This is a genomic window from Clostridioides sp. ZZV14-6154 (assembly GCF_020657785.1).
Taxonomy (GTDB): domain Bacteria; phylum Bacillota; class Clostridia; order Peptostreptococcales; family Peptostreptococcaceae; genus Clostridioides.
Genome location: NZ_JAGWCY010000001.1, coordinates 1,152,151 through 1,341,132 on the forward strand (window position 1 = coordinate 1,152,151; position 188,982 = coordinate 1,341,132).

At 28.4% G+C, this 188,982-nt stretch carries 177 protein-coding genes, 2 tRNA genes, 2 rRNA genes, 1 other RNA gene and 1 riboswitch (1 of these 183 only partly in view); of the genes, 16 read left to right on the plus strand and 166 right to left on the minus strand.

The features are described 5' to 3' along the window. The 10 genes from smc to aroE all read right to left on the minus strand — a co-directional run. Positions 1–2,697 carry the 5' portion of a chromosome segregation protein SMC gene (gene smc / locus KGF45_RS05630; RefSeq protein ID WP_227827148.1) on the minus strand. 858 nt of this gene lie to the left of the window's left edge, so only the first 2,697 of its 3,555 coding nucleotides appear in the window; it begins with the start codon at positions 2,695–2,697; its stop codon lies off the left edge, out of view. Positions 2,698–2,724: 27 nt separating this feature from the next. Then, positions 2,725–3,795, minus strand: coding sequence for an elongator complex protein 3 (locus tag KGF45_RS05635; RefSeq protein ID WP_227827147.1), 1,071 nt, complete (start codon positions 3,793–3,795; stop codon positions 2,725–2,727). A 53-nt stretch (positions 3,796–3,848) separates the two neighbouring features. Then, entirely contained in the window at positions 3,849–4,559 is a 711-nt protein-coding gene (gene rnc, locus KGF45_RS05640) for a ribonuclease III (RefSeq protein ID WP_227827146.1), read from the minus strand. A gap of 162 nt (positions 4,560–4,721) precedes the next feature. Continuing rightward, on the minus strand, positions 4,722–5,186 hold the full coding sequence (locus KGF45_RS05645; RefSeq protein ID WP_227827145.1) for a CD1247 N-terminal domain-containing protein: 465 nt from the start codon (positions 5,184–5,186) through the stop codon (positions 4,722–4,724). Between the two features lie 91 nt (positions 5,187–5,277). Next, positions 5,278–5,835, minus strand: coding sequence for an elongation factor P (gene efp / locus KGF45_RS05650; RefSeq protein ID WP_227827144.1), 558 nt, complete (start codon positions 5,833–5,835; stop codon positions 5,278–5,280). A gap of 379 nt (positions 5,836–6,214) precedes the next feature. Further along, on the minus strand, positions 6,215–6,745 hold the full coding sequence (locus tag KGF45_RS05655) for a hypothetical protein (RefSeq protein WP_227827143.1): 531 nt from the start codon (positions 6,743–6,745) through the stop codon (positions 6,215–6,217). Next, the gene (locus tag KGF45_RS05660) at positions 6,735–7,181 is read right to left on the minus strand and encodes a hypothetical protein (protein ID WP_227841975.1); all 447 of its coding nucleotides are present in this window, start codon (positions 7,179–7,181) and stop codon (positions 6,735–6,737) included. The genes KGF45_RS05655 and KGF45_RS05660 overlap by 11 nt, the downstream gene beginning before the upstream one ends. Continuing rightward, positions 7,174–7,869: a hypothetical protein gene (locus tag KGF45_RS05665; RefSeq protein ID WP_227827141.1), complete on the minus strand. Its 696-nt coding sequence runs from the start codon at positions 7,867–7,869 to the stop codon at positions 7,174–7,176. Before KGF45_RS05665 ends, KGF45_RS05660 begins: the two co-directional genes overlap by 8 nt. Continuing rightward, the gene (locus KGF45_RS05670; RefSeq protein ID WP_227827140.1) at positions 7,856–8,215 is read right to left on the minus strand and encodes a hypothetical protein; all 360 of its coding nucleotides are present in this window, start codon (positions 8,213–8,215) and stop codon (positions 7,856–7,858) included. Before KGF45_RS05670 ends, KGF45_RS05665 begins: the two co-directional genes overlap by 14 nt. A gap of 57 nt (positions 8,216–8,272) precedes the next feature. Further along, positions 8,273–9,124, minus strand: coding sequence for a shikimate dehydrogenase (gene aroE, locus KGF45_RS05675; protein WP_227827139.1), 852 nt, complete (start codon positions 9,122–9,124; stop codon positions 8,273–8,275). A gap of 258 nt (positions 9,125–9,382) precedes the next feature. On the opposite strand from aroE, the gene sigK reads away from it, so the two are divergent. Next, complete coding sequence (sigK, locus tag KGF45_RS05680; RefSeq protein ID WP_227827138.1) at positions 9,383–10,024, plus strand: RNA polymerase sporulation sigma factor SigK; 642 nt, start codon at positions 9,383–9,385, stop codon at positions 10,022–10,024. Between the two features lie 99 nt (positions 10,025–10,123). Here the strand turns inward: sigK and KGF45_RS05685 are convergent, their stop codons facing one another. From KGF45_RS05685 to KGF45_RS05765, 17 genes are all read right to left on the minus strand, one after another. Further along, positions 10,124–11,788: a peptidoglycan D,D-transpeptidase FtsI family protein gene (locus KGF45_RS05685; protein ID WP_227827137.1), complete on the minus strand. Its 1,665-nt coding sequence runs from the start codon at positions 11,786–11,788 to the stop codon at positions 10,124–10,126. A gap of 71 nt (positions 11,789–11,859) precedes the next feature. Beyond that, complete coding sequence (locus KGF45_RS05690) at positions 11,860–13,107, minus strand: peptidase U32 family protein (RefSeq protein WP_227827136.1); 1,248 nt, start codon at positions 13,105–13,107, stop codon at positions 11,860–11,862. Beyond that, complete coding sequence (locus KGF45_RS05695) at positions 13,094–13,768, minus strand: O-methyltransferase (RefSeq protein ID WP_227827135.1); 675 nt, start codon at positions 13,766–13,768, stop codon at positions 13,094–13,096. The genes KGF45_RS05690 and KGF45_RS05695 overlap by 14 nt, the downstream gene beginning before the upstream one ends. Before the next feature lie 171 nt (positions 13,769–13,939). After that, on the minus strand, positions 13,940–15,019 hold the full coding sequence (gene mltG / locus KGF45_RS05700; protein WP_227827134.1) for an endolytic transglycosylase MltG: 1,080 nt from the start codon (positions 15,017–15,019) through the stop codon (positions 13,940–13,942). Positions 15,020–15,245: 226 nt separating this feature from the next. Continuing rightward, the gene (locus KGF45_RS05705; RefSeq protein ID WP_227841976.1) at positions 15,246–16,571 is read right to left on the minus strand and encodes a pyrimidine-nucleoside phosphorylase; all 1,326 of its coding nucleotides are present in this window, start codon (positions 16,569–16,571) and stop codon (positions 15,246–15,248) included. A gap of 186 nt (positions 16,572–16,757) precedes the next feature. After that, a complete protein-coding gene (locus KGF45_RS05710) occupies positions 16,758–17,570 on the minus strand; it encodes a purine-nucleoside phosphorylase (protein ID WP_227827132.1) in 813 nt (270 codons plus the stop codon). 69 nt (positions 17,571–17,639) lie between these two features. Then, the gene (locus tag KGF45_RS05715) at positions 17,640–18,812 is read right to left on the minus strand and encodes a phosphopentomutase (RefSeq protein ID WP_227841977.1); all 1,173 of its coding nucleotides are present in this window, start codon (positions 18,810–18,812) and stop codon (positions 17,640–17,642) included. Positions 18,813–18,853: 41 nt separating this feature from the next. Next, positions 18,854–19,768, minus strand: coding sequence for a tyrosine-type recombinase/integrase (locus KGF45_RS05720; RefSeq protein ID WP_227827130.1), 915 nt, complete (start codon positions 19,766–19,768; stop codon positions 18,854–18,856). 11 nt (positions 19,769–19,779) lie between these two features. Beyond that, positions 19,780–20,385: a stage II sporulation protein M gene (locus KGF45_RS05725; RefSeq protein ID WP_227827129.1), complete on the minus strand. Its 606-nt coding sequence runs from the start codon at positions 20,383–20,385 to the stop codon at positions 19,780–19,782. Between the two features lie 68 nt (positions 20,386–20,453). Next, a complete protein-coding gene (locus tag KGF45_RS05730; protein WP_227434140.1) occupies positions 20,454–20,990 on the minus strand; it encodes an NUDIX hydrolase in 537 nt (178 codons plus the stop codon). 1 nt (position 20,991) lies between these two features. Beyond that, complete coding sequence (locus tag KGF45_RS05735; RefSeq protein WP_227827128.1) at positions 20,992–22,059, minus strand: DUF3866 family protein; 1,068 nt, start codon at positions 22,057–22,059, stop codon at positions 20,992–20,994. A 4-nt stretch (positions 22,060–22,063) separates the two neighbouring features. Further along, positions 22,064–22,888 (minus strand): glycosyl transferase, encoded by an 825-nt coding sequence (locus KGF45_RS05740; RefSeq protein WP_227827127.1) that lies wholly within the window; start codon positions 22,886–22,888, stop codon positions 22,064–22,066. A 7-nt stretch (positions 22,889–22,895) separates the two neighbouring features. Further along, complete coding sequence (locus KGF45_RS05745) at positions 22,896–23,588, minus strand: glycosyltransferase family 2 protein (protein ID WP_227827126.1); 693 nt, start codon at positions 23,586–23,588, stop codon at positions 22,896–22,898. A gap of 23 nt (positions 23,589–23,611) precedes the next feature. Further along, positions 23,612–24,487: a copper transporter gene (locus tag KGF45_RS05750; RefSeq protein WP_227827125.1), complete on the minus strand. Its 876-nt coding sequence runs from the start codon at positions 24,485–24,487 to the stop codon at positions 23,612–23,614. A 17-nt stretch (positions 24,488–24,504) separates the two neighbouring features. Beyond that, positions 24,505–25,626 (minus strand): putative cytokinetic ring protein SteA, encoded by a 1,122-nt coding sequence (steA, locus tag KGF45_RS05755; protein WP_227827124.1) that lies wholly within the window; start codon positions 25,624–25,626, stop codon positions 24,505–24,507. 408 nt (positions 25,627–26,034) lie between these two features. After that, positions 26,035–26,859, minus strand: a complete 825-nt coding sequence (spo0A, locus tag KGF45_RS05760) for a sporulation transcription factor Spo0A (protein ID WP_227827123.1) — start codon at positions 26,857–26,859, stop codon at positions 26,035–26,037. A gap of 142 nt (positions 26,860–27,001) precedes the next feature. After that, positions 27,002–28,063 (minus strand): SpoIVB peptidase S55 domain-containing protein, encoded by a 1,062-nt coding sequence (locus KGF45_RS05765; protein ID WP_227827122.1) that lies wholly within the window; start codon positions 28,061–28,063, stop codon positions 27,002–27,004. Positions 28,064–28,223: 160 nt separating this feature from the next. Between KGF45_RS05765 and KGF45_RS05770 the strand changes: the two genes are divergently transcribed. Together KGF45_RS05770 and KGF45_RS05775 are read left to right on the plus strand one after the other, a co-directional pair. After that, positions 28,224–28,664: a GNAT family N-acetyltransferase gene (locus tag KGF45_RS05770; protein WP_227827121.1), complete on the plus strand. Its 441-nt coding sequence runs from the start codon at positions 28,224–28,226 to the stop codon at positions 28,662–28,664. Between the two features lie 60 nt (positions 28,665–28,724). Next, positions 28,725–29,216, plus strand: coding sequence for a GNAT family N-acetyltransferase (locus KGF45_RS05775; RefSeq protein ID WP_227827120.1), 492 nt, complete (start codon positions 28,725–28,727; stop codon positions 29,214–29,216). Between the two features lie 79 nt (positions 29,217–29,295). Here KGF45_RS05775 and KGF45_RS05780 read toward each other — a convergent pair whose 3' ends face one another. From KGF45_RS05780 to KGF45_RS05960, 37 genes are all read right to left on the minus strand, one after another. After that, positions 29,296–30,162 (minus strand): hypothetical protein, encoded by an 867-nt coding sequence (locus KGF45_RS05780; protein WP_227827119.1) that lies wholly within the window; start codon positions 30,160–30,162, stop codon positions 29,296–29,298. Between the two features lie 214 nt (positions 30,163–30,376). Next, on the minus strand, positions 30,377–32,056 hold the full coding sequence (gene recN, locus KGF45_RS05785) for a DNA repair protein RecN (protein ID WP_227841978.1): 1,680 nt from the start codon (positions 32,054–32,056) through the stop codon (positions 30,377–30,379). Positions 32,057–32,075: 19 nt separating this feature from the next. Further along, positions 32,076–32,888, minus strand: a complete 813-nt coding sequence (locus KGF45_RS05790; RefSeq protein ID WP_227827117.1) for a TlyA family RNA methyltransferase — start codon at positions 32,886–32,888, stop codon at positions 32,076–32,078. Positions 32,889–33,007: 119 nt separating this feature from the next. After that, complete coding sequence (gene dxs, locus KGF45_RS05795) at positions 33,008–34,867, minus strand: 1-deoxy-D-xylulose-5-phosphate synthase (protein WP_227841979.1); 1,860 nt, start codon at positions 34,865–34,867, stop codon at positions 33,008–33,010. 34 nt (positions 34,868–34,901) lie between these two features. Beyond that, complete coding sequence (locus tag KGF45_RS05800) at positions 34,902–35,339, minus strand: divergent PAP2 family protein (RefSeq protein ID WP_227827115.1); 438 nt, start codon at positions 35,337–35,339, stop codon at positions 34,902–34,904. A 29-nt stretch (positions 35,340–35,368) separates the two neighbouring features. Next, positions 35,369–36,256, minus strand: a complete 888-nt coding sequence (locus KGF45_RS05805; protein WP_227827114.1) for a polyprenyl synthetase family protein — start codon at positions 36,254–36,256, stop codon at positions 35,369–35,371. A 2-nt stretch (positions 36,257–36,258) separates the two neighbouring features. After that, positions 36,259–36,474 (minus strand): exodeoxyribonuclease VII small subunit, encoded by a 216-nt coding sequence (gene xseB, locus KGF45_RS05810; RefSeq protein WP_227434125.1) that lies wholly within the window; start codon positions 36,472–36,474, stop codon positions 36,259–36,261. A gap of 1 nt (position 36,475) precedes the next feature. Then, positions 36,476–37,681, minus strand: coding sequence for an exodeoxyribonuclease VII large subunit (gene xseA, locus KGF45_RS05815; RefSeq protein ID WP_227841980.1), 1,206 nt, complete (start codon positions 37,679–37,681; stop codon positions 36,476–36,478). After that, the gene (locus KGF45_RS05820; RefSeq protein ID WP_227827112.1) at positions 37,678–38,790 is read right to left on the minus strand and encodes an O-sialoglycoprotein endopeptidase; all 1,113 of its coding nucleotides are present in this window, start codon (positions 38,788–38,790) and stop codon (positions 37,678–37,680) included. Before KGF45_RS05820 ends, xseA begins: the two co-directional genes overlap by 4 nt. Beyond that, positions 38,774–39,280, minus strand: coding sequence for a transcription antitermination factor NusB (gene nusB, locus KGF45_RS05825; protein WP_227827111.1), 507 nt, complete (start codon positions 39,278–39,280; stop codon positions 38,774–38,776). Before nusB ends, KGF45_RS05820 begins: the two co-directional genes overlap by 17 nt. Before the next feature lie 84 nt (positions 39,281–39,364). Then, the gene (locus KGF45_RS05830) at positions 39,365–39,727 is read right to left on the minus strand and encodes an Asp23/Gls24 family envelope stress response protein (protein ID WP_227434121.1); all 363 of its coding nucleotides are present in this window, start codon (positions 39,725–39,727) and stop codon (positions 39,365–39,367) included. A 109-nt stretch (positions 39,728–39,836) separates the two neighbouring features. Further along, positions 39,837–40,526, minus strand: a complete 690-nt coding sequence (locus tag KGF45_RS05835) for a SpoIIIAH-like family protein (protein ID WP_227827110.1) — start codon at positions 40,524–40,526, stop codon at positions 39,837–39,839. A gap of 26 nt (positions 40,527–40,552) precedes the next feature. Then, positions 40,553–41,107 (minus strand): stage III sporulation protein AG, encoded by a 555-nt coding sequence (locus KGF45_RS05840; RefSeq protein ID WP_227827109.1) that lies wholly within the window; start codon positions 41,105–41,107, stop codon positions 40,553–40,555. Positions 41,108–41,118: 11 nt separating this feature from the next. After that, entirely contained in the window at positions 41,119–41,730 is a 612-nt protein-coding gene (locus KGF45_RS05845; protein WP_227827108.1) for a stage III sporulation protein AF, read from the minus strand. Between the two features lie 59 nt (positions 41,731–41,789). After that, the gene (spoIIIAE, locus tag KGF45_RS05850) at positions 41,790–42,995 is read right to left on the minus strand and encodes a stage III sporulation protein AE (RefSeq protein ID WP_227434117.1); all 1,206 of its coding nucleotides are present in this window, start codon (positions 42,993–42,995) and stop codon (positions 41,790–41,792) included. Positions 42,996–43,095: 100 nt separating this feature from the next. Next, the gene (gene spoIIIAD, locus KGF45_RS05855) at positions 43,096–43,473 is read right to left on the minus strand and encodes a stage III sporulation protein AD (protein WP_227434329.1); all 378 of its coding nucleotides are present in this window, start codon (positions 43,471–43,473) and stop codon (positions 43,096–43,098) included. Between the two features lie 24 nt (positions 43,474–43,497). Continuing rightward, positions 43,498–43,695, minus strand: coding sequence for a stage III sporulation protein AC (gene spoIIIAC / locus KGF45_RS05860; RefSeq protein ID WP_009888937.1), 198 nt, complete (start codon positions 43,693–43,695; stop codon positions 43,498–43,500). A 16-nt stretch (positions 43,696–43,711) separates the two neighbouring features. Further along, on the minus strand, positions 43,712–44,233 hold the full coding sequence (locus KGF45_RS05865) for a stage III sporulation protein AB (RefSeq protein ID WP_227841981.1): 522 nt from the start codon (positions 44,231–44,233) through the stop codon (positions 43,712–43,714). Continuing rightward, entirely contained in the window at positions 44,223–45,191 is a 969-nt protein-coding gene (spoIIIAA, locus tag KGF45_RS05870) for a stage III sporulation protein AA (RefSeq protein ID WP_227841982.1), read from the minus strand. Before spoIIIAA ends, KGF45_RS05865 begins: the two co-directional genes overlap by 11 nt. Positions 45,192–45,390: 199 nt before the next feature. Continuing rightward, entirely contained in the window at positions 45,391–47,376 is a 1,986-nt protein-coding gene (locus KGF45_RS05875) for a fructose-1,6-bisphosphatase (protein WP_227827104.1), read from the minus strand. Positions 47,377–47,465: 89 nt separating this feature from the next. Beyond that, positions 47,466–48,005 (minus strand): GNAT family N-acetyltransferase, encoded by a 540-nt coding sequence (locus KGF45_RS05880; protein WP_227827103.1) that lies wholly within the window; start codon positions 48,003–48,005, stop codon positions 47,466–47,468. Positions 48,006–48,212: 207 nt separating this feature from the next. After that, positions 48,213–49,526, minus strand: coding sequence for an APC family permease (locus KGF45_RS05885; protein ID WP_227827102.1), 1,314 nt, complete (start codon positions 49,524–49,526; stop codon positions 48,213–48,215). A 21-nt stretch (positions 49,527–49,547) separates the two neighbouring features. Then, a complete protein-coding gene (locus tag KGF45_RS05890) occupies positions 49,548–50,273 on the minus strand; it encodes a gamma-glutamyl-gamma-aminobutyrate hydrolase family protein (protein WP_227840551.1) in 726 nt (241 codons plus the stop codon). A 35-nt stretch (positions 50,274–50,308) separates the two neighbouring features. After that, positions 50,309–50,554 (minus strand): TIGR03905 family TSCPD domain-containing protein, encoded by a 246-nt coding sequence (locus tag KGF45_RS05895; protein WP_227827100.1) that lies wholly within the window; start codon positions 50,552–50,554, stop codon positions 50,309–50,311. A gap of 230 nt (positions 50,555–50,784) precedes the next feature. Beyond that, positions 50,785–52,785, minus strand: coding sequence for a sigma 54-interacting transcriptional regulator (locus KGF45_RS05900; RefSeq protein WP_227841983.1), 2,001 nt, complete (start codon positions 52,783–52,785; stop codon positions 50,785–50,787). A gap of 30 nt (positions 52,786–52,815) precedes the next feature. Then, positions 52,816–54,534 (minus strand): diguanylate cyclase, encoded by a 1,719-nt coding sequence (locus KGF45_RS05905; protein WP_227827098.1) that lies wholly within the window; start codon positions 54,532–54,534, stop codon positions 52,816–52,818. Between the two features lie 243 nt (positions 54,535–54,777). After that, entirely contained in the window at positions 54,778–56,016 is a 1,239-nt protein-coding gene (gene fabF, locus KGF45_RS05910) for a beta-ketoacyl-ACP synthase II (protein ID WP_227827097.1), read from the minus strand. A gap of 28 nt (positions 56,017–56,044) precedes the next feature. After that, positions 56,045–56,269, minus strand: coding sequence for an acyl carrier protein (gene acpP, locus KGF45_RS05915; protein ID WP_227827096.1), 225 nt, complete (start codon positions 56,267–56,269; stop codon positions 56,045–56,047). A gap of 76 nt (positions 56,270–56,345) precedes the next feature. Continuing rightward, the gene (fabG, locus tag KGF45_RS05920) at positions 56,346–57,095 is read right to left on the minus strand and encodes a 3-oxoacyl-[acyl-carrier-protein] reductase (protein ID WP_227827095.1); all 750 of its coding nucleotides are present in this window, start codon (positions 57,093–57,095) and stop codon (positions 56,346–56,348) included. Then, positions 57,095–58,045: an ACP S-malonyltransferase gene (gene fabD, locus KGF45_RS05925; protein ID WP_227827094.1), complete on the minus strand. Its 951-nt coding sequence runs from the start codon at positions 58,043–58,045 to the stop codon at positions 57,095–57,097. The genes fabG and fabD overlap by 1 nt, the downstream gene beginning before the upstream one ends. Before the next feature lie 15 nt (positions 58,046–58,060). Next, positions 58,061–58,990, minus strand: a complete 930-nt coding sequence (gene fabK, locus KGF45_RS05930; RefSeq protein WP_227827093.1) for an enoyl-[acyl-carrier-protein] reductase FabK — start codon at positions 58,988–58,990, stop codon at positions 58,061–58,063. Between the two features lie 108 nt (positions 58,991–59,098). Further along, a complete protein-coding gene (locus KGF45_RS05935; protein WP_227827092.1) occupies positions 59,099–60,085 on the minus strand; it encodes a beta-ketoacyl-ACP synthase III in 987 nt (328 codons plus the stop codon). A 25-nt stretch (positions 60,086–60,110) separates the two neighbouring features. After that, positions 60,111–61,133, minus strand: coding sequence for a phosphate acyltransferase PlsX (gene plsX / locus KGF45_RS05940; protein ID WP_227827091.1), 1,023 nt, complete (start codon positions 61,131–61,133; stop codon positions 60,111–60,113). Between the two features lie 10 nt (positions 61,134–61,143). Further along, positions 61,144–61,701, minus strand: a complete 558-nt coding sequence (gene fapR, locus KGF45_RS05945) for a transcription factor FapR (protein ID WP_227434100.1) — start codon at positions 61,699–61,701, stop codon at positions 61,144–61,146. 203 nt (positions 61,702–61,904) lie between these two features. Then, positions 61,905–62,081, minus strand: a complete 177-nt coding sequence (gene rpmF / locus KGF45_RS05950; protein WP_003419113.1) for a 50S ribosomal protein L32 — start codon at positions 62,079–62,081, stop codon at positions 61,905–61,907. A 24-nt stretch (positions 62,082–62,105) separates the two neighbouring features. Beyond that, positions 62,106–62,630, minus strand: coding sequence for a YceD family protein (locus KGF45_RS05955; RefSeq protein WP_227482193.1), 525 nt, complete (start codon positions 62,628–62,630; stop codon positions 62,106–62,108). 92 nt (positions 62,631–62,722) lie between these two features. Further along, positions 62,723–63,919, minus strand: coding sequence for an acetate/propionate family kinase (locus KGF45_RS05960; protein ID WP_227827090.1), 1,197 nt, complete (start codon positions 63,917–63,919; stop codon positions 62,723–62,725). 454 nt (positions 63,920–64,373) lie between these two features. Between KGF45_RS05960 and KGF45_RS05965 the strand changes: the two genes are divergently transcribed. Then, positions 64,374–65,654, plus strand: a complete 1,281-nt coding sequence (locus KGF45_RS05965; RefSeq protein WP_227827089.1) for a nucleotidyltransferase — start codon at positions 64,374–64,376, stop codon at positions 65,652–65,654. Between the two features lie 304 nt (positions 65,655–65,958). On the opposite strand, the gene KGF45_RS05970 is transcribed toward KGF45_RS05965, so the two are convergent. The 5 genes from KGF45_RS05970 to KGF45_RS05990 all read right to left on the minus strand — a co-directional run bounded on the left by KGF45_RS05970 (position 65,959) and on the right by KGF45_RS05990 (position 71,505). Next, positions 65,959–67,350, minus strand: coding sequence for an FAD-binding oxidoreductase (locus tag KGF45_RS05970; protein ID WP_227841984.1), 1,392 nt, complete (start codon positions 67,348–67,350; stop codon positions 65,959–65,961). A 10-nt stretch (positions 67,351–67,360) separates the two neighbouring features. Continuing rightward, complete coding sequence (locus KGF45_RS05975) at positions 67,361–68,581, minus strand: FAD-binding protein (protein ID WP_227827087.1); 1,221 nt, start codon at positions 68,579–68,581, stop codon at positions 67,361–67,363. A gap of 13 nt (positions 68,582–68,594) precedes the next feature. Further along, positions 68,595–69,383 carry an electron transfer flavoprotein subunit beta/FixA family protein gene (locus tag KGF45_RS05980; protein WP_227827086.1) on the minus strand — a complete coding sequence of 263 codons (789 nt, stop codon included), beginning with the start codon at positions 69,381–69,383 and terminating at the stop codon, positions 68,595–68,597. A gap of 16 nt (positions 69,384–69,399) precedes the next feature. Continuing rightward, on the minus strand, positions 69,400–70,674 hold the full coding sequence (gene larA, locus KGF45_RS05985) for a nickel-dependent lactate racemase (RefSeq protein WP_227827085.1): 1,275 nt from the start codon (positions 70,672–70,674) through the stop codon (positions 69,400–69,402). Positions 70,675–70,791: 117 nt separating this feature from the next. After that, on the minus strand, positions 70,792–71,505 hold the full coding sequence (locus tag KGF45_RS05990) for a FadR/GntR family transcriptional regulator (RefSeq protein ID WP_227841985.1): 714 nt from the start codon (positions 71,503–71,505) through the stop codon (positions 70,792–70,794). Positions 71,506–71,624: 119 nt separating this feature from the next. On the opposite strand from KGF45_RS05990, the gene KGF45_RS05995 reads away from it, so the two are divergent. Both KGF45_RS05995 and KGF45_RS06000 read left to right on the plus strand, forming a co-directional pair. Continuing rightward, positions 71,625–72,884 carry a nucleoside recognition domain-containing protein gene (locus KGF45_RS05995; protein ID WP_227839900.1) on the plus strand — a complete coding sequence of 420 codons (1,260 nt, stop codon included), beginning with the start codon at positions 71,625–71,627 and terminating at the stop codon, positions 72,882–72,884. A 268-nt stretch (positions 72,885–73,152) separates the two neighbouring features. Next, complete coding sequence (locus KGF45_RS06000) at positions 73,153–73,719, plus strand: tyrosine-type recombinase/integrase (protein WP_227434090.1); 567 nt, start codon at positions 73,153–73,155, stop codon at positions 73,717–73,719. Positions 73,720–73,849: 130 nt separating this feature from the next. Here KGF45_RS06000 and KGF45_RS06005 read toward each other — a convergent pair whose 3' ends face one another. The 9 genes from KGF45_RS06005 to KGF45_RS06045 form a co-directional block, all read right to left on the minus strand. After that, positions 73,850–75,052 (minus strand): homoserine dehydrogenase, encoded by a 1,203-nt coding sequence (locus tag KGF45_RS06005; RefSeq protein ID WP_227827081.1) that lies wholly within the window; start codon positions 75,050–75,052, stop codon positions 73,850–73,852. Between the two features lie 103 nt (positions 75,053–75,155). Next, a riboswitch (SAM riboswitch) is annotated at positions 75,156–75,262 on the minus strand. A 93-nt stretch (positions 75,263–75,355) separates the two neighbouring features. Beyond that, positions 75,356–75,724, minus strand: coding sequence for a YhbY family RNA-binding protein (locus KGF45_RS06010; RefSeq protein ID WP_227434088.1), 369 nt, complete (start codon positions 75,722–75,724; stop codon positions 75,356–75,358). Between the two features lie 29 nt (positions 75,725–75,753). Then, a complete protein-coding gene (obgE, locus tag KGF45_RS06015) occupies positions 75,754–77,031 on the minus strand; it encodes a GTPase ObgE (protein WP_227827472.1) in 1,278 nt (425 codons plus the stop codon). 110 nt (positions 77,032–77,141) lie between these two features. Continuing rightward, on the minus strand, positions 77,142–77,432 hold the full coding sequence (gene rpmA / locus KGF45_RS06020) for a 50S ribosomal protein L27 (protein WP_003419086.1): 291 nt from the start codon (positions 77,430–77,432) through the stop codon (positions 77,142–77,144). A 13-nt stretch (positions 77,433–77,445) separates the two neighbouring features. Continuing rightward, a complete protein-coding gene (locus KGF45_RS06025; RefSeq protein ID WP_227827080.1) occupies positions 77,446–77,763 on the minus strand; it encodes a ribosomal-processing cysteine protease Prp in 318 nt (105 codons plus the stop codon). Positions 77,764–77,777: 14 nt separating this feature from the next. After that, the gene (gene rplU / locus KGF45_RS06030) at positions 77,778–78,089 is read right to left on the minus strand and encodes a 50S ribosomal protein L21 (protein WP_003419082.1); all 312 of its coding nucleotides are present in this window, start codon (positions 78,087–78,089) and stop codon (positions 77,778–77,780) included. A gap of 100 nt (positions 78,090–78,189) precedes the next feature. Continuing rightward, positions 78,190–79,611, minus strand: a complete 1,422-nt coding sequence (locus KGF45_RS06035; protein WP_227827079.1) for an Rne/Rng family ribonuclease — start codon at positions 79,609–79,611, stop codon at positions 78,190–78,192. A 19-nt stretch (positions 79,612–79,630) separates the two neighbouring features. Then, positions 79,631–80,329, minus strand: coding sequence for a TIGR03936 family radical SAM-associated protein (locus tag KGF45_RS06040; RefSeq protein WP_227827078.1), 699 nt, complete (start codon positions 80,327–80,329; stop codon positions 79,631–79,633). A gap of 1 nt (position 80,330) precedes the next feature. Further along, positions 80,331–82,175 carry a TIGR03960 family B12-binding radical SAM protein gene (locus KGF45_RS06045; protein ID WP_227827077.1) on the minus strand — a complete coding sequence of 615 codons (1,845 nt, stop codon included), beginning with the start codon at positions 82,173–82,175 and terminating at the stop codon, positions 80,331–80,333. 317 nt (positions 82,176–82,492) lie between these two features. Between KGF45_RS06045 and KGF45_RS06050 the strand changes: the two genes are divergently transcribed. Continuing rightward, on the plus strand, positions 82,493–83,686 hold the full coding sequence (locus KGF45_RS06050) for an FprA family A-type flavoprotein (protein WP_227841986.1): 1,194 nt from the start codon (positions 82,493–82,495) through the stop codon (positions 83,684–83,686). A gap of 143 nt (positions 83,687–83,829) precedes the next feature. Here KGF45_RS06050 and KGF45_RS06055 read toward each other — a convergent pair whose 3' ends face one another. The 26 genes from KGF45_RS06055 to polA form a co-directional block, all read right to left on the minus strand. Next, entirely contained in the window at positions 83,830–84,243 is a 414-nt protein-coding gene (locus tag KGF45_RS06055; protein WP_227841987.1) for a methylglyoxal synthase, read from the minus strand. Positions 84,244–84,283: 40 nt separating this feature from the next. Further along, positions 84,284–85,414, minus strand: coding sequence for a rod shape-determining protein RodA (gene rodA / locus KGF45_RS06060; protein ID WP_227841988.1), 1,131 nt, complete (start codon positions 85,412–85,414; stop codon positions 84,284–84,286). Positions 85,415–85,498: 84 nt separating this feature from the next. Beyond that, complete coding sequence (minE, locus tag KGF45_RS06065) at positions 85,499–85,783, minus strand: cell division topological specificity factor MinE (RefSeq protein WP_054273171.1); 285 nt, start codon at positions 85,781–85,783, stop codon at positions 85,499–85,501. Positions 85,784–85,800: 17 nt separating this feature from the next. Then, positions 85,801–86,598: a septum site-determining protein MinD gene (gene minD / locus KGF45_RS06070; RefSeq protein WP_227434079.1), complete on the minus strand. Its 798-nt coding sequence runs from the start codon at positions 86,596–86,598 to the stop codon at positions 85,801–85,803. Between the two features lie 23 nt (positions 86,599–86,621). Continuing rightward, on the minus strand, positions 86,622–87,305 hold the full coding sequence (gene minC / locus KGF45_RS06075; RefSeq protein WP_227827073.1) for a septum site-determining protein MinC: 684 nt from the start codon (positions 87,303–87,305) through the stop codon (positions 86,622–86,624). A gap of 98 nt (positions 87,306–87,403) precedes the next feature. After that, positions 87,404–90,382: a penicillin-binding transpeptidase domain-containing protein gene (locus KGF45_RS06080; RefSeq protein WP_227827072.1), complete on the minus strand. Its 2,979-nt coding sequence runs from the start codon at positions 90,380–90,382 to the stop codon at positions 87,404–87,406. Positions 90,383–90,393: 11 nt separating this feature from the next. Continuing rightward, positions 90,394–90,882, minus strand: a complete 489-nt coding sequence (gene mreD / locus KGF45_RS06085) for a rod shape-determining protein MreD (protein ID WP_227434076.1) — start codon at positions 90,880–90,882, stop codon at positions 90,394–90,396. A 15-nt stretch (positions 90,883–90,897) separates the two neighbouring features. Continuing rightward, positions 90,898–91,791 carry a rod shape-determining protein MreC gene (gene mreC / locus KGF45_RS06090; protein WP_227827071.1) on the minus strand — a complete coding sequence of 298 codons (894 nt, stop codon included), beginning with the start codon at positions 91,789–91,791 and terminating at the stop codon, positions 90,898–90,900. A 9-nt stretch (positions 91,792–91,800) separates the two neighbouring features. Further along, entirely contained in the window at positions 91,801–92,862 is a 1,062-nt protein-coding gene (locus KGF45_RS06095; RefSeq protein ID WP_285891643.1) for a rod shape-determining protein, read from the minus strand. Positions 92,863–92,932: 70 nt separating this feature from the next. Beyond that, positions 92,933–93,592: a RadC family protein gene (gene radC / locus KGF45_RS06100; RefSeq protein WP_227827470.1), complete on the minus strand. Its 660-nt coding sequence runs from the start codon at positions 93,590–93,592 to the stop codon at positions 92,933–92,935. Positions 93,593–93,636: 44 nt separating this feature from the next. After that, entirely contained in the window at positions 93,637–94,221 is a 585-nt protein-coding gene (locus KGF45_RS06105) for a Maf family protein (protein WP_227827070.1), read from the minus strand. Positions 94,222–94,440: 219 nt separating this feature from the next. Beyond that, entirely contained in the window at positions 94,441–95,412 is a 972-nt protein-coding gene (locus tag KGF45_RS06110) for an RnfABCDGE type electron transport complex subunit B (RefSeq protein WP_227827469.1), read from the minus strand. 15 nt (positions 95,413–95,427) lie between these two features. Continuing rightward, positions 95,428–96,003, minus strand: a complete 576-nt coding sequence (gene rsxA, locus KGF45_RS06115) for an electron transport complex subunit RsxA (protein WP_054269663.1) — start codon at positions 96,001–96,003, stop codon at positions 95,428–95,430. Between the two features lie 14 nt (positions 96,004–96,017). After that, entirely contained in the window at positions 96,018–96,611 is a 594-nt protein-coding gene (gene rsxE / locus KGF45_RS06120) for an electron transport complex subunit RsxE (RefSeq protein WP_227827069.1), read from the minus strand. Between the two features lie 12 nt (positions 96,612–96,623). Continuing rightward, positions 96,624–97,193: an RnfABCDGE type electron transport complex subunit G gene (locus tag KGF45_RS06125; RefSeq protein WP_227839875.1), complete on the minus strand. Its 570-nt coding sequence runs from the start codon at positions 97,191–97,193 to the stop codon at positions 96,624–96,626. Continuing rightward, on the minus strand, positions 97,193–98,170 hold the full coding sequence (locus tag KGF45_RS06130) for an RnfABCDGE type electron transport complex subunit D (RefSeq protein ID WP_227434071.1): 978 nt from the start codon (positions 98,168–98,170) through the stop codon (positions 97,193–97,195). Before KGF45_RS06130 ends, KGF45_RS06125 begins: the two co-directional genes overlap by 1 nt. A 22-nt stretch (positions 98,171–98,192) precedes the next feature. Then, positions 98,193–99,530 (minus strand): electron transport complex subunit RsxC, encoded by a 1,338-nt coding sequence (rsxC, locus tag KGF45_RS06135; RefSeq protein WP_227827067.1) that lies wholly within the window; start codon positions 99,528–99,530, stop codon positions 98,193–98,195. A gap of 215 nt (positions 99,531–99,745) precedes the next feature. Then, on the minus strand, positions 99,746–100,690 hold the full coding sequence (locus tag KGF45_RS06140; RefSeq protein WP_227827066.1) for a hypothetical protein: 945 nt from the start codon (positions 100,688–100,690) through the stop codon (positions 99,746–99,748). Positions 100,691–100,799: 109 nt separating this feature from the next. Next, the gene (locus KGF45_RS06145; protein WP_227841989.1) at positions 100,800–102,083 is read right to left on the minus strand and encodes a C40 family peptidase; all 1,284 of its coding nucleotides are present in this window, start codon (positions 102,081–102,083) and stop codon (positions 100,800–100,802) included. 131 nt (positions 102,084–102,214) lie between these two features. After that, positions 102,215–102,586, minus strand: coding sequence for a VOC family protein (locus tag KGF45_RS06150; protein WP_227434067.1), 372 nt, complete (start codon positions 102,584–102,586; stop codon positions 102,215–102,217). 233 nt (positions 102,587–102,819) lie between these two features. Continuing rightward, positions 102,820–103,419 (minus strand): hypothetical protein, encoded by a 600-nt coding sequence (locus tag KGF45_RS06155; protein ID WP_227841990.1) that lies wholly within the window; start codon positions 103,417–103,419, stop codon positions 102,820–102,822. Between the two features lie 201 nt (positions 103,420–103,620). Next, entirely contained in the window at positions 103,621–103,833 is a 213-nt protein-coding gene (locus tag KGF45_RS06160) for a heavy-metal-associated domain-containing protein (protein WP_227434065.1), read from the minus strand. 78 nt (positions 103,834–103,911) lie between these two features. Next, entirely contained in the window at positions 103,912–105,630 is a 1,719-nt protein-coding gene (locus KGF45_RS06165; protein WP_227827062.1) for an ABC transporter substrate-binding protein, read from the minus strand. Further along, positions 105,630–106,184: a lytic transglycosylase domain-containing protein gene (locus KGF45_RS06170; protein ID WP_227827061.1), complete on the minus strand. Its 555-nt coding sequence runs from the start codon at positions 106,182–106,184 to the stop codon at positions 105,630–105,632. Before KGF45_RS06170 ends, KGF45_RS06165 begins: the two co-directional genes overlap by 1 nt. Next, positions 106,177–106,779, minus strand: coding sequence for a dephospho-CoA kinase (gene coaE, locus KGF45_RS06175; RefSeq protein ID WP_227827060.1), 603 nt, complete (start codon positions 106,777–106,779; stop codon positions 106,177–106,179). The genes KGF45_RS06170 and coaE overlap by 8 nt, the downstream gene beginning before the upstream one ends. 8 nt (positions 106,780–106,787) lie before the next feature. After that, positions 106,788–109,436, minus strand: coding sequence for a DNA polymerase I (gene polA, locus KGF45_RS06180; protein ID WP_227827059.1), 2,649 nt, complete (start codon positions 109,434–109,436; stop codon positions 106,788–106,790). Positions 109,437–109,775: 339 nt separating this feature from the next. On the opposite strand from polA, the gene KGF45_RS06185 reads away from it, so the two are divergent. Further along, positions 109,776–109,858: transfer RNA gene (locus KGF45_RS06185), tRNA-Leu, on the plus strand. Between the two features lie 231 nt (positions 109,859–110,089). Here the strand turns inward: KGF45_RS06185 and KGF45_RS06190 are convergent. Continuing rightward, a complete protein-coding gene (locus KGF45_RS06190; RefSeq protein ID WP_227827058.1) occupies positions 110,090–110,965 on the minus strand; it encodes a LysR family transcriptional regulator in 876 nt (291 codons plus the stop codon). Between the two features lie 136 nt (positions 110,966–111,101). Between KGF45_RS06190 and KGF45_RS06195 the strand changes: the two genes are divergently transcribed. After that, positions 111,102–111,449: a cupin domain-containing protein gene (locus tag KGF45_RS06195; RefSeq protein WP_227827057.1), complete on the plus strand. Its 348-nt coding sequence runs from the start codon at positions 111,102–111,104 to the stop codon at positions 111,447–111,449. Positions 111,450–111,669: 220 nt separating this feature from the next. Here KGF45_RS06195 and KGF45_RS06200 read toward each other — a convergent pair whose 3' ends face one another. From KGF45_RS06200 to KGF45_RS06305, 22 genes are all read right to left on the minus strand, one after another. Beyond that, on the minus strand, positions 111,670–112,113 hold the full coding sequence (locus tag KGF45_RS06200) for a hypothetical protein (RefSeq protein ID WP_227841991.1): 444 nt from the start codon (positions 112,111–112,113) through the stop codon (positions 111,670–111,672). A gap of 2 nt (positions 112,114–112,115) precedes the next feature. Beyond that, positions 112,116–112,313 (minus strand): helix-turn-helix transcriptional regulator, encoded by a 198-nt coding sequence (locus KGF45_RS06205; protein ID WP_227434059.1) that lies wholly within the window; start codon positions 112,311–112,313, stop codon positions 112,116–112,118. Between the two features lie 150 nt (positions 112,314–112,463). Continuing rightward, positions 112,464–113,336: an AraC family transcriptional regulator gene (locus tag KGF45_RS06210; RefSeq protein ID WP_227827055.1), complete on the minus strand. Its 873-nt coding sequence runs from the start codon at positions 113,334–113,336 to the stop codon at positions 112,464–112,466. A gap of 333 nt (positions 113,337–113,669) precedes the next feature. Then, positions 113,670–114,539, minus strand: a complete 870-nt coding sequence (locus KGF45_RS06215) for a nitroreductase family protein (RefSeq protein WP_227827054.1) — start codon at positions 114,537–114,539, stop codon at positions 113,670–113,672. Between the two features lie 510 nt (positions 114,540–115,049). Continuing rightward, entirely contained in the window at positions 115,050–115,271 is a 222-nt protein-coding gene (locus tag KGF45_RS06220; RefSeq protein WP_227827053.1) for a hypothetical protein, read from the minus strand. Between the two features lie 506 nt (positions 115,272–115,777). Further along, complete coding sequence (locus tag KGF45_RS06225) at positions 115,778–116,758, minus strand: SPASM domain-containing protein (protein ID WP_227827052.1); 981 nt, start codon at positions 116,756–116,758, stop codon at positions 115,778–115,780. A 163-nt stretch (positions 116,759–116,921) separates the two neighbouring features. Next, complete coding sequence (locus KGF45_RS06230; RefSeq protein ID WP_227827051.1) at positions 116,922–117,794, minus strand: metallophosphoesterase; 873 nt, start codon at positions 117,792–117,794, stop codon at positions 116,922–116,924. A gap of 163 nt (positions 117,795–117,957) precedes the next feature. Beyond that, entirely contained in the window at positions 117,958–118,509 is a 552-nt protein-coding gene (locus tag KGF45_RS06235) for a helix-turn-helix domain-containing protein (RefSeq protein WP_227827050.1), read from the minus strand. A gap of 20 nt (positions 118,510–118,529) precedes the next feature. After that, the gene (locus tag KGF45_RS06240) at positions 118,530–119,432 is read right to left on the minus strand and encodes a glycyl-radical enzyme activating protein (RefSeq protein ID WP_227841992.1); all 903 of its coding nucleotides are present in this window, start codon (positions 119,430–119,432) and stop codon (positions 118,530–118,532) included. Positions 119,433–119,446: 14 nt separating this feature from the next. Continuing rightward, entirely contained in the window at positions 119,447–121,819 is a 2,373-nt protein-coding gene (locus KGF45_RS06245) for a glycyl radical protein (protein WP_227827048.1), read from the minus strand. A 215-nt stretch (positions 121,820–122,034) separates the two neighbouring features. Further along, positions 122,035–122,658 carry a hypothetical protein gene (locus KGF45_RS06250; protein WP_227827047.1) on the minus strand — a complete coding sequence of 208 codons (624 nt, stop codon included), beginning with the start codon at positions 122,656–122,658 and terminating at the stop codon, positions 122,035–122,037. After that, positions 122,636–123,727, minus strand: coding sequence for an ATP-binding protein (locus tag KGF45_RS06255; protein WP_227841993.1), 1,092 nt, complete (start codon positions 123,725–123,727; stop codon positions 122,636–122,638). Before KGF45_RS06255 ends, KGF45_RS06250 begins: the two co-directional genes overlap by 23 nt. Before the next feature lie 284 nt (positions 123,728–124,011). Continuing rightward, positions 124,012–124,725 carry a LytR/AlgR family response regulator transcription factor gene (locus KGF45_RS06260; RefSeq protein WP_227841994.1) on the minus strand — a complete coding sequence of 238 codons (714 nt, stop codon included), beginning with the start codon at positions 124,723–124,725 and terminating at the stop codon, positions 124,012–124,014. 243 nt (positions 124,726–124,968) lie between these two features. Continuing rightward, the gene (locus tag KGF45_RS06265) at positions 124,969–125,523 is read right to left on the minus strand and encodes a DUF2812 domain-containing protein (RefSeq protein WP_227827044.1); all 555 of its coding nucleotides are present in this window, start codon (positions 125,521–125,523) and stop codon (positions 124,969–124,971) included. 101 nt (positions 125,524–125,624) lie between these two features. Beyond that, positions 125,625–126,416, minus strand: coding sequence for a zinc transporter ZupT (gene zupT / locus KGF45_RS06270; protein ID WP_413840768.1), 792 nt, complete (start codon positions 126,414–126,416; stop codon positions 125,625–125,627). Positions 126,417–126,579: 163 nt separating this feature from the next. Beyond that, positions 126,580–127,743, minus strand: a complete 1,164-nt coding sequence (locus KGF45_RS06275; protein ID WP_227841995.1) for a M20 family metallopeptidase — start codon at positions 127,741–127,743, stop codon at positions 126,580–126,582. 63 nt (positions 127,744–127,806) lie between these two features. Next, positions 127,807–128,994, minus strand: a complete 1,188-nt coding sequence (locus KGF45_RS06280; protein ID WP_227827041.1) for a hypothetical protein — start codon at positions 128,992–128,994, stop codon at positions 127,807–127,809. A 336-nt stretch (positions 128,995–129,330) separates the two neighbouring features. After that, a complete protein-coding gene (locus KGF45_RS06285; protein WP_227841996.1) occupies positions 129,331–131,031 on the minus strand; it encodes an ABC transporter ATP-binding protein in 1,701 nt (566 codons plus the stop codon). 219 nt (positions 131,032–131,250) lie between these two features. Next, entirely contained in the window at positions 131,251–131,526 is a 276-nt protein-coding gene (locus tag KGF45_RS06290; protein WP_227434042.1) for a PTS sugar transporter subunit IIB, read from the minus strand. Between the two features lie 128 nt (positions 131,527–131,654). Continuing rightward, positions 131,655–132,188, minus strand: a complete 534-nt coding sequence (mobB, locus tag KGF45_RS06295; RefSeq protein ID WP_227827039.1) for a molybdopterin-guanine dinucleotide biosynthesis protein B — start codon at positions 132,186–132,188, stop codon at positions 131,655–131,657. A gap of 23 nt (positions 132,189–132,211) precedes the next feature. After that, positions 132,212–133,393, minus strand: coding sequence for a molybdopterin molybdotransferase MoeA (locus KGF45_RS06300; protein WP_227827038.1), 1,182 nt, complete (start codon positions 133,391–133,393; stop codon positions 132,212–132,214). A gap of 252 nt (positions 133,394–133,645) precedes the next feature. Continuing rightward, entirely contained in the window at positions 133,646–134,380 is a 735-nt protein-coding gene (locus KGF45_RS06305; RefSeq protein WP_227827037.1) for a hypothetical protein, read from the minus strand. A gap of 362 nt (positions 134,381–134,742) precedes the next feature. Between KGF45_RS06305 and KGF45_RS06310 the strand changes: the two genes are divergently transcribed. Then, positions 134,743–135,648 (plus strand): selenium metabolism-associated LysR family transcriptional regulator, encoded by a 906-nt coding sequence (locus KGF45_RS06310; RefSeq protein WP_227827036.1) that lies wholly within the window; start codon positions 134,743–134,745, stop codon positions 135,646–135,648. Between the two features lie 204 nt (positions 135,649–135,852). On the opposite strand, the gene KGF45_RS06315 is transcribed toward KGF45_RS06310, so the two are convergent. From KGF45_RS06315 to KGF45_RS06325, 3 genes are read right to left on the minus strand one after another with little or no spacing between them, the layout of a single operon-like run. Then, a complete protein-coding gene (locus tag KGF45_RS06315; RefSeq protein ID WP_227827035.1) occupies positions 135,853–137,247 on the minus strand; it encodes an aminopeptidase in 1,395 nt (464 codons plus the stop codon). Positions 137,248–137,266: 19 nt separating this feature from the next. Continuing rightward, positions 137,267–137,476 carry a DUF896 domain-containing protein gene (locus KGF45_RS06320; RefSeq protein WP_227827034.1) on the minus strand — a complete coding sequence of 70 codons (210 nt, stop codon included), beginning with the start codon at positions 137,474–137,476 and terminating at the stop codon, positions 137,267–137,269. A 27-nt stretch (positions 137,477–137,503) separates the two neighbouring features. After that, positions 137,504–138,949, minus strand: coding sequence for a PLP-dependent aminotransferase family protein (locus KGF45_RS06325; protein WP_227827033.1), 1,446 nt, complete (start codon positions 138,947–138,949; stop codon positions 137,504–137,506). 109 nt (positions 138,950–139,058) lie between these two features. Between KGF45_RS06325 and KGF45_RS06330 the strand changes: the two genes are divergently transcribed. Continuing rightward, on the plus strand, positions 139,059–139,853 hold the full coding sequence (locus tag KGF45_RS06330; RefSeq protein WP_227827032.1) for a histidinol-phosphatase HisJ family protein: 795 nt from the start codon (positions 139,059–139,061) through the stop codon (positions 139,851–139,853). A gap of 50 nt (positions 139,854–139,903) precedes the next feature. After that, positions 139,904–141,226 (plus strand): polysaccharide biosynthesis protein, encoded by a 1,323-nt coding sequence (locus tag KGF45_RS06335; protein WP_227841997.1) that lies wholly within the window; start codon positions 139,904–139,906, stop codon positions 141,224–141,226. A gap of 101 nt (positions 141,227–141,327) precedes the next feature. On the opposite strand, the gene KGF45_RS06340 is transcribed toward KGF45_RS06335, so the two are convergent. The 3 genes from KGF45_RS06340 to KGF45_RS06350 form a co-directional block, all read right to left on the minus strand. Then, positions 141,328–142,533, minus strand: coding sequence for a hypothetical protein (locus KGF45_RS06340; RefSeq protein WP_227827030.1), 1,206 nt, complete (start codon positions 142,531–142,533; stop codon positions 141,328–141,330). A gap of 186 nt (positions 142,534–142,719) precedes the next feature. Continuing rightward, a non-coding RNA gene (ssrS, locus tag KGF45_RS06345) (6S RNA) lies at positions 142,720–142,900 on the minus strand. Between the two features lie 117 nt (positions 142,901–143,017). Further along, the gene (locus KGF45_RS06350; protein WP_227827029.1) at positions 143,018–143,920 is read right to left on the minus strand and encodes a hypothetical protein; all 903 of its coding nucleotides are present in this window, start codon (positions 143,918–143,920) and stop codon (positions 143,018–143,020) included. A 211-nt stretch (positions 143,921–144,131) separates the two neighbouring features. Here KGF45_RS06350 and KGF45_RS06355 point away from each other — a divergent pair, with 211 nt between their 5' ends. Continuing rightward, positions 144,132–144,542, plus strand: coding sequence for a hypothetical protein (locus KGF45_RS06355; RefSeq protein ID WP_227827028.1), 411 nt, complete (start codon positions 144,132–144,134; stop codon positions 144,540–144,542). Between the two features lie 123 nt (positions 144,543–144,665). Here the strand turns inward: KGF45_RS06355 and ccpA are convergent, their stop codons facing one another. The 5 genes from ccpA to KGF45_RS06380 all read right to left on the minus strand — a co-directional run bounded on the left by ccpA (position 144,666) and on the right by KGF45_RS06380 (position 147,210). Next, complete coding sequence (ccpA, locus tag KGF45_RS06360; protein ID WP_413840709.1) at positions 144,666–145,688, minus strand: LacI family transcriptional regulator CcpA; 1,023 nt, start codon at positions 145,686–145,688, stop codon at positions 144,666–144,668. Between the two features lie 248 nt (positions 145,689–145,936). Then, the gene (locus KGF45_RS06365; protein ID WP_227827026.1) at positions 145,937–146,137 is read right to left on the minus strand and encodes a hypothetical protein; all 201 of its coding nucleotides are present in this window, start codon (positions 146,135–146,137) and stop codon (positions 145,937–145,939) included. A gap of 33 nt (positions 146,138–146,170) precedes the next feature. After that, a complete protein-coding gene (locus KGF45_RS06370; RefSeq protein ID WP_227827025.1) occupies positions 146,171–146,350 on the minus strand; it encodes a hypothetical protein in 180 nt (59 codons plus the stop codon). 180 nt (positions 146,351–146,530) lie between these two features. Beyond that, on the minus strand, positions 146,531–146,737 hold the full coding sequence (locus tag KGF45_RS06375; protein ID WP_009888870.1) for a hypothetical protein: 207 nt from the start codon (positions 146,735–146,737) through the stop codon (positions 146,531–146,533). Positions 146,738–146,784: 47 nt separating this feature from the next. Continuing rightward, positions 146,785–147,210: a hypothetical protein gene (locus KGF45_RS06380; protein ID WP_227434026.1), complete on the minus strand. Its 426-nt coding sequence runs from the start codon at positions 147,208–147,210 to the stop codon at positions 146,785–146,787. 171 nt (positions 147,211–147,381) lie between these two features. Between KGF45_RS06380 and acpP (KGF45_RS06385) the strand changes: the two genes are divergently transcribed. Further along, positions 147,382–147,609 carry an acyl carrier protein gene (acpP, locus tag KGF45_RS06385; RefSeq protein ID WP_227434025.1) on the plus strand — a complete coding sequence of 76 codons (228 nt, stop codon included), beginning with the start codon at positions 147,382–147,384 and terminating at the stop codon, positions 147,607–147,609. 160 nt (positions 147,610–147,769) lie between these two features. On the opposite strand, the gene KGF45_RS06390 is transcribed toward acpP (KGF45_RS06385), so the two are convergent. From KGF45_RS06390 to KGF45_RS06445, 12 genes are all read right to left on the minus strand, one after another. After that, on the minus strand, positions 147,770–148,774 hold the full coding sequence (locus tag KGF45_RS06390) for a nucleoid-associated protein (protein ID WP_227827023.1): 1,005 nt from the start codon (positions 148,772–148,774) through the stop codon (positions 147,770–147,772). Positions 148,775–148,788: 14 nt separating this feature from the next. Continuing rightward, positions 148,789–149,691 carry an RluA family pseudouridine synthase gene (locus KGF45_RS06395; RefSeq protein WP_227841998.1) on the minus strand — a complete coding sequence of 301 codons (903 nt, stop codon included), beginning with the start codon at positions 149,689–149,691 and terminating at the stop codon, positions 148,789–148,791. A 178-nt stretch (positions 149,692–149,869) separates the two neighbouring features. Next, on the minus strand, positions 149,870–151,045 hold the full coding sequence (locus tag KGF45_RS06400) for an acetyl-CoA C-acetyltransferase (protein WP_227841999.1): 1,176 nt from the start codon (positions 151,043–151,045) through the stop codon (positions 149,870–149,872). 91 nt (positions 151,046–151,136) lie between these two features. Next, positions 151,137–151,982, minus strand: coding sequence for a 3-hydroxybutyryl-CoA dehydrogenase (locus KGF45_RS06405; RefSeq protein WP_227827020.1), 846 nt, complete (start codon positions 151,980–151,982; stop codon positions 151,137–151,139). Between the two features lie 100 nt (positions 151,983–152,082). Then, complete coding sequence (locus KGF45_RS06410) at positions 152,083–152,880, minus strand: enoyl-CoA hydratase-related protein (RefSeq protein WP_227827019.1); 798 nt, start codon at positions 152,878–152,880, stop codon at positions 152,083–152,085. Between the two features lie 18 nt (positions 152,881–152,898). Further along, entirely contained in the window at positions 152,899–153,909 is a 1,011-nt protein-coding gene (locus KGF45_RS06415) for an electron transfer flavoprotein subunit alpha/FixB family protein (RefSeq protein ID WP_227827018.1), read from the minus strand. 18 nt (positions 153,910–153,927) lie between these two features. After that, complete coding sequence (locus KGF45_RS06420) at positions 153,928–154,710, minus strand: electron transfer flavoprotein subunit beta/FixA family protein (protein ID WP_227827017.1); 783 nt, start codon at positions 154,708–154,710, stop codon at positions 153,928–153,930. A 56-nt stretch (positions 154,711–154,766) separates the two neighbouring features. Next, complete coding sequence (locus KGF45_RS06425) at positions 154,767–155,903, minus strand: acyl-CoA dehydrogenase (RefSeq protein WP_227827016.1); 1,137 nt, start codon at positions 155,901–155,903, stop codon at positions 154,767–154,769. Between the two features lie 694 nt (positions 155,904–156,597). Further along, positions 156,598–157,065, minus strand: coding sequence for a YbaK/EbsC family protein (locus KGF45_RS06430; RefSeq protein WP_227827015.1), 468 nt, complete (start codon positions 157,063–157,065; stop codon positions 156,598–156,600). An 85-nt stretch (positions 157,066–157,150) separates the two neighbouring features. After that, complete coding sequence (locus tag KGF45_RS06435) at positions 157,151–157,693, minus strand: hypothetical protein (RefSeq protein WP_227827014.1); 543 nt, start codon at positions 157,691–157,693, stop codon at positions 157,151–157,153. A 35-nt stretch (positions 157,694–157,728) separates the two neighbouring features. Continuing rightward, positions 157,729–158,424: an ABC-2 transporter permease gene (locus tag KGF45_RS06440; protein WP_227827013.1), complete on the minus strand. Its 696-nt coding sequence runs from the start codon at positions 158,422–158,424 to the stop codon at positions 157,729–157,731. Further along, the gene (locus KGF45_RS06445; RefSeq protein WP_227827012.1) at positions 158,424–159,284 is read right to left on the minus strand and encodes an ABC transporter ATP-binding protein; all 861 of its coding nucleotides are present in this window, start codon (positions 159,282–159,284) and stop codon (positions 158,424–158,426) included. The genes KGF45_RS06440 and KGF45_RS06445 overlap by 1 nt, the downstream gene beginning before the upstream one ends. A gap of 136 nt (positions 159,285–159,420) precedes the next feature. On the opposite strand from KGF45_RS06445, the gene KGF45_RS06450 reads away from it, so the two are divergent. Then, on the plus strand, positions 159,421–160,221 hold the full coding sequence (locus KGF45_RS06450; RefSeq protein WP_227434012.1) for an NAD(+)/NADH kinase: 801 nt from the start codon (positions 159,421–159,423) through the stop codon (positions 160,219–160,221). A 23-nt stretch (positions 160,222–160,244) separates the two neighbouring features. Then, positions 160,245–160,811 carry a phosphodiesterase gene (gene yfcE, locus KGF45_RS06455; RefSeq protein WP_227827011.1) on the plus strand — a complete coding sequence of 189 codons (567 nt, stop codon included), beginning with the start codon at positions 160,245–160,247 and terminating at the stop codon, positions 160,809–160,811. A 298-nt stretch (positions 160,812–161,109) separates the two neighbouring features. Here yfcE and KGF45_RS06460 read toward each other — a convergent pair whose 3' ends face one another. From KGF45_RS06460 to KGF45_RS06535, 16 genes are all read right to left on the minus strand, one after another. After that, positions 161,110–162,162, minus strand: a complete 1,053-nt coding sequence (locus KGF45_RS06460; protein WP_227827010.1) for a cell wall-binding repeat-containing protein — start codon at positions 162,160–162,162, stop codon at positions 161,110–161,112. 210 nt (positions 162,163–162,372) lie between these two features. Then, complete coding sequence (gene pepT, locus KGF45_RS06465; protein ID WP_227827009.1) at positions 162,373–163,599, minus strand: peptidase T; 1,227 nt, start codon at positions 163,597–163,599, stop codon at positions 162,373–162,375. An 88-nt stretch (positions 163,600–163,687) separates the two neighbouring features. Further along, positions 163,688–164,740, minus strand: a complete 1,053-nt coding sequence (gene ytvI, locus KGF45_RS06470; protein ID WP_227827008.1) for a sporulation integral membrane protein YtvI — start codon at positions 164,738–164,740, stop codon at positions 163,688–163,690. 150 nt (positions 164,741–164,890) lie between these two features. Then, a complete protein-coding gene (locus tag KGF45_RS06475; RefSeq protein ID WP_227827007.1) occupies positions 164,891–166,144 on the minus strand; it encodes an HlyC/CorC family transporter in 1,254 nt (417 codons plus the stop codon). Between the two features lie 132 nt (positions 166,145–166,276). After that, a complete protein-coding gene (locus KGF45_RS06480) occupies positions 166,277–169,804 on the minus strand; it encodes an AAA family ATPase (RefSeq protein WP_227827006.1) in 3,528 nt (1,175 codons plus the stop codon). After that, positions 169,791–171,002 (minus strand): exonuclease SbcCD subunit D, encoded by a 1,212-nt coding sequence (locus KGF45_RS06485; protein ID WP_227827005.1) that lies wholly within the window; start codon positions 171,000–171,002, stop codon positions 169,791–169,793. Before KGF45_RS06485 ends, KGF45_RS06480 begins: the two co-directional genes overlap by 14 nt. Positions 171,003–171,047: 45 nt before the next feature. Further along, on the minus strand, positions 171,048–174,875 hold the full coding sequence (addA, locus tag KGF45_RS06490) for a helicase-exonuclease AddAB subunit AddA (RefSeq protein ID WP_227827004.1): 3,828 nt from the start codon (positions 174,873–174,875) through the stop codon (positions 171,048–171,050). After that, positions 174,875–178,342 carry a helicase-exonuclease AddAB subunit AddB gene (addB, locus tag KGF45_RS06495; protein ID WP_227842000.1) on the minus strand — a complete coding sequence of 1,156 codons (3,468 nt, stop codon included), beginning with the start codon at positions 178,340–178,342 and terminating at the stop codon, positions 174,875–174,877. The genes addA and addB overlap by 1 nt, the downstream gene beginning before the upstream one ends. After that, entirely contained in the window at positions 178,332–179,162 is an 831-nt protein-coding gene (locus tag KGF45_RS06500; protein ID WP_227842001.1) for a PD-(D/E)XK nuclease family protein, read from the minus strand. Before KGF45_RS06500 ends, addB begins: the two co-directional genes overlap by 11 nt. A gap of 145 nt (positions 179,163–179,307) precedes the next feature. Then, positions 179,308–181,527 (minus strand): ATP-dependent helicase, encoded by a 2,220-nt coding sequence (locus KGF45_RS06505; protein ID WP_227827001.1) that lies wholly within the window; start codon positions 181,525–181,527, stop codon positions 179,308–179,310. Beyond that, the gene (locus KGF45_RS06510; RefSeq protein ID WP_227842002.1) at positions 181,520–183,436 is read right to left on the minus strand and encodes a hypothetical protein; all 1,917 of its coding nucleotides are present in this window, start codon (positions 183,434–183,436) and stop codon (positions 181,520–181,522) included. The genes KGF45_RS06505 and KGF45_RS06510 overlap by 8 nt, the downstream gene beginning before the upstream one ends. A gap of 246 nt (positions 183,437–183,682) precedes the next feature. Continuing rightward, positions 183,683–185,707 (minus strand): N-acetylmuramoyl-L-alanine amidase, encoded by a 2,025-nt coding sequence (locus tag KGF45_RS06515; protein ID WP_227842003.1) that lies wholly within the window; start codon positions 185,705–185,707, stop codon positions 183,683–183,685. A gap of 518 nt (positions 185,708–186,225) precedes the next feature. Continuing rightward, a complete protein-coding gene (locus KGF45_RS06520) occupies positions 186,226–188,247 on the minus strand; it encodes an N-acetylmuramoyl-L-alanine amidase (RefSeq protein WP_227826998.1) in 2,022 nt (673 codons plus the stop codon). A 268-nt stretch (positions 188,248–188,515) separates the two neighbouring features. Then, positions 188,516–188,632 (minus strand): 5S ribosomal RNA (rrf, locus tag KGF45_RS06525). Positions 188,633–188,640: 8 nt separating this feature from the next. After that, positions 188,641–188,714: transfer RNA gene (locus KGF45_RS06530), tRNA-Gly, on the minus strand. A gap of 92 nt (positions 188,715–188,806) precedes the next feature. Next, a 23S ribosomal RNA gene (locus KGF45_RS06535) occupies positions 188,807–188,982 on the minus strand; the annotation flags it as partial.

A 188,982-nucleotide genomic window follows, 5' to 3' on the forward strand; every position in this document is an offset into this window, starting at 1 on the left:
ATTTTTCAAGTCATCTTTAGCTATTTTTCTAGTTTCAAGATTTCTATTGCTGTCTCCTAATTGTTTAGTTAAGTTTTCTTTTTCTTTTTCTTCAATAGATATAGAATCTTGTAACTTAACGATTTCTTGTTCTTCATAATTTAATGATTCATCTAATTGTTTAGTTTTTTCTTCTAACTCACAATTTTCACCAGATATTCTTTTTATATCTCTAACTATGCTATTATAAGCTTCTGTTTTCTTTACTAAAGTTAGGTTTAATTCATCAAATTCAGCTTTTTCTTTATCATACAAATCATTATATTTTTTTATTTCATCACTTAATATATCAATTTTTTCTTTATTTTGATTGTATGTATTTTCTAATGCTTCCATGTCTTTTTTAACAATGTCACTTTTTTCGAGTGTATAATTTAAGTTAGAACCCAAATCACTTTTCTCATTACCTAGCCTAGCAATACTAGATTTTAAAGATTCAATCTCAGATTCGATATTTTCTATACTTGTACTCTTTATTATAATACTTTTTTCTAAATCTTTTACTTCATTTTCAACTAAGCCAATTTCACTTTTTATATTTTTTATACTTTTATCTAAGGATTCTTTTGTAAGTTCTAGACCTGAAATCTCAACCTTAACATCATTTATTTTTTCTGTATACTCGTTAATGAATCTTTTTCTTGATAATATATTTCCGTTAGTTTTTAAACTACCTCCAGTTAAAGAACCTCCTGGATTTAAGATTTCACCATCTAAAGTTACTATTTTAAATCTATGACCAGTTTCTTTTGCAAATTTTATCCCTTCATCTATATTGTTTATAAATATAGTTCTTCCAAGTATATTTTCAATTATATTTCTATATTTTTCATCAAACGTAATTAAATCACTCGCTATTCCTATAAATTTAGTATTTGCTTTTAAATTACCCAAACTTATTTTATTTGATTTAATTATATTTAATGGCAGAAACGTTACTCTTCCTAAATTATTCTTCTTCAAATAGTTTATTGCAGATTTAGCACTAAACTCATCATCAGTTATTATATTTTGCATATAGGCACCAAGTGCTGCTTCTACAGATTTCTCATATTTTTCAGGAACATTTATAATCTGTCCTAGTGCTCCATGAATACCTTTTAAATCCTTATTTTTTAATACTTCTTTTACACCTCTATTAAATCCCTCATAATGATTTTCCATATCTATATAAACATTTAACTTTGAGTTATATCCATTTAGATTGTATTTACTTTTCTGTATTTCATCTTCTACCTTATTGAGTTCATTAATAGAATATTGTAAATCAGCAGTTAATTTTTTATTTCTGTTATTCACATTATTTAAATTTTCTTTTTTCATATTAAATTCTTTATTTATACTATCTAATTCAGAAGATTTTGTTTGGACATTTTGGTTTAATTCTGATATTTCTGAGTTTATGTTCTCATCTCTAATATTCATATTTTCTTTATTTGCATTTAAAGCAGATAACTTATTACTAAGTTCTTGTTTCTTATTTAATATATCTATTATATTTTCTTTAAATAATTCTATATCATTATTTAAAGATTCCAACTTCATCCTTTGATTTTCTTTACTAGATTCTAACTTTTTTATATTCTCTTGTAATATCAATAACTCTTCACTATTTGAAGACTTATTACTTTCTAATTCTTTTATGTATACCTTATTTTCATTTAGCTTTTCTTTTATATTGTTTATTTCAGAATTTTTTCTATGAATTTCATTTGTAAAGTTTTTTATTCTTTCTTTAATTAAATTTATCTGTGACTCTTTTTTTGATATAACACCTTTAATTGAATTTATATAATCCACAGACTTTTCAATTACATCTTGTAGTACCTCTATCTCCTTATCAACATCTTCTTGTTTTTTCTCTACAACATTTTTTTGCTCTTCTTTTTCTTTAAGCTCTTTTTCAAGAACTTTACTATGCTCATCAACCTCACTCAGTTCTTTTTCTATTCCTTCAATTTCTCTTATAAAATTATTCACTTCTAGTATTTTTAATTTTTCACTTATTTCTAAATACTTTTTTGCTTTTGTTTGTTGATTAAAAAGAGGTTTTAATTGATTTTCAATTTCTATATATATATCATCTATTCTTTCCAAATTTTCTTTTGTATTACTTAAATTTCTTTCTGCTTCCTGTTTTTTATATCTATATTTTGATATACCACAAGCTTCATCAAAAACTTTTCTTCTACTTAAAGGATTATTACTCAATATTTCATCTACTTTTCCTTGCTCTATGATTGAATAACCATCTTTTCCAATACCAGTATCTAAAAAGACTTCTTTTATATCCTTTAATCTGCAACTCTTATTATTTAGAAAAAATTCACTTTCTCCATTTCTATAAGCTCTTCTTCTTATAGTCACTTCTGTAAAGTCTAATTCTAATTGATTCTCAGAATTATCAATAGTAAGAGCTACTTCACAGTAATTCATGGGTTTTTTTGTATCTGTACCTGCAAATATTACATCTTCAAGTTTATCTCCTCTAAGACTCTTGATACTTTGTTCTCCTAATACCCATCTTACGGCATCAGATATGTTACTTTTTCCACTTCCATTTGGTCCTACTATCGCTGTTATTCCTTCTTTAAAAATAATATCTGTCTTTACTGGAAAGGATTTAAATCCCTTTAACTCTAGTCTCTTTAAATACAAATCGTTTCTCTCCCTTCATCGTTAAAACTAAAGGTTATAAATGTCATACAATTTTCTATGGATGTCTCTCATATTAGCAATAATTAAACTTTTCCCATCTAACACAATTTCTAATTGATTTATATCTAAATCGGATTCTTGTGTTTTTAAAATCACACTAAAATTTTCTTTCATATATTTAATATTTGTTTTTTTATTTCCTATTATTTTAGAAATATTCTTTTTATTAGACTTCACCAACATGTTCTTTATATTTTTATTTTGTGAAATAAGAAATTCTAAATAATCCTTTATCATCTCAGCTTCTACCAATTCTCTAAAAGCAGGGTGATACGGACCTGCTAAGACAGCTTTTCCCATTTGTATATCATCAGTAGCTTGAAGCCCAACTCTTATTACATTTATATTGTTAACATAAAATAATACAAGTACTTTTTTTACTATTCTTACACTCTCGTCAAGTGTAAATGGCTTATATTCATTTTGCTCCATCAATTTTTCCAGACCAGTCTCTTTTACCACTAAAGTTGGATAAATTCTTACACAATCTGGTTTAAGCTCTACAAATTTTTTGGCTGTAAATATACATTTTTCTTCTGTATCAGCTGGAAGTCCAACCATCATTTGTAAGCCAAGTTTAATTCCACTATTTTTTATCAACTTCGAACTCTTGTATACAACTTCTGACTGATGACCTCTAATACTATCTAATAATACTTTTTCATCTAAGGATTGTACTCCAAGCTCTATTATACTTGTCTTATATTCTTTTAACATTTCTAATATTTCTTCACTAATACAATCTGGCCTTGTGGACATTCTAATATCTTTTATAAAACCTTTTTCTACATACTCTTTGGCAACAGATAATAAACTTTTTTGTATATCTACATCTATAGCAGTAAAACTTCCACCAAAAAATGCTATTTCTACATCAGCATCCTTATCTATAGTCTTTAGACATTCTTCAATTATATTTCTTGCATCTTCACTAGTAACATCAGTACTCACACCTGTTATTTTTTTTTGATTACAAAATATACAATCATGAGGACATCCTTTGTGAGGAACAAATATAGGTATAATTCTCTTTTTCATCTACAACATCCTTCTAATCTAAATATTTCTTTTTATATTTTTACATATTATATTTATTTTTCCCATAATTTTTTCTTTAGAGCTACTTTAGCAGCCAATTGTTCTGCTTCTTTTTTGCTTTTACCTTCTCCTATACCCAAAACATCTCCATTAATTCCAACTTCCATAACAAACCTTTTATTATGGTCTGGTCCCTTTTCTTCTATAAGCCTATACCAAATATTATTTTCTCCATTTCCTTGTAATACTTCTTGAAGATGTGTTTTATAGTCTCTAAATATATTTCCCTTTCTTGAATCGTAAATTATATTTTCCATATGGTGTAATATAAATTGTCTTGCACTTTCAAATCCTCCATCAAGATATATTGCTGCTATTACAGCCTCAAATGCATCTGCTAATATTGAAGTTCTATGTCTACCTCCAGTAGATTCTTCACCTCTACCCAATAGCATATGAATCCCTAAATTTATATCATTTGCAACTTCACTTAATGAATCTTCACAAACTATGTTTGCTCTAAGTTTAGTCAATTCCCCTTCGGGCAGATTGGATTCTTCATTAAATAAATAATCACTTATCACTATTCCTAAAACTGAATCTCCTAAAAATTCTAATCTTTCATTAAAATTATATCTCTTATTTTCATTAGAATATGAACTATGTGTAAGAGCTTCTAGTATATATTCTTTATTTTTAAATTTATAATTTATAACATCTTCAAATCTTTGTATATTATCTAGTAATTTTTTACTTATCTTCATTATTACATCCCTCCAAAATCCTATTCTATAAATTCTAGTGTACTATTTTTGTGCAACTATTGCAAAACCAAAATCCAAAATACTTGTCCTCATAAAAATAAAACTACCTATGAAACAAAATATCTCATAGGCATCATAGGCAGTTTTATTTCTTATGAATTTTTATTCTCTATCATCACAATTTGAACAACCACCACATGTACAATCATCATCATCTTCATAATCATCTTCTGATGATAATATTACAGCCTTACAATCAGGACAAACAACATCTACTTCATCATCATATAACAAATCTTCGTCTATTTCTACTAATTCTCCACAATTTGGGCATTCCATTTCTATATAGCTGAAGTCCTCATCGTCATCATCTTCTTCATCTTCTTCGTAAAGATCCTCTTCCATGTCAGCAATATCTTCTTCTAAATCTGCTAAATCTTCGTCTATAGATTCAACAAAATCTTGAAGTTCTTCTTGTTGTTCATCCAATGTTACAACAGCTTCTGCAAATACTTCTAATGCATCAACTATTTTATGTATCATTTTCCCTTCTTTACTCTCAGTGCTTATTTCTAAACCTTCTGCTAAACCTTTTAAGTATGCAACTTCTTCATATAAATGTTTCATGTAACACCCCTCGCTTTCTTTTTAATATATAAACTAAAAGCTCATATATCTTATATTATTAAGACATATAAGCTTTTATATACATAAATTTTTATACTCTTGATAAATATTCACCTGTTCTAGTATCTATCTTTACTTTATCTCCAGTATTTATAAATAATGGAACTTGAACAACTGCACCAGTTTCAACTGTAGCTGCTTTAGTTACATTACTTGCTGTATCACCCTTTATTCCTGGCTCTGTATCTACAACCTCTAGCTCTGCAAAGTTTGGAGCTTCCACTTGGAATGGTTGTCCTTGATAAAATCTTATTGTCGCAACTTCATTTTCTTTTAAGAATTTAATTGCTTCTTCAACTTGTTCATAGTTTAATGGTATTTGTTCAAAATTTTCTTGGTCCATAAAATAATATAACTCACCATCATTGTATAGATATTGCATTTGTCTTGTATCTATTACAGCTTTAGGGAATTTTTCACTTGGATTAAAAGTTTCTTCTCTTATAGCTCCTGTTTTTAAGTTTCTGTATTTAGTTCTAACGAAAGCAGCTCCTTTACCTGGCTTAACGTGTTGAAAATCAACTACTAAACATGGTTGTCCATCTTTTTCAAATGTAACACCTTTTCTAAAATCACCTGCTGATACCATTTTTTGTTCCTCCATATTAAAATAAATTTCTTATTTTTTAGTAAATTTTACATTACTATGCCTTTAAAATTATATCTCTTACTTGAATTCTGTCAAGTCAGGATTACAAATTTTTACTAATATCATAATATCATAAGTTATACAATATAAACAAGTATTTGGCAGATTACTTATCCTATATTTTTATTATTTACATCTATAATCATACTTTATACATTTTATATATTGATATTATTTATCTCTACGACTACACTTTCCACTATTACTCGTTACTTTTTATTTAAAAGTAACAGATAAACATAATTTTTTAGATTTTTACAGAATAACTTTCATAAAAAATTAAAACAATTATCTTCATTAATAATACTTCTATTTAAAATTATACATTTTTAATAAAATTCCATACTTTTACTTTAAACTCAGTTTCATATTTTTGATTACGTTTTGATAATTTCAATATTATATTAATATATTCTCCATTATTAGACATTGAGACATACATTTCATCTACATAATCACCAATTTCATATCCACCAGCTTGGCTACTTTCACCATTTAAAGAATTCACAAACAACTTATTTCGTCTCTCATTTAATATAATTTCTTTGTTGCTTGTATATTCTTCATTATCAGTTGTATTTTCATCTACATATCTACATTTTATAGATGTCATTTTTTTAAAACCTTTATCATTAGAAGATAAGTTTATTATCCCCCTAGAATTACTAATGATTCCTTCTATAGATTTTGTGATTTCAATACTTTGTTGCTGTAACTCCATTTTATCTTCTATTTTAACTTTTAAATTCATTGTAAGTATAAATATAGAATATAAAGTTATCACCAGTACTACAATTACAGTTAAAGATACTGCACCTTCTAAAAGTAAATATCCACATTTACGTTTCATATTTTCCCTCTTTCAAAAGTACTCTTCCACTTACAGGTGTTATTGTTATAGTTTTATTTAATCTATCATTATATATCTCTATTGTAGTTGCTTTTTGAGGTGAGCCATCAGATTTAAATTTTATAGTTTCAATACTTCTTGCGATTCTTACATTTCTAGGCAGTACTATGGATTTAATATTTTTGCCATCTTTCCTCAATACATATCCTTCTTGTTCTTTTTGCTTTATATAGTATATATATGTATTGTAGTTGCTAAACATATTAATTCGTCTAACATATCTTATATCTGAACAAAGTTGACGTGCAAATAAATTTATTTTATGATTTTCAAGATTATCTTTTGGAAAACATATTGTAGCTATCAATAGTATTATACCTATGGATACTACTAATTCTATTACAGTCACATTCCTTCTTTTTTCAAAGTTATACACCCCTATACTTATATACATATACTAAATTTTTCTCATCAAAGTTCTTTTTTATATTTTCTATTATCTCTTGGTCTATTTCTTCTTCATCTCCATTAGTGTTTTGATTATCAAAATCTTTACTTTCAGACTCAAATACAGTTGAAAGTTCTATTTGGTCAAACGATTTAGACTCCTTAGATGTTTCAATAGAATCTTTATTACTATAATCATCATCTATATAATCTTTAATATCAATTCCTACCCATGGATTTTTAATTTTTACTCTCACTTTTATTACTTTTAAAAAGTCTTTATCTCTGGCTGTACTTGTTATATCAAACTCAAAAAAATCTCCTTTGTCATATATAGTATTGTTTTCTATTTTTAAATGAACTTCTTCTAAATTACTATAAGATGTATCTTTTATTTTTTTTATACAATCAATCGTATTATTTCCTAAGAAATAGTCTCTAAATTCTTCCTCATTATTAGATATATTAATGGCTTCCTCAACACAACAAAGTACATTACTTATTGATATTTCTATACCACTTAAAGAAGCTTCCCTTAACTTAGCATCTTTATATTCTAATTCAAATATATTATCATTACTATAAATTAAACCTATACACATAATACATACAGTGCTTATAATAGAAAATATTATCAATGTTGCTATTAATATAGAACCTTTATTATTTCGTAACATAACTGTTAAATCTTAATTGTTTTAAATCACTCTTAATTTCCATATTTATCTCATAACATTGATAATAGTTTAAAATTTGTTTCACTGTGCTATTAATCTCATAACCCTTTATGTAATTTTTATTTATTTCATCCTCAGTCAGTTGATATTCATTATTTTTTATTTTATATTTCTCATCTTCCAAGTATTTCTTTGCAATATTTAACATTTCTCTATTAGATGCATTTTTACTAATAAAACTATAGCAGCTATATAAAGATGTAGATACCAAATACACAGCTACATATAATATGGCAATACTCATTATACATTCAATTGATATAAAACCATTCTTTTTCGTTTTCAATAATAAAAACCTCTCATTAATATTTTATATTCTATAGATTAAAGCTTAAGGAATTAGTTATAAATTCTTTTCATAAATATCTTTTATACAATCATTTTCATTACTGTCTAACCTTATTCCAGTCCATATACAAAATGAACTTAGACCTTGATTTATTAACATATCAATTCCATACATAACATCTAAATTGTATTTTCTCGCCCATTTTATAAGGCTTGTTTCATGAGGCTTGTACACTATATCACATACTAGTATTTTTTTGTTTGGAATCAATGATTCATCGATTGGACATAAGTTATTCCCCATACCTATTGGTGTAGTATTTATAAGTATATCAATTTTACTTAAATCATTTTTATCAACTTCTTTAGTGCTATAGTCTACATCTAATTTAAAACTAGACTTTATTATATTTGATATTTCCCTTGCTTTATCTATACTTCTATTTCTTATTTCTATAGATTTTACATTATTAAATGCAAGTTCAATAGAAATGCTTCTACACGCACCTCCACAGCCTAATATCATGACCTTTTTGTCTTTTAGGTCAAACCCATTTTCAATTACAGATTTTACAAATCCAACTCCATCAGTATTATATCCTTTTAATACACCTCCCTCATTCTTAATAGTATTAACTGCTCCTACTAATTTTGCTTTGTAATCAATACAATCCAAGTATTTAATTATATTTACCTTATGAGGTATTGTCACATTACAACCCTCTATACCCATACTTTTTATGGACTCTACTGTTTTTCCTAAATCTTTTGGCTCTACATCAAAACATACATAAACATTATTTTGTTTGTATTTTTCAAATAAATAATTATGCATGATTGGTGAAAAGCTTTGTTTCACTGGATGTCCTAAAAGACATATAAGCTTTGTTTCGCTATTTACAATCATATCTTCCTCCCTTTTATTTATTGACATCTAAAATTCAATTTATACCAAATAAACTAATAATTTATCTGTCTTATTTTTTATATATTCAACAAAAAATTAAACTTAAGTTCTTCTTTTTAATGTTATATTACAGCCAAAAGTTTGTAAATATATGTTTTAAATTCTAACAGTATACATATTATTTTATTGAATAACAGTCAACTTGGATAAGTCTCCTTCATATAATTTAAAGTGACCGTTAAAAAGGGGGGTGACTTATTGGCAGCGCTTAAATCTTTTGAAAAACCCTTAACCCCTGAAGAAGAGATTGAGTATTTAACTAAATTTAAAATAGAAAATGATAAAAGTGCAAAAGATACATTGATTGAAAGAAACATGAGATTAGTAGCTTATATCGCAAAAAAATACAACAATTCGACAGAAGATCAGGATGATTTAATATCTATAGGTACAATAGGATTAATAAAAGCTATAGAAACTTATAATATAGATAAAGGAACTCGACTGGCAACATATGCTTCTAGATGTATTGAAAATGAAATTTTAATGAATATCAGATCTAACAAAAAAAACAAATCACAAGTATCTCTACAAGACCCTATCGGAACAGATAAAGAAGGTAATGAAATAAGTCTTTTAGATATACTTGGTACAGATGTCAATTATGTTCTTGATGAAGTGGAGTTAAAAGTTCAGGTTGGAAAACTATATGAACAACTTAATAAAATCCTTACTCCTCGAGAAAGAGAAATTGTCCAGTTAAGATACGGGTTAACTCCTTATGGGTATAAAACTCAAAGAGAAATAGCACAAAGACTTGATATCTCTAGATCATATGTGTCCAGAATCGAAAAAAAAGCTCTTAAAAAACTAGAAAAAGAGCTTGTTCAAGAAAATTAATATTATATTTTTAAAAGGATATATCGTATAACATTAGTCAAAACAACTTACTTAAAAATTAAAATTACGATATATCCTTAAATTTTATAATACATGACTTTATTTTATACTTTCACATATTTCTTTAAATATAGGTATTGCTGATTTACTTTCCTTTTGAGTCCCTTCTACTAGCACAGTTATTACGTACTTAGGTCTTTTCTCTGGATAAAATCCGGTTATCCAACCATGATCTATTGGCTTTTTATTCAGACTACTTTGAGCTGTACCAGTTTTTACCCCACATCCTCCTTCTAAATCCTTTAAGACTTTAGCTGTCCCAACTTTAGAAACAGACTTCATAATTTCTTTTACTTGTGTACACACATAAGGAGAAATAATTTCTTCCTTTTTTGAAGACTTATAAGTTTTTATTGTCTTCATATCATTATTTACAAGACTTTTATATAAATATAATGGTTCAAATGTTCCATTATTAGCTATTATCTGGGTCATTTGATTTATTTGGAGTGGTGTAAATTCTATATTTTCTTGCCCTATAGCTAAATTACGTATTGATATATTTTTTGGAGCTTCTCTAATTCGTTCTTCATCAAGACCAATATCAACCTTTTCAAATAAATGCAATTTCTCAGCAGACTTTAATATCTTCTCTTTACCAACTTTCATTGCTATATCTAAAAATGCTGGATTACATGAATTAGAAAAAGTTTGCTGTAAGGATTGAAGACCATGCCCATCTAGTTTATTGCATCGTAATATTTCATTACTATTTCCGACTTTAGTTTTCCCTTTACAATTATAGGTATAATTCTCATCTACAACTCCATTTTCAAGTGCAGAAAATAGGACTACCATCTTAAACACAGAACCTGGCGGATATGTCGATTTTATGACTCTATTTTCAAATTCTCCATTTTTACTCTTTAAACTCTTTGCTATGTTATTTTGGTCAAAATTAGGTCTAGAACACATAGCAATAATTTCACCTGTAGATACATCTGAAATCACTGCTGCTGTTGGATTTTCTTCTTTATTTAGTATTTGCTCTAAATTTTTTTGAATATCATAATCAATAGTAGTTTTTAAATGTTTATCTTTATCTTTTTCATCAACTGTTTTTACACTTCCCTTTAAAATATTTAGAGATTTTTCGTTTCCTGCATCCCCTGCTTTAAAAGCACTTATATATTTTTCATTTGAGTTTCTAAGTACACTATCCATACTTTTTTCTATTCCCAATTGACCTGATTTATCATCATCTTTTATATAACCTATTGTATGTGATAACAAACCATCCTGTGAATATCGCATAGTCTTTTCTTCTAGCATTATCCCATTTTTCTCAAGCTGTTTTTTCATGCTATTATCAATATTTTCAGTCTGAATTTGTATTATGGGATTCGCCAATTGTTCTTGTATAATTTTATATATTTCCAAATCATCCATCTTAGTAGCCTTCTTAACAAGTTCTAGTATTTTATAGTTGTTATTTAATTTTTCTTTCTCAACAACTAAAAGCTGAACTTTACTTGTATCTGTAAGTTTCTTATTATTTCTATCATAAATTATGCCTCGTCCACTATTTAACTCTACTTTCTCAACACTCTGTGATTCAACATTTCTTTTGTACTTATCACCTTTTAATACCTGTATATCAACTAGCCTATAGATTAAACCACTATAAATTATTAAAATTACAGTAAATATATACCAGCTTCTCTTTCCCACTTTTTTCAAAAATGGAGTCTTCTTTTTTGACATGAAATCACCCCTTAGATAATTTCATTATTGACAATTTCTAAGGGGCTAATACTATTTTTATTAAATTTTTATTACTCTTCAACTTTTTCTTCTATAACTTTTCTAAGCATATAATCTTTCTCAACTTTTACAGATAGTTTTAACTTAACTATCTGTCTAGGGTGAGGAGCTGATTCTATAGGCTCTCCTTCTTCATTGTACATTTCTTCTATTTTAGTAAACATAGTTTCTTTATATGGTCCCATAACTTCTATTTCATCACCAACACACATTTTATTTCTCTGTTCAACTACAATAATCCCATTTTCATCCTCTGTCTCTCTAACTATACCTATAAAATCATAGTTTCTAACATATGATGCTGATTGATAATTTTGGTCTTCTGTTGTTGGTTTATTCAAGTAAAAACCTGATGTGAAATGTCTATGGCTACCTTTCTTTAACTCTTCCATCCAAATAGGATTAAATTTCCAGTTCTCAGGGTCCTTATAAAATTCATCTATTGCCATTCTATATGCTCTTACAACTGTTGCAACATAATATGATGTCTTCATTCTTCCTTCTATTTTTAAGCTTGTTATACCAGATTTAATTAATTCTGGTATGTATTCTATCATGCACAAATCTTTTGAGTTAAAAAAGAATGTGCCTCTTTCATCTTCATATATAGGGAAATATTCTCCTGGTCTTTTTTCTTCAACTAAATGATATTGCCATCTACAAGATTGAGCACAAGAACCTTTGTTTGCATCTCTTCCAGTCATATAATTACTTATCAAACATCTTCCTGAATAAGAAATACACATAGCTCCATGCATAAAAGCTTCTATATCCATATCTAAAGGTGTCTTAGCTCTTATTTCAGATATTTCATCAAATGATAATTCTCTTGCCACTACAACTCTTTTTATTCCATGTTCATACCAAAAATTGGCACTAAGATAATTAGTTGTATTTGCTTGTGTACTTAAATGTATTTCCATATTTGGAATTACTTTTTTAATTACACTAAGAACACCTGGGTCAGCTATTATAACTGCATCTATTCCTATCTCTTCTAACTCCAATAAATAAGCTTCTAATTGTAGAAAATCTTCATTGTGAGGGATTATATTTACTGTTACAAATACCTTTTTCCCTCTCTCATGTGCAAAAGCTACACCTTCTGCCATATCTTCTTTACTAAAGTTTTTTGCAGCAGACCTCATTCCAAAGATTTCTCCACCTATATAAACAGCATCTGCTCCATATGTTATAGCTATTTTTAATCTCTCCAAATCACCTGCTGGAGCTAAAAGTTCAACTTTATTTAATTCCATCTACGTCACCTCTTTTACTTTCTTTATAACTTAATGCTACACCATCTCCTATTGGTATCAATGATGTACTCAAATAATCACAATTACATATATAATCTAAATAATTTCTCATTCTTTTTACTATGGTTTTCTTTCTTCTTACAACAAAATCATCATGTGCAACCATTCCTTTATATAAAATATTATCAGAAACTAATAATCCGCCATCTTTTAGTTTATCTATAACTAAATCAAAGAATAGCTTGTATTGACCTTTTGCTGCATCTATAAATATAAGGTCAAATTCACCTTGGATTTGACTCAATTTTTCTTCTGCATCTCCTTCTAGTATAGTTATGTTATTTTCAAAACCAGCTAATTTTATATTTTCTTTTGCTTTTTCTATCATTTTTTCGCTTCTTTCAACAGTTATTATATCTGCATCTTTTCCTATGATTGTTGCAAAGAAAATAGAGGAATAACCAATTGCACACCCTACTTCTAAAACTCTTTTTGGCTTTTGAATCTTTAATAAAACTTTTAATAAATCTGAAACTTCTTTGTGTATTATAGGAACACTATTTTCCTCAGCATAAATTTCCAAATCTTTTAAAAGTCCTTCTTTTTCCTTTAATGTTACTCTTATATAATCTTCAACCAAGTCATTAACTATATTACTCATAAAAACACTCCCTAAAATAATAAACATTAAAATTTTGTCTTAATTTATTATTTTTTAAATTCATATTGCTCTGTATATTTACACTTTCTTTATTATAAATCTAAGAATAACAATTTTCAATAAAAAAGCCCAACATTATTCTTACCCTGTTAGACTTTTTATAATCATTGTTTATTTTTTGGTATTTTCATTATTTGTTGTTTTTGTATCTTTACCTTGTTTATCTCTCGCTTCCTTGTACTCTTTAACATATTTTAAATGGTCTTGATAGTTTGTACTATAGTTATTTCCTCCATCAATCTTTGCTACAAAATACAAGTAATCTGTTTTATCTGGGTAAAGTGCTGCCTCAATAGATTTTATACCAGGATTTGATATTGGTGTAGGAGGTAATCCTTTGTTTTTGTAACTATTATATGGTGAATCAATTTTTAAATCATTATAAGTTACAATTTTCTTTCTTTCTTCAAATATATATTGTATTGTTGCATCTGATTGAAGAGGCATACCTACTTTAAGTCTATTGTAAAATACACTTGCTATTATTGGTCTATCTTTATCAAGTACAGCTTCTTTTTCAATTATTGAAGCCATCTCCATTACTTCTTGAAGAGTCATCTTTGAGTCTTTTTGTTTCTTTTTAAATTTGTCTGTATATTTACTATCAAACACCCTCAACATTTCACTTAAAATATCTTCCTCTGATTGTTTCTTTGAATTAAAATAATAAGTTTCTGGATACAAAAATCCCTCTAAAGAAGTTATTCCATCTTCTTTCAAGAATTCAAACTTGTCATAAAACTCTTTAGGTTTTTTTATTAGATTTTCAAAAGTGGTTTTATCTCCTAAATTTTTATTTACTAATATTGATATAATTTCTTTAGATGTAGAACCTTCTGGAATAGTTACTTTTACACCATCATGATATATTTTTCCTGAAGCTAAAAGGCTTATTATATCATTATTTGAATACGATTGATTAAGTAAATATGTTCCTGATTTTATAGATGGAGCCTTATTACTCACTTTTACTATCAATTTAAACAATAATTCATTTTTTATTAATTTATTTTCATATAGTATGTCAGATATTTTTCCAACTGATGCTCCACTTGGAATTTCAATAATTACATCTTCTTTGTTATTTTTATCATAAGGACCTATTTGCATAGACACAAATATACCTACCACAACAATTAAAATAACAACTATTAATGCTACTATTTTCAATCTATTTTTTTTAAAATTCATAATATAATCTACTCCTTATGTATATTTGTCCATTTTCTATTATAAAGCTAAGCACTGTAATTTTCAATCATCTTGTCGAATAAACTTATTTATATTATAAAAAAATACTTTAAAATATATTTTTATTATTATATATTTATTACTTCTCAAGCTTTTCAAAAAAATAAAAAGCCTAACACTATTTTTGACATGTTAGGCTTTTTATAATCACTTTTTCTAAAATTTTCTAAAACTTTTTAATTTCATCTTTAGTTACAATACCATATACTAATTTATTTTTTTCTATTTTTTCATCTACAATAGAATATGAATTGACGAATCTATCCTTTGCTAATGTAAGTTTTTTATCATCATCATAGTACATATATGCTAAAACTTCACCTTCTTTTACATAATCTCCAATTTTTTTTTCTAAAATTATTCCTGCTGATAAATCTAGAATATCATCTTTAGTTTCTCTACCAGCTCCAAGAATCATAGCTGATATGCCTATATCTTCTGCTTTAATCTTACTTATATATCCAGATTTATCTGATTTGATTGGATACTTATACTTTGATTCTTTAAATAAAGAATAATCATCAACTATATCTTTATTTCCACCTTGATTTTCTATGAACTCTTTAAGTTTATCTATGGCTCTACCAGATTTTATTGATTCTCGTATCTTTTCAATGCCATCATCAAAATTACATGCAACTTTTGCTAAAACTAGCATATATGCTCCTAAAACTTCACATAATTCAACAAGGTCTTTTGGTCCATTTCCTTTTAAAGTTTCAATTGCTTCTATAACCTCTAAAGAGTTACCAACAGCAAATCCTAAAGGTTCATCCATATCTGTCACAATTCCTATGGTATCTTTATTCATACCAACACCTATATCAACCATAGCCTTTGCCAATTCAAAAGACTCCTCTAAAGTCTTCATGAATGCTCCACTTCCAGTTTTCACATCTAATACGATTGCATCAGCTCCTGAAGCTAGCTTTTTAGACATTACACTAGATGCTATCAATGATATATTATCTACAGTTGCTGTAACATCCCTAAGAGCATATATTTTTTTATCTGCAATTGCTACCTTTGCACTTTGACCACAAACTGCTATTTTATGCTTATTTACAGAATCGATAAATTTGTTTATATCCATTTCTGTAGAAAAACCTGATATAGCTTCCAATTTATCAATAGTTCCTCCAGTATGTCCAAGACCTCTGCCAGACATTTTTGCAACAGGTGCTCCACATGAAGCAACTAAAGGTATAAGAGCTATTGTAGTCTTATCTCCGACACCACCCGTACTGTGTTTATCTACTTTTATACCCTCGATATCTGATAGCTCTATCATATCACCAGAGTGCATCATTGCTTCTGTAAGATATACAGTCTCTTGTTTATTCATCTTATTTAAATAAACAGACATTAATAGTGCAGAAGCCTGATAGTCAGGTATATCTCCTTTAGAATAGTTTTCTATAAAGTAATTTATCTCTTCTTTACTAAGTTCTAAATTATCTCTCTTTTTTTTTATAATATCATACATTCTCATACTTGAAATCTCCATTCTAATCTGTAATAATGTAAATAGATTTTTAAATTTATAAATATATTTATATATTATAATATTATAAAAAACTGTCTCTTATTAGAAATACTTTTCTATATCAAGACAGCTCATTATTAATTATTTTCAAATTGTACATTGTCTATTTTATAATAAATTTACTTAAATCCTCTATAAATTCTTAACTGTGCTCTTAACTAAGTTCAAAAATTCTGATTTAACTTTTTGAGTAGTTTGTATAACTTCTTCATGACTTAATGGTTGATTTAAAATACCAGCAGCCATATTAGTTATACAAGATATACCAATAACATCAATATTAGAATGTGCTGCTACTATAACTTCTGGAACTGTTGACATTCCAACTGCATCAGCCCCCAATATTTGAGCCATTCTTACTTCTGCTGGTGTTTCATAATTAGGTCCACTAAAGAACATATATACACCTTCTTTTACATCTATATTGTATTCTTTAGCACACTCTTTAACTATATCTACATATTTACATGAATAGGCATCTGACATATCTGGAAATCTATCTCCAAGTCTATCATCATTTTTTCCTACTAATGGATTACTCCCACTAAAATTTATATGGTCTCTTATAATCATCAAATCCCCTGGTTTAAATTGTTTATTTACGCCACCAGCAGCATTAGTTACTACAAGAATTTCGACTCCAAGAGCTTTCATAACTCTAACTGGAAAAGTAGCTTCTTTTTGAGAATAACCTTCATAATAATGAAATCTTCCCTGCATAGCAATTACTTCTTTTCCTGCAAGCTTTCCAATAACAAGTTGCCCAGCATGTCCTTCTACTGTTGAAACAGGGAAATTTGGAATTTCGCTATATTTAATTATGACAGAATCTTCTATATCATTTGCTAAATCACCAAGTCCAGAACCTAATATCAGACCAATCTTAGGTTTTATATTAATTTTAGAATTTATAAATTTACTACTTTGTTCTATCTTTTCAAACATTCCAATCCCTCCATTCATTCTATTAAGCTAATTTTTATTACTTTAATATAGTTATTTTCTATTTAATATTTAAAATAAATCTGTTTTAAAACTCACTCCATGTTTAGGCAATTTTACATCCAGTATATCTGCAACAGTTGCTCCAATATCAGCAAAAGTATCTTTTATTCCTAAATTAAATCCTTTTTTAACCTTACTACCATAACTCATTACTGGAATATATTCTCTTGTATGGTCTGTACCTTTATATGTCGGGTCATTTCCATGGTCTGCATTAATTATAAGAATATCGTCTTCTCTCATACTGCTCATTATCTCAGGAAGTCTATTATCAAACTCTTCAAGTGCTTTCTTATATCCTTCTGGGTCTCTTCTATGACCGTATTTTGAATCAAAATCAACAAGGTTTGAATATATCAAGCCTTTATTGTCTTGTTTCATATATTTTAAAGTTTCATCTACTCCATCCATATTACTTTTAGTATGAATAGCTTCTGTAATTCCTTTACCATTAAAAATATCTTCTATTTTTCCAACAGCTAAAACTTCAAGACCTGATTCTTTTATATTATCAAGTACAGTTGGTTCAAATGGGTCTAGTGAATAATCTCTTCTATTTGAAGTTCTAACAAATTCACCTGTTTTTTTACCTATAAATGGTCTAGCAATTACTCTAGCAACTGCATTATCACCCATCATTATTTCTCTAGCTATTTTACACATATTGTACAACTCTTCTAATGGAATCACTTCTTCATTAGCTGCTATTTGAAATACACTATCAGCTGAAGTATATACTATTACATCTCCAGTTTTTATTTGATGTTCTCCATATTCATCAATTATCACAGTACCTGAAGCTGGCTTATTTCCTACTACTTTTCTTCCAGTTTTTTTCTCAAACTCTTCTATAATTTCTTTTGAAAATCCATGCTCAAATGTTTTAAAGGGTTTATCAACTATTATCCCAGTCATTTCCCAGTGACCAGTAGTAGTATCTTTTCCTTGAGACATTTCCTTACATTTTCCAAAACATCCTATTGGCTCTTTTTCATCTTCAAAAAAATCTACACCATCTATATTTCCTATACCTAATTTTATCATATTAGGAATTTGTATATCTGGATATTCTTTAAATATATTTCCAAGAGTACTTACATCCTTACTGTCTCCAAAATTTTCAGCGTCAGGTAATGCTCCTATTCCAACACTATCAATTACAATCCAAATTACTCTGCTCATATAAATATGCTCCTTTTAAATTATAAAATTTGCTATACAGTCTATTTAGCTTCTACTTTTTGTAACTCTATATCAATATCATTTCTAGGATGTTTTTCTTTTATTTCTCTTCTCACGTTTTTATCTATGTGGTTTAAATATACTTGTAAACTAGACAAGTTAACATTTCCTAAGATTTTACTTACAACAGCAATGTTAGCACCTTCATTCAAAAGGTGAATCGCAAATGAATGTCTAAGCATTGTAGGATTTATGTTTTTATCTATATTAGCTAAATTAGAATATTTTTTTATAACTTTCCAAAGACCTTGTCGTGTAAACCTTTGTCCTAATGAACTTACAAATAATGACTTTTCACCTTCTACAGCTATTTTAGGTCTTGCTTCTTTTAAATATTTCTCTAAATAAAGTTTTGTAATATCACAGAGTGGTATAACTCTTTGACTTTTACAACATGAACTACAATATATATAGTCAATATCCAAGTCAACATCGTCTACATTCATATCTACTAGTTCTGATACTTTTATACCTGTACCATATAATACTTCAAAAATAGCCTTGTCCCTAATTAATTTAGGTGTTGTTAACTTAGGAAAATTTAATAATCTTTCAATTTCTTCTTCTGTAAGTATATTTATATTTTCTTTTTTTACCTTAGGTTTTTTTATATCCTTTGCAGGATTATTTGTACATACATGATTTAAAAATAAATAATCATGAAAAGATTTTATAGATGATATCATCCTTGCTATTGTAGCTATTGATACATTATCTTTTTCCAACTTTATTAAATAACTTATAATATCATTTTCTACTATATCTACTAGTTTAATGCTTTTTTGATTTATATATTCCATATATTTTTTTATATCCATAAAGTATGATGCCACTGTGTTTTCTGATAATTTTTTTTTATCTTTTATGTAATCTATATATTCCTCTATAATATCCATTATAAACTCCTTTATTTAACTAGGAACTTAATAATACCAATACTTACAGTATTTAATATTAATTGCAACCCCAATGATAGTGCTATTATAATTATAATATTTAGTATGTACCTCTTAATTAAAAACTGCATATTTCTTCTATTTTTCTTTTTAAATTCATAAACCATCTCTTTAAAATAGCTTAAACTAATTAATGTTAATATGATTGCACATGGAATAATAACCAAATTTTTAAATAATATTATTAAAATCATTTTTGCACTCTTAAGTTTTAATGCCAATATAAAACTATTTATTGTATATCCAATTGACATTCCCTTTAACACAAAAATTACTAATACTGCTGGAATTGTTACTACAAATAGGCTTAATAGAGCTATCGAGCCCATAAATATTGTATCTGACTTTAAATTTTGTAGAACTGTATCTTTTACATTTATATTCAGATTATAATACTCTACAGCAGGATTTATATTGTTTAAAATATTATCACTAGAACCTGGTAATATTTTATTTATATAGGACCCAATAACAATAGACATCATAAACAACAATCCTATAATAATTATTTGTCTATTTAATTCTCTAAAATCATTTTTTCTATATGTTTTTCTCAATTTTATTCCCCCTTGTCCTTTATAAAATAATATGCTGTAGGACAAGGGGTTATTCATTTTTATAAATATTAATTTTTAAACATATCTTTTACTAATAATAATCCAATAGAAGTTTTTGCATCCTCAACGTCATTTTTTAATACCATATTATAGGCTTCTTCAAGCTCAACTTCGTAAACATCTAAAAATTCATCTGCATCTAGATTATTTTCTCCTGGAGTAAGACCTGTTGCCAAATATACAAACATTATCTCATTAGAAAAACCTGCTGAAGTGAAAAATTTATGTATTAGTTTAATATTTTTTGCACTATATCCAGTTTCTTCTTTTAACTCCCTCTCAGCACATTCTTTGGGACTTTCATTTTTTTCTAACTTACCAGCTGGAATTTCAAAAATTGGTTTTTCTATAGGTTTTCTAAATTGCTTCACTAATACAACTTTATTATCATCTGTAATTGCAACTATTCCTACTGCACCACCAACTTCTACTAATTCCCTTTTTTGATATCCTTGTCCTGGAATTTCAACAGTATCGACCTTTAAAGTAATTACCTTACCTGTATAAACTCTATCACTACTAATAGTTTTTTCTTCTAATACCATCTTAAACCTCCATTAAGTAATATGCTGCTGTACTTGCAGCTTTGAAAAATGCCTCATCTTGCTCATAGTTTCTTCCCATACTTTTTACTTTTAGATTAAAATAGTCTAAATCCTCTTTCGTTTTATTATTATCTATATAAATTATATTATGCTTTTTATCCAAACCACTAGATTTAACTTGTTCTTTTATAAATTTTAATTTTTCATCATCATATATAGTTATTGGTATATCTATATTTACATTTACAATTTCTTCAAATACAGTCATACTATGATGTGAAATACCTTGATGTCTTTCTCGTTTGTCAGCAAAACTAATTCTTGGAATTGCTATTGCTCTTCCTCCAAGCTTTATTACAGCATCAAGAATTGGACCTTGTTCAATTCCTGTAAATCCATATTTAGTACCTGTACCAGCTATTCCTGGCCCCATACTTACAAATACTACATCGGCTTTTAATATTTCTTTTGCTGTAATCAATGCAGTGTATATATTTATACACTCATAGTCTCCCCCAAATGCATTTCCTATAGTTATTGTACTATCTATTAATTTTTTTCCTTTTAAAGTGTCTACATTTTTACTTAAATAAATTGGAAGAGATGCCCCGTCAGTCATTATATATACTAATTTCTTATTAGGGTTATTTCTTTTAAATGAAGCTGCAAATGGAGTTAACATGCTATGAAGAGTCCCTACTACTACAGGAAGGTCTTCTAACTCTGTAAAATCACCAAATTTATCATGATAAATGCTTTCTTGTTCCTCAACAGAATCTACCTTTATTTGAAGTGGTGTATATCTAAGTTTCATTATATGACCACCTTCAATTAAACTAGATTCTAAATTGTTTAAATTAGTTATTACAAAATGGTATCCACCAGTTCCTAGACTTAGCTCTACTGCTGTTGTATTTAAAACTACTTCGTCTCCTATATATACTACCCCAGATAGTTTTGGATAATTATATGCTCTTTGTATTTCTCCATTTATATTTACTCTTATATCATCCAGCGTTTCAGTTTGACTTACAATTGATTCAACAATCCCCACTCTTTTGCTTATCATAATGCTACCTTCCCAACTTATCTATAAAATTTAATAATTTATTTTTTTCTATTATTTTAGTCAATGAGTATTTTTCAGTAAATATATGCATAATAACTACAAATATTAACCATCCCAGTCTGATATTAAATGGATATCCAAAAGAAATTAAAATTCCAATAGACATTCCAAGAACATTTGAACCAGTATCTCCCATCATTGCTCTTGCCTTTAAATCATAATTAAAGTATGCAAGCACATTTGGAACTATAAGTAGTGGAAGAACTTGAATAAATCCTGTCAATGTTAAAAATACAATCACCATTATAAATAAATATGCTTTTATTGCTCTTCCTGGTCTTAAATCTAAAAGATTCATTAAATTAGTTGATAGAGCTATTATTAATGTATTTACTATTATATCTATTATGTCTTTTGATATAGACACAGAAACTATAAGTCCTACAAATCCACCAAACAACGCCTTAAAGCCTCCAGTTGTAAGACTTCCCTTGAATAAACTTTTAAAGTGACCTTTTAGACCACTTACATCTCTATTTCCAATAACATCATCTAGTATTCCTGCAAAAAACATGGATATCATGCCAAACATAAACATAAATATATATGCTAAATCTATATATTCTGTAGTAAAAAATGCAAGTATTATTCCATTAATCACAAGCATAGGTAAAAATACAATTCCCATACTTACTGGTATCATATCTTTATTGTAGTTTGGTCTAAGTATATTTCCATTTATCAATAAATTTTTAAATAGTGGTATTGCAGCATAGGTTCCAAATAATCCTGTTAATAATAAAATGGTATAAAGTATATAATCTTTCACTAAGATATTACCTCCATTCTTTCTTTTTTTGTCCTAAAACCTTTTTTATATGATAATACTGCTTACCTCTATGAACAAATCCTTTTAAATTTCTGCCAGTTTCATTATGAGTCATGTTTACTAATACTTCTTTAATTTTAAAACCATACTTTAGTATATCAATCGTCATTCCAACTTCAACACCATATCCAAAAGGTATTTCATCAAATTTTTCTAAAACTTCTCTTTTAAATATTCTTTGACCTGACAGAGTTGCATCTAGCTCAACTCCTGTCATCTCAAAAACAGAATTTTTAGCTAAACCTTTTACAAATCCCAGACCTCCTTTTTTCTTTGCAGGAGGAAACTTTGCTATAGTAACATCAGCTTCACCATTTAATATTGGTACAATTAACTTTTCAATTTCTTTAGCAGAACTGCCTAAATCTCCATCCAAAAATCCTATAATATTTGCACTTTTCATTGATACTTTAAGCCCATAGTTTAAAGCATATCCTTTACCTCTGTTTTTATCTAACTTAAAAAATTTAATCTTTTCATTCTTTAATTCAGATACAACCTTAGCAGTATTATCTGTTGAACCATCATCTACAACTACTATTTCATTTATTTCTTTAATTCCAACTATACTTTCTAATGTATAGTTTATTCTACTTTCTTCATTATAAGCTGGTATTATTATACTTATATAAGAATCCATTTTTTCTCTCCTTAAAATTATTTCTATTTAATAGATGGCAACAATGAAGTTGCAGTATCTAATCTACCAAAATTACCAACTATATTACCTTGTTGTAAAAGCATAGCTAGAGATACACTTCCTACACCTTCATCTATATTATCTATAGTTGCAACTTTATTTTTAGAATATAATTCTACATAAGAAGTTTTAACTCCTGTATTTTGAACTTCTACTAAATATTTATTTTCTGATTTTATTTTTGAAACTAAAAATTTTTCTATTTTGTCAAATTGTTTTGTCTTATCTTTTGCATCATTTCCACCAGCGATTACAACAGATTCATATTTTAGATATGTGTCACCAATAGAGTTAAATTTTATTACATCTAGTTCTTGAAGATATGTTAAAATGTCACTTGCATCTTCCTTTTTCAAAGTATCAATTATATAATTAACTGCATCATTTGTATTTTTAATTTCTGCACCTAATTTACTTGAGATTTCTTTTAATTTTTCTGGATTTGTTATATTTTCTTTTAACACTATGTTAAATGCAACACTACCATTAGACTTGTTTATTATATCTTCTATATTTTTTGTATAATCATCATTTTCATTAGCTGATATTATTCCTATACTTTTTCCACTTAATGAACCAATTAAAACCTTGTCCACATTTTTATTTATAAAATTAATTGCTTCTTCATAATCTTTATTTACCTTTGCTAAATCTACATCAAGTTTATCATTTTTTTCTTTTAAAATATTAAATTTATCATCCAAGTCATTTATTATATTTGCTTGTTGCTCACTTAATTGTTGATTATTATTTAAATTAAATCCTACTAACATGCCTATACCCAAAGCTATAAATATAGCACCAATAGTGACTATATAATATTTCATATTAATATGCATATTTATCCTCCTAAAATTTACATCTGTAATAATACTTTAAATTTCAATTGCATTAACTGTATAAATTGTTGAACTCCTGGTGACAATGATGCAACTACCAACACAGGAAATAAGGCTGTTGCTATTAATGCCCATATGTACTTTATCTTTAGCTTACTTCTATATAACAAGTTAACTCCTTTAGCATCTATAAGCTTAGAACCTATCTTTAGTCTAACTAAAAAAGTACTTGCCATTCCCTTTCTTCCTTTTTCAAGGAAATCAATCATATTTGAATGTGTACCCACTGCTACTATTAACTCTGCTTTATACTCATATGCAATAAGCATAGCTATATCTTCACTAGTTCCTGGTGCAGGAAATACAACTGCATCTAAACCTAGTTCTTGAACTCTCTTAAGGCCTGGCGCTCTACCATCTGTATAAGCATGTACTACTATTTCACTAGCTTTTTTTAAAGCTTCATCGCTTACACTATCCATGTCTCCTACAATTACATCTGGAGTATATCCAAACTCAATTAAAGCATCTGCGCCTCCATCAACACCAACTAGAACAGGTTTTACCTCTTCTATGTATGAAAGCATTGTACTTAAATCTTCTTTATAGTCCTGACCTCTTACAACTATTAATACATGCTTATTTGCATAATTAGTTTGTACTTTTGGAATTTCTACTTCACCAAGTATAAATCCTTTTTCTTTTTTAGCATAATCTATAGTATTGTCTATAAATCTATCTAATTCTACGGCTAAGTTTTCATAAGCAGCCTTTATTTGATACGAAACTTCATACTTATCTAAAACTTCACCTGCACCTAAAAATTGTCCTTCTCTATATATCTTTCCATCTATAACTTCTATAGTCTGTCCTTCTTTTAATTCTTCAAATAATTCTTCTCCAATATTATCAATTATTAAGATATTATTCTCAGTTAATATTCCTGGACCTTTATTAGGATATCTACCACTTATAGAAGGCGCCGCATTTATGACAAGTTTTATTTTGGCTTCTACCAAAGAGTTTGCAGCAACTTCATCTATGTCTATATGATTTATAACTGCTATTTCCCCACTTTCAACTCTTTTAGCAAGCTTTTTAGTTTTTCGATCTACTTTTATAGGGGCCTCGACTCTCATTTTTAAACCTCCACTATCATTATTAAAATCACATTATATTATAGCATTACTTAACAATAAAATAAATGTTTTAAGTTTGTCCTACATCTTTAATCCTTATAACACTATATTTTATGATTTTTTTATTTAACATTTTTTACAATATACTTTAAAAATTAATGTTTCAACTTGTTAAGGTATGTTTTTATATTAAAAAACAAGTCAGTATTAATCTACAATTGACAAAGGTACATACTATGGCCATAGTATAATAAAATTATATTAAACAAATAATAAAGAAAAAATAAAGTTTTTATTATATATTAAAACAGCAAAACGGTATAACCCTATTGGTTATACCGTTTTGCTGTTTGTAATGCATATTTATTGCCAATACCTTTATTAAAAGGTCTTACTTTTTCTGTCTATTTATTTAACCATACTATGTTCTAATCTTAATTTATCAGCAATCATTGCTATAAATTCTGAATTAGTTGGTTTTCCTTTAGTATTGTGTACCGTATATCCAAATAGTTGATTTATTGTGTCAACTTTTCCTCTACTCCATGCAACTTCTATAGCATGTCTTATTGCTCTCTCAACTCTACTTGGTGTTGTATTGAATTTTTTAGCTATACTTGGATATAACTCTTTTGTTACTGCACCTAAAAGTTCAACATTCTCAATGACCATTTTTATAGCTTCTCTTAGATATAAATATCCTTTTATATGAGCTGGTACTCCTATTTCATGTATTATATTCGTGATTTCTGTTTCTATGTTACCTACATTTTTAACAAAATCACTTCTTGTCATTTGAGTTTCTTGAACTGGTCTAGGCTTTGGCTCTACTTGAGTAACTCTATTAGAAACTAGTTCTCTAATTCTGTTTATAAACACAACAAAATCAAACGGCTTTACTATGTAGTAATCTGCTCCTAGATTTATTGCGCTTTGAGTTATCTTATCTTGACCTACTGCTGATAGTACTATTATTTTTGGCATTTTAGGTATATCCATAGTATTTAATTTTTCAATTACACCTAATCCATCCAGATGCGGCATTATTACGTCTAATATTAATAAATCTGGTTGTGTCTTTTTTACTAAATCTAATGCTTCAATCCCATCTTTAGCTATGCCTAATATTTCGATATCATCCTCATTAGACAAATACTCTTTTAATACCTGACAAAAATCCTTATTGTCGTCTGCTAAAACTATTTTGATTTTTTCCACTAAAAATCCCCCCATTAAAAAACATCTTCTTATTACAGAAAACTAAACTTTTTACACAAATTGCTTCCTAATTATCTACTCTAAAGCATATTCGACACTTCAAAATTATATTCCTCCTAGATAAGTGATAAAATAATAAAATTTTTTAATGCCTCACCTACAATTTTATCATTTCATCTATAAAAATACCATATCCTTTTTTCGGATTATCTCTAAAAACATGAGTTATTGCACCAATAATTTTATTATTTTGTATTATTGGAGCCCCACTCATCCCTTGTACAATCCCCCCTGTGTATTCCAATAACTTATTATCTACAACTTTTATTACCATATCTCTATAATTTCCTTTATCATATACTATACTTTCTATTTTTATATCATAGCTTGTTATATTTTTGTTTTTGTCTTCAAAAAGAATTATTGCATCCCCTATTTTTACATCTTGAGGTCTTCCAACCTCAATTAATTGTAATTCTTTATTTGCTAAATTAAATTCTTTATTTTGTTTTTCTGTAATATTACCACTTATACCTAATTCTGAGTTATTCGAAAAATTTCCCATCAGATTACCATCATTAAAATCCCCTTTTATTCTACCTACTTTTTCATTACTGGCTTTTACTATTTTTAGTTTTTCTGGTTTATATATATAGCCTTGCTTAATCTTTAATAGTTCATTAGTGTCCGAATCTTTTATAGCATGACCAATTGCTTTAAATTTTTCCATATTAGGGTCATAAAAAGTCATAGTTCCAATTCCAGATATCTTATCTCTTACCCATAATCCAAGTTTATAATTACCATTTTCTTTTTTAGTTTCTATTGTCTCTGTTTTATATTTATTTTTTCTTTCAAAAGTCACTTCTATTTTACTTTTTTTAGCTTCATTTAAAATCTTTGATACATCCTGACTATCTTTTATTTTTTTATTATCTATTTTTACTATATTGTCGCCAATCTGTATGCCTCCAATATAATCTACATCCTCTTCCTCGTATCCTAAAACCAATACACCATCTGTATTTGCTTTCACTCCAATTATATTTCCAAGTGGATATACATATTTTTTATCATGATTCTTAATTGTAAAAGTTTCTATTGGGGTCTCATTATTCGTATTACAATTTTTATTTTGAAAAATTATAACCATCATAAAAATCGATACAGCTCCTAATATTATCCAAATATTTTTGAAATTCTTATTTATTTTGTTCATATATTCATCTACTCCTATGCTGTATTATTATGTATTTATAATTCCTTTTTCGTAAAAATTTATTCATTTAAAAACCTCGTTGTATATCTTACTAAGTGCTTTTTAGCCTATAATATGGTAGTATTATATTGTAGTAAAAAGTTTGAAGGGCGGTAATATTTTGAAATTAAATGTAAGAATTGCAGACATAAATAATTGGCATTATTTAGTCAATTTGTCTGTAGATAAAAATCAATTAGATTATATAGAAAGCAATGCACTTTCTATTGCTGAGTCTAAGTTTATAACAGCTTGGATACCTGTTGGAATATATGATGACAATATACTGATAGGATTTGCTATGTACGGTCGCCTAGAAGATGACAGAGTTTGGCTTGATAGATTCATGATTGACTCAAAGTATCAAGGCAAAGGGTATGGAAAAGCATCCTTAAATTTCCTTATAAATCATCTTAAAAATGAATATAATTGTAATGAGTTATACCTTAGTATATTCGATAACAACAAAATGGCTATTGGACTTTACAAAAGCTTTGGATTTGAGTTTAATGGAGAACTTGACTATGGTGGAGAAAAGGTAATGGTATTAAAATTTAATTGATATTAACAAAAATATATACCTATCAAGGAGGTGAAGTCATTATATAAATATATTTATATAATGATAAACAAAATGACTCAAAATGTAATTTTAAAATTTGTCGAAGCAAATGATTTAGAAAATCTTGAAAATGTAAAGATTTTATTTACTGAATATTCAAATTCATTGAATATAGATTTGTGTTTCCAAGACTTTAATAATGAATTAAAAACACTTCCAGGAAAATATGAAAAACCTTCAGGTTCATTAATACTAGCATTTGTTGATGAAAATTTAGCAGGTTGTGTTGCATTAAAAAAACTTGAAGATAAAGTATGTGAATTAAAAAGGTTATATGTAAGAGATAAATTTAGAGGACTTAAAATAGGAAAAATATTATTAGAAGAAATCGTAGAAGAAGCTAAAAAGATTGGATATACATATATGAGACTAGATACTCTTCCAAGCATGAAAAGTGCTCAAGGTTTATACGAAAAAATTGGTTTTTATGATATAGACCCTTACACTTATAATCCAATTGAAGGGGCTAGATACATGGAGTTAAAATTATAAATAAAAAAATAGAGTATAAATAAAATTATATATATTTTATTTATACTCTATTTTACTGATTAAATTATTTTGAATATATTTATTTCTCTAAGTCTTCCAAACCAATACTTATATCTTCAGTTATATCTTTTATATATTCTACGCCATTATTGTATGTAAGCTTTGCTTTAATATAAATTATATCATCAATATCCTTTTTAGGAAAAGTAGCCTCATAATTTACTTGCTTTCTATCTATATTATCATCTTCACTATCATTTGATACTTTATCAGACTTCGCTTTATATACAGTATCTCCTTTACCTTCATTTACAATAATATCTACATTTTTTAACTTGATATTATTATAAACTTTATTTTTTGATTTTTCACTTTCATGATTAAATAGATTGCTGTTTTCCAATATTTCAATAAAGTATTCCTTGTTGTCCCTTATTCCATAATTAAATACAGGTGGTTCAGGCATATAATCAGACTTAGTCAATTTTTGAACATCTGAGCTTTCAGATATTGTACCACTTGTAACTACTTTATAATCATATTCACTACCTGTAGTTATTTTTATTTCACAAATATATGATAATTCTCCATGCTTTGTCATCTCAATCTCATTCCATTTATCACTATCTGCTTTATACATAAAGAAAACTTTTCCATCCTTACCAAGTTTACTCAACTGTGTATCCACATCAATTACACATTCGTCTTTTTCTAATTTTTTAACTTTTAAATCAATGCTTTTTGTTATATAACTTTTGGACATTTCCTCATTAATTGTATTGCTAATGTCTGACTTAGTATTCATAATTTCTCGTGATAAATAATCTAATTTATCATTAGAAGTGTTAAGATTATTTTTGATACTATTAATAGCTAATAAAATATACCCTAATACTATAATAACTATGATTATAAAAATTAAGTACATAGTATTTTTTTTATTCATTTAATATCCCCCCACTACTACCTTAATACATAATATTATACTCAAAAACTTAAAATTTTTACAGTTACAAGTTTATACAAGATTTATTTAAATTATAATTTTTATTTATTTTTGATATCCAGATTAAATATTTTAAAATATTTTCATCATAAAAAATAGATGTAAAGTATTCAGATAAAATATTCTCTACATCTATTTAAAATAAACTTTTTCACTAACATTTTTTGGCCATTTCAATAATTTCGCTTGCATGTTCTATAGTTTTTTCTGTTATATTATTACCTGCTATAAGTCTTGCAATTTCATTTTTTCTTTGAGATTGATTTAATTTCTTGACATTTGTAAATGTTCTATTATTTGAAGTATCTTTTTCTATACAATAATGAGTATCTGCATTTGCAGCAATTTGAGGTAAATGAGTTATACATATTATTTGTTTTTTCTTTGCTATATCACTCAATTTCTCACCAACAATTTGTGCAGCTATACCACTTATCCCTGTATCTATTTCATCAAACACTAAAGTATCTATATCATCTATATCAGCCAATATAGTCTTAAATGCCAACATAAATCTAGACATTTCACCACCTGATGCAACTTTATATATAGGTTTGATATCTTCCCCTAAATTGAAAGATATCATAAACTCAATATCATCTATTCCATTTATGGTAAATGAACTTTCTTCAAAATTAACTTTGAACATTACATTTTTCATATTTAAACTTTTTAATTCATCAAGAAGTATTTCCTCTAATTGAATTGCCACTTTATTTCTTGCTTTAGTCAATTTGATGGCTTTTATTTTTAGCTCTTCTTCTATTTTTATTAATTGATTTTTTAGTTGTTCAACTCTTTCATCTCTATTTAATATCTCATCCAATCTATCTTTTGTCTTTTCATAATATTCAAATATAGCTTCTATACTATCTCCATATTTTCTTCTTAAGTTATTAATCTCATCAATTCTAAGTTCAATCTGTTCCAATTCATAAGGCTCAAAATCTATATTATCTTTGTAATTTCTTATATCACTAGATATATCTTGTAGTTCATACATTATTCTTTCTATAGTTTCACTGTATTCACTTAAAACACTGTCATATTTAGATATATCATTAAGCTCTTTAGATGCAATACCTATCAAGTCAATGACATTATACTCACCATTATGTAATTTACTATAACTTAAGTTTAAATTATTATATATCTTTTCACTATTTCTATACACATCTCTTTGCTTTAATAAATCTTCATATTCATTTTTATTTAAATTTGCAGCCTCAATTTCATTTATTTGAAATCTTAATAAATCTATTTCTCGTTGAATCTGCATATCATCCTTATTTTCTGTTAAAGAATTCAAAGCTCTTTTTACTTCACTATATTTGTAATACACTTTTCTATAATCAGCTTTAAACTTATCTAGTTCATTTTCTCCAAATAAGTCTAGAAATTTTAAGTGTGTATCCTTATTGAATAAAGCTTGATTTTGATGTTGACCATGTATATCTATAAGTGTAGATGCAATTTCCTTTAGAAAAGATACTTTAACAGTCCTTCCATTTACTCTAGCAGTACTTTTCCCATCTGAATATATCAATCTAGTTATAACCAATAAATTATCATCTTCTATACTTATATCATTTTCATCTAATACTTTTTTTAGATATACGTTATCTGAGAAAAATATAGCTTCAACAAGTCCCTTATCTGTACCTTTTCTTAAAAAAGACCTATCATATTTCTCACCTAGACAAAGCCCAAGTGCATCTATTATTATAGATTTTCCTGAACCAGTTTCACCTGTAAGTATATTTAAGTTTTTATCAATACCCAGCCTTAGTTCTTCAACTAAGGCACAATTTTTCATATATAATTCGAGGATCAAGTCTAAGCCCCCTTTTATTCTATTTCTCTAAATTATGAGAAGCCTCAACAACTTCTACTATTTTTTTGTCATACATATCACTATCAAATTCATATCCTTCATTTCCATTTTTTAAATGAATTAAATATTCTATATTTCCTTCTGGACCCTTAATTGGAGAAAAATCCAACCCTAAAATTTCAAATCCATTTTGTACTGAAAAATCAGAAATCATTTTTATAACTTCTATATGTGTAGATTTTTCTCTAACTACACCTTTCTTGCCTACCTTTTCTCTTCCTGCTTCAAATTGAGGTTTTATCAAGGCTACAATTTCTCCATTATGAATAACTAATTCTTTTGCTTTTGGAAGTACTAGTTTCAATGATATAAAAGATACATCAATTGATGCAAAATCTGCAAATTGTTTTGTATTTTCTATTGTTACATTCCTTATGTTTGTTCTTTCCATACAAACAACTCTATCATCTTGTCTCAATTTCCACGCAAGCTGACCATAACCAACATCAATGGAAAATACTTTTATAGCTCCATTTTTTAGCATACAGTCTGTAAAACCACCTGTAGATGCTCCTATATCCATACACACTTTTCCATCAATAGTTAAGTCGAAGTTTTTCATTGCTTTTTCAAGCTTTAGCCCACCCCTACTAACATATGGTATTGGATTTCCTTTTACTTCTATAGCACACTCCTCTTTTACTTCTGTACCTGCCTTATCACATCTTTGATTATCAACAAAAACTAGCCCAGCCATTATTGCTTTTTTAGCTCTTTCTCTACTCTCAAAATGTCCTTGCTCTACTAACAATAAATCTATTCTTTTCTTCATAAAATTACCTTTCTGTTAAAAGCTACTTTAATATTGACTAAAGTAGCTTAAAGTAACACACTCGATATTTATTCTAAGTGACAAATTTTAAATTTTATATTAAATTGAATCAATATTATTTATACTAACTTTCTTATTTTATCAGCAATGCACTTTGGCGATAATCCTACAAAATTATATAGTTCATCTGCATTGCCATGTTTTATAAACTCTTCTGGTATTGCTATATTAAGTATATTTACTTTATATCCATTATCTATAATAAATCTACTTATTCTACTTCCAAACCCACCAGTAATAACATTATCTTCTACTGTAACTACATTTTTATGATTCTTAAATAAAGCATGCAACAGCTCTTCATCCATTGGCTTTAAAAATCTAGCATTAACTATTGTTGGATTTATACCTTCTTCTAATAATATTTCTTTAGCTTCTAGAGCATGTTTCACCATATTTCCAATAGAAAGTATGACTGTATCTTGTCCATCATCTAATATCTCATATTTACCTAACTTAATTTCTTTGTATTCTCCTTTATTTAGATAGTAACTATTTCCTCTTGGATATCTAATTGCCAATGGAGAATCCAATTTTAATGATAAATCCATCATAAGTTCCATTTCTCTTGTATCTTTTGGAGCCATTACTACAATATTTGGAATAGAATTTAAGTAACTTAAATCAAACATACCATGATGAGTTTCACCATCATTTCCAACTAGGCCAGCTCTATCTATAAGAAAAGTAACTGGTTTTTTTGTTATACATACATCATGAATAACTTGGTCATATGCTCTTTGCAAAAATGACGAATATACAGCAAAATAAGGCTTCATACCATTTTTTGCAAGACCTGCCGCAAACCCTGTTGCATGTTGTTCAGCTATACCAACATCATAATATCTTTTCGGGTAAGCACTTTCAAATAAGTTTAATCCTGTCCCAGATGGCATTGCAGCTGTTATTGCTACTATTTCTTTGTTTTTGCTAGCCATCTCAACTAATTTTTCACCAACACTGGTTGACATAGACTTAACTTTAGAAGATGTTACGCCTGTCTTTATATCAAACTTTGATACTCCATGATATTTATCAGGTTGTTCCTCTGCAAATTTATATCCTTTTCCTTTTTTTGTAATAACATGTAAAAGTACAGGTCCTTTTTTATGTTTAGCTTTTCTAAGTGTTTCTATTAATTCTTTAGTATTATGACCATCTATAGGACCATAATATTTTATACCTAATGAATCAAAAAATGAACAATCTTGAGGAGAAAAACTATATATTAATTTATCCTTAAATCTATGTGCAGTCTTAGATAAAATTTCACCTGTCGATGTAACATTTAAAATTTTATCAACTTCATCTGTCATTTTAACAACTGTTGAATTTCTTATAATACTTGATAGATATTTAGACATTCCACCAACATTTTTATCTATGGACATCTCATTATCATTAAGAATTACTATCATATTAGTATTTATATATCCCAATTGATTTAAAGCTTCAAGCGCCATACCTCCAGTTATAGAACCATCTCCAATTACAGATATAACACTATAGTTTTCTTTTTTTATATCTCTAGCACAGGCAATACCTGTTGCCACAGAAATAGATGTACTGCTATGTCCTGTGTCGAAAATATCATGAGGACTTTCACTCTCCTTTGGAAAACCACTTAGTCCATTGAATTGTCTTAAGGATACAAAACAATCTTTTCTTCCAGTAACCATTTTGTGAACATAAGACTGATGTCCTACATCCCATACGATTTTATCTTTAGGGCTGTCAAACACTTTATGAAGTGCTAATGTTAACTCAACTACACCTAAGTTAGAAGCTAAGTGTCCTCCTGTCTTGGAAACAGATTTTACTAAAAATTTTCTTATATCCTTTGCAAGTAAATCCATTTCTTCTATGCTCATATTTTTTATATCTTTTGGAGAATCTACTTTATCTAAATATTTATACATATTATCCTCACCTTTTATTTTGTAAATTTTAAATTTACATCAATATTAAAGCTGTTACTATACCAAGTAAAGCTCCAAACCAAACCTCTAGTGGTGTGTGACCTATTAATTCTTTTAATTTCTTCTGTTCTATATGCTTTCCATGTTGAAGGTCTGCTACCATCTGATTCAATATAGTAGCTTGTTTACCAACAGCACGTCTAACACCTGCTGCATCATACATTATAATCAGTGCAAGCACAGTAATTATAGCAAAATCAGTAGAATTAAACCCTTTTTCAATACCTACCACTGTAGCTAAACTTGTAACAAAAGAACTATGAGAACTAGGCATACCTCCTGAAATGAGTATTCTTGAAAACTCAATTTTCTTTCCCTTCCCAGTAAATATCTTTATGAATTGTGCTAAGAAACAAGCAATAAGACTTATTCCCAAAGCCCCATTGTTAAAAATCTCCGAAAAAAAGTCCATTTTTCCCTCCTCGATTTTAGCTGTATATTTTAATATTCTCTATCTACTATATATTCAGCCAATCCCTTTAAAAAATCTACATTGTCAGATAATTTTTCTATACTCTTCTTTGCCTCATCTATTAAATTATGTGCAATTTCTTTAGATTTATCTAATCCTAAAAGAGATGGGTATGTTGATTTATGATTCTCTATATCACTTCCAACTTTTTTCCCTAATTTTGCTTCATCTCCTACTATATCTAGTATATCATCTACTATCTGGAATGATAATCCGATATTTTTTGCATATTTAGTTATTTCTTCCATTTGTTCTGAATTTGCTCCACCTATAGTTGCTCCTGCTCTCATACATCCAACCATCATTGCCGCAGTTTTATTCATATGTATATAATCTAATTTTTCTTTTTCAATTTGTTTATTTTCACTTTCTACATCTACTACTTGCCCGCCTATCATTCCATATATTCCAGCACCTTTAGCAATTTCATTTATAGCTTTTAGATATTTTTCTGGATTTTCTTTATTTATTGAACCTGCAAGCATAACTTCAAAAGCATAGTTCAGTAAAGCATCTCCTGCTAAAATTCCCATTGCTTCTCCATATACCTTATGATTTGTTGGTCTTCCTCTTCTTAAATCATCATTGTCAAGAGCTGGTAAGTCGTCATGTATAAGTGAGTATGTATGTATCATTTCAATTGCAATAGCAAAAGGTATAGCTTCTTCTTCATTTCCTCCAACTACCTTACAGGCTTCTAATGTAAGTATTGGTCTTAATCTCTTACCTCCAGCGCTCAAGCTGTAGTTCATAGCCTCAATAACAGTTTTTTGATAACCTTCTTCTTTTGGCATATATTCTTTAAGTACATCTTCTATAAAACTTGCTTTTTCTTTTAAATGTTGTTTAAATTCCACTTTTATTCCTCCTCTATTCTAAAATCCTCTTCTATTCCTAATTGATTAAATTTACTTATTTTTAATTTGGCATCATCCAAAAGCTTATTACAATGTTTATAAAGACTAATTCCTTCTTCATATAAGCTTAAAGATTCATCTAAGCTAGCATTTTTAGATTCTAGCTCATTTAAAATGCTCTCCAATCTTTTGTAAGCTTCTTCATAGGTTAAGTTCATATTATACCTCTTTATTTTCAATTTTATCTATTATACATTCTAAAGTTCCATCTTTTAATACTATATCTATGTTATCTTCAGTTTTCAATCTTTTTATACTATTTATTACTTTTCCGTTTTTTTGAACTATACTATAACCTCTGTCCATAGTAGCTAATGGACTTAGGTTATGAAGTAATGCTCCAACCTTTATTAATTTTTCATCTTCTAATTTTAAACTATTTTCTATTCCAAAAATTATTTTATCATATATTTTATCTAATTGTATAACTTTATCTTTTATTGTGTAAGAATCTAAATAGTTATTTATTTTATTAAACACTGATTCTAACTTGTATTGGTCTAATTCAACTTGGTTTATAAGAGACTTGTTCAGTCTGCTTTTTATATTCCCAAGTTTATATTTTATATCCTCTAATGATGGAGTTGCAATCTCAGCCGCTGCTGATGGTGTTGGAGCTCTCATGTCAGATACAAAATCACAAATAGTAAAATCAGTTTCATGCCCAACTGCTGATATTACTGGAATTTGAGAGTTAAAAACTTCTCTTGCTACCATTTCATCATTAAAAGACCAAAGTTCTTCTATTGAACCCCCGCCTCTACCAACTATAACTGTATCCACATTCTTCATATGATTAAAAAATCTAATTGCTTCACATATTTCTTCTGCTGACTTATCTCCTTGAACAGTTACTGGATAAAGCTTTATATTGACTTTTGGATATCTTCTTTTTATTACATTTATTATATCTCTTATAACAGCTCCTGTTGGAGATGTTATAACTCCAATTGAATTCGGCATTCTAGGTATAGGTATTTTGTATTTAGAATCAAACAAACCTTCCTTATTAAGTTTTTCTTTTAATTTGTTAAATTCTATGTGTAAATTCCCAATTCCCTCTATTTCAATTTCGTTAATATATAATTGATATGCACCATCTCTTTCATAGACTGATATATATCCACTAGCTACAACCTTTACTCCATTGTCTAATTTTAGATTACGATTAAAATTACTTTTAAAAATTACACAGTTTAGCTTTGAAGTTTCATCCTTTAATGATAAATAAACATTTCCACTACTATGTATTTTAAAATTAGAAATTTCTCCCTTGACTTTAAGATTAGAAAGTATTGGGTCATTTATTAAAATTCTTTTAATATATGAATTTGCTTCGCTTATATCTAAAGCTCTTAGTTTCATATTTTTTCTCCTAAAAAGTTATTCAATCCTATTATAGCACACCCAACAGCATTATCAGTTGAATATTGTGGCTCTGTAAAATGAGCTTTTATACAATTTCCCCTTAGTTTTAAACTTAATTCTTTAAGGATATACTTACTTGCAGAAACTCCACCTGCAAAAACTACTTCTTCTACATTGTAAGCTTCACACAAATATATTAAAGATTTAAACATGTTTCTAACTATTGAATCCAGCACTAATTTAGATATATATTCTTTTTTATCTTTATTAATATCATCTCTATTGTCATCTATAATTTTATTCACCTGATTTTCTAATCCAGATAAATTCATATATCCATCTCTTACAGAAGTTTTTAGACCACTTTCTATTTTTAGATTACAATTTAAAGCATTTTCATCTAGATATTTTCCTGAAGGGAATTTATATCCTAACTTGACACCTATTCTGTCTATAAGTTGTCCAAAGCTAATATCTTTACTTCCTCCAATTATATTTATATTATATCCAAAATTATTGTATAACTTACTTTTACCATCTTTTTTAGTATTTATTTTAGCTATTGCATCTAAATTTATTTTATTACTTATTTTAGTTATTACATCTAAATCTTTGTCATTTGTATCATAATTATTATCATGCTTAGTTATCAAAAGTATCTCTGTTGTACCACCTGACATATGAACAGAAATAAATTTGTTATTATTTTTCAATTTACTATTTAATAAACTAGCCTCAATATGATTTTCCTGATGAGTAGTTTCATAAAATTTACATCCATGTATACTTGACAGTAACTTTCCAAAATTGTACCCAACATTAAATACAGGCATGTATGAACTTTCAACTGGTCTAGGCTTAATAGATGAACAAACTCCTTCTATGACAAATTTATCCCCAAATGATTTTATCCTATCACTAAGTAATCCTAAATTATTTACGTGTTGAAACACAGCTTCACTCTGTCTCAATCCTTTTGAATTTGCCTTTACTTCTAGCATTATTTTTTCATTAAAAATAACTTTCTTCTCTAAAGAGATAGCTGCTATAGAAGTAGTATAGCAGCTAGTATCAATTCCAATTATTATATTATTGTCCAATTTCATCAACAACACTTCCTAATATTCCATTTATAAATTTAGGTGATTTATCATCACAATATATCTTTGCAAGTTCCACAGCTTCATTTATTGATACTTTATTAGGAGTGTCTAAATAAACTATTTCACACACTGATAATCTAAGTATAGACACATCTACCTTTGGCATTCTATCTACTGTCCAATTTTTAGCATGCTTATTTATTAATTCATCTATCTTATCATGATTCTCTCTTAGTGCTTTACATACTGTATTTATATATTCTCTATCTATTATATCTTCAAGTTTAGTATCTTCTAATTTTAATTTTGCATTATTTGAGTACTTAAGTGTAAGTTCTTCATATCTATTTATAATATGTTCTGAATTATCTTTTAAGAAAGAATCTACTTTATCGTCTAAACCTTCAAATTCCTCTTTATTAATATTTATTTGGTATATAAGTTTCATTATATATTCCCTTGTTGTACTTTTTTGTGCCCTATCTTTTTTCATCAATTAAAATTCTCCTTTAAGTTTAATTATCTATATAAAATCAAATGCCAACAAAAAACCCTCTGACTTTTCAGAGGGCTAATATTAATTTTTCTTAGTTGCTTTTACTTCTTCTTTATCAACTTTATCTTTCTTAAAGCTGATTCCTTGAATGTGTATATTTACTTGAGAAACCTTCAGTCCTGTCATTGTCTCAACAGTATTTTTTACATTTTCTTGAACTTTAAAAGCTGTATCTGGTATTGACATGCCATATTTTATCATAACCATTACGTCTAAATTAACATCCTCTTCCTCTATTTGTATTTTTACTCCATTATTTTTTAACAACTTATCTGTTAATGTTGCTGTAGTTTCTATGCCCTCAACTTCTAATGCTGCTAAACCAGCTATTGTAGCTATTACATCATTAGATATTTTTACTTGTCCAAATTTATTATCTTCCATATTAAAACTTACCTCCTGATTTTAAGGAACTATTTTTATAAGTATAATAATACCAAATACAACTCTACTTTGCAAGAAAATAACCTCAGTTAATTCTGAGGTTTATAATTTACTTAGTATTATTATTTGTAAGTTTAATATTTTCATACTTTACATTAGCTTGTTCTGCAACCAAATCAAATATTTTTGCTGCATCTTTCTTATCTAACTTAGCTTCATTTACAACAACATTGACTTTGCTATCACTTATATAAACTAATGCTTCTTCATATCCTTTTGTACTCAAAAGATTTTCTATTTGAAGTTCCTTTTCTTGAGTTTTAACTATATTTAATTTCATATTAGAAGCTTCTTTTCTAGATTCCTCTGTTGTAGATGGATTATTTATCATTTCATTTAAATCTTGAACTAATTCATTTCTTTGTTTTTCTCTATTCATTTTCATATCTAAAATATAAGATGCTTTTTTCATATTCTTTTCAGATGATAATTGAGCTTTTATTTCCTTACTTGTTTCAGTTACTTTTTCCTTCACCTTACTAGCCTTACTATCAACTATATCAATGTCAGCACTCTCTTTGCTATCTTGTTTATTTGTCGCATCTGAATCTTCTTTGTTGCTACTATCACTATCATCAGTAGTATTTTTCTGTAATTGAGCTTCTTCGTATGCTTTAAATTCTTTTGATGTTTCTAGTAAAGATTTCTTACTAAGTTGATAGTTTACTGTTCCTACTATTACTAACATTGCAGTTAAAGTTATTATTACAAATCCTCTTCCCTTATAATTAAACTTCATTCATTTATCCCCCCGGTTATATGTATTTATTTAGAATATATTTCTACTTGATGACCTGCTACTTGTAATGATGTTTGAACTGCACTATAAAGTGTTTCTTTGACATTTGGATTGCTAGCTCCACTTGCTACTACTATCACTCCTTTTATCTTTGGCTCTGTAGTTTTTATAACTACAGGGTCACTTGAATTTGAAGTTATCATTGTTTTATTTTCACTTGAAGTTGTAACTGTTCTTTCTCCACCTTGTGCATCTTTCTCTTCTGTTGTTTCTGTTGTTTGATTTGAATTAAAAGCAGGTTGTATTTCTTCACTTGACTCAAATGTAATCATTACATCAACATCTCCTGCTCCATCAATTTTAGATAGTATTGTTGTTAATTTTGATTCTAAATCGTCTTTTTCATGTTCCTTAGCAACTTGTTTTTCAGTCTTTTTGTCAGCATCTGTTTTTCCAACTTTTTTATCAGTTTTGCTACTTGGAAAACAAGATAATAGTACTAATGACACTACACATATTCCAGCTATAGTTATTAGTGAATATACCTTTCTCTTATCTTTGTCGTTTAAGTTTTTAAACATTCTTCCAACTCCTATTTATCAATTTGTATAGTTTCTATAGAAACATCAAGCACTTTTATTAGGTCATTTTTTAGTTTGTCTTCATTTAGATTCAGTCCATACTCTGTACCTTTTTTAAAAACTTGTTTAGAATTTTCTTTGTCATTAGAGTTTATGCTATCTTCATCTCCTTTAGTACTATTATTTTTATTTTCTTCATCACTATTGCTATTTGACATATCATTTTTTTCTTTTATTTTTATATTATTTATATTTGCACCATTAAGCTCTATATCTTCTAAATCATAACCATATTCATCAAGCTTTAGCTTAAGCACTTCTTTTAAACCATCTTCATACCCCTTAGACAAGCCAGTATTCCCAGTCTCTTCTGCTAAAGCATTTGTACTATCTACATATTCCTTATTGTAATTTCCCATAGATTTTAAAACTCTATCTTCTAAGCTCATATCTTTTGAAAAAAATCCTACCACTGGAGTTATTACAATAAATACAAATATAAAATTTAACACCAAGTTCACATATGGCTTTATCTTGGAACTAGGTAAAATCATATCAACTATATTTACTATAAATGCTCCTATTAAAATACTAACTATCCATGCCTTTATGCCCTCTAACATAGCATCCTCCTCTCTAAAACATTTAGATTAAAAGTAATTACTATTTATTAATCTATACATTATCCTTGACTTACTACACTTATCGAGGTCAAAATAGCTACAGTCACAAAGAACATTATTGTTATAGCAATTACTGATGCTAACATTATTATCATTAGATTTGCGACTTCATTTAAAAAATTTGATATTCCATCTTCTCCAACAGGCTCTACAATTATTGCTGCCAATTTATATACCACTATTACGGATAAAATTTTTATCACTGGAAGTAAACAAATCCCAATGAGTAAGATAAGTCCTATTCCACCAAATATATTTTTTATAAGTTGAGATGAAGATAGTAAAATATCCACAGAATCTGATACAAATCCACCCACAACTGGTATAAAGTTACCTATAGCAAACTTCGCAGTTTTTACACTGAATTTATCAAAACTAGTTACATATAACCCTTGTATAGATACAAGTCCTAAATATACGGTAAACATAGCCCCAATAGAAACATAATTTATTTGTTTGACAAAAGAAAAAAATCTTTTCAGCCTTATGTTTTTTGATAAATTATTTATTATTAGAATTCCAAATGCAACAGTTACTGATACAAATAAAAATTTCTTGAAAAACACATTTATAAATGTCACTCCCCCTATAAAAATAGGATTTAAAGTGGTAGATGTTATTGGAAATCCAATTAAAAGTAAAAATGTTATTAGTATTGGCATTATGACTTGCATAAGACCTACAGTATGGTCTATTGCATCATAGCAAATTTGTAGTACATCTTTAAATCCAATTAAAGTGAGCGATACCATTGTGATAAATATTATATACGTTGCTATTTGACTAACTGCACCTGATGAAAAAGAATTCTCTAAACTTTTTAAAATAGAAGACAATAAAGCTAATACTAAAATTACTGCCACTACCTTTAAACTTGCTTTAAACTCATCAAACATCAATATCTTCAGTCCATCTTTATTAAATAAATCTAAAATATTTTTTTCTCCACTAATTAAGTCTTTTACAAACGATTTTAAATTAACATCATTAATGACTATTTCTTTATTTATATAATCTTGAATTTCATTTATATCTAGCTTGTCTAACTGACCATCAATATATTTATCTATGCTACTCTTAGCTTCACCATATTCTTTATCTTCGCTACTTGGAACCTCATTAGCGAATATTATAATGGCAAAGATATTTACAAAAAAGAAAGTCAATACAAATCCCATAATCATTGGTAAAAATCTTTTTTTCATAAGCAACCATGCCTCTCTTCACTCTATAAACCTCAATACAACAAAATATCCTTTAAATAACAACTAATATATCTATAGCTATCTACCTCAACATAAATAACTATGGAATTATATTCACCACCATTTCTACAATGGATAAAAGTATAGGGAAAGACATTGACATAACTATTATTTTTCCTCCAAACTCTAGTTTTGAAGCAATGTTTCCTTCCCCACAATCTTTACAAAGTTGTATTGCAAATTCCATTAAATATGCTATTCCAATTAATTTTATTATTAAAGATATATACATAGTTGGAATATTAGCTTTATTAGCTAAATCTTGTATGCTATCTATTATAAAATTTAGCTTAAACATAACTGATAATAATATTGTTACTCCAGTTATTATTGCTATGAAATTTGCTATCTCTGGTCTATCTTTTTTTATTACTAAACAGAGTGTAGTTGAAATGATTGCAATTCCTATTAATTGCATTATTTCCAAATTACTCCCTCCTCTTTAGTAAAGTTGAAACATTGTTCTTACAGTATTAAATAAATCACTTATTTCTGTTATTACCATTCCCAACACGATTATTACACCCGCCAAAGTAGTAAGTCCAGCCCAATCTTTTCTGTCTGTTTTTTCCAATATCATATTCAATACTGATATTAGAATACCTACACCTGCAACCTTTAATATCAATGATATCTCCATAATAAACCTCCCCATATTAAATCAATATAATACATATACCTATGCCTATAAATGTTACTAATTTTTTATATAGTAACCCTTTTTTACTTATGTCTTCTTTTGTTTCATAGGTTTGTTTTTTCAGATTTTCTATAGATAAATCTATCATTCTTTGTTGGGACTCTATATCACTTTTTCCCAATGTAAGAATTAGATTTTTTAATTCCTCAATTTCTTTACTTCCAAGATAAGTTTCTTTAACTAAAATTTCAGTATTCTCTGATATTATCTCTTCTAAAGTTTTGCTTTGTTCATTGTGAAGTTCTTCTGAGATTTGATAGAAAAAATACCAAAAACAAAAGTCTTTATTGCATCCTATCCTTCTAAAAATTTCTTCTAATGTATAAAGCCCAAAAGATAAATCCATCCTTAATATTTCTAAAACTCTTATTAAATCATTTAGCTGTTTGTGTCTTCGTGTATAGGTTTTGTATATATGCTCACCTATCAAATAACTACTTCCTATTAAGAGTGCTATAATAATTATCTTAATTTGCAAAGTACCATCTCTTTTCTTCTAAATCATAAATTTTTTCAATTGTCCCTGCACCTTTCTTAGCAGAAAGAATTATAACTTTTTTAAACAATTCTTTGTCTAAGAGTCTGTTTAGCTCTTTTCTATTTTGTATATCGTCCATTGAATCTCCATGTACAGTAGTTATTAATCCAATACCTCCATTTAATGCTGTATATAATGCCTTTATTTCTTTCTCACTTCCAATTTCATCTGTCACGATAACATTTGGCGACATGGACCTTAAAAGCATTGTAATACCCAAATCTTTTGGGCAAGTCTCTATTATGTCAGTCCTTATTCCAACATCCATCTGTGGAATACCTAAGTAAGCCCCTGCTATCTCATTACGTTCATCTACTAGTGCTACCTTCAATCCTTTAAATCCATATTCCTCATTACCATTACTTAAATTTCTTACTATATCTCTAATTAAAGTTGTCTTTCCACATTGAGGTGGTGATATTATCAAGGTATTATTAATTTGATTTTTACCTTTTATTATATGACTTAAAATCTTATTTGAACATCCTATGACTTCTCTTGATACTCTTATATTTAAAGATGATATGTGTTTTATATTTTTGACTTGTCCATCTTCTACTATTACTTTTCCAACTAACCCTACTCTATGGCCTCCTCTCAAAGTTATAAATCCTTTTTTTATATCATCCATAAATGAATGTATTGAGTATTTACATATTATTTGAAAAGTTTGCTCTATATCTTCCCTTGTCACTATATATGAATCGTGCTGATTTAAATCAAGTACCATAGTTTTTTTATTATAAAAATAATCTTTAGAGTTTGCATTTAGTATCAATGGTTTTTGTGAACGTAATCTAATTTCTTCTATGTTTAGATTATTGTTTGAGATTTTTTCTACCTTCTCTCTTATGTTTGTAGAAAGAGAGTTTATTATTTCATCTGAAAGTTTATTCATTTCTTGTCCTCCTCCTTTGTTTATATAATTCTATTTATAAAGGACAAGGAATATTACCAAAACATATATAATTTTTTTAATAATATTTATCTATAAAAAAATGAACCCTATTGTTTAGGATTCACTTAGTAAGTAAATTATTATAAAAATAAAAACTAAGACCACTCTCAAGCATAGAGTCGTCTTAGTTTTTTATTGTTTACATTTCTTTTATTAGCCCTTTTTTATAGGCCATTAAAAGTAATTTTAAGTCTTCTATTTCTTCTTGTATTTTTAGACCCTCATCAGTATCTCTCACCATTTTTCTCTTTGCCTTATGCTCTACTACAACAGTTGTCGATAAGATATCGCTTTCATTTGCAATAGCCTCCTCAGCAGAATTAAATGGTTCATGTGATACTAGTTGTAAAGTTCTAGAATTATATATCAAAGTGTATCCAGCTATACCAGTAGTTTTTTGATATGCTCTAGAAAAACCACCATCTATAACAAGAATTTTTCCATTAGCTTTTATTGGGCTCTCTCCATTTTTACTTTCTACAGGAACATGCCCATTTATTATATGTGATTCGTCAAGTTCTAAATCAAATTCTTCAAATATTCTTTCACAAGCAACATCACTTTCTCTAAGCTTAAAATATGGATTCTTATTTTCTTTATGAGTTTCTTTTTCTGCTATAAAATATCTCTCAAATGTAGTCATATCGTCTTTTCCAAATAATGATGAACATTTTCCAGTCCACAAATACCACATAATATCCATACCATATAATTTTTCTTCTGCTTTATCCTTAAAGAAAAAACCTTCTCTTGCTAGAGATTCCATCTTATCCATAAGGATTTTACCTTTATATTCTTTTCCCATTATATTCATAGACATAAAACTTCCATCTTCATTCAATGGGACACATCCATGAATTAATAAATTTGAGTTTGCCTTTAAATATATGCTTCCTTTAGAAAATAAAAATGAAACATGCTTTTGTAATTTTTCGCTACCTCTAAATGAAGACACTAATTTTTCAATAACATTTTTTTCTTCAATACTCAATTTATATGGGTCTTTTTTATCTATTGTAGGCAAATAAGTATCTTTTAGTTTATATGTCTTTCCTTTTAAGGTAATTGTTCCCTCTTCATAATTTATCATGTTAAGCAAAAGCCTATGCTCCATTTCAAACTCAGGTCTTCTTTTTATCACTTCACCTTCAAGTTTAAATTGAATTATACTTATTGCCTTGTGCATTTTTGCCATTAAAGACTTTTCTGTTGTTGTAACACTTTGGTCATTAATCTTAGGAATAAATTCTTTACATGGGTCATCTTTATACATTTCTATTGCAAAAGTAGCTAAAGGTAATAAATTTATCCCATATATATCTTCTACAATATCTAGGTTTGCATATCTAGCTGAAATTCTAAGTGCATTTGCTATACAAGTTTTTTCACCTGATGCTGCGCCCATCCATAGTATGTCATGATTTCCCCACTGAATATCTACACAATGATGTTCAATAAGCTTATCTACAATTATATCTGGTCTCGGTCCTCTATCATAAATATCACCTATGACATGTAGTCTGTCAACAACTAACTTTTGTATAACTGTGGAAATTGCAATTATAAACTCTTTAGCTATCCCTATATCAACTATTGTCTCAACTATACTTTTATAGTATTCTTCTTTATGTTCACTTTTAATGTGTTCATGTAAAAGTTCTTCTATTATGTATTTAAAATTTTCTGGTAAAAGTTTTCTAACTTTTGACCTAGTGTATTTGCTAGAAGCGTACTTACAAAGCTCTATAAGTCTATAGATATTTATCCTATAAAAATCATCTATATTTTCCTCTTGTTTAATTATTAAGTCTAGTTTTTGCTCAGGATAGTATACAAGAGTTGCTAGCATCTTTTTTTCACTATCTCTTATTGTATTTGAAAATAATTCTTCTATTTTTCTCTTTATTACACCAGAACCATTTTTTAAAACATGTACAAATGGCTCATATTCACCATGTACATCTGTTATAAAATGTTCTGTTCCCTTTGGAAGATTTAATATAGCCTCTAAATTTATTATTTCCGTACTTGCTTTCGATATGCTCGGATATTGTTTTGATAATAACTTTAAATATTTAAGTTTACTATTTAAATATTCATCTGATATTTTACACAGATTTTTCATAATTCGTCCTCCAAAATTATATTAAGTTATATTCTTTCTTTGATTATACCATACTTAATATGATTTTTTCGAGATAAAATGTACACTAATTATATTCCTAATAAAAGTGACATCCCTATTAAATCAGTATAAACACCATTATAATAACACTCTTTCTTTAATATACTTTCTACTTCAAATCCAACTCTTTTGTATAATTCTATAGCATTATGATTTTCTTCATTAGTAACAAGAGTTATTTTCTTAGTTATTCCATTTGATTTACACCATTCTATAAGGTCTAACATAAGTCTTTTACCTAATCCAGCTCCCCAGTATTTTTCTTTAACAACAATTCCTAAAACTCCAACATGCTTTCCTTTTGCTTTTTGGTTGGAATCAATTGTAGCAATACCAGCTATCTCTCCATCTATAAATGCGATTAATTTTATTGAGTTATCAGATGCTTTTGCTGATTCTATAGAATTTTCTTGGTCTTCTAAAGATATTTTATATTCATCTTTCCCAAATGAAAGAAAATGAGTTTCCCCGCCTACTTCATTATAAAAATCTATAATAGCTTGGGCATCTTCTTTTACGCCTTCTCTAATAGATACTTCTATACCATTCTTTAAAGTTATTGCTGACATAAATTTACCTCCTAACAAGTTTTTTATCTAATAAACATAATACTATTATTTTACCTCTATTACAATATTTTTCATGTATTAATAACAATATAAGGTTATACTAAAATAAAAATTTAATAATATTTTAATATAACCTTATATATATTTGTTTATATTTAATTTTTTGATAATATTCCTCTGATAGTCAAATAATATTTACAATATAATTTAAATAACTTTCTTTAAATCTTCTCCATAAACCTTTCTATTATAGGACTTCATTATAAAGTATAGTGGTACTCCAACTGCTAATGCTCCTAATCCCATAACTAATTGGTGCATAGACGCTTGGAATAGTAACCATGTACCAACACACACTGCAATTAAAGGAATTACTGCTCCAAATGGAGTTTTAAAAGTTCCTACTAATTCTGGTCTTTTCTTTCTAAATACTAATACTGATAAAGAAGTAGGTATATATTGTATAAATCTGGCAACTGCACTTATTGCTGCTAATTCAGCAAAACTTCCAGACAAAGCTATTGGTATAGTAATTATCATAGTTGCTATTATCGCTACATATGGTGTACCATTTTTATCTTTTCTTGCAAACATTCTTGGTAACATCTTGTCATCAGCTAAGGCTACACAGCTTCTTGGATTTACAAAAGCACCACACATACAAATTCCACCAACAGAAACTAATGTACCAAAAGTAACTAATCCTGCTCCCATATTTCCAAAACATATTCTCGCCGCATCTGCAACAGGGGTAGCTGTACTAGATAATTTATCTCCTAATATACCAACACACACAACTTGATTTAATATATATATTATTGATGCAATTACTATTACACTTATAATTGCTATAGGTATATTTTTTTGAGGATTCTCCATATCTTCTGCTGCCACTGCTATAGATTCAAACCCTGTAAATGAATAAAACATTAAAAGTGCTGCTGCTCCAAATTCTGTAACTCCTGCTCCTGGTGGTACCATTGTTGAATTAGTAAAATTAGCTCCTTTTATAAAAAATACACCTATCACTATAAATAATACCAATGGAATTAGTTTACCTACTGTTATAACATTTTGTACAATTTTTGATAAAGATACACCTAATAAATTTATAATTGTAAGCCCAACTATCATAGCTACTATTATAATTTTTTGTATATGTGGGTCACCTGCAGGAGCCCATACTGCTGATAAAGATGTAGGAAAACCTACTATTAATGCTCCCCAAGAAATACATCCTATTACCCATTTCATAAGACCTACTTCAAATCCAAAAAAATCTCCAAACGCTTCTTTGGTATACACATATGCAGCACCATTTTTATTAAATTTACCTGCCACTTCAGCAAAACAAAACGCCATAGATAAAACCAATAACATATCAAACATATATACAAATATACTCGCAACACCAAATGCTTTCATTGCGTTTCCTGGTAATAGGAAAACTCCCGCTCCTACAACTGCATTAATACCTAAAAGTATAATACTTATTAATCCCATTTTATTTTTTTCGTTCATGTTTAATCCCTCCAAGGTATATTATAAAGTTGAGCAAATATTTACGAAATATTTAAACAACTTTTCCATTTTATTACAATAATCTACCATCATTTCTGGATGCCACTGTATTCCTACTACAAAATTTTCATCCTCTTTTTCAATAGCTTCTATTATACCATCTTTTGAGTATGCTATGGCTTTTAATCCTTTACCAAGTTGTTTAATACTTTGATGATGATAACTATTTGTAAGTAATTGTTTTCCTAAAATACCTTCTAAAATACTTCCTTCTTGAACATCTACCTTATGAGTAGCTACATGTCTTTTAGAAGATTGTGTATGTTTTATGTAACTTCCTTCAACAAGATTATTATCTTGATATAAAGTTCCACCTAGACTTACATTTAATATTTGTAGCCCTCTGCATATACCTAGTATTGGCTTTTTAAGTTCTAAAGCTATACTTATAGCAATTAAATCAAATTCATCTACTTCAGGATATATAAATGTTGTTTCTTCTCTTGTTTCTTCACCATATAATTGAGGATTAACATCCCATCCTCCAGATATTAAAACTCCATCAACCATCTCAATCTGTCTCTTTATAACTTCTCTATCTGTATTTACTGGAATAATAACTGGGCTACCTCCTCCCTTTAATACTGCATTTATATAATCATTATTTACATAGGATCTTTCAAGCCCAGGAAACATTCCATTTTCCATTATTATCAGATTTCCTAAAATACCTATTACTGGTTTCATAATTAAACTCCTAACTAGTTGATTGTTTTATGTACTTATTTTTTATTTATATAACTCTCTAGTGCTAGAGAAAGTTGGTCTGGACAAGATGTTGGTTTTGTTTTGCACTCTATTCCTTTTAGTTTTTGAATTACATTTTCTATATTCATACCTTCAACTAATACTTTTAATCCTTTTAAATTTCCATCACATCCACCAACAAAATTTACATTTGTAACTTTGTCATCTTTTACCTCAAATTCAATTTCTGTAGCACAAGTCCCTGTTGTTTTGTATTTCATAATTAAACCTCCCAATTATTTTGTTGTCTTATCTCTATAATTAGCAATATATATGCCAAAATTTATACTTTACGTTTATTTATTATTTATCAAGTATTCACAATGGTTCCATCAAATATTTTTTTATTTCTAGCTATAAATACAAATTTTTTTGCAAATAAAAATAGGTAATGGGTTATTTACTTATAACCTATTACCTATCTAAACCTATTGTCTAAACCTATTTATATTTAATTTATATTGTTGTAAAACTTTATACCTTCTTGTGTTATTTGACTTCCACATCTTCCAGATTTAGATGATATGTATCCACACTCACTCAAATAAGACAATACTTTTCTTACTTTACTTTCAGATATTTCAATACCTTCCTCTGTAAGTTTTTCTATTATAAAACCTCTTCCAACTCCAGAAGTTAAATCTTTTCTTTCATATAGTATTCTAAGTATATATTCAAATTCTTTTTTTGTATAACTAACCCCGTCATCAAAACTACTAATATATTCGGTCTTTATATAGGGTGGAAGGTCATCTTTAAAAACCATACTCTCACACATTAAACTTACATAAGAAGCAACATTTTGTAACTCTCTTATATTTCCTGGCCAATTGTATTTTTCTAGAATAACCTCAACTTCAGGAGAAATTTTTATGTTCTTTTCCAAAAAGAAGTTCATAAGAGTTATTATATCTTCTTTTCTATACCTTAATGATGGTATATCTATTGGTAGTACATTCAGCCTATAATACAAATCTTCTCTAAATTTACCTTCTCTAATCATTTTAGGTAAATTTTTATTTGTTGCAGCTATAATTCTAACATCTATATTTATAACATTATGAGAACCTATAGGCATAACTTGTTTTTCTTGAAGTACTCTAAGTAACTTTGTCTGCAATAATGGAGGCATATCTCCAATCTCATCTAAAAATATAGTTCCATTATTTGCAAGTTCAAATAAACCCTTTTTCCCTTCTCTTAATGCTCCTGTAAAAGAACCTTTTTCATAGCCGAATAACTGGCTTTCTAATAAGCTATCTGGAACTGCAGCACAATTAACTGCTATAAAGGGCTGATTACTTCTATTAGAATTATTATGAATTGATTGGGATAATAATTCTTTACCAGTTCCACTTTCTCCTATTATTAAAACAGAGAGATCTGATTTAGATATTTTTTTAGCTAACTCTATACACTTTGTCATCTTTTTATTCTTAGTTTTTATATCTTTAAATGTGTACTTTGCTATTTGCCCTTGCTCTCTTAATTTATTAGTAAGATTTTGTTCTAATTTTTTTATATATGTTATCTCTTGTAAATTGTAGTATATACCAGCTTTATTACCCATAGAAAATATATTTTTTTTATTTACATTTATATATTTCTTATTTGTAAATACAACTTCATCGATAATCTCTTTATCTTCAAGTAGAATCTGCAAATCTTTAGAGATAATATCTCTTATGTTTTTTCCTCGTATATTTCTGTCTATACCTAAAATTTTTAACACTTCTTTATTAAATGTATTTACAACACCATCTATTGAAGTAAATATTATTCCATCCTTTGACAAATTCAATATAACATCTTGTTCTTCTATTTTTAGAAATAATTGTCTATAATTGTCTTTGACACCATTATCTAAACTTATTAGACGTTCAGAATATGCCATCAGATTTTTCCTTATTTCCTTGACATCAATTTTAAGACCATTTATTATTTCTATAAAAGTAGATATATCAATGCACCTATTTCCTAAATCAATTACCTTATTTATATAATTTGGTACTTTTTGGGTTACTCCAGGCGTTATGGCTATATCTATATTTTCATAAGTTTGGCCTTCAATATATGGAGTAAGCTTTAAATTTTTTACTCCTATCTTATAAAATAGACTTATTGTCTCTAGTGTAGTTTCTTTTGTATCATTTACAACTAACACTTCTGTTCCATATGGTATTGAAAACAATCCATATATTTCTTTTTCTTTAAAGGTTCTTCTCACAACTATAATTTTACTATCTTGTACTAAATGCTTTCTCATGCTATTTAATCTATCATCATTCATTACTAAAACAAAATCGCCTTGTATTTTATCATCATCTTTCAAATTTTCTAAATAATAGTGATTTATATCAAGATAGTTTCCTAAAACCAATCGTATATTTTCTTCCAAGAAAGATGATAATTTAGTTATCTTATCAGTTACTATAGCTATTGATTGTTTCATATTTATACCTCATATCTATATAATATACAATTATTTGTACACTACTTTATTTCTTCCAAGCTGTTTTGCTTTATATAGATTTTTATCTGCTTCTTCTAATATATTTTTGCTGTCAGAGATATGGGATATACCTGCACTTATAGTTACAGTTACCTCTTCACTCCATTTTTTATTTGCAATTGCATTTCTTATATTGTCAATTATATCAAACACTTCTTCTCCAGACTTATCTCTTATTAATACAGAAAACTCTTCTCCACCATATCTAAATACTTTATCTTCTTGCTCGAGCATAACACAAATAGTATTTACTATACCCTTTATGACAACATCTCCAAATTTATGTCCATAATTATCATTTATAAGTTTAAAATTATCTATATCTATCATTACAAGTGCAAAGTTATCATCTTTTTCTTTGTATTTATTATACATAATATCAAAACTTTTCCTATTATAAACATTTGTAAGTCCATCATGTAAATTTTGTGCTTTAAAGTATTTCAGTCTAGTATATAAAAAAGTAGAACCCAATGTAATAATTAAAATTACACTAAATAATATTTTATAAGATTTAATTTCTTTTTTATTTTTTTCAAAAAACTCACTTTCACGTGATACCTTGTCAATTATATAAAAGCTAATTTCTGAATCTCTTATACTTTTGTTCTCCTTATACTCATTTATTAATATCTTCTGATACTTATTTACAGAGTTTACATTCCCTTGTTTCTCATATATATTTAATATTTCATTTAAAGTTTTTATTTTCTCTTGAGTTAACTTTCTTTTAGTAGATATCTCTAGACTTTTTTTATAATTATCTATTGCAGAATCATAATTTTTACTTTTATATTCCAAATTTCCCATTGCCATATAATAATACATATCTTTATCTAATATGTGAACTGATTTATCATATTTTATAAGATAATTAGCTCTTTCTAAAAGAGTCTTTGCCTTTGATATATCATTTTTTCCTACATATGCATTTGCCTGCATTATAGAAGCCATTATTTCAAAATCATTGTAATCATCTATGTTTACAAACTTCTTATAGTCTTTTACATTGCTACATGTCTCAATAGCTTTATCATATTCTCCCAACTCTACATATATTTCTGCTAAATTTATAAGAGCATATAATCTAACCATTCCATTTTTTTCATCTTCATCAACATCTATCTTAAAAGAATCCTTTATTAATTTTTCTGCTGTTTCATATCCACCTACCTTTAAAAGTATGCTCGCCAAATCAACATCTAGTCTTGCTTTTTCATAATTATCCCCTAATTTCTCAGCCAATTTTATAGACTTTACAGTTAAGTCTACTGCTCTAGAATAATTATTATCCATTATGTACACTGATGCTAGTCTTTTTTCTATACTAAATCTACATTCATCGGATAACTTTACATCTGATGTTCTCATCTTTTCTAACGAATCAATAACTATCTTCGTTCCATCTGGCACATATGAAATAGTCTTTAACATATCCCACACTTCATTATATACTTTATTGTATTTTTTTTCTGGGATAGATTCAAAAGAAGTTTTGACCACTTTCTTTGCTTCATCATACTTCTTATCCGACACAAGACTTTCAGACATATATTTTCCCTTATTTATAATTTCTCTTTCTTTAAGTCCATTTTGGTCATATCCTATAAACAAAATAATACTAATAAGTATTATAGCTATAAAAATTATCTTTTTGGGTAACCTTTTTTTTGGTAGTCTAAAATTCAAAATTTTAGCCCTCCTTCTGTGTATTGTAGAATAAAAACTTGCATGTATATAACCTCTCAATAATTTATGATACAATATATCAAAATGATTTACAACATGTGCTAGAATTAAATTTTAATAAAAAAGTTCCCTAAATTAGAATAAATGTCTAATTTAGGGAACTTTTAATTTAGTTAATATAAACTTATAAAGTTAAAAACAAGTGCTTGTTTTTTAATTCTATTTTCAATATTTGTGATTTATTTATACATATTTTTTTAGTACAATTGTAGCATTATGTCCACCAAAACCTAAAGAATTTGATAGTGCATATCTAATATCTTTTTCTTTACCTTTATTTGGAACATAATCTAAATCTAAATCTTCGCCAACTTCTTGTATATTTATAGTTGGAGGTACAAAATTATCTTCTATACTCATTGCACAAACAACTGCTTCTATTGCACCTGATGCTCCTAATAAATGACCAGTCATAGATTTTGTTGATGATACACATAAATTATATGCATTTTCTCCAAATACAGTTTTTATAGCCATAGTTTCATATAGGTCATTATAATAAGTTGAAGTTCCATGAGCATTTATATAATCGACTTCTTCTAGTGGAACATTTCCATCTTTTAAAGCCCTATTCATGGACCTAGCTGCTCCTTCTCCATTTTCAGCTGGAGTTGTCATATGATATGCATCAGCAGTTAAACCATATCCTACTACTTCTGCATATATTTTTGCACCCCTTGCTAAAGCATGTTCTAAGTCCTCTAATATAACAATACCTGCTCCTTCTCCCATTACAAATCCATCTCTGTCCTTATCAAATGGGCGTGATGCAGTTTTAGGGTCATCATTTCTAGTTGACATAGCCTTCATATTACAGAATCCAGCAAATGCAAGCCCTGTTACAGCAGCTTCAGAGCCTCCTGCTACCATAATATCTGCATCTCCTCTTTGTATAACCTTAAAGGCATCACCTATTGAATGAGTTCCTGATGCACAAGCTGTACATACATTAGTATTAGGTCCTTTTGCTCCTAAAAATATTGAAACTTGACCAGCTGCCATGTTTCCTATCATCATAGGTACAAATAGTGAACTTACCCTTTTATTTCCTTTTTCCAAAAGAATTTTATGCTGAGTTTCTATTGCTTCAACTCCACCTATACCAGAACCTATTATAACTCCTACACGTTCTCTATCAACTTTATCTAAATCAAGATTTGCATCTTCAACTGCTAATTTTGCAGAAACTATTGCAAATTGAGCAAATTTATCTAATCTCTTTAATTCTTTTTTGCTTATATATTCCTCTGGATGAAAATTTTTAACTTCTCCTGCTATTTGAGTTTGATATGTGCTAGCATCAAAATTAGTTATTTTATCTATACCAGATACTCCAGATTTTATATTGTTCCAGAACTCTTCTTTTCCTGTTCCCAATGGTGTAACACATCCAAGTCCCGTTATTACTACTCTTTTATTCATCTGATACCTCCACTTTTTTAAAGCTCGACTATTTATTAGCTTCTATATAGTTAACTATGTCCCCTATAGATTTGAAGTTTTCTGCTTCTGTATCTGGTATTTCTATACCAAATTCATCTTCAAGTGCCATTATTATTTCTACTGCATCTAATGAATCTGCTTCTAAATCTTTCATTAATGATGTTTCCATAGTTATTTCTTTATCCTCTACTCCTAATTGTTCTATTATTATTGCTACAACTTTATTAAACATTGTGTTCCTCCTAAGATTTTTTATTTTAATTTTTATTTTAAATAGATTTCTCTACTTTTTAAAGTATTATTTTTTATTATTGCATTACCATTCCGCCATCTACATTTAACACTTGTCCTGTTATATAACTTGACATATCACTAACTAAAAATGCTACAGCATTGGCTACATCTTCTGGTTTACCATAAGATTTTTTTGGTATATTTAATAGTGTTGATTCTTTTACATCATCACTTAGTACTTTAGTCATATCTGTTTCTATGAATCCTGGTGCTACTGCATTTATATTTATATTTCTTGATGCTACTTCTCTTGCAGAAGATTTTGTAAATCCTATAACACCAGCTTTTGATGCACAGTAATTAGTTTGACCTGCATTTCCCATGATTCCAACTACTGAAGTCATATTTATTATTCTACCATATTTCTTTTTCATCATAGGTTTAATAACTGCTTTTGTACAATTAAATACACCTTTTAAATTTATATCTATGACTCTATCAAAATCTTCTTCTTTCATTCTCATAAGTAATGCATCTTTAGTTATACCTGCATTATTAACCAATATATCAATTTTTCCAAACTCTTTTATGACAGAGTCCATCATTTGATTTACTTCATCAGATTTAGATACATCACATTTTATAGAAGTACATTTTACACCCATACCTTCTATTTCACTTTTAGTTTTTAGGGCTTCATCCTCTTTAGAAGTATAATTGATTACTAAATCAGCCCCAAGAGATGCTAGTTTCTTTGCTATCTCTTTCCCTATACCTCTAGAGCCACCAGTAACAATTGCTACTTGTCCTGTAAGATTTATCATTATATCTCTCCATTTCCATAATCTTGTACAAATTCATTTAAAGAATCTATACCATCTATATTGTAAATATTCACACTTGCTTTTTTATTAGATGCTATCTTTTTAATAAATGCTTTTAAAGTTTTTCCTGGTCCCATTTCTATAAAAGTATCATAACCATCATTTAATAATCTTTCTATAGAATCTTCCCAAAGTACAGAAGAGCTTACTTGTTTTATAAGCAAGTCTTTACCTTCATTTTCATAGTAATCTGCATTTACATTTGCTACTACATCAACTTTAGGCTTAGTTATATTAACTTTGTCTAATTCACTAGCTAGTTTTAATCCAGCTTCTCTTAGCATTGATGAGTGGAAAGGTCCACTTACATTTAATTTAACAGCTCTTTTTGCTCCTGCTTCTTTACATTTTACCATTGCTTCTTCTATCTTTTCATTTTCACCAGATATAACTATCTGACCAGGAGAATTGTAATTTGCTACTTCTACAATCCCTCCTTGTATATCTTTTACAACATTGCCTAATATTTCTCTATCTAAACCTAAAATAGCTGCCATAGCTCCAACCCCTGTTGGCACTGTTTCCTGCATAAATTTACCTCTTTTTTTAACTAGGCATACAGCATCTTTAAAATCAATTGCATCTGCTGCAACTAGTGCGCTATATTCTCCTAAAGATAAACCTAAACATGCATCATACTTTAAATCTATTTTTGATTGTATTGCTTTTAGTACAGCTACACTATGTGTAACCATAGCTGGTTGAGTATTTTCAGTTTTAGAAAGTTCTTCTTCACTACCCTCAAACATAAGTTTTTTTAAATCTATATTTAAGGCACTACAAGCCTCATCTATTACATTTTTAGCAACCTCGTTATTTTCATATAAATCCTTAGCCATCCCTACATATTGGGCTCCTTGACCAGGAAATACTAGTGCAACTTTTCCCATCATGCTCCTCCTGATTTACAGTTCTATGCCTGGCATAATCTCTTTTGCTTGATTTACCATAGTTTCTATAATTTCTTTACAAGGTGTTATTTTTTTTACCATAGCAGCACTTTGACCTGCCATAAATGAACCTTTTTCTATATCTCCATCTACTGTTGCAAACCTTAAAGCACCTGTACCTTTTTTGTCTAATTCTTCAGGAGTAGCTCCATTTTGTTCCATCTTTAAGAATTCTTTCGATAATTTATTTTTTAATGTTCTTACTGGATGACCTGTACTTCTTCCTGTAACAATTGCATCTCTATCTTTTGCTTTTAATACTAATTCTTTATAGTTTAAATGTACAGCACACTCTTCACTACAAATAAATCTAGTTCCTACTTGAACTGCATTAGCACCTAGTGCAAATGAAGCAACAATACCTCTACCATCTACAATACCACCTGCTGCTATTACAGGTATATTAACAGCATCAGCAACTTGTGGAACTAAAACCATAGTAGTAAGTTCTCCTATGTGTCCTCCACCTTCTGTACCTTCAGCTATTACTGCTGTAGCTCCTAACTTTTCCATTCTCTGTGCTAAAGCTATTGTTGGTACTACAGGTATAACTTTTGTTCCAGCTTCTTTTAATCTGTCCATATACTTTGCAGGATTTCCAGCACCAGTAGTAATAACTTGAACCTTTTCTTCTATAATTAAATCTATTATATCATCTACAAATGGTGACATAAGCATTACATTTACACCAAAAGGTTTATCTGTTAATTCTTTACATTTAACAATCTCTTCCTTTATAGCTTCTTTTGGTGCATTTCCTGCTGCTATTATTCCAAGTCCACCTGCATTAGATACAGCACTTGCTAATGATGCAGTAGCTACCCATGCCATTCCCCCTTGGATAACTGGGTATTTTATATTTAACAGTTTGCAAATTTTATTCATATCATTCTCCTTCACTTAAAATCATAAAAGTAAACTTTTTATTGTAAATTAACTTTAATTTTTAGATAAAGCTAATTTTGTTAATTAAAGAATTTCAGATGTTTTATACTATAAAGTCCACTTAACGACTGAAGCTCCCCAAGTTAGACCTCCACCAAAGCCAACTAAAACTACATTATCACCTTTTTTGATTTTTCCTTCTTTATATGCTTCATCTAACGCAACAGGTATAGATGCAGCAGACATATTTCCATACTTATTTATATTTACATAAACCTTATTCATATCAATCCCTAATCTCTTAGAAGAGGCTTGTATTATTCTTATATTAGCTTGATGTGGTATTAGATAGTCTATATCAGTTGTATTTAAATTTGCTTTTTCAAGAGCTGTTAAAGATGTTTCTGCCATCTTTCTAACTGCAAACTTAAATACATCGCTACCTGCCATCTCTATTGTATGTAGATTAGATTCTACAGTATCTTTACTTGCTCTAAGTCTTGAACCTCCAGCAGGTATCTTTAAACAGTCTTTTCCCCTACCATCAGAACCCATATGTGTAGATAGGATTCCACCTTCACTTACAGGCCCAATAACAGCTGCTCCAGCACCATCTCCAAATAGTACTGCTGTTGACCTATCATTGTAGTTTAGAAACTTCGAGCAAGTTTCTGCTCCTATTACAAGTACATTTTTATAACAACCAGTTTCCACAAATTGCTTTGCAATAGTTACTCCATATACAAATCCAGAACAAGCTGCTGATATATCAAATGCAGTAGCATTCACTGCTCCTATTGCTTCTTGTACTATACATGCAGTTGAAGGCAAAGACATATCAGGAGTAATTGTTGCCAAAATAATCAACTCTATGTCCTCTACATTTAACTTTGCACACTCTATAGCTTTTAAAGCAGCCTTAGATGCTAAGTCAGAAGTTGCCTCATTATCTTCTACAAACCTTCTTTCCTTAATACCAGTTCTAGTGCTTATCCACTCATCTGATGTATCCATTATTTTTTCGAAGTGAAAATTATCATATGATTTCTCAGGTAGATAACTTCCCACACCTAATATTCCAGCCTTTGTATTCATTATATATTAAACCTCCAAAACGAGTTTATTCATTTTCGTTATTTTTATTTTCTTCATTATATTTACTTATAAATTGATTGATATCCTCAACAACTTTTCCTTTTGTAAATTTTATCCCTTGATTTATAGCATTTTTTATAGCTTTAGCATCAGAGCTACCATGAGCCTTTATAACTCCTCCATTTAATCCTAAAAGTGGAGCTCCACCATACTCAGAATAATCTATAAAACTCTTTAATTTCTTTAAATCATCTTTTATAAGTAATGCTCCTATTTTGCTTTTTGTACTAGCCATAAAAGTTTCCTTTATAAGACTCATAACTGAAAGAGCTACCCCTTCAGCAGATTTAAGTAATATATTACCCGTAAATCCATCACAAATAATTATATCTGTATATGCATTTATAACCTCTCTAGCTTCTACATTTCCTATAAAATTTAAATCTAATTTTTTAATTTCTTCATATGATTTTTTAACTAAATCATTGCCTTTACCTTCTTCTAGTCCAACATTTGCTAGTGCCACTTTAGGATTTTCAAGTCCCAACACTTTTCTTGAGTAAATATTACTCATAGCTGCAAATTCAACTAAATTCTTAGATTTACAATCTGCATTCGCACCGCAGTCTGCTATAAGTGTCATTCCTCGCTTTACATTTGGTATTGCTGAGCATAAGCAAGGTCTATCAATTCCTTTTATTCTACCGACTACAAATAATCCACCAGCAAGTAAAGCTCCTGTGTTTCCAGCTGATATTATAGCATCTGCCTTACCTTCTTTTACGAGGTTTAATGCTACTACCATAGATGAATCTTTTTTGCTTCTTATGGCCTTAACTGGTTTATCTTCATTTTCTATAATCTCAGTAGTATGAACTATTTCTAGTTTATTTCTATCAAATTCATAATTTGAAAATTCCTTTTCTAATAAATCTTTATCTCCTGTGATTATTAAATCTACTTTATATTCTTTTATAGCATTTACTGCGCCTTCTACATTAGATTTTGGTGCATTATCTCCACCCATTCCATCTATTACTATTTTCATGATTTTCCTCCTAATCTAACTCTTCAAAGATAAACTTCCCTCTAAATATTTGCTCTTGGGCTTTATTATTGATAACAACTTTTACATAATGCTTTTTGTCTATATTTCTATACACTTCTGCTTTTGCTATAAGTCTGTCTTGTTGTTCTATCAACTTAAAACATTTTACATTTGCAACTCTCATAATAACTTTAGGTGCATCTATTATAGCCATTGCTAATGAATCTGCTAGAGAAAATATATACGTATCTTTCAAAGTATTAGTTTTAGAGTAAATCATGTCCTCTGTAACTTCTAACATAGATATACCTAATTGCCCTACAGATAAATCAATGATTTCGCCTGTAATTTCCTTTACTCCTAAAGTCTTTACTTTTGAACTCTGAGTTTCTGCTATTGATTTGACTCTTTCTCTTAGCTCTGGTATGTTTAGACTCATTCTATCTAATCTTATTGTCTGTATACTCACATTAAACAAACTTGATAATTCTTCATCAGTATAAAAAGGATCAGTCTTTAGCATATCTATAAGCTCTTGTTGTCTTTGGGCTTTACTCTTCTTTTTCATGTTCCCTCCAAATTTTATAGCTGTAATTAGTACCAGCTACTAATAGTAGTATATAGTAACACACAAAAATTTTCAATACTTATATTATTATTTTTCTAATTTTTAATATGCATAAAATCCATTTATTTCTCTAGTAAATCATCTTTTTTTATATGTACAAAAAAAAACATGTAGAGTATACTCTACATGTTCTTTAGAAGCTATTACTTAGATACAACTTCTTTACCTTTATAATATCCACAGTCTGGACACACTCTATGTGGTAATTTTGGCTCATGACATTGTGGGCAACTTACAAATCCTGTTGCTTCCATCTTTGAGTTAGCTGCTCTTCTCATTTTTGTGTTTGATTTAGACGTTTTACGCTTTGGTACTGCCATTTACGCCACCTCCTTAGTCAAAATTTAATTAAATAAATCTTTTAATTTAGCAAAACGAGGATCTATGTATTCCTCATCGTTTGTAATTTCACTGCAAGAACATTCTCCTTCATTTAAGTTTGCTCCGCATCCTTGACAAAGACCTTTACAGTTTTCACTACAAAGAACTTTATGAGGCACATTAAAATCTAATGTCTGTTCTATTATATCAATAAGGTCGATTTCTTCACCATCGAATATAAAAGGATCAAATTCCTCAAATTCATCTTCATCATAATCTTCTTCTTTTACTAAAAAACCTTGTATAGAATACTCTAATGGTATTTCTACTTCTTTAAGACATCTTGAACAATTGTCAACAATTGTAAAATTGACATCTATATCTAGATATAAACCTTTATTAGTCTTTGATACTTTACCTTTTAAATTTACAGGTGATACTAATTTGTAAATCTCATCACAATAACTAATAGTATCAATTTTTTCACAAAAATTCAAGTCTATTTTGTCAGTTTCTTTTCTATTTATTTTTTCTATGCTAACTTTCATTAAGTTCACCTCAACATATCACCAAATTTATTATACAAATCTAGCATTTGTTTGTCAAGTATTTTTACTTGATAGGCATAAGTTTAATTAAATTATTTTACTAATCTTAATGTATCTCTAGCTATCATTAATTCTTCGTTAGTTGGTATTAAAAGCATTTTTACTTTAGAGTCATCAGTAGATATTACTGTTTCTTTTCCTCTAACATCATTAGCTTCCTTATCTAATTTCATTCCTAAGAATTCCATATTAGAAGCTATCTCTGCTCTTATAGCTTTTCCATTTTCACCTACACCAGCAGTAAATACTACAACATCTAATCCATTCATTTCAGCAGCATAAGCACCTATATACTTTTGTACTTTTTTAACATAAGCTTCTAATGTTGCTTGAGCTCTTTCATCTCCATTTTTAGCTGCATCTTCTATATCTCTGAAATCACTAGAAATTCCAGTCATTCCATATACTCCAGATTCTTTGTTCATTAATTTATCTAATCCATCAGCATCTAAACCTTCTTTTCTCATTAAGAAAGGTAATATAGCAGGGTCTATATCTCCACATCTAGTTCCCATTATTAATCCTTCTAATGGAGTGAATCCCATAGATGTATCTATACATCTTCCACCATCAACAGCAGCTATAGAAGCACCATTTCCTAAGTGACAAGTTACTATTTTTAAGTCTTTTATATCTTTTCCTAATATCTCTGCTGCTTTTTGAGATACATAGTTATGAGAAGTTCCATGGAATCCATATCTTCTTACTCCATATTTAGTATATAATTCATGAGGTAAACCATATAAGTATGAAGATTTAGGCATTGTTTGATGGAAAGCAGTATCAAATACTCCTACCATTGGTACATCTGGAAGTATAGCTTTACAAGCATCAATTCCCATTATGTTTGCTGGATTATGAAGTGGAGCTAAATCTATACATTCTTTTAAAGCTTCTTCTACTTCTGGAGTTATTACTACTGAAGTTGCAAATTTTTCTCCAGCATGAACAACTCTATGCCCTACTGCATCTATTTCTTTCATTTCTTTAACTGCACCAAATTCTGGATGAGCAACAGCTTCTAACACTAATGCTATTGCATCTTTATGGTCTTTCATTGGTTGTTCAACAATGTATTTATCATCTTTTCCTGCTTTTTCATGTTTAAGTATAGAACCTTCTATTCCTATTCTTTCAACTAATCCTATACATAAAACTTCTTCATTACTCATATCTATTAATTGATATTTTAATGAAGAACTCCCACAGTTTAATACTAATATTTTCATTATTATTTCCTCCTTAGATTTTTATAAATAATATGTAATCAGTTTTGATTCATAATAAGTGTCTAAAACCCTATATTTTGTTATTTTGTCATAGATATATTATTGTATACATTAAACGATTTTCATAAATAATATATCACCTTTTAATATAAAAGTATATACTTTTTTTTATATTATATCATATTTCTATTGTGGTAAATTGTGTGTTCTAATAACAATTTATTAACAAATTAACTTAATGTAGATTATTCTTTCCCATTTGCTATAATAATATAATATAAAGGTTTAATAAAGTTATTTTAATAACACTTAACTGATTTCTTGTTATGTAGTATTTCTACATTTTAACAAATTTTTTTATGTTTTTTAGCTAGATAATTAAAAATTTAAATTTTATATATATTATAATAAATTACAATGTATATAAAATAAACAAAGATAAAAGGAGCATTTTATGAATATACTTGGATTAATAGTTGAATATAACCCATTTCATAATGGACATATCTATCATTTATCTAAATCTATAGAAAAAACAAATGCAACACATACAGTGGCAATCATGAGTGGAAACTTTCTTCAAAGAGGTGAACCAGCTTTATTTGATAAATATACTAGAGCAAAAATTGCTGTCGAAAATGGTGTAGACTTAGTTATAGAATTACCAACTATGTTTGCTTGCCAAAGTGCTGAAATTTTTTCTCATGGTGCCATAACAATTTTAAATTCTCTAAATTGTATAAGTTCTGTATGTTTTGGTAGTGAAGAGGGAAACACAGATATTCTTTACAGTATTGCAGAGATTTTAGCAAATGAGCCAAAGGAATTTAAATTGCTTTTAAAAAAATATTTAGATGATGGTATGTTATTTCCAGCGGCTAGAGCTAATTCACTTTTTGATTATATACACCAATATGAAAACAACAACTTAGCTCAAAAAACTACAAAAGAACAATTATTAAAAATATTAAATTCATCAAATAATATACTTGGTATAGAATATATAAAAAATCTTATCAATTTAAACAGTAATATAAAGCCAGTTACTATTTCCAGAGTTCAGTCAGAATACAACTCTAAAGAAATTGATAATAGTATTTGCTCTGCTACTGCTATAAGAACTTCACTTAAAGAAAATTGCAATATATCTCAATTAAAAAGAGTTATTCCAGAAAAAACTTATAATATATTAAATGAAAAAATAGATAGTAAATTTTTTCCTATGTTTGATGAATTATTTTTTGATACTTTAAAAACAATAGTACTTAGAGACATATCCAATTTAAAGGATTATTTTGAAGTAAATGAAGGTATAGAAAATAAAATTTACAAAGACATTTTTACATCTAACTCTTTATACGAATTACAATTATCAATTAAATCTAAGAGATATACTTTAACTAAAATCAAGAGAACTTTAAATAATATATTGTTAGGCATAAGAAAAAGCGATATTCACCTTATAAAAGATATAGACACTGTTCCTTATATAAGAATACTTGCTTTCAATGACAAAGGTAGAGAAATTCTAAAAGAGATAAAAAATAAATCTAACATAGAAATAATAAATAAATTTTCAAATATATCATTTTCATTAGATGATGCGATTTTTAAAACACTTATAAGTTATGACATAAAATCTACAAATATATACAACTCAGTATATTACAGAAATAATAAAGATTTAATAAAAGGTCCTATGGACTTTTACACTCATCCAATCTATGTAAAGTAAGTTTTTTAAATAGCTTTATCAATTTTAAATAACCTCATCAAATTAATAAGATGTATTTCTAATTAAAAATATTTTTTATGGATAAAATATGCTTCACATGTGCATTCATATTTTTAGGATGGTAACATCAACTTAACTTAAATAACATTTCATATTTTTAAAGTTAAGTAAACATTGCCATCCTAAAATCTTTATAAATAATATTAATATTTACAAGTAATATTAACATTAAAAAGTAAATTTAAGTTATTAAATTTAAATCTGTTTTTTATAACTTTTATATTAAAAAATAACATTTATATATTTAATATATCTTTCCTGGATTTAAAATATTTTTAGGGTCAAAAGCTACTTTTATATTTTTAATTAACATCATATAGGCATCTGAGTTTGATTCATGTAAATACTCTTTTTTTGCATATCCTATACCATGTTCACCTGAGACTTGACCATTAAGTTCTCTAGATTTTTTATACATACAGTCAAAAGTTTCTTTTAATCTTGATTTCCAAGTATGTTCATCCATACCATCTTTTAATATATATATGTGTAGATTTCCATCACCTGCATGACCAAAACTTTTTATTCTTATTTTTAACTCATCTTGAAGCTCATGAGTATATCTTATAAACTCTGCTACCCTGTCTCTTGGTACAACGACATCGCATTCATCCATTTCTGTTGTAGATGCCTTTATAGCTTCTAAGAAAGCCCCTCTGGCTGACCAGATGGAATCATTTCTTTCTTGTGTATCTGATATAAATACATCTAATGCTCCATTTTCTAAACACAGATTAGCGACTTTTTCATATTCTTTTTCTATATCTTCAATACTATTTCCATCAAACGTAAGTAAAAGATAAGCATCTGATGTATTATCTGGAAACTTTTTACCTAAAAATTCTTCCGCAGCCAATATTACGTCTCTTTCCATAAATTCTATGGCTGTTGGTATTGATTTTGATTTTATTATTTTAGGAACAGTCTCTATTGCCATTGATAAATTTGGAAAAGGTATAAGTAAACTTACACTTTTCTTTGGTAAAGGAAGTAATTTTAATATCGCCTTTGTAACTATTCCTAGAGTTCCTTCTGAACCTATTAATAAATCTTTTATGCTATATCCAGAACTATTTTTAACTACTTTTCCCCCTATATTTATAACTTCTCCATTTGGTAATACTACTTCAAGACCTCTAACATAATCTCTTGTAACACCATATTTTACTGCTCTCATTCCACCTGCATTAGTATTTATATTACCTGCTATTGTAGCACTCTTCTCACCTGGGTCAGGTGGATAAAATAAATCTCTCTCTTGAACATATTGACCTATTGTCATAAGCAAAACTCCTGGTTCTACTGTCAATGTTAGATTTTCATAATCAACCTCAAGTATTTTATTCATTTTACATAGATTAATCATTATTCCACCATTTATGGCAACAGCAGCTCCTACAAGACCAGTTCCTTGTCCTCTTGGCGTAACTGGTATATTGTTTTCATATGCATATTTCATTATTTTAGATACTTGCTCAGTTTCAAGCACATTTACTAAAACTTCAGGGTATTTTTCTATTCCTCCAAGTTCATCATGTGAAAAATCTTCATTTATATCACTTCCAACTACTACATTTTCATCTCCACAAATATCTATTAAAAAATTTATATCTTTTTTATCAATTGATTTATACATTTCTATCCCCCTATTCAGCTGCTGATGCCACATATATTTGCTTATCATCTTTTTTATTTTCTATTTTTTTAATCAATTTAGGAATAATATCATAAATATCTCCTATTAAAGCTAAGTGTGCTACATCAAGTATAGGTGCCTTATCATCTTTATTTATAGCTACTATATAATCAGCTCCTTGCATTCCTGCAACAAATTGAACAGCTCCAGATACACCACAAGTTATTATTAATTTAGGCTTGACAGTTCTACCACTAAGACCTATTTGTTTTTTAGCATCTATCCAACCTGCTTCTATAATCGGTCTTGTTCCTGCTACTTGAGCATTTAACTTGTCAGCTAATTTATATATCATATCCATATCTTCCTGTTTCTTTATTGCTCTACTTGCAACTACTATTACTTCTGCTTCTTCAAGACCAACTTCTTTATTTTTTTCCTTTACACTCAGTACTTTAATCTTAGATTTTAGCTCTTTTTTTTCTATTTCACATAAAGTCATTTTTCCTGTTGCATTTTCTACCTTTTCTGGAGCTGAAAATATTTTATATCTTACAGTGGCAAATTGAGGTCTATTATTAGGTGTATTTATGTGAGCCATTATATTTCCACCAAATGCTGGTCTTATTTGGTCTAAATCAGTGTTTGATTGCACATCAAGTATTGTACAATCTGCTGTAAGCCCTGTTTTAAATCTAGCAGCAAGCCTTGGAGCTAATGACCTACCTAATGTAGTTCCACCAACCAACATTATTGTTGGTTTTATTTTATTTATAAAATTTTCTATTGCTTTTGCATATGGTTCTATCCTAAACTCTTTAAATTCATCTTCATCATATACAAATACTTCATCAATACCATAAGAGATAAGATTCTTACATTTATCTTTTATACCTTTTCCTACAAATACACAATATACAGGTTGCTTTATTTTTGATGCCATTTCACGAGCTTTCCCTATAAGTTCATATGTTACAGGATGTATATTCCCATTATGATGTTCTACATATACTGCCACTCCTTTCCATTCATCCTTATTTATTTTTGCTTTATCACTCTCTATAAATTCAAATGCACCTTTGGGTCCACTTTTGACACACAATTTGCACATCTTACAGCCAGCACTTATTTCTACCTTACCTGATTTTTCTTCTATAGCACCAAAAGGACAAATTTCTAGTACTCTTTTCAAATCAGTTATTTTATCTTGATTTACAACTATTTTTGACATTTCTTCTTCCCCCTTAGACTAATTTTAATTCCTCTAATTTATTTATAAGTGCAGTACTTAACTCTTCTGCATTTCCCCTCATAATATTTTTATCTGTATTTGGCTTAGGAGGAAATATTCTTACAACTTGAGTAGGAGAACCATTTAATCCATAATTATTTTCGTCCTTGTCTTCAAAATCTTCTAGACTGTACACAGGTATTTTTCTTTCTCTAGTCTCTAGCTTTAACTTAAATGAAGGCAATCTTGGTTGAAAAATATCTTTTTCTACTGTTATCAAACATGGATACTCAATTTCACATACTTGTAAATCATTTGGCATATCTATTTCAACAACTATGCTTTTCTCTTTGATTTCAATCAATTTTGTAACATTAGTTACATGAGGTATATCTAAAAACTCAGCTACTTCAGGTCCAACCTGCGCTGTATCACCATCAGTAGTTTGTTTTCCACAAATTATTAAGTCTACTCTACCCATTTTTCTAATGCCTTGCGATATAGTGTAAGAAGTTGCCAATACATCTGCTCCTCCAAATCTTCTATCGCTTATTAAAGCTCCTTCATCTGCCCCCATCATAAAACTCTCTTCTATTACCTTCTTTGCTTGTGGAGGACCCATAGTAAGTACTTTTAGATTCGCTTTTGTGTCTTTTTTTATTCTAAGTGCTGTTTCTAAAGCATATAAATCATAAGGATTCATTTTTGAATCTACTCCATCTCTCTTTAGTACACCTGTGGATTCATCAACCTCTACTGCGGTTGTTCCAGGTACTTGTTTAATACATGTCAAAATTTCCATAAACTACACCCCTTTTTTATTTAACTATCACTGATACTCCATCAGGTATAACTGTAACTTTACTATCTTCACCGACTATATTAGTAGCCATATCTAAAGCATCCTTAAAATTAAATGCATGTTTCATATGCATTTTCTTTATCATTTCAGGACTACACTTATCTGTTACCATTATTACAGTATACTTAGATAGTATTCTTGCTAATATCTGAAATTCCCATTGGTCTGGAATTGTATCACATCTGCCAACACTCCTAATTTTTTCTAAAAGTTGTTTTGGAGAATCTGCGTTTGCTACATTTTCATAAAAGGATTGACCTCCATGACCATCATTACATGCTGCAATCATTATTATTACTCCACCTTCTTTACATGTAGCCTCTGCTGCTGTCATACCTTTAACTGCTTGATAAATATTTTGGTCTAATGGGTATCCACCATTTGTACTCACTACAATATCTGACTTTATGGAATTTACTTTTGAAAGCTCTGTTACAAATTCACAACCTTTGGTATGTGCTTTTTCGACATCACCAGCAAATGATGCTATTACTTTTTTCTCTTTATCTATTACAACATTCAATATAAATGCTAGTTTAGCAACCTTAGCTGCATATACCATATCTTCATGAATAGGATTATTTTTTAATTTTCCAGTTCTCGAATTGTCACTATCTATAAAATCACTACAATGGTTATACATTATAGTTTTTGCAGAGGCTATTCCTGGGAGTACACTTTTTCTTCCTCCTGAGAAACCTGCAAAAAAATGCGGTTCTATAAAACCTTCCGCGATTAAAAGTTCTGCCTCATATGCAAGTTTATTTATATATAAATCCCCACCTGAAGGTAATACACCCACCTTGCACATAGCTTCATCATCAGTAGATATATGCATGATTATTTCTTCATTATCTACAATTTCTTCTCCCATCTTATAAACTAATTCTTCTCTTGTACTTGGCCTATGAAAACCAGTTGCTACTATAATCTTCACATCAATTTTAGGATTAGCTTTCCTGATTCTTCTTAAAAGAATTGGCATAGTTACTTTACTTGGAACAGGTCTCGTATGGTCACTCGTAATTATAACTACATTCTTTTTTCCTTTAACTAACTCTTCCAATAATAAAGAGCCTATTGGATTATTCATGGATTCTTCAACTATTTCTTCTTGCGCCTTATGTTTTACATAATTATCCAACTTTGATTCCAAGACACCAAGAAAACGTTTGTTAGGTATTTCTAAAATCATTCCTTGCTTTGAATAAGGTACTTTTAACTTTACCATTTTTAATCTCCCATTATAATAAACTATAAAATTGGTATGTGGTCATACCAGTTTTATAGTTATATAATAGTACCATTATCTTCTATTTACAAGAATAATTTATTTTATAACAAACTTTTAATTTTCATTTTTTCTATAGTTTTTGCTTATAAATCTCATATGCTCTTTCGCTTTTTCATGTGCAAGTTCCATATTATTTTCTATAACTGCATTATATATAGCTTCATGTTGCTTAAGTAAGATAGTTTCATTTAAAGGTTCTGCAATTATCTTCTCTCTTGCATCTTCTATAAATCCATCAAACAATTTTGATGCTGTTATAAAAAGACTTTGAATTAAATAATTTTTACTTATTGTAGCCAATTTGCTGTGAAATTTTTGATCTAATAAAACCAAAATTTGATTATTATCTTTTTTCTTGGTTTCTATTCTCATTTCATCTATTATACTTTTTAATTCTATAGATTCAGAAGAAGTTATTCTCTTTGAAGCAAGTTTTGCAATCTCAATTTCTAAAATTATTCTAAGCTCTAGTATGTCTTCAAGTGTACCATTATTCAGTTTAAAAATCATAGATAGAGGCTCTATTAAAGTTTTGTCTATATTTGTGCATATAAAATTACCCTCACCTTGTCTGCTTTCTATCACACCCATAGTTTCTAAAACTCTGATAGCTTCTCTAATGGAGGTTCTACTTACATTCATTTGTTCAGACAATTCTCTTTCAGACAGTAGTTTATCACCCTTTTTTAACTCTCCATTTAATATCTTATGTTGAATTTGCTCAATTACTTGTTCATAAACTTTTTTACTAGCTATACTATTAAACATTTTTTCCTCCCATGTAGTAGTCGTTGTTATATATCTATTATATATCTTAAGCCATTACATTCATATATTTTTGTTACGTTTAATATAATATCTTATAACTCAAATTTACAGGTGATATTATGAAAAAAAATAAAATTATTGGTTTTTTCGCTCCTGCTATCATAGTTGGAGTTCTAGTTTTAGGCATTATCTTATACCCAAATGAAGCTATAAAATCTGCAAGAGAGGGTTTTTCCATATGGTCTAATGTTCTAGTCCCATCACTACTCCCTTTTATAATTGGTGCAAACCTAATTGTCGATTTAAAAATAGTAGATATTATAGGGTTTATTATTAATCCCATAACTAGACTTGTGTTTAATGTATCAGGAAAAAGTGCTTTAGCTTTTGCAATATCAGCAGTATCTGGTTATCCAGTGGGAGCAAGTCTAGCTTCTGAATTTAGAAGCAATAAACAGATTTCTAAGTATGAAGCCCAAAGACTTGTATCTTTTTGTTCTACATCAGGACCTTTATTTATAATAGGCTCAGTTGGTACAGGTATGTTTCAAAATTCAAATTTAGGTTACTTGATGATTTTATGTCATTACTTGGGAACTATATTGGTTGGTCTTTTTTTTAGAAATTATGGAAATGAAAATCTTCCAAAGACAAAATTAGATTTAAAAACAAACATAAAAAACACAATTAATATTAGAAGTTCTAGTGGTAATGGTTTTTTTGTTCTATTTGGAAATGCTGTCTTTAATGGAGTAAATACATTACTTACAGTTGGTGGATTTGTAATTGTTTTTTCGGTAGTATTTAAAATACTATCACTATTTAATGTAATCTCATTAATAGCATCAGTTATATATTTACCTCTTTCACTTTTAGGTGTCAACAAGGAACTCTGTCAAGCATTTGTAAGTGGTCTATTTGAAATCACAATTGGTTGTAATAAGGTATCTAGTATAACAAGTGCCCCAGAAATCCTCAGAGCATCTTTAGCTAGTTTTCTGATAGGATTTAGTGGATTATCTATACTAGCTCAATGTTGTACATTTTTATCAAAAACAGATATAGACTTAAAATTATACATACTAAGTAAGTTTGCACATGGACTTTTAGCAGGTTTATTTATTTTTATACTTTATCCTATTGCAAACTCTACTGTATTAGTTTCTAGCTTTGCTGATACATATAATATCATATATAATAATCTAATTTGGTTCTATTATATTAGCTATTATGACACGATTCTTCAAATTATAATAATAATTTACTTAATTTCAGCTTTATTTGTTGCTAAAAAACACATGAGAAATTTATCTACAAGCGGAAAATTGATTAGATATAAAAATACTTTTTTTATAAAAAACTTATTTCGAAAAAAATAAAATGTATAAAAATTAACTAAACGCTTCCATTTTCTAATTATATTTGTCATAATCTTAATAACCTTTTTAATTACTTTATCATCATAGTTACTTCATCACAATTTTGATAATTTTTTATAACAATATTTTTCAAAAATTCTCCTTAATCACATATAGCACACTTATATAAACTAATTGGTATATTTTTCCAATATATAATATTTCATTTATATTATATAATAAATACCGACCTAAACTTATCAAATCAAACTAAGAGGAGTGGTTGAAAATGGCAACAAGACCTATAGAAATAGACGAATATAAAAAGATAATGGAACTACTACATACGGGCTTTATTTATAGTGAAAATGGCGTTGAAAAAAGATTTAGAAAGAATCCTAAGGTTGCATTAGCACTAATGTTAGAAGCTAATTTAGGTCTAAGAATATCAGATATTTTAAGATTAAAAATAGGTAATTTTAAAGGTAATATGTTGGAAATAAACGAAAAAAAAACGGGTAAACTACAGTATAGACCTGTTAACAAAAATATAATTGAATCTATAAATGAACATGCAAGAAAGTATAATCTTAAATCAGATGACTACTTAGTAAATATAAAGACAAAAGCTATCCAGAAACAATTGAGGATAATTTGTAAATACTTAAATTTGTATAACATAAGCACACATAGCTTCAGAAAGCTCTATGCTACTACTCAATTTGAAAAGAGTAACAATAACTTAGAATTAGTTAAAGAACTCTTAAACCATAGTTCTGTAGCCACTACACAGCGATATATAAGGGTAACCCAGCAAGCTATTAACGAGGCTAGTGAAAATTTTTTTATTGAATAAGTAAAATGTTATAATCTATCTATTTTTCTATTATCTTATTAAGTCACCAGATGTTAAAAAGGTGAAGAAAAACAAAATAAACGTTTGTTTTTCTTCACCTTTAAATTTTTACAATCATTACATAGATGTTTTAATCTACTTTTAATAGTTTTTTAACTGACTTACTATAGTCATTTCTTTTTACATCTTCTAAGAACCTGTCAATTTCATGCTCTGATTTTGCATTTACAAAAATAGCAAGCTCCTCTTCATCTATAATATTATAGCTATCTACATACTTATCTAAACATTTTAAAATGCCCTCTCTATTATATTCACTAAATCTGACTACCGCACTACATTCATCTTCTATAAGACCACTCAAATCCAATTTACCTTTTGAAAAAGACTTTATATTTGAACTCCTATTATCTATTATATCTATGATATCAGCATAAACAGCACTTCCTGTTGCACCTCTTCCAGCACCCTTACCTACAAAAGAAAGTTCTCCTACTGAGTCTCCCACTATAATTACTACATTAAATTCATTATCTATTTTAGACAGCATATTATCATTATCCACCAATGCTGGTCTAACAAATCCACTTACTTCACCCAATTCATATTTACTTCTAGCAACTAATTTTATCTTACAATTTAATTTCTTAGCATATTCTATATCCTTTTCATCTATTGAAGTTATTCCTTCTAATAATAAATCTTTCCAATATACTATTTTCCCATAAGATAAAGTAGATAATATAGATAATTTTCTAGCACTATCATATCCTAAAACATCTGCATCTGGATTAACTTCTGCAAAGCCTAGCTCTTGTGCTTGTTTTAAAGCTACATCATATGGTAAATTTTCATCATACATCTTTGATAATATAAAGTTGCATGTTCCATTTAAAATAGCATTTATACTTTTTATACTATTACCTTCTAATGATTCTATTAATGGCTTTAAAACTGGAATACCACCTGCTACTGATGCTTCAAATTTAATGCTAACATCATTTAAGTTAGCCAGCTCTATAAGGTCACTACCTCTTTCAGCTAATAAATCTTTATTTGCTGTTACTACATGTATTTTTTTATTTAGAGCTCTTGTTACATAATCAAGAGCTGGATTTAGTCCTCCAATTACTTCGACTAATATATCAATATCTTTGTTAAATATATCTTCTATATCTGTTGTTACCTTATCAAAATATCTCTTTGATTTATGCTTCTCTTTATTTTTAACTAAAATTCCAACTATTTCTATTTCTCTTTTTGAAGTATTATTCTCTATTAAATCTATTAATCCACTTCCTACTGTTCCATACCCTAATATTCCTATCTTCACTGTTACATACCCCCATCATCTTTGATTATATTAATTTATTTATATATATAAATATGCCAATTAAAAAAGCTTGAGTATAAACTCAAGCCATATGACGGGTTTATACTCATCTTTCAGCGTAATTGCTGCAGGATTTAGCACCAATGTATATTAAAATATACTGGTTGCCGGGCTTCATAGGGCCAGTCCCTCTGCCTCTCTTGATAAGATTGCTAATTTAAATTTATTGTTAATAGTATAATACAATTTTTTCCAATTGTCACTATATTTTTTAACTTATTATTTCTAAAATAATCTAATTAATTATCTAACTGCTCTTTTAGTTGGTTTACCTTTTTTTGTAACATTGTTATTTTTAACCTTAGCTTTTGCCTGTTCATGCCCTGGGAAAAGTATCTTAGGCTCATCAATATTTCTCTTGTAAATAGTAAATTTAAAACCAATAGCTTGAACAAACTCTGCTCTTAAAGCTTCACATACTGCATTAGCAGTTTCTTTAGCATCAAGACCTGCATTTTCTAGTATAGTAACCTTTACTAGTTCTCTAACTCTTAGCATATCCTCTAATTGCTCTAAAAAGCTTTCTGTAACGCCTTCCTTACCAATTTGTGTAGTAGGCTTTAAAGTATTTGCTAAAGATCTTAAATATGCTCTTTGCTTTCCTTTTAACATATTATCACCTCTATAATTCTATATCAAAATTAATTGTAAAATTCAAATTCTAATTCGTAAATTCTAACTACATCCCCATCTTCAATTCCCATCGCTCTAAGCCTGTCAAATACACCTTGACCTTCCATAGCTTTTTGGAAATATTGAAGTGATTCCATATCATCAAAATTCACAGAATACATTATTCTTCTAAGTGCCTTACCTGTAACTACATATACACCATCTTCAACATCTATGTTTAATTCTTCCTCTGTTCCAATATCAAGTTCTGGTCTATACATTTCTTCTTCTGAAACTAATTCCACATCTTCTACTTCTTTTAACATTTTAGAAACATAGGCAATTACATCATCTATTCCTTGACGAGTTGCTGCAGACATCTTAAATACTGTATATCCTCTACCTTCTAATTCATCCTTAAATTTTTCAAATTGGCTTTCATCTTCCAATATATCAAATTTATTTGCAACTACAACCTGAGGTCTTGTTGAAAGCTTCTCATTATATAATTTAAGCTCATCATTTATTTTGTCAAAATCCTCAATCGGGTCTCTACCTTCTAGTCCAGATATATCTACAATATGTATCAATACCTTAGTTCTTTCAACATGTCTTAAGAATTCATGACCTAATCCTATACCTTCAGAAGCACCCTCTATAATTCCAGGTATATCTGCCAATACAAAACTATCTCCAAACTTAGTTTGAACAACACCTAAATTTGGTGTCAATGTTGTAAAATGATAGTTTGCAATTTTTGGCTTAGCTTTAGTTACAACTGATAAAAATGTTGACTTACCTACATTTGGAAATCCTAAAAGACCTACATCTGCTATCATTTTAAGTTCAAGAGTTATCCATCTTTCTTCTCCATCTGTACCAGACTTTGCAAAAGCCGGAGCTTGTCTTACTGCATTTGCAAAGTGTTGATTACCTTTACCACCTATACCACCTTTTGCAACTACTGCTGTATCTCCTTCTTTCTTTAAATCTGCTAATACAAGACCTGTCGCTTCATCTCTTATTACTGTACCTGCTGGTACTTTTAATATTAAGCTTTCTCCATTTTTACCAGCTCTTTTACCTTTGCTACCGTCGCCACCATGTTGAGCTTGATATTTTTTCTGGTATTTAAAGTCCATTAATGTTCTAAGACCTAAATCAACTTCAAATATGATGCTCGCTCCACGACCACCATCTCCACCATCTGGCCCACCAGCTGGAACATATTTTTCTTTTCTAAATGCTACCGAACCATTTCCACCATTTCCAGCTTTAATAAATATTCTCGCTTTATCTATAAACAAATTCTTCACCTACTTAATTAAAAACTTTTAATTAGCATTACCAAAAATACTATTATAAATTCATCAGTATTATAAGAAAAAGGAGTGCCTCAACACTCCTTTTATGTATATTACTCAGCTATTGCTACTGGATATATACTAACTTTTTTTCTCTTCTTGTCTTTTCTTTCGAATTTAACAGTACCATCAACTAATGCAAATAAAGTATCATCGCTACCTTTTCCAACATTAGTTCCTGGATGTATTTTAGTTCCTCTTTGTCTAACTATTATACTTCCAGCAGTTACTAATTGCCCATCGAATCTCTTAACACCTAATCTTTTAGATATAGAATCTCTACCATTTTTAGAAGAACCTACCCCTTTTTTAGATGCTAATAATTGTAAATTCATGTTTAACATATGGAGTCACCCCCTACTTTTTTAAAATTTTTATATTTTTTGGGTATTCCCGTTTAATTTCTTCAACCGCTAATTGAAAGTGATTTAGTAATAACTGTGCATCTTTTAGATATGTATCTTTAACCATACATTCGATATGCCCCTCTTCTCCTACTACTTTTTCAAATTCAATCTTTTGTAACTTGTCTAAAGAGTTTATAACTGCAATAGCATTAGACGTAACTGCAGCACAGACTATATCATAGCCTATTTCAGCAAAATCAGCATGTCCCTTTAAACAAAAACCTTGCAACAAGAAATCATCATTATAATAATATTTAACCTTTATCATAACTAGTCCAATAACTAAGCGTTGATTTTTTCTACAACTATCTTAGTGTATGATTGACGATGTCCTTGTTTTCTTCTGTAATCTTTTTTTGCTTTATACTTGAAAACTATAACTTTCTTAGCTTTACCTTGCTCAACAACTTTTGCTTGAACAGATGCTCCTTCTACTACTGGAGAACCTAATTTTAATTCTCCATCTTTAGAGCAAGCTAATACTTCGTTTAAAGTAACAACATCACCTGCGTTAGCTTCTAACTTTTCAACGAATAATACATCACCTTCAGAAACTTTATATTGCTTTCCACCAGTCTTTACTATAGCGTACATTAAATACACCTCCTCGGCCTCAAACTCGCCAGTACAAGGTACTTCATTAGAAGATTTAGACCTTTACTGTGCGGCATTACAATTATTAATTATAAAATATTTACATTTTATTGTCAACTACTTTATCAAAAATAACATTTGTTTTGTTGTGTTTTAATGCACTGTTTGCGTTTAAAGAAATTTTTATATTATATTTTTCACCAATTTTATCAATTATATCCATATAATCTTCTTTTATTTGTTTAAAAACAAAATCATTGAATTCTATTATTATGTTTTTGTAAACTGTATGCTCACTTATTCTCATAATTTCTTTTTCGACATTATCTACTATATGATGTATAGATTTTATAGTTTTCATTCCATCACAGCATGGGCAAGCCATTAAATAATACTTATCAACAGACTCTTTTTCTCTTCGTCTTGCAACTTCCACTAAGCCAAGTTTTGTCATTCCTAACACTTCAGCTTTTCTCTTATCTTTACTAAACTCTTCCTCTAATATGTGTAATACCTCATTTTGATATTTCTTTTTATACATATCAATAAAATCAATTATTATTATTCCAGCTATATCTCTAATTCTAAGTTGTCTTACAATTTCCTTTGCAGCTTCAATATTTGTTTTATAAACAGTCTCATCAAGTTTACCAGTTCCAACAAACTTACCTGTATTTACATCTATAACGGTAAGAGCTTCTGTCTTTTCTATTATTAAATAACCACCACTCTTTAACCATACTTTTTCATTTAATAATTTTTCTATTTGAGATTCTATTCTATATAAATCAAATACATCTTTATTTTCTTCAAGGCATAATTTATCAATATAATCATTATTTATAAGCTTCAAAGTAGGTTTTAATTCACAATATTTATCATAATTATTGGTAATTATAGACTCAATCTCATCATTTACATTGTCTTTTACATATTTAGTTGCAAAATCTAAGGACTTATATAATAACTTTGGTCCTATACCAAGTTTATATTCTTTTAAAATATTATCATACTTCAACTTCAACTCTTCTATATCTTTTTTTATTTCATCATGAGTACATCCTTGAGCTTCAGTTCTTATTATTAACCCCAAATTTTCTTTATTCACTGCTTTGGTAATTTTTTTTAATCTAAATCTTTCTCTTTCATCAGTAATTTTATTTGATATCGTCGTTCTGTCGTTGGAAGGTATATAAACAATATACCTTCCAGATATACTAATTTCAGTATTTAATTTTGCACCCTTAGTACCAATTTCTTCTTTATTTACTTGAACCAAAATATCTTGACCAGATTTTATGGTACTTTCTTTTTTTAACTGTAAATAAGCAAGTTTCTTAAATCCAATATCTACAAAACATGCTTCTATTCCTGGTATAACTTTTTTTACAATTCCACGATATATATTGGATACAGTTTTTTTATTTAAATTATCTTCAACAAAAAGTTCTACTAACTTTCCATCTTCAAGCACTGCTGTTTTCTGAGACCCTATTAAGGACTCAATAACTATCTTCTTCACAACTTCACCTCTCACGAACTTACATAGGAGTCACTAATTCCCCATCTTCTAATACATATAAATCTCTTCTCAATATATCAACTTCTAATGGGTCAATATCCAGTTCAAACATCTCTAACATTTTAGGAATAAGTATATTAGTATTTAAATTAGTTTTTGAGCCTGTAGCTATAGTAGCCGTAAGAGTAATATGGTCATCTTCTAAATTTAAAACATCAAAAGTTCTTATCATAGGTCTTATATCAACTTCAACCATTTTTCCTTTTTTATTCTTTTTTGTTATGATTATTTCTTTATTATTCATAAAGTCAATTACTTTTCTTTTTACAAATTCTTTAGTCAAAGGTCTTTTTAAATCTATATTAAACAGATACTCTCCATAATCTATCACAGAAGAAAGAGAAGGTGTCTGTCTATCAATTTCCTTTGCTTTAATAAATTCTATCCCCTCTGGAAGTTGAACTGACACTTTACCTAAAAACTCATCTACCGATAAATCATCTTCTATCTCAATATCTACATACTCGCCTTGGCTTTCTGTTCCTAATGCTAAAGCATTACCATAACTCATCTTAGGATGAGGGTTAAACCCTTGAGAATGTGATAAATTTATTTCAGCTCTCCTAAATGCTCTTTGTAATAATCTTTGAAGGTCAAGGTGTGATATATATATCATATCACCTTCTTTTTTAAATTTGACTCTCATTATTTTACTCATATTAACAAAGCCCCCTTCCTATATCATGTATATTTATTCCACAACCATTACAATTATGTCTGCAATCAGAAGTGATTTTTTCTTTTTTAGCATTTTCATCTTCTCTAATCAAGAATTTTTTACTTACACCTACATCTATATGGTCCCAAGGGAATACCTCTTCATACCCTCTATTTCTATGTGCATAGAAATCTATAGAAAGATTATTTTTTTCCATAGCTTCCTTCCATATATCTAAACTGAAGTGTTCTGCCCAGCCATCAAATTTTGCACCTAATTTAAATGCGTCATATATAACTTTTCCTATCTTTCTATCTCCTCTAGCTACTACAGCTTCCATTAAGCTAGTCTTTGAATCATGGTAGTTATATTTTATATTGTTATTTCTCAATTTATTGACTAAATGTCTTTGCTTATCAACTACTTCTTCTGTCGTATCTTGACCATGCCACTGGAAAGGTGTAAATGGTTTTGGTACAAATGTAGATGTACTTACTGTAACACCAAAGCTTCTCTTTAGCTTTCCTCCATTTACATTTCTGTAAATATCAATAACTTTATAAGCTAATTTGGCTATTCCATCCAAATCGTCATAAGTCTCAGTTGGCAATCCAATCATAAAATATAGTTTAACACTATTCCATCCCATTTCAAAAGCTCTTTCTGTTGCATTTTCTAAGTCTTCTTCTGTAACACCTTTATTTATAACGTCTCTAAGTCTCTGAGTTCCTGCCTCTGGAGCAAAAGTAAGTCCAGACTTTCTTACTTGTTGTATTTTATCAGCAATCTCCATTGAGAAATTGTCTAATCTAAGTGATGGAAGTGAAATTCCTATATTATTAGATGCATATTCGTCTACTAAATAATCAGTAAGCTCAGACAACTTACTATAATCACTTGTACTAAGTGATGATAATGATATCTCATCATATCCAGTATTTTTAACTAATTTGTCAAGTATCTCTTTAAGTCTTTCAACACTCTTTTCTCTTATTGGTCTGTATATCATACCAGCTTGACAAAATCTACATCCTCTTGTACAACCTCTAAACAATTCTAACACTATTCTATCATGAACAGTATCTATATAAGGTACTATTAATTTTTCTGGATAATCTACAGTTTCAACATCTTTTATTATCCTCTTAGTAGGACTCTTAATAATCCCTTCTCTATTAGGAGTTACACTTTGAACTGTGCCATCTTCATTGTATTTAACATCATAAAAACTTGGTATGTATACTCCTTCTATACTTGATATTCTGTATAAAAAATCATCTCTAGTTGTTTTATTTTTCTTCCACTCTTTATACTCATTTACTACTTCTAAGTTAACTTCTTCACCTTCACCTAATATTACTACATCTACAAAATCTGCTAAAGGTTCAGAGTTATAAGCACAAGGACCACCAACCATTATAAATGGGTCTTCCAATTTTCTTTCTTCTTTTAATATTGGTATATTGGCTAAATCTAATATATTTAAGATATTAGTGTATGAAAGTTCATATTGAAGTGTAAAAGTAACAAAATCAAAGTTTGTTATAGGCTCTCTTGACTCTAATGCAAATAATGGTATATTTTTTTCTCTCATTATATTTTCCATGTCAACAGCAGGAGAATACACTCTCTCACAAGATACATCTTCACTTTTATTTATTACATCGTATAATATATGGCTCCCTAGATGACTCATACCAACTTCATACAGGTCTGGAAAGCAATGTGCATATCTTATCAATTCACTATTACTAGTATCTTTATGAATTGAATTTATTTCATTCCCAAGATATCTAGCAGGCTTTTCTACTTTTTTTAAGATTTTTTTCAAGTCTACTTTATTCATTTATTAAAATTCCTCCAAACAAGTTCTTTATTTTTATTCTTATTTATAAGTAATATTATACACGATAAAATATTTTCTATCAAAAATATAACTAAAATATTGAATTTAAAAGCTATATTATTCACAAAATAGGATATCTAAAAATATTTAATAATATTTTCTATTAAATTTTTATTAAAATACAGATTTTTTACTAAATATGATATATTATAAACATAAAACTATGTTTTTAGTGACTTATAATGACATCTTTTGTTTCACTAACCTCAAAATGGGGTATGTTATTTATATAATGATAATTTTTAGGAGGGTTAAAAATGAGTAAAGTTTTTGAAGTAAAAAAAGATATCTACTTTACTGGTGTAGTAGATGAAGGTTTAAAAGTATTTGATATAATAATGGAAACTGAGTTTGGGACAACTTATAATTCTTACTTAATAAAGGACGAAAAAACGGTTTTATTTGACACAGTAAAAGCAAATTTTAAGGATGAATTTTTAAGTAATTTATCAGAAGTTACTGATATAGCTAAAATTGACTATGTTGTAGTCCATCACACAGAGCCAGACCATGCTGGTAGTTTAAAATACTTATTAGATTTAAATCCTAATATAGAAGTTTATTGTACTAAAGCTGCTAAATTATACTTAGATGGTCAAATAAATAGACCTTTTAATTGTCATGTAATAAAAGATGGTGAAGTTTTAAATATTGGTAAGAGAAATCTTAAATTTATAACTGCTCCATTCTTACATTGGGTTGATACAATGTTTACTTACATTGAAGAGGACAAGACTCTTTTAACTTGTGATGCATTTGGTTGTCACTTTGCAAGTGTTGATGCAGAAGTGGTAAACAGTGAAGATTATCTAAAATCAGCTAAACATTACTATGATTGCATAGTTAAGCCATTTGCTAAGCACGTTTTAAGTGCTATAGATAAGGTTGTAGGAATGAACATAGAATTTGATACTATATTGACTTCTCATGGTCCAATGCTTACTAAAGACCCAATGGCGGCTGTAAAGAGATATGTTGAGTGGTCTACAGAAGCTATTAATACAACTAATCAAAATCAAGTTTCTATATTCTACTTATCAGCTTATAGCAATACTTTAGAAATGGCTAAAAAGATAAAAGAAGGACTTGATAAAGAAGGTGCAAAAGCTGAATTATATGATTTAGAAAATATGACATTGACAGAGATGCATGATACATTAGTAGTATCAAAAGTAATACTGTTAGGTTCTCCAACTATAAACAAAACAATGGTTAAACCTATGTGGGATTTATTCTCTGTTATAGACCCAATGGCTAATCAAGGTAAGATAGCAGGAGTATTTGGTTCATTTGGTTGGAGTGGTGAAGGTATAACTATGGCTGAAACTTTACTTAAAGCTATGACATTCAAAATGCCTGTAGAATCTCTTAAGAAAAAATTCTTCCCTAGTGAAGAAACATTAAACGAATGTATGGAATTTGGTGCAAAATTTGCAAAATTAGTTAAATAGTTATTTTTATTTAAATGACATATATCTATAGTCCATCATTCAAATTATATAAAAAACTTATATTAGAGTTTTTATCTTATAGAACAAATTAAAATGAGGTAGCTATTTTAGCTACCTCTAATTTTATATACTATTTATTTTTATTAGACACGCTGACTTTTGTTCTTCCTAACTTCTCTCCATGATAGTTCTCCCCTATCAAGAGCTTTTATAAATATTTCCGCAGAAGCTAGATTTGTAGCTATTGGAACGTAGTACACATCACAAAGTCTTATCAAAGCTTGTATATCTGTTTCATGAGGTTGAGATGTAAGTGGGTCTCTCAAAAAAATAACTAAATCTATCTCTTGTGTCACTATTAAAGAACCTATTTGCTGGTCTCCGCCTAAAGGTCCAGATGCCAATCTAGTAATCTTTAATTCTGTTTCATCCATTATTCTTTTTCCTGTAGTTCCAGTTGCATATAGTCCATATTTTTTTAAAATCGCTTCATAACCTATACAAAATCCTACCATAGTATTTTTCATTTGGTCATGTGCTACTAATGCTATATTCATTCTACTCAATCTCCTCAATTTATGTTTAGAAGTCTTACACTTAGAAATTTATTTTCTTTCTTCTCATACAAACATTTAGTACTAATCCTAAATTGGCTAAAGATGTTAATAGTGAACTTCCTCCATAACTTACAAAAGGTAATGTTACTCCTGTTACTGGAATTAATGCAACAGTCATAGCAATATTTTGGATTATCTGGTAAGCAAACATACCCATAACACCAACTACAATGAGGGTTCCATAAAAATCCTTAGCATCTCTTGCAATTGCTAAAATCCGTAATAGAAATATTGCAAATAAGATTATAAGCACTGCCATTCCTATTACACCAAGTTCTTCACCCACAACAGCAAATATAAAGTCACTGTCTTGTACTGGTAAGAAATCTTCTTGGTTCTGACTTCCATTATATAGACCTTTTCCAGTCATACCACCAGAGCCTATTGCTATCAAAGATTGCATAACCTGATAGTTTCCCTTTAATGTTATATCTTCTGGATTTAGGAAGGCTTCTATTCTTACTTTTTGATGGTCTGCCATCATTAAATACATCAATGGCATTGATACCAATAGTATTATTATTCCTCTTTTTATTAGCTTAGAACTAAGACCTGTTGTAAACAGCATTGCAAATACCATACAACAAAATACAATTCCTGTTCCTAAGTCTGGTTGAGCAAGTAGTAATCCAATAAATGGAAGAGAATAAACTACAACAGGTATAACTTCTTTTAATGTATTTAATTTATCCTTTTTTGTCTCAAGTATCTTTGCATAACTAAGTACAAATGTTAATTTGACTATTTCAGATGTTTGCAAATCAAGTGGACCTAAATTTAACCAAGACCTTGCTCCAGCTCTTTCTACACCAATTCCAGGTAATAAAACAAGAGCTAATAAAACAAGGCTTATTATATAAAGAGCTTTATAGTACCTTCCTAGAAGATTATAGTCAAAAAATAGTATGACTACAATCATTCCTATTCCAAGCACAAAAGCTAGTCCTTGCTTAAGTAATTGCTCATATGAACCTGTAGAATTAGCATGTGTTGCACTACTAAGTATAACAAGTCCAAAAATAAAGATAGCTAATACTGTAACTATAAGTTTCCAGTCTAACTGTTTTATCAACTTAATTGTCGACTTATAATTAATATTGATTTTTTTCAAAGAATCACCGTCTTTCTATCTTTAAACACATAATTAAATAAAAGGGGCATATACCAATAAGGATATCCCCCTTTTAAGCACTAATTACATACATCTATCTTTAATATTCTTTAATGGTATATTAGCAACTAATGCAGATACAGGTTTGTCATCATGTTCACCTCTGCATTTAGACATTTTTATTTCAAGGCCATCTTCTTCTATTTCTGCATAGTTGGCTATTACTTTTAAAATATCTGTTTTTATCATCTCTAAAAGTTGTGGTGAACAATCTACTCTATCATGAACTAAAACTAGTTTTAACCTCTCTTTAGCAACAGATTTACTAGTTTTAGCTTCGTTAGAAAAAACTCTAAATAAATCTAACACAGATGTATCCTCCTTTGCTACTTAGCCATGCTAAACATTTTTTTTAGTCTACCAAAGAATCCATCTTCAACTTCAAGTTCAAGTAGAGGAACTTCTTCATTTAGTATCCTTTTTGCGATATTTTTGTATGCTTGACCAGCAAGAGATTTTGAATCAAGTATTGCTGGTTCCCCTTTATTTGTTGATATAATTATACTCTCATCATCAGGAACAAGACCTAATAAATCTATTGCTAGTATTTCTATTATATCTTGTTTGTCCATCATGTCTCCACGCTTAACCATATCATTTCTAATTCTATTTATAACTAATCTTATTTCTTTTATTTCATTTGCTTCTAATAGACCTATTATTCTATCTGCATCTCTTACTGCTGATATCTCTGGATTTGTAACCACGATAGCTCTATCTGCACCTGCTATTGCATTTTTAAATCCTTGTTCAATACCTGCTGGGCAGTCTATTATTACATACTCGAAAGATTCTTTTAATTTTTCACATAGGTCAACCATTTGCTCAACTGATACAGCATTTTTATCTCTAGTTTGTGCTGCTGGTAATAAATATAGATTATCAAATCTTTTGTCTTTTATTAGAGCTTGCTTAAGCCTACAAGTTCCTTCAACAACATCTACTATGTCGTAAACTATTCGATTTTCAAGACCCATTACTACATCTAAATTTCTAAGTCCAATATCTGCATCTACAACTACAGTTTTTTTATTTTCTAGGCTTAGCGCAGTTCCTAAGTTTGCTGCGGTAGTAGTTTTTCCAACTCCACCTTTACCGGATGTTATAACTATAACTTCGCTCATAATACTACCCCCTATTTTTCTTTCTATTTGTCCAACTTTGACAAATAGCTTTCGATTACAATTCTTCCATTACTCACAAAGGCTATTTCTGGGCTAATTTCTGATTCAATTTCATAATTTTCTTCATCATCTGGAGCTTCTGCAATATTATCTGCTATTTGCAATATTTTTGGATTAAGATTTCCAGCAACAACATAGGCAAACTCATTACCCTCTGAACCTGCATGCACAAAACCTTCTATTTTACCCATTACAAAAACATTTCCTCCTGCTACAACCTTAGCGCCAGCATTTATATCTCCCATAACAACTGTATTTGATTTTGAAATGACCTTTGAACCAGGTCTCATATCATTTAATATGACTACATCACCTTCAAATTCAATATTTTCACCAGATCTTAGGGTATTGACATATTTTGTTTGAAAATTATTATCTTCTTCAATTTTTTGATCTTCAACAAATTCTACATCAAATCTAGAAGTAATTCCTTCTTTTAATTCTAAAATCTCCATGTCAGTCAAATAATCACTGTTAATTTTACTAATTTTAGCACCATTAAAAAAACCAACATATGCTTCCAATTTGTTTATTATATTTTCTTGTATTTCTTCAAATGGAGCTTCTCTTTTTATATTTACTATTATCCCTCTTTTATTACCCTTGAACTCTACTAGTTCTTGACTACAAATTTCTCTTAAAGACATAACAACCTCCAGAGTGATATATCATTTATATTCTTCAAATGCGCTTTAAACCCTTTTATTTTTTCTACATAAAGCTAAAGTTTATAAATGGATTTAGCTTATCTATTGATTTGTGACTCGAAATTTATATTTTCGTCAGAAGAATTATTAACATCATCCGTCTTGTTGTCTTTTTTGCCATTAGTTGGCTCTAATCCCATATATGTTCCAATAACTTCTCTAGTTGGTAAAAGTGAGAATACACTTGAATCCCCTTGAGGAATTACACATACAACAGCTATTTCTGGGTCATCTGCTGGTGCAAATGCAACAGTCCATGTAAAAGAACCATAATCTGCTTTAAACTTATCTATTTGGTCATCTGTTATTTTTGGATTTAATTCTTTTATAGCTTTTCTTAAATATGAAGAATTCACTTTATCAGTATCCTCTAATTTAACTTTTACTCCATCTTCTAATTCTTCTTCTAATTTCTTTCTTTCTTCGTCTTTTAAATCTTTATTTTCTAATTTTTTCTTTATTTCTTTTTCTTTAGCTAATGAAAGTTCTTTTTCTTTTTCTGCCTTCATCTTATCAGCCATTTTAATTGCATCATTTAGATTAACATTATAAGATGACATATGACTCTTTAAATATTCATATTCATTATCTGTAGGTATTTTACCACTTTTCTCAGCTGTACCAGTCTTTGCTGCTACATCTATTGGGAAATCAGCAAAAGCACTTTTTGCTGTACCTTGTCTAGCAACCAATTTCATACCTTTTGTTAGTTCCTTTAGATTATCAGGATTTTTGAAAGCTATTTTTTCCACTTTCTTTTGGTCATTGATTTTTACTGATGAATAATCACTTGAAACAGCTCTATCAACTACAGATAATTCTACTAAATTACCTCCATTTGCTATAGCAGCTACGTATCTTGATATTTGAGCTGGTGTATAGGCATTTTCACCTTGCCCTATAGCTAAGTTGAATGTATCAGCAGTACTCCATTTTGCAAAGTTAAAGTAACTAAATACTGCCATATCTGCTACATCTTCCACTCTATTTTCTTTAACGTCCAATTTTTTCAATCTATTCATTGTTTCTACTCTACCAGGAGTTTTCTTTTCAGCTGCCCAACTTACAATTTCATCGATTCTTTTTTCGTATTCTTTAGGATTTTTATCTCTAGTTATATCAACAAAGTCATTGGCCATTTCTCTATCTAAAGCTGATTTTAACAATGCTTGTGTTGATTTTAATTTATCCTCTGTACTAGGCACCTTACCTGCTCTTTCTTCTACTTCGTCTTCAAGCCCAGTATTTTCATCTAATCCAAATAATTTTGCATACTCAAGTATCTTATTTGCATTCATATCTATGCCAATACTTTTTCCATCTGGCCATGTCTTACCTGTACCAATAGTTGCCATGTATATGTTACAAGACTCTTGTATAGCTTTATATAAATTTGTCATACCATGATTTCCTCTACCATGGTTCCACACATAGTCCCCAAATGATTTTTTCCCTAGCATAATAACTCCAGGGTCATTTATAGTGAAATTTGGATTTAGGCCATTTTCTAAAGCTGCCATTGAGGTTACCATCTTAAATGAAGAACCTGGCTGGAATTCCCCTTGTGTAACCAAGTTTAATAGTGGACTTCCTGCTAGTAAGTCATTTGGATTCTTTGGTTGTAGTGCTTTATAGTCTTCTGTAGAAATACCTTTTGCAAATTTATTTGGGTCATAGTCAGGATAACTTGATGAAGCTAAAACTTCTCCATTTTTAACATCAATAGCTATAAGAGCTGCTGATTGTGCCTTTCCTGCATATGCACTAATTGGCTTATCCCCAAACTTACTTTTAAAAGTACCTCCTTTTGAAGCAACTTCTATTATCTGTTTCAATGCATTATCTGAAACCTCTTGTAAATCTTTATCTAATGTAAGGTATACAGTATCTCCTGATTTAGGTTTTTTAGATTCAATCTCTTTGCTGATTCTACCCAATGCATCAACTTTAACCATTTTATAACCATCAGTTCCTCTTAGCTTGCTTTCATTACTTTTTTCTACTCCTGCAAGACCTACCATATCTCCTGTTTTATATCCTTTTTGTAGATATGATTCTATTTGAGTTGATGGCATTTTTCCTACATACCCTAACATATGTGAAGCTAAAGTTCCATTAGGATAATATCTCACTGGTTCAACTGCTACTGAAACACCAACAAGGTCCATAGCACTTTCTTCAATCTGTGCAATGGTAGTTTCTCCTACATCTTTTGCAATTGTTACTGGATTATATTGAGAATATCCTTTTGATTTTATTAAGTCTCTTACAACCATTATTTTTCTTGCATCTTCATTACTTAAACTTTTATCAATCTTAAATGCATCACTATTTCTTACTTTTTCAAACGCTTTTTCAGCACTTAAATTAGTCTCTTTTATTTTATAACTGGCCAACCAATCTCTCTTATCTCTCTCTGCTGTAAACATCCATTTACTAACTAAAATAGGAGGATAGTATCCATTTTCATTTAGTTTTGCTTGTAATTTTGTTGCATCTAGCCTTTTATCTTCTTGAGACAAGATTCCTGCTGATATAAGTTTATCTACCAAGTAATAAAAACTCTCTTTAGCATTATAATCACTTGGTATTCCATTTTCTGATTTATATTCTCTAATCTCTCTGTCATATGTATAATAGTACTTTCCATTTTCTACATATATAGGAAATTCATCTACATATTCTTCACCATTTTTCTCAAGTAAATTTATAAGCTTCAATGATATTTCATTTGCTCTTGAACGCTTATTAGCATCTTTTTTATTAATATCGTTACCTGAAACCTGAACCGTAAATAAATTTTTATTTCCTGCTAGCAATCTTCCATATCTGTCTTTTATTTCTCCTCTTGGAGCTTCTATTGCCAATTTTTTATATGTTTTATTTTCAGCTAACTCATTGTAGTATTCATATTTAAATGTAGTCATGTAGACTATTTTTACTAAAATAGCTAAAAATATCAAACTTATGACTATTTTCATTATTTTCAATCTATCAACTTGTTTATTTTCTTCCATGAAATCACCAACTAATCTTCTTTAAGTTTTAAAACTGCTCTTTTAGACAAGCGATATATTATTAAACCAATTAAACTATTCACTATTGGTGCTACTAGTAGACCCTTTACTAAAAGTGTTGATATGCTATAGCTTTGATAGATTATACTAGATGTACCTATATTGACAATTGAATCAATTAAACTTCCTATTAAAACCAAAACGAAAGTAATAATATAGCTACCTTTATATAGTTGATCCCTCATGTGCCCAATCGCATATGCAATAACAAACAAAACTAATGCATTTACACCAAGAATTCCACCAATGGTTATGTCCTTAATAAGCCCTATTATGGCTGCTATAATTCCACCCTCTAATTCATCCAAATAAAGAGAAATTATAGTCACATATATAAGAACTAAATTAAAACTTATACCAAAAATATTTATATAATTTGTTATACTATTCTCTATAGTCATAACCACAATACCCAATAGACAAAGTAAAACTTTTTTCATTGTTTTTTATCCCCTTTATCCTATATTTCTTGGTTCTATGACTACAACGTCATCTATATTCTTAAAATCAACATAAGGTTTTACAACTACATATTTTAGTGATTTATCTTTATCATCAATTACCTTTTCAACCTCACCAATTGGTATGCCTTCTGGGAAAAATCCAAGACCAGATGTTGTTACTATATCTCCTTGAATTACATTATATGATGAATCAAACATATAACCTTGTAAGTAGCCTTTACTATTATAACTATCCTTATTGTCTAAAGTAGTATTTTGAGTAATCGCGCCTTTAGCACTAGCATTTTTTGCTAATTTAAAACTTACAGATGATTTAGAATCTAATAGTGAAATTGCCTTACTATAATCGTTAGAAACTTCATAAACTATACCAACTAGACCACTGCCATTCATAACTATACTTTCTTTTTTTACACCTGAATTTTTTCCCGCACCTATTATAAAACTCTCATACCAATTTCCATCATTTTTACCTACAACACTTGTAGAGATACTTGTTGCTTTATATTTTTCCTCTACAAAGTTAAGTGTCTTCTTTAATTCTTCTAATGATTCTGTCTTATCTAATTTGGTATTCAAGGCTATAACATCTTTTTTAAGTTTTTCATTTTCTGATTCTAATTTTTTTACCTTCTCAGAGTTATCTCTATAATTTAAGATATCTTTAAAACCATTTTTTATAAATGAAAATCCATCATTTACTCCTTTTCCTACACTTGTAATAGCATCTGATGCTATTCCTAAATTTACTGGGCTTCCATTTGAAAACTTACCAATTGATATACCCACAATTCCAATTAAAGTGATAGCAACTACGCCCGTTGCTATCACTTTAACATTAATCCTTTTTTTCTCATTTTTATTCTTGTCAAATCTCAAGGCCATCACCAACTTCTAATTTTTAGCATTCATCATTAATACTTTTTCAAAAATTTCTTGGTCTTCAACAGATTTTCCTGTTCCAAGTGCAACACAATCAAGAGGAGCTTCTGCTATTTGAACAGACATTCCTGTCTCTTGTGTAATAAGTTTATCAAGGCCTCTAAGCATAGCTCCCCCTCCTGTTAGCATTATTCCGTTTTCCATTATGTCTGATGCTAATTCTGGTGGAGTTTTTTCTAATGTAGATTTTATAGCATCTACTATTGAACTCACAGGCTCTTTTAATGCTTCTCTAACTTCTGTAGAACATATTTCTATTGTTTTAGGTAATCCTGATATTAAATCTCTACCTCTTATTTGCATATTTATTTCTTCATCATCTTTAAATGTAGATCCTATGCTAATCTTAACATTTTCAGCAGTTCTTTCACCTATCATAAGATTATATTCTTTTTTTACATAGGCAACTATAGACTCATCAAATTCGTCTCCACCAATTCTTATAGATTTAGCAGTAACAATTCCTCCTAGAGATATTACAGCTATTTCTGAAGTACCTCCACCGATATCAACTACCATATTACCTTCTGGTTCTTCAACCTTTAATCCAGCTCCTATAGCCGCTGCCATTGGTTCTTCTATAAGGAACGCATCTTTAGCACCAGCTTGTCTTGCAGCTTCTTCTATAGCTCTCTTTTCAACTTCTGTAACTCCAAAAGGAACACATATAGCTATTCTTGGACTTACAACACCTTTTTTGTCAGCTGCTTTTTGTATAAAGTAACTAATCATTGATTGAGTTATATCAAAGTCAGCTATTACTCCATCTTTCATTGGTCTTATAGCCACTATATTTCCTGGTGTTCTACCTATCATTTTTTTAGCTTCTTCACCTACTGCTAAAACTTCTTTACTGTCATCTCTTATTGCAACAACTGAGGGTTCTCTAACAACAATACCTTGTCCTTTTATGTAAACTAATGTATTTGCAGTCCCTAAATCTATTCCCATATCCTTTGTCATCTTGTTAAAACTAAAAAAACCTCTTTTTTCTTTCTTTTTTTCCTTAGCCATGATTTTACTCCTTCCTACTAATTAAGAATCATGTTTAAAACATTCTCCTACTATTTTATCACATATAAAGTCAAATTATCATATTTTCTTTAAAGCTAAAGTATAATCCATCTCCAATTATTATATGGTCAATTATTTCAATCCCAATTATTTCTCCACATTTAATAAGTCTGGATGTAATATTTTTATCTTCCTTTGATGGTTCTACACTTCCTGAGGGGTGATTATGCATCACTATTATTTTACTTGCACTTCTCTTTATAGCTTCTTTAAAAACTTCTCTAGGATGGACTAATGATGAGTTTAAAGTCCCTACAGATACATCTACATCAGATATTATCTCATTTTTTGTATTTAAAAGAACTGCCTTAAAAACCTCTTTTTTCAAATACCTCAGACTATTCATATAATATTTATGTATATCCCAAGGATTTTTTATTTTATACTTCATAGGTTTAAAACTAGCTACTCTAAAGCCTAGTTCTAAAGCTGCTTTAATTTGGGCTGATTTTGACAATCCAATTCCATCTATATTACACAGCTCCTCTATTGTCATTTCTTCTAAATGTCTAATACCCTGAATATCTCTATTTATTATATAGTTAGCTAACTCGATGGCGTTTTTATGTTTGTTACCAGTTCTTAAAAGTATAGCCAACAATTCAGCATTTGATAAGCTTTTTACTCCTTCAGCAAGCATCTTTTCTCTGGGTCTTTCCTCTAGTGCCATTTCTTTTACCTTAATGGTTGAATTAAATGACTTTTTCAGATAAATCACACTCCATAAAAAAGATTTATATTAAAATGTTCCTTTAGCAAGTCACCTAACCTTGAAATTGGAAGTCCAACTATATTAAAATAATCTCCTCTAATTTCTTCAACTAGCAAGGCTCCATATCCTTGTATTCCATAAGCTCCTGCTTTGTCAAATGACTCTTTAGTTTTCAGATAATCCTCAATATCTTTTTCTGATAACGTTTTAAATTTTACATCGCTGATTACATAGTCAATTATTTTTTTATCTCTGCACAAGTTTATTAAGCTAATACCTGTTATGACTTGATGCTCTCTTCCAGATAGTCTCCTTAACATGTCTCTTGCACAAGACTCATCTTTAGGCTTTCCTAAAATAGCATTATCTAAAACAACAACAGTATCAGCTCCAATAACAACATCTTCCTTATGTTTAGATGCTACAGACATACTTTTTTCAAAAGCTAATCTCATAACTAAATGTTTTGGTGCTTCACCTTCCAATATAATCTCATCAATTTCACTTTTAATTATATCAAATCTTACATTTGTATTCTCTAGAATTTCTTTCCTTCTTGGAGAGGCTGATGCCAAGATTATATTCATTTATTCACCTCATTTGTACGTAATTTGTACCTATTTAGTCTATCACTATATTGTAAAAAATTCAACAGAAATGTCGAACCTTTTTTGTTACACTATTGTTATATTTATTACCAATAAAATAAATATACATAAAATAGAGGTATGGAAATTATTCCATACCTCTGTTTTATGTACTCATTAGAGATATGGAAATTATTCCATATCTTTATTTTGTCCATATTACAAAATTTTAATAGCTTTCTTTGGACATTTTTCCATACATAAATGGCATCCTACACATTTGTCTGCATCTACCTTATGTTTTTCTTTTAATTCACCTTCTATTGCATCAAACTTACATTGTTTTTTGCACACTGTACATCCTACACAAAGTTCTTGGTCAATAGTAACTTTCTTTCTCTTAGCTATATCACCTGAAATTACTTTTGTAGGGCATTTTTCTACACATTGCATACAACCTACACACTTGCTAGGGTCTATTTTAGCTATTTTGTTTTCAAATATTATTGCATCAAATTGACAAGCTTTTACACACATTCCGCAACCAATACATCCAGCAGTACATTTTTCTTTAACAGCTTTACCAAATTCTTTGCTATTACATTCTACAACTATTGATTGGCTTTCTGGTTTTGTAATTATTATACCCTTAGGGCATGCTTCTTTACATTTTCCACAATTAACACATTTTTCTTCATCTATTACTGCTACTCCATCAACTATAGAAATAGCATCAAATTTACAAACAGTCTTACATGTTCCAAGACCTAAACATCCAAACTTACACATTTTAGCTCCTGAATTTAAAACATTTGCTGCTCTACAATCAGATATTCCTTCATACACATATTTATCTTTTGCGCTTGAACAAGTTCCTTTACAAATAACTTTTGCTACTTGTTTTTCACCTGCTTCAGCACTTACTCCCATTATTTCTCCAACTTTTACACCAACATCTGCTCCACCTACAGGACAACCATTAACTGGTGCTTTTCCTTCAACTATCGCACTTGCAAGACCTCCACATCCTGGAAATCCACAACCACCACAGTTAGCACCTGGAAGTACTCCTAGTATAGCTTCCACTCTTTCGTCTACTTCTACAGCAAACTTTTTAGAAGCAAAATCTAATACTATCCCGAAGATTAAGCCCATAATTCCTAAAACTACTACAGCCGTAAGTATCACTATTTTCACCCCTCTTTTTTATAGCTTTATAAGTCCTGTAAATCCTAAGAAAGCTATTGACATTAAACTTGCTGATATAAGTGTTATAGGGAAACCTTTAAACGCTTCTGGTATATCAGCTAATTCTAGTCTTTCTCTTATACCTGCGAATATTACTATTGCTAAAGTAAATCCTGCTCCTGCTCCAAATCCGTTTATTATTGTTTCTACTAAGTTATAACTTTTTTGAACATTAACTAGAGCTATACCAAGAACTGCACAGTTTGTAGTTATAAGAGGTAAGTAAACTCCTAATGCTTGATATAAAGATGGACTCATCTTTTGAATTACCATTTCAACGAACTGAACTATAGAAGCTATAACTAAAATAAAAGCTATTGTTTGTAAAAATTCAGTTCCAGTCTTTACTAATAAAATTTGTATAAAATAAGTTATAATTGAAGCTAGAGTTAGAACGAATGTAACTGCAACTCCCATCCCTACTGCTGTATCAACTTTCTTAGAAACTCCTAAGAAAGGACATATACCCAAGAACTGAGATGTTATAACGTTATTAACAAGAACGATACTTAAAAATAAAAGTATTAAATTCATTTATTACACCTCCACTACGCTTTTTTACTTCTTAATTTATTAAATCCTGCAAATAAGAATCCTAATGTTAAGAATGCACCTGGTGGTAATATAAATATTAATACTGGTTGGAAAGATGCTCCAAATAAAGTCATTCCAAATAAACTACCATTTCCAAGTAATTCTCTAACTGCACCTATTATTGTAAGTGCAACAGTAAATCCAAGACCTTGACCTACACCATCAACAATTGAAGCTAGTGGACCAGTTTTAAAAGCAAAACTTTCTGCACGAGCTAGTATTAAACAGTTAACAACTATTAATGGTATATATATACCAAGAGCCTTATCAAGAGCAGGAACATATGCTTTTAAAACCATTCCTACTATTGTAACAAATGTAGCTATAATTACTACAAATATAGGTATTCTTATCTTATCTGGTGTAATTTTTCTTATTAAAGATATAACTAGATTTGCACATATTAAAACTGCTGCTGTTGAAAGACCCATACCAATTCCATTTATTGCTGAAGTTGTAACGGCTAGTGTTGGACACATACCTATAACTTGCACAAATGTTGGGTTCTCATCTATTAGCCCATTTTTAAATACTTTAGCTAAATTCATAATTAACCCTCCTTATTTATTAAGAGCACTATTGAAAACATCTATCGCAGCATTTACTCCTGTAGTAACTGCTGTAGATGTAATAGTTGCACCTGATATTGCTAATATTTGATTCTCTGCTGTTGTACTTCCTTTTGCTACTTCAAGAGGTTCAGCAGTTTTTCCTTTGTATTGACCTTTAAATGCATCATCCTTAGCTTTTGCTCCAAGTCCTGCTGTTTCTGTCATATTACCAATATCAACACCTGTAACTTGGCCATCAGCTGATATACCTACCATAACTTCAATTTCTCCACCATATCCACTTGGTTTAGCTTTTAAAGTATATCCTACTACCTCAGAACCATCTAATCCTTCATAGACCTCAGCTATAAGACCATCTCCAAGGTCTTTATAAGTACTTTCCTTCATTTCCTTAAACTCTTTTGCTTCTGGAAGTACTGCTTTTCTAAGTTCATTGTTTGCTTGTATGTTTCTTTGTTCTATTACTGGAGCTGTAACTTGATTTGTAGCTCCAAGTGCTAATGAGGCTATTGCACTTATAGCAAGTAAAGTTCCACCTAGTCTTACCATACTATTCATTATTTAGCCACCTCCCCAAACACTCTGTTTCTAACAAACTTATCTATAAGTGGTGCAAGACAGTTTACTAGTAGTATTGAGTAAGATACACCTTCTGGATATCCACCATACATTCTTATAACAGTTGTTATAAGACCTGCTAATACAGCATATATGATTTGACCTTTTTTAGTCATAGGCGAAGTTGTATAATCCGTAAGCATGAAGAATCCACCTAACATAAGGCCTCCAGCAAACAGTTGATATATTGCAAAATTTATATTAAATCCACCTAAAAGGAATGTTAATATAAATACAGTTGCTATGTAAAATACTGGGATAACATAATTTATTATGCCTTTATACATTAGGTATACTCCACCTAATAATAATAATATTGCTGATGTTTCACCTATACATCCACCAATATTACCAATCATCATATCAGCAAGGCTGATTCCATTACTAGAAAGGTCAGCTAATCCTGCTGCTCCATTTTTCAAAAAACTTAATGGTGTTGCTGTAGTAACTGCATCTAAATTTTTACCTATCCAATTAACACCTGGTTGAGTCCAAGCAGTCATTGCTACTGGAAATGATGCTAATAAAAATGCTCTTGCAGCAAGTGCTGGATTGACAAAGTTACATCCAATTCCACCAAATACCATTTTAACTACTAATATTGCAAATATTCCTCCTACTAGACACATCCACCAAGGAAGTGATGCTGGTACGTTAAATGCTAATAATAATCCTGTTACAACAGCTGAAAAATCTCCTATAGTACTTTTATGCTTCATAAGTTTTTGATATAAAAATTCAGTACCTACTGTACCAAGTATACAAAAAAACATAGCACTCAATGCATTAAGTCTAAAGAAGTATACTCCTGCTACTGCTGCTGGAAGGAGTGCTATAATAACTTGTTTCATTATATATGAAGTATCTTCATTACTTCTCACATGAGGAGAAGATGATACTATCAACTTATTTTCCATCGTTTTTCCCCCTTAACTTTCTTTATTTCTGAGCAGCTTGCTTTCTTCTCTTTGCTCCTATTTCTCTTTTTGCTGATCTTATAGATTGAAGTAATGGTCTTCTTGCTGGACAAATAAATGAACAAGACCCACATTCTATACAATCCATAGCTCTATGATATTCAGCTGTGTCATAATCTTCCTTCAAAGAATATGCACTTATGAAAAGTGGTTGTAAGAATGATGGACATACATCTGTACATCTTCCACATCTTAAACAATTTTGAACATCTGGTGTACGTGATTCTTCTTCATCTAAACATAAAATTCCTGAAGAACCTTTATTAGTTGCTATTTCAATAGTATATTGAGTCATACCCATCATAGGTCCACCCATTATAACTTTACCAACTTTTTTACCTTCTTTAAAACCACCACATTGGTCTATTATTTCTGAAACTAATGTACCAACTTTTGTTATTAGGTTTTTAGGTTCTTTGATACAACTACCTGTTATTGTAGTAATTCTTTCTACCAAAGGCATCCCTGTTTTAATAGATTTAGCTATTTGAGCTGCTGTGGCAACGTTGTCAACAACTGCACCTGCTGCTATTGGCAATCCGCCTGATGGAACTTCCTTACCTGTACACGCATAAATAAGTTGTTTTTCTGCTCCTTGTGGATATTTCACTTGAAGGCCAACAACTTCGATTTCACTATAATCTTTAGCTACATTTTGAATTGCTTCTATAGCATCTGGTTTATTTGTTTCAATTCCTATAAATCCTTTTTTAACATCTAATACTTTCATTAATGCTCTTAAACCAAATACAACATCTTCTGGGTTTTCCACCATTAATCTGTGGTCTGCAGTTAAATATGGCTCACATTCTGCCCCATTTAATATAACTACTTCTGCTTTACTATCTGGTGGAGGAGATACTTTTACATGGTTAGGGAATGTAGCTCCACCCATACCTACTATTCCTGCCTCTTTTATGATACCTACTATGTCTTCTTTGCTCAAATCCTCTAACTGACCTTTTGGTTGAACACTTTCATGTAATTCTTCCTTGAAGTCATTTTCTATAACTACACATTGAGCTGAACCACCTGGTACTTCATGTTGTTCAATAGCAATAACTTTACCTGATACTGAAGAATGAACGTTACATGAAACGAAACCTTGCTGTTCACCTATTTTTTGCCCAAACTTTACTTCATCACCAACTTCAACAATAGGTTTAGCTGGTGCCCCTATATGTTGTTGAAGAGGAATGTAAACTATCTTTGGAGCTTGAGCTTTTTCAAGTGCCTTTGTGTTAGAGTACTCTTTTCTATATGGAGGATGTATCCCTCCCTTAAAAGTTAAGAGTTTCATTGTTTTACCCCCTTATCTATAAAAAAACATTTTTTCTGCCTTCTATAAGTATACTATATATATTAAAAAATCTTAACAATTGTTAAAAAAATATCCCTATTTTTATAATTTATTTTATAAATCAATGCCTCTTTATTAAGTTAAAACGAGGAAAAGGATTGTCTTATTAAACAATCCTTTTCCTATAGCTTTCTAAAGTCTAAATTTTCTGTATTTTATTTTATAGAATTTATAAACAAAGAATACTCTTGCATAGATGATAAAAGTAGACTTTTACTTACACTATATTTTTCTTCATTTGCTGCTTTTGAGGCAGTATCAATTTTTTCGTTTATGTTGTTTACATAACCAATTAAATTATCTTTAAATAAACGCATTTCAGAATAATCAATCTTTTCCGCTTCTTTTGATATATTTTGTGATATTGCCTTTCTATTTGTCAAAATAGTATTATATTTTTCCATATCTACATTATTTTCATCATTCGACCAAAAACTTGATTCTTCTTTAAAGTTTGTTATTAATTTATTTAACTCTTTTGATATACTATCTATATAAGCATAATTGCTTGTATATTCTAAAGATAGCATAGGTGCATCTAAATGAGATAAAAACGCATCTGGAAATACTTTTCTTATAGAACTCATATGTTTTCTAACTTCATTTTCATCAAAAGAAGAGTATGTTTGTATTTTTTTTACTCCATCTTTCTCCATAACTGAAAAAGGTATATCGCTACTAACTAATGATGTTTGTATTTTTTTCAAATCATCATCATTATCTATTGCAGCAACTTGGATAGTATATATATCCCATCCTTCAATAGTAGCTAATTTTACTTTTTCTGGTTCCTTAGTATTATTTACTGCTTTTTCTGAACTATTATTTTGATTATCCTTTGAATTGGTTTGCGATTTAGATTTTTTTCCATTTTTTATGGCATTTAATTCATCAGATATATCTTTATAAGTTATATCTGATGAACTATTTAGAAATGGTATTTTAGCTGATATATACTCTAACATCTTGCTATCTTTTATTTTTGTATAAGAATAATAGCCAATTAAACATAAACAAGCAATAGTTATTATATACTTACGCACATCTATCTTATGTCTATTATTATTAAATCCTCTGTATATCGTCTTTCTTCTATTCATTAGTTTGTCCCCTCCCAAAATTATATTATTAATAAAGTATATTTTTAAGAGTCTCAATTTATGAATAGAAAACTTATTTATTTTAATTTTTTAATAAAAATTATATCTACTAAGCAAATCTTCTTGCTCCAAGTAATGCTTTAGACCAATATGAAGTAGTCAAATTGTCCACTTTAACCTTATTAGGATTAGTTTGAGTTCCACTACAATGTATAAACTTACTATTGCCTACATATATACCGACATGGTTCGTTGCTCCATCTCCATCAGTATCAAAGTAAACTAAATCTCCTGGTGCATAGTTACCCATAGAAACTGCACTTCCAAATTGAGCTTGCTCTCTAGAAACTCTTGGGATAGAAAGTCCAACTGAGTGTTTAAAAACATACTGTGTAAATCCAGAACAATCAAACTTATCTGGACCTGAGGCCCCCCATTGATATGGTATTCCAATAAGGGTATATGCAAAGTCTACTACTTTTGAACCATTCACAGTCGATTTATCTGAATTTCCAATAGATGAAGAGTTTGAATTACTATTAGATTGGGAATTACTATTAGACGATGAACTAGAGTTTTCTTTTAATCCTTCATTAGTCTCAGAAATATAACTAGAACTTACCCATCCAGTTGTCCCATTTAATAATTTCACTTTATACCATCCATTATTTTTGGCCCTTAGCTCAACAACATCTCCACCACTTAATTTTCCTATTACAGAATAGCTTGTCCCAGGGCCACTTCTTACATTTAAACTTACAGTGGATGTTACTTTCCCCTTCTTGCCTTCAAGCGATACTTCACTAGATTGATTTTTATCAGTGTCGTTATTATTGTTATTAGTATTACTTGAATTAGAATTATTTGTTCCAACATCTTCTGATGTTTTTGAGATATACTGACTACTAGCCCATCCAGTAACTCCATTTGATAGTTTTATTTTATACCATCCATTACTTTGTTCTAATAGCTTTACTACATCTCCATTATTTGCTTTACCAACTAATGAATAGTTTGTACCTGCACCACTTCTTATATTTAATCTAGAACTGACATTTACTTTTCCATTCCCACTAATAGATGTTCCACTTGATGTTGAATTATTTTGGTTTGAAGTACTTCCAGATGAACCACTCGTTGATATGTATTTTGCACTTCCCCAGCCAACAACAGAACTTGATACTCTTACTTTATACCATCCATTAGATTTTTCTAAAATTTCTACAGTTTTTCCCTTGTATAACTTTGCTACTTTGTCACAATCAGCACTTGGCCCGCTTCTTATATTTAAAGCACTAGCTGTCACAACTCCCTTTTCAAGGGCACTTGCATGTATAGAACTAACAGATACTGCTACTGCTCCAATCCCTAAAGCCGTTATAGCTTTCTTCACTACTATCACTCCCCCCAACATATTTTTATAATCATAAAGTCATACCACTATTATCCATTTTTAAGAACTATATTTTAATGATAACTTATTCTATTATTAATTGTAAAGAAATTATAATTATATTCTTAAAATTAATGATTCTTAGGAAGTATTTCAATCCAATAATTATCTGGGTCCGCTATAAAATAAATTCCCATACTTTCATTTTCAAAACATATACAATCTAAGTCTTTATGAAGTTTTTTTGCCTCATCAAACTCTTCAACTTCTAAAGCCAAATGGAACTCATTATCCCCTAAATTATATGGTCTATCCCAATCTCTAAGCCAAGTTAACTCTAATGTATGGCTAGTAATCCCATCTCCTAAATAAACTAGTATAAAACTTCCATCTTCTGCTTCTTTACGCTTTACTTCTTTTAGACCTAAAGCTTTATCATAAAAATTCAAACTTTTTTCTAAGTTAGTAACATTAAAATTGTTATGGCAAAAACTAAACTTCATTTTGAAATCACTCTCCAATTTTTACTTTTTTTATATTATATCATTATTATAACTTTATTTAAATCAAATTAAGTTAAAAATTTGAATAATGCTGTGTAATACCTAAGTAGCATTAAATTATTTAAAAGAATATGTCAAAAAAAGAATAAGTTCTATTAAACACATGAAAAAGTTGTACTCAAGTTATCTTGATTGTGTAAAATAATAGAACTTATTTTTTAAAATTTTTATATTTAATTTTTAATTTTTTCTTTTATAATATAGTTTATTACTTTTTTTCTAATATCTTCAGCACTATAATCTTCCTCTATTTCTATATCTAAAAGTTTTGCTATTGATTTCATATCTTCTCTAGTTTTTGACCTATAGCTTGATATCAATTCATCTTTTATTTTCTCAGGTTCTAAAAAATATTCTTCATCTCCTCTTTTGAAAGTAACGTATTTTTGAGCATATGAATTTCTATTATAGTATATATACCTTGATATTTTTCTTAAAATCTGATTATATGAAAGTCGCTTATTAACATTAAGCTTTAAGTACTCTGAAAAAGCAAATAGCTCTTTTTTTGATTTAAATAATGTTTCTTTTTTGATGGTTCTTGATATCGAAGTTACACTTTCTTGATATGCACACTTTTTTAACATTTTTAAATATACTCTATTAAGACCAATACTTTGATTGAATTTTTTTATATTATTATTAATAACTTTATCCAAATTACCTTCAAAGTATTTTTTTGCTCCTTTTTGTGATACATAACTCTCAAGTTCTTTGTGGGCCATATCAAGTATCATTTTTTTTAAATCTTCTTTATATCCTCTAGACTCCATGATACTCCCTCCCTTAGCTATTTATAGTATATTCAAAAAGTTTAAGAAATGTGAATCTTTCTCGAAATTTTTTACTTTTTATGTATATATTAATTTAAAAGGGGAGATAATAGTAATGTAAAATCAAACATACTCAATCTCCCCCATTTTTAGACCTCTATTACTCCCCCAATAGAGGTCTTTTTTTATTTTATTATTTTTTTATTCAATTCCTTTTAATTCAAAACCTAACTCTGCTATTACTTCTTTTAACTTATCAACTGACACATCATCTTTCATGTCTACAGATGCACATTTATTTTCTAAATCTACATCTAAAACTTCAACACCATCTATATCTTCTGTTAATGCAGTTTTAAGATGATTTACACAGTGTCCACAACTCATACCTTCTACTAATAGTTTCTTTTTCATATCAATTACCTCCTTATACCCTACAAGGGTATTTTATCATACAGTTTAAATTTTTTAAATATAAATTAATCATTTAATTTATTTTGATTCATTTGAGCTTATATCTAAGTTAGAGATTCCCTCATATACATCAAATTCATTTGGAGTAATTTTTCCTTTTAGTCTACTATTGCTTACAATATAGTTGTTTCTAATAGCTAAACTGATAAATGTTGCATTGTCTCTAACATACTTCTGTACAACTTTATATGCTTTCTTTGTTTCAATTTCAGATGCAGAACTTGTCAGTGCAGACATATATCCATTTAACTTATCATCAGTATATCCACTGCTTGCTATTATACTACTTACATCTGGTACGCTCGATAAATTCCACCCTACCAATGCTAAATCGTAATTTTTAGAATTAAGCGCACTTTCCATTTCTTTATCTGATAACTGATTTATTGTATTGTTTATTCCTATAGCTTTTAGGTTTTCACTTATTATATGTGATGTTTTTAGCCTCTCACTATTATCTTTATTTACTATTATTTTTAAATTCATTTCAGAAAGTCTTTTCTTTACTTCCTCTTTTTCTTTATTTTTTTTATCTTCAGCTTCTTTTTTTACTCTCTCAGCTTCTTCTTGTTCAGCCTTTTTTTGTTCTTCAGCAGTAAGTTTTTTTGTATTTTTTTTAGCTGATTTTTTTTGTTTTTTATCTACTTTATCATTTTTTGTATTCACTGCATTTATATTTGCATATTCTATTTTATTAAGATACTCAATTGCTTTATCTTTATTGTATTCTAAATCTTTCACATCACTGCTATAATATTTTGATTTTGAGTTAAGTGGAAAATTAACAGGAGTTGCATCATCCATATAACCTTCACTAATAATTCTATTTTTATTTATAGAATGTGCAATTGCTTTTCTAAAATTGACATCCTTAAAAAAAGAATTATTGTAATTAAATAATACACATTCATAATCCCTACCTTGATATTTTGTTATATTAAACTCTTTTTCTTGAAATTTGCTCAAATCATTCAGTGTAACATTTGTTATATCACTATCAAGAGCCATAACCATAGATGTTCTAGCATCTTCATTAGGAACCATTCCCACTTTTACATTTTTCATAGCTTTAGGAACTTCTTCATAGTAATCCTTGTTCACAGATAAAATCATTCCTTCTCTTTCTGTATATGATTCTATTTTATATTTCCCATTTCCTATCATATTATTATTTTTGTCATTTACATCTTTTGAATCTAAATGATTTTGAGATACTATTGGAAAAATTAAACTATCAATAGAAAAAGCATATTTAGCTTTAAATTTTATTGTAAAATCTTTATCTGATTTAATATTTACAGAAGCTATATTTTTTGTAAATTCATTATATGGACTTTCTGCACTTTTTTGAATTAAACCAATTGTATAGTTTACATCATTTGAAGTAACAGCTTTTCCATCATGCCATTTTGCATCGTTTAGCTTTATATCTATACTCATTCCATCTTGAGCTATATTGTACTCCTTCACTAACTGAGGAGTTACATTATAGTTTTCATCTATTGTAAACAAACCATCATAGATTAAGTTCATTATGTAGCCAACAGACTTATCAGTATTTGTTATAGGGTTTATAGTCTTAGGAGTCACCATCGTTAAGTTTATATATTTGGCATCTATAGAGCTTTGACTTTTAATACTTGATTCGCTACTACTTTGTTTTGTTTTTGTATTACTACAACCAACTATCATAAGAGTTATAGCTAAAATTACTGTTAAGACTTTTATTTTCTTCATTAGTTTTTCCCCTTCTCGCCATATATCTTATTATAATTTTTATAATTATTTTTTACTTTTTCTACATACTTTGAAGTTTGTTCAAAAGGTATATCATGTAGATTCTTTCCATCTTTACTATATTCGTTATTTTCTAACCATTTCTTTACATTACCTGAACCACCATTATACGCAGCTATTACTAAATCCAATGAACCAAATTCTTTATATAATTTATTTAAATACCAACAACCAATTCTTATGTTAGTTTCTGGGTCAAAAATATCGATATTTTCTAGATTCAGTTCTTCCGCTCCCCAATCTCTAGTCATGTCTAGTATTTGCATTAACCCTTTGGCCTCTTTTTTTGAAACAGCAGAGCTATTAAACTTACTTTCTGCTTTTATGACACTGTAAACTATATTTTCATCTAAATTAAATTCTTTAGAATATTTTTCTACATACTCTGAGTATTTTTTAGGATACAAAAACTTATGTATTATTTTACTTTCCATTAATAGTGCCCCAAATAAGATTATAAAAATAGATAGAATCAATACTTTCTTATTATTCACGCCAATTCTCCTTCATGTATTCAATAAATTTGTATACTTTATTCTCTAATTCAGTTATTGTTCCCGAATTATCTATTATATAATCACCATATTTGGATTTTTCTTCCTGACTCATTTGTGAATTTATTCTGCTAAGTGCTTCTTGTTTACTACAATTATCTCTCTTTTGTATTCGGCTAATTTGTACTTCTTGTTTACAAGTAACCACTAATAGCTTATCTACTATTTCCAAAAATCCACTTTCTACTAATATTGCTGCATCTAATATTACTATCTTTTCGCCTTTTTTTCTGGCTTCTTCTATATCACTTATTATTTTTTCTCTTATTATTGGATGTGTCAGATTATTTAACTCATTAAGTTTTTCTTCGTCATTAAAAACTATTTTCCCAAGAGCTTTTCTATCTAAAGTCCCATCATCCTTTTTTATATTTCGACCAAAATGTTTAAATACTGCTTCTAATAACAACTTATCATCAAATATTTGTCTAGATATAATATCTGCATCCACTATAGTAATGTTAAATTTTCTAAATATATTTGATAGGCTGCTTTTTCCACAGCCTATTCCTCCTGTAAGTCCTAATATCAACATAAAATCACCTACTTTGTCTCATACCACGAACTACCAACATTTAAATCTACATCTAAGTGAACATCCATATTTACAGCATTTTCCATTTCATCTTTTACAATTTTTTTAACTATATCTATTTCATCGTCAATTGCTTCAACTATCAATTCATCATGAACTTGTAGTATAAGTTTTGATTTCAAATTATTTTCTTCTAACTTTTTGTGAACATTTATCATAGCAATCTTTATTATATCTGCTGCACTTCCTTGTATTGGTGCATTCATTGCAAATCTCTTCCCTCTATTTCGCTCCATAAAATTGCTAGACTTTATTTCTGGTATATATCTCCTTCTGTTTAAGATAGTCACAGCATAACCATCTTCACTAGCCTTTTCTACTGTAGTGTCCATAAACTCTTTTATCTTATGATATTTAGCAAAATAACTTTCTATATACTCTTTTGCTTTTGGAACAGGTATATTTAAATCATCCGCCAATCCAAAATCACTTTTACCATATATAATACCAAAGTTTACTGCCTTAGCTGCACCTCTTAGCTCACTAGTTACATCTTCCATAGAAACATTAAAAACTTGTGAAGCTGTTTTAGTATGAATATCTTCATTATGTTTGAATGCTTCTATCATATTTTCATCTTGACTCATATGTGCAAGAACTCTAAGTTCTACTTGTGAGTAATCGGCGTCAACTAGCTTACAATTTTCATCTGCAATAAACACCTTTCTTATTTTTCTACCCATTTCCATTTTTATAGGTATATTTTGAAGATTTGGTTCTGTAGATGAAATTCTTCCAGTAGTTGTTATAGTTTGATTAAATGATGAATGAATTCTATTACTTTCTGGATTTATTATGTTTAGAAGACCTTCAACATAAGTAGAATTCAGCTTTACTATTTGTCTATACTCAGTTATTTTATCGATTATTGGATGTTTATCCCTTAATTTTTCTAAAACATCTGCATTAGTTGAGTATCCAGTCTTAGTTTTTTTGATTATTGGAAGTTCTAATTTTTCAAACAATATAACACCTAATTGTTTTGGTGAATTTATATTAAATGGCTCTCCTGATAATTCATAGATTTCCTTTTCTAGTGTAGAAATTATTTCTTTAAACTCAATGCTTAGGTCATCTAATATACTCTTATCTACTTTTATACCTTCATACTCCATATGTCCTAAAACTTCCACTAAAGGCATTTCTACATGATAAAAAAGACCATCCATACTCATATCGATTAAACTTCTTTCCATCATAGGAATTGTTTCTTTAACTGTGCATATTATTTGCCCCATATACTCAGCCAACTCTTCAAATTCTAAATCTTCGTAGTTCTTAGATTTAACACCTTTACCTAGTAATTCTTCTTTTGATTTAACTTTTTTTGATAAGTATTTCATAGCTATAGCACTACAGTCATATGAGGTAGATGAAGTAGAATCTATTAAATACTCAGCTATTGTTATATCAAAATTTATATTTTCCAAGTTTATATTATATGGCTTTAAAGATATATAATCATCCTTTAAATTATATCCAAATTTCTTGATTTCTTTATTTGAAAGTATACCATCTAATTTTGTCATCTCATCTGAATCTATATAATATATTTTTTCTCCATCTACACTTATAAAGATATATATTATATTTTTTTCAAGTATATTACCTTGTCCTCTAACAGTTTTTAAAATAACTTGTCCTTTTTTATTTACTTCGTCTATAAATTTATCTATATCTTTTAATTTTAATATTTCTATTTTTTCTTCTACTTGTTCAGTATCATCTGAGTCAACCAAATCAACTAATCTTGATAAAAGACTTGTAAATCCAAAATATCTAAACTTATCTAAAAGTTCATCTTTATCATAATCGCCAAAAATCATACTATCTAAATTTACTTCTATTGGTACATCCCTTATAATTGTTGCAAGTCTTTTACTTTGAATGGCTATTTCTTTATTTTCTTCTATCTTCTTTTTTACACTTCCTTTAAGTTTATCTGTATTTTCTATTAAATTCTCTATGCTAGAAAACTCTTTTATAAGTTTTATTCCTGTTTTTTCTCCTATTCCAGGTACTCCTGGTATGTTATCTGACTTATCTCCCATAAGCCCTTTTAAGTCAATAAACTGAGTTGGAGTCATTTCATATTTTTCAATTACAGAGTTAAAGTCATATTCTTCAACTTCTCCTACACCCTTTTTTGTTATAAGAGTAGTAGTCTTATCTGAAGCAAGTTGAATGGCATCTTTATCTCCAGTTACTATGTATACCTTATATCCATTATCCTCTGCTTTTTTAGAAACAGTTCCTATAATATCATCAGCTTCATAACCATCTATTTCTAATCTATTTATTTTAAATTTATCTAAAAGGTCTTTTAGTGGCTGTAATTGCTCCGCTAATTCATCTGGCATTCCCTTTCTTCCTGCTTTATACTCTTTATACTCTAAGTGTCTAAATGTAGGTGCTTTTCTATCAAAAGCTACACTTATATGTGTTGGTTTATATATATCTATTATTTTAAACAACATTGTCGTAAATCCGTATATAGCATTAGTTTTTAAGCCTTCTTTATTATTCATTTCTGGCAAAGCATAAAATGCTCTATTTATTATTGAATTTCCATCTATTATAATTAATTTTTTTTCCAAATTATATCACTCCTAAAGATTCTCTATTTTTGTAACATATATATTATATACCAATATGCTATTATTTAATATTCCCATAATAATAATAGTATATTAAAATTAAATATGTTGCAAACAATATATTTTTTTGCTATAATAATAAACATGACATGACCGAGTGATGGAATTGGTAGATGCAATTAACTCAAAATCAACTGTGTTGATTCATAAGTTTGCGTAAGAAAATGCTAGTATTTATGATATTTTGACAGTTTAATGAGTGTTTTGTATTCAATATTCCTCTTGCATGTTCTCAGAAAATCTGGTAGGATATACAAGTAGTTTGGATTTAAAATATAAGCCGCTGTGGCGGAACTGGCAGACGCATACGACTCAAAATCGTACGGGAAACCATATGGGTTCGAGTCCCATCAGCGGCACCAATAAATTAAAACTCTTTGGTTTAGACTAAAGAGCTTTTTTATTGCCATATTCCCTAAATATTCATTAAAACTTATTCTTTTACTTTCAATATTATGTATGGAAATAAATGATTTTTGATTTGTTTCTAGCTTTTATTCAGTAAGCTTCAACTTATCCAAAATATGCAATTATGACTGCTTTAAAGTAGTCTATATTTTCAATTCGTGTAACATAACCAATTTAAAAATACTCTAGTACATCTGTTTAACAATAGAAATAAAATCACAAAGATTCTTAGACATCCACTTATCTTTATGATAAATGAGTTGAGAAACAATGTTATAGTTTGTAGAATATGGAACCTTAATTAATTCATGCCTTTTTAATTCTTTCTCTACTGCAAGCTCTGGGAGAAGACACAATCCAAGACCACTAAGCACTGTTTGCTTAATTACCTGAATACTCCCTGTTTCAAGAACTATTTTAGGAACTACAGCTGATTCAGATAATTCTTTTTCAAATAGACTTCGATAACAACAGCCCTCCCCTGTTAAAATAAAAGGAATATCTTGAAAGTCTTGAATAGACACATTTTCTTTTAACACTAGTTTACTATCTGGAGCAGATAAAATACATATTGGCTCATCATTTTTCAATACAGAAACAACAGACTTATCAGTAACAGGAGAATCAAGGATAAACGCAACATCAATTGTATTGTCTGCAAGTAATGGAATAAAATCAGATGAATCCAAAGTCTTCAAAAACAAATCAACATCAGGATATTTCTCTTTATATATTTTAATAATTTCAGGTAGTTTAAAAATACAAATAGATTCTGAAGCCCCAATAACAATACGCCCTGAATCAGTGTGGTTTTCATACATATTTTTAATATCAGATGAAAGTAGAATCATTTTTTTTGCATAGGGAATTAACATTTCTCCTTCTCTAGTTAGTGTTACACTTTTTCCTATACGCTCAAAAAGACGTACATCTAATTCTTTTTCTAGTTGCTGTATCTGAGTCGTAATATTTGATTGTGCATAATTAAGATATTCAGCAGTTTTAGTAAAATTTTTGATTTTACTAAGTGTTAAAAAGGTCTTCAGATGTTTTAACTCCATATTTATGACACCTCCAGTATTATCTAAATTTAAGATTGATATAATCTAATCAATCTATTTAACAAATAGTCAAATAAATGTTAGCATATACATATACTAAAAGTCAAATAAAACCAATAATTACAGGAGGCTTATAATGTTAACAAAATCTAATATAATTAAAGAAGTAAATAATATCGAACAACTATACATCTATAAAAAAATAGGAATTATCAATAATAATGTACTAAGTGTTGTTCAAGTGGCAAATAGAAGCTTAGATTTTCATATTCATGAAAAATCAGATGAACTATTTTATGTAATCGAAGGAGAGTTTGAGTTAGAAACTCAAGAAGGATTAACAAAAGTTGAGGAAGGAGAATTTATTATTGTACCCAAAAATACACTACATAGACCTGTAGTTAAAAAACTTACAAAATTTCTAATGGTTGAATTGGATGGAACTCTTAATAAAGAAAACAGTGGCGATTTATATGAAGATTAATCCCTTTAAAAGCATATAGAAATTACTCTGAAATAAAGTACTACAATATTTTTCTTTAAAGCCTATATAATCTTTATCTATAAAAAAGCCACAAAATATAATATATACTTGTGGCTTTTTATAAATTTGTATATATAATTATTAAAGATATCATCTGAAATTATCTTAAAAATCTAAAACTTAAAACGTTAATATTTTTATTGTGATTTTTAATTTTTTATTACAACTTTTTATCCAATTTATTATATACAACTACGCTACAAATAAATTGAAATAAAAGAAGTAACCCAAGCCCAATTAAAACCCATTTACTTATTACCATTACTGAGAATACACTCAATATAGATACTATAAATATAATAATCACTAAAACATAAGACATAATTTGGTTGGTAATACGTCCAGATTTATCACATAACATAACTCTTCTCTCATCATTCATCTCTATTATTTGATTTTCTACCTTTTTCTCATATTCTTTAGCCCTTTCAGGTTTACTCCAATATATATACTGTAGTATCATACATATTCCAGGACCTAAAGATGCTCCAGCAAGTCCCCATATAAAAGCTTCAAATGAAAATTCTGTCAATGTAGCTAATAAAATAAATAAAACTCCAAAAACAAGATAAACAATACCTATATATAATCTGTTCTTTTTCATTTTTACTCCTCCTCATAAATAAATATTTCTTCAATACTCATATCAAAATATCTTGCTATTTTAAATGCTAAAATAATTGATGGGTTATATCTGCCATTTTCTAATGAACCAATAGTTTGTCTTGAGACTTGTAAGGCAATGGCAAGCTCTTCTTGCTTTATCCCTTTCTTTTTTCTTATTTCTTCTAATCTATTTTTCACATTTATCACCTTAAATCATTTCATTTTATGTAAAGTTTACTTTCCATAATTATACACCTATATACGTTTTATGTAAAGTTTACTTTCCATATTTCACAAAAAATAACAGACTATTTTTAGTCTGCTATTTTAAAATTTCATCTTATTTCTCTAGTTTTGAATTTGTTTCTTAATTGGAATCCAAACTTCTACTGTATAATCAGGAGCATTAATATCACCTTTAGGATAAAGTTCTATATCTGGTAAACTAGCATACTCATACCCAGAACTTGGTAGCCATTCAGTAATAATTCTTTTTTGCAATTCCTGTATAGCAGTAGCATTTGGCATTGGAGAAACACATTCAAATACTGCCCATGTACCTGATGGTATAAAATATTCATAAGTATTTTCTAAAGTATGTCTATCTGTTGGTGCAGCAATATAATAGTCTAAGTCCTTTCCATTCATACATGTACTGACTCCAAGTAATCCATAAGGTTCATGATTTATTAATTTCAAAAGTTTTTCAACCATTCCATTTTGTATAGATTTAGCCCATAACTTGGGAACCTTATCAAAACATTCCTCTACAATCATATTCATATGTTCTTTTACTCCAACAATACGAAATCCCTTTTTTTCCACAATACGATATTGCATTTCTACATTTCCCTTTACATAAATAGTTAAGGTTATCCTAGGATATGCTTTTAAAACAACGCCTTTCGCTCTAGCAGCAGATGGAGAAATATTATGTATGTTTTGAAAAGCCCTATTAAAAGATGTAGGCGAATCATAACCATATTTCTCAGACAGCTCTAAAATTTTGATATTACTGTTTTGTAGTTCAAGTGCTGCCTTAGTCATACGTCTACGTCTAATATATTCAGACAAAGGTACTTCTGCAATATATGAGAACATTCGTTGAAAATGGAAGGTGGAACAACATGCAATTTTTGCTGCTTCTGCATAATCCACTCCACTTTCAAGATTGTCTTCAATGTAAGTAATAGCTTGATTTAATTTATTTATCCATTCCATTTAACATTCCCTCCAAGCAAATTATACAGTTTAATAAAATAATATACCTCTCAATCTATGCACAAAATTGTAAGCTTTAAAATACTATTTCAAAAATAGATACAGATTCAGTTTAAAGTATAACATTTACTCATTTAGCTATCAATTTTATATTGGCTTTATATCAAGTCCAATAATTTACATTAATAGTCCTCTTTTACATAAAATTTGTCAACTAATAATGCTAAAATTAAATTATACAACAAAAGAGTTCAAAGACATTATTCTATATAATGTTATTGAACTCTTTATAGAAATTAATTTAAGTAAAACTAAATTAAATATTAAACTGTTTTATATATTACAATATCCAACTATTTTATATTCTTCTGGTATTTTATAATCTTTATCTGGAGTACCTAAATTCCATTTTAACTCAAACATAGTTGCACTTATTATTGTTGCAAAATAAAGCATAACTATACCAATATCTATTTTTTCTTCATATAAATTAGTATGACCATCTTTTCTAACTGCTAAAACTACAACTCCTCCATCAACTATAAATCTCCATGGCTGTCTGTTTAATGTAGATGGAGCTAATCTTGCATAATGGAATGCATCAAGAAGTGCTCTCTCTTCTAATATATTTGTATTTGCATTATTTCCCCACTCATCCATATAAACTACTTCTTCTACACCTAAACGAGAAGAACTATTGTCTGAAACAACTTGCATATCAGATTTTGAATAATTCTCACCAGTCTTTGTAGCATTTAGTACTTTAGTATTGCTTGCATTTTCTCCATATCCAATAGCAATAATTCCTGTTACCTCTTTGTCTGAGTCAATACCAAGTTTATCTAATACCTTTTTGCTATCCTCAAAAGTAACCCAACAAGAGCCTATTCCAAGGTCTGTTACCTTAAAAATTATATTTTCTCCTATGTATCCTGAATTTTCGATGTAATTATCTTTTACTTCAGATAATATTATAATATAACTTGGTGCATCTATCATATTTCCTTTATATCCTGCTATTTTATCTAAATTGTCAAAAACTTCACTTCTATTCATTACTCTTATATCAACTTCTATCTCTGGAACTAGTTTCTTACAAGATTCTGAGTATTTCTTAATCTCACTAAGATACTCTTCTTTAATATCTGTCTTTTTATATTCTCTAACAGACTTTCTATTTAATATGATTGTTTTATAATTCATAATTTTATCCTCCCCAAACTAGTATATTATTAATTATATACCCATTAATGTAATATTTTACGCATTTGCTTAATAAATAATAATTACAATTTTGTAATTATTATTTATTAATAATATTCCACTTTTACATTCATAATGACCAGTTGTGCAAAATCCATTGCCAACCTTCAAATAAAAACATATTATAAAGATAATATAAAATAAAATAAACAAACAAATCTTAACAAAAAATTAAACTTTTTTTACACGAAAGAAGGCTTCCCGTTGTCTTCTTTATTTTTTTACAAAAAAATAGACTGCTTCTAAAATGATTTTACATTTTTGAAACAGCCAAAGTATTTTATAATGACAACTATATTTGAGGATGTGAGGGAGAGTTGTCATTATAAATTTAGGGTAATTATATTATGTTTTAAGCTAGTTCTTTCTATATTTCTATAATACATTACATATATGAATTTTATATGATATTTGTATAAACGACATATGAAATTATATATTTTAATTATATTAAATCTTATTATTACATTTACTGCAACAATACTCATATGTCTCTACATTGTTTGGAATATTTACAAATACAAATTCTTTACAGTTGTCACAATACTTTAGTATAGATATAGTTCCACAAGTGTAACATTCAAATGTCACACACTCCTCACTCTCTTCTATTACTTCAAATTTTTTACTATGCTCACCACACTCTGGGCACTTGCGATTATTTACATTCATAAATACTCCTCCTTATTAGTATAGTTAAAAACATGTCAAAAACTTAATCAAATGTATTTTATATTACTTATTATATATTCTATAATAAATCATATTCCTAGATAATAAAACAAATTAAATAAAAAAAAACCATAAATTTTAAATTTATGGATTAATTCTTGTAATGATAACTCTATTTGAGGATGTGAGGGAGGGTTATCATTACAATAGGGTATTATATTATGGTTTTTAAGCTAGTCTTTCTATACTCTATATAATACATCTGTTATATGAATTTTATATGATTTTTACATAAATATTTTATGAAGTTTAAAATTTTTGACTAATTTTGTCTCTGTAAAAAGTTCTCTAAAAATCCATAGCATCATAAAAAGCCAGCATTTAAGTAAAGTATCATAAAAAAATTTGTTCAACAATCTTAACAAGTTATATCACCTCATTAACAATTATTGACACAAAACTAAACAACCAATCTATAAATTATTCCTAAAACTTAATTTTGATAATTATTGATATACAATTTCTAGATTATCAATCTTATTTTGCATCTCTAAGAAAATTTCCTCAACTGAATTGTCAAATATATTGCCTAAATAAACTCTTTTATCTTTTTGAATGGAATAAGATTTTACACTGCCGTCAGAAGAAATGTATACATGGCTCCATTCTGCACCATATTTTGAAAATCTTTCTCTTATATCTTTAAACCTCATATCTTCTATTTTTATTGCTTTTCCTCTAGCTCCTCTTACTACTGTATGTCCTCTTTTTATTAAACTAGTTATTTTTATATCTTCTTTTAATTTAACATGTATGTTGTCATTCTCTGAATATACATTCCATATTACTTTATGACGATAATCATCTAATTCTCTTATCAAACTTCTTTCAATAGTAAAACTATCTTTAGTTACTATAATTAAATCAAAATGGTCTAGCATATATTGAAATACTACTTTCATATCTTTATTTTTTAGAATATCTTCACCAATAACTTCTATAAACCTACATCCTTTTTCATACATACACTTTAATAAGCTTATAACTTCAGAAAAATATTGAACCCTATTGTCATTACCATCTATCTCTATTGTAAAGTATAAAGGTGTAAGATATACTTTATTTCCTGTTATCTCAAAAACACTTGATAATGTTTGTGCCTCATCTTCAAAGGTTAAATACTCATTATCATAAAACATAAAAAATTCCATAACTTTATCTCTCATATCAGGGATATTTCTGTATCTGTTGGATAATATATCTAATACATCTTTAGTAGTATTTTTCCCATCACATTCTGCTAGTACAACAACTTGCTTCCAACTTAAACTATCCACACTCCCTATACTTTTTTCATATCCATTTGCCTCATCATAAATGGGACCAATTATGATATTTTCTTTTGGCCACATATGAACTCTAGTTCCATCTTTTAATTTTGGATATTTGTTTTTTACAGATTCATAAAATCTACTCATATCACCCATGATTTTTGACTACCCCCTATATTTTAAATATTACATGCTAAAAATAGCATTTTATTTGAATTAATCAAATAATTATTAAAAATTTATAATTGTATCTATTTGATATGGTTTTACATCAATTTTATATATATGTCATTGATGTTTATATACACAAAAAACCTTATTAATTAGACCTTAATGTAATCCTTACTACTTCTGGTTTACAATTAAGTCTAATAAGAACTTTTGAGCCTCCTAAGCCTTTATTTAAAACCATAGTGCTACTACCTTTTTCATATTTTCCCCAGTCATACTTAGGAAAAAACTCTCTATTTGGAGATAGTACACCTCCAACAAAAGGTATTCTTATTATACCGCCATGAACATGACCAGCCAGAACTAAATCAGCTCCCCATTTTACATATTTTTCAAAGAAGAACGGCGTATGAGCTAAAAGTATATTATACTCATTTTCGTTTATTTTACCTAACTTATCTTCTACGAAATTGTCACTCAATTCTAACTTTTTATTATTAGCAAAAAAATATGGATAGCATCCCAATGGTATGATTAAACCATATAGATTAATATAACTATCTCCTTTATATATTCTTACAGATTCATTTTCCATATTTATTATTTTTTTTGAATACAATTCCTTAAAATAATCCTTATATAGATGTTTATATTTTTTTATTAAAGATTTTTGTTCATGATTTCCAACTATATGGTATACTTCATATTTTTTTACTAAATTATCAATTAAATCTAATGCAATTTGAAAATTTTTATTTTCTCCATCAACTAAATCTCCTGTTATAAATATAACATCTGGATTTAAGGATTCAATTTTATCTATCAATGTTTTGTTATTGTTTTTGTCAAATACCTTATTATGTAAATCACTTACTTGAACTATTTTAAAGCCGTTAAATTCCTTTGGAATTTTTTCATTAAATATGGTATATTCTGTTGTTTCTATATGTTGAGTTTCATACTTATACAGAATATATAAGATTGCTAATACTAATACTGTCAATAAAACTTTCATAATCATATATTCTTCCTCTTTATTATATTTTATTAATATTATTATAATGCTTTTATGTTTATTTTAAAACAATAATGTTAGTACATGTATACAAATCTTTTCGACATTACAAAAATAAGTTATCCATTTTGGTAATAAATATTTATTCCCAAAATGGATAACTATAAAATTATCTATAAACTTCTATATTATGAAATACAGTTTTTCCATTATTTAAATTTTTATATAAATGTTCTAGCGTCCCATCAAATCTAATTGAATGTCCAGACTCTAAAATATAAGTTTTTCCATCTACATTAAGCTCAAGTTTACCTTCTATTACAAGTACATACTCTTCCAGAACATGACTATGTGTAGATGAAACATGTGTACAATTTGCTTCAAGCTCAATTATAAAAAGTTCAAACCTTCTTTGAGGGCTAAAAGGATATATGGGATATAACTTCATATTGCCTTGCTGTTCAATAATAGGTTCCACATCCTCTTTTTTTATAACCTCATAAGTGTTTGTATTTTCATTTAATAGTGTTGTAAAATTTATTTTGAATCCAGATGAAATTTTCCATAAGGTAGATACAGTGGGGCTCGATTCACCTCTTTCAATCTGTCCCAGCATTGCTTTACTAACTCCTGTCATCTTTGAAGCTTTATCTAAACTTATGCCCATGTCTTGCCTTAATAACCTTAAATTTTCTCCTACATTAGGAAATTTATTATCCATGTTAAAATCCTCCTGATAGTCTATTTGTATTCTATGATTTTTACGCCTGTAAGTTCTACTATCTCTTTTAATTTTAACATATGGCTATTGCAAATTTCATCAAATTCATACATATAATCTTCAAGCCCTAATGCTTTATATTTATCAAGTCCAAATTTATGATATGGAAGTAATTCCATCTTTCCACCTAAAACATTTTGTTTTACAAATAATGCAGTGTTTCTTATATTTTCTTCACTATCATTCACTCCAGAAATAATTGGTACTCTTATAACCATAGATTTGTTTAATTTTGAAAGTCTACATATATTTTCTAATATTATCTCATTACTTACTCCTGTATATGCTCTGTGAACATTATCATCCATAGATTTTATATCTACAAATATATGGTCTATTTTTTCAAAGACATCTTTCACTTTATTCCACTCAAAATATCCACAAGTTTCAATTGCTATGTTTATACCTTTATTATAAAAAACATCAACTAATTCTCTTAAAAAATCAATTTGAAGTGTGGGTTCTCCTCCAGAAAAAGTTACTCCTCCGTTAGACTCAAAGAAAAATATAAAATCTTTTTCAACTTCCTTTACAATCTCTTCAACACTCATTTCTTCAGTCATTATACAGATAGCATCATTGAGACATGTTTTAACACATCTTCCACACAAATCACACTTATTATTTATTTGACTTCTATCAGATAATGAACTTATATTTTGAGGACAAACATCTATACACCTATTACAAGATATACACTTATCCTTCATAATTCCTAGCTTTACTATATTGCTCCATGAGTCTGGATTAGAACACCACTTACATTTTAATTTACATCCTTCTAAAAATATAGTAGTTCTTATTCCATCACCATCATTTACTGAAAAATGTTGTACCTTTACAACTTTACCTTTTTTACTCATAATCTACCTCATAATTAAAATTTACTATGTGAGTTTCTAGCTATTATAGCATCTTGCATCTCTCTTGATAAATTAACAAATTGAGTACTATACCCAGCAACTCTCACTAATAAATCTTTATATTCTTCTGGATTTTCTTGAGCTTTTAATAAGACATCATTTGATATTGTATTAAATTGTACATGGAATCCACCTAGTGCAAAATACGATTTGACCATAGAAGCTAGGTTTCTAAGTCCTCTTTCTGTCTCAACCAAATCTTGATTAAATCTTAAATTTAGAAGTGTTCCTCCAGTGTGAACATCATGATTTATTTTTGATGCAGATTTCATAGCTGCTAATGGACTTGTTGTATCAGTTCCGACAAATGGAGAAACTCCTTCTGTCAAAGGTTTTGTGGCTTTTCTTCCACATGGAGTTGCACCTACTATTTTTCCAGTTGGAACATAGTTTGATATACCCATAAATGCACTATTAAATTTAGAGCCAAAAATATCCTTATATTTTCTAGTTTCACTATAATAAAAATCAGAAACTTCAATAGCCAATGAATCTACATAATCATTGTCATTTCCATATTTAGGAACATCTAAAGCAAGCTTTCTTAATTCTTCATAGCCTTCCCAATCATTATTTAATGCCTTTGTTAACTCTTCTAATGTAGTAACCTTATCTTCAAATACTAATTTTTTTATAGCTGCCAATGAGTTTGAAACTACACCTAATCCTATACCTGTTAAAACAGGTCCTATATTGTATTTTGCTCCACCTTTACTCAAATCAACACCTTTATCCAAACAACCATCTACACAAGTAGATAAAAATGGTCTCGGTACTATTTCTTTATGAATTTGTTGAGCAACAGTAGTTCCTATAACAGAATTTTTTATAAGATATGCTAGTTGCTTTAAAAACTCTTCTTTAACTTCTTCAAAAGATGCAAATTCGTTGATATTTTTTACATCTAATCCCATTTTTTCTCCAGTTAATCTACTCTTACCTTCATTCATAGCATATTCCAGTGCTGCTGCAAAATTAATATTTACTGCTGAAGTCCATTGACCTGTCTTTCTAAAGTGAGGAACAACACAGCCACAATTGCTCCAATCTCTTGCATCTTCTGCATCATATCCATCTTGAAGTAACATTTGTGCTCCTGCACTATCACTGTGTATAGCAGGAAAACCAGTACCTTGTTTTACCAATTTCGCAACTGCCATAACAAAATCATCTGGTGCTCCCTGACTTATTCTAACACTTAAACCTGGTTGATGAGTTTTTACACTTTCTGTTGCCTTTAAACACATATATGAAATATCATTAGTTCCATCAGTTCCATTTCTCTTTTTGCCACCAACAGTAAGGTTTTGAAATTGGTTGTATCCTGCAAAATAATTTGCTGTATTTGCTGATATTGTCCATACCCACTCTGATAGCTTAATCCATAGAGCCTCTATCAACTCTTGAGCCTCTGATTTAGTTATATTCCCTTCTTTAGTATCTTTTTCATAATATGGATACATATATTGGTCAAATCTACCTAAGTTCAATGCTAATGGATTTTCAGATAAAACACCACCTAATTGCACAAACCATACAAATTGTATCGCTTCATAAAAACTAGTTGGAGGATTTGCTGGTACATTCTCACATACTTCTGATATTTTTATAAGTTCTAACTTTCTTTTTGAATCTTTCTCTGATTCACTCATTTCTTTTGCAAGTTTTGAATATCTATTTGCCAATGTCATGATACCATCTGCAACGATAGAAACAGACTTATAGAAATCTATTTTTTCAATATTTTCTGAAATTGAGATGTCTAGTTCTTTTATCTTCTTATCTGCTTCTTCCTTGATACCCTTATATCCTTTTACAAATAATATATCTTGATAATCTGGAGTTACTTCCCCTACTGCCTGTCTCCACTTAGAATCATTATCTATTATTCCTGTATCTACCAATATCTTAGCTGTATCTTCTGGAATTCTTGCTAAAAAAACTTCTTCCAAAGATTTACCCTTCCAATATGGAAATATCTCTTTTCTTATAAATTCTATTTGATCTTTTGATATTACATATGGGTCTTGAGTTCTTTCATCAAAAGTATCCATTTCCTTATCTACCCATTGCCAAGAAAATTCTGGTGTTAATATACCTGTTCTTCTGAATTTACCAGCTGTACCTACAATTAATTCATTCTCAAATATTTTTATAGGAAGTTCTTTACATGCATCTAAAAAAGCTTTTGCTCTTCTTATACATATGGCTTCTCCCTCAGTCTTTTTATGTGATTCTGTAAAAATTCTAGCCCTTTCACAACATATCATAGGTTTAGAATTAACATATTCTTGTCTAAATGCTTCTATTCTATCAGTTTGACTCATTTAAAATCCCCCTTTGGATAATATATATTAATTTTTGTATGTTATAACATACTTTAATTATATTATACTGTCCTTTAACATGAAATGGCAACCATAAATAATGTATTTTTGAATAAAAATACTTGCCTAAATATAAGACATGCACTTTATTTTCTAATTTAAATCACAAATTTCTCTATAATACATTTCTACAGTGCCATAATTTTTTTATTATATTAATGATTTGAAATATCAAACTCATATTCTAAACTTAGTTTTAAAACCTTAGTAGATTTTTTAACTTTGTTAACTTCAACATGTATATCATTCATATAAGGAAGCTCTACAGAGCCTACACCTTCATTAAATGTTTTTATAACTGCATCTGCAAATTCTTTCTCAGTTAAATTGGAACTAGTTAGTGACTTAAATATGTTGTATATAAAGTTAATATACTTATCCCTTTTATCTAACTTATCATTCTCAGGATATTCTTTGGCACATAGAATGTCTACCACTGCCTTTCCTTCTTTCTGATCTTCAGACATAGAGTAAAATAAACTTCTAATATCTTTTTCGGGTGGATTTTCAAATCCATTTATAGATACTACAAAACTACCATCTGAATTTGAATTAGCGATCTTATAACCACTATCTGTTATAACCTTTGAAAACTTTTGAGATAAATCTTTTTTAACTTCTTCCAATCCTTCTACAGTATTAGCTTTTTTTGAATAATCTTCAAACAGTTTAATAGAGTCATCTTTTTTATCTTCAATTGAGTTATTCGATGAATTTTCACTAGCTTGCTCTAATATATATGCCCCAACTAGTAACTTAATCGACCCAACTGTCAGCATCTTGATTCAATGGTATGTATATATTTAGTATAAATTTGTCTTTCTGATTTTCAAATAATAATTCTCCATTGTACTCTTCTAAAGACGATTTAATACTTTGAATTCCTATTCCATGTATAAATTTATCCATTTTGTCTGTTAACAATATATTTTTATTAGAAATAATATTATTTGCTTTACTATTCTCACATTTAAGTACAAAAAATGATTTTGTTATAGTTCCTTTAATTCTAATATATTTATCAATATTTTCATCTGATATTTTCTCACATGCTTCTATTGCATTATCTAAAATATTGGCAAATATACTTGATACATCTATAGGTTTTATAAAATCAACTTTTGAAAAGTTTATGTCACAAATAAATTTAATTCCCTTTTTTGTAGATATTGCACTCTTTTCATTTATTATAATGTCTAATATCATGTTTCCTGTATTATAAATAGATTTAAACTCTTTAATTTCATCTTTTAAATTATTTACATACTTATTAATTTCTTTACCATCACTTTTAAGATTATCTATACAACAAATATGATTGTTTATATCATGATAAAGCTTCTTAACTCTCATATGAGATTCTTGGATACTTAAATAATGAGCATATTGCATATCTAACTTATTTTTTATTAATTCATTCTGAGATTTTAACTTATTATCTTTTATTATTTGCCTAAACAATAATATGAGAACAATGCTACTAGCTCCTATTACCTTTGGATTTACAAAATTCTCAAAATAATATGGTTCTGAATGTAACCATCTAAACCGTTCTAATTTCCTTGATATATAGACTCCAATTATATTCATTGTGTTGGCTATTAAAGCAAATAATAAATATACATAATTTCTTTTATCTTGACTAAGCAATTTTAATCGATTATACAAAAAACTAAGTATCATATATACAAATATAATAAATAGATTCCTGTATATGTAAACTTTCATATTATCAGAATAAGATGCTAAAAGCCACTCTTTAGATGAAACAACATTACCTGTAACTACAAAAAATAAAATTCTATCTATAACATCTTTAAAACAGTCATAATAAATATTAAATAGCAAAAAGAAAATTATGTATTTAATATATCCTATGTTGTAAAAATAATTATAATATATCCCCCAGACAATAAATACTATAACATCAATCAAATAATATATATTATTAATATAATTTTCTTGTATATTAAATAATATAGTTATTTTAACTACAATATAAATTATTCCCAATAAAGTATAAAATACAATTTGTTTGTCTTCTTTATTATCTTTTTTATAAATTAATATCCTTTTCATAATAATAAATCGTACACATATAGATACAATTAATAATAACTCAGACATAAAATTTAACATATTGTATCACCAAGAAATTTTAAAAATTTCTCCTTAACCTCTTTATACCTATATCTACTAATGGGTACTTCTTCGCCACTTTCTAAAATAGCAATATTTGGCTTTATGTTTTCTACATAACTTAGATTAACTATAAAGCTTTTATGACATCTTACAAATTTATCTAGTTTTAAATCTTTTTCTATTTTTCCTAGACTATACTTCACTCCAAAACCCTTATTTATTGTGTGTATTAACATATCTTTTTTTTGAATCTCTATATATTTTATTTCATTTAAATAAATCTTGTATGTATTAGACTTGTTCTTTATTACAACGTAATTACTTTTATTTGTTTCAATATCTTTAATACAAGTTAATATATGTTTTTTTAATTCCTCTAATTCTATGGGTTTTAGCAAATATCTATAAGCTCTTACTTCATACCCTTCTTGCACATAATCTATTAAAGAGGTTATAAATATTATCTCCATTTTATTATCCACTTCTCTAATCTTTCTTGCAGTATCCATTCCATTCATTTGCTCCATTAGTATATCAAGAAGCAGTATATCTATATCTTTTAAGCTTCCTTTAAGTAAATCTTCTCCAGAACTATATTTTTGTACTTCATATTCTATATTCATAGTTTTTAATAGATTATCAAGATATTCTTCTATTAAACATTGTGTTTCTTTTTCATCTTCACAAATTGCTATCCTAATCATAAGTTCCTCCTAATGCACTTTCTTATTACACACTATTAGAATTTTTTTATTGAGATATTTAAATATGATTTTAAATATCTGATACCTTAGAATAACATTTTTAAATTATTCTTATCAATACTCAAGATTCAAATAAAATCTAAAAGATTATAACTGATATGAATATATATAAAGAATAACAGTTATTGATAAAAAAAGTGTCTCAAAATAATTTTTCAAAATTATTTCGAGACACTTCTCCCTTTATTTATTTAATTTTTTAATCCTTAAGTAATACATTATTCTTCTATATAATTGTAACAAATACAAAGTTAATAACATAATTTGTAATGCGATAGTACAAATATCTACTCCATAACCATTAAATAAATTTCTTATTTCAGTGAACAATAAATATATAAAAATAACTACTAAAATAGTAAATAAAAATAAATTCATGAATAAAATTGATTTTACTTTATCTTTGTTATCTAAACCACTATATAATTTAGGAGGTACATCTTCATATGTTTTAGTCCATACATACCATGAAGATGTACCTATAAAACTACCAATACTTCTAAATATAAGGTTCCACCCTCTAGACTTATATTTATTAAAATAATCTTCCTCAGCATCATAATAATAATCAATAGCGTATTTTATTTTTCTTGGAGTTCCTTTATAAAAATAAAAGATTCCTCCAAGTTTACTTATCTTATATAGGTTATATCCTTGTTCTTCCATATCTTCTAACCATTCTTCTATCCTATCAGGTGAACTATACCAATCAAATTTAAACTTCATTTTCTTTTCCATAAGATTCACCTCCAAAATGATATTTTTGACATATAATAATCTATTTTAATAATTATATCATTTTGATATTAATTTTAGGTTACAATTAGATATCTAAAAATCTATTTAAATAGCAATAAACTAATAGCCATGACAATCATTCCTGCAATTAATCCATAAATTGATAAATGATGTTCACCATATTCTCTAGCTGATGGTAGTAGTTCATCAAGGGATATAAATACCATAATACCTCCAACAATGGCAAACACAATTCCAAGTGTAGTATCATTTAGAAAATTTCTAAGAAGTACATATCCAATAATTGCCCCTAAAGGTTCTGACATTCCAGATAAAAAAGAATAATAGAAAGCTTTCTTTTTATCTCCTGTAGCATAATACACTGGTACAGATACAGAGATTCCTTCTGGTATATTGTGTATAGCAATTGCTATAGCTATTGGTATTGCTATTGTAGCATCATCAAGTGCTGATATAAATGTAGCTAATCCTTCTGGAAAATTATGAATTGCTATAGCCATTGCTGTAAATATCCCAGTTCTTAAGAGAGATTTATTTTTTTGTATATTTTTTTCATCCACATTTTCCATTTTCTTTATCTCATGAGGATTTTCTTCTTGAGGAATTAACTTATCAATAATTGCAATGATAGCCATTCCTGCAAAAAAAGCTATTACAGTTGACCAGCTTCCTAATTTTTCTCCCATAGACTTCGTTAAAGCATCTTGTGCCTTAGGAAATATTTCTATCATAGATACATAAATCATAACACCAGCAGAAAATCCTAAACTTACAGAAAGAAATTTAGTATTAGTCTTTTTAGCAAAAAACGCTATACAACTTCCTATTCCAGTAGACAAACCAGCAAACAAAGTTATTAAAAACGCAAACATTATATTACTCAATTAAATCACCTTCTTTTTTAATTGATATTGATTATCATTTTCTTTTATAATATCATATCTTTTTTTTATAGTCAACATTTATAGTAATTATAGACAATAAAAAAGCAGAGTATAAACTTAGTCTCTGCTTTTTCTTTATAGTATATTAAAATTATTTATTTAAAAAGTCTACTGCATATTGAACATATAAAGCAGTTCCAATCTCTAAGGCATCTTCATCTATATTAAAACACCCATGATGATGAGGATAACAAGCTCCTTTGGCTTCATTTCTAGCGCCTACAAATGCCAATGCACCAGGTGCAATATTCATAAACTCAGCAAAATCCTCTGCTCCTGTTACTTTTTCAAATAGTGCTATACTTTCTTTTCCAAATAGCTTAATTACTGCATCTGTAGCTATCTTTGAACATTCCTTGTCATTTATAACAGCTGGTGTTAAATATCCATACTCTAACTCAGCTTCTGCTCTATATGCTTCTGCTGTAGATTTTGATATACGTTCTAAAATTGTAGGAATTTGTTTTCTAAGTTCTGGATTAAATAATCTTATTGTGCCTTCTAGAACAGCTTCACTTGCTATTACATTAAATCTTGTTCCAGAATTTAAAACTCCAACACTTACAACTAGTGGCTCTAAAGGACTTACTTCTCTACTAACCATGGATTGTAGGTTCATAACTAATGCAGAACTTGCAAGTACTGCATCAACACCTTGATGAGGAAGTGAACCATGGCCACCCTTACCTTTTACAGTAATTTTGAAGAAATCAGCAGAAGCCATTCTTGGACCTTCTTCAACTGATACAGTCCCACACTCCACATCACTCCAAAGATGAATTCCAAATACACCATCTACACCTTCCATAGCACCATCTTTAATCATAGCTCTTGCACCTTTACCTACTTCTTCTCCTGGTTGAAAAAATAATTTCACAGTTCCCTTAATATCATCTTTAATATCATTCAAAACCTTAGCTGCTCCTAAAAGCATTGATGTGTGACCATCATGTGCACAAGCATGCATAAGCCCCTCATTTTTTGATTTGTATTCTATACCTGTACATTCAACAACTTGAAGTGCATCCATATCTCCTCTAAGTGCTACAGTTTTTCCTGGATTAGCTCCTTTTATAGTTGCAATTACACCTGTGCCTCCAGCTGATACATATGGTACTCCTATCTTATCAAGTTCTTCTTTAATTCTCTTTGATGTTCTAAATTCTTCCATACTTTTTTCAGGATTTTCATGAAATTCTCTTCTAAGTTTGATTACATAATCTTTATATCCATTTGTTATTTCTTTAATATTCATTCCAGACCTCCAAGTGTAACATATTCTTCTTATTATTTAAATGCCTTATTTATTAGTTAAAATTTATATAAGATTTACAAAAATACCTGCTATTACTACAGAAGCTATTGTTACTGTAGTAAATCCACCAACAAGCATCTTTGGAAGCATTTTATCCATCAAAAATTCTTTTTCTTCTGGAGTTTCAGCCAAGGCCTTTACTGCTTCTTCAGTTAATATATAATTTGGTGGGAAACCATAAAGTGCTGTAAGTGAAACTGAAAATGCCATTTCCTTACTTTCACCTAAAAGCTTACCTACTATAATAGAGAATATCCCCATACCTATTACACCAAAAATTATAATTCCTACAAGAGGAACAGCCATTTCAGCAAGCATTGCTGGTGTAGCTTTTGCTAATCCTGCAAATATGAAAGCCATCAATGATGTCATTAACCACCCAAATGAACCTGATTTATTAAGTGGTTTTCTGTCAACTATTCCAAGTTCTGATGCTATTACACCAAATATTAAACAGATAACATATCTTGATACAACTTCATGTGTAAGATTTGTAAATTGCACTGCTAACCATGCTACAAGTCCTAATCTAAGTATTATCATATATGTAGTATCATACTTTTCAGGTAAATCTGGAATTATCTTAAACTTACTCTTTTGCTCAGGTACTTTTTTAGTTTCTTCTTCAACTTTAGTTACAGTCACTTTTCCACTTCTAAAATCTGATAAAAGTCTTTTTCCTTCTTTTTTAAGCATTAATGCTGTGATAGGATAACCTGCAAACCCTTGTGCCACATACATTAAAATTGCTAGAACTGCTAAGCTTGCAAGACCTTTTGCTGTAGCAGCATCTGCCATCATTATAGATGCAACTAATCCTCCAGTAAGAGGAGGTGTAGCTATTACTGCCGTATCCCATCCAAACACTAGAGTTCCTAATGCTAAAGCTCCTACACATACTCCTACTATCCCTGCTAGTGCTATTACTATTGTCTTCCATTGACCTGCTAGCTCTTTAATACTCATCATAGTTCCCATATGAGTTATTAATAAAAGCATACCTAACTGTGCCAATGGTGTTCCTAGAGCTGCTAGGTCCACGATATTTTCTGGGAAAAAAGTCCAAAATCCTACTATAAATATAATTGCTGATACAAAAACTGATGGAACAAAAGCTTTAGTTTTTGCTGAAACTACATCTCCTATCGTCAGTGATACTAAAACTAGACAAAAAGCTGTTATTGCTTCCATACAAAATCCCCCCTCATAAATAAATATATTTGTATACAATGTATGTATAGTTATCCATTATTTTACTACTTTTGAAAAACATTTCAAGTCAAAATTCGATTTTTTTCATAAAATTCTATAAATTCTATTAATTAAAGTTAGTTTTCTAAATTATTCTTTTTGTAAAAACGTTATCCTATGCATTGGCTATTTTACAGTACTCTTATAAAGATAATTGAGCATAATTTGCAAAAAATAAAACATAGAATACATTTTTCATAAAACATCTCATTAATATAAAATGAATTTGCTTTATGAATCTTAATATATTCTATGTTTATAAATTTAATTTATATGTTAGTTATTGTGTAATCTACTATATACGCCATTTTTGTTTACTAACTCTTCATGAGTACCTCTTTCTTCAATTCCTTTATCTGTCAGTACTATGATTTCATCAGCATTTTTTATAGTAGTCAATCTATGTGCAACAACTAAATTTGTTCTATCTTTGCTTAATTCTTCTAAAGACTCTTGAATTTCTCTTTCTGTTACATTATCTAAAGCGGAAGTAGCTTCATCCAATATTATTATTGGAGGATTCTTTAAAAAGATTCTCGAAATTGAAATTCTTTGTTTTTGCCCACCAGATAATTTTACTCCTCTTTCTCCTATATAAGTGTCATATCCATCTGGCAGAGTTTTTACAAAATCGTGTATTCTAGCTTTTTTTGCAGCATCAATCATCTCTTCATCTGTAGCACTAGGATTTCCACAAAGAATATTATCTCTTATAGTCCCTGTAAATAAAAATACATCCTGTTGTACTATACCTATATTTTTTCTCAATGATTTTAAGCTTACATCCCTTATACTCTTTCCATCAATTTTTATATCACCTTTATCAAATTCATAAAATCTTGGCAATAAATTGCATAATGTAGTCTTTCCTCCACCAGAAGGTCCAACTAGAGCTATAGTTTTACCAGCTTCTATAGACAGACTCAGATTATCTAATACTTGAGTATCATCTTCATATGTAAAAGATATATTTTCTATCTCGATATTACCTTTTACATGTTCAAGCTCAACAGGGTTTTTAGCTTCTTTTTGATGGTCTTGTTCCATTATCTCTATGAATCTTTTAAAACCTGTCATACCATTTTGATATTGTTCTGTAAAGTTTATCAATTTCTTCATAGGTTGTATAAACATTTTTACATATAATATATATGCAGCAAAATCACCTAAAGTAATTTTTCCAAGATAAGTAAAGTATCCACCAGCTATGACAACTACCCATTCCAAAATATCCATATATAAGTTCATACCAGAATAGTATTCTGCCATTACTTTATAAGAATCTTGTCGTGCTCTCCTAAATAATTTATTGCTTCTTACAAACTTGTTTAATTCTTCCTTTTCAGTACAAAAAGACTTAGTTACTTTCATTCCAGCTATGCTATTTTCTAAAGTTGCATTTACATCACCTATAGTAACTCTACTTTTCATAAAAGCTATATTCATCTTATCTTTTTTTGTTATCGCAAACCAAATTATAAATGGCAATATAGCAAATATTATAAGAGTAAGAGGAATATTTATATCTATAAGTATAAAGAATGAACCAACTAACATTACTATAGAAATGAATAAATCTTCAGGACCATGATGTGCAAGTTCTGTTATATCCATTAAGTCATTTACTATTCTAGACATAGTTACACCAGATTTATTATTATCAAAATAAGTATTTGGAAGCCTCTGTAAGTGTGTAAATACCTCATTTCTCATATCAGCTTGCATATCTACACCAATGACATGTCCCCAATATTGCATAAAATAATTAAGTCCTGCTTTTGCTATAAATATAAGTATAAGTACAACTGCAAAAACTACTAGCATTCTTAAATTTTTATTTGGAACAATGTCATCCATTATATTTCTAGTTATCATAGGATAAACTAAATCACATAAAGAAAATAAGAATGCTGCTATAAGGTCTAATGTAAAGATTTTCTTATATGGTTTATAATATTTGACAAATTGTTTTATCATAAGTTTTAAATCCTCCTTTATCAATACGTCTAAAAAATACCCTTAAATTAGTATAACATAACACTAATTTTAAATCTTTTATAAAATTGAATATTTGTTTTATATAATTACATATTTAAAATACACCTAAAAAGAGCCATATCTATGTAAATAAAATTTTACGAAGATACAACTCTATATTTAGTACTAAATATTTTTTATAACTGTAAACTTAAAAACTTATTTTAAAGCATCCAATATTTTCTTATCTAATGCAGCAGTATTTATACCTGTTATGTATGCTGTTGCTTTTATTGCAGGTATATCATAAGTTGTTGGTAATATAGTAGTAGATACTATTAAATCAGCACCTTCTTGTTTTGTTGCACATTCAGCAATTTTACATTGTATAACTTCTGCTTGTATGTTATTTTCTTTAACCAATCTTTCTACTTTGTCACAAACTACTGTTGATGTTGCAATTCCTGCTCCACATGCTACTAATATTTTTTTCATATTATCCTCCTACGATTTCTATAATGTTTTATAATTCAAAATACGATTTTTATAATTAAATAAATTTCTCATATCTTTATTTATATATAAATAATTATACCATTTTATATCAAAATAATATCTTAAAATTATTCTTTTAATATGTTTTTTATTTCACTATCATTTAATTTTAAAGTATTATTTTTTATACAAGATTCTATGTACTTTGATATAGTTTTGTAGTCATTCAAACCAAACTGCTTAACATTTAAATCATATTCTATATCACTTATAATACCTATCAAATCAGATTTATTTGATAAAATATCCTTATACTTATCTTTTCTAGTTACCTCTAATCTTTTAAATCTGTAATTTTTATACCCCTCTATAATAATCAAATCCATGTCTTCATAAAACCTAATCATTTTATATAGTGGATTTTTATCTTTTAATTCTTCAATATATGCTAACCTCTTATTTGATATTATACAAACTTTTCTCGCACCTGATTTTCTATGTTTATAAGTATCTTTACCTTCCTCATCCATCTCAAAATCATGGCATGTGTGTTTGATAACTCCAACATTATAACCTTCTTTACTTAATTCTTTTACTATACCTTCAATTAATGTAGTTTTACCCACTCCTGAATAGGAAACAATTGATAATACATTATACATAAAACCATATCCCCTTCATAAAACTATATAACAACAACATCTACTAATTGGTTTTCTTTTATTATTTCTCTCTTTTTTATCTTAATCATGCAATTACTTCTTAATGTTGCAGATAATCTAGCCTTGGCATCTTTTTTATCATTTAACTTAACATATAATTTACCTTCATCTGTATATAATTTTCCACTTACAAACCTATCGTTATTTGAGAATTTGTTAAATTCTCCTTTAAATATAGCTTTTATATAATGGCTGCTTTCTTTATATGTTAAATACTCAATCACAGGAACAACTACATTATCAAATACCACAATTGCTGCATGTGGATTACCAGAAAGCCCAAACAATATTTTTTCTCCCAATGTAGCTACATAGCAAGCACCTCCAGGTTTAATATTTATCTTCCAAAACAATTCTTTTGCTCCTATGTTTCTAAATACATCTGGTATTAAATCTTTATCTCCAACAGATACACCACCTGTAGTAATTAAAAAATCTACATTTTCTAGCATATCCTTTACTTTTTTTTCTAACTCTTGTATATCATCAGAACAAGTACATATTGTATCTGCTTGTATTCCAAGCTTTAGAAGCTTTGAATATAATGTATATCTATTACTATCATATATTTTACCATCCTCTAAAGTTTCATTTATATCTTGTAATTCTGTTCCTGTATTTAAAACGCCTACTTTTAAATCATCATATACATCTAATTTAGATATTCCAAGACTCGCTAATACTCCTATACCATCATACCCTATATGTTGATTTTTACTAATAATTAATTGACCTTTTTTTATATCCTCACCTTTAAATATATAATTGTCATATTCCTTTAGTTTTACATTTAAAGTTATCATGTCTTCTCTAATTGTCACATCTTCTTTTTTTACCACACAGTTTGCTCCATTTGGAATTTTTCCACCAGTCATTATCTTCACTGCTTCATTTTTATTTAATATACCATCAAACACTTCTCCTGCATATAATATTCCTATGACCTTTAAACTTTTATTTTCAGAATTTGCATCATATGCATAACCATCATATGGTGACCTGTCAAATGGAGGACTATCAATTGTTGAATATATATCTTCTGCAACTACTTTATTTACTGCTTCTATAAGATTAACTCTCTTAATCCTACTTATTGGTATAACATTTTCTTCAATAATTTTTATGGCATCTGCTAATCCTATCATTTTAAATACACCCCAATATATTTTTTATTTAAAAACATTCTTAATGTAGTATAATTATAAATTACAATAAATCATTTTAGCTTATATTTAATTATAACTAATTGTTATCTATAATTGCAGTTTAAATTTAATAAATCTTATAAAATTATCATTAATTGTATTAACTTCAATTTTATACATTTTATAAAAAAAACTGTTTCAAGTTAGAAATTTACTTCTACCTTGAAACAGGCTTATATGCTTTAAAATTCATTATTCTAATAAAGCTCCTTTTATTATTTTTACAAATTTATCGCTCTCAATAGTTTTTATAGACTTTATTTTATTGTCTACTATACTTATTGTAAGTATTTCTTTTTCTAATACTTTATTATCTTTCTTTAATCTATAACTCTTCACTACCCTATTTCCTTCATAGTTATATGCTGTTAAATCATAATTGGCATTACCCACGATTTCATTTATCCTAGATTCTTCAACTCCAATATACTCTCCTAAATCAATGTTTTTATATTCTTCTAAAGATACAGCTGACTTTTCATTATCATTTTTTTCAATCATAATATCATAATTTTCATCTACAGTTATTATACTTTGTGATGAAAAAGAATTTGTTTCAACATTAACAACTTTATTTTTATTAATATTAATGTATAAAGCACTTCCATCTAATTCATTGTTTCCAGTATATTTAGGGTAAACTAATGTCATATAACTTGATGTATTTATATCTTGCATTGCATTTGATTCTTTTAAATTCTTATTTTTTATATAATAAATTGTGTTATAAGGTATTCCCATATTCTTTATAACATATTTATAATCTTTATCTATCATTTCATTAACATCATTTTGAACTTTTGTCATAGTTTTTTGCTGTGTTGCTTTACTTGCTACTTGATTTTTCTCTTTAGTAGTTTCCTTATGACATCCAACAAGTACAATCCCTAAAATAGTTACACAAACTAATGACCTTTTTAACTTCATAAATCAATCCTCCTTTCTTAAATTCTATAATATTTATCTATATCTCATTGTGTGATTATCTCTTTTTTCAATAATTACGTTCATTATTTTATAAAATAATTATATAATATTTATTTAAATTTAATAAGATTAATAAGCTATTTGTAATTTTTTTGTAACAAAACACGTTTTAAGGTTGAATTTTGAAAATTCAATTTACAAGATACTTGTGGTAAATATCCTTATAACATTATACCAAATTATTCCTAAACAATCAAAAACTCCATAAACATTTTAAGGTTTTCTATTTCAAAAATCCCCTTCAACCATTAATTTATCAAATATGTTATAATAGTTTTAGATAATTTAAGGAGGATTAAATAATGGATTTTAAACAACTCGAAGTATTTGTTGCTGTTGCAAAACATCAAAGTTTTTCAAAGGCTGCAAGAGAACTTTTTTTAACTCAACCTACTGTAAGTGCACATATACAAAATTTAGAAAGAGAGTTAGAGACTGTACTTATAAACAGAAGCAACAAAGTTATTACACTCACAAAATCTGGTGAAATTCTTTACGAGCACGCTATATATATATTAAACAACTGCAAACGTGCAATTTATGATATAAAAGAATATTCAGGTAAAATAGAAGGTATTATAGATATAGCATGTAGTTCTATACCTGAAACTTATATTCTCCCTGATTTTATGAAGAATTTTTCTATGAGTTATCCAGATGTAAAATTTTCCATAAGCCATTATGATTCTCAATACGCTATATCAGAAATTTTAAATGAACGGATAAGCTTTGGATTAGTTGGTTCTAAAATTAACAATCCTCAAATCGAATATCTAGACTTATTAGATGATGAACTTGTACTTATTACTCCTTCAGATTTTAAAATTGATAACAAGAACAATTACATTGATATAGAAGAATTGGCTTCTTTCAATTTTATTATGAGAAAAGAAGGCTCTGGTACTAGAAACTTAATACTAAACACACTCAGCAAAAATAACTTTCCGGTAAACAAATTAAATGTAATAGCTCATGTAGAATCAAATGAAGCCATTAAAGAAATGGTTAGATTAGGCCTTGGTGTATCTTTTATATCATATATTTCAGCTATTGATTATCTAAATGCAGGCAAAATAAAATGCTACAAAATAAAAGATATTGATTTTACAAGAAAATTTTTCTTTATTTATTCTAAAAAGAAAACTTTTTCTCCATTAGAAGATAAATTTCTAAACAGACTATGTGAGTACTTTGAAATCATAATATAATAATTTTAATACATGGAACTCAAATTTAAATTATAAACTACTAAATTAATAAAATAAATAGAGTAGTATTATACTATGTTCATTTAATTAATGAGCATAGTATAATACTACTCTATTTACTTATTACTTATTACTTATTACTTATTACTTATTACTTATTACTTATTACTTATTACTTATTACTTATATTATTGTATATTAAATTTATAAGTTTATATTAAAAAACGCCTTATATCCTTTGTACATTTCATATATATCTACTTTAGAAACAATCTCATGTGGCGCATGCATATTTAAAACACCAACACCACAGTCTATAACCTCTGCGCCTTGATTTGCTAGGATGTAGGCTATTGTGCCTCCTCCACCTTGGTCCACTTTCCCAAGTTCAGCAGTTTGCCATACTACATTACCCTCATTAAAAATTCTTTTTACTTCTGATATAAACTCAGCATTGGCATCATTACATCCACTCTTACCTCTCGAACCAGTATACTTATTTAAAACTATTCCATTTCCCATATATGCAGAATTTCTTTTTTCATATGCCTCACCAAAATTTGGGTCATATCCAGCTGCAACATCAGCTGATAATACTTTACTATTTGCTAAAGCTCTTCTTACTTTAATATCACAGTAATCGCCTTCTAAAGCTATTAACTCAGCTACAGTATTTTCAAAAAACTTTGAATGCATACCTGTATTTCCTTGGGAGCCAACTTCTTCTTTGTCCACACATAATGTAACTGAAGTAAATTCTGGTTGTCTAGTCTCTAATATAGCTTTTACAGCAGCATATGAACATACTCTATCATCATGGCCATATCCTAATACCATTGACCTATCAAATCCCAAATCTCTTGCCTTCCCAGCTGGAACTACTTCAATCTCAGCACTTAATAAATCTTCTTCAACTATACTATATTTTTCATTTAAAATTTTTAATATATTTGCTGTTATAGGTTCTTTTTCTTCGCCATCCAAAGGCATATTTCCAATCAATACATTTAAGGCTTCACCACTGATTCCTTCTGACAATTTCTTTTGCATTTGGTCTCCAGCTAAATGAACCAATAGGTCAGTTACACAAAATACTGGGTCACTGTCTTCTTCACCAATAGATACATCCACTTTTGTACCATCATTTAATATAACTACTCCATGTAAAGCAAGAGGAATAGCTGTCCATTGATATTTTTTAATTCCTCCATAGTAGTGAGTCTTAAAAAAACCTAGATTAGCTTCTTGATACAATGGGTTTGGTTTTAAATCTAATCTTGGCGAATCTATATGACTACCTATAATCTTCATACCTTTTTCTATATAATTTTTACCTATCACAAAAAGTGCTACTGCTTTTTCTTTATTTATAGCATAAATCTTGTCCCCATGACTTACACTTCCCTTTTCCATAGCTTCATCTATTGAAATATAACCATTTTCTTTAGCCAATTTTATAATTTCTTTTACTGAAAGTCTTTCAGTTTTTGATTTACTTAAAAAATCCATATAATTGCGAGCATATTCCATAACCTGTTCAATAGCATTTTCTTTTTTTTCAATTTCCCATGCATTCTTAAATTCATGCTTTAAGTCCATGTTTTCCTCCTATTAAGTTTTAATTTTTATTATTTTTCATATATTGTTCATATTCCTCTGGTGAGACTACTTTAACACTGTCAAGTCTTGATTTAAAATGAGCTCTAAAATTTTCTAAATATTCCTTTCTTAAAGTCTCTCTTTCTTTGATTTCATCATCAGAAAGAGCTCCCTCTTTATTTTTCTTTGCTAATTCATTAATCCTATCTAATTTCTTCTTGTCAAACATTTTTTCCTCCTAAAAAACTTCTATTTATTAATAAAATAATTTATTACTTTTTATATCTAATTTATTTTTATATTCACAGAAAAACTCATCTATATTATCGCTTATTATAGATATTCCCTTTTCTAATTCTTCCATACTTGGACGAGCTATATTTATTCTAAAAAATCTATCATCCACTAGATTATCAAAAAAATAAGTCCCTGGAAGCATAGATACTCCTTTATTTAACATAAAACTTGTAAAACTTTGAGATGTATATCCTCTTGGCAATTCTAAAAAAAAGTTTATCCCTCCACAAGATTTTCTAACTTTTAATTTACCACTCAATTTATCATTAATCAAGCTTTTTGCTAACTTGTATTTATCAGTATATATTTTCTCTATATGACTCAAATAATTCTTCCAATTAAAATTCTCCATGTAGTAGTACATTGATTTTTGAATAAGACCTGGGGTTGATATGTCTGATGAATATTTAGCCCATAAAACTTTTTTTAATAATTCGTTTGGCATTTCTACAATCCCTATTCTTAAACCTGGCATAAGTATTTTTGAAAAACTCTTTATATATACTACTCTATTTTTATCATCATAACTTCTGACTGTTCTATTGTCTTTTGAGTCAAATATAAAATCACTTATAAAATCATCTTCAATTATATAAAAATCATGTTCTTCTGCCAATTCTATTAGCTTCTTTTTTTTATATGTTGAATAAGATATACCTGTTGGGTTTTGAAAATTAGGCATAATATATATAAGCCTTGGTTTTATTTTTTCCAATTTTAATTTTAAAATACCTATATCAATTCCATCATCTAACATAGGTATAGATATTATTTTTGCACCTCTACCTTTAAATACTTCAATTGCCCCATTATAAGATGGCTCTTCCATAAAAACAACATCAGAATAACTTATAAGACCTTTACAAACTATATCTATACCTTGCTGTGCTCCTGAGATTATTTGAATATTTTCTTTAGTAGTATTTATATTTTCATCACTTAAATACTCTACCATCTTTTCTCTTAATTCCTCAGAGCCTAGACCTTCATCATAATCAAATATTGAACTTCCATCTTTAGATAGTGCCATATTTACAGCATTTTTAAATGAATCTATAGGAAACATATCATTAGATGGATTTCCATTATCGAAATGAATTAAATCATCTCTTTGTCTAATATTCTTGTTTTTCCCTTTATCTATACCATTTTTATAAGAATTTGAATTTGATACAAAAGTTCCACTTCCTATAATTTTATATACATATCCTTCATTTTCCAAAAGCTCATATACTTTGACTATAGTAGTATTATTTACATGTAAATAATCTGATAACTTTCTTATTGGTGGAAGTTTTTCATGCTCAACTAGTTCTTTGTTTATTATTAACTGCTTTATATGATTAAATATTTGTATATATTTAGTTGACTTCCTTTCACTTAAATCTATTTTGTATTTTTCCACATTTATCACCGCTTATTGTTTTTATATTTTGTTGATGCTTTGGTATATATTTGATATTATTTAGTATGTATATATAATACCAAAATTTTTATAAAAAGGGGAAATATTTATGTTTTACGACTATCACATGCACTCAAGTTTCTCTACTGATGGAAAATCTACAATGGAAGAAATGATAAAAAAATCTATAGACCTTGGTATAAATGAAATTTGCTTCACAGACCATGTCGATTATGATGTTTATGCTGATGATTCTTTTTCAATTGTCTACGAAGATTATTTTAAAAGTCTAGAAACTCTTAAAAATAGATATAAAGATAAAATATCAATAAAAAAAGGGATTGAATTTGGAGTTCAAACTCAATTAATAGATACATATAGAAAAGAAGCTCATCAATATCCATTAGATTTTATAATATGTTCTATTCATGCTATAGATACAATGGATTTATACCTTGGTAGCTATTTTGAAGGTAAGACTCAACATGAGGTCTATGAGAATTACTACCTTTATTTGTATAATATTGTTAAAAACTATAAAGATTACTCTGTTTTAGGGCATTTAGATTTAATTAAAAGATATGCACCTTATGATACTATCTTAGATGACAGACTATTTTCAGATATAATTGAAGAAACTCTTAAACAAGCCATCTATGATGGTAAAGGTATTGAAATAAACACATCTTGCTACAGATACAATCTGCCAGATTTAACTCCATCTAGATATATACTTCAGATGTATAAAGATTTAGGAGGAGAAATCATAACTACAGGCTCAGATTCACATCATGTAAGTCAAATTGCATACGAGTTTGATTACATATATTCATTGCTAAAAAAGATGGGATTTAAGTATGTATCTAAATTTAATAAAATGAAACCAGAATTTATAAAATTATAAATTTTTACACCTCCTTATGAATATATTTAAAAGATAAGGAGGTGATTTTTTTGAAAGTACCTTATTTAGTACTATCAACAGTTATTTTATTTATGTCTAACTTTGTCGTAAGAATATTTGGATTTTTATATAAAATATTCTTATCAAGAGCTTTGGGCGAAACAGGTTTAGGTATTTATCATATGATTTTTAACTTTTTAATGATTTGCTTAGCTGTTACAACAACTGGAATACCTACTGCACTTAGTTGCCTAGTTGCAAAAAGAAAAGCTTTAAACGATAAACACAATACTAATGCTTTATTTATATCAACTTTATACATATCATTTTTTGTAGCATTAATTATATCTATAATTGCATCTTTCAATAGTTCTTTTTTATCACTTAAGTTTCTAAAAGACCCTAAATTGAATTTATTTATACTCGCAGTTTGTCCTGCTATAGTTATAATAACACTTTCAAATGTACTTAGGGGGTATTACTATGGCATAAAGAACGTAAAAGTCCCTGCTATTGGACAAATTATTGAACAGATGGGTAAAATTCTATTTGTTTTTTTACTCGTTATGTATGTAAATGATAAGTCTATGAACTGTTATATTGCTCTTTTAGGTATATCTATTGGTGAATTGAGTAATATCATATTTATGCTCATATGTCTATGTCGAGATTCTTCATTTGACAATAAATATATTATAAGTATAAAGGATTTTTATAATTCTTCTATTGAAACATTAAAAATGTCTATACCCATAACTTGCAATAGAATGTCAAATATACTTTTACAATCTATTAGTTCTATGATGATACCATCAAGATTAGCATTATCAGGAATGACTTATCAACAGTCATTAAGTATGTACGGTGTCGTCAGTGGAATGGTAATGCCATTTATATTTTTACCATTTACTGTTGGCTCAGCACTTATTGTAAATTTGATACCTACTATATCACAAGAAATTGCTTTAAGAAAACGTAAAAGTGTCCTAAAAAAAATAAAGTATTCTATACTCCTAACTTTATTTGTAGGTATACTATCATCAGTGTTTTTTTATTTCTTTGGAAAAGATTTATGTATATTAGTATTTAAAAATAAACTTGCTGGAGAATATTTAAAAGCTATGTTTTTAGTACCACTATTTATGTCACTAAATCAAACGCTATCTGGTATTTTACATTCAATAAGAAAAGAATTAGCTTCAAGTATAAATACTATCACTGGTATGTTAATTCAGCTAGTAGCTCTATATGTATTTCTTCCTATTCCAGGACTTAATATTTATGCATACATATACACAATGACAATAGTATCAATATTTACTTGTTTATTACATACTATAGTACTTTTTAAATCTATAAAATCTATACATTAGTTATAAATAACGTGAAGGCTACCAATGTAAATCGTCTACTATTGGTAGCCTTCCTTAAATGATTTTTATTTATAATTTAAACTGTCTATATATCTACCTATCTATCTGTGGCAACCTGAATTTTCATTTCCTTGATTAGGTCCACATTGCGAAAAATCACATACTTTAGAGAAAGTATCAACAAGTCTTGGTTGGATTGGGTTTGGTGATGCTAAAACTACTATTTGTTCACTTATTAATGTGCTAACTGTTTCTTGTAAGCAAAGTACTAAATCTATATCATTTGGTATGATTAATTCAAAGAAAGGATCACAACCTTCTCTACATTCTAATTTTAATATAGATTTTCCTATACAATCAACTGTTAAATTAGTTTGGAATTCTTGTCTTAAAGTGACAGCTCTTCCATCAGCTGGCAAGCATATTGGTGCTGAAAGTGTGTTAAAAGTAAATTCTACAAAATCAACTCTTCTCTTACATCCACCTCCTGCTCTGACTGCTGGGAAAGCTAATGCAACGAATTCTGTACATCCACATCTACCTCTTAGTTCTAATACTAGATTACGAACTGCTACAGTTAATCCTCTTTGTTTATAAGCTACTGATTTGCCTTTTCCTTGTCTACAACATTCAGCGTTTCTTTCTCCACATACTGCATATTCAAAAGTTGTTTCACAGTTTCTTCCTATTATATCTCCTAATGGTTCCAATTCAAAATCTTCTAAAGTTGTCATTCCTGTGTCAATAACTATTCCATCATTACTTAAGCATATTTTGTCTATAGTTACACTTGCTCTACCTGCACTTGGAACTGAACCAAATACTTCTACTACTTCTGTTTCAAAAGTTAATGGTTCTCCATTTGGTCCAGTTGCATCTGTAAATGTTTGGAATTGCATAGTATCAAAAATTCTATTAGCTTCTATTGCAAATGGAACTGCATTTGCTATAGAAAAGTTTCTTGGAGATATAGGATTACAGCAATTTGGTCCACATTTGTTTTCAAAACATTCATCTGAATCCATTTGGCATGGTTCACAATCACATTTGCAATTATCATGGCATCCACAATTGTCATCACATGGATTAGGTTTGCATGGATTGCATGGATTAGGTTTGCATGGATTAGGTTTACAATCATCATGACAATCACAATTATTATCATTGTTACATCCATTATGATGATGTGATTTTTTGAATCCTCTCATATCATCTGAGTTTATCTCATCTGTATACACTTCTTCTTCATTCATTGTAGACATTGGCTGATTTAGCATTCTTTTTTTATTTTTTTTGTAATCTTGCATTTTTCATTGCCCTCCCTGTAAGCGATTCTTATTAAGTCTTCGGCTTTTTTATAGCCTAATTAATACTATGCACTTATAATATCATTTGTTACTTATGCTTTTTAAGTTTATATATAATTAAGTATATTTGGTAGAAAAATGCATTTTAATAAAAAAAAGTACTACTATTTAAAATAGTAGCACTTTTTTTGTCCCGAAACACCGGTGGCTAAGTAAATTCACACCCTAGGCACTCCCAGGTGGGTGACTTGCCAGTAACCTTTAACGTCCAAACTAAACAGGCATGTTATAATTTACTAGACACGGTCTCCCGTATTTCATTTGTAGGTTGAATTTAAAAAAGCCTTATCGTATGTTTCAGGATTTCATATTATTATTATATAATAAATTTCGAATTTTTTAAAGTGGTTTTATATAGTAATTGAGATAATCTTATTCTAATATTACTTTTTCTTCCTTTTCTCTTTATGTATTTAGTTAATTATCACTTTCTCTTAGCTTTACTTCTAGTATTTTTTTCATTATGATTATGTTCATGCTTGTGTTCATTAACATCATACAATTCTTCATCATACACTATATTTTCATCATTATCTTCATCTTCATAGTCTGTTTCTTCATCTTCCATTAATTCTTCTTCATTATCATCTATCTCATCTTCATAATCTAATTCATTATCTTCATATGTTGACTCTTCATCTTCAAATTCTTCATTATTATCTTCATTATCTTCATATTCATCCTCATCATCATTATTGCTATCATCACCTCTTAAAAGATTTCCTAGCAATTTAAGATTATTCATACTACCTAGATTATTTATATTTGCCAAAGAACTTAAACTAAATCCACCTTCTCCAAAATCATCAGGTAAAAACAATTCTGCAAATAAATCTATCTTTTTTTTCATTCCTATAGCCTTTTCAACAGAATTTTTTCTCTTTTCTGGAAATACATCTATAATTTCTTTTATCATCATATTTTTTTTGTCTTCACTATCCATTTTTCTAAAAAAATCTGTTTCCTCTTCAACATCTACCATATCTATATTGTTGAGTTTCTTTATGCCTCTAACTAGGTCCAAAACACTTTCTATTTTTACTAGTATTTTCCTTTCATCTCTTGACATGTATTTTTTAGTTCTTGTTATTATTTCCATTCCCATTTCTAGGTCTTCTTCACTCAAATCCATAAGTCTTAGACCTCTTTTTATATCATTTGCATCAAACCTTAAAGTGTCATGTATAGCTTTTGATAATTTCTCATTTGAATTTTTTTTGTTTTTTCTAACTCTATTATTTTTCTTTGATTTATCTTTATCATCAAATATAGAGATATTACCATTACTCAATGCAATCACTCCAATCAAAAATAGTAAATTATTCAAGACAATCCCCCCTTATATTATATAATTGCCCTATATTAAAGTATGTTTTTCATATTTTAATGTTCCATTTTTAAAGCTCAGTGCATATATATTATCTATAAGAATTTTTATTTATATTATATATCACTCACAATTCACCACTTCAATATTATTTCTATATATAAATAGTATGAATATAATTCAATATATATTTATAGAAAGGGGTTTTTTTATGAAAAAAATAGATACAGATTCATTAGAAAAGATGGCTAAGCAAAAAAATATTGACAAGGATAAGATAGAAAAGATTGCTGATAATTACAAAGGAAAATCAGAAAGTGAACTTATGGAGGAACTTATAAAAATAGGTAAAAACCTAGATGGAAGAGAAGAAGTAGTATCAAAATTCAAAGCATTTTTAGATGACAATCAACGTAAAAAATTAGATACTATAATGGATAAAATATCAGATGCAGAGACTCAAAGAGATACTAAACCTGCTAAAACTACCAAAACTAAAAAGACTAAACAACCTACTAAAGGTAAATCAAATACACCTGCACCAAAAAATACACCAAATAATCAACAGAAAAAATCTAAGAGTATATTTAAGAAGACTAAAAAATCCAATCCTCACGAATAAACAAAAATAAACTACTTTTAAGACTTAAAACTATTATTTTTAATTAAAATATTTTAAATTGCATATTATTTAAATTAAAAATCAGGTAGTGTTTTAAACACTACCTGATTAACTTTAATAACTTTATTTCTTTCTCTCTATAACACTTTCTCTATCAATAATTTGATAAGGTAATTCTATTTTCTTATTTTCAATTAATTCTTTATTTATTAATTTAATAACCATTCTTATCGCCACTGCTCCCATATCATATAAAGGCTGATAAACTGTAGTAAGTTTAGGCCTATACATTTTAGCTATCTTAACATCATTAAATCCTGCAACTGATATGTCTTCTGGAACCTTATATCCAGCATCACAGATAGCGTTTATAGCTCCTATAGCAGCCTCATCACCCGTAACAAAAGCTGCATGAGGTATTATTCCCTCATCCAATAATTCTTTCATACTATTGTATCCACTTTCATAATCAGTTCCACCATATTTGATTAAACTCTTGTCCAACTCTATATTATTACTTGAAAGTGCTTTTTCGTAGCCTGAAAGTCTTTCCATCTCTAAAACAGTATCATCTTTACTTGTCATTATAAAAGCTATCTTTTCATGACCTTTCTTTATAAGATGTTCTGTCATATCAAAAGTAGCTTCTTTATTACTAGTGCTTACTGTGTATATATCATAATTTCTAGCAGTTTTACTTATATACGTTGCTGGTATACCACAATTTTGCATATAGTTGATATGTTCTTGTTCAACTACCCATGAAATCATAACTATACCTTCAACTTGTTTTGCTCTTAATAGATTTATACTCTTTAATTCTTGTTCTTTATCAGAGTATGTATTAGCTAAAAGAATATCATAATCATACATTTTAGCAACTTCTTCTATTCCATTTAATACCTCATTAACAAAAGAATCTGAAACTTCTGGAACTATTACCCCTATTAATTGACTCTTCTTAGTTACTAAGCTTCTTGCAAGTGGATTTGGTATATATCCAGTTTCTTTTATAACATCTAAAACTTTTTGTTTGACTTCATCAGTCACAGGTTTTGAATCATTTATAACTCTAGATACTGTAGATATTGACACGCCTGCTTGTTTAGCAACATCTTTTATCGTTATATTACTTTTCATTTTCATCCTCCTAATTTTGCTAAATTTATCTAAATCTGAACCAAATTTATACAGGTTCTTATTTTAACTATATTTATATAAGTTCTTATTTTACCATAAAAGCAAGTACATTTAAATACATTATATTTTATATTATACCCTATATTCAACAATTTTAATAATATTCATTCTTAATTTAAATTATATTAAAAAATAAAATAAAAAAAATGCTGGTATAAAATATACCAGCATTTTTTCACTTTAACGGTTTAATTTTAGCAGCCACAACCCTCATCACCATCAAAGAATCCACCACATGAACAAGTTATTAATAATAGTATTAAGAATGGTATCCATGACATTATATCGATATCTCTCCAACAATCTTCAAAAGCTAAGAATAGGAAGAATAATACGATTATCCACCATCCTCCCCCACCAAAACATCCATCGTTTCCAAAAAATCTATCTAACATAATAAAACCCTCCTTTTTTAATAACTGCTACCCTTAATCTAAGCATCCACTACAGCAGCAAAGTATTAATAAAACTATTAAGAATGGAATCCATGCCATTATGTCAAATTCTGCCCAGCTATCTCCAAAAGCTAAGAATAGGAAGAATAGTACGATTATCCACCATCCTCCTCCACCAAAACATCCATCTTCTCCAAAGAATCTATCTAACATTTCACGTTACCTCCTGTTGATATTTTGTTGAGCTTTTCGCTCCTAACATATACTATGCATTTGGTTTCCATTTTGCTAATGTATTTTTATTATTTTTTTAATTTTTTTATCTTAACTAAAAAAGGCAAAACCATAACTTGTATAAGTTACTGGTTCTGCCTATTTAATAATCAATATTTTTTAGCAACAACAACCATCATCGAAGTTAAATAACAACAATACTATTAATATAACCCATATCCATATATTGTCATCGCATAATAAGTCTTCTAAAATGTCTGTACATAATAATAAGAATACTATAACTATTATTATCAACATTTTATTACCAAAAAATCCTTCGCATCCTCCAAAGAAACGTTCCATATTGTCTTCTAATTTTGTCATAACTAATCCTCCTTGAATCATTAAGAGACTAACTTTTGTCTCTTTAATTAAATATATGTAGTAATAGACAGATAAGTTACTTCTAAAAAGTTTTTATTAATTAATTTATTTATTTCTTTTTCTCCCAATTTATTGTATCTATCAACTTCATCTAAATAATCCTTTTTTTCTTCTGATATAGTGTAAATTAAACTTTCTATTGATTTTACTTTGTATTCTTTATATCTTTCTATCAAGAAGGATGTTTTTGAATTTTCTATCCCTTTCTTTACATGCATTAATCTTGATATATAATCGTCCTTTTCATTAGATACATAGCTTTCTTTCTCTGCTACATCTTCAAGAATTAAATTTGTTTCCATTACATAGTCCTCTATTCGTTGCATATCTAAAGTTATTGAATTATAATAAAAATTTACTGCTATAAGTAAAAATATTCCTACAGATGTTAGTAATAAGCCTACATATTTCATAGCATTTCCTCCTAAGTTATATTTGTTATCAATAAAGTTTATTCATCAAACAAGACTTTATTACTACCTTTATAAAATTTTATTACTTTTTACTAATTCCATATTGAAAAATTTTTGATATTATATTAAACTAACATTAAAATTAATTAAAACTGCTGTAGGAGGCTTAAAATGTTTGAAAAAATAAAAGAAATAATAGCAGAACAATTAGGGTTAGATAATTTAGATGAAATAACTATGGAAGCATCTTTAATGGAAGATTTAGAAGCTGATTCATTAGATGCTGTTGAGATTATAATGGCTCTTGAAGATGAATTTGGTATAGAAATACCAGATGAGGAAGCTGAAAACTTTAAATGTATTGGTGATATATGTAAATATATCGAAGAAAACAAATAATATCATCTTTTCTACAAATATAAATAGTCTGTGTCTACTTCTATTTAATATTTCTATTAGAAGTTTACACAGACTAGTCTACATTTATTTATAATTATATTAACTATACATTTATTCTAATTTAATTTATATCTAATTATATAAATTACTCAAATTAAGATTACTTTTCTTCATAAAATGTTACATTCTTTATTACTATATCTATAGTTCCATCTTGATTTTGCTTTACAGTATATTTCATTGGGTCCTCAAAATCAGTTAGGTTACCTTTTATATCAAAGCCATTATCAGTTTTTATACTTCTCTTTTTGAGCTTTTTCTCAACCCATTTTTTATCTATGCTAAAACCTTCATCAAGACCTTTTTCTTCCATGTGCTCTTTAAAACTACCTTTTAATTCTTCATCCTTAATTGAATTATCAACAAAATCATTTATATCAATTTCATGTTTTTCTTTTAATGTATAATTTAATATACTTCTTACATCTTCTGCTTGCTTTATATCATTGCTAAGAGCATTAGTTATCCAATTTTCGGCTGTATTTTTAAATACTTTTGTCTTATACTTATCATCGTCTATTTTTTTAGCATTCAAAAATTCTGTTACAAACTTTGATTCTGAACCCTCTTTTTCTGCATCTTTGTCTAAGAGTCTTAGATGAAACTCATCATTCATTCCACTTAATCCAATTAAAGCCCCTTGCTTTTGTCTTATAGTTTCTGGAATTCCAATTTCATTTGATACCATTTGAATATTAAATTTATCATCTACAAACTCAATTGAATGAGTATACAGTTTTTTATAATCTAATTTCAATATAGCAACACTCTTCTCATCTTTTACAGTATACAAGCAAACTGCCAAATCACAAGATTCTAATGCTGCATTAATCTTCATGACCTCAAACAGATAAGATGCTATTTCTTTAGAATTTTTTAAAAATGAACTTTCATCGTATATTATTTGCTCACAACAATTTTTGATTAAATTGTCATTATAATCTTTAAAGATACCTTTTCTTAAATCTTCATCCTTTGAAATTCTCTTTATTGCTTTTTGAAAAAATCCATCTACTTCTTGATTAACTTTACCTTCAAAATCATTTAATATTGGAACATCACTATTTTTATCCAAAACATGTATTATAAATTTATGTATTATCATATATATCACCCCATCTATCTTAATTTCGATATTAACTCTTGCATATCCTTCGGTATATCTGTTTTAAATTTTAAAATTTCTTTTGTTCTTGGTTGTTCAAACTCTAAGCTATATGCATGAAGAGCTTGCCTATTTATAAGATTTTCATCTATATAACCATATAACTCATCACCTATTATTCTATGATCTATATGAGCCATATGCACCCTTATTTGGTGTGTTCTACCAGTTTCTAGCTTTACTTCTAGTACGGTTGCATTTTTTAATCTTTCTACTACTTTATAATGGGTAACAGATGCTTGTCCTCTTTCATCTATTACTCTCTTTATTGAATCCTCTTCAGGTCTATAAATTGGTTCATTTATAGTTCCCTCATCTTCATCTATAATCCCATTCACTACTGTTATATATGTTTTTTCAACTTTATTTTCACTCATTGATGTAGACAAAGTATGATGTGCATAAGCATTTTTTGCTACTATAACAAGCCCTGAAGTGTTCATATCAAGTCTATTCACAAATCGTATTTTTACATTTTCTTTATGCTTCTCTATATAATAACTAATACCATTTGCTATTGTATTATCATAGTGACTTTTAGTTGGATGAACTACCATAAATGGTGGCTTATTTACCATAATTATATCAAAATCATCATATATTATTTGTAAATTTAAATCTTGTGGCTCAAAATTTGCTTTTTCTTCTTCTATTTTTACCTCTATTAAATCACCACAAGACACTTTTAAACTTGGTTTTTTATATACACCATTTACTAATACACTTTTTTCTCTTTTCATCTTTGACAATGACCTCACCGAAAAATTTAGCTTATCCAGCAAAACTTCTTTTAGAGTCATTTCTTCTTCATTTGTATATGATATAAGATTATATTTTTGATTTTCTTTTTTAAACAAACTTTTACCTACTTTCTTTTATATCTTCAAAATCATGATATTATATATTTTACACTATTTTTGTTTAATAGATAATAGTTATTTTTTAACCATAAAAACCTGTAAGAATAACAAATAGTTACTCTTACAGGTTAAATTCCTGGTTAAATGTTTAATTTTTAAAAATCATAATCTAAAACTATCTTTTAACTATTAAAGTAGTTCCCATTCCACCACCTATACAAAGTGTAGCTAAACCAGTTTTAGCATCTCTTCTCTTCATTTCATATAAAAGTGTAGTAAGTATTCTTGCTCCTGAGCATCCTATTGGATGTCCTATAGCTATTGCTCCACCATTGACATTAACTTTAGCCATATCTATGTTTAAATCTTTTACTACCGCTATAGATTGAGCAGCAAATGCTTCATTAGCCTCAACTAAATCTATATCTTCAATAGTCATATTAGCAGCTGCTAAAGCTTTTTTAGTTGCTGGAACTGGTCCATATCCCATTATTGTAGGGTCAACACCAGCTGTTCCATAAGAAACTATAGTTGCAAGAGGTTCTATTCCTAGTTCTTCAGCTTTTTCTTTAGCCATTACTACTAACATAGCAGCACCATCATTAATTCCTGATGCATTACCAGCAGTAACTGTTCCATCTTTTTTAAATGCAGGTCTTAATTTAGCAAGTTTTTCTATTGTAGTACCAGCTTTAATATATTCATCTTTGTCTACTACAGTGTCACCTTTTCTTCCTTTTATAACCACTGGAACTATTTCTTCGTCAAATTTTCCTTCAGCTTGAGCTTTTTCAGCTTTATTTTGACTTGCAAGAGCTAATGCATCTTGTTCTTCTCTAGTTATATTCCATTGTTCTGCTATATTTTCAGCAGTTATACCCATGTGATAGTTATTAAATATATCTGATAATCCATCTTTTATCATTGAATCAACAAAAGCAGTATCACCCATTCTTGCACCATATCTAGCACTTGGTACTAAATAAGGAGACATACTCATGTTTTCAGCTCCACCAACTAGCATTATATCAGCGTCCCCTAATGCTATAAGTTGAGATGCCATTGAAACAGATCTTAATCCAGAACCACAAACTATATTTATAGTCATAGCTGGTTTCTCTACTGGTATTCCTGCACCTAATGCTATTTGTCTTGCTACATTTTGACCAAGACCTGCTGTAAGTACTCCTCCTAAAAGTGATTCATCTATCATATCTGGAGTTATATTAGCTCTTTTTATAGCTTCTTTAGCTGCTGTTATCCCTAATTCTACTGCTGAAACTGATTTAAATGCTCCTCCAAAACTTCCTACTGCTGTTCTAGCTGCACTGGCAATTACTACTTCTCTCATATTCATTACCCCCATTAAATTAGATTTTTATCAGATTTTTGAGATTGTTTTTTTTTAGACAATATCAGTTAAATTTTTTAGATTTAAGTTCTTATTTATTATAATCATAGAATCCTATTTTAGTTTTTCTTCCTAATTGATTAGCTCTAACCATTTTAGCTAAAAGTGGATGAGGTCTATATTTAGTATCTCCAAATTCAGTATATAGAACGTTCATTATAGCTAAAACAACATCTAATCCTATTAAATCCCCTAATGCTAAAGGTCCCATTGGATGGTTTGCACCTAGTTTCATAGCTTCATCTATTTCTTCTTTACTTGCAACACCATCTGCATATATACCAACAGCTTCATTTATCATAGGTATAAGTATTCTATTTACTACAAATCCAGGAGATTCAGATACATCTACTGGTACTTTATTGATACTCTTAGATAATTCAAATACTGTATCAAAAGTAACTTTTGATGTTAATTGACCGCTTATAACTTCAACTAATTTCATCATAGGAACTGGATTGAAGAAATGCATTCCTATAACTTTATCTGCTCTATTAGTAGAAGAAGCTATTTCTGTTATAGATAATGATGAAGTATTTGTTGCTAAAATAGTATCGTCTTTACATAACTCATCTAATAATTTAAAAACATCTTTCTTTATGTTCATATCTTCTACAGATGCTTCTATTATTAAGTCCATGTCTTTTAAATCTTCATAGTTAGTAGTTGAACTAACATGACTTAATATTTCTGATTTTGTAGCTTCATCCATTTTTCCCTTAGTAACTAATTTAGTTAAATTTTTATCTAATAATCCTAAGCATTTATCTATAGCACCTTGAGTTCTACTCTTTAAACATACATCATGACCACAACTTGCAAAAGTTTGTACAATACCACTTCCCATAGTTCCACTACCTATTACAGCTAATTTCATAGTTATAACCTCCTGTTATTTTAGTATTTATATTCTGTTAACTAGATTAAAGTATTTATTCAATCTAGTTAACAGAAAATATATTTTTAATTAGATTTGTTTACCCTTTTATAAAGTTAGCTTCTCTTTTTTCAACAAAAGCTGACATTCCTTCTTTCTGGTCTTTAGTTGAAAAACAAAGTCCAAAGAAATTAGATTCTATATCTATTCCAGTATCTATATCAGTTTGAGCACCAAGTTGTATAGCTTCTTTAGAGTATCTAACTGCAAGTTGAGCATTTTTAGCTATTGTTTTAGCTAGTTTTTCAACTTCTTCCATTAAAACTTCTGGCTCGACAACTCTATTTACTAGCCCTATTTTTTCAGCTTCATCAGCTTTTATAACTTGACCTGTAAAGATTAATTCTTTTGCTTTTGCCAGTCCAACCAGTCTTGTAAGTCTTTGAGTTCCTCCATATCCTGGAGTTATTCCAAGAGTTACTTCTGGTTGCCCAAATTTAGCTTTAGCAGATGCAATTCTTATATCACAAGCCATTGCTAGTTCGCATCCTCCACCTAAAGCAAATCCATTTACAGCTGCTATTATTACTTTTTTACTATCTTCTATTTCTCTAAAAGCTTTAGCTCCTAGAAGGCTAAAGTCTTTAGCAGCTACAGCATCTAAATCTTTCATATATGCAATATCTGCTCCAGCTACAAATGCTTTTCCTTCCCCTGTCAATATTACTACATCGATAGTTTCATCATTGTTAATATCTGCAAATACTTCATAAAGTTCTTCTAAAGTTTTTGAATTGATTGCATTAAGGGCTTTAGGTCTATTCATTTTCACTGTACATATATTTTCATTTACTTCAACAGCTATATTCTCATAAACTTTAACATCGCTTGTACTCATAATACCCTCCCCAAGAAATTAGTTAGCTAAAACTTCACCTTTTTCTTTTGCAACACTTAATTGACTTATAAGTTCTGGAAGTACTTTGTGAACATCTCCAACTATACCAACATCAGCATATTTAAATATTGGAGCTTCTGGGTTTTTGTTTATAGCAACTATAAACTCAGCATCTTCCATACCAGCTATATGTTGTATTGCTCCAGATATACCACATGCTATATAAAGGTCTGGTCTTACAGTTTTACCAGTTTGACCTACTTGTCTTGCTTTATCTAACCATCCTGCATCTATAGTTGCACGAGAACCAGAAACTTCTCCACCTATAATTTCAGCTAATTCATAAAGTATGTCTAAATTTTCTTTTCCGCCCATTCCACGTCCAGCAGAAACTAATATTTTAGCATCTTCTATTTTAACTTGTTTTTTAGCTTCTTTTATTATTTCTACAACTTGAACTAATTTATCAGCTTCAGTAAATTCTACTTTAAAACGATTAATTACAGCTTCTCTAGTTTCATCAACTTCATTTTTCTTCATAACTCCTGGTCTAACTGTAGACATTTGAGGTCTGAAATCTTTACAAACTATTGTTGCCATTATATTTCCACCAAAAGCAGGTCTTGTCATTAATAATAATTTTGTATCTTCAGCTACTGCAAGTCCTGTACAGTCAGCAGTAAGTCCTGTATGTACTCTAGCAGATACTCTAGGTGCTAAGTCTCTACCTATTGAAGTTGCACCAAATAATACAACTATTGGGTCAGCTGCTTTTATTGCTTCATATGCAGCTTTTGTATATGGTTCAGTTGTATACACTGCTAAAGCTTCATCATCTACTACTATTACTTCATCAGCTCCATAATGTGCTAATGTATCTATTAAATCTTCTACCTTACTACCTAAAAGTAATGCAGAAACTTTTGTATCATAATCTTTGGCTATTTCTGTTGCCTTTCCTAATAATTCTAAAGAAACAGTTTGAATTACATTTTCTCTTTGTTCTATTACTACTAAAACGTTACCCATTCTTTATCCCCCCTTAAATTATATGATATACTTCTCTTTTAATTTATCTATTACAATTCCAGCTGATGTTTTTGCATCTTCATTGTATATTGTTCCAGCTGGTTTAACTGATTTTGTAAATGATTTAAATACACTAGTTGGAGAACCCTTAAGACCTAAGTTAGAAGGGTCAACTTCTATATCTTTTACAGTCCATGTTTCTACTACATCATTTTCGAAAGCATCATATATTCTTCCAACTTTCATGTATCTTGGTGTGTTCATATCTTTAAGAGTTGTTATAAGGCATGGCATTTTAACTTTTAAGTCATGACAACAATCTTCAAATTGTCTTTTTACTAACACATATTCGCCTTCAGTTTTTATTTCTTCAGCATATGTTATTGATGGAAGCTTTAAATGTTCAGCTATTTGAGGTCCAACTTGTGCAGTATCACCATCTATAGCCTGTCTTCCAGCTATTATAATATCAAAATCTATATTTTTTAATGCTCCTGCTAATGCTGATGAAGTTGCCCAAGTATCAGCACCTGCAAAAGCTCTGTCTGTTAATAATATTCCTCTATCTGCACCCATTGCTAAAGCTTCTTTTAAAGCCATATCTGCTTGAGGAGGTCCCATTGTTATTACAGTTACATGAGCTCCCATTTCTTCTTTTAATCTTATAGCTTCTTCTAAACCTGCTTTATCATCAGGGTTTATTATACTTGGTACTCCATCTCTAATTAAAGTACCTGTATTAGGATCTAGTTTAACTTCTGTTGTATCTGGAACTTGTTTTATACAAACGACTATCTTCATAAATCCTTCCTCCATATCTATTTTAATATCGACCTATTGTGTATATTTTAATATCTCTATTTTAATAATTTTCCTGAAATAACCATTCTTTGAACTTCACTAGTTCCTTCATATATTTCAGTTATCTTAGCATCTCTCATCATTCTTTCTACTGGATAATCACGAGTGTATCCATATCCACCATGAAGTTGTACAGCTTTTGTAGTAACTTCCATAGCTGTTTCTGCTGCAAATAATTTTGCCATTGCTGCTTCTACTCCATAAGGTTTTCCTAAGTCTTTATTTATAGCTGCTTGATATACAAGATGTCTAGCCGCTTGTATTCTAACTTCCATATCAGCTAATTGGAATTGTGTATTTTGGAATTTTGATAATGGTCTACCAAATTGTACTCTTTCTTTTACATATTTAACTGTTTCATCAAGAGCACCTTGTGCTAAACCTAAAGCTTGTGCTGCGATACCAATTCTACCACCATCAAGAGTAGACATTGCTATCTTAAATCCTTGGCCTTCTTTTCCAAGTAAATTTTCTTTAGGTATTCTACAATCTTCAAATATTAATTCACTAGTAGCTGAACCTCTTATACCCATTTTCTTTTCTTTAACACCAAAGCTAAATCCAGGAGTTCCTTTTTCAACTATAAATGCTGAAATTCCTCTATTACCTTTAGCTTTATCAGTCATTGCCATTACTACGTATATATCTCCAGCGATTGCATTTGTTATAAATATTTTTGAGCCATTAAGTATGTATTCATCTCCATCTAAAACAGCAGTAGTTTGTTGTCCAGACGCATCTGTACCAGCATTAGGTTCAGTAAGACCAAATGCTCCTAATTTTTCTCCACTTGCTAATGGTCTTAAGAATTTTTGTTTTTGTTCTTCATTACCATATTGATATATAGGCCATGAACCAAGAGATGTATGAGCTGATAATATAACTCCTGTAGTACCACAAACTCTAGACAATTCTTCAACTGCCATTATATAACCTACAGTGTCTCCACCTTCTCCACCATATTCTTTTGGATATGGTATACCCATCATTCCTGCTTTTGCCATTTTTTCCACTGTTTCATAAGGAAATCTTTCTTCTTCATCAAGTTCTGTTGCTAAAGGTTTAACTTCATTTTCAGCGAAGCTTACATATAACTCTTTAAGCATCTGATATTTTTTAGAATTTAAATCCATAATAGCCTCCTCAGTATTTTATAAATATTTTATTTTCATTTATTAATTAAAATCTCGGCAACATCTATAATAAAGTATTTGAGTATACGTCGAGAAATTTATAACCTTAATTAAAGTCCGCCCTATATTTATATGCAATTATATTAACCGATTATGACATTAATTTAATTATAAATTGTTAATTTAAAGTCAACTTCACTTAAAAAAAATCTCGCTTTTTGGAATTTTGTGAAATTTCAAGCTATAATAAAACTTCTCTCACAATGGTTATAGATAAAATAATTTGTTTATGATATTAATTCTAGGGTATATCACTAGTAAATGTTCTATATATTAGTATTTCAACCCATATATAAATTTTTTCTATCATATCAAAATTATTTTAATAGAGCTAAATAATCATATTTTTTGTGATTATTTTTGTTTTTTAAATATCTTACATCTATAATAGTATCACTCAAAGGATAATTTTTCAATAATTTCTAATTATTTTTTTAACAATATTTACTACATTTTTTCCATATTTTTGTCATTTTTTTATTATTTCGAAGAAAAATCAGAATTTTTTAACTTTATTTTGGATTATTAGTTTAAATTAGATTTTCCTCTTAGATTTATAAATATTTTCCACATAAAAATATCCCCAAACAGATTGTATACAGGGATATTTTTTTACTAATTTTCACTATATTTTTTACCAATTTTTACAAACATCTACCCATTTCTCACACTTAGAAAACTTCTCCATTTCATCACATGTAAGTTCTATTGCTGAATTACTGCTCCCACATGCAGGAAATACTGTATCAAATCTCTTCATTGAATCATCTAAATATACTTTTAAAGGCTTTTTTAAACCAAATGGACAAACACCACCAATAGCATGTCCAGTAAAGTCTAGGACTTCTTCTGGTGCTAACATTTTAGCTTTACAACTAAACTCATCCTTGTATTTTTTATTATCAATCTTAGCATCTCCAGCTGTAACAATTAAAATTGCATCCTCTCCTATTTTAAATGAAAGAGTCTTAGCGATTCTAGCTGGAATAACTCCCGCCGCTTCTGCCGCAAGTTCTACAGTAGCACTGGATTGTTCAAACTCTAGTATGCTATCTTCCCTTCCAAATTCTTTAAAGTACTCTCTTACATTGCTTATTGACATTGAACACCATCCCAATCTGAATATTTATAAATTTCATACTATTTTAATTATATATGTAATAACTTTATTTTTCAATTTTTTCAAATTACTCCATAACATTAGAATTCCATACATCATTATTTTTTCCAACTACTAGATATAAACCTTTTGCAATAGGTATTTCCACAGTAAATTCGCCCTTATATTCTACACTCATACCAGAGTCGTTAAAATACCTATAATCAAAGTTTAACCCCTTTGGAATCACAAAATCGACATAACCTTGATTATTCGACTTTATCCCATAGTTTAAGGTTTTTTCAGTTATAGAATTTTTTTCATTAAACAAATCTATATTTACATAATAAGAGCATTTATTCTCTCCTTTTTTACTCTCTATACAATTCTCAAATCTCATTTTTGCACTGTTTAACCTATAACTGTATTTACTGTTATTACTTATTTTGAATCTTATAACAGTACCAATTTCTTCACTTCTTCTGCTATCAAAATCAAAAACAATTTCCTCTAAATGATTTATTTCATAATCTTTGACACTTACCATATCTCTATATGCTAATTTATTTATAGCTATGAATAGTGTAAAAACTCCCAAAATAAAAATTGAAACTTTTATGAACTTATTCATTTCTAATCTCCTTATATTTTACGCTATAATATTAATTAAAAACTTTTATAATTAAACTTATTTTTTTTTGAAATCTTAATAGAGAAATACATAGATATTATAAAAATTATTATAGTCAAAAACGTCACACTGTATAGATTTATATATCTAGTATTAGTCATATCAGTAATATAATTTGAAAGGTATACGCCTCCTACATTACTATAATTAACATGCTTTACTTGATATACTATCATACTAACCATTCTTAAAAGACTCCCATATACAAAATAAATTAAAATACTTATTATTAATCCACAAATTTTCATTTTTCCATATCCAAATTTAAAAAATAAAGGAAGCACTATTGATAAAATTGCTAAAAATATATTTATAGAAAAGAATACATCATTTAAAACCATGCTTCTAAAAAACACTAATGATGTCAATTTACTTATTAAAGATACAATTGTTGTTATAAAAATTATTAATCCCACACCTAATAAGTACTTCGAATACACTATATCTTCGATACTAACTGGCATACTTCTTATAAATATTCTTGAATCACTTTCATAATCACATTCAAATGTATTTACAAAAATTAAATAACCTATGACAACACTTACTGTATAATACGAAATTGAGTTAAGGAAAAAATAAAAAACAAAAAACAGCAATATGTACTTTAAATTACGAACACCATCTGAACTAATTCCTATTATTAAATCTTTTTTTATCAAATTGAACATCATTTCACCTCATTTATATAATAATACATTAGTTCTTCTATAGTAGGATTTTTAACTTTATGCTTATCAATTTCTATCAATAAGCTTTTTACTTTTAAGTTATCTCCAACTTTCAGTAGTGCTTCACTATAATATTTATACTCTTTTACACCAACTATATTTTCTTTAATTTCTTCTAATTCTGCTTTATTTGCCCTAATTATTTTATACTCCTGCTCTAACATATCTTTCTTTATTGTAAAAATCTGATTTCCTTTATTTATAAAAATAAGATAATCCGCAATCCTAATTAAATTATCAGTATTGTGAGTTGAAATTATTACACTACTATTTCCATTTTTCACAAAATCTTTTAGATACTGCATTATTTCTTTTCTTACAATTGGGTCTATTCCAGCAGTTGGTTCATCCAGAATAAGTAGTTTTGCATTATGGCTAAGTGCATTTGCTAGCATAAGCTTCTCAGATTGTCCTTTGGATAAATTCTTAATATGTATATTTTCTTCTATCTCAAATTTTTCAAGATATTCATCAAATCTTTCTCTATCAAAATTACTATAAAATAAGGATACTATTCTTCTAAACTCTTTCACCTTTAAATGCGGATAAAATTGTAAAGAATCATATACAAAACCAATATTGTTTTTAAAACTTACTGGAGAATTGTCAATTGTTTCATTACAAAGTTCAATTTCACCCTCATCAGCATCAATAATGCCCATTATAATTTTTATTAAAGTTGTCTTTCCAGAACCATTTGGTCCTATAACTCCAATAATATCTCCTTCTTTTAATTCCAAGTTTATATTATTTAATTTAAATTTACCTAATTTTTTTGTGATATTCTTTACCTTAAACACGTCTTCACCTCTTATGTAATTTTTTATACCCCCTATACATATTTTAACACATTCACAACAAGCTAGGTCATTTATAAATTTATAAATTAAGAATTATAAAACTATGTTATAATACAAAGTATGAAGAGGTGAATATATGAAAAGAATTATAACTATAAATGCAAACCAATTAAATAAGTCCCTTGAGACTAAAGAACTCTTAACTAGAAAACTTGTCAACGCTGGCTTTGAGGTGTATTCAGATATTTATCCAGATACAGAACTTATTATATCAATTGGCGGTGATGGCTCTTTTTTAAGAACAGTTAGAGATTTCGATTTTCCTGAAATTCCCATAATGGGTATAAATACAGGACATCTGGGATTTTTTCCTGATATTTTACCAGATAAGATTGATAGCTTTATTGAAGCTTATATAAAAAAGGATTATATTATTCAAGAAATGTCACTTCTTAATGCTGAAGTATATACAACTACTAGCGGTTCTAACATGCTTGCTGTAAATGAAGTTGTTATAAGAGGAGACAAGTCTAGAACTATACATCTTAATCTAAGCCTTGATGATAAACATATACAAAATTTTAGTGGAGATGGTATGATTATTTCTACTTCCACAGGTTCAACCGCCTACAACTATTCTGCTGGCGGTAGTATTGTTGATATAAAACTTGAACTTATGCAGATTACACCGTTACATCCAATAAACACTAATGCATATAGATGTTTTACATCAAGCATAATATGTTCAAATGAATCTGTTATAAAGATTGCACCAGAATACAGATTTGAAGATTCATTATTGATTGTTGTTGATGGTGTTGAGCACAGATTTAGACAAATCGAAAATATAAAAGTTAGCATGTCTGATGCAAAAATAAAATTACTTAGGATGTCAAATTACGAGTTTTGGCATAGAGTATCTGAAAAATTTTTATAGACTGCACTTAGGAGGATTTTAATATGAAAATAGGAATAATGAGTGATACTCATGGTAGTTTACTTTACTTTGAAAAAGCATTAAATGTATTATCTGACTGTGATATTCTCTTACATGGAGGAGATGTCTTATATCATGGTCCTAGAAATGATATTCCAGAAGGATATAATCCTAAAAAATTTATAGAAGTGTTAAACAAATTAGAAAATATTATAATTGTTAAAGGTAACTGTGATGCAGATGTCGACCAGATGGTAATAGAACATCCTATTCAAAGTCCTTATGTCATGAGCCAATTTGGAGAAATTAGGATTATATTAAATCATGGTTATACAGAAACAGAAGAAGAAATTATTGATAAATCAAAGAAAATGGGTGCTGACATATTAGTTTTAGGACATACTCATGTAAAGAAACTATATATGGATGATAATTTAATAGTTATAAATCCAGGAAGTACTTCTATCCCCAAAGATGGAAGCCATTCTGTAGCAATTATAGATATTATAAAAACTGATGATGAAGATGAGCTTGAACTTGATATCAATTTAATCGATATTAATACTGGAAATGTAATCAATATTAACTAAATGTAGTATTCCATAAGAATGTATGAAAAACATTAAAGGTTAATACTTAAAACATATATAGTAAATTTAATTGAAAAAGAAAAATATATTATAGATAGACACTTCACATTGAGGTGTCTTTTCTATATCATTAGAAAACTGTATAACCTACTGTATTGTAAAGTATCTATTAGCACAAAAATAAGTAAACTAAGCTATTTGCAACTTAATTAGAATTTCATATACATCAATTCAAACTTCTAATTAAACATAACTTAGTTTACTTGTCTTTATTATATAATATTACTAATTGATAAAACTACTGTAATCCTAATGCTTCTGTATAAGGATTACTATTTTTTCCTCCACCAACTTGTATAAATTTATCTGCTTTTACTTTCTTTATAAAACTTTGTTGTCCATTACTTAGACTTCCACTTGCAAGAATGACAGGTGACTTTGTTTTTGCCGCCAATACTCCAGCAGCAAGCCCATCAACTAAATCAGCTTCTCTACCACTTCCATCCTTTGCAAAATACATATTACTAACCTTACTTAATTTTCCATAAAATTTTTCTAAAACTTTAGCATTTGTATCTTTTCTATCTGTTCCAGCTAATCTTTCTGAATTTACTAGTTGTCCCTCAAGTTTTTTGCTTATATTATATTCTCCACCTATTATGTATGTCTCATTTGAATTTTGTGTTATAAAACTTTTAGCCTCACTTCTTATACTATCTTTACTTGCATATATTATAGCCATATTATCACTTGCAGCTGGACTTGATATAGAAGTTGCATCTGCTAGGCCATTATACCCATTAACTACTGCTATTTTTGAAACGCCTAAATCTCCTGTATCATCCAATTGTTTAGTAAGAAGCAAAGAAGTTTCTTCTCTGTCTGCTCCTCCAATTCTACTTACTAAAACACCTGTATCTTCAAGATATTTTTTTACACTTGATGAAATTGCTCCTTCACTTCCAATTAAAATAATTTCTTCAGGATTAAGTCTTGTTATCTCATCTGCTACATTTTCTGGTACATTATTTTTATTAGTAAGTAGTATTGGAGCATCCAATTTACTTGCTAAAGGAGTTGAAGCTAGTGCATCTGGTAATGAATTTGAATTTACTAGAAAAATCCTTTCTGAACCATTATTCCATCCACTTTGAGATATTTTTATAGCTGTATCAAATCTATCTTCCCCAATTAACTTTTCTCCCTTTGGAGATTTTCTATTTTGAATATAGCTATTCATATTTTCCTGCGAATTTTGATTCTTGCTAGTTGTATCTGCATATACACAGCTAGGCATTACAAGCCCTAATACAAGTGCAAATACCATTATTTTTTTAGATTTAATTTTCAATATAATTCCCCCTTATTTAAAATATTAATACTTATTGTTACTCTGCAATACTTATTTATACCCCAAAGTGAATATAATTACCTTTTATCAAAATAATTATAAAAATAGCTACATCATCTTAAATACAAAACAAACTTACAATCAGTTTGTTTTATAAAGAATGATATAGCTATTATAACTTTAAACTCTTAATTTTTGAATACTTTTTAACTAAACTCTTTCAGCATATTTTTCAGCTATTCTTATAACTAATTTAGTAGCTTTCTCCATAGAACTAACTGGAATACATTCATTTTTACCATGGAAGTTTAATCCTCCAGTAAATATATTTGGACAAGGTAATCCTTCAAATGATAGTCTTGCACCATCAGTACCACCTCTTACAGGAACTAAACGTGGCTTTATACCTACTTCTTCCATTGCCTCTTTGGCTATATCAACGATGAACATAACTGGCTCAATCTTTTCTTTCATATTATAATAAGAATCTTTTAAGTCTAATTCCACTCTATTATCATATTTCTTATTTATTTTTTCTATATTTTCTATCATTATAGATTTTCTTTGTTCAAATTTTTCTCTACAATGGTCTCTAATAATATAAGCCATGCTTACAGTTTCAACATTTCCATTTATAGTATTTAGATGCCAAAAGCCTTCATAACCTTCTGTTGTTTCTGGTCTTTCATCTGCTGGGAACATTTCTGAGATTTCAGATGCTATATGTATAGCATTGACCATTTTATTCTTAGCTGAACCTGGATGAACGTTTCTACCATGTATAGTAATAGTTGCATTTGCTGCATTAAAGTTTTCACATTCAAGTTCTCCAACTACTCCTCCATCTAAAGTATATGCATATTTTGCTCCAAATTTTTCAACATCAAATAGATTTGCACCTCTTCCAATTTCCTCATCAGGTGTAAATCCTATTTTTATATCTCCATGTTTAATTTCGGGGTGATTGATTAAATATTCTATTGCAGTTACTATCTCAGCTATTCCAGCTTTATCATCAGAACCAAGTAAAGTTGTTCCATCAGTAACTATTAAATCATCTCCTTTAAATTCTACTAATTCTGGAGAATCTTTTACACATGTAACAACATTTAATTCTTCATTTAAAACTATATCTTTTCCATCATAATTTTTTATTATTCTTGGTTTAATATCTTTTCCACTTATATCTTCAATTGTATCCAAGTGTGATATGAATCCTATAGTATCTACACCTTCAACATTTCCTTTTAAAGTAGCCATTACGTAACTGTTTTCATCTAAACTTACTTCATCAATACCAATTGATTTTAACTCTTCAACTATATACTCAGCTAAAACTCTTTGACCTTCTGAAGATGGACAATTTTCACATTGAGAATTCGATGTTGTATCAAATGATACATATTTTAAAAATCTTTCTACTACTTTTTGTTTCATGCATATACCTTCTTTCTTACAATATTAATGGAATTTTTATTTATTAGTGAATAAAATTTTACTACAAAAATATCTTCATTATTTATAGCTAAAAGATATCCACCTTCTTAAGTATATCATGCATACATACCAAACCCAAACAAAAAATTACTCCTATTATTCCCTTTACCTGAATTCCAATAAAAATTGCAGCCAGTGTTGCTAATGGATTTAACCCAACATTTACTGATACTAATTTGGGTTCAAGTATTTCTCTTATTAGAGATAAAACAAAAAATATTATAGTCATGCTTACAGCTATAAAATAATTTTTTATAAGAAAATAGTACACGATTACTGGAAGATATATTGTTATTATTCCTAAAAATGGAATTAAGTCCATTAAAGCTCCTACAAAAGCTACTATCAGACCATATTTTAATCCAAATATAGCGAAACTTCCCCATATCGCAAAAAAAGTTATAGCCATAAGTATTGTATAAGCTCTTATATATCCTACAAGAGAAAGACCTGCTTCCTTCTTTACATTCTTTACCTTTTTTCTGACATCAACAGTAAACATATTATAGAAATTATTTTCAATTTTATCTAAATCTTTTGCTATAAAATATGTAGCAATAAACAAAGTAATTATAAATATTATAATATATGGAATAGAAGTAGCCAGTCCAAGTATACTTGTAAGGAGATTTTTTGTAATATGCATTACTTCATTACTAAACTTACTTACTAATTGTTCTATATCAAAATTAGCTATTTCTTGAAATGATTTCATATATGTATTTACTTTATTTAAAAAATACATAATTGTATTGCTTATATCTTCAGGGTTGGTAGATATATTATTTAGAAATCCCATTAATTCTTTCACTGAATTTATTACGATTATTGTAGTAACTGTACTTACTACTGCTACTGCAAGAAAACTCAAAACTAATGTGGACACACCCTTATTGATGTTAAACTTATTTTCTAATTTTTGTGATATAGGATTAATCATAAGAGCTATTATTCCACCTAAAAAAAATGGAGCTATGTATGGAAATGCTTTATAAATAAAAATAAACAACAATGTGTATATACAAAAAAAGATAGTGTTATTTTTTAATTTGTATAAAAAATCATTTTCTAATATGTTCATCTTAAAAATCTCCTTCCTTCTAATTTATATTTCTATTTTGTCCATTTCATACTAGTTTTATTTGAATATAAAATAAAAATAAGTGCATTAAATATAGAATTTAAATTCTACATTCAATGCACTTATAATAAATTTAAGAACATTATTACATTATGTATATATTCTTATTTTTTTGATTCTATTTTTTTCTATACTTTCTATACAAAATCTTATATTATCAACTTCAATTACTTCATTTTCTTCTGGCAATCTGCTTAAATGTCCAATTATAAACCCACCTATAGAATCAAATTCTTCAGATTCTAAGTTTACACCTATAAGTTCATTAACATCACCAATTTTAGTACTTCCATCTACAATATACTCATCTTCTTTTATAACTTGTATTTCATCTTCTTCTTCATCATATTCATCTTCTATATCACCAACAATTACTTCTACTAAATCTTCTATAGTCAAAAGCCCAGATGTCCCACCATACTCATCTACAACTATAGCCATTTGACTTTTTTCAAGTTTCATCTCTTCAAGAAGCTGTGTTATCTTTTTAAACTCATATGTGAAAAATGGCTCTCTCATATAATTTTTAATATCAAATGACTCTATTTCCTCATCTGATAAAAATATAATATCTTTTATATTAAGTATTCCTACAATATCATCTATAGTTTCTTCATATACAGGCATTCTACTTAGTTTTTCTTCTTTAAATACTTGTATGATTTCATCGTAACTATCTTCCATATCTATAGCTACCATATCTATTCTCTGTATCATTGCGTTTTTGGCTTGCATATCTCCAAATTCAAATACATTATTTATGATTTCTCTTTCTTCCATTTCAAGGACGCCTTCTTCATGGCTTACATTTACCATAGTTTTTAATTCTTCTTCAGTTATAAATGACTTGGCTCCTTTATGTGTTATACCAAACAATTTAAATATAACGTTCGTAATTATATTAAATACCCATACTACTGGTCTTAATACAAATATAATTACTCTTATAGGCTTAGATACCAAAAGAGAAACCTTTTCTGAGTTACTTGCTGCTATTGTCTTTGGAGTAATTTCACCAAATATTAACACTAGTACTGTCATAACAGCTGTAGCAAGTGCTACTCCTTTTTCTCCCATCAACCCTATAAACAGTGACGTTGATATGGATGTTGCTGCTATATTTACAACGTTATTTCCAACTAATATAGAACTTAAAAGTTTATTTGGGCTTTCTATTAATGAACTTACTAACTTAGCTCCTTTGACTCCTTCATCTTGCATATATCTAATTCTGATTTTACTTAAAGACATTAAAGCTGTCTCTGATGCTGAGAAAAATGCAGACCCCATAAGTAATACTACTAAAATTATAATCTGGACCAAACTATTGGGCGATTCCAACACTTACCACACTCCTACTTACTTGTTTTTTTATATTGATATTAATTATAAATAAATTTAATATTAGTTTTAATTATATCACAATTATATATTTTTTGGAAATGTTAGATAATATATTCAATTAACATATTGTTTCTAACTGTATTCAATTTTTACTTTTGAACCTACTCCAGCTTCACTCGATGAAACCAATAGCTTAACAGGAACTCTATTTTTAAGCTCTTCGACATGACTTATTATACCCACACTTAGATTATTACTATGCAATCTTTCCAATGATTCTATAACAATCTCCAAAAGCTCACTATCCAATGAACCAAATCCTTCATCTAAGAAGAAGAATTCAAGTGGTGCACTCCCTTTTAATTGTATTTGAGATGAAAGAGCAAGTGCTAATGATAGTGAAGTTAAAAATGTCTCTCCTCCAGATAGAGTATCAATACTTCTTCTTTCTCCTCCATTAAAATTATCTCTCATTACAAAATTGAGTGTTGAGTCAATTTCAAGTGCATATCTTCCTTTAGTTATTCCTTCTAATCTTTTTGATGCTTCTAAAGCTATATATTTTAGTTGATTTGTAGAGACGTATTCTACAAATTTATTTCCTTGTATACATTTATCTAATTCTTCTAACAAATCTACTTTATGTTCAACCAATCTAAGTTCCTTATTAAAATCATTTATCTTATCTAAAGAATCTTTTAATGTTATCAACTTATTTTGATTAGCTCCAATGTCTTTGGATATATTTCCTATTTCTACTTTCATATTATAAATATTATCTTTTAATTGTTCAAAGTATTCTTTTTTAATAATTCTTCCATTTAATTTTTCTTTTGATGATTTTATTTTAAACGATAATAACTTTTGTTCTTCTTCATATTCTAATATTTCTTCAATCAGTTTTTTTACTTCTTCACCTTCTAATAAAGCTCTTTTTACCGCATATATACTTTCAAATTTATTTTCTGCTAGCAGTTTATTTAATATTATTTTTTGTTCTTTATATTGTTCTTTAGCAGTTTTAAGTCTTCCATCTATATTGTGCTTCTCAGCAAGATTTTTTTCATATTCTAACCTCTGTTCTTCTAGCTTTACTTTACTAGACTCTTCTTGTTCTAGTATCTTGCATATACGTTCTTCAACATTATGTAAAAGATTTTTAGCTAAATCACCTTTTGTTATGTTAATTACTTCTTTATATTTACTTTCTCTATGCACTTTTTTTTCTACATATAACTCTCTAGCCTTTATTAACTCTAACTCTATTTCATGTAATTTACTTTCTTGTTCTCTTATTTTAATATCTAATAAATCTCTGTTTTTTAATAAGTTTGAATATCCAGTATTTAATAATTCTAATTTTTTTTCATTTTCTCTTAATTCTTCTACTTTTGACGATAGATTTGAAACTTTAGTAATTGTTTTTAATCCTAAATACTCTTGTTTTAATTTCTTACATTTATGTTCCAGACTTTCAATTTCGATATTTAAATCTTTTATTAATTTCTTATAGTTATTCAAACTTTCGTTTATCTTTAATTCTTCTTTTTCAATTCTATTTTTTTCTTCTTTTGCCAATGTTATTTTATTTTCGGTACTCTCTTTCTCTTTTTCCCACTCTTGAATATTAGATTTAAGTACAGCTAATTTTCTTTGTTCATCATCAAGTCTTTTAAATAATTGACTGGATGGAATTTCCCCAAGTTTTCCTTTTACATCTTCCAATTCTTTAGTTTTCATTTTTTCTACAGACACATAACCACTTACTTTAGCATTTAATTCTTCAATATTATGTCTTATGCTTACTTTTTCTTTTTCCAATTTATCTAATTTATCTTTAACAAAAACTATATTTTCATCATAATTAGTTATATTATGATTTTCATGGTGCTTTGAACCACAAACTGGACATGGCACATTTTCTTTTAATTCACGTCTAAGCTCAGAAGCCAAATTCAAGTATTTTAGTTCTTCTAACTCTTTTTCAAGGTCTTCTCTATTTTTTCTATTGTTCTCAAGCTTTTCATTTACTAGATTTAGCTCTCTCTCAATATTAAATTTATTTTCTAAAACTACTTTTAATTCATCTTGTATATTATTTTTCTTAATTTCATTTTCTTTGGTATTATTTGCCTTATTCCTTAATTCAGTTACATATTCAGATTTTAAAAGCAAATCTTCACTTTTGCCAGGACATTTTTTAAGAAGAACATCTAAATGAAGAGACAAACTTTCTAGGTTACGGTTGATGTCATTTTTGTCTCTATCAATATATCTGACTTTTAAATTTATATCTTCTGTATCCTTAGATATTTCTTCTAGTTTATTTATTTTTTGAGTTTTCTCTTCTAATACTTTATTATAATCTTTCTCATATTCATATGCTAAAAATATTTTTTGTTTTAATTCTGCACTTATATTTACTTTATCTATTTTCCCTTCAATTTCTTTTACAGACTTAATAACTGCTTCTTTTCTAGATTCAGAATCTTTTTTTAGTTTTTCTAACTCCATTTTGTTCTTACTTAAATCAAGACCATTTTCTTTTAATTCTTTTAATTCCTTATCTAGTAAAACTAATTCTTCTTCTAATTTTATTGCTTGTTGTAACTTTATTTTTTCCTCACTTAACTTAGGAACTTCTTCATTTTTAATTTTACTTATTCTTTCATATCTATGTTTTGTAATTTCAAGTTCTTGATTTAAAATTACTAATTTTTTATCTAATCTATCTACTGTAAAACTATCTTCTTCTATTCTTTTTTCTAAATTTTGAACTGTTCCTATGTATGGGTCCACTTTTCTTGCATTATTATCATTTTCTACAAGATTAGTCTTTTCCTTTATCTCATTGCTTTTTAGGTTGAGTTCATTTTTTCTAAGCTCATTTTTCTCTAGTTTCAATTGTTCCTCATATATTACCTTACTCTCTTCATAAGATTTTTGAACTAAATCCAAAGTTTTATTTTTCTCTTTTTCTAGTTTTTTTAACTCCATTAGTTCTTGATTGATATCATTATACACTTCTTCTGTAATTCCATCGTATTGACTTAATTTTGATTTCAAGTCTTTTAACTTTTGCGAATGTAAATTTTTTCTCTTTTTTACTTTATCTCCAAGACTTCTTCCATACTTTTCAAGATTGAAAATTCTCTCTAACATATCTCTTCTATCTGCACGTGATAATCTCAAAAACTCATTAAATTTATCTTGTGGTAAAACTACTGACCTCGTAAAATCGTTTGATGTTAGTCCTACAACTTGAGCCACCTTTTCATTTACTTCAACAACTTTATCAGCCAAAACATTTTTTGTATTATCATTTAACACCTCTACTAATCTAGCACCAGAAGTCTTTGTTCCTGTTTTACTTCTTACAATAGTTCTATCTACAATGTATCTTCTTCTTGTATTTTTGCTTCCTATCTCAAATTCATACGATATAATTGCTTTATCACATACACTGTTTATATATTCTTTTGTATTTCTAGATATATTTCCATACATAGCAATAGTTATAGCATCTAAAATTGTAGATTTCCCACTTCCAGTAGTCCCAAATATTCCAAACAAACCTCTTTCAATTAGTTTTTCAAAGTCTATAACTTGTTTATCAATATAACTATTAAGTCCAGTCAGTTCTAATCTAATTGGTCTCATCTGTTGATTCACCTTCTTCACTTATTATATCTAGAAATAAATCCATAAGTTCTCCTTTTGGTTCTACACCTCTACTAAAGGAATAAAATTCTTTGAATAATTCTGCCATAGACTTTTCTTTTATATCTACACTTTCTTGTTCATAACAAGATGTTATTATTGGTTTTATCTCTATTATGTCTTTTAATAATTCTTTCATTTTTTTAATTTCACCCTGAGATATTATCTCATCAGTATCTATTTCAAAGTATGACCAGATATCTCTATCTTGATTTTGCTCACATATATCTAAAGCTTCATCTATACCATTACATTTAAATACTTCTATTGGTTTGTAATTGTTAAAATAAATTTCCTCAATATTTGGTTTTTCTCCTGCTTTTATATCCACTATATACGCACCTTTAGTATATGCTCTTTCGTCTTTGCTATATTGAAGTGGAGAACCAGAATAATATGCATTTAATCGTTCAGAAGCTTTTTGTTGTTTGTGCAAATGTCCTAGTGCAGTATATTGAGCTTTTTCTGGTAAGTCTTTTTTTTCAACCAAAAAGCTTCCTCCTAGTTGTATAGGTCTTTCTGATTCAGTACTCTCTCCACCTATTACAAATATATGTGATACTGCTATATTTATAGTATCACTTCTAAAATTTTCTCCTAAACTTCTAAATATGTCGCCTACTTTTTCAGAGTAAGTCTTTTGCTTTTCCAAATCATCTTCACTTGAAAAAACCTCATTTAATCTTTTTTCACTTGGATAAGGCAATGTAGCAATTACAACACTTTCTCCATTTATATTTAATGTTGTACATCCTTGTATAGTCTCTGTTATCTCAAATTTTTCATACTTAGCTTTTTCTGTAGAACTTGATGGATAACCAAATATAAGTATACCCTGTTCATGTGCTAAAGGTGTTATTGCAGAAAGTCTCTCTGGATTGTCATGATTCCCAGAAATTATTATTACACATCTTTGTCCATTATTAGCAAGTCTTGAAACTGTTTTATAAAACAGTTTTTCAGCTTGTGCTGGTGGATTAGAATTATCATATATATCCCCAGCAATTATTACCATATCAACTTCACTTGATTCTACTATTTTTATGAAGTCCTCACAAAATTTTGCCTGCTCTTCAATTCTAGAATGACCTTCTAGGGATTTCCCTAGATGCCAATCTGATGTATGAATGAATCTCATTTTTCCCCTCCCCTTTATCTTTATGTCTAATTTATATCAAAATAATTAATAACAAACAGCCTCATCAACTCCAAATAAATATATACATTTTTCTTTTACTGATTTTCCAGTTAAAGTTTCAATAACATCTGCATATAAGTCTAATTGTTTTTTATATTTCTCTATTATCTGATTTATATTTTCCTCATTTACAAAATCTGTTTTATAATCTACTAAAACTATCTGATTATCTTCTTCAAAATAAGCATCAACTATACCTCTTAACATGACACTTTCTTTGTCATAAATTTTCTTATCATCATTTTTTATCAATTCTTCATAAATATATATATCTTTCATATTTACTTGTGCATAAATTGCTTTTTCTCTATTTATAAGTTCAGCATTTAACATCCTTTTTCCTATGTTAGATGTAAAAAATTTATATATTTTATAAGGATTTACTATACTAGCTTGCTTTTCTGTTATTATACCCTTTGAAATAAAACTTTTTATTTGCATCTTTATATCATTTATGTTGTTTACCTTCTTTAAATCTAAAACTTCCATAACTAAGTGAATTATTGTACCTCTTTCTGCTCCATTTATTTTTTCTTTTTCTTCATCATTTTGAATAAATAGAGGTTTTTTTAAGTTTATTTTTTGTTCAAATATAGTATTTATCAACTCTTCTTCATAATTATTTTGTATCTTTTTTATTTCTGTAACCGATATACTAGCAGGTTTTTTTGTACTAAATTCATATGGGTATATATAGTTTAACTTTTCTTCTATTTCAGTATAATAATCGCTATCAGGTTCCTCTACATCTATTTTTTCAAGAACTTCTTCAATACTTTCTTTTTCTTCATCATTTTTCTTTTGTATTAAAATATCATCCTTATTCCATAACTTTCCATACCATTTTGAATTATGTTCAACATTAAATGGTACATCTAATCCCATATCTTCCAATAAATTAGATAAATCTTTATGTTTTAATACACAAGGCATTATCCAATCTAAGAAATTCTTACTTTTTAGTATTTCATATTGTGATATTGTATCTAAATTTTCAATTCCACTACACCATTTTTTCATGCTATCTTGTACATTTCTAGTAGAGCCTGTTATAATCAGTTTCTCTTTTGCTCTTGTAAATGCAACATATAATACTCTCATCTCTTCTGATAAATTTTCTATATTTATTTTACTTTTTAGTGCTTCTTTAGCTATACTTGGAAAAGAAATTCGTCTCTCATAGTCCACAAACTGAGGTCCATATCCTAAGTTATGATGATATAAAATACTCTTTTTAAAATCTTGAGTATTGAAATTTTTTCCCATAGCAGAACATATAACTATTGGAAATTCTAGACCTTTACTCTTATGGATACTCATTATTCTAACAACATTTGCATTTTCTCCAAGTGTTTTTGCACTCCCCATATCAGAGCTAGATTTTTTTAATTTTTCTATAAAGTTTACAAAATTGAATATTCCCTTAAAGCTAGTCTCTTCAAATTGTTTTGCTCTCTCAAAAAGTACTTTCAAGTTAGCTTGTCTTTGACTTCCACCTGGTAATGCTCCAACATAAGCATAATATCCAGTTTTTGTATATAAATACCATATAAATTCATCTGTACTCATGTACATTGATTTCTCTTTAAATTCCTTTAGTTTAATCAGAAAGTCTTTACTTTTATTTATACATTCTTCACTTGGTACAAAATCCGACTTACTTTCATTCTGTGAATCTGTAAATTCATCATACTCTGATGTACTCTCTAAAACTTCATAAAAAGTTTTATCTTTATTTTGAATTCTAATGTCAATTAAATCCTCTGGTGTAAATCCAAATATAGGTGACTTTAACACAGCTATAAGAGGTATATCTTGCATTGGATTATCTATTATCTGAAGTAATGATAGTATTGTTTTTATTTCAATTGTATCAAAATATCCCACTCCAACATCAGCATAAGTAGGTATATCCATATTCATCAACTCATCTGCAAACACAGGTGCCCATGCAGATGTAGCTCTTAAAAGAATCACTACATCCTTAAATTCCACAGGTCTATAGGCATCAATTCCTTTATCATAAACTTTTTGAATCTTTCCATATTCATTGGCTTTCATTAAATCCTTAATAATCTTTCCAACCATTCTAGCTTCAAGTTGTATGTTGTCTAGTTCTTCATCTTCTTCTGCTTCATTTTCTTCATTATTAGCATTATTATCTTTATTGTTTATAATATCATTACTAGGTTTAGTATTTTTTTGTATAAGGTGTATTTCTGTTGCTCCACCGACAATAGAGTTCTCCTCTAAATCTGATTTAAAATCTGCACCCAAATTAAGTCTTTCTTTTTCTGTATATTCAATCTCTCCTATATTCTCATTCATTATATTTTCAAATATATAATTTACAGAGTCTACAACTTCTTCCCTACTTCTAAAGTTTTTATAAAGCATTATCTTTCTGTGAGAACTTCCTTTTTCATCTTTATAGTTATTGTACTTTTGTAAAAACAACTCTGGTTTTGCTTGTCTAAATCTATATATACTTTGCTTTACATCGCCAACCATAAATCTATTTGGAGTCTCTATGTTTGCCACAGTTTTAAGAAGTACTTCTTGTACAAGATTGCTATCTTGATATTCATCTATAAATATTTCATAGAAATTATCTCTATACCCCATAGCTATATCAGAAGGTATGATATTTCCGTTCTCATCTATATTCGTAAGTATATTTAAGGCAAAATGCTCTATATCATTAAAATCTATTATTCCTTTTTCATTTTTCTTATTGCTGTATTCTTCTTCAAATCTCAGAACAATATTAGAGATTGGTTTAACTATATTATAAAGATATTTAATTTCATCTTTAATAGATTCATTATCTTTATTAAACGTAGAATTTATTATACTTTCTAAAGATTTTTTAATTTTGTCTCTTATTGCTTTTGCTTTTTCTTTTGACTCTTTTATATATGAAGGAGCATCTTTTGGTATCCTTTTTATACCTTTGACATAGTTTTCAAAAGACATACTTGACATCTTCTTATATGCCTCATTCCATGATTTATTACATGCTTCTGAAATATCGACCATTCTCTTATATTCAATCGACAGCTTCTCTGTAAAAGTTTCTAGTTCATCTATTGACTTAACTTCTTTTAAGGCCTTTTCCATATTTGAGCAAATTCCATCAATTTCTATTTTTACAGTATCTAATATAGCTCTAGCCCAAATAGATTCTGAAAAATCAAAATCCTCATCAATGTTAAATCTCTCTGCTGAATCAATAAGCCATTTTTTAGGCTCAGGAGAAGCCATTGCAAATGAATATATTCCTAGAATAATATCCTGAACTTCTTTGTCTCCTCCTCTTTCTGCATAACTTTCAACTAAATTTAAGAAACCCTCATCTCTTTCTTCATATAATTTTTCAAATACTTCTTCGATTGCCTCTTGTTTCAAAATAGCACATTCAGTTTGGTCTCCTATTCTAAAATTAGGGTCTAAGTTTATTCTATGAAAGTTCGATTTTATAACATCTAAACAAAATGAGTGTATTGTTGTAATACTTGATTTATTTAATAAAACAAGTTGATTTTGTAAATGCTTATTTTCTGGATTTTCATCTAATGCTTTTCCTATAGCATCACCTATTCTCTCTCTCATTTCTGATGCAGCTGCATTAGTAAATGTAACTACTAATAATTTATCTATATCAATTGGATTTTCTCTACTTGTTATCATTTGAATTATACGTTCAACCAGTACTGCTGTTTTTCCCGACCCAGCAGCTGCTGCAACAAGTAAATTACAGTCTCTACTTTCTATAACTTCTGTTTGCTCTTTTGTCCATTTAGGAGAACTCATCAATCAACATCTCCTTCCATCATTTTTATTATCTCTTCATTGCTCTTATTATTTAAAATTTTATATTTATTATCTTTCATAGTTGAATCAAATTGACATATAGCTGAATAATCACAAAAATCACATGATGTTCCCTCTTTATGTTTATATGGAGATATCTTTATTTCACCACTTAACATTTCTTCACATAAATCCTTTATCGCATGTTTTACATATTTTCTAAGTAACCTAAAATCTTCATAACTTACTGTAGATGTACTTTTACCTACATTTCCATCCTTTGTAAGACCTACTGGTATTACTAAGGAATTTTTTCTTTCTCCATCTATTAATGATTTATCCATCTCTTTTATTATATGAGAATCCTTTACCACAAGCCCCTTCATTCTAAGTTCTTTTAGTATAGCTTCTTGAATTTCAGTATCATCTTTATCTTCATTAAACTTTGCTATTGGATTATTTATTCTACAATATAATATTGCCGCTGGATTTAAATTTATATCTTCTTCTTTTACACTTTCAAGGATTGCATCAAGATACACAAGTAATTGTAATTGTAGACCATAGTATATCTCTGTTAAATTTATAGTTTTATTACCTGATTTATAATCTACTATTCTTATATATTTGTTTTCACCTTCTTCAAATTCATCTACTCTATCTATTTGACCAATTAAATTTACTTCTTCTCCATTATTCAAAACTATTTTTATAGGAGGGTATTTACCATCTTTACCAAATTTAACTTCATAATCTACAGGTTCAAATGAACCTTGTTTTATCTGTTGGCTAATTATATTTATAGCTGTTGTAAGCATATTCTTTAATCTATATGCAAGATATTTATATCTTTCAGAACTATTTAATATATACCCTGGTATCTTTGAGATTATTTCATCAACTATAATACCTACCTTTAGTTCTATATATTCCTCATCAATATCTTTCCACAATAAATTATCTTGTGATAGCTCTTTTGAAAATCTATCTAAAATATTATGAACAAAGGTTCCTAAATCTGGTGGTGTAAATGAATATTCTTTACGCTTCCTAGCTTTAAGACCGTATTGTATAAAATAAGCAAATGGACACTCTGCATATTTTTCAAGCCTAGACACACTAAGAGAATTACTTTTATATAATGACCTTATTTTTTTCTCTTCAATTCTATGAACTTGATTAGTATAACTAAGACCTTTTATAACTTTTTTTGTTATAGAACTATACAGTTCATCCTTTAGATAGTATCTATATATATCTAACCAGATACTATTAATTTCTTCTTTGATGTACTCATCATTATCGTAGTTTTTTATTACACTTATAAGCTCATTAAATGTAGGTGATTTTACAGTTATTTTTTTAAGTATATCTTCATTAGTTCTTTTATCTTCTTCTATTAAATAACTTTTATTTTCTATATTTGGGAATATCTTCTTTAATCTTGATATAATTATTGAAGGTCTAAGTGTCTTACCTTCATGGTCAGATATAGGATATGTTATAATTAAATTTTCAGATGTTGAAGTAAGAGCTTTATATACTAAAAATTGTTCTTCAAAACTTTTAGTTTTACTATCTATATCAACTTCAATACCTTTATTTCCAAGACTTTCCCTATCATTATCACTTAATATTCCACTATCTTTTGTAATTAAAGGAAATACACCATCAGTAGTTCCTATTAAGTATAAGTATTTTGTATTTGGATTTTTCATTCTATCCACACTACTTACAAGTACTTGGTCTATACTAGGAGGAACTAGCCCTAACTCATACTCATCAAATCCAAGAGTTATTAATTTTATAAATTTTTCTAAGGATATTATTTCTTCACCCATAAGTTCCACCATTTGGTCTAAAACATCCACTACTATATCCCAAACTTGTGAATACTGATTAGCAACGTCAAGTTCTCCTTTATCCTTAAAATTTACTATTAAACTCTCTATCGTTTCTGGCATACTTATATCTAGTAAAAACTCATATATATACTTACAAATTTCTTTTACTCTATTTTTTCCTTTTAGTTTTTCTTGTAAATTTATTATTGGCTCTAATACTCTATTTTTTATCTCATTTATTTTATCTTTTAATTCTAACTCGAACTCACTTTCTTCATTAGAAAGACTTTGTGTTATTCTATAATCCCATTTTTCATCAAACCATTTCTTACCTTTAATTCCATTGGCTAGTACATAATTTTCCAGCAAATTTATATCATCATTATCAATTCCTATAAGACCACTCTTTAAATACCTAAACATAGTTTCATATCCATATCGTCTGTTTTTCATTTCTAAAGCTGAAATAATTAATATGACTATTGGATTACTTTTTGCCTCTCTCTTTTTATCTATAAAGTTAGGTATATTATACTCATTAAATATAGAATGTACCAAAAAATCATATCTATTTAAGTCTCTTGTAGCAAGAGTTATATCTCTATACCTAACATTCTTGTCTCTAACCAAATGTACAATTTCTTTAGCTATTTCTTCTACCTCTGAATATAGATTATTAAATTCTTTTATTTTTATATTTTTAGTTGGATTTATATATGTTTTATATGGATAAGCATTATAAAATTTTTCTAAATGTTGTAACTCTTGAATTTCTTCAAACCTTTTTATAACGCCTGTATTCAAATTTACTTGTGGTAATATTTTTATTCCTTCTTCATTACATAATTGAGTTAATTTTGAATAAGTAAACTTAGTTCTAGAAAATACATCTGTTTTACTATATCCAATATAATTAACATTATCTACAGTCAAAGATATGCTAACATCTTTAGCTTTATTTAATATACTTTTTATAACATTGTATTGATTTGGTGTAAAACCTGTAAACTCATCTATATAAACATAAGCTCCTTCTAAATAGTTACTCAATTCTATTTTGCCTGATAATGAAGTCAACATATCTTGAGCATCTATATAATTTTCATGTAATTTTCCTTCAAAAGAATTATATATCTTACTTATGTCTTTTAATTTTAAACTTAATGTCTCATTTTCTAATTCTCCAGATATGTTTTCTAACATTTCAGGGCTTATATTGTACTGTTTCATTTCTGATATCATATCTGTAATTGAACTTACAAAACCAGATTGTGACTTTGATTTTGAAAATACATTTAACTCTTCACTTACACCTTCTATCGCTCGATACACCATCATTGCTTTTCCACTAGAATTTATATTTACATCTGTTAATCCTCCTGTTTGAGAAAAAACTATGTTGCTCAGTGTTTTAAAACTAAGCACTCTAACTCTTAAATACTTGTCCTTTTCTCCTCCTAAAAATAGTTTGCTTACTCTATTTTCAGCTTCAAATGTATACTGTTCTGGAACTAAAAGTATAACAGATGTCATTTCATTTTTTTGAGATTCTTTTTTAATTTCATCTAATATATATGTAGATTTTCCACTTCCACATCTACCTAATATAAACCTAAGTCCCATAAATTTCCGCCTCCAAAATACTATAATCTATTTCTTTGCCATTGCATAATTTATTAAATTCACAATACTTACAATGACTTTTATTTCTATAGCACATACGTTCTTCTTTATTATATACCTTTTCTATATTATTGTATAGATTGTGTTCGTATGTATGTTCTTCATAATTAGTACTTTTTATCATGTTTATATAGCTTTGAATTTTATTTCTATTTGTCTCATGTTTTTCTTCATTATATGAGATATTAATTGGCAAATCATCAAATTCAGGTTGGTAATATTTCATACTTATATCTTTAACATTTACTTCTATTTTTAAAACTTTCGGAATAACTTCTTTTGCCAAAAACATATAAACTATTGTTTGAATCCTACTTTCTACATTTTTATGGTTAATCTTTTTAGATTCAGTTTTCCAGTCCCATACCTCTATATTTCCTTTTCCAATTACAATTAAATCATACTTTGCTTGTAATATGTCCCCATTTAAATTCATCCTTACTTCATATTCTGGTAAATATATTTTTTCTTTTTCGATGGGAACAATTTTTTTTATATTCTCAATCCATTTTAAAAATCTTTTACTATTTTTGTCATCTTCATTAAAATAGATTCCAAGTGGTATATTACTAAAGTATCTTTCACAAATTAAATGAAAGTCTCTTCCAGTTTTTAAACTATCATAATACTCTCTACTACCTATATCATCATTTTTCCAATTTATTTTATCAATATACTTATACTTAAATTTTAGTGGGCATGACTTATATGTGTTAATTGAATTTTGACTATAGGAAAAATATTTTAATTTATCATTCAATCATATCACTTCTCTCTTAACTTTATTTTTTAATAACTATTTATTATATATTAATTTGGCATTCTTTAAACAACATAGTAACTGAACTCATTATATGTTAACTTAACTTTCTTTCAACAATATATCAACTTAACTCATCTATATGTTAATTTGACCTTTTCTCAATAATATGTCGATTCAGCCTTCTTAAATAGACACATGGTTTCTGTTCTTTTCTTTTATTTCCTATATCATTTTCATCTCTATAAGCACTCCCTGAAAGTACTAACATCTCCTTTGCCCTAGTGATTCCTACATATAAAAGTCTAATCTTCTCATTTATAGAATCAATTTTAGTTTGATAAGCGTAATCAGTTGAAATACTCCCTTTTAGTATAGCTTCAATTTCTGACTTAATAATAGCCATTGGGTTTTTGTATTTTTCTTTTAAGTACCATTTATCACTCTGAAATTTCTGAGTAATATTGTCAGGGAAATTATATTCAACAAGACCTAATAAAAACACACAATCCCATTCCATCCCCTTTGATTTATGATAATTACATAGTGTTATGCTACCAGGTTCTGGCTCATATCCATTTATCTCATAAACTACATCTATTATGTGATTAAACACCTTATTTTTAACATCAAATAGAACATTGTAAACATCCTCTAAGTCCATATATATATTTTCCGAAACTAAATACTTTATATAAAAAGATATATAATCTAATACTGCCTTATCCTCTTTTTCTAAGTTAAGCTTTTTACCAATAAATAGTATCAGCAGGTCTAACCTTATTATTGGGTATTCTAATATCTGTTTTATAATATCTATACCATCTTTAAAACTTGTATATATATTGCTTTCCTCATTAATTTCTAGTGGTTCAAATTTATCTTTATTAAATTTAAAATCATATATAATTTCTTCTGTTGTATAGTTTTTTAATCCGTCTAAAAAATTCTTTTCTTCTATTTCATTATCTGTATTTATAAAAACCTTATCAAGTACGGTTATTAATTTTTCTATATCATCACAGTTTAGCATAAAATCTATAATAGAAGCTATGTTATTTATAACCTTCCTTTTACTTAAAGAGTTTGGACCCAATTCTTCAAATGTTAGATTATACTCTCTAAGTTCCTTAGCAACTTGTGTAACTTGTTCATTAAATGGAACTAGTATCCCTATACTCTTATCTGGATATTTCTTTTTTATACCTTTAACATATTTAGCAGTTTGTTCTATTTCATTTTTCCAACTATCATACCATTTTACATTTATATTATAATGCTCTGGATTAGGGTTTTCTTTATATCCCACTCCAGTTGGAACAGTTTTTATTTGCATATCCTCAAGAGCATATCTACATTCTTCTTGTTTAAATTCTTTTGTGACATACTCTACAAGTGTATTTGCTAAATCTAGTATATCTTTTGAACTTCTATTTGACATATCCATCCTATAACAACACTTTGCATTTTTTACAAATTCTTTAAAAAACTTAGGGTCTGATGATGAAAATGTACCTGTTATACTCTGATTTATATCTCCCACTCTAACTAAATTATTGTTTTCACTCGATATAATTTTTATTATATTCCCTTGTATTTCATTTGAATCTTGACATTCATCTTCAAAAATATATTTATATCTAGTTTGGAATTTTTTTCTAAGTCCTTCATCTAAGCTTAAAGTTTTTTCTGCTAAAATTAATATATCATCATAATCTAGCAAGCCATTTTGCTTTAATTTTCTATCATATAATTTGTATATTGGCAAAATCACTTTAAGCATGCCTTTGTGTCCTCTTGATAGTATCTCTTCAAGCTTATCTGGAGAAATTCCCTTGTATTTAAGTTCACTTATAGCATTTCCTGCAAATTCAAAAAAACCTCTCTCCCAAGCTTCAAGAGTTATCTCTTTCCATCTCTCATCTTTTTGCTCTTTTAGAAACCATCTAAATGCTCTTTCTCCTCCATCAAATCTAAATTTATTTATACATTCATTTAATATAATACTTTTTTGTAAATCATCAGCTATATTAAAATCCTCACTCAACATTACTATTTCGGGTTTTTCTTTTATTATTTTTACAGCTAGACTATGTATAGTCATTACTTCATATGAGTTAATATCGTCTATTTCGTTTTCTTCAAGTATTTTTTTTATTCTACCTTTAAAATTATTTACAGCACTATTCATATATGTAAGAACTAATATTTTACCACCTTTATGTTTCTGTTCAAGTAGTAGTTTAGCTACTAAATTTGTTATTATAAATGTCTTTCCAGCCCCAGGAACTGCTGGAACTGCCATAGTTCCATCCTCATAATTTATTATTGGTATTTGGTCTTCTCTATAATTTATATTAATCATAAATTTTATCCCCTTTATGTGAGAGTTTCAAAAGTATACTATATAGCATACTTTCTTGAATATAACCATTAATTGTGTATTCACTCTTATATGCATAAACTTTATTTGCACTTAACAATAAATTATATATTGTATTATATAGATAGTATTTCTTGTAGTACTCTTCCATTTCATTTGTATAAATTTTTTTCTCTTCAAAAGATTTTCTAAGTACAATTAAATTACTTATATCTTTTTCTATTTTCATATTCCAAGAATTACTTCCTATATCTACCCATATTTGAATACTTCTATCTATATTTGATGATATATATGAATAAGGAGTCGTTATTACTATTTTATCTTTGCTTTTTAACTCTTCTATATCAATAACAGAATAATAATCATTTATTGTCGTCTTTAAAGCTTCTATAAAAATCTTTTCCTCTTTCAATCCAAGTAGGTCTGCACTTTCACTAAATGATTCACTTTCAGCTATTATTTGTTTACATAGGCCAACATTCTTTTTACCACCTTTTAAATTTAACATTTTATCTATATAAAACTGAATTAAAAATTCATGTATTTTTATGTCACTTTTCTTCTTTTCTTCAATATACTGTAAAATATCACGATATTGATTATATCCTTCTATTTTATCAACTTCTAAATGCCTTGTCTCTTTAAAAATCTTAAATGCTTTTATTCTGTTTATGTCTAAAATGGTCTCTAAAAAACTTATATATTCTTCATCTTTTATAAAGTCTAAATATCCATAAAATATGCAAGTAGCAACCACTAGAGCATTTCCATATGGATAATCTATAGCTTTTTTATCTTTTTTAGTGTTAAAAACATCTATATTTCTTTCTCTCAAAGAATCCTTAATTTGATACTCCAATATTGTATTGTTTATAGGTGATATAATTGCTATATCTTTTGGAGATATACCACTTTCTATAAGAGTTATAACCTTTTCACTCACTAAATCTAACATTTCATTATACAGTTGACTTGATTGATTTAATTCTATACTTGAAGGTAATAAATATAAATCTTCTATTTTTATATTACTTTTTTTAAAGTTAATTTCTTCTTTAAATTTAATTTTAGATATTATCTTTTCATTTATATAATCCATGTCAGTATTGTTAAACACAGAATAATCTTTACTAAAATCAAAGAATATATAGCTTTCTAATACATTACTTGATACCTTTTCAATAAAATCTACTTCTGCATTACTTGAATTTTCAAGACTATCAACTACTATATATCTCAATTCTTTAAGTAAAATTTTTAAATAAAATTCATCATTAAGAAGGTAATTATTATATAGATACACACTCAATGCATTATCTAACATTGAATTTGAAAGTAATGTATTTATGTAATATGATATAATTTCATCCATCTGAGTATATGAAAATCTATAGATACTATTTCTATTTTTCTTTGATGAATATATTTTTTCTCCAATAAAATCAAAGTCAATTAAATTAAATGCTGACTTATTTATATTTGTAATTATACTTTTTGCGATTGATTTATTTGTTCCTGTGATATCTTCAAAATATCCTTCTTTCACTCTTTTTTCCTTAACTTTTTTAATTATTAAATATTCACTTAAACTATTTGATATAAATGTTGGAGATATAGATTTTTTATTTATTCCTTCACATTTTTCTATTATAAGTGCCCAGTATTTTAATAATTCTTTTTTTACAAATCCTATATATGTTGTTATTTTTAATTCTTCACTATAATCTAATTCTAATGACCTCTCATATCTTATTCTAGTATTGTTATTTGGTACTAATAAAATAATACTTCTTGAGTTATTTTCAGTTCTATCTAACAATTCCTTATATTTACCTAAGGATTCATTTTCATCTTTTTTTAGACTGCTTTTTTTAAATAAATATTCCACATAATCACCTTCCTTAATTAAATTAAGTGTATATTATCTAATTATATCATATTGTGCATTTCTCAAAATACAATCAAATTATTGCATTTAACTACAAAAAAGACCATATATACACTGTTATGCATTCGTATATGCAACAATGTATATATAGTCTTTATATATTTACACACCCATATTTCAAATTATAGCTTTAATATAAACTCACAATCATAAATTTATATTAAATTTTAAGCACTCTATTTGTAATTACTTTAATGATTCTTCTATTCCTTTAGCTATTTGTGTGCCCATTTCTTTTACTTTTGCAGGTGAATTTACTAACTTCATATCACTTGCATTATCCAAAAATGCACATTCTACAAGTACTGCTGGCATATTATTAGTTCTTAAAACGTATAAATAATCTTTTGTAGGGTCATCTTTAAGTACTTTTGTTTTTATCCCTCTATTTTTAAGATTAAACTTCTCTAAAATTCTATTTAATATGTTTGTAGCTACAGTTTTAGTGGTTCCACCATTTTTATCTTTAAGCTTATAAAATACTTCTACTCCACGACCTTGTTTATTAGTAGAACCATTATAATGTATACTTGTAAATAAATCTGGTTTCAATGAATTAGATAGAGCAGTTCTACCTCCAAGTGATAAAGTCTTATCTGTATCTCTAGTCATAATTACATTTATACCTTTTGAACGTAAATATTCAGTTGTTGCAAGTGAAGTATTTAAAGCATAATCTTTTTCAAGGGCTCCTCCAAATGCTCCACTTACTCCAGGTGCTGAACCACCATGTCCTGGGTCAATCATAACTGTCTTTGCTCCACTATTAGTTTCTGGGTCTGTTGGTGTTGTATTATGCTTAGATAATGATGAAGCTATAGAATTCATCACCTTAGAAGTCAATCCGCCTCCTATCTTATACACTTTATTAGCAGACTTAGCTTCTAAATTATCCTTATGATATGCAGATACATATGTCTTTGGTGTTATAAGTATTGGAGATTTTAAACTAGCAGCTAATGGCCCTGCTGCTAAAGCATCAACAAGTACATCTGATTTAGCTACTAAAACAGCTTCTAATTCATCTTCTGTATAGAATTTTTTTATTACATTTGCATTTGTTTCATGTCTATCTGCTCCAGATACTCTATTATTAGCAACATTATCCTTAGTTATATCATTTACCTTATTGATAACATTTGTTGATATCATTTGAGAACCACCTATAAAATAAGCACTTTGTAAGTCCTCACTCTCCAGCCATTTATATGTAATATTTGTAATGCTATCTTTATCAGTCACTATAATCGGTTGCTTATCCTGACCTGCTTTTGCTGCTATAGTAAGTGCATCTAGTTCTCCTCCATCCTTACCATTTGTTATATACACTTTATCTACATCGTGATTTTTATCTATTTCTTTTGCTATCAATAGAGATGTCTCATATCTATTTGAGCCATTTATACGTGTTTGATTAGAATCTACAGCTGATTTTATCTGATTAGCACTAGTTTTAGAAATAGAATTCTCATCTCCAATTATAATTATATCTTTAGGATTTAGACGTTTTAATTCTGATTTTACACTATCAGGCACATTATTTTTTTCAACCAAAAGTATTGGTGCATTATATGTAGTTGCTAGTGGAGTTGATATAATACCGTCGATACTTACATCTCCATTTATTATAACTACCTTATCTGAACCATTTTTCCAGCCCTCTTTACTTATTTTAACTGCTGTTTCATATCTATCACTTCCTGTAAGTTCTGTAATAGGTGCAGAAGTCTTTCTCAAATATTTATTTACATCTTTTCTTGAAGTTATGTCTTCAATTATACATTCCTGTGTTACATTGTAGTCTTTTAAATTTAATCCCATCTTTTCTAAATCTTGTTTGTTTAGGGTTTTAGGATTATTTGCACTGTTTATTGTTATCCCTTGTAACTCCCACACATTTTGATATTCTGGATCTTGATTATAATTGATAGTTCCTTCATATGACCCAGTTGATTGATTGTAATTTAGAGTTGTATCTAGTGGCATGTCATAGCATTTATATTTTAATGTAATGCTATCAGCATCTGGCTTTTCTTTAAATTTCACACTTACTTTTGATGTACTTCCTAAAACTATACTTTTTTTCTCCAAATTTATATTTAAGTTATCATTATTTTCCATAGCATTAGACTCAGTAGCAAATGCCATTGTAGGTGCAACAATTGCCATTGAAAGAATTCCTGTTGTTAATAATCTCGTATTTTTTTTCATATTAATCTCCTTACTTAACATAGATTTCTACCTTGCTTTTTTAGTCTTTTTAATTTTTTAAAACACAGCAAAGTGTGTATGCCCCAAATTTGCAAAAATTTATTAAAAATTAAATTACAAAAAATAAACAATTACAAAAAATAAACACAATTAAATATATTTAATCATTTCTACTATATCATTTATTACCAAAAAAATCTATAAAAGACAAATAAAAACATATAATGATTATATTTTGTAGAATTTTATACCAATTTTTTGTAAGTCAATAAATATTGTTCAAGTCCTTGACCTATTAATATCGAGAAGTTAAATACATTGCTATACTCGTACCTTAATCCTATCAATCAGAACTTAACTACAAAACAGACTATGTATATGCTATTTGCACTTATATATGCAAAAATCTATACATAGTCTTTATTAATAACAGAATTATATTTTTATTTTATGAATTTAAACTAAATCTAAAGTCATAAATTAATTTATGCTGAGTTTTTAAGTATTTTCATTATATACTATTTTAATGACTCTTCTATACCTTTACCTATTTGTGTACCCATGTCTTTTACTTTTGATGATGTATTTAATAAACTCATGTCCTTCTCATTATCTAAAAATGCACATTCTACAAGTACAGCTGGCATATCATTAGTTCTTAAAACATATAAATAATCTTTTGTAGGGTCAGTTGATAGTGTTCTTGTTTTTATTCCTCTATTTTTAAGATTGAATTTCTCTAAAATTCTATTTAATATGTTTGTGGCTACAGTTTTAGTAGTTCCACCATTTTTATCTGCAAGTTTATAAAATACTTCTACTCCATTTCCAGTTGTATCAGATGCATTATAGTGTATACTTGTAAATAAATCTGGTCTTAAAGAGTTGGATAAGGCAGTTCTATTTCCAAGTGATAAAGTCTTATCTGTATCTCTAGTCATAATTACATTTATTCCTTTTGAGCGTAAATACTCAGTTGTTGCAAGTGAAGTATTTAAAGTATAATCTTTTTCTTTAATTCCACCTAATGGTTTACCTGTAGTTCCAGTATCTGAACCACCATGACCTGGGTCAATCATAACTGTCTTTGCTCCATTATTAGTTCCTGGGTCTGTTGGTGTTGTATTGTGCTTAGACAATGACGCTGCTATAGAATTCATTACCTTAGAAGTCAAGCCGCCTCCTATCTTATACACCTTATTAGCAGATTTTGCTTCTAAATTATCCTTGTGATATGCAGATACATATGTCTTTGGTGTTATAAGTATTGGAGATTTTAAACTAGCAGCCAATGGTCCCGCTGCTAAAGCATCAACAAGTACATCTGACTTAGCTACTAAAACAGCTTCTAATTCATCCTCTGTATAGAATGTTTTTATTACATTTGCATTTGTTTCGTGTCTGTCTGCTCCATATACTCTATTTTTAGTAACACTATCTTTAGTTATATCATTTATTTTATTGATAACATTTGTTGATAACATTTGAGGACCACCTATAAAGTAGGCACTTTGTAAATCCTCACTTTGTAGCCACTTGTATGTATCATTTGTAAGACTGTCTTTATCACTTAATATAATTGGCTGCTTATCTTGACCTGCTTTTGCTGCTATAGTAAGTGCATCTACTTCTCCACCATTTGCATTTGTTATATATACTTTATCTACATCATGATTTTTATCTATTTCTTTTGCTATCAATAAAGATGTCTCATATCTATTAGAACCATTCAAACGTGTTTGACTAGCACTTACAGTTGATTTTATTTGATTAGCAGTAGTTTTAGAAATAGAATTCTCATCTCCTATTATTATTACATCTTTAGGATTTAGACGCTTTAATTCTGCTTTTACACTGGCTGGTACATTGTTTTTTTCAACTAAAAGTATTGGTGCATTATATGTAGTTGCTAGTGGAGTTGATATAATACCATCAATACTTACATCTCCACTTATTATAATTACTTTATCTGAACCATTTTTCCAGCCTTCTTTACTTATCTTTACTGCTGTTTCATATCTATCACTTCCTGTAAGTTCTGTAATAGGTGCAGAAGTTTTTCTCATATATTTGCTTACATCTTTTCTTGAAGTTATGTCTTCAATTATACATTCCTGTGTTACATCATAATCTTTTAAATTTAATCCCATAGCTTCTAATTCTTGTCTGTCTAAAGTCTTAGGATTAGTTGCACTATTTATTGTTATACCCTGTAATTCCCACACATTTAAATATTCTGGGTCTTTATTATAGTTTATTGTTCCTTCATATAATCCAGTTGATTGATTGTAGTTCAGAGTTGTATCTAGTGGCATGTCATAGCATTTATATTTTAATGTAATGCTATCAGCATCTGGCTTTTCTTTAAATTTCACACTTACTTTTGATGTACTTCCTAAAACTATACTTTTTTTCTCCAAATTTATATTTAAATTATCATTATTTTCCATAGCATTAGACTCAGTAGCAAATGCCATTGTAGGTGCAACAATTGCCATTGAAAGAATTCCTGTTGTTATTAATCTTGCATTTTTTTTCATATTAATCTCCTTATTTAACACAAATTTCTATTTTATTTATTTTTTGTCCTACTTACTGTTAGAATTACTTTTAAAACGTATGTCAAAGTGTATCTCCCAAAAATTTTAAAGAAATTTATAAAAATAAACTTACAAAAAAACAAAAAAAATTAAATATTTAAATATTTAATTATATTCACTATATCATTTATTGCCAAAAAAATCTATAAAAGACAAATAAAAACATATAATAATTACATTTTTATAAAATTTTATACAAAAAAAGATTACGTGGCTACGTCCTACTCTCCCAGGCAGTTTCCCACCAAGTACCATCAGCGCTAGAGAGCTTAACTTCTGTGTTCGGAATGGGAACAGGTGTATCCTCTCTGCTATTGTAACCACATAATCTTTTGGAGCGGGTGAAGGGGATCGAACCCTCACAGCTGGCTTGGAAGGCCAGAACTCTACCATTGAGCTACACCCGCATTAAATTTTTATAACTAGTAAAACCAGTTTCTTTAAAGTTAACACTCTAAAAACTACATATATATTTTAATCAATGAACATCAAATAAATATTGGTCAAGTCCTCGACCTATTAGTATCGATAAGCTAAATACATTGCTGCACTTACACCTTCGACCTATCAACCAGATAGTCTTTCTGGGGTCTTACCCTTGCGGTGGGAAATCTTATCTTGAAGTTGGCTTCGCGCTTAGATGCTTTCAGCGCTTATCCATTCCGTACATAGCTA

Coding starts and splice junctions, on each gene's coding strand:
- KGF45_RS05635 (WP_227827147.1), bottom strand. CDS start 3,795: ATGAAAAAGAGAATTATACCTATATTTGTTCCTCACAAAGGATGTCCT.
- rnc (WP_227827146.1), bottom strand. CDS start 4,559: ATGAAGATAAGTAAAAAATTACTAGATAATATACAAAGATTTGAAGAT.
- KGF45_RS05645 (WP_227827145.1), bottom strand. CDS start 5,186: ATGAAACATTTATATGAAGAAGTTGCATACTTAAAAGGTTTAGCAGAA.
- efp (WP_227827144.1), bottom strand. CDS start 5,835: ATGGTATCAGCAGGTGATTTTAGAAAAGGTGTTACATTTGAAAAAGAT.
- KGF45_RS05655 (WP_227827143.1), bottom strand. CDS start 6,745: ATGAAACGTAAATGTGGATATTTACTTTTAGAAGGTGCAGTATCTTTA.
- KGF45_RS05665 (WP_227827141.1), bottom strand. CDS start 7,869: ATGTTACGAAATAATAAAGGTTCTATATTAATAGCAACATTGATAATA.
- aroE (WP_227827139.1), bottom strand. CDS start 9,124: ATGATTGTAAATAGCGAAACAAAGCTTATATGTCTTTTAGGACATCCA.
- KGF45_RS05685 (WP_227827137.1), bottom strand. CDS start 11,788: ATGTCAAAAAAGAAGACTCCATTTTTGAAAAAAGTGGGAAAGAGAAGC.
- KGF45_RS05690 (WP_227827136.1), bottom strand. CDS start 13,107: ATGGAATTAAATAAAGTTGAACTTTTAGCTCCAGCAGGTGATTTGGAG.
- KGF45_RS05695 (WP_227827135.1), bottom strand. CDS start 13,768: ATGAGTAATATAGTTAATGACTTGGTTGAAGATTATATAAGAGTAACA.
- mltG (WP_227827134.1), bottom strand. CDS start 15,019: ATGAATTTTAAAAAAAATAGATTGAAAATAGTAGCATTAATAGTTGTT.
- KGF45_RS05705 (WP_227841976.1), bottom strand. CDS start 16,571: ATGAGAATGTATGATATTATAAAAAAAAAGAGAGATAATTTAGAACTT.
- KGF45_RS05710 (WP_227827132.1), bottom strand. CDS start 17,570: ATGTTTGAAAAGATAGAACAAAGTAGTAAATTTATAAATTCTAAAATT.
- KGF45_RS05715 (WP_227841977.1), bottom strand. CDS start 18,812: ATGAGCAGAGTAATTTGGATTGTAATTGATAGTGTTGGAATAGGAGCA.
- KGF45_RS05720 (WP_227827130.1), bottom strand. CDS start 19,768: ATGGATATTATAGAGGAATATATAGATTACATAAAAGATAAAAAAAAA.
- KGF45_RS05730 (WP_227434140.1), bottom strand. CDS start 20,990: ATGGTATTAGAAGAAAAAACTATTAGTAGTGATAGAGTTTATACAGGT.
- KGF45_RS05735 (WP_227827128.1), bottom strand. CDS start 22,059: ATGATAAGCAAAAGAGTGGGGATTGTTGAATCAATTGTAAGTCAAACT.
- KGF45_RS05745 (WP_227827126.1), bottom strand. CDS start 23,588: ATGGATTCTTATATAAGTATAATAATACCAGCTTATAATGAAGAAAGT.
- KGF45_RS05750 (WP_227827125.1), bottom strand. CDS start 24,487: ATGCATATTAATATGAAATATTATATAGTCACTATTGGTGCTATATTT.
- steA (WP_227827124.1), bottom strand. CDS start 25,626: ATGAGAGTCGAGGCCCCTATAAAAGTAGATCGAAAAACTAAAAAGCTT.
- spo0A (WP_227827123.1), bottom strand. CDS start 26,859: ATGGGGGGATTTTTAGTGGAAAAAATCAAAATAGTTTTAGCAGACGAC.
- KGF45_RS05765 (WP_227827122.1), bottom strand. CDS start 28,063: ATGAACAAAATAAATAAGAATTTCAAAAATATTTGGATAATATTAGGA.
- KGF45_RS05775 (WP_227827120.1), top strand. CDS start 28,725: ATGATAAACAAAATGACTCAAAATGTAATTTTAAAATTTGTCGAAGCA.
- KGF45_RS05780 (WP_227827119.1), bottom strand. CDS start 30,162: ATGAATAAAAAAAATACTATGTACTTAATTTTTATAATCATAGTTATT.
- KGF45_RS05790 (WP_227827117.1), bottom strand. CDS start 32,888: ATGAAGAAAAGAATAGATTTATTGTTAGTAGAGCAAGGACATTTTGAG.
- dxs (WP_227841979.1), bottom strand. CDS start 34,867: ATGTATAAATATTTAGATAAAGTAGATTCTCCAAAAGATATAAAAAAT.
- KGF45_RS05800 (WP_227827115.1), bottom strand. CDS start 35,339: ATGGACTTTTTTTCGGAGATTTTTAACAATGGGGCTTTGGGAATAAGT.
- xseB (WP_227434125.1), bottom strand. CDS start 36,474: ATGAACTTAACCTATGAAGAAGCTTACAAAAGATTGGAGAGCATTTTA.
- xseA (WP_227841980.1), bottom strand. CDS start 37,681: ATGAAACTAAGAGCTTTAGATATAAGCGAAGCAAATTCATATATTAAA.
- KGF45_RS05820 (WP_227827112.1), bottom strand. CDS start 38,790: ATGAAATTGGACAATAATATAATAATTGGAATTGATACTAGCTGCTAT.
- nusB (WP_227827111.1), bottom strand. CDS start 39,280: ATGAAAAAAGATAGGGCACAAAAAAGTACAACAAGGGAATATATAATG.
- KGF45_RS05830 (WP_227434121.1), bottom strand. CDS start 39,727: ATGGAAGATAATAAATTTGGACAAGTAAAAATATCTAATGATGTAATA.
- KGF45_RS05835 (WP_227827110.1), bottom strand. CDS start 40,526: ATGAAGTTTAATTATAAGGGAAGAGGATTTGTAATAATAACTTTAACT.
- KGF45_RS05840 (WP_227827109.1), bottom strand. CDS start 41,107: ATGTTTAAAAACTTAAACGACAAAGATAAGAGAAAGGTATATTCACTA.
- KGF45_RS05845 (WP_227827108.1), bottom strand. CDS start 41,730: ATGTTAGAGGGCATAAAGGCATGGATAGTTAGTATTTTAATAGGAGCA.
- spoIIIAE (WP_227434117.1), bottom strand. CDS start 42,995: ATGAAAAAAAGATTTTTACCAATGATTATGGGATTTGTATTGACTTTC.
- spoIIIAD (WP_227434329.1), bottom strand. CDS start 43,473: ATGCAATTAATAGGAATTGCAATCATTTCAACTACACTCTGTTTAGTA.
- spoIIIAC (WP_009888937.1), bottom strand. CDS start 43,695: ATGGAGATATCATTGATATTAAAGGTTGCAGGTGTAGGTATTCTAATA.
- spoIIIAA (WP_227841982.1), bottom strand. CDS start 45,191: ATGAATAAACTTTCAGATGAAATAATAAACTCTCTTTCTACAAACATA.
- KGF45_RS05875 (WP_227827104.1), bottom strand. CDS start 47,376: ATGAAAAATCTGTGTAAAATATCAGATGAATATTTAAATAGTAAACTT.
- KGF45_RS05880 (WP_227827103.1), bottom strand. CDS start 48,005: ATGTCAGCAATAACTTTAAAGAATGGTATAGAAGTATCTATTAGAGAA.
- KGF45_RS05885 (WP_227827102.1), bottom strand. CDS start 49,526: ATGAACGAAAAAAATAAAATGGGATTAATAAGTATTATACTTTTAGGT.
- KGF45_RS05890 (WP_227840551.1), bottom strand. CDS start 50,273: ATGAAACCAGTAATAGGTATTTTAGGAAATCTGATAATAATGGAAAAT.
- KGF45_RS05895 (WP_227827100.1), bottom strand. CDS start 50,554: ATGAAATACAAAACAACAGGGACTTGTGCTACAGAAATTGAATTTGAG.
- KGF45_RS05900 (WP_227841983.1), bottom strand. CDS start 52,785: ATGAAACAATCAATAGCTATAGTAACTGATAAGATAACTAAATTATCA.
- fabF (WP_227827097.1), bottom strand. CDS start 56,016: ATGAATAAAAGAGTAGTAATAACGGGACTTGGATGTGTTACACCATTG.
- acpP (WP_227827096.1), bottom strand. CDS start 56,269: ATGTTTAATAAAGTTGTAGCAATAATAATAGAACAATTAGGAGTAGAG.
- fabG (WP_227827095.1), bottom strand. CDS start 57,095: ATGATAAATCTTACAGGACAAGTAGCAATTGTTACTGGTGGCTCTAGA.
- fabD (WP_227827094.1), bottom strand. CDS start 58,045: ATGGGAAAAGTTGCACTAGTATTTCCTGGTCAAGGAGCCCAATATGTA.
- fabK (WP_227827093.1), bottom strand. CDS start 58,990: ATGAATAAAATTTGCAAACTGTTAAATATAAAATACCCAGTTATCCAA.
- KGF45_RS05935 (WP_227827092.1), bottom strand. CDS start 60,085: ATGAATACAAAGGCTGGAATATTAGGTGTGGGAAGTTATCTACCTGAG.
- plsX (WP_227827091.1), bottom strand. CDS start 61,133: ATGAAAATAGTAATAGATGGAATGGGTGGAGATAATGCACCAAAATCT.
- fapR (WP_227434100.1), bottom strand. CDS start 61,701: ATGAAAAAGAAGAGTAAAGCCCAAAGACAACAAGAGCTTATAGATATG.
- rpmF (WP_003419113.1), bottom strand. CDS start 62,081: ATGGCAGTACCAAAGCGTAAAACGTCTAAATCAAACACAAAAATGAGA.
- KGF45_RS05955 (WP_227482193.1), bottom strand. CDS start 62,630: ATGAAAGTTAGCATAGAAAAAATAAATAGAAAAGAAACTGACAAAATA.
- KGF45_RS05960 (WP_227827090.1), bottom strand. CDS start 63,919: ATGAAAATATTAGTATTAAACTGTGGGAGTTCTTCATTAAAATATCAA.
- KGF45_RS05965 (WP_227827089.1), top strand. CDS start 64,374: ATGAATATACTTGGATTAATAGTTGAATATAACCCATTTCATAATGGA.
- KGF45_RS05970 (WP_227841984.1), bottom strand. CDS start 67,350: ATGTATAAATCAATTGATAAAAAAGATATAAATTTTTTAATAGATATT.
- KGF45_RS05975 (WP_227827087.1), bottom strand. CDS start 68,581: ATGTCAAAAATAGTTGTAAATCAAGATAAAATAACTGATTTGAAAAGA.
- KGF45_RS05980 (WP_227827086.1), bottom strand. CDS start 69,383: ATGGAAATTTTGACATGTATTAAACAAGTACCTGGAACAACCGCAGTA.
- larA (WP_227827085.1), bottom strand. CDS start 70,674: ATGGTAAAGTTAAAAGTACCTTATTCAAAGCAAGGAATGATTTTAGAA.
- KGF45_RS05990 (WP_227841985.1), bottom strand. CDS start 71,505: ATGTTTAATAGTATAGCTAGTAAAAAAGTTTATGAACAAGTAATTGAG.
- KGF45_RS05995 (WP_227839900.1), top strand. CDS start 71,625: ATGAAAAAAAATAAAATTATTGGTTTTTTCGCTCCTGCTATCATAGTT.
- KGF45_RS06000 (WP_227434090.1), top strand. CDS start 73,153: ATGGCAACAAGACCTATAGAAATAGACGAATATAAAAAGATAATGGAA.
- KGF45_RS06010 (WP_227434088.1), bottom strand. CDS start 75,724: ATGTTAAAAGGAAAGCAAAGAGCATATTTAAGATCTTTAGCAAATACT.
- rpmA (WP_003419086.1), bottom strand. CDS start 77,432: ATGTTAAACATGAATTTACAATTATTAGCATCTAAAAAAGGGGTAGGT.
- KGF45_RS06025 (WP_227827080.1), bottom strand. CDS start 77,763: ATGATAAAGGTTAAATATTATTATAATGATGATTTCTTGTTGCAAGGT.
- rplU (WP_003419082.1), bottom strand. CDS start 78,089: ATGTACGCTATAGTAAAGACTGGTGGAAAGCAATATAAAGTTTCTGAA.
- KGF45_RS06040 (WP_227827078.1), bottom strand. CDS start 80,329: ATGAGTAAAATAATGAGAGTCAAATTTAAAAAAGAAGGTGATATGATA.
- KGF45_RS06045 (WP_227827077.1), bottom strand. CDS start 82,175: ATGAATAAAGTAGACTTGAAAAAAATCTTAAAAAAAGTAGAAAAGCCT.
- KGF45_RS06050 (WP_227841986.1), top strand. CDS start 82,493: ATGAGTAAAGTTTTTGAAGTAAAAAAAGATATCTACTTTACTGGTGTA.
- KGF45_RS06055 (WP_227841987.1), bottom strand. CDS start 84,243: ATGAATATAGCATTAGTAGCACATGACCAAATGAAAAATACTATGGTA.
- minD (WP_227434079.1), bottom strand. CDS start 86,598: ATGAGCGAAGTTATAGTTATAACATCCGGTAAAGGTGGAGTTGGAAAA.
- minC (WP_227827073.1), bottom strand. CDS start 87,305: ATGTCTTTAAGAGAAATTTGTAGTCAAGAACTAGTAGAGTTCAAGGGT.
- KGF45_RS06080 (WP_227827072.1), bottom strand. CDS start 90,382: ATGGAAGAAAATAAACAAGTTGATAGATTGAAAATAATGAAAATAGTC.
- mreD (WP_227434076.1), bottom strand. CDS start 90,882: ATGAAAAAAGTTTTACTTTGTCTATTGGGTATTGTGGTTATGACTATA.
- mreC (WP_227827071.1), bottom strand. CDS start 91,791: ATGGCCTTGAGATTTGACAAGAATAAAAATGAGAAAAAAAGGATTAAT.
- KGF45_RS06095 (WP_285891643.1), bottom strand. CDS start 92,862: ATGGCTAAGGAAAAAAAGAAAGAAAAAAGAGGTTTTTTTAGTTTTAAC.
- radC (WP_227827470.1), bottom strand. CDS start 93,592: ATGGCACTAGAGGAAAGACCCAGAGAAAAGATGCTTGCTGAAGGAGTA.
- KGF45_RS06105 (WP_227827070.1), bottom strand. CDS start 94,221: ATGAATATAATCTTGGCATCAGCCTCTCCAAGAAGGAAAGAAATTCTA.
- rsxA (WP_054269663.1), bottom strand. CDS start 96,003: ATGAATTTAATACTTTTATTTTTAAGTATCGTTCTTGTTAATAACGTT.
- rsxE (WP_227827069.1), bottom strand. CDS start 96,611: ATGAATTTAGCTAAAGTATTTAAAAATGGGCTAATAGATGAGAACCCA.
- KGF45_RS06125 (WP_227839875.1), bottom strand. CDS start 97,193: ATGAATAGTATGGTAAGACTAGGTGGAACTTTACTTGCTATAAGTGCA.
- KGF45_RS06130 (WP_227434071.1), bottom strand. CDS start 98,170: ATGGAAAATAAGTTGATAGTATCATCTTCTCCTCATGTGAGAAGTAAT.
- rsxC (WP_227827067.1), bottom strand. CDS start 99,530: ATGAAACTCTTAACTTTTAAGGGAGGGATACATCCTCCATATAGAAAA.
- KGF45_RS06140 (WP_227827066.1), bottom strand. CDS start 100,690: ATGAATAGAAGAAAGACGATATACAGAGGATTTAATAATAATAGACAT.
- KGF45_RS06150 (WP_227434067.1), bottom strand. CDS start 102,586: ATGAAGTTTAGTTTTTGCCATAACAATTTTAATGTTACTAACTTAGAA.
- KGF45_RS06155 (WP_227841990.1), bottom strand. CDS start 103,419: ATGGAGTCTAGAGGATATAAAGAAGATTTAAAAAAAATGATACTTGAT.
- KGF45_RS06160 (WP_227434065.1), bottom strand. CDS start 103,833: ATGAAAAAGAAACTATTAGTAGAAGGTATGAGTTGTGGACACTGTGTA.
- KGF45_RS06165 (WP_227827062.1), bottom strand. CDS start 105,630: ATGAAGAAAATAAAAGTCTTAACAGTAATTTTAGCTATAACTCTTATG.
- coaE (WP_227827060.1), bottom strand. CDS start 106,779: ATGTTGATATTAGGACTTACAGGAGGAATAGGCTGTGGAAAAAGCAGC.
- KGF45_RS06190 (WP_227827058.1), bottom strand. CDS start 110,965: ATGGAGTTAAAACATCTGAAGACCTTTTTAACACTTAGTAAAATCAAA.
- KGF45_RS06195 (WP_227827057.1), top strand. CDS start 111,102: ATGTTAACAAAATCTAATATAATTAAAGAAGTAAATAATATCGAACAA.
- KGF45_RS06200 (WP_227841991.1), bottom strand. CDS start 112,113: ATGAAAAAGAACAGATTATATATAGGTATTGTTTATCTTGTTTTTGGA.
- KGF45_RS06210 (WP_227827055.1), bottom strand. CDS start 113,336: ATGGAATGGATAAATAAATTAAATCAAGCTATTACTTACATTGAAGAC.
- KGF45_RS06215 (WP_227827054.1), bottom strand. CDS start 114,539: ATGAATTATAAAACAATCATATTAAATAGAAAGTCTGTTAGAGAATAT.
- KGF45_RS06220 (WP_227827053.1), bottom strand. CDS start 115,271: ATGAATGTAAATAATCGCAAGTGCCCAGAGTGTGGTGAGCATAGTAAA.
- KGF45_RS06225 (WP_227827052.1), bottom strand. CDS start 116,758: ATGGGTGATATGAGTAGATTTTATGAATCTGTAAAAAACAAATATCCA.
- KGF45_RS06230 (WP_227827051.1), bottom strand. CDS start 117,794: ATGATTATGAAAGTTTTATTGACAGTATTAGTATTAGCAATCTTATAT.
- KGF45_RS06235 (WP_227827050.1), bottom strand. CDS start 118,509: ATGGATAATAAATTTCCTAATGTAGGAGAAAATTTAAGGTTATTAAGG.
- KGF45_RS06240 (WP_227841992.1), bottom strand. CDS start 119,432: ATGAGTAAAAAAGGTAAAGTTGTAAAGGTACAACATTTTTCAGTAAAT.
- KGF45_RS06245 (WP_227827048.1), bottom strand. CDS start 121,819: ATGAGTCAAACTGATAGAATAGAAGCATTTAGACAAGAATATGTTAAT.
- KGF45_RS06250 (WP_227827047.1), bottom strand. CDS start 122,658: ATGCTGACAGTTGGGTCGATTAAGTTACTAGTTGGGGCATATATATTA.
- KGF45_RS06260 (WP_227841994.1), bottom strand. CDS start 124,725: ATGATTAGGATAGCAATTTGTGAAGATGAAAAAGAAACACAATGTTTA.
- KGF45_RS06265 (WP_227827044.1), bottom strand. CDS start 125,523: ATGGAAAAGAAAATGAAGTTTAAATTTGATTGGTATAGTTCACCTGAT.
- zupT (WP_413840768.1), bottom strand. CDS start 126,416: ATGTTTGCGTTTTTAATAACTTTGTTTGCTGGTTTGTCTACTGGAATA.
- KGF45_RS06275 (WP_227841995.1), bottom strand. CDS start 127,743: ATGAATATTAAAGAAATAACAAATGGATATAAAGATTATGTAATCAAA.
- KGF45_RS06280 (WP_227827041.1), bottom strand. CDS start 128,994: ATGGAAGCAATAACAGCTTTTTGTCTAGTTTTAGTATCACTGACGATA.
- KGF45_RS06285 (WP_227841996.1), bottom strand. CDS start 131,031: ATGATAAAACAATTTGTCAAATATTATAAACCATATAAGAAAATCTTT.
- KGF45_RS06290 (WP_227434042.1), bottom strand. CDS start 131,526: ATGAAAAAAATATTAGTAGCATGTGGAGCAGGAATTGCAACATCAACA.
- mobB (WP_227827039.1), bottom strand. CDS start 132,188: ATGTATAATGTATTATCAATTGTTTCCTATTCAGGAGTGGGTAAAACT.
- KGF45_RS06300 (WP_227827038.1), bottom strand. CDS start 133,393: ATGATAGGATTAGCAGATGCCATAAAAATTATTGAAGAAAATGTTATA.
- KGF45_RS06305 (WP_227827037.1), bottom strand. CDS start 134,380: ATGAAGTTAAAAAGGTCATTAGTTTGTGTAACTATTTTAGGGATTGTA.
- KGF45_RS06310 (WP_227827036.1), top strand. CDS start 134,743: ATGGATTTTAAACAACTCGAAGTATTTGTTGCTGTTGCAAAACATCAA.
- KGF45_RS06315 (WP_227827035.1), bottom strand. CDS start 137,247: ATGGACTTAAAGCATGAATTTAAGAATGCATGGGAAATTGAAAAAAAA.
- KGF45_RS06320 (WP_227827034.1), bottom strand. CDS start 137,476: ATGTTTGACAAGAAGAAATTAGATAGGATTAATGAATTAGCAAAGAAA.
- KGF45_RS06330 (WP_227827032.1), top strand. CDS start 139,059: ATGTTTTACGACTATCACATGCACTCAAGTTTCTCTACTGATGGAAAA.
- KGF45_RS06340 (WP_227827030.1), bottom strand. CDS start 142,533: ATGCAAGATTACAAAAAAAATAAAAAAAGAATGCTAAATCAGCCAATG.
- KGF45_RS06355 (WP_227827028.1), top strand. CDS start 144,132: ATGAAAAAAATAGATACAGATTCATTAGAAAAGATGGCTAAGCAAAAA.
- ccpA (WP_413840709.1), bottom strand. CDS start 145,688: ATGAAAATGAAAAGTAATATAACGATAAAAGATGTTGCTAAACAAGCA.
- KGF45_RS06365 (WP_227827026.1), bottom strand. CDS start 146,137: ATGTTAGATAGATTTTTTGGAAACGATGGATGTTTTGGTGGGGGAGGA.
- KGF45_RS06370 (WP_227827025.1), bottom strand. CDS start 146,350: ATGTTAGATAGATTCTTTGGAGAAGATGGATGTTTTGGTGGAGGAGGA.
- KGF45_RS06375 (WP_009888870.1), bottom strand. CDS start 146,737: ATGACAAAATTAGAAGACAATATGGAACGTTTCTTTGGAGGATGCGAA.
- KGF45_RS06380 (WP_227434026.1), bottom strand. CDS start 147,210: ATGAAATATGTAGGCTTATTACTAACATCTGTAGGAATATTTTTACTT.
- acpP (WP_227434025.1), top strand. CDS start 147,382: ATGTTTGAAAAAATAAAAGAAATAATAGCAGAACAATTAGGGTTAGAT.
- KGF45_RS06390 (WP_227827023.1), bottom strand. CDS start 148,774: ATGATAATACATAAATTTATAATACATGTTTTGGATAAAAATAGTGAT.
- KGF45_RS06400 (WP_227841999.1), bottom strand. CDS start 151,045: ATGAGAGAAGTAGTAATTGCCAGTGCAGCTAGAACAGCAGTAGGAAGT.
- KGF45_RS06405 (WP_227827020.1), bottom strand. CDS start 151,982: ATGAAATTAGCTGTAATAGGTAGTGGAACTATGGGAAGTGGTATTGTA.
- KGF45_RS06410 (WP_227827019.1), bottom strand. CDS start 152,880: ATGAGTACAAGCGATGTTAAAGTTTATGAGAATATAGCTGTTGAAGTA.
- KGF45_RS06415 (WP_227827018.1), bottom strand. CDS start 153,909: ATGGGTAACGTTTTAGTAGTAATAGAACAAAGAGAAAATGTAATTCAA.
- KGF45_RS06420 (WP_227827017.1), bottom strand. CDS start 154,710: ATGAAGATAGTCGTTTGTATAAAACAAGTTCCAGATACAACAGAAGTT.
- KGF45_RS06425 (WP_227827016.1), bottom strand. CDS start 155,903: ATGGATTTAAATTCTAAAAAATATCAGATGCTTAAAGAGTTATATGTA.
- KGF45_RS06430 (WP_227827015.1), bottom strand. CDS start 157,065: ATGTCAATAAGCAATGTAAGAGAGTACTTTAAAGAATTTGGAAGGGAA.
- KGF45_RS06435 (WP_227827014.1), bottom strand. CDS start 157,693: ATGAATAAGTTCATAAAAGTTTCAATTTTTATTTTGGGAGTTTTTACA.
- KGF45_RS06440 (WP_227827013.1), bottom strand. CDS start 158,424: ATGTTCAATTTGATAAAAAAAGATTTAATAATAGGAATTAGTTCAGAT.
- KGF45_RS06450 (WP_227434012.1), top strand. CDS start 159,421: ATGAAAAGAATTATAACTATAAATGCAAACCAATTAAATAAGTCCCTT.
- yfcE (WP_227827011.1), top strand. CDS start 160,245: ATGAAAATAGGAATAATGAGTGATACTCATGGTAGTTTACTTTACTTT.
- pepT (WP_227827009.1), bottom strand. CDS start 163,599: ATGAAACAAAAAGTAGTAGAAAGATTTTTAAAATATGTATCATTTGAT.
- ytvI (WP_227827008.1), bottom strand. CDS start 164,740: ATGAACATATTAGAAAATGATTTTTTATACAAATTAAAAAATAACACT.
- KGF45_RS06480 (WP_227827006.1), bottom strand. CDS start 169,804: ATGAGACCAATTAGATTAGAACTGACTGGACTTAATAGTTATATTGAT.
- KGF45_RS06485 (WP_227827005.1), bottom strand. CDS start 171,002: ATGAGATTCATTCATACATCAGATTGGCATCTAGGGAAATCCCTAGAA.
- addA (WP_227827004.1), bottom strand. CDS start 174,875: ATGAGTTCTCCTAAATGGACAAAAGAGCAAACAGAAGTTATAGAAAGT.
- addB (WP_227842000.1), bottom strand. CDS start 178,342: ATGGGACTTAGGTTTATATTAGGTAGATGTGGAAGTGGAAAATCTACA.
- KGF45_RS06505 (WP_227827001.1), bottom strand. CDS start 181,527: ATGATTAATATAAATTATAGAGAAGACCAAATACCAATAATAAATTAT.
- KGF45_RS06515 (WP_227842003.1), bottom strand. CDS start 185,707: ATGAAAAAAAATACGAGATTATTAACAACAGGAATTCTTTCAATGGCA.
- KGF45_RS06520 (WP_227826998.1), bottom strand. CDS start 188,247: ATGAAAAAAAATGCAAGATTAATAACAACAGGAATTCTTTCAATGGCA.